The sequence below is a fragment of the Streptomyces sp. NPDC045022 genome, assembly GCF_056432605.1.
Genome location: NZ_JBWKIR010000007.1, coordinates 53,281 through 276,512, shown reverse-complemented (window position 1 = coordinate 276,512; position 223,232 = coordinate 53,281). Strand labels below are relative to the sequence as shown.

Annotated in this window: 210 protein-coding genes, 1 tRNA gene, 5 pseudogenes and 1 riboswitch (2 of these 217 only partly in view); of the genes and pseudogenes, 101 read left to right on the top strand and 115 right to left on the bottom strand. The window is 71.9% G+C overall.

What is annotated here, in order from left to right:
* The 6 genes in view from fabG to AC07C1_RS15965 are tightly spaced (at most 46 nt apart) and all read left to right on the top strand, a layout consistent with a single transcriptional unit that may run on beyond the window.
* Positions 1–169 carry the end of a 3-oxoacyl-ACP reductase FabG gene (gene fabG, locus AC07C1_RS15990; protein WP_478939347.1) on the top strand. It extends 617 nt beyond the left edge of the window, so the window shows 169 of its 786 coding nt (coding positions 618–786); its start codon lies beyond the left edge, outside the window; it ends in the stop codon at positions 167–169.
* A gap of 46 nt (positions 170–215) precedes the next feature.
* Positions 216–1,175: an aromatase/cyclase gene (locus AC07C1_RS15985; protein ID WP_478939345.1), complete on the top strand. Its 960-nt coding sequence runs from the start codon at positions 216–218 to the stop codon at positions 1,173–1,175.
* 9 nt (positions 1,176–1,184) lie between these two features.
* Entirely contained in the window at positions 1,185–1,880 is a 696-nt protein-coding gene (locus tag AC07C1_RS15980) for a 4'-phosphopantetheinyl transferase family protein (RefSeq protein WP_478939343.1), read from the top strand.
* The gene (locus AC07C1_RS15975) at positions 1,867–3,435 is read left to right on the top strand and encodes an acyl-CoA carboxylase subunit beta (protein WP_478939341.1); all 1,569 of its coding nucleotides are present in this window, start codon (positions 1,867–1,869) and stop codon (positions 3,433–3,435) included. Before AC07C1_RS15980 ends, AC07C1_RS15975 begins: the two co-directional genes overlap by 14 nt.
* Entirely contained in the window at positions 3,354–3,665 is a 312-nt protein-coding gene (locus AC07C1_RS15970) for an acyl-CoA carboxylase subunit epsilon (protein WP_478939339.1), read from the top strand. The genes AC07C1_RS15975 and AC07C1_RS15970 overlap by 82 nt, the downstream gene beginning before the upstream one ends.
* On the top strand, positions 3,658–5,403 hold the full coding sequence (locus AC07C1_RS15965) for an acetyl/propionyl/methylcrotonyl-CoA carboxylase subunit alpha (protein WP_478939337.1): 1,746 nt from the start codon (positions 3,658–3,660) through the stop codon (positions 5,401–5,403). Before AC07C1_RS15970 ends, AC07C1_RS15965 begins: the two co-directional genes overlap by 8 nt.
* A gap of 62 nt (positions 5,404–5,465) precedes the next feature.
* Here AC07C1_RS15965 and AC07C1_RS15960 read toward each other — a convergent pair whose 3' ends face one another.
* The 3 genes from AC07C1_RS15960 to AC07C1_RS15950 all read right to left on the bottom strand — a co-directional run bounded on the left by AC07C1_RS15960 (position 5,466) and on the right by AC07C1_RS15950 (position 7,391).
* On the bottom strand, positions 5,466–6,290 hold the full coding sequence (locus AC07C1_RS15960; RefSeq protein ID WP_478939335.1) for an AfsR/SARP family transcriptional regulator: 825 nt from the start codon (positions 6,288–6,290) through the stop codon (positions 5,466–5,468).
* Between the two features lie 428 nt (positions 6,291–6,718).
* Positions 6,719–6,937: a hypothetical protein gene (locus AC07C1_RS15955; protein ID WP_478939334.1), complete on the bottom strand. Its 219-nt coding sequence runs from the start codon at positions 6,935–6,937 to the stop codon at positions 6,719–6,721.
* Positions 6,938–7,094: 157 nt separating this feature from the next.
* On the bottom strand, positions 7,095–7,391 hold the full coding sequence (locus AC07C1_RS15950) for a GYD domain-containing protein (RefSeq protein ID WP_478939332.1): 297 nt from the start codon (positions 7,389–7,391) through the stop codon (positions 7,095–7,097).
* A gap of 372 nt (positions 7,392–7,763) precedes the next feature.
* Here AC07C1_RS15950 and AC07C1_RS15945 point away from each other — a divergent pair, with 372 nt between their 5' ends.
* A complete protein-coding gene (locus AC07C1_RS15945) occupies positions 7,764–8,450 on the top strand; it encodes a TNT domain-containing protein (RefSeq protein ID WP_478939330.1) in 687 nt (228 codons plus the stop codon).
* A 73-nt stretch (positions 8,451–8,523) separates the two neighbouring features.
* On the top strand, positions 8,524–8,877 hold the full coding sequence (locus AC07C1_RS15940) for a hypothetical protein (protein ID WP_478939328.1): 354 nt from the start codon (positions 8,524–8,526) through the stop codon (positions 8,875–8,877).
* Between the two features lie 62 nt (positions 8,878–8,939).
* Here the strand turns inward: AC07C1_RS15940 and AC07C1_RS15935 are convergent, their stop codons facing one another.
* The gene (locus AC07C1_RS15935) at positions 8,940–9,428 is read right to left on the bottom strand and encodes a DUF1877 family protein (protein ID WP_478939327.1); all 489 of its coding nucleotides are present in this window, start codon (positions 9,426–9,428) and stop codon (positions 8,940–8,942) included.
* 185 nt (positions 9,429–9,613) lie between these two features.
* On the opposite strand from AC07C1_RS15935, the gene AC07C1_RS15930 reads away from it, so the two are divergent.
* Positions 9,614–10,312: a Crp/Fnr family transcriptional regulator gene (locus tag AC07C1_RS15930; protein WP_478939325.1), complete on the top strand. Its 699-nt coding sequence runs from the start codon at positions 9,614–9,616 to the stop codon at positions 10,310–10,312.
* 125 nt (positions 10,313–10,437) lie between these two features.
* Here the strand turns inward: AC07C1_RS15930 and AC07C1_RS15925 are convergent, their stop codons facing one another.
* Positions 10,438–10,959: a Pycsar system effector family protein gene (locus AC07C1_RS15925; protein ID WP_478939323.1), complete on the bottom strand. Its 522-nt coding sequence runs from the start codon at positions 10,957–10,959 to the stop codon at positions 10,438–10,440.
* Positions 10,960–11,283: 324 nt separating this feature from the next.
* On the opposite strand from AC07C1_RS15925, the gene AC07C1_RS15920 reads away from it, so the two are divergent.
* From AC07C1_RS15920 to AC07C1_RS15900, 5 genes are all read left to right on the top strand, one after another.
* Positions 11,284–12,102 carry a hypothetical protein gene (locus tag AC07C1_RS15920; RefSeq protein WP_478939321.1) on the top strand — a complete coding sequence of 273 codons (819 nt, stop codon included), beginning with the start codon at positions 11,284–11,286 and terminating at the stop codon, positions 12,100–12,102.
* 18 nt (positions 12,103–12,120) lie between these two features.
* On the top strand, positions 12,121–14,253 hold the full coding sequence (locus tag AC07C1_RS15915; RefSeq protein ID WP_478939320.1) for an nSTAND3 domain-containing NTPase: 2,133 nt from the start codon (positions 12,121–12,123) through the stop codon (positions 14,251–14,253).
* A gap of 5 nt (positions 14,254–14,258) precedes the next feature.
* On the top strand, positions 14,259–15,782 hold the full coding sequence (locus AC07C1_RS15910; protein ID WP_478939318.1) for a hypothetical protein: 1,524 nt from the start codon (positions 14,259–14,261) through the stop codon (positions 15,780–15,782).
* On the top strand, positions 15,772–17,142 hold the full coding sequence (locus AC07C1_RS15905; RefSeq protein WP_478939317.1) for a DUF4407 domain-containing protein: 1,371 nt from the start codon (positions 15,772–15,774) through the stop codon (positions 17,140–17,142). Before AC07C1_RS15910 ends, AC07C1_RS15905 begins: the two co-directional genes overlap by 11 nt.
* A 193-nt stretch (positions 17,143–17,335) precedes the next feature.
* Positions 17,336–18,172: a slipin family protein gene (locus tag AC07C1_RS15900; RefSeq protein ID WP_478939315.1), complete on the top strand. Its 837-nt coding sequence runs from the start codon at positions 17,336–17,338 to the stop codon at positions 18,170–18,172.
* Here the strand turns inward: AC07C1_RS15900 and AC07C1_RS15895 are convergent.
* Positions 18,105–19,307, bottom strand: a complete 1,203-nt coding sequence (locus AC07C1_RS15895; RefSeq protein ID WP_478939313.1) for an MFS transporter — start codon at positions 19,305–19,307, stop codon at positions 18,105–18,107. The genes AC07C1_RS15900 and AC07C1_RS15895 overlap by 68 nt on opposite strands.
* An 85-nt stretch (positions 19,308–19,392) precedes the next feature.
* On the opposite strand from AC07C1_RS15895, the gene AC07C1_RS15890 reads away from it, so the two are divergent.
* The 3 genes from AC07C1_RS15890 (at position 19,393) to AC07C1_RS15880 (ending at position 21,902) form a co-directional block, all read left to right on the top strand.
* Complete coding sequence (locus AC07C1_RS15890; protein ID WP_478939312.1) at positions 19,393–20,364, top strand: winged helix-turn-helix domain-containing protein; 972 nt, start codon at positions 19,393–19,395, stop codon at positions 20,362–20,364.
* A 94-nt stretch (positions 20,365–20,458) separates the two neighbouring features.
* Positions 20,459–20,959: a glutathione peroxidase gene (locus AC07C1_RS15885; RefSeq protein WP_478939310.1), complete on the top strand. Its 501-nt coding sequence runs from the start codon at positions 20,459–20,461 to the stop codon at positions 20,957–20,959.
* Positions 20,960–21,053: 94 nt separating this feature from the next.
* Positions 21,054–21,902: a MerR family transcriptional regulator gene (locus AC07C1_RS15880; protein ID WP_478939308.1), complete on the top strand. Its 849-nt coding sequence runs from the start codon at positions 21,054–21,056 to the stop codon at positions 21,900–21,902.
* 132 nt (positions 21,903–22,034) lie between these two features.
* Here the strand turns inward: AC07C1_RS15880 and AC07C1_RS15875 are convergent, their stop codons facing one another.
* The 3 genes from AC07C1_RS15875 to AC07C1_RS15865 all read right to left on the bottom strand — a co-directional run bounded on the left by AC07C1_RS15875 (position 22,035) and on the right by AC07C1_RS15865 (position 24,364).
* Positions 22,035–22,226: a DUF397 domain-containing protein gene (locus AC07C1_RS15875; RefSeq protein ID WP_478939306.1), complete on the bottom strand. Its 192-nt coding sequence runs from the start codon at positions 22,224–22,226 to the stop codon at positions 22,035–22,037.
* Between the two features lie 189 nt (positions 22,227–22,415).
* The gene (locus AC07C1_RS15870; protein WP_478939304.1) at positions 22,416–23,273 is read right to left on the bottom strand and encodes a helix-turn-helix domain-containing protein; all 858 of its coding nucleotides are present in this window, start codon (positions 23,271–23,273) and stop codon (positions 22,416–22,418) included.
* A 335-nt stretch (positions 23,274–23,608) separates the two neighbouring features.
* Positions 23,609–24,364, bottom strand: a complete 756-nt coding sequence (locus AC07C1_RS15865) for a GOLPH3/VPS74 family protein (RefSeq protein WP_478939302.1) — start codon at positions 24,362–24,364, stop codon at positions 23,609–23,611.
* Between the two features lie 181 nt (positions 24,365–24,545).
* Between AC07C1_RS15865 and AC07C1_RS15860 the strand changes: the two genes are divergently transcribed.
* Complete coding sequence (locus AC07C1_RS15860; RefSeq protein WP_478939300.1) at positions 24,546–26,999, top strand: D-alanyl-D-alanine carboxypeptidase; 2,454 nt, start codon at positions 24,546–24,548, stop codon at positions 26,997–26,999.
* 199 nt (positions 27,000–27,198) lie between these two features.
* Entirely contained in the window at positions 27,199–29,130 is a 1,932-nt protein-coding gene (locus tag AC07C1_RS15855) for an MFS transporter (RefSeq protein WP_478939298.1), read from the top strand.
* Positions 29,131–29,142: 12 nt separating this feature from the next.
* Here the strand turns inward: AC07C1_RS15855 and AC07C1_RS15850 are convergent, their stop codons facing one another.
* Positions 29,143–29,991, bottom strand: coding sequence for a hypothetical protein (locus tag AC07C1_RS15850; protein WP_478939296.1), 849 nt, complete (start codon positions 29,989–29,991; stop codon positions 29,143–29,145).
* Positions 29,992–30,070: 79 nt separating this feature from the next.
* On the opposite strand from AC07C1_RS15850, the gene AC07C1_RS15845 reads away from it, so the two are divergent.
* The 3 genes from AC07C1_RS15845 (at position 30,071) to AC07C1_RS15835 (ending at position 33,177) form a co-directional block, all read left to right on the top strand.
* On the top strand, positions 30,071–30,859 hold the full coding sequence (locus AC07C1_RS15845; protein ID WP_478939295.1) for an SDR family oxidoreductase: 789 nt from the start codon (positions 30,071–30,073) through the stop codon (positions 30,857–30,859).
* A gap of 116 nt (positions 30,860–30,975) precedes the next feature.
* Positions 30,976–32,547, top strand: a complete 1,572-nt coding sequence (locus AC07C1_RS15840) for a sodium:solute symporter family protein (protein WP_478939293.1) — start codon at positions 30,976–30,978, stop codon at positions 32,545–32,547.
* A gap of 39 nt (positions 32,548–32,586) precedes the next feature.
* Positions 32,587–33,177, top strand: a complete 591-nt coding sequence (locus AC07C1_RS15835; RefSeq protein ID WP_478939292.1) for a hypothetical protein — start codon at positions 32,587–32,589, stop codon at positions 33,175–33,177.
* A gap of 47 nt (positions 33,178–33,224) precedes the next feature.
* Here the strand turns inward: AC07C1_RS15835 and AC07C1_RS15830 are convergent, their stop codons facing one another.
* The gene (locus tag AC07C1_RS15830; RefSeq protein WP_478939290.1) at positions 33,225–34,340 is read right to left on the bottom strand and encodes an ADP-ribosylglycohydrolase family protein; all 1,116 of its coding nucleotides are present in this window, start codon (positions 34,338–34,340) and stop codon (positions 33,225–33,227) included.
* Positions 34,341–34,753: 413 nt separating this feature from the next.
* Between AC07C1_RS15830 and AC07C1_RS15825 the strand changes: the two genes are divergently transcribed.
* On the top strand, positions 34,754–35,005 hold the full coding sequence (locus tag AC07C1_RS15825; RefSeq protein WP_478939288.1) for a hypothetical protein: 252 nt from the start codon (positions 34,754–34,756) through the stop codon (positions 35,003–35,005).
* Positions 35,006–35,016: 11 nt separating this feature from the next.
* Entirely contained in the window at positions 35,017–36,201 is a 1,185-nt protein-coding gene (locus tag AC07C1_RS15820; protein ID WP_478939287.1) for a flotillin family protein, read from the top strand.
* Positions 36,202–36,238: 37 nt separating this feature from the next.
* On the opposite strand, the pseudogene AC07C1_RS15815 reads toward AC07C1_RS15820, so the two are convergent.
* Together AC07C1_RS15815 and AC07C1_RS15810 are read right to left on the bottom strand one after the other, a co-directional pair.
* A pseudogene (locus tag AC07C1_RS15815) lies at positions 36,239–36,346 on the bottom strand (helix-turn-helix domain-containing protein); the annotation flags it as partial.
* Complete coding sequence (locus AC07C1_RS15810; protein ID WP_478939286.1) at positions 36,306–36,761, bottom strand: ATP-binding protein; 456 nt, start codon at positions 36,759–36,761, stop codon at positions 36,306–36,308. The pseudogene AC07C1_RS15815 and the gene AC07C1_RS15810, both read right to left, overlap by 41 nt.
* Positions 36,762–36,874: 113 nt before the next feature.
* Between AC07C1_RS15810 and AC07C1_RS15805 the strand changes: the two genes are divergently transcribed.
* Both AC07C1_RS15805 and AC07C1_RS15800 read left to right on the top strand, forming a co-directional pair.
* Positions 36,875–37,687: a helix-turn-helix domain-containing protein gene (locus AC07C1_RS15805; RefSeq protein ID WP_478939457.1), complete on the top strand. Its 813-nt coding sequence runs from the start codon at positions 36,875–36,877 to the stop codon at positions 37,685–37,687.
* Positions 37,684–37,869 (top strand): DUF397 domain-containing protein, encoded by a 186-nt coding sequence (locus AC07C1_RS15800; protein WP_478939285.1) that lies wholly within the window; start codon positions 37,684–37,686, stop codon positions 37,867–37,869. Before AC07C1_RS15805 ends, AC07C1_RS15800 begins: the two co-directional genes overlap by 4 nt.
* Here AC07C1_RS15800 and AC07C1_RS15795 read toward each other — a convergent pair.
* Entirely contained in the window at positions 37,857–40,913 is a 3,057-nt protein-coding gene (locus tag AC07C1_RS15795) for a tetratricopeptide repeat protein (protein WP_478939283.1), read from the bottom strand. The genes AC07C1_RS15800 and AC07C1_RS15795 overlap by 13 nt on opposite strands.
* A gap of 87 nt (positions 40,914–41,000) precedes the next feature.
* Between AC07C1_RS15795 and AC07C1_RS15790 the strand changes: the two genes are divergently transcribed.
* On the top strand, positions 41,001–41,507 hold the full coding sequence (locus AC07C1_RS15790) for a DUF2165 domain-containing protein (RefSeq protein WP_478939281.1): 507 nt from the start codon (positions 41,001–41,003) through the stop codon (positions 41,505–41,507).
* Here the strand turns inward: AC07C1_RS15790 and AC07C1_RS15785 are convergent.
* The 4 genes from AC07C1_RS15785 to AC07C1_RS15770 are packed head-to-tail and all read right to left on the bottom strand — an operon-like array spanning position 41,504 to position 46,143.
* The gene (locus AC07C1_RS15785; protein WP_478939280.1) at positions 41,504–42,067 is read right to left on the bottom strand and encodes a hypothetical protein; all 564 of its coding nucleotides are present in this window, start codon (positions 42,065–42,067) and stop codon (positions 41,504–41,506) included. The two genes, AC07C1_RS15790 and AC07C1_RS15785, sit on opposite strands and share 4 nt — an antisense overlap.
* Before the next feature lie 59 nt (positions 42,068–42,126).
* Positions 42,127–44,712, bottom strand: coding sequence for a bifunctional FO biosynthesis protein CofGH (locus AC07C1_RS15780; protein ID WP_478939278.1), 2,586 nt, complete (start codon positions 44,710–44,712; stop codon positions 42,127–42,129).
* 24 nt (positions 44,713–44,736) lie between these two features.
* Complete coding sequence (locus tag AC07C1_RS15775) at positions 44,737–45,603, bottom strand: LLM class F420-dependent oxidoreductase (RefSeq protein WP_478939277.1); 867 nt, start codon at positions 45,601–45,603, stop codon at positions 44,737–44,739.
* Between the two features lie 27 nt (positions 45,604–45,630).
* Entirely contained in the window at positions 45,631–46,143 is a 513-nt protein-coding gene (locus AC07C1_RS15770; RefSeq protein WP_478939275.1) for a PadR family transcriptional regulator, read from the bottom strand.
* Positions 46,144–46,260: 117 nt separating this feature from the next.
* Between AC07C1_RS15770 and AC07C1_RS15765 the strand changes: the two genes are divergently transcribed.
* Both AC07C1_RS15765 and AC07C1_RS15760 read left to right on the top strand, forming a co-directional pair.
* Positions 46,261–46,821 carry a hypothetical protein gene (locus AC07C1_RS15765; protein ID WP_478939274.1) on the top strand — a complete coding sequence of 187 codons (561 nt, stop codon included), beginning with the start codon at positions 46,261–46,263 and terminating at the stop codon, positions 46,819–46,821.
* Positions 46,818–48,128 (top strand): carotenoid oxygenase family protein, encoded by a 1,311-nt coding sequence (locus tag AC07C1_RS15760; RefSeq protein WP_478939272.1) that lies wholly within the window; start codon positions 46,818–46,820, stop codon positions 48,126–48,128. The genes AC07C1_RS15765 and AC07C1_RS15760 overlap by 4 nt, the downstream gene beginning before the upstream one ends.
* Before the next feature lie 7 nt (positions 48,129–48,135).
* Here the strand turns inward: AC07C1_RS15760 and AC07C1_RS15755 are convergent, their stop codons facing one another.
* The 4 genes from AC07C1_RS15755 to AC07C1_RS15740 are packed head-to-tail and all read right to left on the bottom strand — an operon-like array spanning position 48,136 to position 51,168.
* Positions 48,136–48,531 (bottom strand): hypothetical protein, encoded by a 396-nt coding sequence (locus AC07C1_RS15755; RefSeq protein WP_478939271.1) that lies wholly within the window; start codon positions 48,529–48,531, stop codon positions 48,136–48,138.
* A 24-nt stretch (positions 48,532–48,555) separates the two neighbouring features.
* Complete coding sequence (locus AC07C1_RS15750) at positions 48,556–49,116, bottom strand: hypothetical protein (RefSeq protein ID WP_478939270.1); 561 nt, start codon at positions 49,114–49,116, stop codon at positions 48,556–48,558.
* A gap of 25 nt (positions 49,117–49,141) precedes the next feature.
* Positions 49,142–50,746 (bottom strand): peptidoglycan-binding protein, encoded by a 1,605-nt coding sequence (locus AC07C1_RS15745; protein WP_478939268.1) that lies wholly within the window; start codon positions 50,744–50,746, stop codon positions 49,142–49,144.
* 11 nt (positions 50,747–50,757) lie between these two features.
* A complete protein-coding gene (locus AC07C1_RS15740; protein ID WP_478939266.1) occupies positions 50,758–51,168 on the bottom strand; it encodes a hypothetical protein in 411 nt (136 codons plus the stop codon).
* Between the two features lie 152 nt (positions 51,169–51,320).
* Between AC07C1_RS15740 and AC07C1_RS15735 the strand changes: the two genes are divergently transcribed.
* Entirely contained in the window at positions 51,321–51,716 is a 396-nt protein-coding gene (locus AC07C1_RS15735; protein ID WP_478939264.1) for a nitroreductase/quinone reductase family protein, read from the top strand.
* A 28-nt stretch (positions 51,717–51,744) separates the two neighbouring features.
* Here AC07C1_RS15735 and AC07C1_RS15730 read toward each other — a convergent pair whose 3' ends face one another.
* The 6 genes from AC07C1_RS15730 to AC07C1_RS15705 form a co-directional block, all read right to left on the bottom strand.
* The gene (locus AC07C1_RS15730) at positions 51,745–53,196 is read right to left on the bottom strand and encodes an aldehyde dehydrogenase family protein (protein ID WP_478939262.1); all 1,452 of its coding nucleotides are present in this window, start codon (positions 53,194–53,196) and stop codon (positions 51,745–51,747) included.
* Complete coding sequence (locus tag AC07C1_RS15725; protein WP_478939260.1) at positions 53,193–54,941, bottom strand: N-acyl-D-amino-acid deacylase family protein; 1,749 nt, start codon at positions 54,939–54,941, stop codon at positions 53,193–53,195. Before AC07C1_RS15725 ends, AC07C1_RS15730 begins: the two co-directional genes overlap by 4 nt.
* 25 nt (positions 54,942–54,966) lie before the next feature.
* Positions 54,967–56,085 carry an LLM class flavin-dependent oxidoreductase gene (locus tag AC07C1_RS15720; protein ID WP_478939258.1) on the bottom strand — a complete coding sequence of 373 codons (1,119 nt, stop codon included), beginning with the start codon at positions 56,083–56,085 and terminating at the stop codon, positions 54,967–54,969.
* Positions 56,086–56,197: 112 nt separating this feature from the next.
* Positions 56,198–56,968: an SDR family NAD(P)-dependent oxidoreductase gene (locus AC07C1_RS15715; protein ID WP_478939257.1), complete on the bottom strand. Its 771-nt coding sequence runs from the start codon at positions 56,966–56,968 to the stop codon at positions 56,198–56,200.
* A gap of 9 nt (positions 56,969–56,977) precedes the next feature.
* Positions 56,978–57,904: an LLM class F420-dependent oxidoreductase gene (locus AC07C1_RS15710; RefSeq protein ID WP_478939255.1), complete on the bottom strand. Its 927-nt coding sequence runs from the start codon at positions 57,902–57,904 to the stop codon at positions 56,978–56,980.
* Entirely contained in the window at positions 57,901–59,124 is a 1,224-nt protein-coding gene (locus AC07C1_RS15705) for an amidohydrolase family protein (protein WP_478939254.1), read from the bottom strand. The genes AC07C1_RS15710 and AC07C1_RS15705 overlap by 4 nt, the downstream gene beginning before the upstream one ends.
* A 188-nt stretch (positions 59,125–59,312) precedes the next feature.
* Here AC07C1_RS15705 and afsR point away from each other — a divergent pair, with 188 nt between their 5' ends.
* Both afsR and AC07C1_RS15695 read left to right on the top strand, forming a co-directional pair.
* Positions 59,313–62,297, top strand: coding sequence for an SARP-family global regulator AfsR (gene afsR / locus AC07C1_RS15700; RefSeq protein ID WP_478939253.1), 2,985 nt, complete (start codon positions 59,313–59,315; stop codon positions 62,295–62,297).
* 215 nt (positions 62,298–62,512) lie between these two features.
* Positions 62,513–62,689, top strand: a complete 177-nt coding sequence (locus AC07C1_RS15695; RefSeq protein ID WP_478939251.1) for a hypothetical protein — start codon at positions 62,513–62,515, stop codon at positions 62,687–62,689.
* A 91-nt stretch (positions 62,690–62,780) separates the two neighbouring features.
* Here AC07C1_RS15695 and AC07C1_RS15690 read toward each other — a convergent pair whose 3' ends face one another.
* Positions 62,781–64,376 (bottom strand): FadD3 family acyl-CoA ligase, encoded by a 1,596-nt coding sequence (locus AC07C1_RS15690; protein WP_478939250.1) that lies wholly within the window; start codon positions 64,374–64,376, stop codon positions 62,781–62,783.
* A gap of 80 nt (positions 64,377–64,456) precedes the next feature.
* Here AC07C1_RS15690 and AC07C1_RS15685 point away from each other — a divergent pair, with 80 nt between their 5' ends.
* From AC07C1_RS15685 to AC07C1_RS15675, 3 genes are read left to right on the top strand one after another with little or no spacing between them, the layout of a single operon-like run.
* Entirely contained in the window at positions 64,457–65,611 is a 1,155-nt protein-coding gene (locus AC07C1_RS15685) for a lipid-transfer protein (RefSeq protein WP_478939248.1), read from the top strand.
* A 2-nt stretch (positions 65,612–65,613) separates the two neighbouring features.
* A complete protein-coding gene (locus tag AC07C1_RS15680; protein WP_478939247.1) occupies positions 65,614–66,021 on the top strand; it encodes a Zn-ribbon domain-containing OB-fold protein in 408 nt (135 codons plus the stop codon).
* Positions 66,018–66,791, top strand: a complete 774-nt coding sequence (locus tag AC07C1_RS15675; RefSeq protein WP_478939245.1) for an enoyl-CoA hydratase/isomerase family protein — start codon at positions 66,018–66,020, stop codon at positions 66,789–66,791. Before AC07C1_RS15680 ends, AC07C1_RS15675 begins: the two co-directional genes overlap by 4 nt.
* Here AC07C1_RS15675 and AC07C1_RS15670 read toward each other — a convergent pair.
* From AC07C1_RS15670 to kbpA, 3 genes are all read right to left on the bottom strand, one after another.
* Positions 66,788–67,402, bottom strand: coding sequence for a putative periplasmic lipoprotein (locus AC07C1_RS15670; protein WP_478939243.1), 615 nt, complete (start codon positions 67,400–67,402; stop codon positions 66,788–66,790). The genes AC07C1_RS15675 and AC07C1_RS15670 overlap by 4 nt on opposite strands.
* Before the next feature lie 124 nt (positions 67,403–67,526).
* A complete protein-coding gene (afsK, locus tag AC07C1_RS15665) occupies positions 67,527–69,899 on the bottom strand; it encodes a protein serine/threonine kinase AfsK (protein ID WP_478939241.1) in 2,373 nt (790 codons plus the stop codon).
* 168 nt (positions 69,900–70,067) lie between these two features.
* Positions 70,068–70,802 carry an AfsK-binding protein KbpA gene (kbpA, locus tag AC07C1_RS15660; RefSeq protein ID WP_478939240.1) on the bottom strand — a complete coding sequence of 245 codons (735 nt, stop codon included), beginning with the start codon at positions 70,800–70,802 and terminating at the stop codon, positions 70,068–70,070.
* Positions 70,803–70,924: 122 nt separating this feature from the next.
* Between kbpA and AC07C1_RS15655 the strand changes: the two genes are divergently transcribed.
* Positions 70,925–71,572 (top strand): TetR family transcriptional regulator, encoded by a 648-nt coding sequence (locus AC07C1_RS15655; RefSeq protein WP_478939238.1) that lies wholly within the window; start codon positions 70,925–70,927, stop codon positions 71,570–71,572.
* An 85-nt stretch (positions 71,573–71,657) separates the two neighbouring features.
* Here the strand turns inward: AC07C1_RS15655 and AC07C1_RS15650 are convergent, their stop codons facing one another.
* A complete protein-coding gene (locus AC07C1_RS15650) occupies positions 71,658–72,110 on the bottom strand; it encodes an Lrp/AsnC family transcriptional regulator (protein ID WP_353598937.1) in 453 nt (150 codons plus the stop codon).
* 82 nt (positions 72,111–72,192) lie between these two features.
* Here AC07C1_RS15650 and AC07C1_RS15645 point away from each other — a divergent pair, with 82 nt between their 5' ends.
* The gene (locus tag AC07C1_RS15645; protein WP_478939236.1) at positions 72,193–72,810 is read left to right on the top strand and encodes a LysE family translocator; all 618 of its coding nucleotides are present in this window, start codon (positions 72,193–72,195) and stop codon (positions 72,808–72,810) included.
* On the opposite strand, the gene AC07C1_RS15640 is transcribed toward AC07C1_RS15645, so the two are convergent.
* Both AC07C1_RS15640 and AC07C1_RS15635 read right to left on the bottom strand, forming a co-directional pair.
* Positions 72,807–73,325, bottom strand: a complete 519-nt coding sequence (locus AC07C1_RS15640; RefSeq protein ID WP_478939234.1) for a nitroreductase family deazaflavin-dependent oxidoreductase — start codon at positions 73,323–73,325, stop codon at positions 72,807–72,809. The genes AC07C1_RS15645 and AC07C1_RS15640 overlap by 4 nt on opposite strands.
* Positions 73,325–74,509 (bottom strand): acyl-CoA dehydrogenase family protein, encoded by a 1,185-nt coding sequence (locus tag AC07C1_RS15635; protein ID WP_478939232.1) that lies wholly within the window; start codon positions 74,507–74,509, stop codon positions 73,325–73,327. The genes AC07C1_RS15640 and AC07C1_RS15635 overlap by 1 nt, the downstream gene beginning before the upstream one ends.
* Positions 74,510–74,632: 123 nt before the next feature.
* Between AC07C1_RS15635 and AC07C1_RS15630 the strand changes: the two genes are divergently transcribed.
* On the top strand, positions 74,633–75,805 hold the full coding sequence (locus AC07C1_RS15630) for a thiolase C-terminal domain-containing protein (RefSeq protein ID WP_478939230.1): 1,173 nt from the start codon (positions 74,633–74,635) through the stop codon (positions 75,803–75,805).
* 24 nt (positions 75,806–75,829) lie between these two features.
* Positions 75,830–76,498: a pyridoxine/pyridoxamine 5'-phosphate oxidase gene (locus AC07C1_RS15625; protein WP_478939228.1), complete on the top strand. Its 669-nt coding sequence runs from the start codon at positions 75,830–75,832 to the stop codon at positions 76,496–76,498.
* Between the two features lie 10 nt (positions 76,499–76,508).
* On the opposite strand, the gene AC07C1_RS15620 is transcribed toward AC07C1_RS15625, so the two are convergent.
* Positions 76,509–76,904: a Zn-ribbon domain-containing OB-fold protein gene (locus AC07C1_RS15620; protein WP_478939226.1), complete on the bottom strand. Its 396-nt coding sequence runs from the start codon at positions 76,902–76,904 to the stop codon at positions 76,509–76,511.
* Positions 76,904–77,353 (bottom strand): DoxX family membrane protein, encoded by a 450-nt coding sequence (locus AC07C1_RS15615; RefSeq protein ID WP_478939224.1) that lies wholly within the window; start codon positions 77,351–77,353, stop codon positions 76,904–76,906. Before AC07C1_RS15615 ends, AC07C1_RS15620 begins: the two co-directional genes overlap by 1 nt.
* 250 nt (positions 77,354–77,603) lie before the next feature.
* Between AC07C1_RS15615 and AC07C1_RS15610 the strand changes: the two genes are divergently transcribed.
* The 4 genes from AC07C1_RS15610 to AC07C1_RS15595 all read left to right on the top strand — a co-directional run bounded on the left by AC07C1_RS15610 (position 77,604) and on the right by AC07C1_RS15595 (position 82,607).
* Positions 77,604–78,782, top strand: coding sequence for a flavin-containing monooxygenase (locus AC07C1_RS15610; RefSeq protein ID WP_478939222.1), 1,179 nt, complete (start codon positions 77,604–77,606; stop codon positions 78,780–78,782).
* A 108-nt stretch (positions 78,783–78,890) separates the two neighbouring features.
* The gene (locus AC07C1_RS15605; RefSeq protein WP_478939220.1) at positions 78,891–81,128 is read left to right on the top strand and encodes an acetate--CoA ligase family protein; all 2,238 of its coding nucleotides are present in this window, start codon (positions 78,891–78,893) and stop codon (positions 81,126–81,128) included.
* Positions 81,119–81,910, top strand: a complete 792-nt coding sequence (locus tag AC07C1_RS15600) for an enoyl-CoA hydratase/isomerase family protein (protein ID WP_478939218.1) — start codon at positions 81,119–81,121, stop codon at positions 81,908–81,910. The genes AC07C1_RS15605 and AC07C1_RS15600 overlap by 10 nt, the downstream gene beginning before the upstream one ends.
* Before the next feature lie 94 nt (positions 81,911–82,004).
* Complete coding sequence (locus tag AC07C1_RS15595) at positions 82,005–82,607, top strand: flavin reductase family protein (RefSeq protein WP_478939455.1); 603 nt, start codon at positions 82,005–82,007, stop codon at positions 82,605–82,607.
* Between the two features lie 13 nt (positions 82,608–82,620).
* Here AC07C1_RS15595 and AC07C1_RS15590 read toward each other — a convergent pair whose 3' ends face one another.
* On the bottom strand, positions 82,621–83,925 hold the full coding sequence (locus AC07C1_RS15590) for an MFS transporter (RefSeq protein ID WP_478939216.1): 1,305 nt from the start codon (positions 83,923–83,925) through the stop codon (positions 82,621–82,623).
* 71 nt (positions 83,926–83,996) lie between these two features.
* Here AC07C1_RS15590 and AC07C1_RS15585 point away from each other — a divergent pair, with 71 nt between their 5' ends.
* Complete coding sequence (locus AC07C1_RS15585; RefSeq protein ID WP_478939214.1) at positions 83,997–84,995, top strand: GlxA family transcriptional regulator; 999 nt, start codon at positions 83,997–83,999, stop codon at positions 84,993–84,995.
* 20 nt (positions 84,996–85,015) lie between these two features.
* Here AC07C1_RS15585 and AC07C1_RS15580 read toward each other — a convergent pair whose 3' ends face one another.
* The 3 genes from AC07C1_RS15580 to AC07C1_RS15570 all read right to left on the bottom strand — a co-directional run bounded on the left by AC07C1_RS15580 (position 85,016) and on the right by AC07C1_RS15570 (position 88,233).
* Positions 85,016–86,065: a Zn-dependent alcohol dehydrogenase gene (locus AC07C1_RS15580; protein WP_478939213.1), complete on the bottom strand. Its 1,050-nt coding sequence runs from the start codon at positions 86,063–86,065 to the stop codon at positions 85,016–85,018.
* A complete protein-coding gene (locus tag AC07C1_RS15575) occupies positions 86,065–87,213 on the bottom strand; it encodes an acyl-CoA dehydrogenase family protein (protein WP_478939211.1) in 1,149 nt (382 codons plus the stop codon). Before AC07C1_RS15575 ends, AC07C1_RS15580 begins: the two co-directional genes overlap by 1 nt.
* Positions 87,214–87,318: 105 nt before the next feature.
* Positions 87,319–88,233, bottom strand: coding sequence for an SDR family NAD(P)-dependent oxidoreductase (locus tag AC07C1_RS15570; RefSeq protein WP_478939210.1), 915 nt, complete (start codon positions 88,231–88,233; stop codon positions 87,319–87,321).
* Between the two features lie 85 nt (positions 88,234–88,318).
* Between AC07C1_RS15570 and AC07C1_RS15565 the strand changes: the two genes are divergently transcribed.
* On the top strand, positions 88,319–89,245 hold the full coding sequence (locus AC07C1_RS15565; RefSeq protein ID WP_478939208.1) for a cyclase family protein: 927 nt from the start codon (positions 88,319–88,321) through the stop codon (positions 89,243–89,245).
* A gap of 292 nt (positions 89,246–89,537) precedes the next feature.
* On the opposite strand, the gene AC07C1_RS15560 is transcribed toward AC07C1_RS15565, so the two are convergent.
* The 4 genes from AC07C1_RS15560 to AC07C1_RS15545 form a co-directional block, all read right to left on the bottom strand.
* The gene (locus tag AC07C1_RS15560; RefSeq protein WP_478939207.1) at positions 89,538–90,026 is read right to left on the bottom strand and encodes an ATP-binding protein; all 489 of its coding nucleotides are present in this window, start codon (positions 90,024–90,026) and stop codon (positions 89,538–89,540) included.
* 538 nt (positions 90,027–90,564) lie between these two features.
* On the bottom strand, positions 90,565–91,452 hold the full coding sequence (locus AC07C1_RS15555) for an acyl-CoA dehydrogenase family protein (protein WP_478939453.1): 888 nt from the start codon (positions 91,450–91,452) through the stop codon (positions 90,565–90,567).
* 2 nt (positions 91,453–91,454) lie between these two features.
* Positions 91,455–92,588, bottom strand: coding sequence for an acyl-CoA dehydrogenase family protein (locus AC07C1_RS15550; protein WP_478939451.1), 1,134 nt, complete (start codon positions 92,586–92,588; stop codon positions 91,455–91,457).
* The gene (locus AC07C1_RS15545; protein WP_478939205.1) at positions 92,588–93,805 is read right to left on the bottom strand and encodes an amidohydrolase family protein; all 1,218 of its coding nucleotides are present in this window, start codon (positions 93,803–93,805) and stop codon (positions 92,588–92,590) included. The genes AC07C1_RS15550 and AC07C1_RS15545 overlap by 1 nt, the downstream gene beginning before the upstream one ends.
* A 143-nt stretch (positions 93,806–93,948) precedes the next feature.
* On the opposite strand from AC07C1_RS15545, the gene AC07C1_RS15540 reads away from it, so the two are divergent.
* The gene (locus AC07C1_RS15540) at positions 93,949–95,460 is read left to right on the top strand and encodes a class I adenylate-forming enzyme family protein (RefSeq protein WP_478939203.1); all 1,512 of its coding nucleotides are present in this window, start codon (positions 93,949–93,951) and stop codon (positions 95,458–95,460) included.
* On the opposite strand, the gene AC07C1_RS15535 is transcribed toward AC07C1_RS15540, so the two are convergent.
* Both AC07C1_RS15535 and AC07C1_RS15530 read right to left on the bottom strand, forming a co-directional pair.
* Positions 95,439–95,951, bottom strand: a complete 513-nt coding sequence (locus AC07C1_RS15535; protein WP_478939201.1) for an EF-hand domain-containing protein — start codon at positions 95,949–95,951, stop codon at positions 95,439–95,441. The two genes, AC07C1_RS15540 and AC07C1_RS15535, sit on opposite strands and share 22 nt — an antisense overlap.
* Before the next feature lie 153 nt (positions 95,952–96,104).
* Positions 96,105–96,485: an STAS domain-containing protein gene (locus AC07C1_RS15530; RefSeq protein WP_478939199.1), complete on the bottom strand. Its 381-nt coding sequence runs from the start codon at positions 96,483–96,485 to the stop codon at positions 96,105–96,107.
* Between the two features lie 336 nt (positions 96,486–96,821).
* Between AC07C1_RS15530 and AC07C1_RS15525 the strand changes: the two genes are divergently transcribed.
* Together AC07C1_RS15525 and AC07C1_RS15520 are read left to right on the top strand one after the other, a co-directional pair.
* Positions 96,822–97,394, top strand: coding sequence for a sigma-70 family RNA polymerase sigma factor (locus AC07C1_RS15525; protein WP_478939197.1), 573 nt, complete (start codon positions 96,822–96,824; stop codon positions 97,392–97,394).
* Positions 97,391–98,779, top strand: a complete 1,389-nt coding sequence (locus AC07C1_RS15520; protein ID WP_478939195.1) for a maleylpyruvate isomerase N-terminal domain-containing protein — start codon at positions 97,391–97,393, stop codon at positions 98,777–98,779. The genes AC07C1_RS15525 and AC07C1_RS15520 overlap by 4 nt, the downstream gene beginning before the upstream one ends.
* Before the next feature lie 44 nt (positions 98,780–98,823).
* Here the strand turns inward: AC07C1_RS15520 and purU are convergent, their stop codons facing one another.
* Together purU and AC07C1_RS15510 are read right to left on the bottom strand one after the other, a co-directional pair.
* Complete coding sequence (purU, locus tag AC07C1_RS15515) at positions 98,824–99,702, bottom strand: formyltetrahydrofolate deformylase (RefSeq protein ID WP_478939193.1); 879 nt, start codon at positions 99,700–99,702, stop codon at positions 98,824–98,826.
* Positions 99,703–99,748: 46 nt separating this feature from the next.
* The gene (locus AC07C1_RS15510) at positions 99,749–100,249 is read right to left on the bottom strand and encodes an SCO4402 family protein (RefSeq protein WP_478939192.1); all 501 of its coding nucleotides are present in this window, start codon (positions 100,247–100,249) and stop codon (positions 99,749–99,751) included.
* Between the two features lie 117 nt (positions 100,250–100,366).
* On the opposite strand from AC07C1_RS15510, the gene AC07C1_RS15505 reads away from it, so the two are divergent.
* The gene (locus AC07C1_RS15505; RefSeq protein ID WP_478939191.1) at positions 100,367–101,692 is read left to right on the top strand and encodes an ABC transporter substrate-binding protein; all 1,326 of its coding nucleotides are present in this window, start codon (positions 100,367–100,369) and stop codon (positions 101,690–101,692) included.
* 70 nt (positions 101,693–101,762) lie between these two features.
* Here AC07C1_RS15505 and AC07C1_RS15500 read toward each other — a convergent pair whose 3' ends face one another.
* Together AC07C1_RS15500 and AC07C1_RS15495 are read right to left on the bottom strand one after the other, a co-directional pair.
* Entirely contained in the window at positions 101,763–103,427 is a 1,665-nt protein-coding gene (locus AC07C1_RS15500) for a hypothetical protein (protein ID WP_478939190.1), read from the bottom strand.
* A gap of 201 nt (positions 103,428–103,628) precedes the next feature.
* The gene (locus tag AC07C1_RS15495) at positions 103,629–105,014 is read right to left on the bottom strand and encodes a transcriptional regulator (RefSeq protein WP_478939189.1); all 1,386 of its coding nucleotides are present in this window, start codon (positions 105,012–105,014) and stop codon (positions 103,629–103,631) included.
* Between the two features lie 316 nt (positions 105,015–105,330).
* Between AC07C1_RS15495 and AC07C1_RS15490 the strand changes: the two genes are divergently transcribed.
* Genes AC07C1_RS15490 through AC07C1_RS15480 form a run of 3 tightly spaced genes read left to right on the top strand, consistent with a single transcriptional unit; the run spans position 105,331 to position 108,422 of the window.
* Complete coding sequence (locus AC07C1_RS15490) at positions 105,331–105,996, top strand: bifunctional DNA primase/polymerase (RefSeq protein ID WP_478939188.1); 666 nt, start codon at positions 105,331–105,333, stop codon at positions 105,994–105,996.
* Positions 105,997–106,050: 54 nt separating this feature from the next.
* Entirely contained in the window at positions 106,051–106,827 is a 777-nt protein-coding gene (locus tag AC07C1_RS15485) for an ABC transporter ATP-binding protein (protein ID WP_478939187.1), read from the top strand.
* On the top strand, positions 106,824–108,422 hold the full coding sequence (locus AC07C1_RS15480) for a transporter (RefSeq protein ID WP_478939186.1): 1,599 nt from the start codon (positions 106,824–106,826) through the stop codon (positions 108,420–108,422). The genes AC07C1_RS15485 and AC07C1_RS15480 overlap by 4 nt, the downstream gene beginning before the upstream one ends.
* A 99-nt stretch (positions 108,423–108,521) precedes the next feature.
* On the opposite strand, the gene AC07C1_RS15475 is transcribed toward AC07C1_RS15480, so the two are convergent.
* Positions 108,522–109,412 (bottom strand): alpha/beta fold hydrolase, encoded by an 891-nt coding sequence (locus tag AC07C1_RS15475; protein ID WP_478939185.1) that lies wholly within the window; start codon positions 109,410–109,412, stop codon positions 108,522–108,524.
* 290 nt (positions 109,413–109,702) lie between these two features.
* Positions 109,703–110,395 (bottom strand): iron-dependent transcriptional repressor DtxR, encoded by a 693-nt coding sequence (locus tag AC07C1_RS15470; RefSeq protein ID WP_116150442.1) that lies wholly within the window; start codon positions 110,393–110,395, stop codon positions 109,703–109,705.
* Between the two features lie 443 nt (positions 110,396–110,838).
* Between AC07C1_RS15470 and AC07C1_RS15465 the strand changes: the two genes are divergently transcribed.
* The gene (locus tag AC07C1_RS15465) at positions 110,839–111,594 is read left to right on the top strand and encodes an SIS domain-containing protein (RefSeq protein WP_478939184.1); all 756 of its coding nucleotides are present in this window, start codon (positions 110,839–110,841) and stop codon (positions 111,592–111,594) included.
* A gap of 79 nt (positions 111,595–111,673) precedes the next feature.
* Here AC07C1_RS15465 and AC07C1_RS15460 read toward each other — a convergent pair whose 3' ends face one another.
* Both AC07C1_RS15460 and pdxH read right to left on the bottom strand, forming a co-directional pair.
* Positions 111,674–113,077, bottom strand: coding sequence for a PAS domain-containing protein (locus AC07C1_RS15460; protein WP_478939449.1), 1,404 nt, complete (start codon positions 113,075–113,077; stop codon positions 111,674–111,676).
* Positions 113,078–113,543: 466 nt separating this feature from the next.
* Positions 113,544–114,230, bottom strand: a complete 687-nt coding sequence (gene pdxH, locus AC07C1_RS15455; protein ID WP_478939183.1) for a pyridoxamine 5'-phosphate oxidase — start codon at positions 114,228–114,230, stop codon at positions 113,544–113,546.
* Between the two features lie 166 nt (positions 114,231–114,396).
* Here pdxH and AC07C1_RS15450 point away from each other — a divergent pair, with 166 nt between their 5' ends.
* A complete protein-coding gene (locus AC07C1_RS15450) occupies positions 114,397–115,497 on the top strand; it encodes a citrate synthase 2 (protein ID WP_478939182.1) in 1,101 nt (366 codons plus the stop codon).
* 72 nt (positions 115,498–115,569) lie between these two features.
* Here AC07C1_RS15450 and AC07C1_RS15445 read toward each other — a convergent pair whose 3' ends face one another.
* The 10 genes from AC07C1_RS15445 to AC07C1_RS15400 all read right to left on the bottom strand — a co-directional run bounded on the left by AC07C1_RS15445 (position 115,570) and on the right by AC07C1_RS15400 (position 127,530).
* Positions 115,570–116,601 (bottom strand): isopenicillin N synthase family dioxygenase, encoded by a 1,032-nt coding sequence (locus AC07C1_RS15445; RefSeq protein WP_478939181.1) that lies wholly within the window; start codon positions 116,599–116,601, stop codon positions 115,570–115,572.
* A gap of 255 nt (positions 116,602–116,856) precedes the next feature.
* Complete coding sequence (locus AC07C1_RS15440) at positions 116,857–117,438, bottom strand: hypothetical protein (protein ID WP_478939180.1); 582 nt, start codon at positions 117,436–117,438, stop codon at positions 116,857–116,859.
* A gap of 34 nt (positions 117,439–117,472) precedes the next feature.
* Positions 117,473–118,078, bottom strand: coding sequence for a TetR/AcrR family transcriptional regulator (locus tag AC07C1_RS15435; protein WP_478939179.1), 606 nt, complete (start codon positions 118,076–118,078; stop codon positions 117,473–117,475).
* Positions 118,066–118,803, bottom strand: a complete 738-nt coding sequence (locus tag AC07C1_RS15430; protein ID WP_478939178.1) for an enoyl-CoA hydratase family protein — start codon at positions 118,801–118,803, stop codon at positions 118,066–118,068. The genes AC07C1_RS15435 and AC07C1_RS15430 overlap by 13 nt, the downstream gene beginning before the upstream one ends.
* Positions 118,800–120,368: a 4-coumarate--CoA ligase family protein gene (locus AC07C1_RS15425; RefSeq protein WP_478939177.1), complete on the bottom strand. Its 1,569-nt coding sequence runs from the start codon at positions 120,366–120,368 to the stop codon at positions 118,800–118,802. Before AC07C1_RS15425 ends, AC07C1_RS15430 begins: the two co-directional genes overlap by 4 nt.
* A gap of 22 nt (positions 120,369–120,390) precedes the next feature.
* Complete coding sequence (locus AC07C1_RS15420) at positions 120,391–121,551, bottom strand: acyl-CoA dehydrogenase family protein (protein ID WP_478939176.1); 1,161 nt, start codon at positions 121,549–121,551, stop codon at positions 120,391–120,393.
* A gap of 54 nt (positions 121,552–121,605) precedes the next feature.
* Positions 121,606–123,459: an acetyl/propionyl/methylcrotonyl-CoA carboxylase subunit alpha gene (locus AC07C1_RS15415; protein WP_478939175.1), complete on the bottom strand. Its 1,854-nt coding sequence runs from the start codon at positions 123,457–123,459 to the stop codon at positions 121,606–121,608.
* Positions 123,460–123,467: 8 nt separating this feature from the next.
* Positions 123,468–125,066, bottom strand: coding sequence for an acyl-CoA carboxylase subunit beta (locus tag AC07C1_RS15410; RefSeq protein ID WP_478939174.1), 1,599 nt, complete (start codon positions 125,064–125,066; stop codon positions 123,468–123,470).
* Positions 125,063–126,739, bottom strand: a complete 1,677-nt coding sequence (locus tag AC07C1_RS15405) for an acyclic terpene utilization AtuA family protein (RefSeq protein WP_478939173.1) — start codon at positions 126,737–126,739, stop codon at positions 125,063–125,065. The genes AC07C1_RS15410 and AC07C1_RS15405 overlap by 4 nt, the downstream gene beginning before the upstream one ends.
* Complete coding sequence (locus AC07C1_RS15400; RefSeq protein ID WP_478939172.1) at positions 126,736–127,530, bottom strand: TIGR03084 family metal-binding protein; 795 nt, start codon at positions 127,528–127,530, stop codon at positions 126,736–126,738. The genes AC07C1_RS15405 and AC07C1_RS15400 overlap by 4 nt, the downstream gene beginning before the upstream one ends.
* Positions 127,531–127,674: 144 nt before the next feature.
* On the opposite strand from AC07C1_RS15400, the gene AC07C1_RS15395 reads away from it, so the two are divergent.
* Positions 127,675–128,418 (top strand): class I SAM-dependent DNA methyltransferase, encoded by a 744-nt coding sequence (locus AC07C1_RS15395; RefSeq protein WP_478939171.1) that lies wholly within the window; start codon positions 127,675–127,677, stop codon positions 128,416–128,418.
* An 18-nt stretch (positions 128,419–128,436) separates the two neighbouring features.
* Here AC07C1_RS15395 and AC07C1_RS15390 read toward each other — a convergent pair whose 3' ends face one another.
* The 4 genes from AC07C1_RS15390 to AC07C1_RS15375 all read right to left on the bottom strand — a co-directional run bounded on the left by AC07C1_RS15390 (position 128,437) and on the right by AC07C1_RS15375 (position 134,480).
* Positions 128,437–129,375 (bottom strand): EamA family transporter, encoded by a 939-nt coding sequence (locus AC07C1_RS15390; protein ID WP_478939170.1) that lies wholly within the window; start codon positions 129,373–129,375, stop codon positions 128,437–128,439.
* 190 nt (positions 129,376–129,565) lie between these two features.
* Entirely contained in the window at positions 129,566–130,687 is a 1,122-nt protein-coding gene (locus tag AC07C1_RS15385; RefSeq protein WP_478939169.1) for a lipid II:glycine glycyltransferase FemX, read from the bottom strand.
* A gap of 80 nt (positions 130,688–130,767) precedes the next feature.
* Positions 130,768–131,508, bottom strand: coding sequence for a metallophosphoesterase family protein (locus AC07C1_RS15380; protein WP_478939447.1), 741 nt, complete (start codon positions 131,506–131,508; stop codon positions 130,768–130,770).
* Positions 131,509–131,573: 65 nt separating this feature from the next.
* Positions 131,574–134,480 carry an FAD-binding and (Fe-S)-binding domain-containing protein gene (locus tag AC07C1_RS15375; protein ID WP_478939168.1) on the bottom strand — a complete coding sequence of 969 codons (2,907 nt, stop codon included), beginning with the start codon at positions 134,478–134,480 and terminating at the stop codon, positions 131,574–131,576.
* 156 nt (positions 134,481–134,636) lie between these two features.
* Here AC07C1_RS15375 and serC point away from each other — a divergent pair, with 156 nt between their 5' ends.
* Complete coding sequence (gene serC / locus AC07C1_RS15370; RefSeq protein ID WP_478939167.1) at positions 134,637–135,755, top strand: phosphoserine transaminase; 1,119 nt, start codon at positions 134,637–134,639, stop codon at positions 135,753–135,755.
* A gap of 70 nt (positions 135,756–135,825) precedes the next feature.
* On the opposite strand, the gene AC07C1_RS15365 is transcribed toward serC, so the two are convergent.
* The 3 genes from AC07C1_RS15365 to AC07C1_RS15355 form a co-directional block, all read right to left on the bottom strand.
* Positions 135,826–136,692, bottom strand: coding sequence for an RpnC/YadD family protein (locus tag AC07C1_RS15365; RefSeq protein ID WP_478939166.1), 867 nt, complete (start codon positions 136,690–136,692; stop codon positions 135,826–135,828).
* Positions 136,693–136,876: 184 nt separating this feature from the next.
* Positions 136,877–137,056 carry a DUF397 domain-containing protein gene (locus AC07C1_RS15360; RefSeq protein WP_478939165.1) on the bottom strand — a complete coding sequence of 60 codons (180 nt, stop codon included), beginning with the start codon at positions 137,054–137,056 and terminating at the stop codon, positions 136,877–136,879.
* The gene (locus AC07C1_RS15355) at positions 137,053–137,922 is read right to left on the bottom strand and encodes a helix-turn-helix domain-containing protein (RefSeq protein WP_478939164.1); all 870 of its coding nucleotides are present in this window, start codon (positions 137,920–137,922) and stop codon (positions 137,053–137,055) included. Before AC07C1_RS15355 ends, AC07C1_RS15360 begins: the two co-directional genes overlap by 4 nt.
* Positions 137,923–138,060: 138 nt before the next feature.
* Here AC07C1_RS15355 and AC07C1_RS15350 point away from each other — a divergent pair, with 138 nt between their 5' ends.
* The gene (locus tag AC07C1_RS15350; protein WP_478939163.1) at positions 138,061–138,483 is read left to right on the top strand and encodes an ATP-binding protein; all 423 of its coding nucleotides are present in this window, start codon (positions 138,061–138,063) and stop codon (positions 138,481–138,483) included.
* Positions 138,464–138,745, top strand: coding sequence for a hypothetical protein (locus tag AC07C1_RS15345; RefSeq protein WP_478939162.1), 282 nt, complete (start codon positions 138,464–138,466; stop codon positions 138,743–138,745). The genes AC07C1_RS15350 and AC07C1_RS15345 overlap by 20 nt, the downstream gene beginning before the upstream one ends.
* On the opposite strand, the gene AC07C1_RS15340 is transcribed toward AC07C1_RS15345, so the two are convergent.
* Together AC07C1_RS15340 and AC07C1_RS15335 are read right to left on the bottom strand one after the other, a co-directional pair.
* Positions 138,735–139,583, bottom strand: a complete 849-nt coding sequence (locus AC07C1_RS15340; RefSeq protein ID WP_478939161.1) for a helix-turn-helix domain-containing protein — start codon at positions 139,581–139,583, stop codon at positions 138,735–138,737. The genes AC07C1_RS15345 and AC07C1_RS15340 overlap by 11 nt on opposite strands.
* Before the next feature lie 18 nt (positions 139,584–139,601).
* Entirely contained in the window at positions 139,602–140,369 is a 768-nt protein-coding gene (locus AC07C1_RS15335) for a DUF6879 family protein (protein ID WP_478939160.1), read from the bottom strand.
* A gap of 173 nt (positions 140,370–140,542) precedes the next feature.
* On the opposite strand from AC07C1_RS15335, the gene AC07C1_RS15330 reads away from it, so the two are divergent.
* The 3 genes from AC07C1_RS15330 to AC07C1_RS15320 all read left to right on the top strand — a co-directional run bounded on the left by AC07C1_RS15330 (position 140,543) and on the right by AC07C1_RS15320 (position 141,619).
* Complete coding sequence (locus tag AC07C1_RS15330; protein WP_478939159.1) at positions 140,543–140,854, top strand: hypothetical protein; 312 nt, start codon at positions 140,543–140,545, stop codon at positions 140,852–140,854.
* Positions 140,838–141,071: a DUF397 domain-containing protein gene (locus AC07C1_RS15325; protein ID WP_478939158.1), complete on the top strand. Its 234-nt coding sequence runs from the start codon at positions 140,838–140,840 to the stop codon at positions 141,069–141,071. The genes AC07C1_RS15330 and AC07C1_RS15325 overlap by 17 nt, the downstream gene beginning before the upstream one ends.
* Before the next feature lie 77 nt (positions 141,072–141,148).
* On the top strand, positions 141,149–141,619 hold the full coding sequence (locus tag AC07C1_RS15320; RefSeq protein WP_478939445.1) for a hypothetical protein: 471 nt from the start codon (positions 141,149–141,151) through the stop codon (positions 141,617–141,619).
* A 34-nt stretch (positions 141,620–141,653) separates the two neighbouring features.
* Here AC07C1_RS15320 and AC07C1_RS15315 read toward each other — a convergent pair whose 3' ends face one another.
* The gene (locus AC07C1_RS15315; RefSeq protein ID WP_478939157.1) at positions 141,654–143,198 is read right to left on the bottom strand and encodes a cellulase family glycosylhydrolase; all 1,545 of its coding nucleotides are present in this window, start codon (positions 143,196–143,198) and stop codon (positions 141,654–141,656) included.
* Positions 143,199–143,338: 140 nt separating this feature from the next.
* Positions 143,339–144,316 carry a TolB-like translocation protein gene (locus AC07C1_RS15310; protein ID WP_478939156.1) on the bottom strand — a complete coding sequence of 326 codons (978 nt, stop codon included), beginning with the start codon at positions 144,314–144,316 and terminating at the stop codon, positions 143,339–143,341.
* Between the two features lie 88 nt (positions 144,317–144,404).
* Here AC07C1_RS15310 and AC07C1_RS15305 point away from each other — a divergent pair, with 88 nt between their 5' ends.
* Both AC07C1_RS15305 and AC07C1_RS15300 read left to right on the top strand, forming a co-directional pair.
* The gene (locus AC07C1_RS15305) at positions 144,405–145,088 is read left to right on the top strand and encodes a GDSL-type esterase/lipase family protein (protein ID WP_478939155.1); all 684 of its coding nucleotides are present in this window, start codon (positions 144,405–144,407) and stop codon (positions 145,086–145,088) included.
* An 81-nt stretch (positions 145,089–145,169) separates the two neighbouring features.
* Positions 145,170–145,538: pseudogene (locus tag AC07C1_RS15300) on the top strand (Uma2 family endonuclease); the annotation flags it as partial.
* Here the strand turns inward: AC07C1_RS15300 and AC07C1_RS15295 are convergent.
* Entirely contained in the window at positions 145,535–146,650 is a 1,116-nt protein-coding gene (locus AC07C1_RS15295; RefSeq protein WP_478939154.1) for a hypothetical protein, read from the bottom strand. The pseudogene AC07C1_RS15300 and the gene AC07C1_RS15295 sit on opposite strands and share 4 nt — an antisense overlap.
* Before the next feature lie 130 nt (positions 146,651–146,780).
* Between AC07C1_RS15295 and AC07C1_RS15290 the strand changes: the two genes are divergently transcribed.
* Positions 146,781–147,773, top strand: coding sequence for an aldo/keto reductase (locus AC07C1_RS15290; protein WP_478939153.1), 993 nt, complete (start codon positions 146,781–146,783; stop codon positions 147,771–147,773).
* Between the two features lie 219 nt (positions 147,774–147,992).
* Here AC07C1_RS15290 and thpR read toward each other — a convergent pair whose 3' ends face one another.
* Positions 147,993–148,565, bottom strand: a complete 573-nt coding sequence (thpR, locus tag AC07C1_RS15285; RefSeq protein ID WP_478939152.1) for an RNA 2',3'-cyclic phosphodiesterase — start codon at positions 148,563–148,565, stop codon at positions 147,993–147,995.
* A gap of 39 nt (positions 148,566–148,604) precedes the next feature.
* Here thpR and AC07C1_RS15280 point away from each other — a divergent pair, with 39 nt between their 5' ends.
* Positions 148,605–149,120: a GNAT family N-acetyltransferase gene (locus AC07C1_RS15280; protein ID WP_478939151.1), complete on the top strand. Its 516-nt coding sequence runs from the start codon at positions 148,605–148,607 to the stop codon at positions 149,118–149,120.
* Between the two features lie 21 nt (positions 149,121–149,141).
* Here AC07C1_RS15280 and AC07C1_RS15275 read toward each other — a convergent pair whose 3' ends face one another.
* Complete coding sequence (locus AC07C1_RS15275; protein ID WP_478939150.1) at positions 149,142–150,488, bottom strand: MFS transporter; 1,347 nt, start codon at positions 150,486–150,488, stop codon at positions 149,142–149,144.
* Between the two features lie 45 nt (positions 150,489–150,533).
* The gene (locus AC07C1_RS15270) at positions 150,534–150,971 is read right to left on the bottom strand and encodes a MarR family winged helix-turn-helix transcriptional regulator (RefSeq protein WP_478939149.1); all 438 of its coding nucleotides are present in this window, start codon (positions 150,969–150,971) and stop codon (positions 150,534–150,536) included.
* Between the two features lie 154 nt (positions 150,972–151,125).
* On the opposite strand from AC07C1_RS15270, the gene AC07C1_RS15265 reads away from it, so the two are divergent.
* Positions 151,126–151,308, top strand: coding sequence for a ribbon-helix-helix protein, CopG family (locus tag AC07C1_RS15265; protein ID WP_478939148.1), 183 nt, complete (start codon positions 151,126–151,128; stop codon positions 151,306–151,308).
* A 19-nt stretch (positions 151,309–151,327) separates the two neighbouring features.
* On the opposite strand, the gene AC07C1_RS15260 is transcribed toward AC07C1_RS15265, so the two are convergent.
* Positions 151,328–152,779 carry an NCS2 family permease gene (locus AC07C1_RS15260; protein WP_478939147.1) on the bottom strand — a complete coding sequence of 484 codons (1,452 nt, stop codon included), beginning with the start codon at positions 152,777–152,779 and terminating at the stop codon, positions 151,328–151,330.
* Positions 152,780–152,929: 150 nt separating this feature from the next.
* Between AC07C1_RS15260 and AC07C1_RS15255 the strand changes: the two genes are divergently transcribed.
* Both AC07C1_RS15255 and AC07C1_RS15250 read left to right on the top strand, forming a co-directional pair.
* Entirely contained in the window at positions 152,930–153,196 is a 267-nt protein-coding gene (locus AC07C1_RS15255) for a DUF2530 domain-containing protein (RefSeq protein WP_478939146.1), read from the top strand.
* A gap of 94 nt (positions 153,197–153,290) precedes the next feature.
* Positions 153,291–155,687 carry an HAD-IC family P-type ATPase gene (locus AC07C1_RS15250; protein WP_478939145.1) on the top strand — a complete coding sequence of 799 codons (2,397 nt, stop codon included), beginning with the start codon at positions 153,291–153,293 and terminating at the stop codon, positions 155,685–155,687.
* Positions 155,688–155,756: 69 nt separating this feature from the next.
* On the opposite strand, the gene AC07C1_RS15245 is transcribed toward AC07C1_RS15250, so the two are convergent.
* The 3 genes from AC07C1_RS15245 to AC07C1_RS15235 all read right to left on the bottom strand — a co-directional run bounded on the left by AC07C1_RS15245 (position 155,757) and on the right by AC07C1_RS15235 (position 161,812).
* Entirely contained in the window at positions 155,757–156,587 is an 831-nt protein-coding gene (locus tag AC07C1_RS15245; RefSeq protein ID WP_478939144.1) for a hypothetical protein, read from the bottom strand.
* A 417-nt stretch (positions 156,588–157,004) separates the two neighbouring features.
* A complete protein-coding gene (locus AC07C1_RS15240) occupies positions 157,005–160,166 on the bottom strand; it encodes a sacsin N-terminal ATP-binding-like domain-containing protein (RefSeq protein WP_478939143.1) in 3,162 nt (1,053 codons plus the stop codon).
* Between the two features lie 719 nt (positions 160,167–160,885).
* The gene (locus AC07C1_RS15235) at positions 160,886–161,812 is read right to left on the bottom strand and encodes a DUF3027 domain-containing protein (protein WP_478939142.1); all 927 of its coding nucleotides are present in this window, start codon (positions 161,810–161,812) and stop codon (positions 160,886–160,888) included.
* A 390-nt stretch (positions 161,813–162,202) separates the two neighbouring features.
* On the opposite strand from AC07C1_RS15235, the gene AC07C1_RS15230 reads away from it, so the two are divergent.
* From AC07C1_RS15230 to AC07C1_RS15215, 4 genes are all read left to right on the top strand, one after another.
* Complete coding sequence (locus AC07C1_RS15230; protein WP_478939443.1) at positions 162,203–163,546, top strand: MFS transporter; 1,344 nt, start codon at positions 162,203–162,205, stop codon at positions 163,544–163,546.
* A 106-nt stretch (positions 163,547–163,652) separates the two neighbouring features.
* On the top strand, positions 163,653–164,126 hold the full coding sequence (locus tag AC07C1_RS15225) for a DUF2771 domain-containing protein (RefSeq protein WP_478939141.1): 474 nt from the start codon (positions 163,653–163,655) through the stop codon (positions 164,124–164,126).
* Between the two features lie 11 nt (positions 164,127–164,137).
* Positions 164,138–164,848 carry a futalosine hydrolase gene (locus tag AC07C1_RS15220; RefSeq protein WP_478939140.1) on the top strand — a complete coding sequence of 237 codons (711 nt, stop codon included), beginning with the start codon at positions 164,138–164,140 and terminating at the stop codon, positions 164,846–164,848.
* The gene (locus tag AC07C1_RS15215) at positions 164,835–165,692 is read left to right on the top strand and encodes a 1,4-dihydroxy-6-naphthoate synthase (RefSeq protein WP_478939139.1); all 858 of its coding nucleotides are present in this window, start codon (positions 164,835–164,837) and stop codon (positions 165,690–165,692) included. The genes AC07C1_RS15220 and AC07C1_RS15215 overlap by 14 nt, the downstream gene beginning before the upstream one ends.
* A 38-nt stretch (positions 165,693–165,730) precedes the next feature.
* On the opposite strand, the gene AC07C1_RS15210 is transcribed toward AC07C1_RS15215, so the two are convergent.
* Positions 165,731–166,114: a cold-shock protein gene (locus AC07C1_RS15210; protein WP_353598846.1), complete on the bottom strand. Its 384-nt coding sequence runs from the start codon at positions 166,112–166,114 to the stop codon at positions 165,731–165,733.
* 173 nt (positions 166,115–166,287) lie between these two features.
* Here AC07C1_RS15210 and AC07C1_RS15205 point away from each other — a divergent pair, with 173 nt between their 5' ends.
* Positions 166,288–166,539 (top strand): hypothetical protein, encoded by a 252-nt coding sequence (locus AC07C1_RS15205; protein ID WP_478939138.1) that lies wholly within the window; start codon positions 166,288–166,290, stop codon positions 166,537–166,539.
* Here AC07C1_RS15205 and AC07C1_RS15200 read toward each other — a convergent pair.
* Positions 166,515–167,144: an HAD family hydrolase gene (locus AC07C1_RS15200; protein WP_478939441.1), complete on the bottom strand. Its 630-nt coding sequence runs from the start codon at positions 167,142–167,144 to the stop codon at positions 166,515–166,517. The genes AC07C1_RS15205 and AC07C1_RS15200 overlap by 25 nt on opposite strands.
* Before the next feature lie 70 nt (positions 167,145–167,214).
* Positions 167,215–168,297 (bottom strand): hypothetical protein, encoded by a 1,083-nt coding sequence (locus tag AC07C1_RS15195; RefSeq protein WP_478939137.1) that lies wholly within the window; start codon positions 168,295–168,297, stop codon positions 167,215–167,217.
* 215 nt (positions 168,298–168,512) lie between these two features.
* Between AC07C1_RS15195 and AC07C1_RS15190 the strand changes: the two genes are divergently transcribed.
* The 3 genes from AC07C1_RS15190 to AC07C1_RS15180 all read left to right on the top strand — a co-directional run bounded on the left by AC07C1_RS15190 (position 168,513) and on the right by AC07C1_RS15180 (position 174,114).
* Positions 168,513–171,122 carry a helicase-associated domain-containing protein gene (locus AC07C1_RS15190; RefSeq protein ID WP_478939136.1) on the top strand — a complete coding sequence of 870 codons (2,610 nt, stop codon included), beginning with the start codon at positions 168,513–168,515 and terminating at the stop codon, positions 171,120–171,122.
* A gap of 75 nt (positions 171,123–171,197) precedes the next feature.
* Positions 171,198–172,361, top strand: coding sequence for an RICIN domain-containing protein (locus AC07C1_RS15185; protein WP_478939135.1), 1,164 nt, complete (start codon positions 171,198–171,200; stop codon positions 172,359–172,361).
* 103 nt (positions 172,362–172,464) lie between these two features.
* The gene (locus AC07C1_RS15180; RefSeq protein WP_478939134.1) at positions 172,465–174,114 is read left to right on the top strand and encodes a DNA repair helicase XPB; all 1,650 of its coding nucleotides are present in this window, start codon (positions 172,465–172,467) and stop codon (positions 174,112–174,114) included.
* Here AC07C1_RS15180 and AC07C1_RS15175 read toward each other — a convergent pair.
* Together AC07C1_RS15175 and AC07C1_RS15170 are read right to left on the bottom strand one after the other, a co-directional pair.
* Positions 174,066–175,268 carry a glycosyltransferase 87 family protein gene (locus AC07C1_RS15175; protein ID WP_478939133.1) on the bottom strand — a complete coding sequence of 401 codons (1,203 nt, stop codon included), beginning with the start codon at positions 175,266–175,268 and terminating at the stop codon, positions 174,066–174,068. The two genes, AC07C1_RS15180 and AC07C1_RS15175, sit on opposite strands and share 49 nt — an antisense overlap.
* An 18-nt stretch (positions 175,269–175,286) precedes the next feature.
* Positions 175,287–175,469, bottom strand: coding sequence for a hypothetical protein (locus AC07C1_RS15170; protein ID WP_478939132.1), 183 nt, complete (start codon positions 175,467–175,469; stop codon positions 175,287–175,289).
* A gap of 282 nt (positions 175,470–175,751) precedes the next feature.
* Here AC07C1_RS15170 and AC07C1_RS15165 point away from each other — a divergent pair, with 282 nt between their 5' ends.
* Positions 175,752–177,809, top strand: coding sequence for a HelD family protein (locus AC07C1_RS15165; RefSeq protein WP_478939131.1), 2,058 nt, complete (start codon positions 175,752–175,754; stop codon positions 177,807–177,809).
* Between the two features lie 153 nt (positions 177,810–177,962).
* Here the strand turns inward: AC07C1_RS15165 and AC07C1_RS15160 are convergent, their stop codons facing one another.
* Entirely contained in the window at positions 177,963–178,655 is a 693-nt protein-coding gene (locus AC07C1_RS15160; protein WP_478939130.1) for a copper homeostasis protein CutC, read from the bottom strand.
* Positions 178,656–178,733: 78 nt separating this feature from the next.
* Positions 178,734–179,405, bottom strand: coding sequence for a maleylpyruvate isomerase family mycothiol-dependent enzyme (locus AC07C1_RS15155; RefSeq protein ID WP_478939129.1), 672 nt, complete (start codon positions 179,403–179,405; stop codon positions 178,734–178,736).
* Between the two features lie 121 nt (positions 179,406–179,526).
* Between AC07C1_RS15155 and AC07C1_RS15150 the strand changes: the two genes are divergently transcribed.
* The gene (locus AC07C1_RS15150; protein WP_478939128.1) at positions 179,527–180,171 is read left to right on the top strand and encodes an HD domain-containing protein; all 645 of its coding nucleotides are present in this window, start codon (positions 179,527–179,529) and stop codon (positions 180,169–180,171) included.
* 50 nt (positions 180,172–180,221) lie between these two features.
* Positions 180,222–181,265: a GNAT family N-acetyltransferase gene (locus AC07C1_RS15145; protein ID WP_478939439.1), complete on the top strand. Its 1,044-nt coding sequence runs from the start codon at positions 180,222–180,224 to the stop codon at positions 181,263–181,265.
* Here AC07C1_RS15145 and AC07C1_RS15140 read toward each other — a convergent pair.
* The gene (locus AC07C1_RS15140; RefSeq protein WP_478939127.1) at positions 181,247–181,525 is read right to left on the bottom strand and encodes a DUF4031 domain-containing protein; all 279 of its coding nucleotides are present in this window, start codon (positions 181,523–181,525) and stop codon (positions 181,247–181,249) included. The two genes, AC07C1_RS15145 and AC07C1_RS15140, sit on opposite strands and share 19 nt — an antisense overlap.
* A 7-nt stretch (positions 181,526–181,532) precedes the next feature.
* Positions 181,533–181,916, bottom strand: a complete 384-nt coding sequence (locus tag AC07C1_RS15135) for a hypothetical protein (protein ID WP_478939126.1) — start codon at positions 181,914–181,916, stop codon at positions 181,533–181,535.
* Positions 181,917–181,982: 66 nt separating this feature from the next.
* On the opposite strand from AC07C1_RS15135, the gene AC07C1_RS15130 reads away from it, so the two are divergent.
* The 3 genes from AC07C1_RS15130 (at position 181,983) to AC07C1_RS15120 (ending at position 184,721) form a co-directional block, all read left to right on the top strand.
* The gene (locus tag AC07C1_RS15130; protein ID WP_478939125.1) at positions 181,983–182,876 is read left to right on the top strand and encodes a MurR/RpiR family transcriptional regulator; all 894 of its coding nucleotides are present in this window, start codon (positions 181,983–181,985) and stop codon (positions 182,874–182,876) included.
* A 46-nt stretch (positions 182,877–182,922) separates the two neighbouring features.
* On the top strand, positions 182,923–183,858 hold the full coding sequence (gene murQ / locus AC07C1_RS15125) for an N-acetylmuramic acid 6-phosphate etherase (RefSeq protein ID WP_478939124.1): 936 nt from the start codon (positions 182,923–182,925) through the stop codon (positions 183,856–183,858).
* A gap of 287 nt (positions 183,859–184,145) precedes the next feature.
* Positions 184,146–184,721: a hypothetical protein gene (locus AC07C1_RS15120; protein ID WP_478939123.1), complete on the top strand. Its 576-nt coding sequence runs from the start codon at positions 184,146–184,148 to the stop codon at positions 184,719–184,721.
* A gap of 16 nt (positions 184,722–184,737) precedes the next feature.
* Here the strand turns inward: AC07C1_RS15120 and AC07C1_RS15115 are convergent.
* From AC07C1_RS15115 to AC07C1_RS15100, 4 genes and pseudogenes are all read right to left on the bottom strand, one after another.
* Positions 184,738–185,718, bottom strand: a pseudogene (locus tag AC07C1_RS15115) (carboxylesterase family protein).
* Between the two features lie 55 nt (positions 185,719–185,773).
* Positions 185,774–186,898, bottom strand: a complete 1,125-nt coding sequence (locus AC07C1_RS15110) for an NADH:flavin oxidoreductase (protein ID WP_478939122.1) — start codon at positions 186,896–186,898, stop codon at positions 185,774–185,776.
* 117 nt (positions 186,899–187,015) lie between these two features.
* On the bottom strand, positions 187,016–187,228 hold the full coding sequence (locus tag AC07C1_RS15105) for a hypothetical protein (protein ID WP_478939121.1): 213 nt from the start codon (positions 187,226–187,228) through the stop codon (positions 187,016–187,018).
* Positions 187,225–187,449, bottom strand: coding sequence for a hypothetical protein (locus AC07C1_RS15100; RefSeq protein WP_478939120.1), 225 nt, complete (start codon positions 187,447–187,449; stop codon positions 187,225–187,227). Before AC07C1_RS15100 ends, AC07C1_RS15105 begins: the two co-directional genes overlap by 4 nt.
* 110 nt (positions 187,450–187,559) lie before the next feature.
* On the opposite strand from AC07C1_RS15100, the gene AC07C1_RS15095 reads away from it, so the two are divergent.
* Both AC07C1_RS15095 and AC07C1_RS15090 read left to right on the top strand, forming a co-directional pair.
* Complete coding sequence (locus AC07C1_RS15095; RefSeq protein ID WP_478939119.1) at positions 187,560–188,399, top strand: helix-turn-helix domain-containing protein; 840 nt, start codon at positions 187,560–187,562, stop codon at positions 188,397–188,399.
* On the top strand, positions 188,383–188,589 hold the full coding sequence (locus AC07C1_RS15090; RefSeq protein WP_478939118.1) for a DUF397 domain-containing protein: 207 nt from the start codon (positions 188,383–188,385) through the stop codon (positions 188,587–188,589). Before AC07C1_RS15095 ends, AC07C1_RS15090 begins: the two co-directional genes overlap by 17 nt.
* 95 nt (positions 188,590–188,684) lie before the next feature.
* On the opposite strand, the gene groL is transcribed toward AC07C1_RS15090, so the two are convergent.
* The 4 genes from groL to thrC form a co-directional block, all read right to left on the bottom strand.
* Positions 188,685–190,307, bottom strand: a complete 1,623-nt coding sequence (gene groL / locus AC07C1_RS15085) for a chaperonin GroEL (RefSeq protein ID WP_478939117.1) — start codon at positions 190,305–190,307, stop codon at positions 188,685–188,687.
* Positions 190,308–190,614: 307 nt separating this feature from the next.
* Positions 190,615–190,818: a cold-shock protein gene (locus AC07C1_RS15080; protein WP_004929928.1), complete on the bottom strand. Its 204-nt coding sequence runs from the start codon at positions 190,816–190,818 to the stop codon at positions 190,615–190,617.
* 444 nt (positions 190,819–191,262) lie between these two features.
* Positions 191,263–191,541, bottom strand: coding sequence for a ubiquitin-like small modifier protein 1 (locus AC07C1_RS15075; RefSeq protein WP_478939116.1), 279 nt, complete (start codon positions 191,539–191,541; stop codon positions 191,263–191,265).
* Positions 191,538–192,821, bottom strand: coding sequence for a threonine synthase (thrC, locus tag AC07C1_RS15070; protein ID WP_478939115.1), 1,284 nt, complete (start codon positions 192,819–192,821; stop codon positions 191,538–191,540). Before thrC ends, AC07C1_RS15075 begins: the two co-directional genes overlap by 4 nt.
* Before the next feature lie 17 nt (positions 192,822–192,838).
* A riboswitch (SAM riboswitch) is annotated at positions 192,839–192,996 on the bottom strand.
* A gap of 173 nt (positions 192,997–193,169) precedes the next feature.
* Between thrC and AC07C1_RS15065 the strand changes: the two genes are divergently transcribed.
* Positions 193,170–194,114 carry a glucosyl-3-phosphoglycerate synthase gene (locus tag AC07C1_RS15065; protein ID WP_478939114.1) on the top strand — a complete coding sequence of 315 codons (945 nt, stop codon included), beginning with the start codon at positions 193,170–193,172 and terminating at the stop codon, positions 194,112–194,114.
* 88 nt (positions 194,115–194,202) lie between these two features.
* Positions 194,203–195,630, top strand: coding sequence for an alpha,alpha-trehalose-phosphate synthase (UDP-forming) (locus AC07C1_RS15060; RefSeq protein WP_478939113.1), 1,428 nt, complete (start codon positions 194,203–194,205; stop codon positions 195,628–195,630).
* Here AC07C1_RS15060 and otsB read toward each other — a convergent pair.
* The 3 genes from otsB to AC07C1_RS15045 are packed head-to-tail and all read right to left on the bottom strand — an operon-like array spanning position 195,618 to position 198,067.
* Positions 195,618–196,487: a trehalose-phosphatase gene (gene otsB, locus AC07C1_RS15055; RefSeq protein WP_478939112.1), complete on the bottom strand. Its 870-nt coding sequence runs from the start codon at positions 196,485–196,487 to the stop codon at positions 195,618–195,620. The two genes, AC07C1_RS15060 and otsB, sit on opposite strands and share 13 nt — an antisense overlap.
* Positions 196,488–196,523: 36 nt before the next feature.
* Positions 196,524–196,748: a DUF3263 domain-containing protein gene (locus tag AC07C1_RS15050; RefSeq protein ID WP_478939111.1), complete on the bottom strand. Its 225-nt coding sequence runs from the start codon at positions 196,746–196,748 to the stop codon at positions 196,524–196,526.
* A 35-nt stretch (positions 196,749–196,783) separates the two neighbouring features.
* Complete coding sequence (locus AC07C1_RS15045; RefSeq protein WP_478939437.1) at positions 196,784–198,067, bottom strand: ABC transporter substrate-binding protein; 1,284 nt, start codon at positions 198,065–198,067, stop codon at positions 196,784–196,786.
* Between the two features lie 112 nt (positions 198,068–198,179).
* On the opposite strand from AC07C1_RS15045, the gene AC07C1_RS15040 reads away from it, so the two are divergent.
* From AC07C1_RS15040 to AC07C1_RS15030, 3 genes are all read left to right on the top strand, one after another.
* Entirely contained in the window at positions 198,180–199,121 is a 942-nt protein-coding gene (locus AC07C1_RS15040) for an ROK family protein (protein WP_478939435.1), read from the top strand.
* Positions 199,121–200,353, top strand: coding sequence for an N-acetylglucosamine-6-phosphate deacetylase (nagA, locus tag AC07C1_RS15035; RefSeq protein ID WP_478939110.1), 1,233 nt, complete (start codon positions 199,121–199,123; stop codon positions 200,351–200,353). The genes AC07C1_RS15040 and nagA overlap by 1 nt, the downstream gene beginning before the upstream one ends.
* A 121-nt stretch (positions 200,354–200,474) precedes the next feature.
* Positions 200,475–201,416 carry a 1-phosphofructokinase family hexose kinase gene (locus AC07C1_RS15030; RefSeq protein WP_478939109.1) on the top strand — a complete coding sequence of 314 codons (942 nt, stop codon included), beginning with the start codon at positions 200,475–200,477 and terminating at the stop codon, positions 201,414–201,416.
* Here the strand turns inward: AC07C1_RS15030 and AC07C1_RS15025 are convergent.
* Positions 201,400–202,335, bottom strand: coding sequence for a carbohydrate-binding protein (locus AC07C1_RS15025; RefSeq protein ID WP_478939108.1), 936 nt, complete (start codon positions 202,333–202,335; stop codon positions 201,400–201,402). The two genes, AC07C1_RS15030 and AC07C1_RS15025, sit on opposite strands and share 17 nt — an antisense overlap.
* A gap of 118 nt (positions 202,336–202,453) precedes the next feature.
* The gene (cdgB, locus tag AC07C1_RS15020) at positions 202,454–204,148 is read right to left on the bottom strand and encodes a diguanylate cyclase CdgB (RefSeq protein WP_478939107.1); all 1,695 of its coding nucleotides are present in this window, start codon (positions 204,146–204,148) and stop codon (positions 202,454–202,456) included.
* A gap of 337 nt (positions 204,149–204,485) precedes the next feature.
* Between cdgB and AC07C1_RS15015 the strand changes: the two genes are divergently transcribed.
* Positions 204,486–205,058: a flavin reductase family protein gene (locus AC07C1_RS15015; RefSeq protein ID WP_478939106.1), complete on the top strand. Its 573-nt coding sequence runs from the start codon at positions 204,486–204,488 to the stop codon at positions 205,056–205,058.
* A gap of 50 nt (positions 205,059–205,108) precedes the next feature.
* Positions 205,109–205,567, top strand: coding sequence for a GNAT family N-acetyltransferase (locus AC07C1_RS15010; RefSeq protein WP_478939105.1), 459 nt, complete (start codon positions 205,109–205,111; stop codon positions 205,565–205,567).
* Between the two features lie 150 nt (positions 205,568–205,717).
* On the opposite strand, the gene AC07C1_RS15005 is transcribed toward AC07C1_RS15010, so the two are convergent.
* The gene (locus tag AC07C1_RS15005) at positions 205,718–206,623 is read right to left on the bottom strand and encodes a sigma-70 family RNA polymerase sigma factor (RefSeq protein WP_478939104.1); all 906 of its coding nucleotides are present in this window, start codon (positions 206,621–206,623) and stop codon (positions 205,718–205,720) included.
* A gap of 122 nt (positions 206,624–206,745) precedes the next feature.
* Entirely contained in the window at positions 206,746–207,183 is a 438-nt protein-coding gene (gene arfB, locus AC07C1_RS15000; RefSeq protein ID WP_478939103.1) for an alternative ribosome rescue aminoacyl-tRNA hydrolase ArfB, read from the bottom strand.
* A 160-nt stretch (positions 207,184–207,343) separates the two neighbouring features.
* On the opposite strand from arfB, the gene AC07C1_RS14995 reads away from it, so the two are divergent.
* The 3 genes from AC07C1_RS14995 (at position 207,344) to AC07C1_RS14985 (ending at position 210,945) form a co-directional block, all read left to right on the top strand.
* Positions 207,344–207,919, top strand: a complete 576-nt coding sequence (locus AC07C1_RS14995; protein ID WP_451375727.1) for a TerD family protein — start codon at positions 207,344–207,346, stop codon at positions 207,917–207,919.
* Between the two features lie 167 nt (positions 207,920–208,086).
* Positions 208,087–209,025 carry a GNAT family N-acetyltransferase gene (locus AC07C1_RS14990; RefSeq protein ID WP_478939102.1) on the top strand — a complete coding sequence of 313 codons (939 nt, stop codon included), beginning with the start codon at positions 208,087–208,089 and terminating at the stop codon, positions 209,023–209,025.
* Between the two features lie 348 nt (positions 209,026–209,373).
* Entirely contained in the window at positions 209,374–210,945 is a 1,572-nt protein-coding gene (locus AC07C1_RS14985) for a M4 family metallopeptidase (protein ID WP_478939433.1), read from the top strand.
* Positions 210,946–210,982: 37 nt separating this feature from the next.
* Here AC07C1_RS14985 and AC07C1_RS14980 read toward each other — a convergent pair whose 3' ends face one another.
* Positions 210,983–212,374: a M1 family metallopeptidase gene (locus AC07C1_RS14980; RefSeq protein WP_478939101.1), complete on the bottom strand. Its 1,392-nt coding sequence runs from the start codon at positions 212,372–212,374 to the stop codon at positions 210,983–210,985.
* Between the two features lie 91 nt (positions 212,375–212,465).
* Between AC07C1_RS14980 and AC07C1_RS14975 the strand changes: the two genes are divergently transcribed.
* Positions 212,466–212,966, top strand: a complete 501-nt coding sequence (locus tag AC07C1_RS14975) for a hypothetical protein (protein WP_478939100.1) — start codon at positions 212,466–212,468, stop codon at positions 212,964–212,966.
* A 3-nt stretch (positions 212,967–212,969) separates the two neighbouring features.
* On the opposite strand, the gene AC07C1_RS14970 is transcribed toward AC07C1_RS14975, so the two are convergent.
* Positions 212,970–213,662, bottom strand: coding sequence for a pentapeptide repeat-containing protein (locus tag AC07C1_RS14970; protein ID WP_478939099.1), 693 nt, complete (start codon positions 213,660–213,662; stop codon positions 212,970–212,972).
* Positions 213,663–213,828: 166 nt separating this feature from the next.
* Between AC07C1_RS14970 and AC07C1_RS14965 the strand changes: the two are divergent.
* The 3 genes and pseudogenes from AC07C1_RS14965 to AC07C1_RS14955 form a co-directional block, all read left to right on the top strand.
* Positions 213,829–213,971: pseudogene (locus tag AC07C1_RS14965) on the top strand (FAD-dependent oxidoreductase); the annotation flags it as partial.
* Positions 213,972–214,028: 57 nt separating this feature from the next.
* Positions 214,029–215,037: pseudogene (locus AC07C1_RS14960) on the top strand (zinc-binding dehydrogenase).
* An 82-nt stretch (positions 215,038–215,119) separates the two neighbouring features.
* The gene (locus tag AC07C1_RS14955) at positions 215,120–216,637 is read left to right on the top strand and encodes an MFS transporter (RefSeq protein ID WP_478939098.1); all 1,518 of its coding nucleotides are present in this window, start codon (positions 215,120–215,122) and stop codon (positions 216,635–216,637) included.
* Here the strand turns inward: AC07C1_RS14955 and AC07C1_RS14950 are convergent.
* The 4 genes from AC07C1_RS14950 to AC07C1_RS14935 all read right to left on the bottom strand — a co-directional run bounded on the left by AC07C1_RS14950 (position 216,626) and on the right by AC07C1_RS14935 (position 219,403).
* Positions 216,626–217,105 carry an N-acetyltransferase family protein gene (locus tag AC07C1_RS14950; RefSeq protein WP_478939097.1) on the bottom strand — a complete coding sequence of 160 codons (480 nt, stop codon included), beginning with the start codon at positions 217,103–217,105 and terminating at the stop codon, positions 216,626–216,628. The genes AC07C1_RS14955 and AC07C1_RS14950 overlap by 12 nt on opposite strands.
* A 57-nt stretch (positions 217,106–217,162) precedes the next feature.
* Positions 217,163–218,569 carry an NAD(P)/FAD-dependent oxidoreductase gene (locus AC07C1_RS14945; RefSeq protein WP_478939096.1) on the bottom strand — a complete coding sequence of 469 codons (1,407 nt, stop codon included), beginning with the start codon at positions 218,567–218,569 and terminating at the stop codon, positions 217,163–217,165.
* A gap of 10 nt (positions 218,570–218,579) precedes the next feature.
* Positions 218,580–219,233: a rhomboid-like protein gene (locus tag AC07C1_RS14940; protein ID WP_478939095.1), complete on the bottom strand. Its 654-nt coding sequence runs from the start codon at positions 219,231–219,233 to the stop codon at positions 218,580–218,582.
* A 93-nt stretch (positions 219,234–219,326) separates the two neighbouring features.
* Positions 219,327–219,403, bottom strand: a tRNA-Thr gene (locus tag AC07C1_RS14935).
* A 207-nt stretch (positions 219,404–219,610) separates the two neighbouring features.
* Here AC07C1_RS14935 and AC07C1_RS14930 point away from each other — a divergent pair.
* From AC07C1_RS14930 to AC07C1_RS14920, 3 genes are all read left to right on the top strand, one after another.
* On the top strand, positions 219,611–220,747 hold the full coding sequence (locus AC07C1_RS14930) for an ABC transporter ATP-binding protein (RefSeq protein WP_478939094.1): 1,137 nt from the start codon (positions 219,611–219,613) through the stop codon (positions 220,745–220,747).
* A 210-nt stretch (positions 220,748–220,957) separates the two neighbouring features.
* Positions 220,958–221,419 carry a hypothetical protein gene (locus AC07C1_RS14925; RefSeq protein ID WP_478939093.1) on the top strand — a complete coding sequence of 154 codons (462 nt, stop codon included), beginning with the start codon at positions 220,958–220,960 and terminating at the stop codon, positions 221,417–221,419.
* Between the two features lie 122 nt (positions 221,420–221,541).
* Positions 221,542–222,273 (top strand): nucleotidyltransferase family protein, encoded by a 732-nt coding sequence (locus AC07C1_RS14920; RefSeq protein ID WP_478939092.1) that lies wholly within the window; start codon positions 221,542–221,544, stop codon positions 222,271–222,273.
* A gap of 74 nt (positions 222,274–222,347) precedes the next feature.
* Here AC07C1_RS14920 and AC07C1_RS14915 read toward each other — a convergent pair whose 3' ends face one another.
* Positions 222,348–223,232 carry the 3' portion of a DoxX family protein gene (locus AC07C1_RS14915; protein ID WP_478939091.1) on the bottom strand. It continues 747 nt past the right edge of the window, so the window shows 885 of its 1,632 coding nt (coding positions 748–1,632); its start codon lies beyond the right edge, outside the window; it ends in the stop codon at positions 222,348–222,350.

Below are 223,232 nucleotides of genomic sequence, written 5' to 3'. Positions count from 1 at the left end.
GGACACCGAGGAGGAAGCGGTCCTGGAACGGTTCGAGACCAAGATCCCGCTGGGGCGCTACTCCACCCCGCAGGAGGTGGCCGGCCTGGTCGGCTATCTGCTCTCGGATCTCGCGGCCTCGATCACCGCCCAGGCCCTCAACGTGTGCGGCGGGCTCGGCAACTACTGATGCGAACCGACGTGTACTCACCCCGGATGACAAGGAGCCCCGTGCGATGACCGATGTACGGCACACCATCACCGCCGCCGCCGCACCCCAGACCGTGTACGCCCTGCTCGCCGATGCCGCACAGTGGCCCGTCGACTTCGCCCCGACCATCCATGTGGAACAGCTGGAGCGTCCGGAGGGGAACAGCGGGACCGAGCGCATCCGCATCTGGGCGCTCGCGGGAGACACGGTCAAGGCCTGGACCTCCCGCCGTGAACTGGACCCGGAGGGGCTGCGCATCAGCTTCCACCAGGAGGTCTCCCAGCCGCCGGTCAAGGCGATGTCCGGCGCGTGGACGCTCAAGGCGCTCCCGGACGGCGGCACCGAGATCGCTCTCGACCACAGCTACCAGGCGGTCGACGACGATCCGGCCGCGACGGCCTGGATCGCCGAGGTCACCGACCGCAACAGCCGCGCCGAGCTGGAGAACCTGAAGGCGCTCGCCGAGCAGGCCGCCACGCAGTCGGCGCGCCGACTGACCTTCGAGGACACCATCGTGGTGGAGGGCGGCCGGGCGGACGACGCGTACGCCTTCCTCTACGAGGCGTCGCGGTGGCCGGACCGGCTGCCGCACGTGTCCCGGATGGACCTCGTGGAGGACGAACCAGGCGTCCAGGTCATGGAGATGGACTCCATCACCGCGGCCGGCGACCGGCACACGACCAAGTCCGTACGGGTCTGCTTCGCCGCCGACCGCATCGTCTACAAGCAGACAGTGGTACCGCCGCTGCTGACTGCCCACACCGGTGAGTGGCGGGTGGTGGCCGTCGACGGCGGCATCGCCATCACCTCGCAGCACACCGTGGTGATCAACACCGAGGCCGTGGCAGGCGTCCTGGGCGAGACCGCGACGGTGGCCGACGCCCTCGAGTTCGCCCGGACCGCGCTCACCGGCAACAGCCGGATCACCCTGGAGCACGCCCGCGCATTCGCCCAGGGTGATCCGGTCCTCGCCCTGGGAGACTGAACGAACCGCATGGAGTCCGCCGTCGCCGTCCGATGGGCGTACGCGGGGGTGGACCCACGCACCCGGGCCAGAGAACTGCTGAAAGGTCTCGCCGCGGAGGTCTCGGCCGTCCGGCCGGCCGATGTCGTGATCGGCCGGGCGGCGTCGGGCCGACCCGAACTGTCCGGGGCCGCCACCGGGCTGTGCGCCAGTGTGAGCCACACCCGGGGAGTCGTCGCCGTCGCGATCACCAGGCCGCACGCGGAGCTCTCCGGCATCGGAGTGGACGTGGAAGCGATACGCCCGCTCGACGCGGTCGCACTCGCCGAGCGGTGGTTCACCCCCGGCGAGGCGTCCTGGGTCCTGGCCCTGCCGTCCGCACTGCGCCCGGTCGGTCTGCTGCACCTGTGGACGCGCAAGGAGTCGGCGGGGAAGGCGGTCGGCCGAGGACTCGCGGGTGGCGGACTGCGCAGGCCGGTGGGAAGTCCGCCACCAGGCATGTTCCCACGCAACTCCCGGCAGTTGACACCGCTGCCGGGCGACAGGGAACTCGCGGCCACCGTCCTGCCGGGCCCGCCTGGCTACGTGCTGTCCTGCGCCGCCCGTGGCCCCGCCGCCAAGACCGCGACCGCCGATGTCACGGGAGACCCGCACACACGATCCGCGTGCGATCTCCACAGTCAACGCGATCCACGCAGAAAGGGCGAAAACGATGCGAACTGCTGACGACACCGTCTCTCACCAACGGCTTGCCGAGCTGCGCGAGATCAAGGAGGCGGTCCGGGAGGGCCCGGATCCGGCCGCCACGGAACGCCAGCACGCCAAGGGCAAACTCACCGCCTATGAGCGAATCGAACTACTGCTGGACGAAGGCTCGTTCACCGAGATCGAGGCGCTCCGCAGGCATCGCGCCACCGGTTTCGGTCTGGAGCAGCGGCGCCCCCACACGGACGGGGTGGTGACCGGCTGGGGCACGGTGCACGGCCGTACGGTCTTCGTCTACGCCCACGACTTCCGGATCTTCGGCGGCGCCCTGGGCGAGGCCCACGCCACGAAGATCCACAAGATCATGGACATGGCCATCGCGGCCGGTGCGCCGCTGGTCTCCCTGAACGACGGGGCGGGCGCCCGCATCCAGGAAGGCGTCAGTGCCCTCGCCGGCTACGGCGGCATCTTTCAACGCAACACCAAGGCGTCGGGCGTGATCCCGCAGATCTCGGTGATGCTCGGCCCGTGCGCGGGCGGCGCGGCCTACAGCCCGGCGCTCACCGACTTCGTCTTCATGGTCCGCGACACGTCCCAGATGTTCATCACCGGACCCGACGTGGTGCGCGCGGTCACGGGTGAAGAGATCAGCCAGAACGGTCTCGGCGGCGCCGATGTGCACGCGGCCACCTCCGGTGTGGCGCACGCCGCGTACGACGACGAGGAGTCCTGCCTGGAGGACGTGCGCTACCTTCTGTCGCTCCTGCCCTCCAACAACCGTGAACTCCCGCCTGCCGAGGCGTGCGCGGATCCGGCCGACCGGCGCACCGACGCCCTGCGCGACCTGGTGCCGCAGGACCCCAACCGTGCCTACGACATGCGCGAGGTGATCGAGGAGATCGTCGACGACGGCGAGTTCTTCGAGGTGCACTCCGCGTGGTCCACCAACATCCTCTGTGTACTTGCCCGGCTCGACGGCCAGGTGGTCGGCATTGTCGCCAACCAGCCGTCCTCGCTCGCGGGCGTACTGGACATCGGAGCGTCGGAGAAGGGCGCCCGCTTCATCCAGTTGTGCGATGCGTTCAGCATCCCGTTGGTCTCCCTTGTCGACGTACCCGGGTTTCTGCCTGGGGTGAGCCAGGAGCACGGCGGCGTCATCCGGCACGGCGCGAAGCTGTTGTACGCCTACTGCAACGCCACGGTCCCGCGGGTCCAGCTGATCCTGCGCAAGGCGTACGGCGGCGCGTACATCGTCATGGATTCCCGGTCCATCGGGGCCGACATCTCGTTGGCGTGGCCGTCGAACGAGATCGCGGTGATGGGCGCGGAGGGCGCGGCGAACGTGATCTTCCGTCGTGAGATCGCGGCGGCCTCCGACCCGGAGGCGGTGCGACGGCAGAAGATCAAGGAGTATCAGACGGAGCTGATGCACCCCTACTACGCGGCGGAACGCGGGCTGGTGGATGACGTCATCGACCCGGGCGACACCCGGACGTGCCTGATCCGCTCCCTCGCGATGCTGCGCGGCAAGCACGCCGACCTGCCGTCGCGCAAGCACGGCAACCCTCCGCTGTGAGGGCGGGCGGTCCGGACTGCGTCCGGGTGCTCCACGGGAATCCGAGCGACGAGGATCTGGCCGTGCTCGCGGTCGTGTTGCGCGCCGCGACGGGGCACCCCGCGGCGGTACCGGACCGGCCCAGCGCCCTGAAGGCCGGCTGGGGAGATACACAGCAGGGTCGGTGCTGGTCAGCGGGCTCGTGGAGAGCCTCATCAGGGGGATGGGAGAGGGGGAGGCGTGGTGCGTAAGGTGCTCATCGCCAATCGTGGCGAAATCGCTGTCCGCGTCGCTCGTGCGTGCCGGGATGCCGGAATCGCCAGTGTGGCGGTGTACGCGGAGCCGGACCGGGACGCGTTGCATGTACGCGCGGCCGACGAAGCCTATGCCCTGGGGGGAGACACCCCGGCGGCAAGCTATCTGGACATGGCCAAGGTCCTGGCGGCGGCCGCGGAATCGGGGGCCGACGCGGTCCACCCGGGCTACGGCTTCCTGTCGGAGAACGCGGACTTCGCGCAGGCCGTGCTGGACGCGGGGCTGACGTGGATCGGCCCGCCGCCGCAGGCCATCCGGGATCTGGGGGACAAGGTCGCCGCCCGGCACATCGCACAGCGGGCGGGTGCGCCGCTGGTGGCGGGCACGGCGGATCCGGTGGCCGGGGCGGAGGAGGTGGTGGCCTTCGCGAGGGAGCACGGGCTGCCGGTCGCCATCAAGGCCGCCTTCGGCGGGGGCGGCCGGGGCCTGAAGGTGGCCCGCACACTGGAGGAAGTACCGGAGCTGTATGAGTCGGCGGTGCGTGAGGCGGTGGCCGCCTTCGGGCGGGGCGAGTGCTTCGTGGAGCGTTATCTGGACCGGCCGCGGCATGTGGAGACGCAGTGCCTGGCCGATGCGTACGGCAATGTGGTGGTCGTCTCCACCCGGGACTGTTCGCTGCAGCGCCGTCACCAGAAGCTGGTGGAGGAGGCCCCCGCACCGTTCCTGACGGATGCACAGAACGACCAGCTGTACGTCGCCTCGAAGGCCATCCTGCGGGAGGCCGGGTATGTGGGAGCGGGCACCGTGGAGTTCCTGGTCGGGATGGACGGGACGATCTCCTTCCTGGAGGTCAACACCAGGCTGCAGGTGGAGCATCCGGTGACCGAGGAGGTCACCGGTATCGATCTGGTCCGGGAGATGTTCCGTATCGCCGACGGCGAGGCGCTGGGGTACGACGATCCGCCGGTGCGAGGCCACGCCTTCGAGTTCCGGATCAACGGTGAGGATCCGGGACGGGGGTTCTTGCCGGCGCCGGGGACCGTGACACGGTTCGCCGCCCCGTCGGGGCCGGGTGTGCGGCTGGACGCGGGGGTGGAGTCCGGAAGCGTGATCGGTCCGGCGTGGGACTCGCTGCTGGCGAAGTTGATCGTGACGGGGGCCAGCCGTGAGCAGGCCCTGCAGCGGGCGGCCCGGGCCCTGGGGGAGCTGCGAGTGGAGGGGATGGCCACAGCGATTCCGTTCCATCGGGCGGTCGTTGCCGATGAGGACTACACCAGCAGTCCCTTCAGGGTTCACACGCGGTGGATCGAGACGGAGTTCGTCAACGAGATCCCGGTGTTCGCCGGTGCCGCGGCGGACACCGAAGGAGAACCCGCCCGCGAAACCGTCGTCGTCGAGGTTGCCGGCCGGCGGCTGGAGGTATCGCTTCCTGCCTCCCGGGGGATGGCCGTCCCGTCCAGCGCCGGTGTTGCCAAGCCCAAGCGGGGGACGGTGAAGACGAACCGGGCCGCTGCCTCGGGTGACTCGCTGACCTCCCCGATGCAGGGCACCATCGTCAAGGTCGCCGTCGAAGAGGGGCAGTCGGTCGCCGAGGGCGAGCTGATCGTCGTCATGGAGGCGATGAAGATGGAACAGCCCCTCACCGCTCACCGCTCAGGCACGGTGAAGGGCCTGACGGCCGAAGTCGGCGCCTCTCTCTCCTCGGGCGCACTCATCTGCGAGATAAAGGGCTGAGTCGCTCCTCTGGTGGCGCACCCCACATGAATCACGTGAGGTGCGCCACCTTGACCCCGCGCCTATGCCGCAGTTCTACGTGATTGATCCGGGCACAGACTCTCCGTCGGGAGCAGTAAAGAGGTGTCCCCGGAGAGAATTCGCTGGTGGATTTTGGTGACCTGTGGTGAAGGTTCTATTCCCAGTTCTTCCCGCAGGTTTCTGTGGAGTTTCCGGAATGTTTCAAGTGCTTGTGCCGCACGCCCCGAACGGTACTGGGAGACCATGAGAAGAGAATGAGTTCGCTCATGCAACGGGTCCTGAATTGCCAGTCCCGATAGTTCACCGATCAACTGGTGGTGACGGCCCAGGTGCAGATCGGCTTCGATGCGCTGCTCGACGGCGACCGTGCGGGATTCCTCCAGCGAGGTGCGGTGGGCCAGGAGCTGTGGCCCGATGCGGACATCCGCCAGTGCGGGGCCGCGCCATATCCGCAGAGCGCGCTGGAACGACAGCGCCGCTCGCTGGTAGTCGCCGTCCATGAGTTCCTGGCGTCCCAGCTCGGTGTGCCGAGCGAAGGAGTCGGCATCATGCACCCCTTCCCCCTGCGGTGACAGCTGGTAGCCCCAGCCCGTGTAAGGCAGTACGTCCTGGGCTACCTGCTCGGTGCTGATCTGTAATGTTGCGGCGAGCGAACGCCTCAGGAGGACGATGTAGGTCTGTATGACGGTCACTGCACTGGCCGGCGGATCGTGTTCCCACAGTTCGTCCACGAGTACCTCCATCGGTACGACGTGACCGGTGCGAGCGGCAAGCAGGGCGAGTAGCTGGCGAGGCTTCGGCGCGGTCGGTGCGGCTTCGCGCCCTGCCGATCTGACGGTGAGTGGCCCGAGTATTCCGATGTCCATTTTCCCCCTCGACTGCACGCTCAAGGCGCGACGCGTCGACATCGAGAACGAGGGAGTCGGCAACGTTGACGCTTCCCCCATGAGCGTTCGTTTGAACAATACGATAGTTAACCTGTCACCTGTCAAGGCGAATCGGAGTGCTACTAATCCGGTTCGCCCGCCTCGACGGCACACCGGGCATTACAGTTCCTTTACAAAAAAAATGCTGTTACTGGATGGTAATGAAGCTGTCGCGGATTCTCGGCGCGTTGGCCTTGATTCATCGAGGACGGGTGGTTGCCGGGCCGGCACAACGACAAACCCCAGGCCGCTGACCTGGGGTTTCAATCTGGAGCGGGTGACACGCATCGAGCCATCGACAGGAAAGGCCGTGGGGGTGTACGCGCCCTACCCTCTTCCCGGAACGGCGGAAAGGGGGAGAGTGGTGTTCACCACACCGTGCCGAGCGTCGACAGCAGGTCGCGCACGCGTGCCACCTGTGCCGGGCCCAGCTCCGGGTTCGGGGCCACGGAGGTGAAGAGCGGCGGACGCCAGTGCCACAGCTGGAAGGTGACGGTCCGCTCTCCCCCGTCCGCGGGCTGGTGGACCTGCGGAGGCGTCGAAGTGCGACCGGGATGTTTCCTGAGCAGCCGGTCCAGGTGGCTCATGGCTCCGCGTCGGGTGCCGGACGACGCGGAGCCCGGCGGACTCAGCGACTGGATCCAACAGCGGATCGAGGCCCGGCGCTTCCCGGCGGACCGCCAGGCCTACGAGGCGGGCTGCCGAGTCGGCTCGCCTCGGCCGTCGCTTGCCGTATGGGGGGCGTCAGCCGGCGGCCTTGGTGATGATGCGATCCATCTCCTCCTGGCCGAAGGCCCGCAGAGTCGTGGTACGGACGTTACCCACTCCGCCGAGCCGCAGGAGTGCCGCTGTCGCGGTTTCGTCGTCGGGCGCCTCCACCACGGCCACGAGGTCGTACGGACCGACGGTCCAGTAGATGTTCAGGAGCTTCGCCCCGACCTTCTGTGTGGCTGCGGCGAAGGCCTCGGCGCGTTTCGCAGTGTCCTTGTAGTTTCGGACCCCTTGATCGGTCCAGTTCAGCAACGCCACGTACGTCGGCATATTTCTTGCACCTCCACGGGGAGACATCGCGAGGCCAATCCTGGTCATCACTGCTGAACCCTGCACGAGGTGCGCACCCGAACGAGTACGACTGCGGACACCGGCAGATCGCAAGGGCTCCCAGCGGAGTGGGTGGTCCGGGTGGCGAGGTCGTGTCAGCGATCCCCAGGCCGGGCTCGCCTCCTGTCTACGGCTGTCCGGGGAAATCGCGCTCGTCGGTTCGGGTGACTGTCTGCGACGCCTTCGCCACCTGCTGCATGTGCCAGGCATGAATGGAGCCCTGCAACACGACGAGGCCGACGGCCGGTCACCGAAACCGGCCGCCCGCCCCCACGCGGCGCCCGGTTGGCGTCGGAAGAGAAGGGACACCGAATGCGCGTACTGCGCGCCTTCGCGGGGAGCGCCCTCGCATCGCTCCTCCTGCTCATCGGCATCTCCCCGGCGACCGCCCAGGCCGACCATCGCCCTGCGGGAAACGCCACGCAATGCCCGACCACTCACCGCGACCGCGGGTCGAACACCGCACCGCAGACGGAGTATCAGCGGTACTACCTCAACGACTGGCGGCTGGGACCGACATACCTGCCCCAGACAGGCGCCCTCGGCCGGATGCTGAGGGGCTATCACCGCACGGACCAAACCTCCGCATACTGGTTCCTCGGCTGCTACTGGCAGACGGATCCCAAGACGGGGAAGTCGGGCTGGTGGTATCCCGACAACAAGGGCTTCGTGCTGAAGAACGGCAAGCCGGACGAGCACCCCCTGACGCTCCGCAAGGGCCAGCTGGTCGACCTCTTCGGCAGCGGTTTCGGCAACTTCCTCGCTCCCGCGGGTACGCCGTACGCCAAGCGCGCGATTCCGCCGAGCAATCTCGACACCTACGTCAAGACCTACCCGTACAGTTACCACCTCTACCGGGTCGTCAAGCCGTTCACCGTCGAGGCCGGCCCGATCAGGCCCTGGTTCGGGCAGCCCGGACTCGGCCTCCAGTACGTGACGAAATCGAGCGTCTCCGACCTCGTCCTGTCGAAGTACCTGGACGCGTTGCCGGTAGCCTGACGCCTCAGATCCGGGGTGGCCTCGGACCTACCCCAGGGGCCACCTCGTCGAGCCGGGTGACGGGACGGACCTGATGGACAGCGCGGAACTCGTCGAAAGACTTCGCGAGGCGGACGTTCCCGAGCCGTTCTACGAGATCGCCGGTGTCCACGACGTTCCCGTCCAACCGGACGCCTATTACTTCCTGCGCCGTGAGGCGGATGCCTGGACCGTCGGCCTGCGTCAACGCTCCGAGGACAGTGTCATTCGGCGTTTCGGCACGGAAGCCGAAGCCTGCGAATACCTCTACGACACGCTCACGCAGACGCCGCCTCCCCCTTCAGGGGCCGCGGAACCCCTGGAGAAGCTCCTCGCGAACGCCGATGAGATCCAGCGGCAGGCATGGGAAGACTTCTACGGTCGCCGTGGGCCGGCTGACGAAGGCTGACCACGGGGCGCCCCTCGCGGGACGGCGGGCACCTGACATGCTCGCCGCGCGCTCATCGGCCTTCAGTACCAGAAGGCCTTGGCCACGGCGTTGCCCGCCGTGGCCGCGTTCGAGTAGAAGGTCCGCAGGTCGGTGTGGTGGGTGAGGAACCAGCCCTTGACCTCGGCTTCGTCGAAGGCGGAATAGGGGGGAAGGACCTTCGGCCGGGCAGCGTCCCAGAGGTCGTCGAAGGACGCCGCACGCAGGAAGTTCGCTGCATCCCGTACCTCGGTAGGGTCGGCTGTCACGAACGGCGCCTGACTGTGGGTGGCGTGGTAAACCGGGGTGCCGCCGAAGACGGGCAGCTCCCAGTCGTGGGCGCCGTGTGGCGTGCGGGCTGCCGCGTAGACCTCGTTGAGGGCGTGGAAGTGGTAGGCCACAGCTTCGGCGATGCCGGCCCGGCGTTCGGCCTGGAAGCGGTCGAGGGCCTCCCCCATGACCTGCTCCAGCCAAGGCCAGTCCTCCCGTATTTCGGACTCAGGCATGGCACGCAGCTGCATCTTGACGCTCATGTCGCGCATTCTGGCGCAGGCCACTGACAACGCCTGGCCCACCCGGTCGCCCCCGTCGCAGGTAACGCCCCTGCACAGACCCAGCGCTCAGGACGTAGTGGATTCGCCTGCCTTCGGCCGCGGGAGCGGGCAGGATTCTGGGCGGGTGGCGGTCAACGGATCCGACCGGCCGGAGGGAGCCTGGCATGCCGTACAGAACCGCGCAGTGGCCCGCGCGCAGTCTGCTGGGCGCCGTGTCGCCCGAGGCCCGGCGGGAGTTGCTCGAGCTGGGCCTGCCGACGCGGTACGAGGCGGGAGATGTGCTGCTCAGCGAGGGCGCCCGTGACCGGCACGTGCTGTTGCTGCTGTCCGGCTTCGCCAAGGTGACGGCACGCGTGGAGAACGGGGAAGAGTCGCTGCTCGCCGTTCGGGTCGGGGGCGAGAGCGTCGGTGAGATGGCCGCCATGGACGGGGCTCCGCGCTCGGCCACCGTGACGGCGTGCGGCCCGCTGACCGCCCGCGTGGTGCAACCGGCTCCGCTGCACGCCCTGTTGGCCCGGCGCCCGGAGGTGCACCTGATCCTCACCGGGATCGTCGCCGACCGGCTGCGCTGGGCCAACCGCAGGCGGCTGGACTTCCGGGGGTATCCGGCGAAGGTACGGCTGGCCCGGCTGTTGGTCGAGCTGGGCACCTCGTACGGCCGGCCGGTCGAGGACGGCGTCGTTCTCGGCTGCCGGCTGACCCAGCCCGAGCTGGCCGCGCTCACCGGTGCCGCCGAGACGACCGTCCACAAGGGGCTGCGCGAGCTGCGCCGGGACGGCCTGCTGAAGACGGGGTACGGCTCGACCGTCGTCCGCGACCTGGGGCGCCTCAGGGAGCTGGCGGACCTGCCACCGGACGGCTGAGCCCGAGCGGCCAGGACCGGGCCCCGATGCGGTCCGTGGGCCCCGATGTCCGTCGGCCCCTCGCCCCCGGTGGGCCATTGGCCACCGGCCCCGGTAGCCCGTCAGCGACGGTACCCCCACTCCCCTCATCCCAGCACCGGCCGCAGTACCACCAGCAAGCCGGCGCTCACCCCCATCACCGCCGTGCACGCGACCGCGGCGGTGACGCATCGGTATTTGTGGACGGCCACCTGGGAGAGGAACCGGATCGTCTGGGAGAGTTCCCGGCGCTCCTGGGCGGATGGGCCGTCGCCGGTGGTGTGGGCGGGGAGGATGTCGGGGCCCGAGGCGAGGTGGACGAAGCTGTAGCGGTTGGCGTCGGCGGGGTGCAGCACCCGGGGGCGCAGGGTGGCGGCGAGGAAGCCGGCGCCGGCGAACATCCCGCACAGGAAGAGGGCGAGCAGGGCGCCGGCGAGCACGCCTGTCGCGCCGCCCGCCACGGCGGTATGCAGGGCGGGCGGGCTCCAGGAGCCGGCCGTGCCGACCAGGGCCGCCTGGGCGGCGGCCAGGATCCCGGCCTTGGTGTCGGCGTGCTGGTGGGTGGTCTGCAGGGAGGTGAACATGAACTGCGCGGGACGGCTGTCCGCACGGGTACCGGTGGACGGCATGCGGCTCCTTCGGCTGCCGGTGGGCTGTGGGTACCCAGTGGGCCAGGAAGGCGAGCGCGAGACCCGGGATTTCTGCGGTTTTCGCCGCGCTACTGGGCCACTTGCGTCACCAACTGGCCGAACCCGTCCGTAACTTGCGTTGCCCTCGGTATGTTCCGCATCTTTCCGCATCCCGTATTTCGACGGGGTTCGCGGCGCACGGGGCGGTGTACGACTGGCCTACCGGCGTCCGCCTACCGGGGGAGCGGACGCCGGTGCGTTCGGGAGCGCGCCCGGCCCACCGTCCGGGGTGCGGCTCCACTTCAGTGAGCGGGGAGTTCGAGCATGGGAACGTTCGGTCGCAGACTGCTGCTGGCGGTCGACGCGAAGGGGTACGGCGGCGTCGACGTGGCGACGCAGCGGCAGTTGCAGGAGGCCATTCAGCGGTTGCTGGGCGAGTCGGCCGCCGCAGCCGGACTGGCGCGGGAGCGGTGGGAGACGCAGGTCGGCGGTGACTCGGTGCTCGCGGTTCTGCCGGAGGGGGCGTCCGAGCCCGACCTCGTGGACACGTTCATGCGCCATCTGGACGCGGGGCTGAGGGAGTTCAACCGGAACCGGGTGCGTGAGGCGTGGCTGCGGTTGCGGGCCGCCGTGCACTTCGGTACGGCGGCGCCGGCCGCCAACGGTTTCGAGGGCCGGGCCCCGGTCGAGATCGGCCGGATCCTGGACAGCAAGGTGCTGAGGGCGGCCCTGGCCGCGGCACCGGACGCGTGCCTGGCTCTCGCCGTCTCCGCGACCGTCTTCAACGACGTGATCGGCGAGGCGTACACGACCATCCGGGCACAGGAGTTCCGCGAGGTGCGCGTCGCGGAGAAGGAGTACGCGGGACGGGCGTGGGTCTGGGTACCGGGGTACGACGCGAATTCTCTCGGCCTCGGTGAGGAAAGCACCGACGGGGCGGTGGACACCCGCAGCGCAGTAGGTGCCGGTGTCGGCGGCGCGGTGGAGGCGGGGGCACCGGGGAGCGTGGGGGGTGGTACGGCGGCTGCCGTGCGCCCCCCGAGTGCGCCGAGTGCGCCAACTCCCGCCGCGGACACGGTAGTTCATGTGTTCAACGGCGGAACCATCCACGCCCATGGAGCCGTCTTCGGGATCTCCAAGTGACCTGAGTGACGGCTGAGGATGAAAACGGAACACAGTGAGCAGAGCGCCGAGGGTGAGCCGGAGGCGCAGGACACCCCGGGCGAGGCTGAGGCGCAGGCCCCTCCGGAGCCACCGGCCCCGGAGGAACCGGAGCCCCAGGGCGAGCCGCGGCAGGACGCGGCCGCCCCGGACTCCGGCGCTCCTCCCGGCCAGGTGCACCACAACAACGTCAACCAGTTCTTCTACGGAGAGCTCAACGCCTCCCGGGCCCACTTCGGCATCGGCACCGCCGACTCCGACAACGCCCGCCGGCGCGCCGTCGGCCGTCTCGACGCCGGGGAGGCGGACGCGATCCTCGCGCCATACGTCAAGCCCTCCCGCTGCTTCGAGGAGGCGGCGGACGCCCTGGCGCGGGACGGGGTCGTGGTGCTGGTCGGTCCGCCCGGCTCGGGCAAGCGGTCCGCGGCGGTGGCGCTCGTCGCCGAGGTCGCCGAGCGCACGGAGTACGTCGTGCTCTCCCCGAGCCGCAGCCTGGACGAACTGGCGGGCGGGCGGGTCGCGTTCGAGAAGGGCGTCGGCTACGTGCTGCTCGACCGGGTGAGCGAGGACCTCACCCACACGGCGGACTTCGACTGGCGGCGGGTACGGGACACCGTCCGCGAACGCGGCGCGCACCTGGTCGTCACCACCGTGCACCCGGTGGACGGCGGCCTGGTCGAGTCCGTACGGCACATCCCCTGGCGGCTGCCCGACCTCGCGGCCGTACTGCGGGTGCGGCTGGTGCGGGCCGGGTGCGCCCGGGACACCGTCGAGCGGGCCGTCGCCCTGATGCCCGCGGGGTGCCGGATCTCCGAGGTCTCGGCGGCCGCCCGGCGGATCGCGCGGGGCGCCGAGCCGGCCGGGGTCTGGCAGGAGTACGGCAGCAGCGCGGCACAGCCGGTGCGCGACTGGTTCGCCCGGGACCGTACGCCGCAGGAGTGGGCCGAGGTGACCACGCTGGCCTTCGTCAACGGTGCCGGCTACCGCGACTTCGAGACCTGCCAGGAACGGCTGGAGTCATGGCTGGTCCCCGCCTTCCCGGCGCCGCTCACCGAGGAGGAGCAGGCCGAGGCCGCCCGGCGGACCGCCGACCGCCGCCAGTCGCTGAGCCGCAACGCCCTCGTCGGGGTGGAAGAGCGCAAGGACGGCGCGCTCACCCGCACCGCGCTGGTCTTCCCGCACTCCCACTACCGGCAGTGGGCGCTGCAGGAGCTGTGGACCAAGCGCTCGACACCGTTCTGGAACGGCGTACGGGACTGGCTGACCGAACTGGTCGGCGCACAGCCCGGCCTGGGGACGCAGCTGTCCGTCGCCCAGGGGCTCGCCCTGCTCACCCGGCCCGCCTTCGACGAGGTCGCCGACAACTACCTGCGCCCCTGGGCGGGCGGTGCGGCGGGCTCCGCCGGGCAGTCCACGGCCACCCTGGTGCTGCAGTGCATGTGCCTGGACGAGAGCCTCGCCGCCACCGCACTGGGCGTCGCCCGCGCCTGGGCCCGTTCGCCCGCCCCGGCGCTGCGGTCGACGGCCGCGGCGGCGTTCAGCGGGGCGCTCGGCGTGCGCTTCCCCACCGACGCCGTCACCATCCTGCTGCGGCTGATCGTCCGCCGCGGTGGCCTGCCCGTGGACGCGTCGTTCGCGCTGGCGGGTCTGGTCGCGGTCCTCGCGGAGTGCGGGCAGGACACCGGCGCGGTGTTCCGGCCGCTCGCCTACCAGCTGCGGGACCAGCGCGAGACGCTGACCGGGCAGCCCAAGGAGAACACCCTCGACGCCGCCCTGACCGTCCTGCGGGCGCGGGACGCGCGCACCGGCCGGCGGATGTGCGCCGGGGTCATGGAGCGCGACCCCCGGCAGACGGACGCGATCGGCGAGTTGTGGGCGGGCGTGCTGGAGAACCGGCCTCGCCGGTCCCTCGCGGTGCCCAACCTGTACGGCACGCTGCGCGACCTGCCCGCCGTGGCAGCGGACCCCGCGCAGGTGGCCGGCCGCTTCGGCCGGTCCCTGGGCGCGGCCCTGACGACAGGAGACCGGTCGCGGCTGGAGCAGGCCCTGCGCCAGGCCGCCGCGCGTGCCGACGAGGTGACCACCCCCCTGATCGACACCTTCCTTACCGCCGTACTGAGCACGGAGGACTGACAGGCATGACTGAGAACTACCCGCTCGTCGAGCAGCGGGAGTACGGGCGGCCGGAGAAACGCGGCGGCATCCTGAAGAAGCGCGTGATGCGTGACGACGACGAGCTGCCCCGGCTCGCCGCGCACCATGTGCGGGTCTTCCGGGTCGGTGAGGAGTACGTCGAGGACCAGGGGCAGCTGAGCACCGACGACCCGGTGGTGGTCGGGGCCAGCTCGGTCACCGTCGTGGACCGGCGGGTCGAGGTGCCCGTGCTGGTGGAGACCCGCATCCCGTCGGCCGAGGCGGGCGAGTTCACCGTACGGGCGTGGTTCTACTGCACGGTCACCGACCCGTGTGCCGTGGTGCGCGACGGGGTCACCGACGTCGAGGCGCTGCTGCTCGCCCATCTGCGGGAGGTGCCCGGGCTCACCGAGGACGGCAGTGATCTGCTGTTCGTCGACTCCGGCGCCGTACGCGCCCGGATCGACGCCCGGCTGGCCGCGTACCACGAGATGCGCCCGGCCCTCGTGTCCGGGATGCGGGCCCGGCACGGGCTGATCGAGGTCCTCACGCCGGCGGAGATGTCCGCGATCGTCGAGGAGATGGCCCGGGACCGCCGGGAGCGGGAGCGTGACCGGCAGCGCGAGGAGCTGGAGCAGCAGGCGGCCCTGGACCGGGCCCTGCGCGAGGCCGAACTGGAGCTGAAGCACGAGGAGATCCGCAATCTGAAGGCGGTGCGCATGGAGCGCAACCGCCGGGAGGAGGAGCTGGACAAGGAGCGCAACCGGCAGGATTTCGACACGCTGCGCACCCGGTACGAGCGCGACAACGGCGCGGAGCAGCAGGAGCACGACCTGACGCTGGAGGCCCGGCGCAACCGGTTCACCCGCGCCGAACTCGGGCAGGACTTCGAGCTGATCGGTTCCGACCCGCTCGCCGCCGCCTTCCTGGCCTGGCGCAGCGGCGACATCGACGCCGATGAGGTCTTCAAGCGGCTGCACGCGGCCGAGAAGGACCGGCACACGCGCCAGGACGACCATCTCCGTCTCGACCGCGAGGAGGAGCTGAGGCGGCGCGCCCTGGACCGCGACGACCACCGCTGGAAGGTCGAGCGCGACGACCAGCGCCAGGAGCTGCTCCGCAGGGAGCAGCGCGACGAGGCGGCCGCCGGCCGGGCGGAGGAGGCCCGCCGCTGGGAGCTGGACCACGAGGACCGGCTGCGCCGGCATCAGGAGGAACGCGCCGACGCCGAGCGGCTGCAGCGGGACGAGCGCGAGTGGGCGAAGGAGCAGCTGGCGGCGCGCGCCGACCTCACCCGGCAGGCCATCGACCGGGGGCTCTTCGACAGCACGGCCAACGACGCGGGCGCCTTCATCAACAGCGTCGGTGACGTGCCGTACAACCAGCGGCAGCGGGAGGTGCCCACGACGGATGTGAAGGGCGAGCTGCACCGGGGCCCGCGGCAGGCCCCGGAAGGGGAAGCCGCCGCGTCCGAGGGCGACGACGACGGCTTCGACCCCGCCAACCAGGAGGCACACCTTGGCAACTGACACCCCGCTCCACGTCACCGCCGACGCATCGGTCGATGCCTCGGTCGATGTCTCCGCCGACGGCGACCGGGGCTCCGCCCGCCCGGCGCCGCTCGCGCCCGGTCCGGCGGCCCGGCTGCGCCGGCTGATCGGCATCGAGGAGCCGCTGCTCGCCTGGGTGCCGGAAGAACGCACCCGCTACACCTGGTACGGCGCGCTCGTCTTGAACACGGCCATGCTGGGTGCGCTCTCCATGACCCTGGCGCTCGCCAGCTTCCGCTCCGACCTGCCCCTGCCGGCGGTCATAGGCGTGGCCGTGGTCTGGTTCTGGGTGATCCTCGCCCTGGACAGCTGGCTGGTCTCCAGCACCCACGGCACGACGGTCAGGAAATGGACACTGGCGGTCCGCTTCCTTCTCTCGGTGCTCCTCGGCCTGTTCATAGCCGAACCGATCCTCTTCCAGATCTTCGACAAGGAGATCCGCCAGGAGATCTCCGTGGGCAACGAGCAGCAGGTGGCCGAGTACCGGGGCATGCTCGTCTCCTGCAACCCCACGGACGGCGCGTCCACCACCGACCGCCCCGAGTGCGGGCGTTACCAGCTGAAGGTCGCGGGCTCGCCGGCCGAGCTGGCCCGGCAGATCAAGAGCAACACCGCCCGCGCCGCGGCGCTGCGGACCCAGGTCGACGCGATCAACAAGACGCTCGACGGCAAGGCGGCCACCGATCAGCGACTGTGCGGCAAGGAGTACTGGATCTGGCGCAACGGCGTCCGGGACGTCACCATCACCTGCGAGCGGGCCCGCCGGGCCACCTCCGACTACCGCGCCAACAGCAAGATCAAGACGTACGAGAAGCAGCTCGCGGACCTGACCACCCAGTCCCAGACCCTGGCCGCCCGCAAGGACAAGGCGGCCGGCGACTACCAGCCGCTGCTGCAGAAGGCCATCGACACCAAGACCGGGCAGCGGGCCGCCGACCTGGACACCGACGGCATCCTCACCCGGGCCCACGGCCTGAAGGAGGTCGCCCGGTCGGACGGCTTCGCCCTCTTCCTGACGGTCGTGCTGCATCTGCTCCTGCTGTGCCTCGACGCCATGCCCGTCCTGGCCAAGGTGCTCAGCGGCGCCACCACCTACGACACCCTTCTCGGCGCCCGCTGCACGGCGAGCCGCCGGCTGTACGCCGAGGAACTCCAGGTGCAGCAGGCCTGCGCGCGGCTGGAGAACGAGGTGCAGCGCCACCGGGTGGAACAGGACAGCAGCGACCGCATGCGGCGTCTGGAGCACGAGTACCACCGGGCCCAGGTGGAGCGGGCGGCGCGGGAGCGGAGCGAACTGGAGGCGAGGATGGACCGGATCCTGCGGGCCCGGCGGGTGTGACCCTGGCCGTGCCGGGGCGCGCCGGGCGAGGGACGGCCTCGACCGGCGCCGCCCGTCCGCGCGACCGGCTCGACGATGCCGCCGCCGTTTTCTTTACGTTTCCCTGACGCCCGGAACGGATCCACCGGCCCCCGCCCCGGTGTCCTCCCCGATGTCCGCAACGGACGGACGTCGCGTGGGAGATGGGAGTGCCATGGAAGGCACCGTCGGCGCAGTGGTGGTCGGGATCCTGCTGCTGCTCGTGCTCAGGAGCGGGATGCGGGTCGTCAACCAGGTGGAGCGCGGGGTGGTGTTCCGGTGGGGGAAGGCGCTGCCGAGCCACCGGCAGCCGGGCATCACCTTCCTGATCCCGTTCGCCGACCGGATGCGCAAGGTGAACGTGCAGGTCGCGACGATGCCGGTGCCGACCCAGGAGGGCATCACCCGGGACAACGTGTCGGTGAAGGTCGACGCCGTCGTCTACTTCCGGGTGACCGACCCGGTGCGCGCGGCCATCGAGGTGCAGGACTACGTCTTCGCCGTCGGGCAGGTCGCCCAGTCCTCCCTGCGGTCCATCATCGGCAAGAGCGATCTGGACGACCTGCTGAGCGACCGGGAACGGCTGCACGAGGGGCTCGCGTTGATGATCGACAGCCCGGCCGCCGGCTGGGGTGTCCACATCGACCGGGTCGAGATCAAGGACGTCCAGCTCCCGGAGTCGCTGAAGCGGTCCATGTCCCGGCAGGCCGAGGCCGAGCGGGAGCGGCGGGCCAGGGTCATCACCGCGGACGGTGAGTTCCAGGCCGCGCAGCAGCTCGCCAACGCCTCGCGCATCATGTCGGACACCCCCGAGGCCATGCAGCTGCGTCTGCTCCAGACCGTCGTCGAGGTCGCGGCCGAGAAGAACTCCACCCTGGTGATGCCGTTCCCCGTCGAGCTGCTGCGGTACTTCGACCGGGCGGCGCAGAAGATCGACGCCGGGGTCAGGCAGGAGACCGTTCCGACGCAGCCCCAGGAGAAGGCCGTACCGGAGTCCGTCGAGCAGCCGTGACCAGCGCCAGGGTCACGCACACCGAGCCCGCCGCCATCGCGGTCATCGCCGCGGCGGGCGAGGTGACCTGGGCCACCGTCCCGGCCAGTGTGGCGCTCAGGCCCTGCAGGCTCAGCATGCCCGCCGAGTGCAGTCCCAGGGCCTGACCGGCGAGTTCACCGGGGGTCAGTTCCATCAGCCGCTCCTGCTGGACGAGGCTCGCGCCGAAGCCGGCCGAGGCGACCGTCACGCACACCGCCGCCACGGGCAGCGGCGGCTGGAGACAGAACACCAGGTACGGCGTCGCCAGCAGAAGCAGCAGCGGGGTCGCCAGCCGGCGCCGCACCACGGGCCGCAGCAGACGGCCGACGGTCACGTCCCCGGCGAACATGCCGAACGCCCCGCAGGCGAACAGGGTGCCGGCCGCGTGCGGGGCGTACGACACGTAGAGGGACTCGCAGCCGACGACCATGCCGTTGGGCAGCCACAGGCCCAGGTAGGTGAGGCGGCGCGGCCGGGACGACCACAGCAGGGCGTTGGTGCGCCAGGTCGCCGACGGGGAGAGGCGGCCCGTGCCCCGTGGCGGGCGGGCGCTCAGGCCGAGCCGCAGGACGAGCGCGGCCGTCAGGTACAGGGTCGCCGCCAGCAGCAGGCAGACGCGGGGGGAGAGCGCGGCGAGCAGGGCGCCGCCGGTGGCGAACCCGGCGATCTGCATCAGCCCGTTCGTCATGTTGAACAGCGAACGCCCCGGAAGGTAGCCGTCCTTGGCGAGGACCTCGTTCAGCAGGCCCCAGCGGACACCGCCGCCGAGGGAGGCCACCAGGCCCAGCGCGAGGAGGACGGCGAAAACCGCGCCGACCGGCAGTCCGGGCAGCGCCTGCGCCGCCGTACCGGCCGCGAAGGCCAGCGCGATCGCCGACAGGGCCGTACGCGGGGGCAGCCGGTCGGCGCCGGACAGCAGGAACGTCGCGCCCAGCACCTGGGCGAGCGACGGGCCGAACATGCTCACCGCCGACAGCAGCGGGGAACCGGTCGCCCGGAACACGAGCGTGCCGAGGGCGAGGCCGCCGACGGTCTGGGCGGCGGTCTGCGCGGCCGAGCCGAGGAAGAGCGGGGTGAACTCCGGGGTGCGGAAAAGGGATCGATAGCTGGGCATGCCGGGAGTCTCGGGCGGCCCGGCCCGGACTCGTTATTGTTTCGCCGTACCGCGAAAGGCCGTACGACCGTGGAGGGGGGATCCGGTGGGATGGTGGCAGCTCAACGCGGACACCCTCGCCCGCAGCCGGTTCGTCATCTCCCCGCTCGCCGAGACCTTCGCCTGCCTGAAGCTGCTGCACGCGGGCGAGGGCGCGCATCCCGGTGAGCAGGAGTGGCTGCGCGCCCATCTGCCGCACTACCGGGCGCGGTCGGCCGCGGACCCGGTGACGGCCCGGCTGGTGCGGGCGGGGCTCGGCCGGGAGTGGATCGCCGACTTCCTGACCCCCACACCCCGCGACGGTGAGCGGTTCGCCGACGAGGTCGCCCGGGTGCGGTCGGCCCCGCCCGCCGCCGCCCGCGCCCATCTGCGCACCTCCCTCGCCGGCCCGCTGCCCGCCGAGCTGGACCGGGACGACCTGCCCGAACGGGCGGCCGTACTGCTGGAGTGGGTGTGGGAGGAGACCGTACGGCCGTACTGGGGACGGCGTCTGCGGGTGCTGGAGGCGGACGTGGTGGCGCGGATGGCGCAGGTGGGCCGGGGTGGCTGGGTGAGCGCGCTGGACTCGCTGCGGCCGGGGCGCACCCGGTGGCTCGGCGAGAACCGGCTCCAGATCAACCGGCACGAGTATCCGCCCCGCGAGATCTCCGGGGCCGAGATGCTGTTCGTGCCGGTGACCCCGCAACGGCACGGCTGGGTGGCCTGGGAGGAGGACGAGCGGTACGCGGTGATCTACCCGTGTGCCGGTGTCCTCGCCGACGCCGGTCACCGGAGCGTCCCGGCGGCCCTCGGCGCGCTGCTCGGGGCGGCCCGGGCCGGGGTGCTGGTCCTGCTCGACTCCCCCATGAGCACCAGCCAGCTGACCGCGGTGACCGGACAGGGGCTGGGCTCGGTGGGCCGGCATCTGAAGGTGCTCCGGGAGGCCGGGCTGGTGGCGCGCCGGCGGGCGGGGCGCTCGGTGCTGTACGCGCGGACGGCGGCGGGTGAGGTGCTGGTGGAGGCGGCCGGCGGCCCCTGAACCGGCCTGGCGGGGTGCGGGCCGACCGGGCGAGCCCCGGAGCTGGGGGGACCTCCCGGCCGAAGGCTTTGACGACAGGGCCTAGCATCCGGGCATGACGACTACTGACCACAACGTGCTGGATGTCGAGATCGGAGCCCTCACCGGTGGCTCCGCGAACCTGCCGCAGTACGCGGGCAAGGCCGTGCTCCTCGTGAACGTGGCCTCCAAGTGCGGCCTGACCCCGCAGTACTCGGGCCTCGAGAAGCTCCAGGCGCGCTACGCCGAGCAGGGCTTCACCGTGCTGGGCGTGCCCTGCAACCAGTTCCTCGGGCAGGAGCCCGGCAGCGCCGAGGAGATCGCCGAGTTCTGCTCGGCGACGTACGGCGTGACCTTCCCGCTGACCGAGAAGGTGGAGGTGAACGGCGAAGGCCGGCACCCGCTGTACGAGCGGCTCGTCGGCTTCGCCGACGCCGAGGGCCACACCGGGGACATCCGCTGGAACTTCGAGAAGTTCCTGATCGGCCGGGACGGGACGGTCGTCGCGCGTTTCGCGCCGCAGACCGAGCCGGAGTCGCCCGAGGTCGTCGCCGCCATCGAGGGCCAGCTCGGCTGAGCACGGCTTGACCTTGTCCTTGGGGCAAGGACGACCGTCCTTCTCACCGGGCGGAGAGGAACCGCCCGGTGACGGAGGAGGGAGGGGCCGCCTCGTGGACGAGGAGCTGCTCACCATCGGCGCGTTCGCCGCGCGGGCCCGGCTGTCGGCCAAGGCGCTGCGGCTGTACGACCGGCTCGGTCTGCTGGCGCCTGCGCATGTCGACGTGACCAGCGGTTACCGCTACTACCGCGCGGGCCAGGTGGAGCAGGCCCGTCTGGTGGCGATGCTGCGGCAGCTGGACATGCCGCTCGCCCGGATCGCCGAGGTGGTCGGGGCCGAGGGTCCCGAGGCCGCCGACCGGCTCGCCGCCTACTGGGCGGACGTGGAGACCCGGGTGGCCGGGCAGCGGACCCTCGCCGAGTACCTCCGTGGACGACTGTCGGGGAGGAACTCCGAGATGTACGAGAAGTTCGTGGTCGAGACCGTGGACGTACCGGCGCAGGTGGTGATCACCGAGTCGCGGCACACGCTGGCGGACGAGCTGCCGACCTGGATCGGCGGGTCCCTGGGGCGGCTGGAGGCGGCCGCCCGGGAGTGCGGGGGCGTCACGGGTGCGCCGTTCGTCGTCTACCACGCCGAGGTGTCGATGGAGAGCGACGGACCGGCCGAGTCCTGTGTGCCGGTGGCCGACGAGGCGGCGGCCCGGGACTGGGCCGAGCGGAAGGGGCGGCCCTGGGAGACCAGGGTGCGGGTGGAGCCGGCCGCGCGGCTGGCCTACACCCGCATCACCAAGGCGCAGGTGGCACACCCACAGATCCTGGCCGCCTTCGAGGCGGTGGAGCAGTGGATGGCCGGGGAGGGGCTGCGGATGGCGGGGCCCTGCCGGGAGATCTACTTCGCGGACTGGGACGCGGCGGGAGCCGCGGATCCGGTGTGCGACGTGGCGTTCCCGGTGAGGTGACGCCGGGAAAGAGGGGCCCTCTCGGCAAGGACGGCGACTGGTCGAGAGGGCTCTCCTGGTGGTGCTTGTGCAGTTGTCGTGGCCGGACTGCGTCGGCCGACGTGTCTACGAACGAGGGTCAGGGAACGCCCCTTACGCCTTCACCGAGGCGACGAAGGCGTTCCACGCGTCGGCGGGGAAGGCCAGGACCGGACCCTCGAGGACCTTGGAGTCGCGGACGGCGAGTTCGACGGCGGTGGGCGACTTGACCTCGACGCAGGCGCCATTGCCGGCGGAATAGGAGGACTTCATCCACGTCTCCGAAGCGCCCTGAATCAGTGCCATGTCCACTCCTGTTACGAGTTGCGGTGGTGCGGTTCACGCCAACCTGGTCGTTTGATTGGCGTGATCGACGCTACCGGGCAACCGGGCCCGCCGGAGGAGTCGTTCACTCGACCGGATGGCATATTCCAGGTGCGACTTCCACTGGAGTGGACCAATGGTGTACCATCCGGCACCCTCTGTGACAACAGCTCATTCGGCGTAGCCTTTGGCACGTTGCGCAATGAACTGCCGGGATTGCTCCACATTGAGGGACTGTGCCCGGAGATGCTCGTACATCACGGCGTACTTCTGCACGTCCTGCGCCTTCTCCAGGTACAGGTCGCTGGTGACGCCCTCCAGGTACACCACACTGGAGTCGGCCGCGTCGGTGAACTCCAGGATCGCGTACTGGCCGTTGAGGCCCGGGTGCGCGCCCACCTCGAAGGGCAGCACCTGCACGGTGACGTGCGGCAGCTGGGACATCTCGATCAGGTGCTCCAGCTGTTCCCGCATCACCAGCTTGCTGCCCACGACCCGGCGCAGCGCCGCCTCGTCCAGCACCACCCAGAGCCGGAGCGGGTTGGTGTCCGCGGTGATACGTTCCTGTCGGCGCATGCGCACCTGCACACGCTTCTCGATCTCGGCCGTCGACGTCTCCGGCAACGCCCCCTGCACCAGGGCCTCGGCGTAGGCGCGGGTCTGCAACAGGCCGGTCACCAGCTGGGGTTCGTACACCCGCAGCGACTCCGCGTCGGTCTCCAGGCCGATGTACACGCTGTAGGGGATGTCCCCGAACGTGTGCCACCAGCCCTGCTGCCGCGAGTCCCGGGCCATCTCCATCAGCGAGTCGACGATCCGCTGGTCCTCGACCTCGTACACCCCGCACAGATCACGTACATCGCGCTGGCTGATGCTCCTGCGGCCGTTCTCCAGCCGGCTGATCTTCGACTGCGACACGAGCAGCCGCTCCGCCACTTCTTCGGCCGTCATGCCCTTGAGCTCTCGGAGCCTGCGCAGCTCCTGGCCCAGCCGGCGCCGCCTGACGGTGGGATTGACATTGGACGCCACGGGACGTGCACCTCCGGCTGACTGCCTGTTACTCAACACTTTCCGTATCTGCTGTTCAGCAGACTGCCACCAAGGTGCTTTCTACCGCTGGCAAACCGTGGATATGCGGCGCGTACGCGTCAGTTCGGGCACGGGCCCGAACAGCGGTGGCTGCCGGGACGCAGTCGAGCGGGGGGGGGGGGGGGGCCGGGGGGGGGGGGGCCCCCCCCCCCCCCCGGGGGGGGGGGGGGGGGGGGGGGCCCGCGGGGGGGGGGGGGGGGGCCCCCCCCGGCCCCCCCCCCCCCCGCTCGAACCAGCGGCTTGTGAACCGGGTCGGTGGGGACCGGGGTTACGGCTCAGTGGGCCACGGCGCGTGCCATGGACCCGTGGTGCGGCTGCATCGGAACCCCGCGTGCGGGTTCCGTCGCGGGCCTGACTCCGGGCGCGGCCTGCCGGCCGGCCGGGGCCGGGCCACGGCGCGGCTGTGCGACCGCACCGTTCTGCACGTCCATCACGGCGTGCGCGACGAGCCCGCCCATCGGGTCGTGCCGGATCAGATCCCGCAACCGGGACCTGGACGAACGCCCCTCGTTACCGGGGTAGAGATGCTTGCCCAGTCCGACGGCGTGCGCCAGGGCGGCGAGCGCCGCGGTCCGCGGGTCCGGTGGTACACCGGTGCGGATCGCGGAATCCAGCCGGGCTCGGATCTCCCGGCTGATCTCGTTGTCCGTCGCCTGATAGCGAGTCGTCGGCAACACCCCGCACATCTGGCCGGCCACGGCATGCACCATGCCGCACCTCTCCAGATGCGAGAGGTAGATCTGGCGAAGCCCCAGCCGGGGTCCGCCGATCCAGTGCACTGCCCGCACGGGAGCGCCACGCCTTCGCAGCAACTCCAACGCGCAGTCCAGCGTCGGATCTCCTGTCGGCCGTGGTACCACCACGGCGATACGATCCCCGTCTGGGGCTATCCGTCCGGCCAGCGCCAGCTCCACTAGCTGTGCTCCGGCCAGACCGAGGTCGAGCGACTGCGGCTGTGCAGTGGTACCCGTGGCCGGGTCCAGTGCCAGCAGCAGAAGCTCCTCCGGAATTGTTCTGCGGCTCCTGCCCATCCATGCCTCCCCGCGTGGATGAATGACAGGGTGACCCCTCTCACATTGGTCTGTCGAGGGTGCGTGACCGGTTCGTGAGGGAACCGGCAGGTATGTCGTTCTCGTCTACCGCAGGGGCCAAGTCCTCACACAGGACACTGGTACATGGTTCGGACAGGGCGCGCGTGCAAGCGTGCGGCGCATGGAGGAGGCATCTGTGGCGGGCGAGTCCCCCGACAGGTCGAAGCAGCGCGAGTCGTCGGCGGAACGGACGTCGGGGAGCGCGGGTTCGGTTCCCGAGGCGCGCGATCCGCGTCTCGCGGTCGCCCGCGAAAAGGATTCCTCGGGCGGCGGCACGGACACCGCGACGAAGGTCCTGTCGGTACCGGACGGGAAACGGCCGACGTCCACCACCGAGCCGACGGACCCGAAGGAGCCGGCGGCCACGGAGGAGCCGGCCGACTCCGGTGAGGCGACCGACTCCGGTGAGGCGACCGACGCCGAACCCCAGGACACCCCCAAGGAGGACGCCGCTCTCCGGGAGGCGGTCTCGGCATGGGTGCGCGGTTCGGGCGCGGACACGAAGAAGCCGGAACGGGAAGCCGACGCGACCGCGAACACGCCGGACGCGGAGCCGGATGCCGACGCCGACGCGACCGCGAACACGCCGGACGCGGAACGGGAAGCCGACGCGACCGCGAACACGCCGGACGCGGAGCCGGATGCCGACGCCGACGCCGACCCCGACGCGAAGGCCGAGGAAGCCGGTGACGGGCCGGAGGCCGCCGACGGCGGGGACACCCCACAGGAGCCACCCGCGGCCGACGACGAGACCCGCACGGGTGGTGCGGGTGGGAACACGGACGCCGAGGGCGAAGCCGAGGCGGACAAGGACGACGAGGCGCCGCAGGCGAAGACCGACAAGGACACCGAGGCACCGCAGCCAACGGCGGACAAGGACCCCGAAGCGCCGCAGGCGAAGACGGACACGGACGCCGAGGGCGAAGCCGACGACGAGGCGCCGCAGGCGAAGACCGACACGGACACCGAGGCACCGCAGCCAACGGCGGACAAGGACCCCGAAGCGCCGCAGGCGACAGGCGTCGACCAGCCCACCGCCGTCTTCAAGGCCGTACGCCCGAAGAAGCCCGAGGTCGACCAGCCGACGACCATGCTCAAGCTCGGCGGCGCCCCGAAGGCCCCCGAGTCCGACAGCGAACGCACCAGCAAGTTCGTCGCGCTGAAGAACGACATGCGGCCGGCCACGAAGCCACAGCCCGCCGCCAAGCCGGACGCGAAGCCGGACGCGAGGCCCGACGCCACCACCCCCGTCCCCCAGGTCGGCCCCGAGCGCACCACCCAGCAGCCGCTCCCGCCCAAGCCGCCGCTGGACCTGCTGGCGGAGCTGACGAACACGCCCCCGCCCCCGGAGACCCCGGTCCGCACCCTCATGCGCCGGGTCAAGATCTGGACCCCCCTGGTCCTGCTCCTGGTGATCGTCCTCGGGGTCGTACAGACGCTTCGCCCGCTCCCCCGGCCCACCCTCGACCTCACCGCGAAGGACAGCTACTCCTTCGCCGGCGCGAAGACGGACATCCCGTGGCCGTCCCAGGGCCAGGCCGCCCTGGACGTCCAGGGCATCGGCACCTTCGGCTCCTCCGGCACGCAGAAGCCCGTACCGATCGCGAGCGTCGCGAAGGTCATGACCGCGTACCTCATCCTGCGCGACCATCCGCTGAAGAGTGGCGCCGACGGACCCAAGATCAAGATCGACAAGGCGGCGGAACAGCAGTCGAAGGCGGGCCAGGAGTCCACGGTCGACGTCTCCGCCGGTGACTCGATCTCGCAGCGAGAGGCGCTGGAGAGCATCCTGATCGCCTCCGCGAACAACGTGGCCCGCCTGCTCGCCCGCTGGGACGCCGGCTCGGAGAAGGCGTTCGTGGCGAAGATGAACGCCACCGCCAAGAGCCTCGGCATGACGAACACCACGTACACCGACCCCTCGGGTCTGACCGACTCCACCGTCAGCACGGCCGTGGACCAGGTGAAGCTCGCCAAGGCCGCGATGACCAAGCCCGCCTTCCGCGAGGTCGCGGCGATGATGTCGTACGACGACTACAAGGGCGACAACCACTCCAACTGGAACCAGCTGGTCGGCCACAACGACGTCGTCGGCATCAAGACCGGCACCACCACCTCCGCCCTCGGCAACCTGGTCTTCGCGGCGAAGAAGAAGGTCGGCGGCGAGACCCGCACCATCGTCGGCGCGGTGCTGCGCCAGCCGGCGGGCGGCCCGGAGAACACCATCCTCAGCGCCGCCCTGTACGGCGGCGACCAGCTGATCCGGGCCGCGCAGGGCGCGCTGAAGCCGGCGACGATCCTGAAGAAGGGTGATGTCGTCGGGTACGTGGACGACGGCCTCGGCGGTCGTACCCCGGTCGTGGCGACGAAGGACGTGACGGCGGCCGGCTGGTCCGGGCTGAAGGTGAAGCTGTCCTTCGCCTCCGACCCGGTGCCGCACACCGCGAAGGCCGGCACCAAGGTCGGCACGCTCACCGTGGGTGACGGTTCGGCCGGCGCGGTGAAGGTTCCGGTGGCCCTGGAGAAGGATCTGGCCGAGCCCGGTTTCGGCGCCAAGCTGACCCGTCTGGGCTGACCGCGCCGCCCCCCGCCCCGCCCGCCCACCCCGTCGACGGAGCCCCACCCGGGGGCCCCTCGGCGGGGTGCGTGCTAGCGTCACGAATCGGGGCAGGTCGCCGGTCACGGAACACGGCCGCGAAACTGGACGGGAAGCGGCCGGGAACATCGAGGGACACGGCCGAGAACAGAAGACGGGACACGGGGAGTGCCTTCAGGTGGCCACAGCGGAGCCGACACGCGCCGACGACGCCGATCCGGGCCCGGGATCGGGCCCGCGAATACGCCTGTCCACGACTGACACGGACGGCAAGGACGGCAAGGACGGTACGGCCGGCACGGACAGCTCAGCCGGCACGGGCGGTACGCGCGGTCATCACGACGACCGTGCGGAAAGACACCGGACCGGCGGACTCGCACGTCTCCTCGCCTCCGTCGAGCCTCTCCGGCAGCGGCTCCTGCTGCACCCGGTGCTGTCCGTCACAGCCCTCGCGGGTGTGCTCCACATCATCTGGTTCTTCACGTTCGCGAACAGCGGCGGCGATCTCGCGGCGCAGGACGCCTGGGCGGAGTTCGTCGGCCGGCACCCCGACTCGGCGTACAACCTCGCCTGGTACGGGGGCATGCACCCGGTGTCGTACAGCGTGGTGTCGCCGTATCTGATGTCGGTCCTCGGCGTCCGTACGACGATGATGATCGCCGGTACGGTGTCGGCGGGCCTGCTGACGCTGGTCCTGATCCGCAGCCGGGCGGTGAAGAACCCGCTGTGGGCCTCGTTCGCCGGTGTCTTCGCGTTCGTGTGCAACGCGGTGTCCGGACGGGTGACCTTCGGACTCGGCACGATGTTCGCGCTCGGTGCCGTCGCGGCCGTCTTCTGCTGGCCCTACCGGTGGCGGTACAAACGCTGGGCGAAGGCCCTGGTCGCCGCCCCGCTGGCCGCGCTGGCCACGATGGGCTCGCCGGTCGCCGGGCTGTTCGTGGGTCTGGTCGCGGCCGCGCTGTTCCTGCAGAAGCGGCGGCCGGGCGCGTGGGCGCTGGGCCTCGCGCCGACGGCCGTGGTCGCCGTGTCCGCCTGGCTGTTCCCCTTCTCCGGCACCCAGCCGATGACGATCGGCTCGGTGATACTTCCCCTGCTGTACGGCCTGCTGTGCCTGTTCCTGGTGCCGAAGGAGTGGCTGACCGTCCGGCTGACGGCCGCCGTCTACAGCGTCGGGGTCGTCCTGGTGTGGCTGATCAGTTCCCAGATCGGGTCGAACATCTCGCGGCTGCCGATGCTGTTCGCGGGTGCGACGCTGATCGCCGCGCTGCCGTACACGGTGCCGAAGTCACGCAAGTGGTATCTGACCGTGCTGGCGTTCCTCGGCTTCGTGGGCTGGATCGGCTTCAAGTCGGTGGACGACATCATGCACACCACCCCGGCCGCGTCCTGGGCGCGGGAACTCGCCCCGCTGGTCAACGAGCTGCAGGAGGACGGAGCCGAGAAGGGCCGCGTCGAGGTGGTCCCGGCGCGCTCGCACCGCGAGGCCTCCGCGCTCGCGCCGTACGTCAACCTGGCGCGCGGCTGGAACCGGCAGGCCGACATGGAGCGCAACCCGCTCTTCTACGACGACACGCTCAACTCGGCGAACTACCACGAGTGGCTCCAGCGCTGGGCCGTGCACTTCGTGGTGCTGCCCAAGGACAACCTCGACGGGGACGGCGGCCAGCGCGAGCGGCAGCTGCTCCAGCGCGGGATGCCGTATCTGAAGCAGATCTGGGGCGACGCCAACTGGCAGCTGTTCCAGGTGACCGATCCGGCGCCGCTCGCCGAGCCCAACGCGGTGGTGGACCGCGCCGACCAGGTCGAGATGACCCTCCGGGTGAGCCAGGCCGGGCGGATCCTGGTCCGGATCCCGTACTCGCCGTGGCTGAGCGTCGTCGACGAGCACGGCAAGAGCCTGAAGGCTCCGCAGGAGACCGAGGCGTCGAAGCACCGGGCTCCGGGGATGCGGAAGTCGTACGACAACGTCAACGGTTGTCTGATGGAGACGCCGGAGGACACGAACGGCGACAAGTGGACGGTGCTGCTCGCGCCGAAGGCCGGTACGTACCGGTTGGCCGCGCCGTACCAGCTGCCTCGCGGTACGCCGTGCCCCGACGAGCTGAAATGAGCTTCGCCCCCGCTAGTCCGGGGCGCGTAGTTCGGTGACGTAGGTATCCGTGCCGGGAATCGTCGGGATGAACGGGGCCACCAGTTCCACCCGCCCCAGTCCCGAGTCCGAGAGGTCGGTGTCCAGGCCCAGGAAGTGGTCCTGCCAGCACTCCCGCGGGTCGGTCTCCAGGAACCACAACAGCGTCAGCCGGGTGCCCACGCCCTCCACCTGCTTGACGTAGGTCATGCGGTCGCCCGGCAGCGGTGTCGGCCGGAACACCGTGACCATGGCGGACGGGGAGCCCGCGAGGCGGTGCGGCAGATGCCGGGAGTCCAGCCAGTCCAGCAGCCGGGCCCGCCGCCGCGGCGATTCGGCGTCGATCACCTCCAGCACCAGCCCCGCATAGGGATGGTCCAGGGCGTGCTGGTCCCTCGGGCCCGCCGCCCCGTCCCGGTAGACCGTCGTCTCGTGGTCCTGGAAGGCCGTGAAGACGTGGGTGCGGTCGTGGTGGACGCGGGCGTCGCGGTTGAGGCGCTTGTTGATGGCGACCGTCCACTTCATGTGGTCGGCGTAGCGGCCGGCGGTGATCCAGTAGGTGGACAGGTAGCAGCCGGTGGTGACCGGCCGGGCGACCGCCGACTCCTCCGGGTAGCGCAGGAGTTGCAGGTCCCGGGTCGCGACCCAGCGGCGGCCGGCGTACATCCACGGCATGGCCATCGCGCCGGCGTAGTAGTGGTCGTCCTCGTACCAGCGGTTGTAGGCGTACTCGTGGCCGGGATGCGGTTCGACCATGGTGATCAGGGCGTGGCCGGGGCGCACACCGTACGGGCCCACGGCGGCCAGCTCGGCGTACAGCCCACTGCGGGTGTCCTCGCTCATGCGGTTCCCCTTCCGTCCTCCCGCGGTCGCCCATACTCTGACGCTCCGTCAGATCGAACGCCATACCCGGGAGGCGCCGATGTCCCTGCTCACCGGCAAGACCGTCGTCGTCTCGGGCGTGGGGGCCGGACTCGGCCACCAGGTCGCCGCGGCCGTCGTACGGGACGGCGGGTACGCGGTGCTCGGGGCGCGCACCGGGGCGAACCTCGCCAGGAGCGCGGCCGGCATCGACCCGGACGGCACGCACACGGCGTACCGGGCGACCGACATCACCGACGAGGGGCAGTGCGAGGCGCTGGCCGCGCTGGCGCGGGAGCGGTTCGGCTCGATCGACGCGGTGGTGCACGTGGCGGCCCGGGACTCCCACTTCGGCGGTATCGAGGACGCGGACTTCGCGACCTGGCAGTCGGTCATCGAGGTGAATCTGCTGGGGACGCTGCGGATGACGCGGGCCTGCCTGCCGGCGCTGAGGGCGGCCGGCGGCGGCTCGGTGGTCTTCATCGGGACGCAGTCGGCGCTCGCCGCGCCCTCGCAGGTGCGGCAGGCCGCGTACGCCGCCTCGAAGGGGGCCCTGACCAGCGCGATGTACTCGCTGGCCCGCGAGCTGGGACAGTACCGGATCCGGGTCAACACCGTGCTGCCGGGCTGGATGTGGGGGCCGCCGGTGCGGGCGTACGTGCGGTTCACGGCCAAGAGCGAGGGGGTGCCGGAGGCGGAGGTGCTGAACCGGCTCTCGGAGCGGATGGCGCTTCCCGACCTGGCGACGGACGCGGACGTGGCGGACGCGGCGGTGTTTCTCGCGTCGGACCGGGCGCGGGCCGTCACCGGGCAGTCGTTGCTGGTCAACGCGGGTGAGCTGATGCGTTGATTCGAACTTCAGCCGTTCATATAGGTGAACAGAGGTCAACGCAACGAACAATTTTGCCGTGACTTGACCTTACGGTCGCTTGTCGCGTTCATGTAGCCGCACCCACGATCGGGCACATGAACAGTCTCGACTGGGCCGTGCTGATCGGCTACTTCGGTGTGATGGTCGCGATCGGCGTCTGGTCGCACAAGCGCGTGGACAACGTCTCCGACTTCTTCACGGCCGGCGGCAAGATGCCCTGGTGGCTGTCCGGCATCTCGCACCACATGTCGGGCTACAGCGCGGTGATGTTCACCGGGTACGCGGGGATCGCCTACACCTACGGTGTCACCTCCTTCATCACCTGGTCCTTCCCCATCGCACTCGGCATCGCCATCGGCTCGAAGCTGTTCGCGCCGCGCATCAACCGGCTGCGCTCCCGGCTCCATGTGGCCTCCCCGCTGGAGTACCTGAAGAACCGCTACAACCTCCCCACGCAGCAGGCGCTCGCCTGGTCCGGCATGCTGCTGAAGATCGTGGACGTGGGCGCCAAGTGGGCCGCGATCGCCACCCTGTTGTCCGTGTTCACGGGGGTGTCCCTGAACCAGGGCATCCTCATCACCGGTGCGATCACCGCCGTCTACTGCACGATCGGCGGGCTGTGGGCGGACGCGCTGACCGAACTCGGCCAGTTCGTCATCCAGTTGCTGGCCGGCGTCTCGATGTTCGTCGCGGTCGTACTGAAGCTGAACGACAAGGGCATCGGCTTCCTCGGCGCCTGGGACGAGCCCGTGCTGCACGGCCACGGCAAGCCGCTGGTCGGCCCCTACAGCACGGTGTTCCTGCTGGCGTTCCTCTTCATCAAGCTCTTCGAGTACAACGGCGGCATGCTCAACCAGGCCCAGCGCTACATGGCGACGCGCAGCGCGCACGAGGCCGAGCGCTCGGCCCGGCTGTCGGCGATCCTGTGGCTGGTCTGGCCGGTGGTCCTCTTCTTCCCCATGTGGATGTCCCCGCTCCTGGTCCACGCGCAGAAGCCGGACGGCTCGGACTCCTACGGGCTGATGACCGAACAGCTGCTTCCGCACGGTCTGCTGGGCCTGGTCGTCGTCGGCTTCTTCTCGCACACGATGGCCATGTGCTCCTCCGACGCCAACGCGATCGCGGCCGTCTTCACCCGTGACGTGGCGCCGGTGCTGTCGGCCAGGGCCCGGGGGTGGGGCGAGCGCTCGGGTCTGATCGCGGCCCGGGTGACCACGGTCGTCTTCCTCGGTCTGTCCATGGCGGTGGCGACCCAGGTCAACTCCCCCGCCTTCAAGGACATCATCACGGTCGTCATCAAGTGGGTGGCCGGTCTGATGGGCCCGATCGCGATCCCGATGATGCTGGGTCTGCTCCGCCCGTTCCGCCGCTCCGGCCCGACGGCGGCCCTCACCAGTTGGGCGGCGGGCCTGCTGGCCTTCTGGCTGGTCAACTACCCCATCAACTGGAACGTCGACGGCGGCGTCCCGCTCCAGTACCAGGTCTCGGTGCCGCTCGCGGTCTCCCTGGTCCTGTACATCCTCATCGGCTACCTCAAGCCGGAGGACACCCCGGAACGCCTGGCCGTCATCGAACGCGTCAACACGGACGGGGAGGGAGCGGCGGCCGTCCCGGTACCGGCCGCGGCGGGCGACAATATCGTGGGGACGCCCAACCAGGCTCTGTAACCTGCCAGTTGATCAACAACCTGGCATGAACGGGGAATCATGGGTCTGGACTCAGTTCGGGCGGCCTCCCGGGTGGTGGGCCGCCGTACCACTCTGCGTTACCTCGCCGTCGGTGTCGGAGCGTCCCTGCTCGCCGCGTGCAAGGGGAACGACGAGGGCAAGGGGGACGGCGAGGGCAAGGGCGGCTCCGGCGGCACGTCGGTGACACCCGGCGTGACCGGCAAGGCGTTCGCGGCTTTCGTACGCGGTTCATGGAAGGTCACGTCGGAGATGCCGGGTGGCGACACCTTCACGTACACCATGACCGTGGACGACGGCGTCTGGACCATGGACGCGGGCGGCGGCAAGTCGACGAAGGGCACCTGGTCGCTCCAGAACGGCCGGCTGGCACTGCGGGTGCCGGAGCGGCTGGGCGACGCCGACTCCGAACTGAGCGACGCCGCCGCCGAGAACGTCCCGGCGTCCGTCGGTGACTCCGTGTCGCTCGGCCTGCCCTGGCAGCCGCCCGGCGAGTCGGGCACCGGTTCCGGCGAGCGGCTCGAGGTGGAGTACAACAAGAAGGCCGGCATGCGCATCCGCCACACGGAGCCCAGTGGCAGCATGACCGTCCACCACTGCGTGCGGGCCTGAGAGCCGGGCGGGGCGCCGCCGAGCCGCGTCCCGCCCCCCCGGTCGCGTCAGGCCCGCGGGTAGCGGGCCAGCCACCCCGGGGACGAGCCCGCCGGCCCATGCAACGCGGGGCCCTGGGTCATCTCCATCGCGAAGTCGTCGGCCAGTTCCAGGATCGTCGGGCGGCCCTCCAGCTCGGCCAGCCAGGCCGGCGGGAGGGCCGTCTCGCCGTGCAGGGCTCCGAGGAGGCCGCCGGTGAGGGCGCCCGCCGCGGCCGAGGGACCGCTCTGGTTCACGGCCAGGCACAGGCCGTGCCGTACGTCCTCCCCCACCAGCGCGCAGTACACGGCCGCCGCCAGCAGACCGTCCGCCGTACCGTCCCCGGCCAGCTCCTCCACCCGCGCCGGGCCGGGCATCCCCTGCCGTACCGCGCCCAGGGCGTGCTGGAGGGCGTCGGAGACGGGCTGGTGGCCGGGGCGGGCGGCGAGCAGGGCGAGGGCCCGCTGCACGGCGCCGTCCAGGCTCTCGCCCCGGGCCAGCGCGTGCACGATCAGGGCGTACGCGCCCGCCGACAGGTAGGCGATGGGGTGCCCGTGGGTCTGGGCCGCGCACTCCACGGCCAGCTGGACGACGAGCTGCGGCTCCCAGCCGACCAGCAGACCGAAGGGAGCGGAGCGGGCCACGGCCTCCGGGCCCAGCTCGCCGGGGTTCTTGGGGGTCTCCGGCGTGCCCATGGTCTCGTCGCCGAGGCCGATGAGCAGCGGGCGGGTCGGCTCGCGGCGGGCGTACAGCCACTCCTCGCGGGCCAGCCAGCCGTCGTCCTTGCGGCGCTCGTCCGGTCCCCAGTCCCGCTGGGTGGCCGCCCAGCGCAGATACGCCCGGTGCAGATCGGTGGGCGGATGCCAGGCGCCGGTGTCGCGGCGCACCTGGGCGCGTATCAGCCCGTCCATGGTGAACAGGGTGAGCTGGGTGTGGTGGGTGACCGTGCCCCGCCGCCCGTGCCCGAAGGCGAGGTCGAGCAGCCCCTCGGGGCCGTAGGCCGCCCGGATCTCCTCCAGCGACAGCGCGTCCGCCGGGCCGCCCAGCGCATCGCCCACCGCGGTCCCGAGCAGGGTGCCGCGCACCCGGCTGCGGTAGTCCTGCTGTTCGGCACGGCCCCAGACGGCGCCGGATGTCGCACCCACCAGACCTCCCTACGGCACCGACCGTCCGTACGACGCTAGGCACTGTAATCGACAGGGAACGGTCCGTTCAGTGGGGCAAACCAGCTCCGACGGGTCATTCCCGCCCAGCGCTTCCGTGAGCGGTGACGAGCGCCTCGACTCCGTCCAGGATGCGGTCGAGCCCGAACTCGAGCGGCTCGGTGCCGTCCGGCTCGAAGGCACTCGGCGACCGCCTTGGCGAGGGCGGGTTAGCGGTCGGTGTGCCGGATCGCGTCGTTCCGGTGCCCGGAGCGGTTCCTGGAGCTGATGCTGACGAAGGTGCGGCCGGTGGTGACGGAGCAGTCGTCGGGGCGCTGAGTCCTGCCCGTTGGGCCTCGGGCCGGACTAGGTCTATCGTCTGAATTCTGAGGTCAGGACGAGGAGGACGGCCGGTGATGCCGCAGGACGAGGCCGTGATCGGCCGCACGGGGAAGGTACTCATCGGAACGCGCGGATCCGCGGGCCCCGGTGAGGTCCTGGTGCGGGTCAGGGGCGGTTCCGAGACCTTCCTCGCCTGGTCGGAGGAACCCCTGCCCGCGGGCGCGACGGTGCTCGTGATCGAATCACGGGGATGCCGCGAGGTCGGCGTCATCGAGTGGGTGGATCCATTGGACGCGCTCGGCGGCGACCCCGTCGACGCCGGCTGAGGAGTACAAGCATGTTCGGATACCGCGTTCCCGCTCCCGACGAGGCGATGTTGATCTCGGGGGGCCGGCGGGGACTGGGGGGCGCGCCGTTCCGGGTGGTGACGGGCCACGGAAAGTTCGTGCTGCCGGTCTTCCGCAAGGTCCGGTTCCTCACGCTGTCGATGTGCGAGGCGGAGGTCACCGAGACCTGTGTGACCCGTCAGGGCATCTCACTGCACGTCCGCGCGGTCATCGCCTTCAAGGTCGGCAACGACCACGAGAGCATCATCAACGCGGGCCAGCGGTTCCTCTCCGACCAGGAGCAGATGTCGGTGCTCACCGGCCGGATCTTCGCCGGACACCTGCGTGCGATCATCGGCTCGATGACGGTCGAGGAGATCGTCACCGAGCGCCAGAAGCTCGCCGCGGAGGTTCTGGACACCTCCAAGACGGAGATGGCCAAGATCGGCCTGATCGTGGACTCACTGCAGATCCAGTCGATCGACGACGGTGCCACCGGCTACATAGACGCGATGTCCGCGCCGCACAAGGCGGCCATCCAGCGGCAGGCCCAGATCGCCCAGGCGCAGGCCACCCAGGCCTCGGCCGAGGCGGAGCAGGCGGCGGCCCGCAAGCAGGCCGAGTACGCCCGGCAGACCGCCGTCGTCAGGGCCGAGTACTCGGCCGAGGTGGACCGCGCCCAGGCCGAGGCCGCACAGGCCGGACCGCTGGCGCAGGCCCACGCCCAGCAGGAGGTGCTCGCCGCCCAGACGGAACTGGCCCAGCGCCAGGCCAAGTTGCGCCAGCAGCAGCTGGTGGCCGAGATCGTGAAGCCCGCCGAGGCCGAGGCCGAGCGGATCAGGATCCTCGCCGCCGCCGAGGCGCAGCGGATGAAGATCCAGGCGGAGGCGGCGGCCTCGTACGACCGGGTCGCGCTCGACCGGATGCTGATCGACCAGCTCCCGCAGATCGTGAAGGAGGCCGCCGGAGGCCTGGCCGGCGCCAACGTCAATGTCCTGAACGGCGCGGACGGCCTCGGTGAGATCGCCGCCGGACTGGTCTCCCAGGGCCTGACGATCCTGGACTCGGTCCGGCAGAACCTGAACGGCCAGGACTCCGACGGGCACCGCCCCGCGGAGCCCAAGGGCAGCGGCCTGCTCCAGCTGCACCCGGGCAAGGACAAGAAGTCGGACAACGGTCCGGTGGACGTCGACTAGCGGACGCCGGCCGGCGCACACCGACGACCGTACGGCCTCATGCCGCCACCGAGGCCACACGGCAGTCGCGGCACCGGCCGGGCCGCGGTGCCCGGAAGGCGCGGTCACAGCCGTCGCAGGTCTGGAGCGGGTCCGGGCGCGACGGCGTGACGCTCGCGGGCGGCGCGACCCGGTACGAGTTCCGCCCAGACGATCTTGGACCCGGCCGCCGCCTCCGCCACGCCCCAGCGGTCCGCGTACGCCGACACGATCCGCAGACCCCGCCCCGCCTCCGCGTCCTCGGCCACCGGATCCGGGAGACCCGGGACCCGGTCGCCCCGGGCGTCGGTCACCTCGATACGGAGGGTGCCGTCGTCATGCAGCGCGAGCGCCAGCCGGAAGTCCCTCCCTCGCACGCGCCCGTGCAGTACGGCGTTGGACGCCAGCTCCGCCACCACCTGCGCCGCCTCCTCGAACGGCACGCCCCACTCGTCCAGTTGACGCTCGGTGAGGAGGCGGGCGAGCCGGGCACCCCTGCGGGTGGCCGACAGCTGGATCCTGAGGCGGGATTTCTGATTCATGTCACCCAGCGTGGCCATCCGTCCCTACTCTGAACAGCGACGACCACGGTACGGAGCGTGACTGTACGAGCGGATCGCGGGGTCGTACGGCTCGTACGGCGGGAGGGATGAAGGTGGAGGACGAGGAGGCCGAGGCCGTACTCAGGACGGTCGGGCGGCAGATCAAGTTGTGGCGAGAGTCCGCGGGCCTGAAGCAGGGGGAACTCGGGGCGGCCATCGGGTACGGCGCCGAGATGGTGTCCTCGGTGGAGCGGGGGCGCCGGATCCCCAAGCCGGATTTTCTGGACAAGGCCGATGAAGTGCTCGGCGCGGGCGGGAAGTTGGCCGTGATGAAGGAGGACGTGGAGAAGTCGCGGTACCCGAAGAACGTGCGAGACCTGAAGAAGCTGGAGGACGAGGCGGTAGAGCTGGGCACGTACGCCAACCACAACATGCATGGCCTACTGCAGACCCCTGCGTACGCACGGGCGCTGTACGAGATGCGGCGGCCCGCCTTCACGGAGGAGGAACTGGATCGCCACGTCGCCGGACGCATCGCGCGTCAGCGGGTCTTCGAACGCGTGCCGGCGCCGCTGCTCACTTTCGTCCTGGAAGAGGTGACGCTCCGACGGCCCATCGGAGGCAAAGTGGTGTTGCGAGAGCAGCTCGAACACCTCTTGGAGGTAAGCGCTTTGCGGCACGTCGAGATTCAGGTGATGCCCGTGGACCGGGAGGACCATGCCGGTATGGGCGGTCCCTTCTGGCTGGCGAAGCTGCGGAACGGCAAGACGCTCGGGCACTCGGAGGGGCAGCTGTACAGCCGGCTGTTCAGCGACCCCAAGGACGTCCAGGTCCTGGAGATGCGCTATGGAATGATCCGTGCGCAGGCTCTCTCCCCTCGGGAGTCGCAGGCCTTCATCGTGAAAGTGCTGGGAGAACAGAGATGAACCCCCCGCTGACTTGGGTCAAGAGCAGCTACAGCAGCAACGACGGCCCCGAATGCGTCGAAGTAGCCATAACCCCCGCCACCGTCCACATCCGCGACTCCAAGGACAAGGAGCGCGCACAACTCGCCGTCACCGGCGCCGCCTGGACCGAGTTCCTGGGCTTCGCCGCTCAGTCCGCATAACGCGCCCGCATCCCGTCCCGTGCCTCGACCGCTCTGGCCAGGCGAGGCGCGAGTCTGGCCCGGTCCATGCCGGGGCTGCGCAGGAGGACGGCGAGGCAGTCGGCCAGGGTGACCAGGCCGTCGTACTCGGCGGGGCCGAGGAGGAGCGTTGAGTCCAGGCGCGGCCAGTCCTGGACGGCCGCGCTGGTCGTGGCCTCGATGATCCATCTCTCCCGCCGCCCCAGGGGGGCGTCGGGGTGCCGGACCGAGCGGGCCAGCCGCGTCCACAGCGAGTGGGCGACTGCCATGCCCTCTGCGCCGCTGACCGCCACGGCCAGGTGCAGCAGTCCGAAGTACTCGTCGCTCGCCCCCCACTGCTCGGCGGCCTGCCTTGCCCGGGACCAGTTCCGCATGCGCAGGTGCACGGCGCATCGGGTCGCCGGGGTGTCCGCCGCGGCGAGTGCCTCCCCGAGCCGGCCGCTCAGCAGGTGCACGGTGGCCGACGTCTGATGGGCCCAGCAGGGATCTCCCCCCAGCGAGACGAATCGCTCCAGGTCCGCGCGGGCCTGGTCCAACCGGCCGACCGCGATGTCCGTGCAGATCTTGTGCCCCAGTGCCCAGGGGCCCTCGGGGTCCAGCTCCACCGCGCGGTAGACGTCGGCGAGCGCTCTGTCATAGGCGCACCGGCGGCGGTGGGCGTGGGAGCGGTGCACCAAGGCCCAGGCGTAGTCCGGCGCCAGGCTCAGTGCGTGGTCGAGGTCGGCCAGTGCCTCCTCGTCACGGCCGTGTTTGCAGTGCAGGGCGCCCCGGCTGGCGTAGACGGAGGGGTGGTCCGGGTCGAGGTCGATGGCCTTGCGGTAGTCGGCCAGGGCTTCCTCCTCGCGGCCCACGGCGCTGAGCGCGTCGCCTCGCTCGCACAGCACCCAGGGTGCCTCCGGGTCCAGCGCCACCGCGCGGTCCAGGTCGGCGAGTTGGTGCTCGCGGTCGCCCCGGGACCGCATCAGGCGGGCCCGGCGGACCAGGCCCCAGACGAAGTCCGGGTCGATCTCCAGTGCCTGGTTCACGTCCGCCAGCGCGAGGTCGTACCGAGCCAGTGCCTGGTGCGTGGCCCCCCGCGAGGCCCAGGCACCGGGGATCGTCGGGTCGAGTTCGATCGCCCGGTCCAGATCCCGCAGGGCGGCGTCGTAGTGCCCGACCCTGCGGTGGTACTCGCCACGGAACGTCAGGTTCGCGGCGTTGTCGGGGTCTCGGGCGAGCGCGTGGTCCAGATCCTCGATCGCCCCTGCGAAGTCCTGGAGCAGGACACGGGTCGCGGAACGGCTGACGTAGGCGCGGGCCGACTCGGGGTCGAGGGAAACGGCCCGGTCGTACTCGGTCACCGCACGCTCGTACTCGTCACGCGCCCGGAAGATGTTGCCCCGCACTACGTGAGCGACGGCCCGGGACGTCCTGTCCAGCTGCGCTCGGTCGATCAGCAGGGCCAAGGCGTCCGCGGCGGTCGAGGCCTGAAACGCGTGCAGCAGGTCCTCGCCCCAGCGGGACACCGCCTCGGTCCGGGTGTCCGCTCCTGCCTGCACCAGCATCTCGGCCCAACGGCGAGCCTCCTCGACACCATGCTGGCAGGCCCGTACCAGGCCGCCGAGCACCGCCGGCAGCGCGGCCTTCTCCCCCGCGCACAGCCGGTGATACGCCTCCGCCAGCCGTAGTTCCCGCCATCTCTCGTCGGTCCAGGGGTCGTTCAGCCCCGCCCCCCGCTCCTCCCGCCACCGTTCGAACGTCTCCGCCAGCCGCCCGTGCCGTTCCGCCCACCCCCGAGGTGAGCGCCCGCGCTGCAACCGCAGCATCGGCGCCCGTACGACATCGTGGTACTGGACCCGGTCGCCCCGCTCGCCGACGAACGGCATCCCCCGCAGCCAGTCGTACAGGGGGTCGGCCTCCTCCTCCGTGCAGTCCACCACCGCCCGGAACACGTCGGCGTCCAGTCGGCGGGGCAGCGCGCAGGCCAGGGCGACCGAGCGCCGTACCGGATCCGGCTCCCACCTCAGGAACCGTTCCACCGCCGTGGCGCTCGGGTCGCCCACGTCGTCCGGGTCGGCCGGGCGGCCCTCGGCGAGGGTGGAGACGAGGACGGGCAGGCCGCCGGTGAGGCGGAGCACCTCCTCCACCACCGGCTCCGCCACCACGCCCCGGTCCGCCAGCAGTCCCCGCGCCTCCGCCTCCGTGAACGGGCCGAGCGGCAGGTCGGTCATGAAGTCCGCGAAGCCGCCCCAGCGGGCGGTGTCGAAGGGGCGCTGGCCGGCGGTGACGACGATGACGTTGGCGGGCAGGGCGCCGTAGCGGTCGGTGGTCATCAGCTCGTGCAGCCAGCCGTCGAGCAGGGGGCCGGTGCGCTCGTACGTGTCGAACAGCAGGACCAGCCAGGGGACCGAGGAGGTGACCGCGGACAACTCGTCGAGCAGCTTGGGAGTCAGCACCCGCTCGGGGGACAGCACCAGTTGCACGTCCTCCTGGTCGCGGAAGCGGGCGCTGAGGCGCGCTTTCAAACGGGCCGCGCCCTGCGCCAGTTGGCCGGCGTCCACCGCTCCCACGAAGGCGCCGGCGCCGGGGACCAGTGCGCCCACGCCCGCCATGCCCAGCCGTACCGCCGTCGTCGTCAGGGGGGACGGGCCCTCCGGCGCCGGCTCGAGGGCCGCCACCTCGGCCTCGGCCTCGTGCCGCCGCTCCCGGTGGGCGGCGAGCGCCTCCTCCAGTTTCTTCAGACGGTGCCCCTGCTGGGCGAGTTGGTGACCGAGTGCCGCCATCGCCTCGGGCACGCTCCCCACGCTCTCGTCGACGTACGCCGTCAGCGCCCCGCGCTCGCGGGCGATCTGTTCCAACTCCTTGATCAGGAACGTTTTTCCGACACCCGCGTTGCCGTGGACGTGGAAGAGGAACCGGTGGCGTTCGTCCTCGGGGGGAAGGTCCAAGTTCGCCCGGAACGCGGCCCGTTCGCCACCGCGGCCGACGAATCCCGCCCGTCGGCGCCGTCCGATCAGTTCCTGCATCGACGGTCGTGCCTGCGCCATTCGTCCGTCCTTCCCCCCATGCCCGCCTCTTCATTCTGGCGCAATGGCCACGTGAGGAGTCGGCTCCCGACGGGGGAGAATCCAGCCATGACCACCACCCCCACCCGCCACACCGGCCTCAGACTTGCCGCCGGTGTGCTCACCGGGATACTCGCCCTGTACATCGCCCTGGTCGCCCTCGGGAACATCACCGACTTCGGGACGAACCAGCAGTTCGTACGGCACGTACTGGCGATGGACACGACGTTCAAGGACGACGACCTGATGTGGCGGGCCGTCACGAGCACCGGCCTGCAGGACACCGCCTACATCCTGATCATCGTCTGGGAGACGGTGGCGGCACTCGTGCTCATCTGGGGCACCTGGCTCTGGGCGCGGCGCGATCACGACCTCGCCCGGCGCGTCTCCACCTACGGGCTGCTGATGCTGTTGCTGCTCTTCGGCGCCGGGTTCATCGCGATCGGCGGTGAGTGGTTCTCCATGTGGCAGTCGAAGACCTGGAACGGGCTGGACGCCGCCACCCGCGTGTTCCTGCTCAGCGGGGTCGCGTTGGTCGTCAACCAGCTGCCGGACGGCGGACGGCGCGACGCCTAGTCGACCACCGCCACCTTGGTGCCCTGGTCGCCGAAGGACCACAGTGCGGCTCCGTCCTCCTTGTGGAGGCGGATGCCGCCCAGCTTCTTGCCGTTCGCGGGCGGCGGCGAGGCGCCGTCGAGGGCGTTGGAGAAGGCTATGTTCACGCCCTGCGCCTTGGTGAAGTACATGATGTGCTCGATCTCGACGCCGTCCGAGCCCTTGAGGGACTGGGTGCGCAGGGTGACCGAGTAGCGGCCCGGCTGCGGGCTCACCGTGCCCGGCCACACCGTGAACGTGCGGGTCGCCCTGCCGGTCGCGTCGACCATCCACACCCGTTTCCGGCCGAGCGAGTAGACGATCCGGCGGCCCGTCCCGGACTCGTCCGGGACGGCGGGCGCCGCCGGCGTCCTCGGTGTCGCGGAGGCGTGGGCGCCCGCCGACGCCGAGGCGCTGGGCTTGCCGGTCGCGGCCGCGGGTTGCGGCCCGTGGTCGGCCTGGATGGCGAGGGCGATCACGGCCGCGGTCGCTCCCGCCGTCAGACCGGTGACCCAGGCCCACGAGGGCAGTCGGGCAGCCACGGGTACGCATCTCCTCCGCTACGGGGCCCCGTCCGGATCGGGGGGTCGGATCATCGTACTCAGTCCAGGACGGGGAGCAGATCCGGCAGGTGGCCGTCGGAGGCCTCCGCCGCCCGCTGCCGTTCCTCCGGCACCTCGCCGTAGAGCGTGGTGCGCGGCCTCGCCGGGCGGCCGGCCGCCTCGGCCACCGCGACCAGGTCGCGGATCGACTTGTACGAGCCGTAGGAGGAGCCCGCCATGCGGGAGATCGTCTCCTCCATGAGGGTTCCGCCGAGGTCGTTCGCGCCGGAGCGGAGCATCTCCGCCGCCCCCTCCGCGCCCAGTTTGACCCAGCTTGTCTGGATGTTCGGGATCCAGGGGTGCAGCAGGAGCCGCGCCATCGCGGTGACCGCGCGGTTGTCCCTCGCGGTCGGGCCCGGACGTGCGATCCCCGCCAGGTACACCGGCGCGTTGGTGTGGATGAACGGAAGCGTCACGAACTCGGTGAAGCCGCCCGTCTCGCGCTGGATCCCGGCGAGTGTGCGCAGGTGGCCGAGCCAGTGGCGGGGCTGGTCCACGTGGCCGTACATCATCGTCGAGGACGAGCGGATGCCCAGCTCGTGGGCCGTCCTGATCACCTCGATCCAGGTGGCCGTGGGCAGCTTGCCCTTGGTCAGCACCCAGCGGACCTCGTCGTCCAGGATCTCGGCCGCCGTACCGGGGATGGAGTCCAGGCCCGCCTCCTTGGCCGCCGTCAGCCACTCCCGGATCGACAGCCCCGTCCTCGTCGCGCCGTTCACCACCTCCATCGGCGAGAAGGCGTGGACGTGCATGCCGGGGACGCGCTCCTTGACCGCCTTCGCGATGTCGAAGTACGCCGTGCCCGGCAGGTCGGGGTGGATACCGCCCTGCATGCAGACCTCGACCGCGCCCACGTCCCAGGCCTGCTGGGCGCGGTCCGCCACCTGCTCCAGGGAGAGCGTGTAGGCGTCGGCGTCCGTGCGGCGCTGGGCGAAGGCGCAGAAGCGGCAGCCGGTGTAACAGACGTTGGTGAAGTTGATGTTGCGGGTGACGATGTAGGTGACGTCCTCGCCGGCCGCCGTCCTGCGCACGTCGTCGGCCACCTCGCACAGCGCGTCCAGCGCCGGGCCGTCGGCGTGGAGGAGGGCCAGGGCCTCGGCGTCCGACAGCTTCGTCGGGTCGTCGGCCGCGGTGCGCAGGGCCTGCCGTACGTCCGTGTCGATGCGCTCCGGTGCCATGCCGGGAACGGCCGCCTCGCGCAGGGCCTCCCAGTCGCCGTACACCTCGTCGAAGTCGTCCCGCCGGTCGGCGCTGCGGCCCTCGGTGTCGATCGTGCGGTGCAGGTCCGTGCGGCCGGCCGGTACGAACGCCTCCTCCGGCTCCTGCCACGGCAGGCCTCGCGGGAGCGCCTCGGGGCGGGCCAGCCCCGTCTCCGGGTCGGCCAGGGCGCTCACGTGCGGGCGCAGCCGCGGGTCCAGCCAGGGCTCGCCGCGACGGACGAACTCCGGGTACACGCAGAGGCGTTCGCGCAGCTCGAAGCCCGCCGCCGCCGACTTCGCGGCCAGCTCCTCGATCTGCGGCCAGGGACGTTCGGGGTTGACGTGGTCGATGGTGAGCGGGGAGACCCCGCCCCAGTCGTCGATGCCGGCGCCGATCAGGCGCTCGTACTCGCTGTCGACCAGGTTGGGCGGGGCCTGGAGGCAGGCCGCGGGTCCCATGATGTGCCGGGCCACGGCCACGGTGGCGACCAGGTCGTCCAGTTCGGCGTCCGGCATGCCGCGCATCGCCGTGTCCGGCTTGGCGCGGAAGTTCTGGATGATCAGTTCCTGGATGCCGTGGTAGGCCCGCGACACCTTCCGCAACGCGAAGAGGGACTCCGCGCGCTCCTCGTACGTCTCACCGATGCCGATCAGCAGGCCGGAGGTGAAGGGGACGGAGGAGCGGCCCGCGTCCTCCAGCACCCGAAGGCGTACGGCGGGTTCCTTGTCCGGGGAGCCGTGGTGCGGGCCGCCGGGCTCGGACCAGAGCCGGGTCGCGGTCGTCTCCAGCATCATGCCCATGGAGGGGGCGACCGGCTTCAGACGCTGGAAGTCCGTCCAGGTCAGTACGCCCGGGTTGAGGTGGGGCAGCAGGCCCGTCTCCTCCAGAACGCGGATCGAGATGGCGCGGACGTAGGCGATGGTGTCGTCGTAGCCGTGCGCGTCGAGCCACTCCCGCGCCTCGGGCCAGCGGTCCTCGGGCTTGTCCCCGAGGGTGATCAGGGCTTCCTTGCAGCCGAGGGCGGCGCCCTTGCGGGCGATGTCGAGCACTTCGTCGGGGGACATGAACATCCCGTGGCCCGCCCGGCGCAGCTTGCCGGGGACGGTGACGAAGGTGCAGTAGTGGCACTTGTCCCGGCACAGCCGGGTGAGGGGGACGAAGACGCTCTTCGAGTAGGTGATGATGCCGCGCCGGCCCGCCGCCTCCAGGCCTGCGTCCCGCACCCGGGCGGCGGACGCGGCGAGGTCGGTGAGGGCCTCACCCCGGGCCTGGAGCAGCACCGCCGCCTCACCGACGTCGAGGGCGACGCCGTCCCGGGCGCGTCTGAGGGCGCGCCGCATGGAGTTGTCGGTCGGTCCGATTCCGGGGGTCGCGGAAGTCGTCATCCCTTGAGCATACGTTCGGGGTGATCACAGACCGGGGCGCCCTGCCTGGGGGAAGCTCCCGTAGCCGTCGAGCGCCCGCAGCACCTCCGTCTCGCCCGCGGGCGGCAGCTGGAGCACGACCTCCTCGATGCCCAGCTCGGCGTAGTGGGCGAGCTTGCCCGGGGTGGGCCGGACCGCGTACGGGACCACCTGGAGGGCGGCGGGGTCGCGGCCCGCGTCCGCCCACACCGAGCGCAGCACGGGGAGCGACTCGGCGAGGCCCCGGCCGCCGATCGGCAGCCAGCCGTCGGCGTACTCGGCGATGTGCGCGAACAGCCTGGGCCCGGCGGCCCCGCCGACCAGGATGCGGGGGCCGACGACCGGTCCGCGCGGCCTCCGCGCCGGCTTGGGGTACGCGAGGCTGGCCCGTACGCCCCCGAACTCGCCTTTGTAGGAGGCCGGTTCCTCGGACCACAGCGTCTGCATGAGACGCACCCGGTCCCGGACCAGCTCCCGCCGGGTGCGCCACTCCACTCCGTGGTCGGCGGCCTCCTCCACGTTCCAGCCGAAGCCGACGCCGAGGGTGAAGCGCCCGCCGGAGAGGTGGTCGAGGGTGGCGATCTGCTTGGCGAGGGCGATCGGGTCGTGCTGGGCCGCCAGGGTGATGCCGGTGCCGAGCCCGAGGCGCTCGGTGACGGCCGCCGCCTGGCCGAGCGCGACGAAGGGGTCGAGGGTACGGCCGTACTCGCGCGGCAGTTCGCCGCCGGCCGGGTACGGTGTGGTCCGCTCGACGGGGGTGTGGGTGTGCTCGGGCAGGTACAGCCCGGCGAAGCGGCGCGCTTCCAGCTCACGGGCGAGCCGGGTGGGGGTGATGGTCTCGTCGGTGAGGAAGATCGTGACGGCGATGCGCATGGGTCATCCGTACCCCGCCCGGCCCCCTTACTCGATCTGCGCCGCCGCCCACTCGGCCCATTCCTTCCGCATGGCGTTGAAGCGCAGGCCGTACTCCAGGGCGATCCGGCCGTAGACCGAGAGGTTGTCGTCGTCCCAGTCTATGAACTCGGTGAGCCTGCGCAGCTGTTCGTGGCTCTGCTCGGACATCTCGATCAGCTCGGTCAGATAGGCGTGGGCCTGCTCGGGCCGCAGTACGCCGAGGAAGAAGACCCGCAGCAGGATGTCGCTGCGGGTGTTCCGCTGGGGTCTGGTCTCCGTCAGCCAGTGCCGCAGCTCGGCGAGCCCCTCGTCGGTCAGGGCGTACTCCTTGCGGCCGCGCGGGCCCTCGGCGGCCACGGTGATCAGCCCGGAGCCCGCCAGCTTGGTCAGCTCGGTGTAGATCTGGCTCTGTGTGGCCGGCCAGACGTTGGCCAGTGAGGTCTCGAACAGCTTGAGCAGGTCGTAGCCGCTGGCGGGGCGTTCGGTGAGCAGGCCGAGGAGTGCGTGTCTGAGGCTCATGCCCCCACCTTACCTTCCACTATTGACATGTCGATGCCGGACCTTCTACTTTTGACATGTCGAAGAAGGAACTCCAAGGCCCGGACCGGCCTCGGACACCAGAAAACGGGGACCCACATGTCGTACCTGCGCACGTTCCTGCCATGGATCGTCTTCGCCGTCATCCCTTCGGCGGACTGGCAGTGGGGCGCCCTCGCCGCCCTGGTGGCGGCCATCGGGATCATCGCCCAGGAGAAGCGGTCCGGCACCGGATTCGACACCCTCATCATCGAGTCGGGCTCGGCGGTCTTCTTCGCCGTGCTCGCCGCCGTCGCCTTCGCCGATCCCCACTCGGGCGTGCACGACTACTCCGCGGCCCTCTCCGCCGGCACCCTCGCCCTGGTCGCCGGGGTCTCGCTGGCCATCGGCCGGCCGTTCACGCTGGGCATCGCCAAGCGCACCACTCCGCGCGAACTCTGGGGTCTGAAGCCGTTCATCCGCACCAACGTGGTCATCACCGCCGTATGGACCGCCGCCTTCGCCCTGACCGCCGTCGTCCTCGCTCTGGTCGCCCACGCCGGGCACGGCCACTCGACGCCCGCGACGCTCGTCCAGATCGCCGGTTTCGTCGTCCCGATGATGTTCACCGTCCGCTACGTCGCCCATGTCCAGGCGAAGGCCGCGCAGGCGGCCCGATGACCACCCCCGAGCACCTCTCCGGCAACTACGCCCCGGTCACCGAGGAATTCACCGCGCACGACCTGCCGGTGACCGGCACGATCCCGCCCGAGCCGGCCGGCTGGTACCTGCGCAACGGCCCGAACCCGGCCGACGCCGCCTCCGGGCACTGGTTCTTCGGTGACGGCATGATCCACGGGGTGCGCCTGGAGGGCGGCCGCGCCGTGGCCTACCGCAACCGCTGGGTCCGCACCAGCCGCCTGACCGACGGGGCGCTGATGTACGACGACCAGGGCCGCCGGGACCTCACCGCCGGACCGGCCAACACGCACGTCGTCCGGCACGCGGGCCGCACCCTCGCCCTGGTCGAGACCGCCCTGCCCTACGAGTTGACCCGCGACCTGGGCACCAAGGGCCCGTACGACTTCGACGGCCGCCTGCACACCGCGATGACGGCCCACCCGAAGACCTGCCCCACCACCGGCGAACTGCACTTCTTCGGCTACGGCATGCTGGAGCCCACCCACCTCACCTACCACCGGGCGGACGCCACCGGCGAACTGGTGCTCAGCAGGCCCGTCGAGGTGCCCGGGCCGACCATGCTGCACGACTTCGCGCTCACCGCCGGACACGTCGTCTTCATGGACCTGCCCGTCGTCTTCGACGTCGAACTCGCCCTGACCGGCGGCACCATGCCGTACAGCTGGGACGACGGCTACGGCGCCCGCCTCGGCGTGCTGCGCCGCGACGACCCGCACGGCCCGGTCCGCTGGTTCACCGTCGACCCGTGCTACGTCTTCCACATCCTCAATGCCCATGACGCGCCGGACGGCACCATCGTGCTGCACGTGATGCGCTACCCGGACATGTACCGGCGCGACACGGACGGCGGTGCGAGGCCGCGGCAGGCCGTGCTGTGGAAGTGGACCATCGACCCGGCGACCGGCACGGTCCGCGAGGAACAGTGCGACGACCGGCCGGGCGAGTTCCCGCGCGTCGACGACCGGCTCACCGGCCTCGCCGCCGGACACGGGCACCTGACGAGCGGCACCTCACTGGTCCGCTACGACCTGTCCTCCGGGACCGCCGTCGCGCATGACTTCGGGCCCGGCCGCACCCCCGGGGAGGCCGCCTTCGCCCCCGCCGACGACACACCCGGCGGCCCCGGCTGGCTCCTGACGTACGTCCACGACGCCGCCACCGACCGCAGCGACCTGGTCGTCCTGGACGCCGACGACCTCGCCGCGCCCCCGGTCGCCACGATCCACCTGCCGGCCCGGGTGCCGTTCGGCTTCCACGGCAACTGGCTGGCCGACCGGGATGCCTAGTGCCGCACTAGGCGGTGCCTTCGCGGGTGGCGCGGCGCAGGGCGATGATCTCGGCGACCGCGTCCAGCCAGCGCGCGGCCCAGGTCTCGGCCTCCGGTGTGGTGGCGGTCTGCGCGGCGCCGCTCAGCCAGTCCCGCAGCACGGCCGCCGGCTCCGGGGACGGCAGCGGCTCGGACAGCTCCGCGGCGTACGCCAGGCCGCCGGACCGGACGATCCCGGCGACGAACACCACCGACCGCGGCAGTACGCCGAGCCGGTCGAGGGTGACCGCGGCCGCGATGGCACCGTCACCGAACAGGGCGGTGCGGAACGCTTCCTGGATCAGGCCGTAGCGCAGCAGTTGGGTGACGTCGGTGGCGGCCAGGACCTCGTCGTCGGTGCGGCTGTCGGGAGCAGGGGGCATGAGGGCCTCGGTTCCGGTCCGGGATCAGCGGATGGTGATCGTGAAGACGTAGAAGCCGGCGTGGGAGTCCGGGGTGCCGGTCGCGGTGGGGTACGGGGACGGGGACGCCGTGCCGTCGGGGGTCGGCGACAGGGTGGACCGGTCGTCGGGGCCGGGGCCGGTGCATGTGTGCAGGGGGCAGTACAGCAGCCGTACCGTGGCCCTGCCCTTCGCCACGGCGGTGAAGTCGAACGACTGGGTGCCGTCGGTGCTGCCGTCGGCGTCGCCGCCGCCGTAGTCCTTCCGCTTGCCCCGGTACCTCAGCACGGCCGAGTCCGGCTCGGGGTCGGTGAGGTACCAGTTCTGGTCCAGGGTCGGGGACGCCGGGACGGTGAGGGCGAACCGCTTGCCGGGCTCGACGGTGATGGTCCGGTCAGCGGTGCCGTACTCGGTGACCGCGGTGCCGCCGGACGTGGCCCGCACGCTCGGGGTGGCCGTCCCGCCGGGGGTGCCGGTCCCGCCGGTCCCGCTCTCCTTGCCGCAACCGGTGAGGGCGAGCAGGCAGACGAGGGCGGCCGAGCCGAGGAGTGGTGCGCGTGAAGTCATGGTCAGTCGCCGGTTCCTGGGTTTCTCAGTCCTGGGGCAGATGAACGGCGTAGGCGTCGGGCAGTGCGTTGTCACTGGCCTTCGCCATGCCGCCGTTGACGAAGTCGTCCTCGCTGACCCATGTGGTCTGACCCCACGGGTTGTAGATCTCCAGCTTGTCGCCCTCCTGGCCGACGATCATCATCGCGTGGCCGGACCGCTTGTTCTGGGCGTCGTACCCCTCGACGCCGATGGGCACCGGCTTGCCCTCCGCCACCGCCTTCTCGATGTCCGGCAGGACGTTGCGCCGCGCGTCCGCGTCACGGACCTCGTGCAGCTCGTACGAGCTGCCGGTCTCGGGGCTGATCTCCTTGTTGACGACCTCGGTCTTGCCGTCCAGGCCCATGCCGTTGTAGCCGGCACCGCCGTGGCCCTCCTCGTGCACCCGGTGCTGCTCGTCCACCAGGCGCCGCCGGAACGCGGCCGGGTCGTTCTCCTGCCCACTGGGCCCACCGGTGAGCCCGAGGGCGTAGACGGGGTCGACCATGGCGCGGGCGGTGACAGTGGAGGAGGCGACACAGGTGCCCTCACTGCCGTCGCCGCCCTGGGACCACTGCTGGGAGCCGAAGCTCTGCAGGTCGGTGTTGATGTTGGCGCCGCTGCTGGGGTTCGTCCCCTCGTCCTTGAGGCTGTCCCCCTTGGTGACGATCGGTGACAGGTGCTGCTGCAGCCACGCCGGGTCCTTGCCGTGGATCTTCCCGCCGAACGTCTCGATGTCGTCGACGCCGTGTCCGGCGGCGAGGGCCTTCATGAGGTACGCCTTCTCCTGCGGGGACTTCGCGCCCGCCAGGAGCTGTTCCATCCGGGCCCGGTCGGCCGGCGACAGCTTCTCCATCGCCTGGCCCGAGCGTTCCAGGTCGTTGGCGGTGAGGATCTCGTTGTAGTCGGCAACGCCGGCCGGTCCGCTGGTGTCGGCGAGCATCAGCCGGTCGACCGCGGTCAGGTCGTCGGTGTGCATCTTCCCGGCGCGCGCCTCGGCCGCCCACTTGTTCAGGTCCCGGGCCGCGGCACGGACGGCGTCGTCCGCGGCCACGGCCGCCTTGTGCATCAGGTCGACCCCGTCGGAGGCGACGCTCCGGGCCGCCACGAGGTCCGCCTTCTCCTCGTCGGTCTCGACCATGCGGTCCAGGAAGCCGTCCTTGCCGCCGAGCCGCTGCTTCGCCTGCCGCATCTTGGCGCGGCCGTCGGCGTCCTGCTTCTGCGCGTGCCCGAGCGCGTCGGCCAGCGTGAGCAGCGCCTTCGCGCCACCCTGGAACGCCTCGGCCATCCTGGTGGCGCCCCGGGCGGCGGCGCCCACCGCGTCGGAGGCGAGGACGCTCGTGTCGCCGACCCAGACCTCCGACAGCCCCTTGCGGGACACCTTGTTCACCCGGTCGTGCAGGTCCCCGGCCTTGTCGACCTGGCCGCGGTAGCGCTTGCTCAGCGACTCGAGCGTCGCCGTGTCACCGTCCGGCGCGGACGCGAAGAGAGCGCCGTCGATCTGGTCCAGCAGATCGTTCTTGGACCCGGCCTTGGGAATGCTCTCGCACAGCCCGGCCAGCCAGGAGCGGCGTGCGGCCGGGGAGTACAGCGGCCCGAAGAATCCCGTCATCGACGCGCCCCTCAGTAGTCCGAGAGGGCGGACGGCCGCTGGGCGAACGCCGGCATGGTGGTGAGGGCGCCCAGCCCGGCGGGGACCGGCATCGTGGTGACGCCGCTGCCCCCGGCGGGCACGGCCTCGGCCCGGGTCGCGACGGCGTGGTCGCCGCCCGCGTACGCCCCCTTGGCGAGGCGGACCTTGTCCGCGAGTTCGTGCAGCGCCGACTCCAGCGTGGAGGCGTCCGCCTCCCAGGCCGCGGCGAACGCGTTGAACGCCGTGCTCGCCTCGGCGCCGCCCAGAGCCTCCTGCGTGTAGCACATGGCGGGGCTGATCGCCGTACGGATGTGTCCCGCCTCGTCGCCCGCGCCGTCCAGTTCCTTCGCCTGCCCGGACATGCCGGACCTGACCGTGTAGCCGTCCGAAGACGCGCCCATCACGCTCCCCCGTTGCGATAGTTCGTGACCGCGGGGGAGGCTAACACGCGGCAGTCGTACGAACGTCCCCGCATCACACGCCCCGCACGGGGCCGACACAGCATCCACGCCGGGCGCCGTCCGCGCCCGGCGAGAGCAGGAGAGCCAGAGACATGCCGGACCGCGCAGACCGCAAGCACCGCATCGTGACCCGCTTCCAGCGGTACCTGGCCAACCCGATCAACCGGCGCCTGGCCTTCCAGACCCTCCTGGAGACCACCGGCCGCACGTCCGGCCGGCCCCGGCAGACCCCGGTGGGCGGACGCCGGGTCGGGGAATCCTTCTGGCTCGTCTCGGAGTTCGGCCACAAGTCGCAGTACGTACGGAACATCCAGGCCGATCCGCGCGTCCGCGTCCGTATCGCCGGACGCTGGCACCACGGCACCGCCCACCTCCTCCCCGACGACGACGCCCTGGCCCGGCTGCGTGCCCTGCCCCGCTTCAACAGCGCGGCGGTACGGGCGTTCGGCACCGACCTGCTGACGGTACGGGTGGACCTGACGGACTGAGCCGCCTCACCCGATCCCGGCGTACGGCTCAGCCCGGCCACACGAGGGACTGCACCTCGCTGTACGCGTGCAGGGCGTACACGCCGACGTCCCGGCCGACCCCGCTCCGCTTGAACCCGCCGAACGGGGCCTCCATGTTGCGGCCGACCGTGTTGATGCCCACGCCCCCCGCCCGCAGCCGCCGCGCCACCCGGAAGGCCCTGGCCACGTCACCGGACCAGACATAGTCGACGAGCCCGTAGTCGGAGTCGTTGGCCAGGGCCACCCCCTCCTCCTCGTCGTCGAAGGGGATCACCACCACCACGGGCCCGAAGATCTCCTCCCGGGCCACCCGCATGTCGTTGCCGCAGTCGGCGAGGAGTGTGGGCCGCACGTAGAACCCGCGCTCCAGCGGCGGTCGTTCACCGCCGGCCACGACCACTGCGCCCTCCTTCCGGCCGAGTTCGACGTACGACTCCACACGCGCCCGGTGCTCGCCCGAGATCACCGGCCCCACGACGGTGTCCGGATCCCGCGGATCGCCGACCCGCAACCGGGCGGCATACGCGGCCAGTCGCGCCACCAGCCGGTCGTACACACCGCGCTGGGCCAGCACCCGGGCCGGGGCGGTGCAGATCTGCCCGCTGTAGAAGGAGAAGGTGGTGCCGATGCCGGCGACGGCCGAGCCGAGGTCGGCGTCGTCGAAGACGACGGCCGCGCCCTTCCCGCCCAGCTCCATCAACTGACGTCTCATGTCCCGCCCGCACACCTCGGCGATGCGCCGGCCGACGGCCGTGGAGCCGGTGAAGCTGACCATGTCGACGTCGGGAGAGGCCACCGCCGCCTCACCCACCGCCACCTCCCGCCCCGAGACCACGTTCACCACGCCCGGCGGCACCCCGGCCGCCTCCAGCGCCTCCGCCATCCGGTAGACGGAGAGGGGGTCCTGCGGGGCGGGCTTCACCACCACCGTGTTGCCCATGGCCAGGGCCGGGGCGACCTTGCCGGCCGGGTTGGCCCACGGGTTGTTGTAGGAGGTGACGCAGGTGACGACCCCGACGGGCTGCCGTACCGCCAGCGCGCCCAGCACGGCCGCCCCGCCCATCGGGCCCGCCTCGTTGATCTGCGGGGCTATCGCCCACTCGGCGGGCTCGACCGTGGCGTACCGGCGGAAGCGGGCGGCGGCCACCCCGACCTGCATCGCGCGGGCCGTCCCGGTCGTCGCCCCGGTCTCGGCGCGGGCGAGGTCGGCGTACGGCTCCAGGGAACCGCGGATGATCCCGGCCGCCCGCCCGAGCACCGCCGCGCGCTCCTGCGGCCGGGTCCGCGACCACGCCCCGAACGCCTCCCGGGCCGCCGCGCAGGCCGCCCGCACCTGCTCCGGCGAGGCCTCCGGGGCCCAGCCGACCAGCTGCTCGGTGGCCGGGTCGGTCACCGGGTAGTGCCCGCCGTCCGGCTCCACCCACTCCCCGCCGACGAACAGCGGCTGCGCCTCGCTCACCGCGTGCTCACCGTCCGCGTGTCCTGCCCGGACCGCAGCACCTTGCCGGGTACGGCCCCGGTCACCACGTCGTCCCGGATCGCCTCGACCCCGTTGACCCACACGGCCCGCACCCCGAGCGCCCTGGAGTCCAGCCGGGGGCTGTCACCGGGCAGGTCGTGCACCAGCCGGGCCGGGCCCGCGTCGATGCGCTCCGGGTCGAACAGCACCAGGTCGGCATGCCAGCCCTCCTTCACCCGCCCGCGCTCACGCAGCCCGAAGAGCCGCGCCGGGTCGTCGGTCAGCATCCGCACCGCCTGCTCCAGGCCGACCAGCTTCCGCCCGCGCAGGCAGTCCCCGAGGAACCGGGTGGTGTACGGCGCCCCGCACATCCGGTCCAGGTGGGCGCCCGCGTCCGAGCCGCCGAGCAGGACGTCCTCGTGCCGCCAGGTCTCGGCGCGCAGCGCCCAGGAGGCGGGGTCGTTGTCACTGGGCATCGGCCACAGCACCGTACGCAGCTCGTCGGCGGCGCAGATCTCCACCAGGCAGCTGAACGGGTCCTGCCCGCGCTCGGCGGCGATGTCCCGCACGACCCGGCCGGTCAGCCCGCGGTTGGCCGCGCTGTAGGTGTCGCCGATGACGTAGCGGCCGAAGTCCGCGAGCCGCCGGAAGACGCCCGCCTCCTTCGACCCGGCCCGCCGCAGCATCTCCTTCCTGACGTCCGGATCGCGGAGCCTGGTGATCCGCTCCGGAACGGGCAGCCCGAGGACGGGCCCCCACCCCGGGATGAGGTTCAGGGCGCAGAACGTGCCCAGGGACATGTTCATCGGGGTGAGGATCGGCATGGTCAGGGCCACCACCCGGCCGCCCGCCTTCCGGGCCCGCTCGCTCGCGCTCAGCTGCCGGGGCACGCGCTCCGGCACGGCCGCGTCGATGGTGAGGACGTTCCAGTTCAACGGGCGCCCGGCGACCGCGCTCAGCTCCGCCAGCAGATCGATCTCGGCATCGCTGAACTGGTCCAGGCAGCCGGCGACGATCGCCTCGATCTGCGTGCCCTCGTGCTCACCGACGGCCCGCGACAGCGCCAGCAGCTCCTCCGGCCGGGCGTGCCGGGAGGCGACCGGCTGCCCGTCCCCGTCGGAGTGGGTGCTGGACTGGGTGGTGGACAGCCCCCAGGCACCGGCGTCCATGGCCTCGTGCAACAGCCGGACCATGGCCTGAAGCTGGTCCTCCGACGGCTGTCCGCCGACCGCTTCCGGCCCCATCGCATACCGCCGCAGCGCGCAATGCCCCACCATGAAGCCCGCGTTGACGGCGATCCGCCCTTCGAGGGCGTCCAGATACTCCCCGAAACCGCTCCAGCTCCAGGGCGCCCCCCGCTCCAGCGCCACCAGGGACATGCCCTCCACCTTGGACATCATCCGCCGGGTGTAGTCGGCGTCCTCGGGACGGGCGGGATGCAGCGGCGCGAGGGTGAACCCGCAGTTGCCGGCGGCGACGGTGGTCACCCCGTGATCGAGGGAGGGGGTGGCGTACGGGTCCCAGAAGAGCTGGGCGTCGTAGTGGGTGTGGGGGTCGACGAAGCCCGGGGTGAGGACGAGACCGGTGGCGTCCTCGCTGGTGCGGGCGTTCCCGGTGAGTCTCCCGATGGCGGCGACACGGCCGTCCCGGATGCCGACGTCGGCGGTGTAGCCGGGCGCACCGGTACCGTCCACGACGGTGGCGCCCTTGATGACGTGATCGAGCATGGGGCTGGCCTCCTTCACCTCCGGGACGCTGACCTGCCGGTGCTCACACAGCCGCCCGGAACCGCGAGGTCCGGTGCACGGGATCCGTGTCGATCTTCGGAATCACGTGCTCCCCGATCAGCCGGATCGTCTGCAACGTCTCCTCCTTCGGCACCCCCACCGGCAGCCCGAAGCTCAGCTGGTCCGCCCCGGCCCGCTCCCACCGCTCGCACTGGCGCAGCACCTCGTCCGGATCACCGCAGATCAGCAACTCCTCCTCGATCAGCAGCTCCACGAACTCCGGTGTGTACTCGGGCAGCGTCTCCGGCCACACCGGGAAGCCCTCGGGACGGGGGAACGTGTCGTGGTAGCGGAAGACCAGCGACGGCAGGTAGTGCAGACCGCCGCCGACCGCGATCTCGATCGCCTTCGCGTGTGTCGGCGCGCAGATGGCCGTGGTCGTCACCATCACGTTGTCGTTCACGAAATCCCCGACGGGTTCCGCGTTCACGACCGCCGTCTTGTACTGCTCCAGCACCCACTCCATGTCGGAGACCTTCTGGACGCTGAAGCCGAGCACGCCGAGCCCCTTCCGCGCGGCCATGGCGTACGAGGGCGGCGAACCGGCGGCGTACCACATCGCCGGGTGCGACTTCCCGTACGGCTTGGGCAGGACCTTCCGCGGCGGCAGCTGCCAGTGCTTGCCCTGGAAACCCGCGTACTCGTCCTGGAGCCACATCTTCGGGAACTCGGCGATGGTCTCCTCCCAGATCTCCTTGGTGTAGTTCATGTCCGTGATGCCGGGCAGGAAGCCGAGGATCTCGTGGCTGCCGGCGCCCCGGCCGCTGCCGAACTCGAAGCGGCCCTCACTGAGGTGGTCGAGCATGGCGACCTTCTCGGCGACCTTCACCGGGTGGTTGACCTGGGCGAGCGGGTTGAAGATCCCGGAGCCCAGGTGGATCCGCTCGGTCGCGTGGGCGAGGTAACCGAGGAAGACGTCGTTGGCGGAGAGGTGCGAGTACTCCTCCAGGAAGTGGTGCTCGGAGGCCCAGGCGTACTTGAAGCCGGACTTGTCCGCCTGGATGACGTACTCGGTCTCCTCCATCAGCGCCCTGTGCTCGGCCAGCGGGTCGGTCTCGGCGCGCTTGCCCACGTATCCCTGTACGAAGAGCCCGAATTCCACGGCGGTTCACCGTCCCTCGGATTTTCTGACGGATCGTCAGATGTGGCGTGTCGGCCGACTGTCGCATCGGTCGCGCCGACCGTCAATAGCTGATAGCACGTCAGATACGGGCTCACATGACGCCGACCCCGGCCAGCCAGCCCCCGTCGATCACGAACGGCTGCCCGGTGACGTACGAGGAGTCGTCCGAGGTGAGGAAGAGGGCGAGGCGGGCCACCTCCTCGGGCTGGCCGACCCGGCCGAGCGGCACGAGCCTCCGGTACAGCTCGTCCAGGGCCCGGCTCGTCTCCTCCGGGTCCGCGTCCGGGTCCAGCCGGGCCGGGTTGGACATCGCCGTGTCGATGGCGCCCGGGCAGATGGCGTTGACCCGGATCCGCCTGCTCGCCAGCTCCAGGGCGGCCACCCGGGTGAGCCCGAGCACGGCGTGCTTGGTGGCCGCGTACGTGCCCACCGCCGCCATCCCGGTGAGCGCCGTGTAGGAGGCGGTGTTGACGATGGTCCCCCCGTCCGCCAGCTCCGGTGCCACCGTCTTCATGCCCAGGAAGCAGCCGACCTGGTTGACCTGCACGACCTGCATGAACTCGTCCAGCGGGGTGTCCACGAGGGCGTTGAAACGCAGGATGCCGGCGTTGTTGACCAGCCCGTCGATCCGCCCGTACGCCCCTTTCGCGGCCGCGACGGCCTCCCGCCACCCCTCCTCGGTGCCCACGTCGAGGTGGACGTACAACGCGCCTATCTCCTTGGCCAGCGCCTCCCCCTGGCCGTCCAGCACATCCGCCACGACCACCCGCGCCCCCTCCGCCCGGAAGAGCCGCGCCTCCTGCTCGCCCTGTCCGCGGGCCGCCCCGGTGACGATGACGACCCGCCCGTCCAGCTTGCCCATACCGTCTCCTCAGTCCAGCCGGGGTGCGACCGCCGCCCCGAACGTGCCGATCTGCTCGACGAGTTCGGCCCGGCTCCGGCTCCGGAACCGCACCTGGATCTGGTCCACGCCCATCGCCCGGTACGCCCGCAGCGACTCGGCGATCTCCTCCGGCGCCCCGGTGAGGGTGCGCCGGCCGACGTCCCAGCCGGGCCGGCCGACGTACAGCGGCTCGGTGATGGCGCCCACAGTGAAGGGCCCCTCGACGCGGTGCTCCGTCCTGAGCCGCCGTATCCGCGCGATCTGCGCCGGCAGCCGCTCCCGGGGGTCCCCCTGCGGCAGCCACCCGTCACCCTTGAGCGCGGCCCGGCGTACGGCGGCGGGCGACGAGCCGCCGACCCACACGGGCACGGACGGCTGCGCGGGCCGCGGCCGCTGCCCCAGTCCGGCGAAGTCGTACAGCTTGCCGTGGTGCTCGGGGAACTCCTCGGGTCCGAGGGCGGCCCGCAGCGCGTCGATGCTCTCGTCGAGCACCGCGCCCCGCCGCTCGAAGTCCGCTCCCAGGACCTCGAACTCCTCCCGCACATGCCCCGCGCCCACGCCGAGGATCAGCCGCCCGCCGGAGAGACGGTCGAGGGTGGCGTACTGCTTGGCGGTGAGCAGCGGATGCCGCAGCCCGACGACGGCCACATGGCTGAGCAGCCGGACGCGCTCGGTCACGGCGGCCAGGTGGGCCAGGGTGGCGACGGGGTCGTACCAGACCGTGCTCATCGCGGAGGCCAGCCGCCGCGGGACGGCCACATGGTCGCAGCAGGCCAGGTAGTCGAACCCGGCGCTGTCCACGGCCCGCGCGACGGCCACCAGGTCCTCCGGTCCGGCGCCGGCCTCCCAGCCTTCCGCGTACAGGGTGCTCTGGGACTGGACGGGCAGCTGGATGCCGTACGCCAGGGCGTTCACCGCCACAGGCCTTCTGGCGTGAGCCCCAGCAGGTCGATGGCGTTGCCCCGTACGATCCGTTCGACCACCTCCGGCGGCAGATGCCCCATCTGCGCCTCGCCGACCTCGCGGGACTTCGGCCAGGTGGAGTCGGAGTGCGGGTAGTCGGTCTCGTACAGGACGTTCCCGACGCCGATGGAGTCGAGGTTCCTGAGCCCGAAGGCGTCGTCGAAGAAGCAGCCGTGGACGTGCTCGGCGAACAGCTCGGACGGCGGCCGGCGCACCTTGCCGGCGACCCCGCCCCAGCCCCGGTTCTCCTCCCACACCACGTCGGCGCGCTCGAGGATGTACGGGATCCAGCCGATCTGCCCCTCGGCGTACATGGCCCTGAGGTTCGGGAACCGCTCGAACTTGCCGCTCATCAGCCAGTCCACCATCGAGAAACAGCAGTTGGCGAAGGTGATGGTGGAGCCGACGGCGGGCGGGGCGTCGGCGGAGGTGGAGGGCATCCGGCTGCTGGAGCCGATGTGCATCGCGACCACCGTGCCGGTCTCGTCGCAGGCCGCGAGGAACGGGTCCCACTCGTCGGTGTGGACCGACGGCAGACCGAGGTGGGGCGGTATCTCGGAGAAGGCCACGGCCCGCACACCGCGCGCGGCGTTGCGCCGTACCTCCTCGGCCGCCAGCCGGGCGTCCCACAGGGGTATGAGCGTGAGCGGTATCAGCCGCCCCCGCGCCTTCGCCCCGCACCACTCCTCCACCATCCAGTCGTTGTAGGCCCGGACGCAGAGGAGGGCGAGGTCCCGGTCCCGGGCCTCGGTGAAGGTCTGGCCGCAGAAGCGGGGGAAGGTCGGGAAGCACAGGGCGGACTGGACGTGGTTGACGTCCATGTCGGCGAGCCGGGCGGGGACGTCGTACGAACCGGGCCGCATCTGCTCGTAGGTGATGACCTCCAGCCGGATCTCGTCCCGGTCGCAGCCGACGGCGGTGTCCAGACGGGTGAGCGGGCGACGCAGGTCCTCGTAGGCCCACCAGTCGCCGAGGGGGCCGTCCGTGCTGCCGGGTTCGCCCATGACGGGCTTGAAGCGCCCGCCCAGGAAGGTCATCTCCTTCAGCGGCGCGCGCACGATCCGGGGTGCGACGTCCAGGTACTTCTTCGGCAGCCGGTCCTGCCAGACGGTGGCGGGCTCCACGGTGTGGTCGTCGACGGAGATGATCAGCGGGAACTGTGTGGTCTCCATGGCGCTCACGGTAGCGCCGATCTGACGGTCCGTCAGCTCTCCTGTTCCGGGCAGCGGATGCGAAGAGGGTGTGAGGACCTTGTGCACCGAACACGCCGCCCTGTGATCGGCGTCTCCCACGGCTGACGCAACCGCCCGGAACAAGGCAAACTGACGGGGTTGTTCGTGATGCCGAGGGGGACGAACGCATGGACGCTGGGCCGCGAGTACCTGAGCAGCGGCGTGCCGGCTCCGTGGCCATGGCGGAGACCGGCGCCGTCGCGGAGCCGGAGGCGTTGCGCTTCAGCGTGCTCGGTCCGGTGCGGGCCTGGCGCGGCGACGACGCGCTGATCACGGGCTCCCCCCAGCAGCGCGCCCTGCTGGCCGCCCTCCTGCTGCGGGAGGGCCGTACGGCCACGGCGGCGGAACTGATCGACGCGCTGTGGGGCACCGAGCCGCCGTCCCAGGCGCTGGCGGCGCTGCGCACCTACGCCTCCCGGCTCCGCAAGATCCTCGGCCCCGGGGTCCTGGTCAGCGAGTCCGGCGGCTACGCGGTGCGGTCACTGGGCGAGGGCGCCCTGGACCTGGCGGTCGCGCAGGAACTGGCGGCCGAGGCGGAGAAGGCGCGCGGCGCCGGGGACCTGTGCCACGCCCGCGAGGTCCTCACCCGCGCCCTGGCCCTGTGGGACGGCGAACCCCTGGCCGGCGTGCCCGGACCGTACGCCGAGGCCCAGCGGGCCCGGCTGGAGGAGTGGCGCCTGAGCCTGCTGGAATCCCGCCTCGACATGGACCTGGAGCAGGGCTGCCACGCGGAGGCGGTCTCCGAACTGACCGCCCTGACCGCCGCCCATCCGCTGCGCGAACGCCTCCGCGAACTCCTGATGCTGGCCCTGTACCGCAGCGGCCGCCAGGCCGAGGCCCTCGCCGTCTACGCCGACACCCGCCGCCTGCTGGCGGAGGAACTGGGCGTGGACCCGCGCCCGGGCCTCCAGGAGTTGCAGCAGCGCATCCTCCAGGCGGACCCCGCGCTGGCCGAGCCCTCCGCTCCGGCGGCCGAACCGGCCGCGGCCCCCGTCCGCCCGGCGCAGCTCCCCGCCTCCGTCCCCGACTTCACGGGCCGTGCCACCTCAGTGAGCGAGCTGAGCGAGGTGCTGTCCTCGGCGTCCGAGGCGGAGGGCCGGGTGATGGCGGTCTCGGCGCTGGCCGGCATCGGCGGCGTCGGCAAGACGACCCTGGCGGTCCACGTGGCCCACCGGGCGCGCCCCGCCTTCCCCGACGGCCAGTTGTACGTGGACCTGCAGGGCGCGGGCCCCCGCCCCGCCGAACCGGAGACCGTCCTCGGCTCCTTCCTGCGCGCTCTCGGCACGGCGGACTCGGCGATCCCGGACTCGCTGGAGGAACGGGCCGCCCTGTACCGCTCGGCCCTGGACGGCCGCCGGGTACTGGTCCTGCTGGACAACGCGAAGGACGCGGCCCAGGTCCGTCCGCTGCTGCCCGGCACGGAGGGCTGCGCGGCGCTGGTGACCTCCCGGGTCCGGATGCTGGACCTCGCCGGGGCGCACCTGGTGGACCTGGACGTGATGTCCCCCGAAGAGGCCCTGTCCCTCTTCACGAAGATCGTGGGCGAGGAGCGGGTGGCCGCGGAACGGGAGGCGGCCCTGGACGTGGTGGCCGCCTGCGGCTTCCTCCCCCTGGCGATCCGCATCGCCGCGTCCCGCCTGGCGGCCCGCCGCACCTGGACGGTGTCCGTCCTGGCGGCGAAACTCGCGGACGAACGCCGCCGGCTGGACGAACTGCAGGCCGGCGACCTCGCCGTCAAGGCCACCTTCGAACTCGGCTACGGCCAGCTGGAACCGGCTCAGGCGCGTGCCTTCCGCCTGCTCGGCCTCGCCGACGGCCCGGACATCTCCCTGCCCGCCGCGGCGGCGGTCCTGAACCTCCCGACGGAGGAGACGGAGGACCTCCTGGAGTCCCTGGTCGACACGTCCCTGCTGGAGTCGGCGGCGCCCGGCCGCTACCGCTTCCACGATCTGGTCCGGCTCTACGCGCGTGCGTGCGCGGAGCGGGACGAGCAGCCGCCGGGCGAGCGGGCGTCTGCGATGTCGCGGCTGCTGGACTTCTACCTGGCCACCGCTGCCGGGGTCTACGCGATCGAACGCCCCGGAGACCGACTGGTGGACCATCTGGAGCCGACCGGCGTGCCCGGACTGGTCTTTCCCGACCGCCGCGCCGCACAGGACTGGCTCTACTCCGAAGCGGTACCGCTGCTGGCCTGCGTACGGCAGTCGTCGAGCGGCACGACGCTGCGTCGAGCCGTCGATCTGCTGTGGGCGGCGGTCGACCTGGCGGAGTCGGGAGCCAACTTCAGGGAGTACGAGGCGGCCGGCACAGCACTGCGCGACGCCGCGCATGCCGCCTCCGACACCCGGGCCGAGGGCCGGGCCATCCTGGTGCTGGCCAACGCGCGTCACTGGTCGGGGCAGTTCGGCCAGGCCGATGAGGAGGCACGACAGGCACTGGTGCTGTCGGAGGCCGCCGACGACCCGCTGCCGTGCTGCTGGGCCGCGAACATCCTCGGCGCATTCGCCTTCTACCAGAGCCGCTACGCCGAGGCCGAGGAGTACCTGGAGCGTGCCATCGCGGACTTCCGCGCCTGCGGCGACCTGTCCGGCGCGGCGGCGGCACTGTGCAACCTCTCGCGTCTGCACCTGCAGACGGGGCGGGCCGACAGCGCGGTGCATCTCGCGCGGCAGGGCACCGAGATGTACGAGGGGCTCGGGCACTCCCTCAAGGCGGCCAACGGCCACTACGCCCTCGGGCTGGCGCTGGGCAAGAGCGGCCATCTGGACGATGCCGGCGCGCATCTGGGCCAGGCCCTGCTCGTCTTCCGGGCCAGCAGGCAGCGCCTGTGGGAAGGGATGACCCTCTTCCGTCTCGCCGAGGTGGACCTGTTCGCCCAGCGTCCCGCCCAGGCCGCCGCCAACGCCGAGATGGCCCTGACACCACTCAGGGAGATCGGCGGCGAGTGGCGCCGCGGCAACGCGCTCACCGCACTCGGCAAGGCCTTGAACGGCATCGGCCAGACCGGCAGGGCCCAGGTCTGCTGGCGGGAGGCGCTGGAGATCTATGAGCGGCTCGACTCGCCGGAGGCGGCGGAGGTCGAGGAGCTCCTGGCCCCGGCGGCCGCGGCCTGACCTGGGCACCGTCTCGGCGTTCATCGATCGTTTATCACCGCACGGCACCCTCGTGGATGTCGGGCCGTCGCGTCGGGGGGCAGACGGACCGCCGCGGAGGTCGCCGCACTCGCGATCTAGAGTGAGCGACTCCAGTGGCCCATCCGGCCACCCTCGGGGGAGTGACCGGATGGGCCCGCCACAGCTTCAACGCGATCTCCAAGGGGAGGCACCTGATGAGCGACACCACCAAGGACGAGCCGATCGTCAAGCCGGACAACACCCACATCACCGACGCCGCGGCCGGCACCGAGGTCAAGCCGCTCAACACGCACATCACGGACGTCGAGAACGTGACCACCGGTGGCACGGCCACGCCGGACAACACCCACATCACGTCCGAACCCAGCTAGACCTTCTTTCCCACACGGGGATCGGCCGCGGCGGCGCGGAGGGGGAGCCGTCGCGGCCGAGGTGTGTCCGGAGCCGCCACCCGTCTGCCGATCACCGGCCTCTCAGTACCCCCTTCATCACCTTGCCGCTCGCGTTTCGGGGTAGCTCCGCCACGAAGTGCACCGTTCTCGGGACCTTGTAGTTGGCCATCTCGCGGCGGGACCAGGCGATCAGGTCGTCGGCCGTGAGGACCGAACCCGGGCGGCGGACGACGAAGGCCTTGCCGACCTCTCCCAGGCGGGCGTCGGGTACGCCGATCACGGCCACGTCCGCCACGTCGGGGTGGACGCCGAGCAGCTGCTCTATCTCCGCCGGGTAGGCGTTGAAGCCGCCGACGATGAACATGTCCTTGACGCGGTCCGTGATGCGCAGGTTGCCCGCCCCGTCCAGGACGCCCACGTCGCCCGTGTGCAGCCAGCCGTCGGGGGTCACCGCCTCCGCCGTGGCCGCCGGGTCGGCGTAGTAGCCGCGCATGACGTTGAACCCGCGGACCTGCACCTCCCCCGGGGTGCCGGCGCGCACCGGCGTGCCCGTGGCGTCCACCACGCGGACCTGCGTGCCGGGGATCGCCCGGCCGGATGTGGAGGCGATCACCGAGGGGTCGTCGCCGCGCCGGCACATCGTGGCGATGCCGCTCGCCTCCGACAGGCCGTAGGCCGTGAGGACCGTGCCGATGCCGAGTTCGGCGCGCAGGCGTGCCACCAGGCGGAGGGGGACGACGGCGGCGCCCGTGACGACGAGCCTCAGTGCCGAGAGGTCGTGGGCGTCGCGGGCCGGGTGGTCCAGGAGTGACTGGTGGAGGGTCGGGGGGCCGGGCAGGACCGAGATCCGCTCCGCCGCGATGTTCGCCAGCGCCGTGTCCACGTTGAACACCGGCTGCGGGATCATCGTCGCCCCGCGCATGAGGCAGGCGATCACACCGGCCTTGTAGCCGAAGGTGTGGAAGAACGGGTTGACGATGAGGTAGCGGTCCGTGTCGCGCAGGCCGGCCAGGTCCGCCCAGATCTCGTACGCCCGCAGGGTCTGCGCGTGGGTGATCATCGCGCCCTTGGGCCGGCCCGTCGTGCCCGAGGTGAAGACGATGTCCGAAATGGTCGTGCCGATCAACTCGTCCTCACGGTCCTGTACTTCGCGCCCGCTTACGCCCTCTCCCGCCGCCAGGAAGTCCTTCCAGGTGAGGAAGTCGGCCGGCGCGTCGTCCGAGAGGACCACCACCTGTTCCAGCGCCGGCAGGGCGGGGAGGGGGCCCCGGCCGGCCGGTACTCCCTCGCCCGCCGCCCGGCGCAGCGAGGCCACGTACGACGTACCGAGGAACGTGCCCGTCACGAAGAGGAGCCGGGCTCCGCCGCGGCGCAGGACGTCGGCCGCCTCCGCGCCCTTGAAGCGGGTGTTGAGCGGGACGAGGACCGCGCCCGCCGAGACCGCGCCGAGGGCCGCGACGATCCAGTCCAGGGAGTTGGGAGCCCAGACGGCCACCCGGTCGCCCACCGCCACCCCGCAGGCCAGACAGGCGGCGGCCGCCCGCTCGACCCGGGCGCCCAGTTCGGCGTACGTGATCCGGGTGCGGCCCTCGACCACGGCCTCGGCGTCCGCGTACCGCTCGGCCGCCGACCGCACCAGTGCCGGGATGGTGTCCCAGTCGCTCATGGCGAGCCTCCCGTTACACGCTGCTGACTGACCGTCAGATTAGCGCTAACCTGACGACCTGTCAGGAGAGGGGGCCGCACATGACAGGCACGGGGCTCAAGGACGCCACCGCCATCGTCGGCATCGGACAGACCGCCTTCGCCAAGCACCTCCCGGAGGACGAGAAGACGCTCGCCTGCCGGGCCGTGCTCGCCGCGCTCGACGACGCCGGCATCGCACCGGGCGAGGTCGACGCCCTGGCCTCCTACACCATGGAGGAGACCGACGAGGTGGAGCTGGCGAAGGCGGTCGGGTTCGGCGATCTGACCTTCTTCGGCAAGGTGGGGTACGGAGGCGGCGGGTCCTGTGCCACCGTCGCGCATCTCGCCGCCGCCATCACCGCCGGGCAGGCCACGGTGGGGGTGGCGTGGCGGTCCCGGAAGCGGGGCAGCGGGCCCCGGCCGTGGACCGGCACCACCGTCCAGCTGCCCACACCGGCCCAGTGGACGCGGCCCTTCGGGCTGCTGCGGCCCGCCGACGAGATCGCCATGCTGGCCCGCCGGTACATGCACGAGTACGGCGCCACCCGCGACCATCTGTTCAACGTCGCCCTCGCCTGCCGGAACCGCGCCAATCAGAATCCGGCGGCCGTCATGTACGAGCGCCCGCTGACCCGCGAGAGGTACATGACGTCCCGGTGGATCAGCGAGCCACTGTGCCTCTACGACAACTGCCTGGAGACCGACGGGGCGTTGGCCTGCGTGGTCGTGGGCCGGGAGCGGGCGCGGGACTGCGCCAGGAAGCCCGTCTACGTCCACTCCGCCGCCCAGGGGCTGCCCGCCCAGCACCACGGCATGGTCAACTACTGGAACGACGACCCGCTCACCGGCCCCGCCTGGACCGCCGCCCGGCACCTCTGGAAGCACGCCGACTTCACACCGGACGACGTGGACGTGGCGCAGATCTACGACGCGTTCACGGCCCTGGTCCCCCTCTCCCTGGAGGGCTACGGCTTCTGCGGACGAGGCGAAGGGGGCGCCTTCACCGAGCGGGGCGCCCTGGAGATCGGCGGGCGGCTGCCCGTCAACACGGGCGGCGGCGGGCTCAGCGAGGCCTATGTGCACGGCTTCAACCTCATCAACGAAGGGGTGAAGCAGCTGCGCGGGACCAGCACCGCGCAGGTCCCCGGCGCCGCCACCTGCCTGGTCACGGCCGGCGAGGGCGTCCCCACCTCCGCGCTGCTCCTGAGGAGCTGACCATGCTGAGCCCTGTCACCGACGCCGACGGCGCACCCTTCTGGGAGTACGCCGCCCGTGGCGAACTGCGCGTCCAGGCCTGCGCCGGCTGCGCCGAGCCCCGTTTCCCGCCCCGTCCCTGCTGCCCGCACTGCCAGTCCTTCGCGAGCGAGTGGCGTCCGGTGTCGGGGCACGGGCGCGTGTGGTCGTACGTCGTGCCGCATCCGCCGCTGCTGCCCGGCTATGCGGAGCAGGCGCCGTACAACGTGATCGTCGTGGAGCTGGCGGACGCCCCTCGGATACGGCTGGTCGGCAATCTGGTCAGCGGTCCCGGGGCGCCGCTCGGCTCCCTCGATCCCGGCGTCGTACGGATCGGTGCGCGGGTGCGGGTGGTCTTCTCCGGCGGGCTCCCGCAGTGGGTGCCGGCGTGAACACCGTGCTCCTCGACGTCGACAAGGACACCGGAGTCGCCGTCGTCACGCTGAACCGGCCCGAGCGGCTGAACGCCATCGATCTGACGATGGCACGTGAACTGGCCGATGCCTGGGCCGGGTTGCGGTTCGACGACTCCGTGCGGGCCGTCGTGCTCACCGGGGCCGGGGAGCGGGCGTTCTGTACCGGGATCGACCGGGACGCCGTCGTACCGCAGCCGTCGTCGCCGTACATGCAGGACGATCCGCTGCTGGGTGCCGGGCCGAAGGCGAACGGCCTGTGGAAGCCGGTGGTCGCCGCCGTACGCGGGATGGCCTGCGGGGGCGCCTTCTATCTGCTCGGGGAGAGCGAGTTCCTCGTCGCCGACACCACGGCCGTCTTCTTCGACCCGCACACGACGTACGGCATGGTCAGCGCCTACGAGTCGGTGCTGATGGCGCACCGGATGCCCTACGGGGAGGTCGCCCGGATGACGCTCATGGGAACGGCCGAGCGGGTCTCCGCCCGGCGGGCCCACGAGATCGGGCTGGTCTCCGAAGTGACCGGGGCGGGTGGGGCGTTGGCGGCCGCCGTGCGCTGTGCCGCCGTCGTCGCCGGCTATCCGGCCGAGGCCGTGCAGGGGACCGTGCGGGCGCTGTGGGCGGCCAAGGAGGCGGCACGTGCGCAGGCGTTCGCGCAGGCGCCGCACCTCATCGCGCTGGGCAACCTGCCGGCCGGACGGCAGGCGGAGCTGTTCGCGGGGAGACCGCGGAACCACCGGGTGCGTTAGGGCCTGACCTGGGCGTCCCGGTCGGCCTCGCAGTGGTCGACCTTCAGCAGGAGGCGGTCGCCGACCGTCACTCGGGTGGTCGCCCTGCCCTTCGCGGGCACCGTGACCGTGACGGAGGCGTTGTCGAGGATCTCGGTGCCTTCGTCGTCGTAGAAGGTGACCCGGGCCTGGAACTCGGCCTCGCGGTTGTTCGGGTTCGTGATCTCGACCGTCGCATACGGCTTCTTCGCGGTCGCACAGCTGATCAGCTTCGCCGTTCCGTCCTTCAGCGGCTTGCCGCTGCCGCCGGACGGGGTGGAGGTGGCCCGGTGGGTCGGGCGCCGGTTGTAGGAACGCCCGCCGGTGCTGCCACTCGTGCCCGTACCGCTGCCGCCGTAGCGGTCGCCGGCCGAGCCGCCGTAGGAGTCGCCGGAGTCGTCGTCGTACGTACCGCCGCCCGAGGTGGACGAGGACGACGTGTCGTGGTCCTGGTGGGAGCTGCCGCATCCACCCCCACCGCCGCCCCGGTGGCTGCCGTGATGCCGGCCCGTCGAGAAGCCGGTGAGGCTGAGGACCACGAAGGCCAGTACGGCCGTGAACTTGAGCGCGCGCGTCCCTGTATGCATGGGCATGCCAGCACCCTACCCACCGTCGTCCACCACGTGGCGGGTGCCCGACGCCGGGAGTAGCGTCGGCCCTGGGACGGCCGCCGTCCGGAGCCCTTCCGTGTAACCGGTGCGACGGCCGTCACGCAACTCACGTGGTGCGAGCCGTGCCCGTGCCCTTCTCCGCGTCCAGCGCATACACGCACCGGTCCTTGCTGCACGCGTACACCACGCCGTCCTTGACCACCGGGGAGCCGGTGATCTCGCCGCCGGTGGCCAGCTTCCAGCGCAGCCGGCCGTCGTCGGCCTTCAGGGTGTACAGCAGGTGGTCGGTGGAGCCGAAGTGGATGCGGCCCTCCGCCACCGCGGGAGCGCCCACGACGTCACCGCCCGCCTGGAAGCGCCACTTGGGCGTGCCGGTGACCGCGTCCAGGGTGTAGAGGCCCTTGCCGCTGCCGACATGGACGTGGCCGGCGGCCACCAGGACCGGTTCGATCGAGGAGCGGGCCTCGGTGGCGATGCGCCAGCGGTCACGGCCGTCGGTGGCGTCGAGGGCGTAGACCGTGCCGAGGTAGTCGGCGAGGTAGACGCCACCGCCGGTGACGGCCGGGCCGGGGGCGAAGGTCGGCGGACTCAGGAAGACCGCCGGGGCCTCGAAGTGCCAGCGCACCATGCCGCTCGCCACCTCGATGGCGAGGACGCGGGTGCCGGCGGAGACGTAGACGTAGCCGTCGGACGCCGGGGCCAGGCGGACCGGGACGCCACCGCAGGAGGCCGCGTCGCCGATGGGGTACGACCAGCGCTCGGCGCCGGTGCGGGCCTCCAGGGCGCGCAGCCGGGCGTCCTGCCAGACGTAGACGGTGCCGTCGTGGACGGCGGGGGCGGCCTCCGGGGACTCGAAGTCGGTCTGGCAGCCGGTGATCTCCCACAGCTTCTGCCCGCCCGCGGCTTCCCACGCCTGGACGCCGCCACCGCGGGTGCCGGTGACGACCGTGCCGTGGTCGGCCTTCAGGGAGTACACCCAGGCGTCCGTGGACAGCCGCCACAGGTCGCTGCCCTCGCGGGCGTCCAGGGCGAACAGGGTCGGGCCGTCGGAGGCGTGGATGCGTCCGTCCGCCACGGCCATCGACCAGGCGACGTCCCTCGTCTTGAAGCGGCGGCGGCCGGTGCCCACGTCCAGGGCGTGCACCTCGAAGGAGGTGACGTAGACCAGGTCGCCGTCGACCGCCGGGGTGCCCCAGACATCGTTGGACATGCGGAACCGCCAGGGGCGCCAGCCGCTCGCCGCCTCCGGAGACGGGGGTCCCGCCGGTCCGGGCGCAGCCGAGGACGCGGGGGCCTGCGGTACGGCGGAGTCGGCGCCCGTCACCCCGGGGCGCGGACGCGACCAGTTGGCGACCAGGCCGGCCTCCGGCGGCGGCGCCTTGACGGCGGCGGCGCGGGCGTCGGCGACCCGGGGGCCGGGGCCGATGGGCACCGGCGCGCCGGCCAGCCGGACCGGACCGGTGTCGGGGGCGCCGGCCGGCACGGAGGCCGGGACCGGCGGGTCGTACGAGGGCAGCGGGGGTACGGCCGCGCGGCCGCCGCTGCGGGGGCCGGACGCGGTGGGCGCGGGCTTGACCGGGGGGCGGCCGCCGCGGCGGGACTCGATGAGGCCGACGGCCTTCTCGGGCAGCCAGGCCGAGGCGGTGCCGCTGTCGTCGGAGCCGGAACCGAAGAGGTGCGGGGCGAGCTGGGCCTGGAGGTCGGCCGGGCTGGGGCGGCCGGACGCCTCCATCTGCATACACAGCTCGATGAGCGGGCGCAGCTCGTCCGGCAGACCGGTCAGGTCGGGGCCCTCGCGGAGCAGCATGAAGACCGTCTCGACCGGGTTGGCGCCATGGAACGGCGGATGGCCGGTGGCCGCGAAGACCAGCATGGAGCCGAGCGAGAAGACATCGCTGGCGCCGGTGACGCTGCGGGAGTCCTTGGCCTGCTCGGGGGACATGTAGGCGGGCGTGCCGACGGCGACGTTCGTCATGGTCAGGCGCGTGTTCGAGACGCCCGACGCGATACCGAAGTCGATCACCCGGGGGCCGTCCTCGACCACGAGCACGTTGGAGGGCTTGAGGTCGCGGTGGACCAGCCCGGCGCCGTGGATGGACTGCAGGGCCTCCGCGACGCCCGCCGCGAGCCAGCGCACCGCCTGGGCCGGGAGCGGCCCGCACTCGTTCACTATCTCCTCGAGCGAGGGCGCGGGGACATAGGCGGTCGCGAGCCAGGGCACGGCGGCGCGCGGGTCGGCGTCGACCACGGCCGCCGTGTAGAACCCGGAGACCGCGCGGGCCGCCTCCACCTCGCGGGTGAAGCGCACCCGGAAGAGCTGGTCCTCGGCCAGCTCGGTGCGCACCGTCTTGATCGCCACGCGCCGGCCGGACGCCGAGCGCGCGAGATAGACCAGCCCCATGCCGCCGGCGCCCAGCCGGCCCAGCACCTCGAACGGCCCGATCCGCCGCGGATCGTGCTGTGTCAGCTGATCCACCACTTGCCTGCCACCTCCCCGTACGAGCCGCGCCACCCCATATGTACGCGACCGAAGTGCAGCGTCTCACCACCGCACCGCCATGGCGGCACGGACCCCGATTCTTCCTGGCCGGACCGCCGGTGGCGAACCCGGTGGAAAATCGGGGTGTCTCACGCCAAAGCGGACGCATCAGCGCTGCAGCAATGCGAACGACGCCCCCTGATTGTCGGTGACGACGGCCACTCGTCCGTACGACGTCTCGAAGGGTGGCGCCTGCACCCGGCCGTCGAGCCGCCGAACGGCCCCGAGGGTGTCGTCCAGGTCCGTGACCCGGAAGTGGGCCAGGAAGTGCGGGGGCATCTCGGCGGGGAAGACGTCGGTGACGTCCGCGCGCCCGAAGTCGGGCTCGGCCTCGGTGCCGAACAGGGCGTCGTGGAAGAGCCTGCCGTAGAAGGCGTTGGCCGCGGCGGTGTCCCGGGTGTACAGCTCGGCCCAGACGAAGGTGCCGGGCTCGTGCCGCCGCCCGAAGCCGGTGTGGCCACCGGGCTGCCACAGGCCGAACACGGCGCCCTCGGGATCGGCGGCCAGGGCGGCGGTGCCGAGGTCGCCGACCGGGAACGGGGCCATGACCACCTGTCCCCCGGCCGCGGTGATCCGCCGGGCGAGGGCCTCGGCGTCCGAGGTGGCGAAGGAGACCGTCCAGACGGTGGGCATACGGCCGTCCGTCTTGGGGGCCAGCGAGGCGACGAGGTCGCCCTCCAGCCGGGCCCACACCGAGGAGCCGTACGCCTCCTCGAAGGACCACCCGAAAAGCTCACCGTAGAACCGCTTGCCCGCCTCGACGTCGGGCAGCTGGGCGTCCACCCAGCAGGGGACGCCCTCCCTGTACGCCGCTTCGTGCCCGGATGCCCTGTTTTCGGCCATGACGTCAAAGTAACCGGGTCGCACGCACCCCGCAGACCAGGCACAGCGCTCCCAGAGCGCTCGTGCACCCCATTTGCAGTCGGCCGAATCGCGCTCCGATCACCCCTCGGTAAGCTGACGACATGACAGGACAAGTGCGTACCGTCGACGGCCGCGTGGCCGGCCGGCGTGGGCAGGCGACCCGGCAGAAGCTGCTCGACTGCCTCAGCGAGATGCTCAGCTCTTCCCCCTACCGGGACGTCAAGGTCATCGATGTCGCCCGGAAGGCGGGCACTTCGCCCGCGACCTTCTACCAGTACTTCCCGGACGTCGAAGGCGCCGTACTGGAGGTCGCCGAGCAAATGGCGGCCGAGGGCGCCGGGTTGACCGAACTCCTCGAGGGGCGCACCTGGGCCGGCAAGGCCGGCTGGCAGACCGCGCAGGAACTCGTGGACGGATTCCTGGAGTTCTGGCGCAAGAACGAGGCGATCCTGCGCGTGGTCGACCTGGGCGCGGCCGAGGGGGACAAACGGTTCTACAAGATCCGTATGAAGATCCTGAACTCGGTGAACAACTCCCTCGCGGAATCCATCAAGGAACTGCAGGCCAAGGGCCGGGTCGACAAGGACGTGAACCCGGCGGCGGTGGCCGGCTCACTGGTCGCGATGCTCGCGGCGGTGGCGGCGCACCAGAAGGGCTTCTCGTCCTGGGGCGTGAAGCAGGCCGAACTCAAGCCGAACCTGGCGCTGTTGGTGCATCTGGGTGTGACCGGCAAGAAGCCGAGCAAGTAGCACACGTAGCACCCTTTCTTTTTCCAGGTCCCAAGTCCTGTCTGGCAGGCGGTGGTTCACCGGACGTGAACCACCGCCTGCGCTGCTATGCGGGCAGCGGCCGGTCCCGCACGACGTGCTTCATCACCAGCGTCGACGTCAGCCGCTGCACCCCCGGCAGGGTCGCGAGGCGCTCGTCGTACAGCCGCTGGAAGGCGGCGAGGTCGGCGGTGGCGATCCGCAGCAGATAATCGGGCTCGCCGAACAGCCGCTGGGCGTCCAGCACATGATCCAGTTCACCGACCGCCCGCTCGAACTCGGCGACCGTGTCCCGGTCCTCCTGCCGCATGGACACGAAGACCAGCGCCTCGAAGGTCAGCCCGAGTGCCGCCGCGTCCACCACCGCCCGGTAGCCCTGGATGGCACCGGAGCGCTCCAGCTCGCGCAGCCGCCGGTGACAGGGCGAGACGCTGAGGCGCACCCGGGCGGCCAGCTCGGTCACGGTCAGCCGCCCGTCCTGCTGCAGCTCGGCAAGGATTTTCCGGTCCACGTCGTCCATGAGAAAGATATTTGCCCAGAACCGGCGATCACCAGCAAACTTCAGGAACACTTTCGGGCCAATCGCGCCTAATGTCCCTCCCATGGACTCGGGACTGCTCTTCTCCTTCCTCGCCGTGGACGTGCTGCTGGTGTGCGTACCGGGCGCCGACTGGGCGTACGTCATCGCGACCGCCCTGCGCGGCAGCTCCGTACCGCGCGCGGTGGCGGGCCTGGTCTCCGGGTACGCGCTGCAGACGGCCCTGGCGACGGCGGGCCTGGCGGTCCTGGTGGCGGGTTCGCCCCGGCTGCTGACGGCCCTGACGGTGGCGGGCGCCGGATATCTGCTGTGGCTGGGCTGGTCGGTGCTGCGCCGCCCGGCCGTCCCCGCGGCGGCGGACGCGACCGGGTCCGCCGGTCGGCTCTTCAGGCGCGGGGCGACGATCAGCGGCCTGAACCCCAAGGGCCTGCTGCTCTACCTCTCCGTACTCCCCCAGTTCCTCACCCTGCGGGGCGCCCACCTGCCCGTACCCGCCCAGACGGCGGCCCTCGGCCTGCTTCACATGGCGGCCTGCGCGGCCGTCTACCTCACCGTCGGCACCCTGGCCCGCGCCCTGCTCGCGGCCCGCCCGGCGGCGGCCCGGGCGGTGACCCGCACCTCCGGCGCGGCGATGCTGGGAATCGGCGCGTTCTTGCTGGTGGAACGGCTGGCGATGCTCTAAGTGTGCTGTCCCGGCAGATGGGTGACGCGACTGGGCTCCCGCACAGTGAGCCGGAACAGCCGGATCTCCCGCTCCACCCGCGCCTGGTAGGTGGCGTACGGCGGCCAGAACACCAGCAGCGCCTGCCAGGCGGCGGCCCGCTCCGCCCCGGTGAGCAGCCGGGCGGCGACGGGGAGATCCCGGCCGTTCCAGCTGATCGAGGCGTCCGGATGGACGAGCAGATTGTGGGTCCACGCCGGGTGGCCGGGCCGCCCGAAGTTGGAGCCGACGAGGATCCAGCTCCTGCCGTCGTCCCCGGGCATGCACGCCAGCGGGGTCCGGCGGAGCAGCCCGCTGCGGGCCCCGGTGGAGGTGAGGATCACCCCCGGCAGCAGCAGGGCGCTGAGCAGCACCTTTCCCCGGGTGAGCCGGTGCACGCCCCGGTCGAGGGCCGGGATCACATGCGGGGCCACCTTCGCGAACACCCGGGTGGACGACACCTTCCGGACGAGCCGGACGCCGGCGGTGCGGGCCATCAGACCGACACCTCCCCGCGCACGAAGAGCCCGGCCTTCTCGGCGGCCCGGTCCCGCAACCGGTGCACCGGCCCGAACAGCAGCTCGTCCCCGGCCGCCCGTTTGAAGTACAGGTGGGCGTCGTGCTCCCAGGTGAACCCGATCCCGCCGTGCAACTGGATGCCCTCGGCGGCGGCATCCCGCAGCGCCCCCAGCGCCTGCGCGAGCGCGAGCCCGCCCGCCCCTTCCCCCTGGGTGGTCGCCCAGGCGGCGTAACGGGCGGCCGACCGCGCCGCCCGCACCCCCACGTACACATCGGCCAGCCGGTGCTTCACCGCCTGGAAGGATCCGATGGGCCGCCCGAACTGCACCCGCTGCCCGACGTACTCCACGGTCCGCTCCAGCGCCCGGTCGGCCGCCCCCACAGCCTCGGCGGCGAGCGCGGCGGCGACAGAGTCCCCGAGCGCGGCGAGCGCGGGCAGCACGTCCCTGTCGTCCTCCCCCAGCAACTCGGCGCGGACGTCACGCAGTTGCACCCGCCCCTGCGGCCGGGTGGCGTCGAGAGCGGTCTGCCGGGCCCGTACGAGCCCCACGGCGTCCCCCGCCACCAGGAACAGGCGGGTCCGGGACCGGGCGAACCCGCCGGTGTGCGCGGCGACCAGCAACAGCCCCGCGCTGTGCCCGTCCAGCACCTGGTCGACCTGCCCGTACAGGGTCCATCCGCCGGCCGCCCGGCGGGCCTGGACACCCCCCGCCCGCCCTCCGCCGGCGGTGTATCCGTCGTTCGCTCCGGTCAGGGCGAGGGCCGTGGCCAGGGCGGGTCCCGGGACGGCGAGGGCGGCGGTGAGGCTTCCGGCGGCGAGCCGGGGCAGCAGCTCGGCCCGCTGGGCCCGCGTCCCCAGGGCGAGGATCAGCGGGGCGGTGAGGACGGAGGTGGCCAGCAGCGGCGAGGGCGCCAGGGCGCGTCCCGTCTCCTCGCAGGCGAGGGCCAGTTCGGTGGCCGAGCAGCCGGCACCGCCGTACCGCTCGGGGAGGGCGAGCCCCGGCAGGCCGAGCCGGTCGGCGAGGGCGGACCACAGGAGGGGGTCGTATCCGGCCGGGCTGTCGACGGCGGTCCGCAGTTCCGGCGAGCCGCAGCGCTTGCGCAGCAACTCGCGCAGGGTTCGGCGGATCTCGTCCTGCTCGGCGGTGAGACGCGTGTCCATGGCTGATCCCCTCCCGACCATACCTGACGGAGCGTCAGGGAGGTCAGGTTAGAGGGGGCCCGCGGCGATGCCCAGAGACCCGGCCCTGCCGCTCCCCGCATTATCTGATGTACCGTCAGGTTCATGAGGTCAGGGAGCAGGAGAGTCGCCGTGGTGGGCGTGGCCCTCTCGGACTGCGGCCGCGTGGACGACGCGACCCCGTACGCCCTGCACGCCCAGGCGGCCCGTCGCGCCCTCGCGGACGCCGGCCTGGACCGCGCCCGGGTCGACGGCTTCGCCTCGACGGGCCTGGGCGCGCTGGCCCCGGTGGAGGTCGCCGAGTACCTGGGCCTGCGCCCCACCTGGGTGGATTCCACCTCCGTCGGCGGCTCGGCCTGGGAGGTCATGGCGGCCCACGCGGCGGACGCGATAGCGGCGGGCCACGCCGACGCGGTCCTCCTCGCCTACGGCTCGACGGCGCGGGCGGACATCAGGGCGGGCCGCAGAACGGGCGGCCTCTCCTTCGGCACCCGGGGCCCCCTCCAGTTCGAAGCCCCCTACGGCCACACCCTGATCGCCAAGTACGCGATGGCGGCCCGCCGCCACCAGATCGAGTACGGCACGACGATCGAGCAGCTGGCGGAGGTGGCGGTCCAGGCGAGGGCGAACGCGGCCCTGAACCCCGGGGCGATGTTCCGCGACCCGATCACGGTCGACGACGTCCTCTCCGGCCCGATGATCGCCGACCCCTTCACCAAGCTGCACTGCTGCATCCGCTCCGACGGCGGGGCAGCGGTCCTGCTCGCGGCCGAGGAGTACGTACGGGACTGCCGTACCGCCCCCGTCTGGATCCTCGGCACGGGCGAACACGCCTCCCACGCGGCGATGTCCGAGTGGGAGGACTTCACGGTCTCCCCGGCAGCGGTGAGCGGCCGCCTGGCCTTCGCCCGGGCCGGAGTCCGCCCGCACGAGATCGACTTCGCGGAGATCTACGACGCCTTCACCTACATGACCCTGGTGACCCTGGAGGACCTCGGCTTCTGCGCCAAGGGCGAGGGCGGGGCGTTCGTGGAGAAGGGACGCCTGCTGGTGCGGGGCGGAGCCCTGCCGGTGAACACGGACGGCGGCGGCCTCTCGGCCCACCACCCCGGCATGCGCGGCCTCTTCCTCCTGGTGGAAGCGGTACGCCAACTACGCGGCGAGACCGGCGCCCGTCAGGTGCGGGCGCGGGACGGGGGGTTGCCGCGACTCGGGGTCGTGTCGGGGACGGGGGGGTGGTTCTGCTCCTCGGGGACTGTGGTGCTGGGGCGGGGGTGAGGGGGGTGGGGCGATACTCGCCCCATGGCACAACAAGATCTCCACGAGCTGCTTCGGTCGCTGCGTGTCTGGGCGCCCGAGACGACACAGCTGCGCCCCTTCGACCCGGATACGACCCCTCCCACGCCGTTGGCACTCTTCACGAGCTGGTTCGCGGAGGCGGTGGCGGTGGGGCAGCCGGAGCCGCACACGATGTCGCTGGCGACGGTGGACGACGAGGGCAAGCCGGACGTACGCATCGTGATGCTGCACGGCGCCGACGCGGACGGCTGGTCCTTCGCCACGCACGCCACGAGCCGGAAGGGCCGGGCCCTGAGCGCCCACCCGTACGCCGCCCTGGCCTTCTACTGGCCGGTGCTGGGGCGCGAGGTGCGGGTACGGGGACCGGTCACGTCGGCGCCCTCCGAGGAGAGCCAGGCCGACCTGCACGCGCGGTCCACGGGGGCGTTGGCGGCGGCACTGACCGGGCGGCAGAGCGAGGAGCTGGCCTCGCTGGATGAATTGCGGCGGGTCTCGGAAGCGGCTTGGGAGAGGGCCCGCGAGAACTCGGCCGCTCCTTCCCCGACGTGGACCCTGTATCGCCTGCACCCGGAGACGGTGGAGTTCTTCCAGGGGGACGCGGACAGACGCCACGTACGCCTGGAGTACCGGAGCACGGAGTTCGGCTGGAGCAGGGGGCTGTTGTGGCCGTGAGGGCGGCGGGTCACGTTTCCGGCCTGAACACCGGCATTCCCGCACGGAACGCGACCCTCAGCGGCATCCCCGCCACCAGGTCCTCCGCCGCGCACGCCACCACCTCCGTCATCATCCTCGGCCCCTCCGCCAGGTCGACCACGGCCGCCGTGTAGGGGGTGCGGTCGCCGAAGGGGGGCAGGTCGTTGCGGTGGACCGTGGACCACGTATAGAGAGTCGCGTGGCCACTCGCCTGCTCCCACACCACCTCCTCGCTCCAGCAGTGCGGGCAGAACTCCCGGGGGTAGTGGTGGGCCCGGCCGCAGGCCCCACAGCGGCGGATCAGCAGGCGGCACTCGGCGGCCGCTTCCCAGTAGGGGCGGGTGAAGGCGTCGGTCTCCGGGATGTCGTGGCGCGGCCCGCCCATCAGAACCACCCGATCCACGCGTCCACCGACCACGTCTGCCACGCCATCCCGAAGAAGCCGACCAGCGAGATCAGGGCCATCATCGAGTTCTGACCCTGTTCCGCCCAGTCGTGGATCATGAGGATGAAGTAGACCGCGTTCAGGAGCAGGCCGGCGACCAGGGCCACCGGGGTCAGGAAGCCGAGGACCAGGCCGAGGCCGAGGGACAGCTCGGCGTAGGCCACGACGTACGCCATGAGTCTGGGGTGCGGTTTGACCACCGTGTCGAAGCCCGCCCGGACCGGCGCCCACCGGTGTTGCGCCGCCACGTCCGCCGCCCAGGCGATGCCGCTTCCTCGCTCGAACCAGGCCTTCTTGTCCTTGTGCCGCCAGCTCTCCAGCCACCACAGGCCGAGGCCCATGCGCAGCACCGCCAGCCACTCCGCGCCGTCCAGCCATATCGCGTCCATGAAACTGACGGTACGTCAGATAAACCGCTCTGCCGAGCCCTCCGCCAGTGACCGGCTGCGCGTGTAGGCCATGAAGGGCGCCCGCGCCTGTGGGCCGGCCGCGCACCCGACCCCGGCGACAAGGCATCTCCCCCATTCATGTGGGCTACCTCACACACTCCGGTCACTTCTCCACACACGTGATCAATCCGCAACCAATTCCGGGCTTGACCGAGACCCATCAAGCGAGCGGGTGGTTACGCTCCCGCTCATGGCAGCCTCCCGTCCCGCCTCCGTACACCTCTCCCCGACCCCGGCCGACCGCCCGGTCTACGTCATCGGCGCCGGTCCGGGGGGCCTGGCCGCCGCGTACGCGCTGCGGGCGCGGGGCATACGGGCCGTGGTGCTGGAGAAGGCCGACCAGGTGGGCGCCTCCTGGCGCGGGCACTACGACCGGCTCCATCTGCACACCACCCGCCGGCTGTCCGCGCTGCCGGGCCTGGCGATGCCCCGGAGGTTCGGGCGCTGGGTGTCCCGCGACAACGTGGTGCGCTACCTGGAGAAGTACGCCGAGCACCACGAGCTGGAGATCGTCACCGGCGTGGAGGTCCACCGCGTCGAGCGGACCGAGGACGGCACCGGCTGGCTGTTGCACGCCTCCGGCGGTCGGGAGCTGACCGGCAGCGCGGTGGTCGTCGCCACCGGCTACAACCACACCCCGCGCATCCCCGACTGGCCCGGCCGGGAGGCGTACGGCGGGGAGTTCCGGCACGCCGGCGAGTACCGCAACGCCGAGCCGTACGCCGGCCGGGACGTGCTCGTCGTCGGTATCGGCAACACCGGCGCCGAGATCGCCGTGGACCTGGTGGAGGGCGGGGCAGCGCGCGTGCGGCTGGCCGTGCGCACGGCTCCGCACATCCTGCGCCGCTCGACCCTCGGCTGGGCCGCCCAGTACACGGGCGTGCTGGTACGGCGGCTGCCGGTGCGGCTCGTGGACCGGCTCGCCGGTCCGGTGGGCCGGATCAGCACCCCTGACCTGTCCGCGCAGGGGCTGTCCCGACCGGACACCGGTCTGTACAGCAGGGTGAGGCAGGGCGCCATCCCGGTCCAGGACGTCGGCCTGATCGACGCCGTACGGAAGGGGAAGGTGGAGATCGTGGCCGCCGTCGAGGGGTTCGAGGACGGGAAGGTGGTCCTCGCCGACGGCAGCCGGGTCTCGCCGGACGCCGTGATCGCGGCCACGGGGTACGTCCGGGCGCTGGAGGGGATGGTCGGGCATCTCGGGGTGCTGGACGAGCGCGGCAGGCCCCTGGTGCACGGCGGCCGTACGCCGGGGCAGGCGCCCGGCCTGTACTTCACCGGGTTCACCAATCCCATCAGCGGGATGCTCCGCGAGATGGCGCTGGACGCCGGGAAGATCGCCAGGGCGGTGGCGAAGGCGCTGAGGTAGGCGCACGGTAACTTTGCCGTTCCGAACCGTTCCTGACATGACGTCAGTTCAGTAATCTGACAGGGCGTCAGTTTTTTGGCTGTCTCTCTCACAGGAGCGGGCGGAACGATGCTTGGATCAACCCACGGCACCCTCACCACCGACGCCCGCCGTGCCCGGGTCATCGCCTGCGGCGAGCAGCGGCCCGGGCCCGCCGTCCACGGCCGGACCGGCGACGCCGACGGAGGGGCCGGCCTCGACGTCAGCGGGCGCCCGCTGCATGCGGACGTACCGGACCTCTCCCGCTTCTTCCGGCCCGAGTCCGTCGCCGTGATCGGTGCCTCCGACGCCGAGGGGCGGCCCAACACGGGGATCACCCGGCAGCTGCTGGCGTGGGCCGAGCGGGTCGGCGCGCGGGTGCACCCGGTGCATCCGGCCCGGCCGTCGGTGTTCGGCGTCCCGTGCGCCGGCTCCGTCGCCGACCTGCCCGAACAGGTCGACCTGGCCGTGCTGCTGGTCGCCGATCCGCTTCCGGTGATCGAGGAACTGGCCGAGGCGAAGGTGAAGTTCGCCGTCGCCTTCGCCTCCGGTTTCGCGGAGACCGGAGAGGCGGGCGCCGAGGCGCAGCAGCGGCTCGCGGACGCGGTACGGCGCTCGGGGCTCCGGCTGCTCGGGCCCAACACCAATCTCAACGCCTTCGAGCGGTTCCGGGACGACCTGGAAGGGCCGGCCATCGCGCTGATCACCCAGTCCGGGCACCAGGGCCGGCCGGTCTTCGCCCTCCAGGAGCTGGGCATCCGGCTGTCGCACTGGGCACCGACCGGCAACGAGGCCGATCTGGAGACCGCCGACTTCATCTCCTACTTCGCCGAGCAGCCGGAGGTCGGCGCCATCGCCTGCTACGTGGAGGGGCTGAAGGACGGCCGGGCCTTCCTGCTGGCCGCCGATCGCGCCGCCCGCCGCAAGGTGCCCGTGGTCGCCGTGAAGGTGGGCCGGACCGAGGCCGGGGCCCGTACGGCCGCCTCGCACACCGGCAAGCTCACCGGCGCCGACGACGTGGTGGACGCGGCCATGCGGCAGTACGGCGTGATCCGCGTCGACGGGCTGGACGAACTCCAGGACACCGGGGCCCTGCTGGCACGGGCCGGCACCCCGCGCGCGGACGGGGTCGCCGTCTACTCCATCTCCGGCGGCACCGGCGCCCATGTCGCCGACCTCGCCACGGCGGCCGGGCTGCGGCTTCCCCGCCTTTCCGAGGCCAAGCAGGCCGAACTGCACCAGTGGATACCGGAGTACCTGAGCGTTTCCAACCCGGTGGACAACGGCGGCCACCCGGTCGGTGACCGGCGCGGCCGGAAGATCATCGACGCGATCCTCGCCGATCCGGCGGTCGGGGTGCTGATCTGCCCGGTCACCGGCCCCTTTCCGCCGCTGAGCGACAAGCTGGTCCAGGACCTGGTGGCGGCCGCCGAGGAGACGGACAAGCTGGTGTGCGTGGTCTGGGGATCACCGGTCGGCACCGAACCCGCGTACCGGGACGTCCTGCTCGGCTCCTCCCGCGTGGCCACCTTCCGGACCGTCGGCAACTGCCTGACCGCCGTCCGGGCCTGGCTGGACCACCACCGCTTCGTGAGTGACTACCGCTCCCCCTTCGACGAGGCCCCGCGTACCCCCTCGCCCTCCTTCCGCAAGGCCGAGGCCCTGATGCGGCCGGGCCGGCAGCTGAGCGAGCACGCCGCCAAGCAGCTGTTGCGCGCCTACGGCATCCGGGTGCCGCGCGAGCAGCTGGTGACCAGCGCGGCGGCGGCCGTCCGCGCGGCCGCCCAGGTCGGTTACCCGGTGGTGATGAAGGCCTCCGGCGCGCAGATCGCCCACAAGACCGAACTCGGCCTGGTGAAGATCGGGCTGACCTCGGCGAGCCAGGTCCGGGACGTCTACCGGGAGCTGACCGACATCGCCCGCTACGAGGGCGTTCCGCTGGACGGTGTCCTGGTGTGCCAGATGGTCGAGCAGGGCGTGGAGATGGTCGTCGGGGTGTCGCACGACGAGCTGTTCGGGCCCACGGTCACCGTCGGCCTGGGCGGGGTTCTGGTGGAGGTGCTGCACGACGCGGCGGTCCGGGTCCCGCCCTTCGGCGAGGAACAGGCCCGCGCCATGCTCACCGACCTGCGCGGCCGGGCCCTGCTCGACGGGGTCCGGGGCCGGCCGCCGGCCGACCGCGACGCGCTGGTGGAGGTGGTCCTGCGCGTCCAGCGCATGGCCCTGGAACTCGGCGATCTCATCGCCGAGCTGGACGTCAACCCACTGATGGTGCTGCCGCGCGGCCAGGGCGCGGTGGCACTGGACGCGCTGGTGGTGTGCCGGTGAGCGGCATCACCCATGAGGTCCGAGAGCACGTCTCGTACGTCACCCTGTCCCGCCCCGACTCCCTCAACGCCCTCACCCCCACCATGCGGGACCGACTCACCGAGCTGCTGACGGAGGCCTCCGCGGACCCGGACGTACGGGCGGTGGTCCTCACCGGCACCGGGCGCGGCTTCTGCGCGGGAGCGGACCTGCGGGGCGGTGCCACCGGAGGGGAGCGGCTCCCCGGGGACGTCGCCCGCACCCTGCGCCTCGGTGCCCAGCGCCTGATCGCGGCCGTGCTGGACTGCGAGAAGCCGGTACTGGCCGCGGTGAACGGCACGGCGGCGGGACTCGGCGCGCATCTGGCGCTGGCCTGCGACCTGGTCCTGGCCGCCGAGTCGGCCCGGTTCATCGAGGTGTTCGTACGGCGCGGACTCGTCCCGGACGGCGGAGGCGCCTATCTGCTGCCCCGGCTGCTGGGCCCCCAGCGGGCGAAGGAGCTGATGTTCTTCGGGGACGCGCTGTCGGCGGCGGACGCGGAACGGCTGGGCCTGCTCAACCGGGTCGTCCCGGACGCCGGCCTGGCCACGACCGCCCGGGAGTGGGCGACCCGCCTGGCCACCGGCCCCACCCGTGCCCTCACCCTGACCAAGCAGCTCGTGAACGCCTCCCTCGACACCGACCGCACGACCGCCTTCGCGGCGGAGGCGGCGGCCCAGGAGATCAACATGACCACCGAGGACGCCCGGGAGGGACTGCGGGCGTTCGTGGAGCGCAGGGGCCCGGAGTTCCGGGGGCGGTGAGTCCCGGCCGGCCGGCGTCCTCGGACTCCTGGACGCGTTCCGGTGACTCCCACCCCTTCCTACCTGACGATCCGTCAGCTTCAATGGGAAGGTGATGGGACACGCAGGGGCGGCGGCCGCCGCCGTCCGGTATCTGAGAGCGGCCCCGAGACCCGTGGAGCCGCTGCCGCGGCCAGAGTTGCGGTGCGTCCGGGAGGGCGAGCGGACGCCGGTGGAAGTGGCCGAGTTCCGACGGGTGCTGGGGCGCTTCGCAAGCGGGATCACCGTGATCACGGCCCCGCCCGCCGACGCCTCCGGCGCCCCCGCCGGCTTCGCCTGCCAGTCGTTCTCCTCTCTCTCCCTCGAACCGCCGCTCGTCTGCTTCATGGTGGGCCGCACGTCCGCCACCTGGCCGCGCATCGCCCGCGCCGGCGTCTTCTGCGTCAACGTCCTCGGCGCCGGCCAGGGCGACCTGTGCCGTGCCTTCGCGGTGAGCGCGGCGGACAAGTTCGCGGGGGTGGCGTACGACGCGGCGCCGGTCTCGGGGTCGCCGCGGCTCGCCGGTGCCGCCGCCTGGATCGACTGCGGCATCCACGCCGTGCACACCGGCGGCGACCACCTCATCGTCGTGGGACGGGTGGACGCCCTCGGCGCGGAGGGGCCGGCCGAGCCGCTGCTCTTCCATCGGGGGCGGTTCGCCCGGCTCGACGCGGGCTGAGCCGCAGGCGGGTTCAGGACAGCGCCGGCAGGGGGGCCGTCGGAGTGCGGCGGATGACCAGGGCCATCAGGGCCGCCGCCGCGCACAGGGTGCCGGAGGCGTACCAGACCAGGTCGTAGGAGCCGAAGACGTCGCGGGCGAGGCCGCCGAGGTAGGCGACGAGGGCCGCGCCGATCTGGTGGGAGGCGAGCACCCAGCCGAAGACGATGGCGCTGTCCTCGCCGTACTGCTCGCGGCACAGGGCCAGGGTCGGCGGGACGGTGGCCACCCAGTCGAGGCCGTAGAAGACGATGAAGAAGAGCATCGGCGGGTGGACGGCGGGGCCCAGCAGCATCGGCAGGAACACCAGGGAGACGCCGCGCAGGGCGTAGTAGACGGCGAGCAGGCGGCGCGGTTCGAAGCGGTCGGTGAACCAGCCGGAGGCGATCGTGCCGACCACGTCGAACACGCCGATGACCGCGAGCAGCGAGGCCGCCGTCGTGACGGGCATGTGGTGGTCGTGCTCGGCGGGCACGAAGTGGGTCTGGATCAGGCCGTTGGTGGAGGCGCCGCAGATCGCGAAGGTGCCGGCGAGCAGCCAGAAGGTGCCCGTGCGGACGGCGGAGGAGAGGACCGTGAGCGTGCGGCGGGCGGCGCCGGTGACCGGGGCCGGCTTGGGCACGAAGTCCTGCGCGCCGTACGGCTTCTGGCCGATGTCGGCGGGGTGGTCGCGGAGCAGGATCCAGACGAAGGGGACCACGGCGAGGGCGGCCAGCGCGACCGTGACGGCGGCGGGCCGCCAGCTGTGCCGCTCGACGATCCAGGACAGCACCGGCAGGAAGATCAGCTGGCCGGAGGCGGAGGCGGCGGTGAGGATGCCGCTGACCAGGCCGCGCCGCTCGGTGAACCAGCGGTTGGTGACGGTCGCCGCGAAGGCGAGGGCCATCGAGCCCGAGCCGAGGCCGACCAGCAGACCCCAGCACAGCCACAGCTGCCAGGCCGCCGTCATCCACACGGTCAGGCCGGAGCCGACGGCTATCACGGTCAGCGCGGCGGCGACCACCCGGCGGATGCCGAAACGGTCCATCAGCGCTGCCGCGAAGGGGGCGGTGAGGCCGTAGAGCGCCAGGTTGAGGGAGACCGCCGCGCCGATCGTGCCGCGCGACCAGCCGAACTCCTGCCGCAGGGGGTCGATGAGCAGACCGGGCAGGGAGCGGAAGGCGGCCGCGCCGATGATGGTGACGAAGGTGACGGCGGCGACGAACCAGGCACGGTGCACACGGCGGCGCCGGGCGGGCGGGGCCTGGACGGGGGCTGCGGCTGGGGTTGTCTGAGTCACGTCACAGAGCTTCCGGCCTGCGGGCCCGCGCATCGAGTGGCCCGCTGGACAGCCTTCGCTAGGATCGGGCCATGGCAGTCGCTGAGGAGTTCCGTCCGCACCGGGTCGTCGTGCTCGCCCTCGACGGGCTGCTGCCCTTCGAACTGGGCATCCCGCACCGCATCTTCGGCCGCCCGAAGGACGCGGACGGGCGGCTCCTGTACGAGGTCGTGACCTGTTCGGTACGGCCCCCCGGCCTGGTCCAGACGGACGCCGACTTCGCCGTGCACGTGCCGTACGGCCCGGAGGCGCTGGCGGAAGCCGACACGGTGATCGTCCCGGCGTCGTACGAACGCGGGCCGGTCTTCGACGAGGGTCGGCTGACCGACGAGCTGGCGGCCGCCCTGGCCCGCATCCGCCCCGGCACCCGGCTCGCCTCCATCTGCACCGGTGTGTACGTCCTCGCCGCCGCCGGCCTGCTCGACGGCCGCCCGGCGACCACGCACTGGGCCGACGCCGAGCGCTTCCAGCGGATCTTCCCGCGGGTCAAGGTGGACGCGGACGTGCTGTTCATCGACGACGGGGACGTGCTGACCTCGGCGGGGGTGGCCGCCGGCATCGACCTGTGCCTGCACATGGTCCGCCGCGACTTCGGCACGGCGGTCGCCAACGACGTCGCCCGGCGCACGGTCGTACCGCCCCATCGCGACGGCGGCCAGGCCCAGTACATCCACCGCCCGGTCCCGGACCCGCAGCTGGCCACGACGACCACCGCGCGCGCCTGGGCGCTGGGCCGCCTGCACGAGCCGATCCAGCTGCGGGACATGGCCGAGCAGGAGGCCATGTCGGTGCGTACCTTCACCCGCCGCTTCCGCGAGGAGGTCGGCGTCAGCCCCGGCCAGTGGCTCACCCAGCAGCGCGTGGAACGCGCCCGCCACCTCCTGGAGTCCACCGGCCTGTCCATCGACCAGGTGGCCCGGGACGCGGGCTTCGGCACGGCCCAGTCGATGCGGCAGCATCTTCAGCAGGCGCTCGGGGTGACGCCGACGGCGTACCGGCGGACGTTCCGGGCGGTGCTGAACGGCGGCTGACACCCGAGCCGGAGCCGGGTTCAGAAGGTGAGCACCGCCCGTGCCACGCGGCCCGCCTCCGCGTCCGCGCGGGCCTTGTCGAAGTCCTCCACGGGGTAGGCCGCCGTCACCAGCTCGTCGAGCAGCAGCCGGCCTTCGCGGTACAGCTCGGCGTACAGGGGGATGTCCCGTTGGGGGCGCGAGGAGCCGTAGCGGCAGCCGAGGACGGACTTGTCCAGGTAGAGCGAGGAGACGAGGAAGGACGCCTCGGCCGTGGCCGGGGGGACGCCGAGGAGGACCGCCTGGCCGTGCCGGTCGAGGAGGTCGATGGCGGCGCGGATCAGTTCCACGCGGCCGACGCACTCGAAGGCGTGGTCCGCGCCCGTGGGCAGGATGTCCCGCACGCCGTCCGCCGATGTCAGGAAGTGGGTCGCGCCGAACTGCCGGGCCACGGTCTCCTTGGCCGGATCGGCGTCCACGGCGACGATCCGCAGGGCTCCCGCGAGCCGCGCGCCCTGCAGGACGTTCAGCCCGACCCCGCCCGTACCGATGACGACGACACTGTCCCCGCGGTCCACCCGGGCCCGGTTCAGCACCGCCCCCACACCGGTGAGCACCCCGCAGCCGATCAGCGCGGCGGACGCCGGCGGGATGTCCTCCGGTATCCGTACCGCCTGGACCGCCTTGACGACCGTACGTTCCGCGAAGGCCGAGTTGGCGGCGAACTGGTGGACCGGTTCCCCGCCCCGCGTGAACGGCCGGCCCGGGCGCCCGATCGCCTGCCGGCACATCGTCGGCCGGCCCCGGTCGCACTCCGCGCACGTGCCGCAGCTGGCGAGCGTGGACAGCGCCACATGGTCGCCGGGCGCGACATGGGTGACACCGGCGCCGACCGCCTCGACCACCCCCGCGCCCTCGTGGCCCAGCACCACCGGCACCGGGAAGGGGATGGTGCCGTCCACCACGGACAGGTCGCTGTGGCACAGCCCGGCCGCCGCGATCGCCACCAGCACCTCGCCGGGGCCCGGCTCCCGTACCGCCAGGTCGTCCACCACCCGGACCCGTGCGCCGTCGAACACCACACCACGCATCACACGGCCCCCTTGGGCTCTCTGGGCAGACCGAGCACGCGCTCGGCGATGATCGTGCGCTGCACCTGGTCCGAGCCGCCGTAGACGGTGTCGGCCCGGGAGAAGAGGAACAGGTGCTGGGCCGGGTCGAGTTCGTACGGCGCGGAAGGCGACCAGTCCACCGGCCCGGCCGCGGCCGCCGCCCCGCGTACCCGCATCGCCAGCTCGCCCAGCCGTTGGTGCCAGCCGGCCCACAGCAGTTTGGCCACGCTGGGTGCTCCCGGGTCGCCGGAGCCGCCGAGGGTGCGCAGGGCGTTCCAGCGCATGGTCCGCAGCTCGGCCCACTGCCGCACGAGCCGCGCACGCAGGACGGGGTCCTGTGCGGCCCCGCTCTCCACCGCCGCCCGCAGCACCCGCCCGAGTTCCTCCGCGAACCCGATCTGCTGGGCCAGGGTCGACACCCCGCGTTCGAAGCCGAGCAGGCTCATCGCCACCTGCCAGCCCTGGCCCGTCGCGCCGACGACGTGCTCCACGCGCGCGTGTGCACCGTCGAAGAAGACCTCGTTGAAGTCGCTGGTGCCGGTCATCTGGCGGATGGGCCGGACCTCGACGCGGCCCGGCTGGTCCATCGGGACGAGCAGGAAGCTCAGACCGTGATGGCGGCGCGCGTGCGGGTCGGTGCGGGCGAGCACGAAGCACCAGTCGGCGTCGTGGGCGAGGGAGGTCCAGATCTTCTGGCCGGTGATCCGGTAGTGCGGGCCGTCCTGGACCGCTGTCGTACGGACGGCGGCGAGGTCGGAGCCGGCGCCCGGTTCGCTGTAGCCCTGGCACCACAGTTCCTCACCGGCCGCGATCGGGGGCAGGAAGCGGGCCTTCTGCGGGTCGGTGCCGTGGCGGAGGAGGGTGGGGGCGAGGAGGTTCTCGCCGATGTGCCCGGAGCGTGGCGGTGCGGGCGAGCGGGCGTACTCCTCGGCCCAGACGACCTGCTGGGTGAGGGTGGCGGTGCGGTTGCCGTAGCCCGCCTCCGGCCACCCGAGACCTATCCAGCCCGCTTCGCCGAGGAGCCGTTCCCAAGTGCGCCGGCCCATACCGGGTTCGGCGTGCCCGGACAGCCAGGCGCGGGCCTCGGTACGAAAAGCCCCATCCTCTTCACTGAACCCGAAATCCACGTCGACCGCCTCGGTTTGGGTAGGGGAGCGCCCCGGACGGGGCGCGGGGAACTGCGCGATCGGCCGCAGACGACCGGCGGTCGCCGGATGGCAAGGGGCGCCGGGCTACCGGGCGTTCGGCCGGTCGCCCTCCCGCGCCGCCGATTCCATCGCCGCCAATCGCGCCAGCATCGGCATCGGATCCACGCCCACCGACCCCGGCAGGAACTCCGCGATCTTCTCCGGCGTCCACCCGCCGGAGGCGTACGCCGCCCGTATCTCCCTGGGTTGGGCCCACACCGCGATCTTCGGCCCGGCGATCGTGTACACCTGCCCGGTGATCCCCTGCTCCTTCGCGCCGTCGGACAGCAGGTACACCACCAGCGCGGCGACGTCCTCCGGTTCGCCGATCTCCGTCAGTTCCATGGGCACGTTCGCCGACATCCGCGTACGCGCCACGGGAGCCACCGCGTTCGCGGTCACCCCGTACTTGTGCAGGCCCAGCGCGGCGCTCCGCACCAGCGAGATGATCCCGCCCTTCGCCGCGCTGTAGTTGGCCTGTGCGACCGAGCCCTGATGGTTGCCGCTGGTGAAGCCGATGAGCGTGCCGGACCGCTGCGCGCGCATGACGGCGGCGGCGGCCCGGAACACGGTGAAGGTGCCTTTGAGGTGGGTGGCGACGACCGGGTCCCACTCCTCCTCGGTCATGTTGAACAGCATGCGTTCGCGCAGGATGCCCGCCACGCACACGACTCCGTCGAGGCGGCCGTACGACGACAGGGCGGTGTCCACGACCCGCTGCCCGCCGGCCATCGTGGAGATGTCGTCGGTGACCGCGACGGCCTCGCCACCCGCCGCCTCGATGTCCTTGACGACCGCCTCGGCGACCTCGCCGGCCGGGGCGGTGCCGTCGGCACGGACTCCGTAGTCGTTGACGACGACCCGCGCGCCCTCGGCGGCCGCCGCGCGCGCGACGGCCCGCCCGATGCCGCGTCCGGCACCGGTCACGGCGACCACCTTGCCTGCCAAGAAGTTCCCCACGCCCGGCCCCTTCCCGCGGTTTCTGACGATCCGTTAGATTCTATGGCGCGCCGGACGCGCGGACACAAGCCCCGGGAGGTACCGGATGGCACTGCCGGAGGAGTTCCACGAGATCGCGCGGCGCGTGAACAACTGGGGGCGCTGGGGCGCCGACGACGAGATCGGCACGCTGAACCTCGTCACCGACGAGGTGGTGCGCGAGGCGGCCGCCGAGGTCCGTACCGGGCGCCGGGTCCCGCTCGCGCTGCCGCTCCAGCAGGACGGGGTGCAGACCGGGATGATCCCGGGGCGGGTCAATCCGCTGCACGCGATGGTGCAGATCAACCAGGAGCTGTTCGGCCCGGGCACGGTGGCGTGCAGCGACGACGCGGTGACCATGGGGCTGCAGGCGGGCACCCACTGGGACGCGCTCACCCATGTCTCGCACTCGGGGAAGCTCTACAACGGCCGGCCGGCGCACACGGTCACCGCGCACGGCGGTGCCGAGTTCGGCGGGATCGACAAGGCCCGGCACATCGTCTCGCGCGGGGTGCTGCTGGACGTGGCCCGCGCACGGGGCGTGGACCGGCTGGCGGGCGGCCACGCCGTCACGCCGGAGGATCTGGAGGCGGCGGAGGAGTTCGGCCGCGCCCGCGTCCGGCCCGGTGACATCGTGCTCGTCCGCACCGGGCAGGTACGGGTGTATCTGGCCGGGGACAAGCACGGGTACGGCTATCCGTCGCCGGGCCTTTCGATGCGCTGCCCGGAGTGGTTCCACGCCCGTGATGTGGCGGCGGTCGCGAACGACACGCTCACTTTTGAGATGTTTCCGCCCGAGATCGAGGATCTGTGGCTGCCCGTGCACGCCCTGGACCTGGTGGAGATGGGGATGCCACAGGGCCAGAACTGGAATCTCGAAGAGTTGTCCACAGCCTGTGGAGAAGAGCGGCGGTACGCGTTCCTGCTGTCGGCGATGCCCGAGCCGTTCGTCGGCGCGACGGGCACCCCGGTGGCACCGGTGGCGATCCTCTGAAGCCGCCGGCATCGATGCCGTGGAACCGGCCGCCGCGGAAGCCCGCTGACTGGACCGGCCGGTGGCGCGTCTCCCCCCACCGTCGTGCGCACGCGCCGCCGACCGGTGCGACCCACGCTCGACGAGGACCACCGTCACCCGGGCCCTCGTCGTCCCCTCGCGGCGAATCGACGCCCACCAGCGTGATCAGCCGGACGCGAGTCGTCAACGCCGCAACCGGAACTTCTGACGTACGCCCTGTTCACGGCGCCCGCGCATGGATGCACCCCCGGCGCACCCGCGCACCGGGGGTCTACACCGCTTCGAAGGCGAGACCCTCGTATGCGGACAGTCCGCACCCGTACACCATCGCCGCGCTCTCCCGGGGCTTCGAACAGCGGTCCAGTTCGCACCAGATGCTCTTGCCGGCGCCCTCGGGGCTCCAGCCCCAGCGGTCGGCCAGGCAGTCCACGAGGGCCAGGCCCCGGCCCCCGGTGGCGTCATTGCCGGCGCACCGCGGCACGGGGGCGCGGGAGCTGGCGTCGGCCACCTCCAGCCGCACCGTGGCCGACGCGGCGGTCCGGGTCGCCGGGTCCGGCAGGGAGAGCCGCAGCACGGCCGGACGGCCGGTGTGCACCACGGCGTTGGTCACCAGCTCGGAGACGAGCAGGACCAGGGTTTCGGCCAACGGCTCGTCGGCCTCTATCCCCGACCCGGCGAGCCGCGAGCGGGCCCATCTCCTGGCCCGTCCCACCTCCGCGGGGTCGGGCCGGATCTCCAGCTGCACTTGAAGCACCTGCACCGCTCACACCATCCGAACCGGCGGACACATGACCCGACGCCATCCGGACGCCGTGACGCGAGCCACGACGACCAGCACGACGAGGGCCACGATCGTAGCCATTTTCTGCATGGCCAGGACAACGGCCAGAGCAAGGGTCACGGAACGTGAGTCCCGTACGCGACAGCATGGTTGACGTACAGTCACCCCAACAAGCGCTTCGGGCATATTCCAACGCGAAGGAGTACGCGTCAGGCATACTGTGCGACGCTCGTGCCAGGGAGTCGAACAGGCGGGGGCAGAGGCCCTGACCGCCCCGCGAACAGCGGCGCGCACCGCGCGGACCGGCACCACCCCAGGGGCACCACCGGCACGGCTCGTGCTCGCAGCCACTCGCATCCCACACAAGGTACCGGAGCGGACACCCGACTCCAGGCTGTGACGAGTCACACAAAGGACACAACCCGGTATCGACGCTCCGTGACACCATCAGGCCACGATCCGCGACATCTTGGGCCATGGCTTTTCCGGCGACGCAGCCCAGGGCGCCACCAACCGGTCAGGCCCCCAGTCGCGCGGCGAGCAGTTCCTCACTCTGCGTGCTCCCGCCCGCACGCTGGGCCCGCACCCAGGCCCGTTTCAGATGCAGGTGCACATCGGCTTCCCAGGTGAACCCCATGCCGCCGTGCACCTGGAGGCAGTCGCGGGCGCCGCGCACGGCGGCCTCGTCGGCCAGCAGCCGGGCGGCGGCGATGTCGGCGGGGTCGGCGGTCACGGCGGCGGCGTAGACGGCGACGCGTGCGGTCTCGGCCCGCACCAGCAGATCCGCGCACAGGTGTTTGACCGCCTGGAAGGCCCCGATCGGCCGCCCGAACTGCTCGCGGGTCCGGGCGTGTTGCACGGCCAGCTCACACACCCGGCCGGCCGTGCCGAGCTGCTCGGCGGCGGTGAGGAGGCCGGCCAGGGGGTCCGGGGCTCCGGCGTTGCCCGGGCAGCCGTCGGCGCCCGGCACCCGGTGCAGGGGCGTGAGCGGATCCACCGACCGCAGCGGTACGGCGGCGGAGGCGTTCCCCCGGACGACGTCCGCCGCGTCCAGCCACTCCACGAGCGCGCCGTCCACGGCCGCCACGACGGTCTGCCCGCCCGCCGCCCCGGGCACGGAGCCTGCCGCCAGGTGGGTGGCCACGAGCGGTCCCGGCAGCAGGGCCCGCCCCGCCTCCTCGAAGACCAGCACCGTCTCGGGCAGGCCCAGTCCGGCCCCGCCGTCCGCCTCCGGCAGGCGCAGGGCGAAGAACCCGGCCTCCCCGAGCGCCCGCCACAGCGTCCGGTCGATCCGGCCCGGGGCGTCCACGGCCGCCCGCAGCGCCTCCCGCCCGAAGCGCCGCCCCAACAGCTCCCGCACGCCCGCCCGCAAGGCCCGTTGATCACCGGTGAGTTGGAAGCGCACGCTCATCTCCCCCTGGGCAGACCGAGGATGCGCTCGGCCACGATGTCGCGCTGGATCTGCGAGGTGCCGGCGGCGATGGTGTACGACAGGGCGGACAGCCGGTCCAGGACCCAGGAACGGTCCAGGTCGAGGCAGTCCGGGCCGAGTACCTCGGCGGCGGCGTCGTACAGCTCCTGGCGGGCGTGCGAGTAGCGGAGCTTGAAGAGCGAGCCGCCGGCGCCCGGCACCCCGCCGCCCGTCTCCGCCCCGCTCACGTTCCACTGGGTCAGCCGCCACAGTGCCCGGAACTCCGCGTCGAGCCGCCCGAGCCGCCGGCGCAACACCGGGTCGGCCCAGCGGCCGTTCGCCCGCGCGGCGCGGGCCAGCTCGTCCAGCACCCGGCGACAGGCGACGACCTCCCCGACGAAGGCCGTGCCGCGCTCGAAGGAGAGCGTCACCATGGTCACGCGCCAGCCGTCGTTCTCCGCTCCGACCCGGCCCGCGACCGGCACCCGGACCTCGTCCAGGAACACCTCGGCGAACTCGGCCGGCCCGGCGAGCGTGCGCAGCGGCCGTACGGTGATGCCGTCGGCGTCCATCGGCATGGCGAGCCAGGTGATGCCCCGGTGCCTGGGCGCGTCCGGGTCGGTGCGGACCAGCAGTTCGCACCAGTCGGCGACCTCGGCGTGCGAGGTCCAGATCTTGGACCCGGTCACCACGTAGTGGTCGCCGTCGCGCCACGCGCGCGTGCGCAGCGCGGCGAGGTCGGAGCCGGCGCCGGGTTCGCTGAACCCCTGGCACCAGACCTCCTCGCCGCGCAGGATCGGCGGCAGCCAGCGCGCCCGCTGCTCGGGGGTGCCCTCGGCGGCGATGGTCGGCCCCGCGTGCAGCAGTCCGACGAAGTTGGCCCCCACATAGGGGGCGCCCGCCTTCTCGGTCTCCTCCAGGAAGATCAGCCGTGTGGTCGGCGGGGCATCCCAGTGGACGTCGGCGTATCCGGCGTCGTACAGCATGTGCTGCCAGCCGAGGTCGTAGGCACGGCGGCCGGGCCAGTCGTCGGGCGAGGGCCTGGGCGGCAGGGTGGGCAGCACCTTGGCCAGCCACTCCCGCAGCCGGGCCCGGAACTCCTCCTCCTCGGGTGTGCGGGAGAGGTCCATCACGGCCGCCGGTCGAGGTCCAGGTCCAGGTCCAGGTCCAGGTCCAGCATGCGGATGGCGTTGCCCCGCATCAGCTTGTAGACCGTCTCGTCGTCCAGCCCCTTCACATGGTCGAGGGCGACCTCCTTGGTGTGCGGGAAGGTCGAGTCGACGTGCGGGTAGTCGGTCTCGAAGGTGGCGTTGTCCCGCCCGACGACGTCGATCGAGGCGATCCCGTGCTTGTCCCGGAAGAAGCAGCAGAAGATCTGCCGGTAGTAGTACGTCGACGGCGGCTCGGGCACCAGGTCGCGCACCCCGCCCCAGGCGCGGTGCTCCTCCCACACGTCGTCGGCGCGTTCGAGGGCGTACGGGATCCAGCCCATCTGCCCCTCGGAGTAGGCGAGTGTGAGCCGTGGGAACTTCACCAGGACCCCGCTGAACAGGTAGTCCATCATCGAGGCCATGGCGTTGTTGAAGCTGAGCGAGGCCTGCACGGCGGGCGGTGCGTCCGGGGACGCGGCCGGCATCTGGGAGCTGCTGCCGATGTGCATGTTGACGACGGTCCCGGTCTCCTGGCAGACGGCGAAGAAGGGGTCCCAGTACCCGGTGTGGATGGACGGCAGGCCCAGGTGGGTGGGGATCTCGGAGAAGGTGACGGCCCGCACCCCGCGCGCGGCGTTGCGGCGGATCTCGGCGACCGCCAGCTCGACGTCCCACAGCGGGATCAGGCACAGTGGGATGAGCCGGCCGCCGCTGTCGCCGCACCACTCCTCCACCATCCAGTCGTTGTAGGCGCGCACGCAGGCGAGGGCGACCTCCTTGTCGTGCGCCTCGGCGAAGGTCTGCCCGCAGAAGCGCGGGAAGGTCGGGAAGCAGAGGCTGGCCTCCACGTGGTTGAGGTCCATGTCCGCCAGCCGCGCCCCGGGGTCCCAGCACCCGCGCCGCATCTGCTCCCGGGTGATCCCCTCCAGGGTCATCTCGTCCCGGTCGAAGCCGACGGCGGCGATGTTGCGCTTGTACGGGAACTTCAGGTCCTCGTAGATCCACCAGTCCGTCGGCTGCCCCTGCGGGTCCATGGTGATCCGGTACTTCCCGCCGACGTAGGCCAGCTCCCCGATGCCCGCGGTCAGCGGCTGGGGCCCGCGGTCCCGGTACCTGGCCGGCAGCCAGGTCTCGAAGAGATGGGCGGGCTCGATCACGTGGTCGTCGACGCTGATGACGCGGGGCAGTTCGGCCATGGGACCCACCTACTCATCTGATGGACCGTCAGATCTGCGTTTCGTCCGCCAGGCTAGCCCCGCGCCTCTGGACCGACAAGGCGCACGGCCCTACGCTCTGCCCACCATCTGACAGACCGTCAGCCAAAGGCAGGTGGCCGGAAGTGAACGACACGAGCGCACACGCCCTGAGCGCCTCCCGCACCCTGTGGGACCTGGTCGACCGGCGCGCCCGGCTCACCCCCGGGCGCCCGGTACTGCTCCAGCAGGACCGGACGCTCACCTTCGGCGCCCTGCGCGACCGCGCCGAACGAGTCGCCGCCGGCCTGTACGGCATGGGCGTGCGCCCCGACACGGTGGTCGCCTGGCAGCTGCCCACCCGCATCGAGACGGCCCTGCTGTCCTTCGCACTGGCCCGCCTGGGCGCCGTACAGTCCCCGGTCATCCCCTTCTACCGGGACCGGGAGGTGAGCTTCGCGCTCAGGGAGTCGCGGGCGGAGTTCTTCGCGGTTCCGGGCGTGTGGCGGGGCCACGACCACACGGAGATGGCCCGGCGGCTGGGCGCGAAAGGGATCTTCGAGGCCTACGACACCCTTCCCGACGGCGACCCGTCCGTGCTGCCCGCCCCGCCCGCCGACGGAACCCCGGTCCGCTGGATCTACTGGACCTCGGGCACCACCTCCGACCCCAAGGGCGTGCTGCACACCGACCGCTCCCTGATCGCGGCCGGCTCCTGCCTCGCCCACGCGCTCCGCCCGACACCGGCCGACGTCGGCTCGATGGCCTTCCCCTACGCCCACATAGCCGGCCCCGACTACACGGTGATGCTGCTGCTCCACGGCTTCCCGGCGGTGATGTCCGAGCACTTCGCGCTGCCGGACGCGCTGGCGGAGTACCGACGGCACGGCGTGACGGTGGCCGGTGGATCCACGGCCTTCTACTCCATGTTCCTGGCCGAACAGCGCAAGCGGCCGGGTGAGAAGGTGATCCCCTCCCTACGCCTCCTCGCGGGCGGCGGCGCCCCCAAGCCGCCGGGGCTGTACCACCGCGTGGTCCGTGAGATGGGCGTCCAGCTCACCCACGGGTACGGCATGACGGAGGTTCCGATGATCACCATGGGCGACCCGGAGGACACCGCCGACAACCTCGCGACGACCGAGGGCCGCCCGCCGGAGGGCATGGAGATCCGGATCGTCGACGGCGAGGTGCGGCTGCGCGGTGAGGCCGTCTGCCAGGGCTACCTGGACCCCGCGCAGACCGCGGCGGCCTTCGACACCGACGGCTTCCTGCGCACCGGCGACCTGGGCCATGTCACCGGTTCCGGGCACCTCGTCCTCACCGGCCGCCTGAAGGACGTGATCATCCGCAAGGGCGAGAACATCTCGGCCAGGGAGATCGAGGACCTGCTGCACCCACACCCCGCCGTGGCGGACGTGGCGGTGATCGGCCTGCCGGACACGGAGCGCGGCGAGCTGGTCTGCGCGGTGGTGGAACAGCCGCCCGGCGCGGGCGAGCTGACGCTGCCGGACGTGGTCGCGTATCTCCGCTCGGCAGGCCTGGCCGTGCACAAGCTGCCGGAGCGGTTGGAGGTCGTGGAGACGCTGCCGCGCAACGACACCCTGCGGAAGGTGCTGAAGTACGAGCTGCGGGAGCGCTACTCGGGCACCGTGAAGTAGCGGGCGAAGGCCGGGATGATGTCGGGTTCGCCGACACCGCCGTCGCCGTCGCTGTCGAGGGCCGCCGCGGTGACCTCGGCGATGGTGTCCGGTACGCGCAGGACGCGGAGCACGCGAGCGGTGTCGGCGACGGTGAGGCGGCCGTCCCCGTCCGTGTCCGCCACCGCCAGGGCCGCGTGCAGGAAGGGGCGGGCGATCTCGGCGAAGCGGTCGGGGTTGTCGCGCAGCCGCTTGACCGCGCCGGTGACGAACTCCTCGCGGGTGATGCGCTGGTCGCCGTCCCGGTCCGCGATGCCGGCCATCCCCTGCCAGAAGGCCTCCGCGCCGGCGTACAGCGCCTGCCCCTTGTCGGAACGGGCGGTGACGGAGAACTCGGTGAGCAGCGCCTTGGCCGCCGCGTTGAAGTCCCCGCGGTCGATGTAGCCGTTGCCGTCCTGGTCGAAGGTGGCGAAGCGGGCGGCGATCCTGCGCTCGTACTCGGTGCTGACCATGTCTGTTCGGGCCGCCTTACCTGTGCGTGGGTTGACCTGGCAGGGAGCGTACGACGCGAGCGGCCGCCGGGCGGCGGAAAGCCGGCGGTTGTGCCGAGACCGGGTGAGTTCCGCGACCGGGGCGCGGCTTTGTCGCGAAAACATCTGCGCCCCTCAGGCCGAGAGCGGGCCGGCCTCGTCCGTGGTCGCGGAGTCGAGGTCGGGATGGACCTCGAAGAGGCGGCGGACGCCGAGCGCGCCGAGGACCCGGTTGACGTGCGAGCCGTCGTCGGCGCCGTGGTCGGGCAGGATCAGCCGCAGCCGGCCCTGACAGGAGCGGATCAGCCGACGGGCGGCGATGAGCACGCCGACCCCGCTGGAGTCGCAGAAGAACACGTCGGAGAGGTCCACGACGAGGCTGTGATGTCCCTCGGCGACGACGTCGTGCACCCGTTGCCGCAGCACCGGCGAGGTCATCAGGTCCAGTTCCCCGGACACCCGGAGCACGGCCCACCCGCCCTGGTCGACGCCGGTCACTTTGAATGCCACGGACATGCCCCTCCGCTCGCCGGATCTCCCGGAACCGCCCGGAAACGGAAGCAGTTCCTACGCTTCATTCCGCGCAGCTGCCCAGCGGCCGTTCCCTGAAACGTAGACCGGCAAACGGCACGCGATCGACAAGGGGCTTTTTTCGGTCACTATCGATCCTCTTCGATCGAAGAAGCACGCGTCTTGCGTGAAGGATGTGTGAAGGGGGCACTATCACCTGCGGCGCTTCGGGGGGCGCACATTGACACGAAGGGGCGTGCGTTGTCGGACGTGCCGACTACATTCGAGAGGACAGCGCAGACAGGCTGGACGGGCCGGACACGGGTGAGGGGAGGGGACCGCATGGCCAAGAGGGACGTACCGCCCCGCTGGGACCGCAAGATGCAGCAGCGGCTGGCCCGCGGTGAGGCAGCCGCCCTCGGCGAGCTGTACGACCGGTTCGCCTCGCTCGTGCACAGCCTCGCCCACCGCGTCCTCGGTGACGAGAAGGCCGCCGACACCGTCACCCGCGAGGTCTTCACCCACGTCTGGGAACACCCCGAGACCTACGACCCCAAACAGGAGCCCCTGCGCACCTGGGTCGCCGCCATGACCCACCGGCTCGCCGTGCAGCGGCTGCGCGACAGCGAGACCGCCGCGCTCCCCCGAGGGGACGGCGACTCCACGGAGGACCTGGAGCGCAAGGTGCGCCGCGCCTCGGTCGCCGCCCGTGCCGACTACATCGTCCACTCCATGCCGGCCCCCCTGCGCGCCGCGCTGGAACGGGCCTACTTCCAGCGCCGTGACTACCGCCAGACCGCCACCGACCTCGGTGTCACCGAGGACGAGGCCCGCCGTCGGCTCCGCCTGGGCCTGCAACTGCTCTCCACCGCCCACGACGCCGGGACACCTCCGGAATACGGGAGTGCGGTGTGAGCGGGGCGGAAGGGTTCGAGGCACCCGACGAGCGCGACGGCCACGAGGAGGAAGACGGGCGGCAGGCGCGGTCGTACGGGGGCGCCGAGGGGTACGAGGGCGGCGACGGCGGGGCTACCGGTTCCGGGGATGGGCCGCACGGACCCGGCGGACCCGATCCGGCCAGGCCGCCGCGCATACCGATGCCCCGCGCCTCCGTCGAGGACAGCGGGCTTCCGCTGCCCGGCCCCGCCGACCTGGGGGACCTCGCTCCCGTGCCGCTCCACCTGTCGCACGCCGTCCTGAAGTCGCTCCTCGGCGCCTGGGCGCTGGCCGCCTGCTCGGTGGCGGAGACGGCCGCCGTGGAGGAGCACCTGGGCGCCTGCGGAAGCTGCGCCGACGAGGCCCGCCGGCTGCGTGAGGCGGTCGGACTGCTGCACCAGCCGGAGAGCCTCGACCTGGACCCGGGGCTGCGCACCCGGGTCCTGGAGGCCTGCCTGGACCGCCGCCCGCCGCGCATCCCGGTCCCCGGCTGGGCGGCACCCTACGACGCCGAGACCGCGCGCCTGGACGCGCTGCTGCAGGACTTCGGGGACGCGGAGTGGCACGCGCCGGTGCGGCTGCGGTGGTTCCAGGCCGGCACACCGACGAGCCGTCGTACGACCGTCGCCGGTGTGATCGCGCACCTGCTGTCCGTGGACGGGCTGGTCGCGGCCGCGCTCGGCCTGGAGGACCCGCTGGCCGAGGTCACCGAGGCGGCCAAGGAGGACGCGGTGGGCCCGGCCGGGCGCACGGAGGCGTTCTGGCGGGCCTCCCACTTCCCGCCCACCCGCTCGGTGCGGGCGCCCTGGCGGGAGCAGAGCCACAGCCTCGTGCGGACGGTGTCGTTCACGGGCGGCCACGCGGGCGGACTCGCGGTGTCGTACGGCGACTTCGAACTGCCGCTGCACGACGCGATGCTGGACCGCGCCTTCGAGTGCTGGGTGCACGCCGAGGACATCGCGGAGGCGGTGGACTACCCGTACGAGCCGCCCGCGCCGCGCCACCTGAACCGGATGATCGACCTCGCGGTCCGTATGCTGCCGGCCGCGCTCGCCGAGCGGCGCCGCGCGGGCCTGTCCGCCCCCGGTACGACCCCGCACCTCGTCAGCGCGGGCGCGCCCGGGCGCAGTCTGCGGCTGGAGATCGAGGGCGCGGCGGGCGGTGAGTGGCTGATCCCGCTGGACTCACCGGCGGCGGTGGGCTCCGCGGACTTCGAGGTGGCCCATGTCGCCCTGGACGGCGTGGAGTTCTGCCGCCTGGCGGCGGGCCACCTGCCTCCGGCGGAGGCTGCGGCGGGTCAGGACGGCGACCGCCAGGCCATCCGGGATGTGCTGTTCGCGGCGGCGGGACTGAGCCGGATGTAGCCGGCCGGGTGGGTCCGGCCGCCGCGGCTCAGGCTCTCGGCCGCTCAGGCGAACACCACGGTCCGGCGCCCGTTGAGCAGGATCCTCCGCTCCGCATGCCACTTGACCGCCCGGGCCAGTGCCTGGCACTCCACATCGCGCCCGACGGCGACGAGCTGGTCCGGGGTCACGTCGTGGCCGACCCGCTCGACCTCCTGCTCGATGATCGGTCCCTCGTCGAGGTCCGCGGTGACGTAGTGCGCCGTCGCACCGATCAGCTTCACGCCCCGCGCGTGCGCCTGGTGGTACGGCTTCGCGCCCTTGAAACTCGGCAGGAAGGAGTGGTGGATGTTGATGATCCGGCCGCTGAGCTGCTTGCACAGGTCGTCCGAGAGGACCTGCATGTAGCGGGCGAGGACGACCAGTTCGACGTTCTCCTCGCGCACGAGGTCCAGCAGCTTCGTCTCGCCCTCCGCCTTGGTGTCCTTCGTCACCGGAATGTGGTGGAACGGAATGTTGTAGGAGCCCACCAGCTCTTCGAAGTCGGTGTGGTTCGAGACCACGCCCACGATCTCCACCGGGAGCGCGCCGATCCGGGCCCGGAACAGCAGGTCGTTCAGGCAGTGCCCGAACTTGCTGACCATCAGCAGGATGCGCATCCTCGCGTCGGCCCGGTTGATCTGCCAGTCCATGTGGAAGGAGTCACCGATCGCGGCGAAGCTCGCCCGCAGCTTGTCCACCGTCACCGGCGCCTCGGCCGAGAAGTGGACGCGCATGAAGAACAGACCCGTGTCGTGGTCGCCGAACTGCTGGCTGTCCTCGATGTTGCAGCCGGTCATGAATAGATAGCTGGACACGGCGTGCACGATGCCCTGCTTGTCCGGGCAGGAGAGCGTGAGGACGTACTGGTCGGCCGGGGCGGCGGCCGCGGACTGCTCGTTCATGCACTACAGGGTCCCATACCGGCCCCGTGCCACGGGCCGCCGTCCGCTACGCGGACCTCGTCATGATCCGCAGCACGTCCAGACTCCGCGGCGGGGCGTCCGGGTCGTCACCGTCACTCGCCGCGAGGCGCAGGTGGGCGTCCCGCGCCGCCCGCACCGCCTCCGGCCACCCGTGGTGGTCGAGGTAGACGGCGACCGGTGCGTCCGGGCCCACCTGGTGCATGATCCGCAGCACCCGCAGCACGGCGGTGTCGACGAGCGCCGCCTCCTGCGAGTCCCGGAATATCGTGCCGACGTACTTCTCCGCCGACCAGCTGTCCAGCCAGGTGTCCTCCACCAGCCGGTACACGGCGTCGGTGACGTCGCCGTACCCGTCCACCCCGGCCAGCCAGACGTCCCGCTGGAACACCGGGTCGGAGAGCATGTGCAGCGCCGAGCGCACATTGCTGCGCCAGCGCCACCACGGCATGTCGTTCAGGGGCATGCCGCCCATGGTGGGGGAGCGACGGCCGCGACGGGAAGAGTTCTCCGAACCTTGCACGGTCATCGATCGTACGTTCCCCGTCACACCGGCCACACCGGCCCCTGCAATTCACCACCGTGTCACCTTCCGTTGACCGAGGGTCACTCCCGGGTTAGCGGTGTGAGGGAATCGTGTGTGCGCATGACCGGCAGGCGACGCACCCGCAGCACCTTCCTTCCCGCACTCTCCCGGCCCGTCAGAGGCACCGCGCTGGGCGCGGGCGCCCTGGCCCTGTGTACGTCGTTCACCGCCGGATGCGGGGTCGTCCCCGGTGCCACGGGGGGCTCCGGGGACGGCCCGGTCAAGGTGATGACCTGGGCGCCGCAGGACACCGACGCCACCAACAAGCCCGGCATGCCCGCGATGGCCCGCGCCTACGCGAAGTGGATCAACTCCCACGGCGGCATCGACGGCCACCGCCTCGAGGTCCTGACCTGCAACGACCACAACGACAGCGTGGGCGCCGCGAAGTGCGCCCGGCGCGCGGCGGCCGAGGACGTGGTCGCGGTCGTCGGCTCCTACAGCCAGTTCGGCGACTCCTACCTCGCCCCGCTGGAAGGCGCCGGCATTCCCTACATCGGCGGCTACGGCGTCACCAACGACGAGTTCACCGGCTCGATGTCGTACCCGGTCAACGGCGGCCAGCCCGCCCTCCTGGCCGGTCTGGGCAGGGCTCTCGCGGACACCTGCGGCAATGTGGCCCTGGTGCGGCCCGACAGCATCGCGGGTGACGAGCTGCCCGCGATGCTCGACTCGGGGCTCAGGGCCGGCGGGCACGCGGACGCCGGCGACCAGCTGGCCGCCGAGGACGCCACCGAGTACGGCGGCCAGGCCGGGCAGGCGCTGCGCTACGCGACCAGGAACGTGACGCACGAGGGCTGCGTGGTGCCCGCGCTGGGGGACCGCACCGACACCTTCATGGACTCCTTCCGGCGGGCCCGGGCGGACTTCCCCGAGGTGCGCACGGCGACCGTGCTCGGCAGCGTCGACCAGACGGTGATCAACGCGACGGGCGGGGCGTCCGGGCCATACGAGGGGGCGTACATCACCGGCTGGTACCCGCCGGCGTCCGACGCGCGCTGGAACGCCATGAAGAAGGTGATCAACGAGGAGGCCTTCGGCGACAACCGCATCGACCCCGCGGACGCCGGGGTCCAGACCACCTGGATCGCCTACACCGTGCTCAAGGCCGTGCTGGAGCGGATCGGCGCCGGTGAGGTGAGCGCCGACACCGTGCGCCGCACCCTCAACGACGACCTGCGGGTCTCCACCGGCGGCCTCACCCCGACACTGCGCTGGCCCTACGAGAGCAAGCTCGCGGGCGTCGGCTTTCCGCGGATGGTCAACGCGAACGTGACCCTCCAGGTGGTCCAGGACGGCAAGCTGGTCGCGGCCCGCAAGGGCATCGGCGGCAGCAACGGGATCGCCGACATGACCCGGACGCTGGAGACCGCGGACGTGCAGTGACCGCCGGACCGTGAGCGCGGAACACGGACGTGCGGTGGAGCGCACGTCCGCGCCGCCGGCCGTCGGCCCGTCACAGCTGGGTGGGCTGGCGCTGGGTCAGGCCGTACTTCGTCGCGATCGCGTTCCACAGCCCCGCCGCCTTCGCCTTCTGCGCGCTGGCGGTGCCGCTCTCCCGGTTGCCGGCCTGGGTCTCGCCGGTGGTGCGGGCGTGGCCCTTCTTGCAGCCCTTGTGGCCGCCCTTGACCTGGCCGGCCCAGGCCGCGTAGTGGTTGTCGGCCGCGGCGGACGCCTGCCAGGCCTTGGTCAGGGCGGCGGTGAGGTCGCCGTTGGCCGGCAGCTTGTCCACGGACAGCTTGCCGAGCCGGGTGACCAGCTGGCCGCGCTGCCTGGCCGCGTCGCGCAGGCTGGCGGCGGCCTGGTCGAGGTTGTCGCACTGCTTGACGTCGGCCACCGCCTGGATCACCGAGGCGCGGCTGCTGCCGCTGTCGGCGAGCAGCTTGTCCAACGCCACCGCCTGCTGCCGGGCGGGGTCGGCGGTGGGTGAGGCGGAGTCCTGGGTGGCCGGGGAGGTGGCGGCGACCGGTTTGCCGTCGTCCTTCGGGTCCGTGCCGCCCCCGCCGCTGAGCAGCGCACCGGCGCCCACGCCGAGGACGGCGATGCCGACCCCGATGGCCGCGATCAGCGGCACCCGCGACCGGCCCCCGTGCCGCCCCTCGTCGTCCGGAGCCGGATCGTAGGAGGACTGCGCCGGGCGGTACGACGACTGCGCCGGGCCGTACGACGACTGCGGCCGGCCGGCGTAGGCGTCCGGCTGCTCGACCAGCGGGAGCTGCTGGGTGGCCCCGGCCGGGCTCTCGCCGCCCGCGGGACCGCTGCGGAAGAGGTTGTCGAACTCGGCCGGCGGCTGCCGGTCCCCGCCCTGGGCCTGGGCGGCATAGGGCGGGATGTACTGCGTGGCCTCCGCGTCGGAATGCGCGGGCCCCGCCTGCTGGGGCGCGTGGCCGAGGTACCGCGTCTGCTCACCGGCGGACTCCGGCGGCAGCGCGCCGGACGCCACCGGGGGGATGTACTGGGTCGCGCCGTCGGCGGACGCGGCCGGCACGGGCGGGATGTACTGGGTCGCGCCCTCGTCCCCGGGCGCGGGGACCGGCGGGATGTACTGGGTGGCTCCGTCCGCCGCCGGGGGCAGCGGGGCGCTCGCGCCCGGGTACGCGTCCGGCACGGCGGGCGGCAGCGGCGCGGCGGGCGCGGCCGGCGCCGGGTACTGCTGCTGGTACTGGTGCTGCTGACCGGGCGCGCCGTAGGCGGGCTGCCGGCCGCCGTCGTAGGCACCGCCGCCGTACTGCTGCTCCTGGCCGCCGGGGCCGTAGGAAGGCGCCTGGCCGCCGTACTGCGGGTCCGGGCCGCCATAGGCGGGCGTCTGGCCGCCGTACGACGGTGCCGGGGCGCCCTCGGGGGGCAGCGGGCCGGGGTTCGCGGCGGGCGCGGGCTGCTGCCCGGGGCCTTCCGGGGTGCCCCACTGCGCGGCTCCGGCCGGGGGCCAGCCCTGGCCCGGCTGGGGGGTCTGCTGCTCGGGGCCCCAGGAACCGCCCCAGGACTGCCCGCCGGCCGGGGCGGCGGGGGCGGGCACTCCCGACATGCCCGGCAGCAGCGGCTCGCCTCCGTCGGAGGGCAGCACGATGCCTTCGCGCGCGGGCCGCGCCGAGGGCTCCTCGCCCTGTCCACTCTGCGTCACCGGGACTCCTACTAATGGGGGACCTTGTGAATCGTCGGCTCACGCTACCGGGTCCCCCGAGCCGGGTGCCACGCAGCTCAGGACGCGATCTTCTTCCCTGTGACAGCGGTAACAAAACCGGCCCGTGATGCGCTGTTCACGGCACCCGGTGCGCATCCGGGTGCCGTTTCCCTCACGTTCACCGGGCCGAGGGGCCGGTGTTCAGGCGGCCTGCTGGAGATCGAGGCGTGCCCCGAACTCCCTTACCACCGCCTCTTCCCGGAAGGGTTCCAGCCGCTGCTGGAGATCCTCCAGGTACTCGGCGCCCCGGTTGGAGCGGAGCGTCTCCAGCAGTTCCACCGCCTTCATGCCGGTGCTGCAGGCCTGTTCGATCTCGCGCTGCTGCACCTGGGCCGTGGCGAGCAGCACATAGCCGATGGCGCGCCGGCGGGCCCGGGACTCGGGATGCCCGGCCAGCGACTGCTCGGCGTACCGGGCCGCCGCCTCCGGCTGCCCGAGATCCCGGTGGCAGTGCGCCAGTTCGTCGGCGAGATAGGCCTCGTCGAAGTGCGCGATCCACACCGGGTCGTCCCCGGAGGCCGCGTCCGCCCCCTCCATCGCCATGGTCGCCCGGCCGCCGGCCGCCTGCGCCGCGCGCGCGTCGCCGAGCAGGGCGTGCCCGCGCGCCTCGGCCGCGTGGAACATCGCCTCCACGCGCGGGGTCACATGCCCGCGCGCCCCCTCCTGCGCCGCCCGCGCCAACTGGGCGATCTCGCGCGGGTTTCCGAGCTGTGCGGCGAGGTGGCTCATGGACGCGGCGAGGATGTACCCGCCGTAACCACGGTCCCCGGCGGCCTGCGCGAGCCGCAGCGACTGGATGTAGTACCGCTGGGCCAGGCCCGGTTGCCCGGTGTCGACGGCCATGTACCCGGCCAGCTCGGTCAACCGGGCGACGGAGGCGAAGAGTTCGCGGCCGACCGCCTCCCGGTACGAGCCCGCGAGCAGTCCGGAGACGACGCTGTTGAGGTAGTGCACGACGACCGGGCGCACATGCCCGCTGCCGTACTGGTGGTCGAGGTCCACCAGCGCCTGGGTCATGGACCGCACGGCCGCCACGTCGGACTGGCCCACGCGCGGGCCCGCCTGCCGGGCCACCTGGGCGTCCGGGGCCGAGATCAGCCAGTCGCGGCTGGGCTCGACCAGCGCGGAGGCGGCGACGGAGGAGCCGGACAGGAAGTCCCGGCGCCCCACGTCGCTGCGCCACAGCTCGCAGACCTGCTCGATGGCCCCCAGCACCGTCGGCGAGAACTGGAGGCCGACCCCCGAGGCGAGGTTCTTGCCGTTGGCCATGCCGATCTCGTCGATCGTGACCGTACGGGCGAGCTTGCGCCCGAGCGCCTCGGCGATGATCGCCGGGGCCCGGCCCCGTGGCTGCTGGCCGCGCAGCCAGCGGGCCACGGACGTCTTGTCGTAGCGCAGGTCGAGACCGTGCTCGGCGCCGCACATGTTGACCCGCCGGGCCAGCCCGGCGTTGGAACACCCCGCTTCCTGGATGAGTGCCTGCAGCCGTTCGTTCGGCTGCCTCGCCACGAGAGGCCTTGCGGCCATGTACTACCCCCTGCGAACCCCTGGAGCGTGAAGTTCCGGCCGGGAAGATCCGGTCGGGACGTTCCGGCCGGAAGGACCGGCCGGGATGATCCGTGCGGGAAGATCACTGCCCAGCTGACCTGCCGTCAATGCGTGACATGTGCGGTTTGCCGGGGTAAAGGCGGATGCCACCCCACCCCTGGCTACCCAACCCACCCCCCGCTTCCTCCCGCGCGCCCCCGCCTGTGCACCCGTGCGCCCCGACTGCCGAATCGATGCTCCTCCCCGGCGCGCGCCAGAGCCGTAACTCCAGGTGAGCCCGGGAGTTGAGTGGAGCGTGGAAAAGACGATCGCGGGCGCCCAGGACACTCAGATTGCCGGTCAGATTCCGCAGCAGCGCGGGGAATCGCTGCTGGAGACCGCCGTACGCTACGCCGAGGAGCGGCACTGGGACGTGTTCCCGGGCGCCTGGCTGGAAGCCGTCGACGGGACGCAGCGCTGCTCGTGCGGCGACGCCTCCTGCCCTGCGCCGGGTGCGCACCCCACGCGCCCCGACTGGGCGACCCAGGCGACCGGCAGCGCGACCGTCGCCCGCCGGATGTGGCAGAAGCAGCCGACGGCGTCGATCCTGCTGCCGACGGGCCGGACCTTCGACGCGATCTCCGTCCCGGAGAGCGCCGGTTTCCTGGCGCTGGCCCGGATGGAGCGCATGGAGTTGACCCTGGGGCCGGTCACTCTGACTCCTGACCGGCGTATGCAGTTCTTCGTGCTGCCGGGGGCGTCCGTGAAGGTCCCGGAGCTGGTGCGCAAGCTCGGGTGGTCGCTGTCGTCACTGGATCTGGTCGCCCTGGGTGAGGGGGCCCATGTGGCCGCTCCCCCGACCCGGTTCGGTTCTCGCGGTGCCGTTCAGTGGGCTTGCCGGCCCACGCCCGCGAACCGGTGGCTGCCGGACGCGGAGGAGTTGATCTCGCCGCTTGCCTACGCGTGCGGCCGGGACCGCTGACGTGCCCGGTTACCCGCGTCCCTGAAGAACCCGCCGTCACCGTACTGTGCATGCATGACCGAAGCTGCGGTACTGGTGCGGGGGCTCTGGAAGCGGTTCGGGCAGCACGTCGCTGTCGGCGGGATCGATCTGGCGTTGCCCGCAGGGAAGTTCATCGGGCTGGTCGGGCCCAACGGGGCCGGGAAGACCACCACCCTCTCCATGGTCACCGGGCTGCTGCGGCCCGACGAGGGGACCGTGGAGGTCGTCGGGCACGACGTGTGGCGGGATCCGGTGGCCGTCAAGGCACGGATCGGGGTGCTGCCCGAGGGGCTGCGGCTGTTCGAGCGGCTCTCCGGGCGGGAACTGCTCGGGTACTCGGGGCGGCTGCGCGGGCTGCCGGGGGCCGAGGTCGACAAACGGGCCACGCAGCTGCTGGACGTGCTGGACCTGGCCGGAGCCCAGCACAGGCTCGTCGTCGACTACTCGACCGGTATGCGCAAGAAGATCGGACTCGCCGCCGCTCTCCTGCACAACCCCGAGGTGCTCTTCCTGGACGAGCCGTTCGAGGGCGTCGATCCGGTGTCCGCGCAGACCATCCGGGGCGTGCTGGAGCGGTACACGGCCTCCGGGGCCACCGTCGTCTTCTCCTCCCACGTCATGGAGCTGGTCGAGTCGCTGTGCGACTGGGTCGCGGTGATGGCGGCGGGACGCATCCGTGCGACGGGAACACCGGCCGAGGTGCGCGGGGCCCACCCCACGCTGCACGGGGCGTTCCTGGAGCTGGTCGGCGCGAGCGGCCGGAACGCCGGCTCCGATCTGGACTGGCTCGGCGGCGGGGCGGCCCGATGACGAGCCCGACGAGCCCGGCCGCCACCCTCGTCCGGCTGAAACTGTCACTGCTGAGGAACGGACTGCGGCAGTCGGGGAGCCGACGGGCCGCGTTCGCCGCCTCGGCCGTTCTCGCGATCCTGTTCGCGCTGTCGCAGCTCCTGGGACTGCTCCTGCTGCGCGGACAGGCACACGCCGACGTGGTGGCCGTGACAGGAACGGCCGTACTGGCGCTGGGCTGGGCGGTACTGCCGCTGTTCTTCCCGACCGGCGACGAGACCCTGGACCCGACCCGGCTGGTGCTGCTGCCGCTGCGCCCCCGGCCGCTGGTACGCGGCCTGCTCGCGGCCTCCCTGGTCGGCATCGGCCCCCTGTTCACACTGCTCCTGCTCGCGGGCTGCGCGCTGTCCCTGGCGCACGGCCCGGCGGGGTACGTCGTCGCGGTCGCCGCCGTCGTCCTCGCCCTGCTGGTCTGCGTGGCACTGGCTCGGGCCGTCGCCGCCGCCAACGTACGCCTGCTGACCAGCAGGAAGGGCCGGGATCTGGCCGTGCTGAGCGGGCTGGTGATCGCGGTCGGAGCGCAAGTGGTCAACTTCGGCGCGCAACGGCTGGGGTCGTCCGGGCTGGGACAGTTGCGGCCGGTCGCGGACGTGCTGTCCTGGGTGCCACCGGCGTCGGCGGTCGGGGCGGTACGGACGGCGAGCGAGGGATCGTACGGCACCGCGGCCGCTCAACTCGGCGTCTCGGCGGCCGCGCTGGGGCTGCTGGTGGCGGTCTGGGCACGGAGCCTGACCCGGTTGATGACCGCGCCCGACGGGTCCACGCTGCAGCCTCTCGCCGCCGGGACGCGGGACCGCGCCTCCTCGGCCGGGCTCGGACGGCTGCTGCCGGGCGGGCGCACGGGCACGGTCACGGAACGCAGCCTGCGCTACATCTGGCGTGACCCGAAGACCAAGGCCGCGTGGGTGACCTCGCTGGCCATCGGGCTGATCGTGCCGGTGTTCAACGCGGTGCAGGGCACGGGATCGGTCTACTTCGCGTGCTTCGCCGCCGGGATGCTCGGCATCCAGATGTACAACCAGTTCGGGCAGGACACCTCCGCGTTCTGGATGGTGGCCACGACCATCTCCTCGACCCGGGACGCCTACGCCGAGCTGCGCGGCCGGGCCCTGGCCCTGCTGCTGGTCACCCTCCCGTACGCCGTGCTCGTGACGGTGCTGACGTCAGCGCTGCTGGACGCCTGGGCGCGGCTGCCGGAGGTGCTGGGGCTGTCCTTCGCGCTGCTCGGGGCGATGCTGGCGACCGGCGCGTGGACCTCGGCCGGCTTCCCGTACTCCGTCCCGCAGGAGGGCCACAAGAACGTCGTCCCCGGGCAGGCGGGCCTCGCCTGGATCTCGGTGTTCGGCGGCATGGTCGCGGCGGCCCTGCTGTGCGCGCCCGTCATCGCCCTCACCATCTGGCTCAACGTGAGCGCGGGCGGCGACACGTGGACCTGGCTGCTGCTGCCGGTCGGGGCGGGCTACGGGGCCGGGCTGACGGTGCTGGGCCTGCGGCTGGCCGCCCCGCGCACGGCGGCCCGGCTGCCGGAGATCCTGGCGGCGGTGAGCAAGGGGTAGGCAACGCTTTTACGGCCCCCCGAAGGGCGCGGGGACCGCGCGCCAGGCCACGACGAACCCCTGGTCGCCGAAGCGCCGGACCGGCGGACGAGCGGGCGCTCAATCCCCGAGCACCGCGTCGAGGAACGGCTCGACGGCCCCCCGCCAGGCCTCCGGCCGGTCGTAGTGGGCGAGGTGACCGGTGTCGGGCACCTCGGCGTACTCACCGCGTGGCAGCACCCGGACCATCTCCTGGGCCTCGGCGCGGCCCAGTTCGCCGTCCAGGGCGCGCACCACCAGGGCCGGGCAGCGCACCTGGGCCAGCTCGTCCCAGTGCGCGTCGTAGACCCAGGTCTCCCTTGACCTCAGCATCTGCTCCGGCTCGAAAACGGGGCGCCAGCCGTCGTCGCACTCGTGCATGACCTCGGCGTAGAAGGCGCCACGGGCCGGGTGGGGGCGCTCCACCCAGGGGTCGTCCTCGCCGAACCACTTGCGGACATCGGCGAGCGTGGCGAAGGGGACGGGCCAGGCCCGGAACCAGTCGGCCCACTCGCGCTGCGAGGCCGCGCCGAGCGCGGAGGCCCGCATGTCGCAGATGACCAGACCGCGCACCAGGTCGGGGCGCTTGGCGGCGAGCTGCCAGGCGGTGAGCGCGCCCATGGCGTGGCCGATGAGAACGGCGGGGGCGAGGCCGAGCTGCTCGATGGCGGCCTCGGCGTCCTCGACGTAGGCCTCGCGGGTGTAGGCGGTCAGTGGGGGCTTGTCGCTCTGCCCGTGGCCGCGCTGGTCGAGGGCGACGGCGCGGTGGCGTTCGGCGAGCCGGCGGGCCGTCGCGGCCCAGTGCGAGGCGCGGCCCATCAGGCCGTGGAGTAACAGCACACCGGGAGCGCCGGGCTCCGGGTCCGTGTGGTCCGGGTCCGTGTGGTCCGGGTCCCTCTTGGGAGGGTCGGCGAACTCCCAGGCGGCCAGCCGCACGCCACCCGCTCCCGTCACGTCGATACGCCGTGCCATGGGCCTGGCACCCCCCAGCTCCGCCTGCCTCGCACCGGTGTTCTGCCGTCGTACTGCCGCCGCACACTATCGAATGGCCATTCGAAAATTCTGTCCCTGCGGACAACAACCCTCATTCGAGTGACACCCCTGAAGGAATGATCGCCGCCACCGAGGGGATCTCTTCTGGCGGGAGGGCGGACCGCTCGGGGAAAAACGGTCCGAGGGGAATGACCCTGGGAGCTCGGGGCTCCGGGTCAGCACAGGGGAGGACAGGCCCCGGCGCCACACGGCGCCGGGGCCCTCGCCTGTCAGCGCTTGGCGACGAACACGTGCGAGGCGACGTCCGCCTCCAGCTCGGCCGCCTCACCGCCGCTGCCCACCAGCACCCCGCCGGCCGACTCCGTCACGCTCACCACGGAACCGGGCTGCACACCCGCCCGCCGCAGCGTGTACATCAGCTGCGCGTCGGTCTGGATCGGTTCGCCGATACGGCGGACGACGACCGTCTTCCCGTCCGTGCCCGGGTCCAGGTCGGCCAGCGAGACCATGCCCTCGTCCAGGAACGGATCGGCCCCGTCCTTCTCGCCCAGCTCCTCCAGGCCCGGGATCGGGTTGCCGTACGGCGACTCGGTCGGATGCCGCAGCAGCTCCAGCACCCTGCGCTCCACGGCCTCGCTCATGACGTGCTCCCAGCGACACGCCTCCGCGTGCACCTGCTCCCACTCCAGGCCGATCACATCGACGAGGAGACACTCGGCGAGGCGGTGCTTGCGCATCACGCGCGTGGCCAGCCGGCGGCCCTCGTCGGTCAGCTCCAGGTGACGGTCGCTGGCCACGGAGACCAGGCCGTCGCGCTCCATCCGCGCCACCGTCTGGCTCACCGTCGGCCCACTCTGGTCGAGCCGCTCCGCGATGCGGGCGCGCATGGGCACGACGCCTTCCTCTTCGAGCTCGAGGATGGTGCGGAGATACATCTCCGTGGTGTCGATCAGTCCGGACATACGTGCCCCTCGATTACCTCTGCCGGCACCCCGGCGCGTGCGCTGGCCCTGGCACCAATTCTGCCGGATCCCACTGACAAGCGGGCGGTACCGGGAAAACGGGGGGCGCCGGCCGACTCGGCCGGCGCGGACAGTATCCCGGCTGCGGGTGCGCGGTGGCCGGTCGCGCCGTTCCCCGCGCCCCTTCAGGACACTCGAGCCGCGGGCCGCCGTGCCGCTGGGCCGGGACCGTGTACCACCGTGGCCGCGGACAGCCGCGCCGGCTGGGCCGGGACGGGTGGGTGCGGCGGCGCCCGGCGGGCGCGGGCGGTCCTGCCCCCGGGCGGCACCGGTGCCGGGCAGCCGAGTCGACACCGGCGCCCGCGAACCCCCGGCCGTATTGACACCGCACTGGTCCAGACCTCACGGTGATCCACGACACAGACGCTGCGAAGGGGCACCGCATGAGCGACGGCACGCCTGCCGACCTGTTCTTCGACGCCGCCATCGGCCTGCTGCAACGGGTCCGCGAGGAGGAGGCCGAGGCGATCACCGCGGCCGGCACCCTGCTCGCCGACACCGTCGCCACCGGCGGCCGCCTGTTCGCCTTCGGCGCCGGGCACTCCTCCCTGGCCGCCCAGGACGTCGTCTACCGGGCGGGCGGTCTCGCCCTGATGAACCTGCTCGCCGTACCCGGCGTCGTCGGCGTCGACGTCACCCCGGCCACCCTCGGCTCCGCCCTCGAACGCGTCGACGGCCTCGCCAGCGCCGTCCTCGACACCTCACCCGTCCGGGCGGGCGACGCCCTCGTGATCATCTCCCTCTCCGGCCGCAACGCCCTGCCCGTGGAGATGGCCCTGAACGCCCGCGCCCTCGGCGTGCGGGTCATCGGCGTGACCTCGGCCGCGTACGCCTCGCAGACCAAGTCCCGGCACGTCTCCGGCACCTTCCTGAAGGACCACTGCGACATCGTCCTCGACTCCAAGATCGCGGTCGGCGACGCGGAACTCACCCTCGACACCATCCCGGCGCCCTTCGCCCCCGCCTCCACCGTCGTCACCACGGCCCTCATGCAAGCCGTCATGGCCACCACCGCGGCCACCCTGGCCGACCGCGGCATCGAGCCGCCGCTCCTGCGCTCGGGCAACGTCGACGGCGGCCACGAGTGGAACGGCCGGGTGATGCGGGAGTACGGCGACCGGATCTTCTACCGCCGCTGAACCCGGCACCCACACGGCACCGACCGCCCGGTGAAACGCCGCCACGGAACGAACGCGGCGGCGACCGGGGCAGCAACCCCTACTCCCCCGCCGCCCCCCGCACCGCCGCCGCCAGATCCAGCGCCGCCGCGATACGCCCCGCCACATCCTCCGCGTAGGCCGTGTCGGACCGTTCGAAGCGGCTGCGGGCCGCCCCCCGCAGGAAAGTCACCACACCCAGCGTCCGCCCCCGGCTGCGCAGCACCGCGCACAGCGCGTGCACCGCGTCCTCGGGCCACTGCCGCTCCAGCGCCCACTCCCGCGCCCGCTCCGCCGGAACCGACCCGACGTCCGCGCGCACGGTCCCGGCCCGCTCCACGCACTGCAGCGCCGGATGCCCCTCCTCGTACCGCACGGGCCACCCGGCCGCCCCGCTGAGCAGACTCGGCCCCGGCGCTCCGGCGGGCGTGGCGGCGAGCCGTACCAGCCGTACCGGACCCGACTCCCCCTCACCTCCCGCGCGCGGGGTGCCCGCCACCCGATCCACGAGCGCGTGGTCGGCGAAGCCGGCGAGGGCGAAGTCCAGATGGACGACGGCCGCCTCCACCGGGTCCTCGCACTCCGCGGCGGCGCGGGCCGCGCGGTGCGACTGGTTGGTACGGAACCGCAGCAGGGCCGCCTCCTGCTCGCTCTGCTTGGCCTCGGTGACGTCCTGGAAGAGCCAGCCGACCCCGAGCGGCACCGGTTCCTCCGCGAGCGGCGAGGCCAGCCGCAGGAACCCGCTCCGCCAGCAGCGCCGCTTCTCGCCCTCCGGGGTGCGCACGGTCACCCACATCTCGGCGGGCGCGGGCGGCGCGCCCTCGGCAAGCACATGCGTGAGCGCGGCCTCCAGCTCCTCCACGCCCCGCGCGACCAGCTCACCGAGTGGCCGCCCCAGCACGGACGTACGCCTGATGCCCAGCGCGCGGGCGGCATGCGCGTTCACCACGGCGGGCCGCAGATCCGCGTCGACGAGCACGACACCCCACGACGCGTCCTCGAACAACGCCTCGCTCAGCGCGATCGACCGCTCCAGGTCTATCTGCGCGTGCACCTCGCTGAACGCGCAGTACACACCCGCAGGCTTCCCGTCGGGCCCGCGCACGGCGGCGGACTGCGTCCGTACGAGCACCCGCCCGCCGTCCTTCGTGACGAGCGCGAACTCGTGCACCTGCCGCCCCGGCGCGGTCATCGCGGACATCAGCCGGGCCTGCACCTCCTCGGCGTCGGCGCTGCGCACCGCCCACCCGGCGAAGCCCTGCCGCCCGACGGCCTCGGCGGCGGTCCACCCGAGGATCCGCTCGGCCTCCCGATTCCAGTGCGTGACCACGCCCTCGGCGTCGAAGGCACACAGAGCCGCGTCCATGCCGTCCAGCAGCGCGGCGAGCAGGTCGGAGCCCCCGGACTCACCGGGCTCGTCCGGCCCCAGCTCATCCGTGGTCCCACTCCGCCGGGAAGCACTCACCTCGACCCCCTGGAGACTGCGTCCGCGCACGTAGGCGCTCGGTTCGCTCACTGGCCTTCATTCAACTCGAACGTGACGCAGCCCACATCATGTTCCCGCAATCTTGCAGGAATCAATGCCGTGCGCCGTCCGGCGAGAGCCGCAGGTCCACCCACTCGTCCAAAAAACACTTGAGCACTCGCGAACGGCTTCCTAGAGTGGCTGTCACTTCGGAGAGGAGGTGGTTCGGCAGATGTATGGATACCGGACGGAAGAGGTGACTGCGGGCTGACGCCCGTCGCCACACTCAGTGCGGTGCCGGACCAGCGTGTGTGAGTGACACGCAGCCGGCCAAACCAACGCAGTCACCCGACCCGCGGGCTGCCGGTACGTCCGGCCGGCTCCTCCCAGAGGACCCAAGCCCGCGGGTCGCCTGCGTTCTACGACACCCCGGAACCGTCGTCCGTCATCCAGGAGCCCTCCGGCGTCACGGGCAGAGCCGCTCCACCCTCCAGGTGCCGTCCGGCCGGGCGACGTAGCGCAGGCGGTCGTGGAGGCGGTTCTGGCGGCCCTGCCAGAACTCGATCGCCTCGGGGGCGATACGGAAGCCGCCCCAGTGCGGCGGGACCGGGACCTGCTCGTCCTCGGGGTAGCGGGCTTCGAGGTCGGCGTACGCGGTGTCCAGCTCGGTGCGGGAGGCGATCACCGTGGACTGGGCACTGGCCCAGGCGCCCAGTTGGGAGCCGTGCGGGCGGGTGCGGAAGTAGGCGGCGGTCTCCTCGCGGCCCGTGCGGCGGGCGGTGCCGGTGACGATGACCTGGCGGGCGAGCGGGTGCCAGGGGAAGAGCAGCGAGACATACGGGTTCTCCGCCAGGTCGCGGGCCTTGCGGGAGTCGTAGTTCGTGTAGAAGACGAAGCCGTCGGTGTCGAACTGCTTCATCAGCACCGTGCGCGAGCTGGGGCGTCCCGAGGCGTCCGCCGTGGAGACGACCATCGCGTTGGGTTCGTAGACCGTGCCGTGGAGGGACGCGCGGGCGGCGTCCTCGAACCAGCGGGCGAACTGGTCCATCGGGTGCGTGGCGAGATCCTGTTCGCTGAGGCCCTCGGCCCGGTACTGCTTGCGCATCGCGGCGGGGTCGAGGACGGGGTCCAGGAGGGGTTCGCGGTCGGTCACCCGGTCATCTTGCCGTATCGAACGCGGCTGGCACTCAGTGTCGCGTGGTCTCCCCAACTGTGGCACCGGGGGTTATCGTGCTGGTTCCCCAGCGGTTTGGGTGACCACCGGCCGATCGGGGCATCACCGGGGTGACCGCCGCCGACACATCACGAGGAGCCGCCTGATGTCCGATTTCGTACCCGGGCTCGAGGGAGTCGTCGCGTTCGAGACGGAGATCGCCGAACCCGACAAGGAGGGCGGTGCCCTGCGCTACCGGGGCGTCGACATCGAGGACCTGGTCGGGCACGTCTCCTTCGGGAACGTGTGGGGTCTGCTGGTCGACGGCGCCTTCAACCCCGGTCTGCCGCCCGCCGAGCCGTTCCCGATCCCGGTGCACTCCGGTGACATCCGCGTGGACGTGCAGTCGGCGCTGGCCATGCTCGCCCCGGTGTGGGGCCTGAAACCGCTGCTCGACATCGACGCCGAGCAGGCCCGCGCGGACCTCGCCCGGGCCGCCGTCATGGCGCTGTCGTACGTCGCCCAGTCCGCGCGCGGGCAGGGGCTGCCGATGGTGCCGCAGCGGGAGATCGACAAGGCGCAGTCGGTCGTGGAGCGGTTCATGATCCGCTGGCGCGGTGAGCCGGACCCGAAGCACGTCGCCGCCGTGGACGCGTACTGGACGTCCGCCGCCGAGCACGGGATGAACGCGTCGACCTTCACCGCCCGGGTCATCGCCTCCACCGGTGCGGATGTCGCCGCGGCGCTGTCGGGTGCGGTCGGTGCGATGTCCGGGCCGCTGCACGGGGGTGCGCCGTCCCGGGTGCTCGGGATGATCGAGGAGATCGAGCGCACGGGGGACGCGGAGGCCTACGTCAAGCAGGCCCTGGACCGGGGTGAGCGGCTGATGGGCTTCGGGCACCGGGTGTACCGGGCCGAGGACCCGCGGGCGCGGGTGCTGCGGCGTACGGCGCGGGAGCTGGGCGCGCCGCGGTTCGAGATCGCGGAGGCGCTGGAGAAGGCCGCGCTGGAGGAGCTGCACAACCGGCGGCCGGACCGGGTGCTGGCCACCAACGTGGAGTTCTGGGCGGCGATCATGCTGGACTTCGCCGAGGTGCCGGCCCATATGTTCACGTCGATGTTCACGTGCGCCCGTACGGCCGGGTGGTCGGCGCACATCCTCGAGCAGAAGCGGACGGGGAGGTTGGTGCGGCCGTCGGCGAGGTATGTGGGGCCGGGTGCGCGTCGGCCTGAGGACATCGAGGGGTATGCGGACATCGCCCCATAGAGGGGGCGGTTCGGAGCGCGGGGGAATGCGGGCCTGTTGTGGCCGGTCGCGCAGTTCCCCGCGCCCCTGACCTCAGGCTGCCGTGAGCAGATCCGCATGGTGCCGCTCCGCCACCAGCGGATGCGCCCTCAGCTTGCCCTTCAGTTCGTTGTAGCCGTACTCCGCGTACAGCGGGTTCGCCGGGTCGTCGGTGATGCCCGGGGCCTGCGGCGCGTGCGGGAACGGCAGCGGTTCGATCCTGGCGTCCAGGCGGGGGTTGTAGAAGAACGGGACCGAGAAACGTTCCGTCGCTTCGGGCGGGCTGACCACGCGGTGGTTGGTGGCGAGGAGGTAACCGTCGGTGGCCACCTCCAGCAGTTCGCCGAGGTTGACCACGAAGGCGCCCGGGATGGGCGGCACGTCGTGGAAGAGGCCGTCCTCGCGCAGGACTTGGAGGCCGCCGACCGTGTCCTGGAGCAGGAGGGTCAGGAAGCCGTAGTCCTTGTGCGCGCCCACGCCCTGGCCGGTGCCGTCGCCCGCGCTGCCGGGGTAGCGGACGAGCTTGAGGTGCGGATGGGCGTGGGCGCCGAAGACCGGGTCGTAGAAGCCGGCCGGGGCGCCGATGGCGGTCAGGAGTTCGCGCAGCAGGCGCTGGGCGACCGCGCTCAGCTTGTCGATCCAGGCCAGGGCCGCCGTGCGCAGTTCGGGGAGCGCGGCCGGCCACTGGTTGGGGCCTTGCAGCCACCAGTACGGGGGCTCGCCGGGGCCGGGGACGCGCGCGGGGCGTTCGGCGCCGATGTCCAGCTGGTCGCGCCAGTCGCGGGCGCCGCCGGTGCGCTCGTCGCCGGTGCGGGTGTAGCCGCGGAAGTGCGGGGAGCCCACGTTGTCGAGGGCGAGCCGGTCGGCCTCGGGGAGGGCGAAGAAGGCGCGCATGGCGGTGAGCAGCGCGTCGGTCTCGGCCTGGGTCACGCCGTGTCCGATGAGCTGGAAGAAGCCGACGTCGTGGGCGGCGCTGTGCAGCTGGGCGTGGAGCAGGGCACGGGCCCGGGGGCCGCGGTCGGCGGCCGACAGGTCGATGATCGGGAGCTGGTCGTACGACGGGGTCGTCGCGCTGTGCGTGGTCATGGTGCGTCCGCAGGGTGTACGGGGCAGGGGTGACCGCCGAGGGGTAGGGCGGCCCCCGGTGCCGGAAAAAGGAGAGAAAAAGGGAGAGAAAGGGGGCTGGGTCAGGCGGTGAAGCGCCGACAGCCCATGCTCGTGACGCGCACGTAGTCCACGTGGCGGCGGCGGACGAGCATCGGAAGCATGCGGCAAGGGTACTGCGCGACCCGGAAAACGCGGGTGGCCCGGTTCACTGCTCCCGGAGTGGGGGCGGCGAGGTCAGAACTTGCCCCAGACGTACGTCGTACGGTGGCCGCCCAGCACCTCGGCGACCAGCGCGCGGAACTCGCCGGTGAACTCGGGCCAGTTCCAGAACTCGAAGCCCAGGTGACCGAAGGCCCAGTAGTCGCCGGCCCAGGTCCAGTCCGGCAGCGGGACGCGGGCGGCGCAGGCGGGACAGTCGACGTCGGCGGCGCCCGTCGCGTGCCAGAGGTCCATGGCCTGGCCGAAGGGTCTCCAGGCCGCTTCGATGGGGGCCCACTCGTCGGTCAGGAGACGGGTGATGGCCGCGCAGCGCGGGCAGCGGGCCCATTCGGCCTCTCCCTGGCCGCCGTGGAAGACGGTGCGCCCGGTGTGCACGGCCAGGCCGTCGTACGGCTTCCAGTCGGCGTCCGACGGGTCCACCGCCTTGTCCCAGTGCGGGCCGGGCGGATGACCGAGCGGCTGCCCGAGGACGCAGTCGGTTCGCTCGGGCAGCACGATGCCCTCGGCGACGAGCCGGTCGAGCACGCGCTGGGCGAGGCGCGGCGCGTGCTCGGCGGTGGCGTCGAGGTCGACGATCGTCTGAAAGGTGTCCCCCATGCCGACGACCGTAGCCGGGGCCACTGACAGTGGCTCAGCCGAGCGCGTTCTCCAGCAGCGCGGCCCACTGGGTGACGACCCGCGCGCGGCGGGCGGTGTCGTCGGTCAGGAGGTTGGCGAGGCCGAGTCCGCGGGCCATGTCCAAAAAGCCCTGGACGGTCTCGCGGACGCCGGGGCGGGACTCGTCGGCGCCGAGGAGGTCCACGGCGATGCGGTGGGTCTCGCGGCCGACGCGGGCCTCCAGCTCGGTGACGCGGCCGCGCAGCTGCTCCTCGTTCGACGCGGCGACCCACAGGTGCAGGGCGGCCCGGAAGAGGGGGCCGGTGTAGAGGTCGACGAGGGCGGCGACGACGGCGCGGCGGTCGGCGGCGCCGTCCGGGAACAGGGTCCTGAGCGCGGTGGAGCGTTCCTCGGCGACGTACTCGACGGCCGCGGTGAACAGGTCCTCACGGGTGGGGAAGTGGTGCTGGGCGGCGCCCCGGGAGACGCCGGCGCGTTCGGCGACCACGGAGACCGTGGAGCCCGCCCAGCCGTGCTCGGCGAGGCAGGCCACCGCGGCCTCCAGGAGCCGCTGCCGGGTGGCCCGGCTGCGGTCCTGCTTGGGTACGCGGTCGCGTTCCGCCGTACTCACACCACCCATGCCGCATCCCGTCTTTCCAGAAACGCCGTCATCCCCTCCCGGGCCTGGTCGGAGGAGAACAGCCGGGCCGAGAGGGCGGTCAGCTCCGCCGCGTCCCGGTCGAACGTCTCCAGCACCCTAGCCGTGAGCAGCCGTTTCGTCTCGGCCAGGGCCTGGGGGGAGGAGCGCCGCAGACCGTCCAGGACGGGCGCGAGGGCTTCGTCCACGTCGTCGGCGGTCGCGGTGAGCAGGCCCGCTCGTACGGCCTCGGCGGGGTCGAAGCGTTCGCCGGTGAGGTAGTAGCGGGCCAGGACGCGCGGGTCGGCGCGCGGCAGCAGCGGGAGGGAGATCACCGCGGGGGCCACTCCGATGCGGACCTCGGTGAAGGCGAAGGTGGCCGCGGTGGAGGCGGCGGCGATGTCGCAGGCGGCGAGCAGGCCGAGGCCGCCCGCGCGGACGTGTCCGGTGATCCGGGCGACGACGGGTCTGGGCAGTTCGACGATCTGCCGCAACAGCCCCACCAGGGCGTCCGGGTGGAGTGGGTCGCGCAGGTCGGCGCCGGCGCAGAAGGTGGTGCCGGTGTGGGTGAGGACGACGGCTCGTACGTCGGGGTCCTTCGCGCAGTCGGTCAGGGCTTCGGTGAGTTCGGTGACGAGTGCCGCGGAGAGGGCGTTGCGGGTGTCGGCGGAGTCGAGGCTGAGGGTTTCCACGGCACGCGTGCGCGTGCGTCCGATCAGTGCGGTCACGGGTGCTCCCTGAGCTGTCGGCGCAGGATCTTGCCGGAGGCGGCGCGGGGGACGGTGTCGGTGAAGGTGACCCGGCGGACGCGTTTGTAGGGGGCGACGCGTTCGGCGACGTACAGCATGATGTCGTTCTCGGTGAGGTCGTCGTCGGTGGGCCGGCGGACGACGAAGGCGTGCGGGATCTCGTTGCCGTCCTCGTCGCGGGCGCCGATGACGGCGGCGTCGGCGATGCCGGGGTGGGTGAGCAGCAGGGCCTCCAGTTCGGCGGGCGCCACCTGGAAGCCCTTGTACTTGATGAGTTCCTTCACCCGGTCGACGACGAAGAGCCAGCCGTCGGCGTCGGTGCGGCCGACGTCTCCGGTGTGCAGCCAGCCGTCGGCGTCGATCATGGCGGCGGTGGCGTCGGGGCGGCCGAGGTAGCCCTTCATCACCTGGGGTCCGCGGATCAGGATCTCGCCGGCCTCGCCGGTGCCGAGGTCCTTGTCGGGGTCGTCCAGGGAGACGATCCGCATCTCGGTGCCGGCGATGAGCCTGCCGACCGTGCCGGCCGGGGCCTGGTGCAGGCGGTCGAGGGGGACGACATGGGTGCCGGGTGACAGCTCGGTCATGCCGTAGGCCTGGCCGATCGGGGGCAGGCCGAGGCGTTCGGAGCAGGCGAGGGCGAGGTGCGCGTCCAGCGGGGCGGCGGCGCTGATGACGTGCTTCAGCGAGGAGAGGTCGTAGTGGGTGACGGCCGGGTGCTTGGCGAGGGCGAGGACGATCGGCGGGGCGACGTACAGGCCGGTGATGCGGTGGGTCTCGATCGCGGCGAGGAACGTCTCCAGGTCGAAACGGGGCAGCACGACCACCGTGGCGCCGCTCCGCAGGGGCGCGTTCATGAGGGCGGTCAGGCCGTAGATGTGGAAGAACGGCAGGACGGCGAGGATGCGGTCGCCGGGTCCGGCCGGGACGGCGGGCTCCAGCTGGGCGAGGTTGGTGGCGATCTGCCGGTGGGTGAGCATCACGCCCTTGGGGACGCCGGTGGTGCCGGAGGAGTACGGCAGCGCGGCGATGTCCTCGGCCGGGTCGATGCCGACACGCGGCTCGGGGGCGGTGGTGGCGAGCAGGTCGGTCAGGGAGCGGTGGCCGGGTGCGCTGTCGCACACGAAGATCTCCCGTACCCCGCCGGCGAGTTCGGCGGCCCTGCGGGCGGACTCCAGCAGCGGGGAGACGGTGACGATCCAGCGGGCCGCGCTGTCGCCGAGCTGCTTGGCGAACTCCTCGGGCGTGGCGAGCGGGTGCACCGTGGTGACGGCGGCCCCCGCGCGCGTGGCCCCGTAGAAGGCGGCCGGGAAGGCGATCGTGTTGGGGCTGTACAGGGCCAGGACGTCGCCCTTGCGCACGCCGGCGTCGGCGAAGGCGGCGGCGATGCGCCGGTGGAACCGGTCCACCTGCTCGTACGTGAGAGTGGTGCCGTCCGTGCCGTCGATCAGCGCGGGCTGCTCGCCGAACTCGGCGGCCCGGCCCAGGACGGCCTCGTGGATGGGGAGTTCTACGGGCGGAACGTCTGCGTACTCGCTGCGGAACACGGTTCCTCCTCGCACGGACAGCTCAGTACGACTTGGGCAGACCCAGGGTCTGGTGGGAGACGTAGTTGAGAATCATCTCCCGGCTCACCGGGGCGATACGAGCCACGCGCGCGGCCGTTATCAGCGAGGCGAGCCCGAACTCACGGGTGAGCCCGTTGCCGCCGAGGGTGTGCACGGCCTGGTCGACGGCCTTCACGCAGGCCTCCCCGGCCGCGTACTTCGCCATGTTGGCGGCCTCGCCCGCGCCGACGTCGTCACCGGCGTCGTAGAGATGAGCCGCCTTCTGCATCATCAGCCGGGCCAGCTCCAGGTCGATGTGCGCCTGCGCGAGGGGGTGGGCGATGGCCTGGTGGGCGCCGATGGGGGCCTTCCAGACCGTGCGGTCGCGGGCGTACTCGATGGCTTTGGTGAGCGCGTAACGGCCCATGCCGATCGCGAACGCGGCCGTCATGATCCGTTCGGGGTTGAGTCCGGCGAACAGTTGCAGGAGGCCGGCGTCCTCGTCGCCCACGAGCGCGTCCGCGGGCAGCCGTACCTCGTCCAGGACCAGCTCGAACTGCTTCTCGGCGGCGCTGAGTTCCATGTCGATCGGACGCTTCTGGAAGCCCTCGGCGTCCGTCGGGACGATGAACAGGCAGGGCTTGAGGCGTCCGGTACGGGCGTCCTCGGTGCGGCCGACGATCAGGACGGCGTCGGCCATGTCCACACCGGAGATGAAGACCTTGCGGCCGGTGAGGAGCCAGTCGGTGCCGTCTTTGCGGGCGGTGGTGGTGATGCGGTGGCTGTTGGAACCGGCGTCGGGTTCGGTGATGCCGAAGGCCATGAGGCGGGTGCCGTCGGCGATTCCGGGAAGCCACCGCTGTTTCTGGGCCTCGGTGCCGAAGCGCGAGATCACCGTGCCGCAGATGGCCGGGGAGACGACGAGCATGAGGAGGGGGGAGCCTGCGGCGCCCAGCTCTTCGAGAACGATGGAGAGTTCGGCTATGCCGCCGCCTCCGCCGCCGTGTTCTTCCGGCAGGTTGACGCCCAAATAGCCCAGCTTGCCCGCCTCGGACCAGAGTTCGGTGGGGTGGCGGCCCTCGGCGACGGTGCGGGCGATGTAGTCCCGGCCGTAGCGCTTTCCGAGAGCGGCTACCGCGGCTCGTAGTGCCTTGTGCTCTTCGGACTCGATGAGGGTGGTCATGCGATTCCTCCGGGTGCGGCTTGTGTGTGGTTGCTCGCGCAGTTCCCCGCGCCCCTAGGACTGGCTGCTCTCGACCACCGCCAGCAGCGTGCCCATCTCCACTTGCTGTCCAGGGGTCACCGGGAGGGCGGTCAGCGTGCCTGTGGCCGGTGCCGAGATCTGGTGCTGCATCTTCATGGCCTCCAGCCAGATCAGGGGCCGGCCCGCCTGCACGGTCGCCCCCTCCGACAGGCCCTCGGCGACGCGGACGACCGTGCCCGGCATCGGGGCGAGCAGGGAACCCGGCGCGAGCTGGGCGACCGGGTCGGGGAAGCGGGGCAGGGCGGTCAGGGCGGTGGTGTTGACGTAGACCTGGTCGCCGTAGCGCGCCACCTGGAACTTGCGCCGGACTCCGTCCACTTCCAGGATCACCAGACACGGGTCCGCGTGCACGACCCGGACACCGTCGGCCGCGAGGCCCTGCCGGGTGTGCCGATAGTGGACCTCGCACTCCTCGCCCGCCAGCTCATACCGCTTGACCTGCGGTTGTGACGGCACGTTGCGCCAGCCGCCGAAACGGGAGCGGCCGTGGGCGTCGGCGAGGGCCGCGGCGAGGGGAGCGTACGGATCGGGGGCGGGCCGGGTGAGTTCGGCGAGGTGGCGGTCGTAGAAGCCGGTGTCCATGCGGCCGCCGACGAATTCGGCGTGCCGCAGGGAGCGCACCAGCAGGTCGCGGTTGGTGACCGGGCCGTGGATCTGGGCCGTCTCGAGGGCACCGGCGAGTTTGCGGAGCGCCTCCGCGCGGGTGGGGGCGTGGGCGACGACCTTGGCGAGCATCGGGTCGTAGTGCACGCCGATGGGGTCGCCGTCGGTGTAGCCGGTGTCCAGGCGGACGCCTGCCGGCAGGGCGAGGCGGTGCAGGGTGCCGGTCTGCGGGGCCCAGTCGCGGGCGGGGTCCTCGGCGTACAGGCGGGCCTCGACCGCATGCCCACGCGCGCGGGGTGGCTCGGTGCCCAGCGGCCGGCCTTCTGCGACGCGGATCTGTTCCGCGACCAGGTCGATGCCGAAGACCTCCTCGGTGACGGGGTGTTCGACCTGGAGGCGGGTGTTCATCTCCAGGAAGTGCGCGCGGCCGCCGGCGACCAGGAACTCGACCGTGCCGGCGCCGACGTAGGAGACGGCGCGCGCGGCGCGTACGGCCAGCGCGTACAGCTCTTCGGTGAGTGCGGCCGGCAGGCCCGGCGCGGGGGCTTCCTCGATGACCTTCTGGTGGCGGCGCTGGAGGGAGCAGTCGCGGGTGCCGAGGGGCAGGACGGTGCCGTGGGTGTCGGCGAGGATCTGCACCTCGACGTGGCGGCCGTGCTCGAGGTATGGCTCCACGAAGACCTCGCCGTCACCGAAGGCACTCGCGGCCTCGGCGCGCGCGCCCTCCAGGGCGGCGGGCAGCTCATCCAGGCGGCGCACGATCCGCATCCCGCGCCCCCCACCGCCCGCGGCCGCCTTCACCAGGACCGGCAGGCCGGCCTCGGTGACGTCGGCCTCGCGGAGGGGGGCGAGGCCCATCAGCTCCTTGGCGCGGGTCTTGGACGCCATGGCCTCGATGGCCTCCGGGGGCGGGCCGATCCAGGTCAGGCCAGCGTCGATGACGGCGCGGGCGAAGCCGGGGTTCTCGGACAGGAAGCCGTAACCGGGGTGCACGGCGTCCGCACCGGCGGACAGGGCGGCTTTCACGATCAGGTCGCCACGCAGATACGTCTCCGCCGGCGCCCCGCCCGGCAGCCGTACCGCCGTGTCGGCCATGCGCGCGTGGAGCGCGTTCTCGTCGGCGTCCGAGTGCACGGCGACGGTTCGGATTCCCAACTCACGGCAGGTGCGGAAGATCCGGCAGGCGATCTCGCCCCGGTTGGCGACAAGGACAGAACTGATCACTGGGCCCCTCACATCCGGAAGACGCCGAAGCCGCCGCGCGCGCCCTCGTAGGGCGCGGTGTGCAGGGCGGACAGGCACAGGCCGAGGACGGTGCGGGTGTCGCGCGGGTCGATGACACCGTCGTCGTACAGCCGCCCGGACAGGAACATCGGCAGCGACTCCGACTCGATCTGCTGCTCCACCATGGCGCGCAGGGCCGCGTCCGCGTCGTCGTCGTACGGCTGCCCCTTCGCCGCCGCCGACTGCCGGGCGACGATGGACAGCACGCCCGCGAGCTGCTGCGGGCCCATGACGGCGGACTTGGCGCTGGGCCAGGCGAACAGGAAACGGGGGTCGTAGGCGCGGCCGCACATGCCGTAGTGCCCGGCGCCGTAGGAGGCGCCCATGAGGACCGACAGGTGCGGCACCCGGCTGTTGGCGACCGCGTTGATCATCATGGCGCCGTGTTTGATGATCCCGCCCTGCTCGTACTCCTTGCCGACCATGTAGCCGGTGGTGTTGTGCAGGAAGAGCAGCGGGATGTCCCGCTGGTTGGCGAGCTGGATGAACTGGGCGGCCTTCTGGGACTCCGCGCTGAACAGGACCCCTTGGGCGTTGGCCAGGATGCCGACGGGGTAACCGTGCAGGCTCGCCCAGCCGGTGGCGAGGCTCGTGCCGTACAGCGGCTTGAACTCGTCGAAGCGGGAGCCGTCGACGATCCGGGCGATGACCTCGCGCGGGTCGAAGGGGGTCCTCAGGTCGCCGGGGACGATGCCGAGGAGTTCGTCCGGGTCGTACTTGGGCGGTGCCGCCGGGCCGGGGTCCGGATACGCCTTGCGGTGGTTGAGGCGCGCGACCACGCGGCGCGCCCGGCGCAGGGCGTCCCGCTCGTCCACGGCGAAGTAGTCGGCGAGGCCCGACACGCGCGCGTGCATCTCCGCGCCGCCCAGGGACTCGTCGTCGCTCTCCTCGCCGGTGGCCATCTTCACCAGCGGGGGGCCGCCGAGGAACACCTTCGCGCGTTCCTTGACCATGATCACGTGGTCGGACATGCCGGGGATGTACGCGCCGCCGGCGGTGGAGTTGCCGAAGACCACGGCGACGGTCGGGACGCCGGCGGCGGAGAGCCGGGTGAGGTCGCGGAAGATGGCGCCGCCCGGGATGAAGATCTCCTTCTGGGAGGGCAGGTCGGCGCCGCCGGACTCCACCAGGCTGATGCAGGGCAGCCGGTTGGCGAGGGCGATGTCGTTGGCGCGCAGGGCCTTCTTCAGGCTCCACGGGTTGCTGGCGCCGCCGCGCACGGTCGGGTCGTTGGCGGTGATCAGGCACTCCACGCCCTCGACCACGCCGATACCGGTGACCAGGGAGGCGCCCACCGTGTAGTCGCTGCCCCAGGCGGCGAGCGGGGACAGCTCCAGGAATGGCGTGTCCGGGTCGAGGAGCAGTTCGATGCGCTCGCGGGCGAGCAGCTTGCCCCGTTTCCGGTGCCGCCCGATGTACTTCTCGCCGCCGCCCGCCAGCGCCTTGGCGTGCTCGGCCGCCAGCTCGGTGAGCTTGGCGAGCATGGTCTCGCGGTTGGCCCGGTAGTCGGGGTGGCAGGTGTCCAGGGCCGTCTCGAGAACGGTCACAGCAGAGCCTCCGGGATGTCCAGGTGGCGGGAGCGCAGCCATTCGCCGAGGGCCTTGGCCTGCGGGTCGAAGCGGTGCTGGGCGGCGACGCCCGCGCCGAGGATCCCCTCCACGACGAAGTTGAGGGCGCGCAGGTTCGGGAGAACGTGCCGGGTGACGGGCAGCTCCCGGCTCTCGGGGATCAGCTCCCGGAACCGGTCGGCGGTCAGCTCGTGGGCGAGCCACCGCCAGGCCTCCTCCGACCGCGCCCACACCCCCACGTTGGCGTTCCCGCCCTTGTCCCCGCTGCGGGCCCCGGCGACCAGCCCGAGGGGGGCGCGCCGGGTCGGCCCCGGCGGAAGGGGGTCGGGCAGCGGCGGCTGCGGTACGTCGTCCAGGGCGCGCGTCTCCTGGGGCGGCGGCACGGGGATACGGCGTCCGTCGTGGAGGACCGCCATATGGTCGACGGCACCATGGGGCACGTACACATCCTCGAAGACCCCATAGGGGGAGCCCTTGCCGGGTGGGGACAGCACATGGAAGCCCGGGTAGCCGGCCAGCGCCAGCTCCACGGCGGCCCCGGTCAGCGCCCGGCCCACGACCCGCTGGTCCGGATCCCGTACGACGAGCCGCAGCAGGGCGCTCGCGGTCTCCTCGGTCTCGGCGTCGGCCCGGTCGGTGCGGACGAGGTCCCAACGCACGTCCTTCGGCATCGACTTGGCGAGCGCGTCGGACAGCTGCTCGCGGACCAGGTCCGCCTTGGCCTCGATGTCGAGTCCGGTGAGGACGAAGACGACCTCGTTGCGGAAGCCGCCGAGCCGGTTGAGACCGACCTTGAGCGTCGGCGGCGGGGCCTCTCCGCGCACACCCTCGATCCGCACCCGGTCCGGTCCGTCCTGGCTCAGCCGTACGGTGTCCAGCCGGGCGGTGACATCGGGCCCGGCGTACCGGCCGCCGCCGGTCTCGTACAGCAGCTGGGCGGTGACCGTGCCGGTGTCGACGAAGCCGCCGGTGCCGGGGTGCTTGGTGACGACGCTGCTGCCGTCGGCGTGGATCTCGGCGACCGGGAAGCCGGGACGGCGTACGTCCCCCTCGCGGAAGAAGGAGTAGTTCCCGCCGGTCGCCTGGGTCCCGCACTCCAGCACATGCCCGGCGACCACGGCACCGGCGAGCCGGTCGTACTCACCCGGCTGCCAGCCGAAGTGGGCGGCGGCCGGCCCGGTGACCAGGGCCGCGTCGGTGACCCGGCCGGTGACCACCACGTCCGCGCCGGCCCGCAGGCACTCGGCGACACCGAAGCCGCCGAGGTAGGCGTGGGCGGCGAGGGTGCCGGGGTGCCGGGCGGTGAGGTCGTCGCCCTCGACGTGCGCGACCCGGACGGGGATGCCGAGCCGCTCGGCCAACTCCCGTGTCGCGGAGGCGAGTCCCGCCGGATTCAGACCGCCCGCGTTGGTGACGATCCGCACTCCGCGCTCGTGCGCGAGGCCGAGGCAGTCCTCCAGCTGGCGCAGGAAGGTGCGCGCGTATCCGGCGCGGGGGTCCTTCAGCCGGTCCCGGGCGAGGATCAGCATGGTGAGTTCGGCGAGGTAGTCGCCGGTGAGGACGTCCACCTCGCCGCCGGTGACCATCTCGCGCAGGGCGTCGAAGCGGTCGCCGTAGAAGCCGGAGAAGTTGCCGATCCGCAACGGGTTCACCGGGCGCCCTCCTTCGGCGGACGGCCGGTGCCGGGCGGGCCCGCGAAGGCCTGGGCGATGTCCAGCCAGCGGTCGGCGTCCGGGCCTACGGCCGTGAGACCGAGGTCGCCACGGTGGGCGCGCTGGGTGACCAGGAGGCAGAAGTCGAGGGCGGGGCCGGTGACGCGCTGGGGGGCGTCGGGCGGGCCGTAGTCCCACACCTCGCCGGAGGGGGCCGTCAGTTCCACGCGGAACTCGTCGCCGGGAGGGGTCAGTCCATGGATGGTGTGAGCGAAGTCGCGGGTCCGCACCCCGAGCCGGGCCACATGCCGGAGCCGGTCGGTGGGTGGGCGCACCACACCCAGGGCATCGGCGACGTCCAGTGCGTGGGCCCAGGTCTCCATGAGCCGGGCGGTGGCCATGGAGGCGGCGGACATGGGTGGGCCGTACCAGGGGAAACGGGCTCCGGGCGGTGCGGCGCGCAGGGCCTGATCGAGGGCGGCACGTCCCGCGCGCCACGTCGACAGCAGCTCGGTGGGCGGAAGTCGGGCACCCTCCTCCGCCCCTTCGTCCACGAACGAGTCGGGGCGGGTGAGCGCCTTCTCCACCAGCGCCTGGAAGGCGCCGGTGTCGGTGACGGCCAGCAATGCCGAGCGGTCGGTCCAGGCGAGGTGCGCGATCTGGTGGGCGACGGTCCAGCCGGGCGCGGGAGTGGGCAGGGCCCATTGCCCGGGGCTCAACTCGGCCACGAGCAGGTCGAGTTCCTCACTCTCGGCACACAGGTCGTCGATGACGGGCGTCGGGTCGGCCATGGGGGGAGCATGGCAGCGGCGTCGGAAACAATCAAGCGCGCTTGCATTAATTTCCGGTCTGCCGAAGGTGTGGCTGGTAGCCAGGTGGCGGCCGGGCCGGAAAAGGGACGGCATCCCAGGCACTCGGCGCCGTACCCTCGGCCGGTGCTCGATGCGGATGGTTACTTCGGAGAAGCGGTCGCGGCGCGGTACGACGAGTCGTCCGGGGAGATGTTCGGCCCGGAGGTCGTGGCACCCGTCGTCGAGTTCCTGAGGGAGCTGGCGGGTGAGGGCGGTCGGGCCCTGGAGCTCGGCGTCGGTACCGGGCGCATCGCGCTGCCGTTGGCGGGGCGCGGGGTCGAGGTGCACGGCATCGATCTGTCCCGGGCGATGGTGGAGCGGCTGCGGGCCAAGCCGGGCGGGGACGCGGTCGGGGTGACGGTCGGGGACTTCGCGACCACGAGGGTGGACGGTGTCTTCTCCGTCGCCTACCTGGTCTACAACACGATCATGAACCTGACCTCGCAGGACGCCCAGGTGGACTGCTTCCGCAACGTCGCGGAGCAGCTGGCGCCCGGCGGCTGCTTCGTCGTCGAGGTCGGGGTGCCCGACCTGCGCCGGCTGCCGCCCGGGCAGGACACGGTGCCGTTCCGCGTGGACGGCGGGCGGCTGGGCTTCGACCGGTACGACGTGGCGACGCAGTCGGTCACCTCGCACCACGTGGAGGTCGTGGACGGCCGCGGTACGTACCTGGCGGTCCCGTTCCGGTACGTGTGGCCGGCGGAGCTGGATCTGATGGCCCGGCTCGCGGGGCTACGGCTGCGGGAGCGGTGGGCGGGCTGGACCCGGGAACCCTTCACGAGCGAGAGCCGGCAACACGTGTCGGTGTGGGAGAAGCCGGGCGGCTGAGCCCGCGAAGGCGGACGGTCAGGCCTCGGGAGCCTGGGCCGGGACCTTGCCCCGCCCGACCTGCGTCCGTACCGCGCCGATGCTCGCCGCGATGACCAGGGCGATCGCGGCGGCCTCCGGTGCGGACAGGGTCTGGCCGAGGATCAGGAAGCCGGCCGTCGCCGCGAGGGCCGGTTCCAGGCTCATCAGGATGGCGAAGGTGGAGGCGGGCAGCCGGCGCAGGGCCAGGAGTTCCAGGGTGTAGGGCAGGACCGAGGAGAGCAGGGCCACCGCCGAGCCGAGGGCGATGGTGGTGGGGTCGAGGAGGCGCGTGCCGGCCGAGGCCACGCCGATGGGCAGGAACAGCAGGGCGGCCACCGCCATGGCCAGCGCCAGGCCGTCCGCCTGTGGGAAGCGTCGGCCCGTACGGGCGCTGAAGACGATGTACGCCGCCCACATGGCGCCGGCCCCCAGGGCAAAGGCGACACCGGCGGGGTCGAGGCCGCTGAAGCCTCCGCCGCCGAGCAGGAAGACGCCCACGAGCGCGAGGCCGGCCCAGAGCGCGTTGATCAAGCGGCGGGAGGCCAGGACGGACAGGGCCAGCGGGCCGAGGACCTCGAGGGTGACCGCGGGGCCCAGCGGGATACGGGCCACCGCCTCGTAGAAGAGGCCGTTCATCGCGCCCATGGCGATGCCGAACACGATCACCGTGCCCCAGTCGGTGCGGGAGTGCCCGCGCAGCCGGGGGCGGCACACCAGCAGGAGGACCAGGGCCGCGGCGAGAAGCCGCAGGGTCACGACCCCGGGCGCGCCGGCCCGGGGCATGAGCGTCACCGCGAGGGCGCCGCCGAACTGCACCGAGACACCGCCGGCCAGCACCAGCCCGACGGGGCCGAGCGAGCCGAGGCGGCGCGGGGCACCACTCGTGGGTGCGGGTGCGGACTGCGTCGACGGTGCGGTGGCGCTACGGGTGCTCACGGGGCGGTCCTGGGGGCTGGCTCGGAATCAGGTCGTGTTCATCTCGATGTACTTCCGAGTCCAGGGTAGTAGACCCAGTCAGGAGTGTGAACCCCTTATGTAACTGTCCTGGATACTGAGACGCGTGGTGTTCGGATGCCGGGCGGTGGCGCTCCGACGCCGGCCATGGCTCCTCGTCCCGACAGTGCGCTCAGCGACGGGCCATGTAGACGTCGAGTGCCTTGTGCAGCAGCCGGTTGAGCGGGAAGTCCCACTCCCCGACGTACTCCACGGCCTCCCCGCCCGCGCCCACCTTGAAGCGGAGCAGGCCGAGCAGATGGTTGGCCTCCTCCAGGGTGTCGGTGATGCCACGGAAGTCGTAGACATGGGCACCGAGTTCGTGGGCGTCGCACATCATGCGCCACTGCATCGCGTTGTTGGGCTGCACCTCGCGCTTGCGACTGGTGGAGGCGCCGTAGGAGTACCAGACGTGCCCGCCGACGATCAGCATCGTGGCCGCGGCGAGCACATCTCCGTCATGGTGGGCGAGGTACAGCCGCATCCGGTCGGGGTGTTCGGCGGTGAGCGCGGTCCACATCCGCTGGAAGTACGGCAGCGGACGCGGGACGAACCGGTCCCGCTCGGCGGTCTCGGTGTAGAGGCCGTAGAAGACCGGCAGATCCTCCTGACCTCCCCGGACGATCTTCACGCCCGCCTTCTCGGCCTTCTTGACGTTGCGCCGCCACTGCTGGTTGAGCCCGCGCCGGATGTCCTCCAGCGACCGCCCGGCGAACGGCACCTGGCACACATACCGAGGCTGCCCCGTGGCGAAGCCGTCCTCCGCACAGGGCTCGCTCTGCCGCCAGCCCATCCGGTGCAGCCGGTCGGCGAGATCGAGGGCGCCCTGCTCGTACGACGTCGGCGGCACGTCCCGCAGCCGGTGCGCGTCAGGGTCGGCGATCGCGGCCTTGACCGCCTCGGGGCTCCACCTCCGCGCCACCACGGGCGGTCCCATCTTCACCGAGAAGGCACCCCGGCTCTTCAGGTAGGCCAGCATCGGCTCGAGCCAGCGTTCCAGACCGGGCGCGTCCCAGTCGATGACCGGCCCCTCGGGCAGATAGGCCAGATACCGCTTCAGCCTGGGCAACGGCCGCAGCAGCACCAGCCCCACCCCGACGAGCCGCCCGTCCGCCTCGAACCACCCCAGGCTCTCCGCCTGCCAGTCCGGCTTCACATCACCCCACGACGGCACCTGCAGATGGCTGGCCGAGGGACGGCCGTCCACGAAGGCGAGATGCTCGGAACGGCTGATCGGCCGCAGGGTGAGGCTCATGCGCGGGGCTCCTTGACGCTCGCAGGTCCTTTGGAGATCACAGATCACCTTGAAGATCGCTATTCATCTCACCCTACGAATCACCCCCGCCCGTCCTTCGGTCCCCACGCCGCCAGTACCTCCGTGTCGGTCGCCCGCGCGTGCAGGAAGTAGTCGGCCCACTCGGCGATGTCCGGGTAGGCGCACTCCCGGACCAGCCGGGCCACCGCCGCCGCTCGGTCGTACGACGTCACCCGCAGGTCGGCGCCGGGTCCGAGGAGGCACCAGTGGGCGCCCGGGCGGCCGTAGGGCATGCCGACGCTGCCGGGGTTGACCACCAGGCGGCCGTGGGCCAGCCGGACATACGGCATATGGGTGTGTCCGCAGACGACCGTGCCGACGCCTGGGGCCAGGCCGGTGAGGACCTCGGCCCAGCGGTCGGGGCGGGAGTCGACCAGCACCAGTTCCTCGTCGTCGCGCGGGGTGGCGTGGCAGAACAGGACCGTGCCGAGGCCGCGCACGCGCAGCGTGAGCGTCCTGGGCAGCGCGGCGAGGAAGTCCACCTGCTCCTCGGTGAGCGCCCGTGCCGCGAAGGGGCCGATGGGGTCGGGGATCTCCGTCCGCTCGCCCCGCCGGTACTCCACCAGCTCCCGGTCCGCGTTCCCGCCGACCCACAGCACCCGCTCGCCCTGGGCCCGTAACAGCCGAAGCACCTCGGCCGGTTGCGGGCCCGCCGTGATGTCCCCGGTGAGGACGATCCGGTCGGCCGCGATCACCTCGGGCTCCGCCAGCACGGCCTCCAGCGCGGGCAGCACACCGTGGATGTCGGACAGGACGGCCAATCGGCCGTACTCCTCGGTCTCCCCGACCCCCGTCTCCTCGGTCTCCCCGACCCCCGTCTCCTCGGTCACTTCGCTCTCCCCGTTCGCCGTGCTTCCTCGTCCAGCCCCTGCGCCAGCACCTCCGCCAGATGGCGTCCCCGTGCCCCCGCCAGCTGTTCCAGCTGGGTCCGGCAGGAGAAACCGTCCGCGAGGACCACCGTCCCCTCCGGCGCTTCCCGAACCGACGGCAGGAGGTGTTCCTCCGCGCAGGCCCGTGACACCTCGAAGTGGCCCCGCTCGAAGCCGAAGTTGCCCGCGAGCCCGCAGCAGCCTCCGCTCAGGTCGCCGGTGAGGCCCGCGGACTCGCGCAGTCGCCGGTCGGCGGCGTCACCGAGCACCGCGTGCTGGTGGCAGTGGGTCTGGCCGGCCACCGGGCGGTCCACGGCGGGCGGGATCCAGTCGGGGGCGTACCGCTCCAGGACTTCGGCGAAGGTGAGGACCGCCGAGGACAGCCGGGCCGCACGGGGGTCGTCGTGCAGCAGCTCGGGCAGGTCGGTGCGCAGGGCCGCGGCACAGCTCGGCTCCAGGACGACGACCGGGACGCCGGCCCCCAGCACCGGTTCCATCAGGTCCAGCGTGCGGCGCAGTACCGCGCGGGCGCGGTCGAGCTGGCCGGTGGAGACGTAGGTCAGGCCGCAGCAGACCCGGCCTCGGCGGGCGGCGAGCAGCGCGGTCGCCGCCCTCGACCTGCCGTCCCCGATCGCTCCCCCGCGCGGGACCAGCGTCGGCGGAAGGGCCACTCGCAGCCCGGCGGCCTCCAGCACCCGGACGGCGGCCCGGCCGACGGACGGGGACAGATGCTCGGTGAAGGTGTCCGGCCACAGGACGACCAGGTCACCGGGGCCCTCCTGGACGGGGCCCCCGGGCGCCCGGACCGGCTTCCGCCCGCGCCACCAGTCGGTGAACGTCTGTGTCGCCAGTCGGGGGAGCTGCCGCTCCGGTGCGATTCCGCCCAGGCGTTTCGCCGCGTGCGCCAGTGGCCGTACCGAGGCGAGGGCGTTGAGCAGCGGGGCCGCGTGCGCGCGGGCGACCCAGCGCAGCCACTCCGGCAGCCGGCCCATGCTGTGATGGGCGGCGGGACGGCGGCGGCCGGCGTAGTGGTGGTGCAGGAACTCCGCCTTGTAGGTGGCCATGTCCACGCCGACCGGGCAGTCCGAGCGGCAGCCCTTGCAGGACAGGCAGAGGTCGAGGGCGTCCCGGACCTCCGGGGACCGCCAGCCGTCGGTGACCACGTCGCCCGCGAGCATCTCGTGCAGCAGCCGGGCCCGGCCGCGCGTGGAGTGCTCCTCCTCGCCGGTCACCCGGAAGGAGGGGCACATCACCTCGGGGCCGGACACCGTGGTCGTACGGCACTTGGCGACGCCGACGCAGCGGCGGACGGCCGCGCGGAAGTCGCCGCCGTCGGCCGGGTAGCCGAAGGCCACGTCGACCGGGCGGCGGGGCAGGACGGAGAAGCGGAGGTCGGCGTCGAGGGGTGCCGGGCGGACCAGCATGCCGGGGTTGAGCAGATCGTCGGGGTCCCAGATCGCCTTGGCACGCTCGAAGAGGGCCACCGTCTCCGCGCCGTACATCCGGGGCAGCAGCTCCGCGCGGGCCTGCCCGTCGCCGTGCTCTCCGGACAGTGAGCCACCGTGCTCCACCACCAGGTCGGCAAGGTCCTCGGAGAAGCGGCGGAAGCGGCCGATCCCGGCCTCGGTGAGCAGGTCGAAGTCGATGCGGACGTGGATGCACCCGTCGCCGAAGTGGCCGTACGGAGCGCCGCGCAGCCCGTGAGCCGACAACAGCGCGCGGAAGTCGCGCAGGTAGGCGCCGAGCCGGGCGGGTGGTACCGCGCAGTCCTCCCAGCCGGGCCAGGCCTCCGTGCCGTCGGGCATGCGGGTCGCCGTGCCGCTCGCGTCCTCCCGGATGCGCCACAGCGCCCGCTGGGCGGCCGCGTCCGTCACCACGAGGGAGTCGACCACGTCGGCCGCGCGCACGATCCGCTCCGCTCGCGCGCGTGCCTGCGCCCCCGACTCCCCGCCGGTCTCCACGAACAGCCAGGCACCGCCCCCCGGCAGCCCGGCCGGCGCGCGCACCAGGTCGGCCGCCATGCCCTCCACGGTCAGCGGCCCGTGCGCCAGCAGTCCCGCGGCTGCCTCGGCCGCCGCGCTCTCGTCGGCGTACGCCAGCACCGCGAGGGCACGCACGCGCGGAGCCTCCACCAGCCCTACGACCGCCTCGGTCAGGATGCCGAGGGTGCCCTCCGAGCCGCAGAAGGAGCGGGCGACATCCGCGCCCTGCTCGGGCAGCAGGGCGTCCAGCGCGTACCCGGAGATGCGGCGGGGCAGGTCCGGAAACCCCGTGCGCAGGCGGGCCAGCTCACCCTCCACCAACGCGCGCAACCCGTCCGGCGCCCCGGCCCAGCCCTGCCCGAGCCGCAGCCGCCGGCCGCGCGCGGTGATGACGGACAACTCGCGCACGCTGTCCGCGGTCGTCCCCCAGGCGACCGAGTGGGAGCCGCACGAGTTGTTGCCGATCATTCCGCCGAGCGTGCACCGGCCGTGCGTCGACGGATCGGGGCCGAACCGCAGTCCGTGCGGAGCGGCGGCCTCCTGGAGCCGGTCCAGGACGAGGCCGGGCTGCACGACGGCCGTGCGCGAGCCCGGGTCCAGCTCCAGCAGGCCGTTCAGGTGCCGGGTGAAGTCCAGCACCACGCCCGTGCCGGTGGCCTGCCCGGCGATCGACGTACCCCCGCCGCGCGCCACCACCGGCACCCCGCGCGCCCGGCACACCTCGAGCACGGCCGCCACGTCGTCGGCGTCCCGGGGGGCCACCACTCCCAGGGGGACACGCCGGTAGTTGGACGCGTCCATGGTCACGAGCGCCCGGGAGGTGACATCGAACCGGACCTCACCCCGAACGGCCCCGCGCAGTTCGCCCGCCAGATCTGTCATGCGTCCAGGATGCATCCGATCACGCACAGTCACCGCAACTTTTCCACAGCCCCGCCCGTATCGTCGTACAACCTCACAAGTCCACGGCTCGGCGATCTCGTCTCATCCGACGGACACGGGTCCACCCCGGTTTGCCCCACCGGCTAACCTCCCTTTGTGGCCGACATCCAGATCCCCGCTGACATCAAGCCCGCCGACGGACGCTTCGGCGCGGGCCCCTCCAAGGTGCGCACCGAGGCGCTGGACGCCCTCGCCGCCACCGGTACGTCCCTCCTGGGTACCTCCCACCGCCAGGCACCCGTGAAGAACCTGGTCGGCAAGGTCCGCGAGGGCATCTCCGAGCTGTTCTCCCTGCCCGAGGGCTACGAGGTGATCCTGGGCAACGGCGGTTCCACCGCCTTCTGGGACATCGCCACCCACGGTCTGATCGAGAACAAGTCCCAGCACCTCACCTTCGGTGAGTTCTCCTCCAAGTTCGCCAAGGCCGCCAAGCTCGCCCCCTGGCTGGCCGAGCCGACCGTCATCTCCGCCGACCCCGGCACCCACCCGGAGGCACAGGCCGAGGCGGGTGTCGACGTCTACGCCTTCACCCACAACGAGACCTCCACCGGTGTCGCCATGCCGATCCGGCGCGTGGCCGGCGCCGACGAGGGCGCGCTCGTCCTGGTGGACGCCACCTCCGGCGCGGGCGGCCTGCCGGTCGACGTCGCCGAGACCGACGTCTACTACTTCGCCCCGCAGAAGTCCTTCGCCTCCGACGGCGGCCTGTGGATCGGCGTCTTCTCGCCGGCCGCGATCGAGCGCGCCGAGCGCGTCCACGCCTCCGGCCGCCACGTCCCGGAGTTCTTCTCGCTGCCGACGGCCATCGACAACTCCCGCAAGAACCAGACGTACAACACCCCGGCCCTCGCCACCCTCTTCCTGCTGAACGAGCAGCTGGAGTGGCTCAACGGCCAGGGCGGCCTGGCGTTCTCCACGGCCCGCACCAAGGACTCCTCGACGCGCCTGTACAGCTGGGCGGAGGAGTCGAAGTACGCGACCCCGTTCGTCTCGGACCCGGCCAAGCGCTCGCAGGTCATCGGCACGATCGACTTCTCCGACGAGATCGACGCGGCCGCCGTCGCCAAGGTGCTGCGCGCCAACGGCATCGTGGACACCGAGCCGTACCGCAAGCTCGGCCGCAACCAGCTGCGTGTCGCGATGTTCCCGGCGATCGACCCGGCGGACGTCGAGGCGCTGACGCGGTGCGTCGACTATGTGATCGAGAAGCTCTGACTTCTCGGGTACGACGACGAAGGGCTCCCGGTGTCCGTCACCGGGCGCCCTTCGCGTGCAGTCCGACGGCTCACTCTCCGGCGAACAGTTCCTCGGCGTTCTCCACGGTCAGGCAGCGGTCGAACCAGGTCCCCAGCAGCTCCAGGTCGACGCAGGCCATGACCCGCTCCCGGACGGAGTCGGAGACCTCGATGCCCCGCACTTCCAGAGCCCGCAGGATGTCCTCGGCCTTGCCCTCGGCCTTGCCCTTCGCCTCACCGTCGGAGTGGACCTTGATCCACGCCTCCTCCATCACGCTGCCGAAGCCGGGGAAGTTCGGGGTGTACACGGCCATCAGTTTCCTCCAGTGATCGCGGGCCGGACCTTCGTCCAGACCGGCCTCCATGAATTCCGCCCAGTCCGCGTTGGGCCCCACCACCGGTGCCACCGCGTCCAGTATGGCAAGCAGGCCCGGATCCTTGGCGTTGACGAGCACGGAAAATGTGGTGAGCGGCAGGTCCTTCGCCGCCTCCTCCGGGTCGGTGATCGGAGGCACCCTGTTCGGCCCCAGGACCAATGGGAAGACCTTCATGCTCGTGTGGAAACGGCGCCCGATACAGATGGGTTCCTCCGCCCACGCCGCCGTCTTCTTGTCCCGGCACACCACCACCAGAATCGGCGGCAACCGGTACTTGGCGTACATGTGCGCCAAGTAGTACGACCAGCTGTTGTGCTTGTCCGGGTCCGGCTTGGTCTGTGACTCGACAGCGAGAAGAAACGAACCCTCGTCGTCGGCCGTACGGACCCGGAAGAAGCTGTCCACCCGACGTTCCAACGGCCTGATCTCGGTGAGATCGGTGTCGAGCGGCTCGATCGAGCTGTACTCGGGGAAGTTGACCCCCGCCTCCGGCACGAGGCGGGCTAAGAGATCCGGCGCCTGTCGGAAGATGCGGTGCACTGCGTCATGCTGTGAACTGGGCATATGACGAAATGTAGTTAGGTGAGCGCACGCCGCATGACCGTACGGCGATAAGGTCAACCGATTGAGTGAATGTGCCACTGGAATATGCCAACCGACCCAACGGAAAGGGCGCCCGGCGGAGTACGTACCGTCGGGCGCCCTTCGTCGTTGCGTGCGATGTCTACGCGAACTGCTGGAGGAAGGCCTGCCAGCTCTCCCGGGAGACGGTGAGGAGAGGGCCGTCGTGCTGCTTGCTGTCACGGACGGCCCGGCCGCCGGGGGCCGTGTCGGCGACCTCGACGCAGGCGTTCTCCTGCCCCGAGTACGACGACTTCCAGAAGGGGCTGACGACCTCGGTCACGATGACTCTTCCTTCAAGCTCCGCAGTATGCCCCGGATGAGCTTCGCACTCGCGTCCGGTGCCAACGCCGCCGATCGTAGTAGGTCGTACGCATTGGCGTAAGCGGCAAGGTCCTCGGACCCTTCGAGGACAGACGTGCCGCGCAGATTGTCCATGGCGACCGCTTCGACCGTCGGCTCCTCGTCAAAGCTGAAGGAGTAGAAGGCAGAGGAGTAACCGGCCAGAACGCCCGCGCTGAACGGCAGGACCTGCACAGTGACGTTCTTCCGCTGACCGGTCTCAAGGATCGCGGACAACTGCTCCCGGTGGATCTCCATGCTCACCAGCGGGTGCGCGACGACCGCCTCCCAGAGGATGGCCGTGTACGACGCTCCGCCCTCTTCGATCTTCGCCTGCCGGCCCACGCGCACCTTCACCAGTTGGGCGACCCGTTCGGGGTCGATGCAGTGGGGACCGCCGGCGATAACCGCCTCCGCATAACGCGGCGTTTGCAGGAGCCCGGGCACCATGACCGGCTGCCACTCACGGATGTACGTCGCGTCGTCCTCCAGCGCGATGTGGTCGACGTAGTCCGGCCGAAGGTGCTCGGCATGTTCGAGCCACCAGCCTCGGTTCTTGGAGTGCTTGGCCAAGTCCTCCAGTTTGAGCCGCACTTCCGGGTCGCTTACCCCGTACGCGTCCAGCAGTAGCCGCACCTCGATCACGCGCGGTGTGGCGTGTCCGCTCTCAATGCGGCTGATCCTGGCCTGGCTTGTCGCGATCACCTCGGCGGCCTGCGGCTGGTCGAGCTTGGCGGCCTGCCGGTACTGCCTGAGCGCCGTGCCAAGACGCCTGCTGCGTACGGTCGGCCGTCCACCTGCGGGCATGGGACCTCCCCTCTTCTGCGGAAACCATGGCACACGGGTGTCCCGCTAGGTGCGGCATAACACGATCGAGTGAAACCGCTGCATGTATTCGTCGGTTTCCATTGCAGCGACGGTGCATGTATTCCTAGGTTCAGCTACATGCCCACAACCGAAACCTTCCGTATCCCCACACACCGGCGGCACGTTCCGGCCGCTCGGCACTCTCTCCGCAAGACACTCGCCGACTGGGGCGTCATCGGCGAACTCGGCGACCGCGTCGTCCTGTCGGCGAACGAACTCGTCACCAACGCCGTGAGCCACTGCCGGGTTTCCTCCGCCCGCGTCCGCGTCACGCTCCTCCTCTGCGGCCCGCAGCTCGTCCTGGAGGTCTCCGACCCGGACCGGGACAGGCTGCCCCTGCCCCGCGACCCCGGCCCGGACGAGGAGGGCGGGCGCGGACTCACGCTGGTGGCGGCGCTGGCCGACGCGTGGGGGCACCGGCAGGGGCCGTACACCAAGACCGTGTGGGCCCGCTTCACGCTCACACCTGCGGAGGCGACCCGTGTTCCGGACCGTTCGTAACGCCCTCGCCCGCCTCTTTCCCGGCGCCGCGCCGAGCGACGGGGACCTCGCGGGGGAGGTGCGCGCCCCTGACCCCTACGTGTGGCGGCTGCCGAACCCCCACGACGCCCGCTGGCGCCGCTGGGCCAGACGCTCCCGCGCGGCCGGCCACCGGCTCCCGTTCCCCCGCGCCGAGGAGTGCTGGCAGGCTCCGCCCACGGCACCGGCACCCCTGTGGGAGACCTCCGACGACGTGGTACGGCCGTACGTCCTCAGACCTTGATGCTCCGGCGGACGCGGGCGATCACCTGCTGGGCGTCGGCGCCGAAGACGGCCGACTCGGCGAAGGTGTCCCAGACGCGGCGGTAGAGAGCGATCGTTTCTGCGTCATCCAGCCAGAGTTCGGCGTGCCAGTCCTCGACCACGACCAGGCGCTCATCGAGCATGGAAAAGGGGTTGCCCGGCGGGAGGCGAAGTTCCGCGTCCAGGGGCAGGATGCCGAGACGCACCGTGTCCATGCCCACCACGCCCAGCAGGCGGTCCAGTTGAGCTATCAGCACCTCCGCCGGACAGACCTGGGCCCGTAGTGCCCCTTCCCACATGAGCAGGTTCAGCTGTTTGCCGGGCCGGTACAGCCACTCCTGCCGCTTCATGCGAGCCCTCACGGCCTCGTCCATGTCTCGTGGGGAGCAACGGAGATCCGTGTAGCACTCGAAGACGTACCGGGCATACTCAGCGGTCTGGAGCATGCCGCTGACCAAGTTGTTCTCCCACATGTGAAGAACCCGGGACTCGGCAACGAGCGCGTTCCAGGTCTCCTGCACGGGACGGTGACCAGCCGCCAACTGGCGACGCCAGGAGCGGATATGGCTTTCGAAGCCCCTGAGCCGAGCACGGAGTTCCGCGAACGCGGCCGGCTGACCCACGGCATCGGTCCATGCCCGCAGGTCGTCGTCCGTGGGGGTCTGCCTGCCGTTCTCCAGCTTGCTGACCTTGGACTGGGGCCAGCCCAAGCGCTGGGCGAGCTGGATACCGGTGAGCCGGCCGTCCAGACTTTCGACACGCAGTTCCCTGAGCTTGCGACCCAGTTCCTCGCGTGCTCTCTGATAGTCCGTGCTCACCGGTATCCGCTCTTGCCCCTATGCGTCGTCGCGCATCTCACCCATGAACTGTTCCCACGCTACGGCGTGGTGCCAAGCAGCATCCCGCACCATGCAGCAGCGCACCACCTCGGCGGGTTCCGTGATCAGGTCCACGTGCGTGAGCTGATCGTCGTCATCGAAGCGCAGGAGCGCGATAAGTCGACTGTCGAACAGCCAGAAGTCCTCAGCAGGCAAACGGAGTCGGTCCGCGTCGGCGCGCCACATATTGCGGATGTCCTCACCGAGGCCGACGTTCCATCTGGCGCTGTCGAGGAGGTATCGCTGACCGGTGGTGGCGGGCTGGTCCACGATGCGTACCCGCTCGATCCGCCTGCCCTGCGCTGTGTGCGCGCGAATCGTCTCGGCCCACCAGCTGTAGAGCGAGCCAGAGTCCGCGTCCTCGCCAATCGTTCCGTTCTTGATGAACCGAACCCACCGGTCGCCCGATTCGTCACTCGCGTACCGGCGGCGCGTCTCCAGCCGCCACGCGGTGTGCTCGAACTTCTCGAACAGGGTGTGGAACTCGTCCAGGTCGATCGTCCGCACCTGCCGTGTCCGCTCCTTCGGCGTCCAGTCCACCAGAAGATCCCGCGGCACCACCACGGCAACCTCCCCCTCCGAAAGGTGCTGAAGCTGTGCGACGTCCTCCGGGTCGGTGAGCGGAGGACCGTGCACGATCACCTCCCCGCTATCCACATCCTCATGCACTGACGGGCATCCCGTAACACCGCTCTCCGTCCCGTTGAACCGCAATCTGCGTGCCACGCACAACCACCCCCCGGGTGTCGACGATGTTCATGCACAGCTTCTCGGTTCCTCTGAGTGAAAGTCCATGCATCCAGAGTGACCGCACGAGAATAAGCGAGAATATTCACCGCCTTGCTCCCCTCCCGCTCCCTACGGTCATCTCCGAAGCCACACCCATTCGGGGAGACACGGTGACACCCAAGGCGAACGCACAGCAGAAACCCCCGGCGCAGCTGCCCATCGGCTTCGGCGCCTGGCTGCTGGACTGCGTGCCCGCCGCCGACTGTGACGTGTGCGCAGCGAACTGGCGGCAGCTCGTCGCCTGCAAGCAGGCCGGCGACATCACGCGGGCCGCGCGTCACGCCACCGAGATCCGGGACCACCCGTCGGGCGTCCACGACCACCCCTCTCCCCCCATGGACTCCCGCCCGCCCAGGGCGGCGGCGGTCGGACACGGCCGCGACAGCGGAGCAGGAAGGTGCACCGATGGTGAACGGAAGTGACCTGTACGCGCTCGACCTCAACGGCGCCTCGTTCGTGAAGGCGTGCGGGGGAAGCACTCATCCGGACGGCGAGGCGTGCGTGACCCTGGCCCGTATCGGCGAGGACGCCTGGGCCGTCGGTGACAGCAAGCGGCCCGACGCGCAGCCGCTGCGCTTCACCTCGGCCGAGCTGGAAGCCGCCGGCCTCGACCCGGCACGGTTCGGCCTGCCGGTCTGAGCCACCAGCCGGTCCCGGCATGGCACAGCCGCGTCAGGACCGGCTGCCCTCCTCCTACACACCGAGTGGGACACCCCGTGCACCACCACGCCTACCTCTGGACCGGCCCCAAGGCCCGCTTCGACCAGGAGGCCCTGCGGCGGCCTCCCCACCCCGAGCCGCCCCCGCCCGGCAGCAGCCCTGAGCTGATCCAGCGGTACCGCACGGCCGCCGTGGAGTTCCCGGCCTGCGACCTGCCCCCGCTGGAGACCGCGTACTGGCTGGTCAAGCCGCGCTCGCTGGTGCGGGGGACCTGGGCGGAACCGTCGGCGGCGGTGGCCTGGCTCGGTGACCGGCTGGCCGAGTACGCGCCCCGGTTCACCTCCCCCGCGCAGCGCGACGGCGATCGTCTGGCCACCCTCGTCACCTCCGCCCGGGAGCGGCTGGCGACCGGCGGCGACGTGTCGCTCGGCTTCTACCTCGAACGCCCCGCGTATCTGTCCCTGGCCCTGGTGACCTGCGCCCCCAGTCGCGCGAACCCCGACCTGGCCTGCCCACTGCACGCATGAGGGCGCCCGGGGTGCCGTACCGGGCGCCCTCTCCTCACGTCGCCGTGCAGGTCAGCGCGGGCGCCGTGCCGCCGCCCGGCGCTCCGCCGAATCCGAAGCTCGCCGAACCTCCGGCGGCGACGCTGCCGTTGTGGGCCGCGTTCACAGCGGTCACGGTCGATCCGCTCTGGCGGTAACTCGCGTTCCACATCGACGTGATCTTCTGGTCGCCGCTCCACGTCCAGGTCACCTTCCAGGACGCGAGGGGGACAGTGCCGGTGTTCGTGACCTTCACATCGGCGTTGAAGCCGCCGCCCCAGTCGCTGCTGACGGTGTAGGAGGCGCTGCACGCGGCCGTGCTGCCCCCGCCACCGCCGCCGGTGCCTCCGCCGTCACCCCCGCTGCTCGGGAACAGTGGTGCCTTCACGCTCGCCAGGTAGCCGTCCTTGACCGTGTCGACGGTCGTCCAGTCGTCCTTGAGGATGCCGCCCGTGTCACCGGAGTTGGGGTTCAGGGACCAGTACGTCCAGTGGAAGGAGTCGGCGCCGTACGTCGATGTCGGCCGCAGGTAGTCCACCAGCGCGGCGAGCCATTTCTGGTCGACGGCCGACTGGAGCGTCGTGCCGAACTCGCCCACCCACACCGGGGCGATGTTCTGCTTGAAGAGGTAGCCCCAGTACTTGTCCCAGATCCCCGGCATGTTGTCCGGGAAGGACGGATCGCTGAACCAGCTCTGCTGGGCGACGCTCGTGGCGTAGTCGTGGGCGGAGTAGACGACCCGGTCGGGCACGCTCAGCTGCACGGGGTAGTGGGCGACGCCCATCAGGTTCCCGCCCCACCAGCCGGACACGCCGTTGAACGTCTGCACGCCCTCGACGAAGACGAGCAGGTCCGGGTTGGCCGACAGGACCGCGTTCCCGGCGCGCTGGGCAGCCAGGCGCCAGTCGGTGGCCGGGTCACCGCAGCCCCAGCAGGCCGGGTCGTGCGGCTCGTTGTGCAGGTCGATGCCGACGACCGTGTCGTGACCCCGGTAACGGGTGGCGAGCGCCTTGAGGTTGGTGAGCCAGGTCGACTCGGGCACGGACGCGGTGTACCAGAGGGCCGACTGGCCACCGGAGTCGGGACGGTGCCGGTCCAGGATGACCTTCAGCCCGTCCTGGCCGGCGTAGGCGACGATCCTGTCCAGCACCTGGAGGGAGGTGAGCCCCTGGAGGTCGGCGTTCTTGCCGGCGGAGAAGTCGATGCCACTGGGGGTGGCGCCCGGCTTGAGGATGTCATCGCTGTACGGCAGCCGGAGGGTGTTGTAACCCAGCGACTTCACCTGGTCGATCATGCTCTTGTAGTCGCGGGACCACAGGCCGTGGACCACCTGGTTGCTGGTCTCGAAGCCGAACCAGTTGATGCCGGCGATGCGCACCGGCTGCCCGGCCGCGTCCAGGATCTGCCGGCCGCTGGTGTGCCAGGCCCCGGCCACGGGGGCGGCGGCAGCGGCCGGGCGCGCACCGGCCGTGTCGGCCGCCTGCGCCGCGTACGCACCGGCCAGGGACAGGAGGAGCGCCGCGGCGGCGGCACACCACGCTCTTCGTAAGGTGCGCAACATGTGTCTGGTTCCTCTCGCCAGGCGCGGCACCCGACTGTGATGGGAGCGCTCCCATATGCCGCGCACTCCCCAGCGAACTCGGACACCATGAGCACGTCAAGCCTCGCGGCACGCCTTGGTACGACCGCCCACCGGGTCCCTCAACCCCGGCGCCGCAGCCGCCGCAACCCGAAGAGGGCGGCCGCGCCGGCGGCGAGCACGACGGCGCCGACCTTGAGCCCCGTGCCGCCCACCTTGTCGCCGATCGAGCCGGAACCCCCCTGCCCCGAAGGCGAGTCGGCGGCCGGCCTGTCCGGTGCGGCCTCCGCCTGTACGGCACTGCCCGCGCCCTCGCTGCCGTACATCAGCTTCGCCCCGTCGGCGGAGTACGACAGCGACTCGCCCTGGCCCTGCAACGGCACGTCCAGGCTGCCCTTGCGCTGGATCCGGCCGCCGTTCCAGTCGTAGTAGATCCCGCCGAAATAGCCGCGCACGGCGAGCTGCTGTCCGTCCGGGGAGAACGCGGCGTCGGTGGCCCAGAGATCCACCGCGGCGATCGGCTTGAAGATGTTGGCGCCGGAGGTGGAGAGGGTGGCCGGGCCCTCGTACAGGTGGCCGCCCTCCTCCTTCTTGTCGACGATGTAGACGCGCCCGGTCTTCGGGTGGACGACCAGCGACTCGGCGTCCCGCGGACCGTTCTGGTACTTCACGACGTACTGCGTGGCCGTGACCGTCGCGTCCTTCAGCACCTTCGGCTCGGGCAACCGGTAGATCCACACGTACGGCCACCTGCCGTCGAAGTTGTCGCCGATGTCACCGACGTAGATCTCGTTGTGCGGCCCGATCGAGATGGCCTCGACATCGCGCGGGGCCCCGATGCCACGCAGGGTCAGCCGGGCGACGGTCTTCCCGGTCCGGCTGTCCACGGCGTAGAGGTACGGCCCGTCGTCACTGTCGTTGTGCGTCCAGTAGACACCGGGATGGAGGTGGGAGGCAGCGAGTCCGCTGGACTCGGTTATCCGGGGGTCCTTGATGACGAACCCCTGGTCGCCGTCACCGTCACCGTCGGCGGCGGAGGCGGGCAGCGCACAGGCACCGGCGAGCAGCACCCCGGCGAGAACGGCGAAAGATCGACGCATGGACCAAGCCTGCCATCACCGCCGGTGGTTCGCGGGACGTGGTGGGCCTCACACCCCGTGGATGCCGGTGATCGTCCATCATGAGCGGATGCTCAGGTTCATGCCCGTAGGTGACTCCATGACGATCGGGAGCGCGGGCGAACACACCTGGCGTCACCGGCTGTGGCGACACCTGTGCGAGACGTACGGCGGTCCCTTCACCTTCGTCGGCCCGCGCGAGAAGCTGTACGACAAGGCGGCCGACGCCGCGACGTCCCTCGCCTACGCCGAACCCGACTTCCCCCGCGCCCACCTGGCGGGGTGGGGCGAGGGCTGGCTGCACATGGCCCCGTTGATCGGCGAAGCGACGCGGTCCCACCGCGCCGACGTCCTCCTGGTCTCCCTGGGCCTGATCGACCTGGGCTTCTACACGAACGCCGAGCAGACGACGCAGAACGTACGGGCCTTCATCACCGCCGCCCGTGAGGCCGAGCCGCGCATCCGCATGGTGCTGCTGCCGGTGATCCCGAACATCCGGGCCACGGCGGACGCCGCCTTCGCCACCCAGGTGGACCACTTCAACGTCCTGCTCGCCAAGACGGTGGCCGACCTGGACGAGCCCCGCTCCCCGCTCCTGCTCGCCTCGCCGCCGGAGCCGTACGACATCCACACCGACACGTACGACGGCACGCATCCCAACGCGCGCGGTGAGCACCGGATCGCGGGGGCGTTCGCGAAGGCGATGTGGGAGGCGTGGGGGGTCGGGCAGCCGTACGCGGCCGGAACAGGCTGACCAGATTCCGGCGTCTCCCGGTCACCCCGCGTGTCGTTGAACCGCGCGGCCGCACTCGTCGACGGAGCGGCCGGGGAGGAGCGCCACGATGTCCGGATCGACTACCCGGGCCACCTCAACGGCTTCGCCACCGACGTCACGGTGGTGGCCGAGGGCGCGGAGAAGACGGACGCCGGCCACTGGCGTTACCAGGACGTCGAGTTCGTCGCCGAGGTCATCTCCAAGGGCACCGCGACCAACGACTACGGCCCCAAGAAGGCCGCCTACGCAAAGGCCGAGGTCCCCGTCTACGTCATCGCCGACCCCTACCAGCGCCGGTGCCACCTCTACACCCAGCCCAAAGAGAACGACTACGAGATCGAGACCACGGTTCCCTTCGGCAGCGACCTGGACCTCACCGACACGGTCGTGGGTCTCACTCTCAAGACGGACGAGTTCCCCCGCGACTAGGGTCTGTCGATCCCCCACACGTACAGGGCCTCGCCCGACTCCGACGGGGTGACCCAGGTGCCGTCGCCCAGGGCGGCGGGGAACCGGGTGCCGACCGGGACCGGGTAGACGACCTCGACGGGCGTGCGGGGGCCGGAGGTGTCGATGAGCCAGTGACGTCCCTCGCCCCACTCCTCGTCACTCTCGACGGTCGAGCCGATCAGGGTCGTCTCGTCGATGAAGCCGCCTGCCCAGTCCCAGTAGGGAAGCGCCTCGTCGTTCTCGGGTTCGGCGTCGGGATGCCGGGGCACGGCGGTCCCGGCGTCCCACTCCAGCCCCTCGAGGACCGCGCCGCCGGTGTCGCGGACGGCCAGCGTGTCCTGTTCGTGGGTCACGGTCATCAGCCGCTCGCCCGACGGACCGACGCTCATCAGCGTGAGGTCGCCCTCGAGACACGTGACGGCCAGGGTCCGCCCGTCCCAGCGCCCCCAGCGCAACGGCGCCCCGTCCTGCCCCTCCCCGATGCTCAGCCCCATCTGCCGCGGATCCGTCGGGTGTGGCAGATGGAAGCTGCCCGCCGCCGCGGCTTCGGCGTCGGCCCGCCCGAGCACCCGCCCGTCCCCGGAGTCCAGCAACAACCACTCGTCGGCCACGTCCGGGCCCAACTCCCCCACGGCGGCCAAGGGTCCGCGCACATGCGCCCAGACGAACTTCCCGTCCACCGAGAAGCCGGCCGAGCCGCCCTCCGGGTAGCGGTGGTCCTCGCTGTCGGCGTACTCGTCGTAGGACTCGTGCAGGTCCGGGCAGGCGCCGTACCAGCAGCCGTGCCGGACCTCCCAGCGCGTCGCCCCCGACGGCTCCACCGCGCGCACCGCGTGCACCCCCGCGAAGACGACCAGACTCGCGTCCGGTGCCACCGCCCACGTCCCGCGCCGCCGGGGCCAGGGCGCGGGCACTCGCGCGCTCTCCCCCGACGGTACGAAGGCGTCGTCCAGCGCCTGGACCACGAGCGCGTCGTCACCGCGCTGGGCGAGCAGCCGCCGGCCCGGCAGGCCCAGCACCTCCGGGAAGTCCGCCTCCGACGAGGGCAGGAGGGCGGCGACGGTGGCACAGAGCCGGGCACGAGCGGGCACGCGATTCTCCCCAGGGTGGTGAAAGCTCCGCGAACCCTACGACACGCCTCTGACAACGGGGCCGCCGCTCACGCGTGCCTTCCAGTAATCGCTTGCCTAGAGCGCACTCCAAGCCGTTGGCTGGGGGACCATGAAGTACACGCAGCTTGGACGCACGGGACTCAAGGTCAGTCGGCTCGTCCTCGGGACGATGAACTTCGGGCCCCAGACCGACGAGGCCGACAGCCACGCGATCATGGACGCGGCGCTGGACGCCGGCATCAACTTCTTCGACACCGCCAACGTGTACGGCTGGGGTGAGAACAAGGGGCGGACCGAGTCGATCATCGGGAACTGGTTCGCCAAGGGCGGCGAGCGGCGCGACAAGGTCGTCCTCGCCACCAAGGTCTACGGCAACATGGGCGCCGACGGCGAGGCCTGGCCCAACCACGACAAGCTCTCCGCGCTGAACATCCGGCGGGCCGTGGACGCCAGCCTGAAGCGGCTGCGGACCGACTACATCGACCTCTACCAGTTCCACCACATCGACCGGAACACTCCCTTCGAGGAGATCTGGCAGGCGATCGACGTCCTCGTCCAGCAGGGCAAGATCCTGCACGTCGGGTCCTCCAACTTCCCCGGTTACAAGATCGCCCAGGCCAACGAGATCGCGGCCCGTCGCGGCGGCACCATCGGCCTCGTCAGCGAGCAGTGCCTGTACAACCTCGCCGAGCGCCGCGCCGAGATGGAGGTCATCCCGGCCGCGCAGGACTACGGTCTCGGCGTGATCCCCTGGTCGCCGCTGCACGGAGGCGTGCTCGGCGGTGTGATCAAGAAGCAGGTGAAGGGCGGTCGCCGTGCCTCCGGGCGGGCCGCCGACGCCCTCGCCGACCCCGCCACCCGCGGGCGGATCCAGTCCTACGAGGACCTGCTCGACAAGCACGGCCTGGAGCCCGGCGAGGCCGCTCTGGCGTGGCTGCTGACCCGGCCCGGCGTGACCGGCCCGATCGTCGGCCCGCGCACCGGCGAGCAGCTGGAGTCGGCCCTGAGGGCGGTGGAGCTGGAGCTGAGCGAGGAGCTGCTGTCCGGTCTCGACGAGATCTTCCCGGGCCCGGGTCCGTCCCCCGAGGCCTTCGCCTGGTAGTGCCGCTTCTCCCGGCAGCTCCATGAGAGGCACCGCCCCGACGGGAGCCGGGGAACTGCGCGACCAGCCACGACGGGCTCACAGCCGGCGAATGGGCCGCAGTTCCCCACCCCGGCCGGGAACTACCTGACGGCCGCCGCCACGGCGACCAGGACGAACATCAGTACGAGCGCACCGGCCATGATCCGGTTTCGGGTCTTCGGGTCCACGTATTCGAGACTAACCGGCCCCGCCCAGTGCCCAGCGGGCGACCGCCTCGTACCGGGGCTGCTCGCCCGGCACGCCGGACCGCGGCAGATCGCTGCGCACCAGCGTCAGCTCGCTCACCGTCCAGGTCATGCCGGCGAATCCGTGCAGCAGATCGACATACGGCCGTACGTCGAACGGGTCCCGGCTCCGCGCCACCGTCAGATGGGCCTTGTACCGCCGGTGCTCCCCCATGGGCACCCCGGCCTTCCTCGCCGCCGACTCCGCCCGGTCGGCCAGCAGCCTCAGCGCGTCGGTCTCTCCCGAGACCCCCGTCCACAGGGCCTTGCCGTGCCCGAACTGGCCGCCGCCGGACAGGGCCAGGGTGAGGGGCGCGGTGCGGCGGGCCGCGCGTGCCAGGCGGTCCGACAGGTCCGGTACGAGATCGTCGGCCACCTCGCCGTAGAAGGCGAGGGTGAAGTGCCAGCCCGGGCGGTTGGTCCAGCGCAACCGCTCCGCGCCCGGCAGCCTCTTCAACTCGGCTACCTCGACGGCGAGTTCCTGGACGGCCTGCTCCGGAGGGAGCACCGCGGCGAAGAGTCTCATGCCTTCACCTTCCCAGACGGGCGTGGGCATGATGGGCCCATGACGATCACCATCCGCGAAGGCGGCCCCGACGACGCTCCCCTGATCCTCGGCATGCTCGACAGCGCCGTGGAGTGGCTGGTCTCACAGGGCCGTACCGGGCAGTGGGGGACCGAATCCTGGTCGGGAAGTCCCCGGACCGTGGAGCTGGTGCAGCGACTCGCCGCCGCGGGCACGCCCTACTTCGCCGAGATAGACGGCGCTCCGGCGGCCACGCTCACCCTCGGCAAGGGCCCCGGCTCCTATCTGGAGCCGGCCGACGAACCCGAGCGGTACATCCATCTGTTCGCCACCGACCGCCGTTTCAAGGGCCGGGGCGCCGGTGCCGCGCTGCTCGCCCACGCGGCCCAGGTGACCCGGCAGTCGGGGATCTCGCTGCTGCGTGTGGACTGCTACGCGGGTGACGACGGCAAACTGGTCGCCTACTACGAGCGCAACGGTTTCATCCGGACCGAGCCGTTCACCGTGGGCGAGGACAAGTGGCCGGGGCAGGTGCTGGCCCGGAGGGTCCTGTAGCGGACCCTCCGGGCGCAGGGATCACGCAGCCGTCGCCAGCTGTTCCCGGTCCCTCGGCACGAAGCGGACCTGCGGATGGCCGCGGTGCCAGCCCACGGCCAGGCGCAGGCCGCCGATGCGGGCGAGGACCAGGCCGACGGCGGCCGCGGCGACGGCCGAGATGACGCCGCCGAGGGCGAAGCCGACCCGGGCGCCGTAGGTGTCGGTGATCCAGCCGACCACCGGTGCGCCCAGCGGCGTACCGCCCATGAACACCATCATGAACAGGGCCATCACCCGGCCGCGCATGGCCGGGTCGGTGGCCATCTGCACGGCCGTGTTCGCGGTGACGTTCACCGTGAGGCCGAAGGCGCCGATCGGCACCATGAGCAGTGCGAACAGCCAGTACGACGGCGCCACCGCGGCCACCGTCTCCAGCGTGCCGAAGGCCAGCGCGGCGGCGATCAGGACCCGCAGGCGGGCCGTGCCGCGCCGGGCGGCCAGCAGGGCGCCGACCAGGGAGCCGACGGCCATCAGGGTGTTGAAGAGGCTGTAGGAGCCGGCTCCGGAGTGGAAGACGTCGTCCGCGTAGACCGAGAGCCACACCGGGAAGTTGAAGCCGAAGGTGCCGATGAAGCCGACGAGGACGATCGGCCAGATCAGCTCCGGCCTCGTCGCCACATAGTCCAGGCCCTCCCGCAGCTGGCCCTTGCCGCGCGGCGCGCGCTCGACCACGTGCAGTTCGCGGGCCCGCATCAGCAGCAGGCCGGCGATGGGCGCGGCGAACGACAGGCCGTTGGCGAGGAACGCCCAGCCGGTGCCCACTCCGGTGATCATGAGACCGGCGACGGCGGGGCCGACCAGGCGGGCCGACTGGAAGTTCGCGGAGTTCAGGCTGACCGCGTTCTGCAGTTGCTCGGGGCCGACCATCTCGGAGACGAAGGACTGCCGGGCCGGGTTGTCGAGGACCGTGGCGAGGCCGACGGCGAAGGCGGCGACGTAGACGTGCCAGACCTGGACGTGACCGGAGAGGGTCAGCAAGGCGAGCACGAGCCCCGTGAGGGCCATCGACGCCTGGGTGACCAGCAGGGTGGGCCGCTTGGGCAGGCGGTCGACCAGGACGCCGCCGTAGAGGCCGAACAGGAGCATCGGCAGGAACTGCAGGGCCGTCGTGATGCCGACGGCCGCGGAGGAGCCGGTGAGGCTGAGCACCAGCCAGTCCTGGGCGATGCGCTGCATCCAGGTGCCGGTGTTGGAGACGACCTGACCGAGGAAGAAGAGGCGGTAGTTCCGGATCCGCAGCGAGCTGAACATCGAGAACTTGCGGGAAACGGGGGTAGTAGTGGCGGTCGGTGCGGGGGCGGAAGGTGCTCCGGATCCCGTACTCAAAAGAGTTCGCCTCCTCTTTGTTCCGGTCGTTCGCCGGTGGTGTGCTTACAGGTGTGCGAGCTTCTCCAGCACGGGGGCGGCGGCGCTCAGTTTGGCCCACTCGTCCTCGTCGAGGCCCTCGACGAGGCCCGCCAGGAACGCGTTGCGCTTGCGGCGGCTCTCCTCGAGCATGGCCTCGGCCTGCTCCGTCTGGGTGACGACCTTCTGCCGCCGGTCGTCCGGGTGCGGCTCCAGCCGGACCAGCCCCTTGGCTTCGAGCAGCGCGACGATGCGGGTCATCGACGGCGGCTGGACGTGCTCCTTGCGGGCCAGTTCGCCCGGGGTGGCGGTGCCACAGCGGGCCAGGGTGCCGAGCACCGACATCTCGGTGGGGCTCAGCGACTCGTCGACCCGCTGGTGCTTGAGCCGACGGGACAGCCGCATCACGGCGGAGCGGAGAGCGTTCACGGCGGCAGCGTCGTCGCCATGGGTAAGGTCCGGCATGTTCTTTAGCGTAACTCATTACTCTCGCTAAAGACCACCCGGCATGCACGCGAGGGGCGTGACGCCGGCCACTGAGCGCTTTGATCACCCGTACGAGTGAGCCGGTTGCGGAAAATGACGCATCGGACGGCCGACTGTGGCGACCCTCGTACGCATGGGGACCAGCGTGCTCAGCCTGCGGATGGACGGGGAGCTGCTCGAACGGCTCCGGCACCATGCGGCGAAAAGAGGAATGAGCGTGCAGGACTATGTGGTCCGCACGCTCATCCGGGACGACTTCGACGAGCGGTTCCAGACCGCCGTCGATGAGACGGAGAGGTTCTACGGCGTCACCTGACACCGCGGAGGAGGACGGCTCAGGTCAGGCCCAGCGCCGGCATCAGGTAGTAGAAGGCGAAGACCGCCGAGACGACGTACATCGCGACCGGGATCTCCCGGGGCCGCCCGGCGGCCAGCCGCAGCACCGTGAAGGTGATGAAGCCCATGCCGATGCCGTTGGTGATCGAGTAGGTGAACGGCATCATCAGCATCGTCACGAAGGCGGGGATCGCGATCGTGTAGTCCGCCCAGTCGATCTCCTTGATGGAGTTCGACAGGATCAGGAAGCCGACCGCGATCAGCGCCGGGGTGGCCGCCTGGGACGGGACCATCGTGGCGACGGGGGTGAGGAAGAGCGCCGCCGTGAAGAGGCCGCCGGTGACGACGTTCGCGAGGCCGGTACGGGCACCCTCGCCGACGCCCGCCGTGGACTCCACGAACGCGGTGGTGGCCGAGGAGGAGCTGGCGCCGCCCGCCGCGACCGCGAGGCCGTCGACGAAGAGCACCTTGTTGATGCCCGGCATGTAGCCCTGGGCGTCGGTCAGCTTGGCCTCGTCACCGATGCCCATGATCGTGCCCATGGCGTCGAAGAAGCACGACAGCAGGACCGTGAAGACGAAGAGGATGCCGGTCAGCACGCCGACCTTGGAGAACCCGCCGAAGAGGCTGACCTGGCCGACCAGGCCGAAGTCCGGCGTGGCCAGCGGGTTGCCCGGCCACTTCGGGACCGTCAGGCCCCAGGACGGGATGGTGGCGACCGCGTTGATGATCACCGCGAGGACGGTCATGCCGACGATCGAGATCAGGATGGCGCCCGGCACCTTGCGGACGATCAGCGCGAAGGTGAGCAGCGCGCCCAGGATGAAGACCAGCACCGGCCAGCCGTTGAGGTGCCCGCCCACGCCGAGCTGGAGCGGGACGGTGGTCTGGGCCGCGTCCGGCATACGGGTGACGAACCCGGAGTCGACCAGGCCGATCAGCATGATGAACAGGCCGATACCGATCGCGATCGCCTTGCGCAGGCCGAACGGCACGGCGTTCATCACGCGCTCGCGCAGCCCCGTGGCGACCAGCAGCATCACCACGAATCCGGCCAGCACGACCATGCCCATGGCGTCCGGCCAGCTCATCCGGGGGGCCAGCTGGAGCGCGACGACGGAGTTGACGCCGAGGCCGGCGGCGAGCGCGATCGGCACGTTGCCGATGACACCCATCAGCAGCGTGGAGAACGCGGCCGTCAGCGCCGTCGCCGTCACCAGCTGGCCGTTGTCCAGGTGGTGCCCGTACATGTCCTTCGCGCTGCCCAGGATGATCGGGTTCAGCACGATGATGTAGGCCATCGCGAAGAAGGTCGCGAACCCGCCGCGAACCTCACGGGCGAGGGAGCTGCCGCGCTCGGAGATCTTGAAATAGCGGTCGAGGGCGCCGTAGGCGGGCGCACCGCCCGGCTTTTCGGGGCTGGGGACCTTGGCAGGGGCCGAGGTGGACATGCGAGACCTCATCACCAACGGGGTTCCCCCGAGCCTCGTTGGAGTTTCATACGAGCGAAAGTGGTCAACGACAAACGGTTTCAGTATGAACGTATGAGCGAGAGATCGCTATCTCCGCGCGTAGACGCCCTCGGCGCTTAAGCTGTGCGCATGGCTAAGTGGACCCCCGAGCACGAGGCGCCGGAGCCCCTGGAGGGCCCCGTGGTCGCCACCATCACCGGCGGCACGATCGTGTGGTTCGTCCTCTTCCTCGTCCAGCTGCCCTTCTACGGCTGGTTCGACGACCACGGTCATCTGTGGTGGCTGTGGACCTGCCTGGCCGGAGGCGGACTGGGACTGATCGGCATCTGGTACGTGCGCAGGAGGGACGCGGCGATCAAGCGGGACGCGGTGCCGGGGACGGCGTCGGCGAAGTAGCCGTACAACCAGCGCAGGACTTGGCTCCTCCCCAGGTCGGAGATCGGCTCTGCTCGGCAGGTGCACGGGCAGATCCGCACGTACCGTCGAATGCATGACCCACATCGACGCGGGTGCCGAGCTGGACCCCGTGCACCCCGTGGCCCTGCCCGCGAGCCGGCCGGCGGGGCTGACCGGCGCCGAAGTGGCGGAGCGGCGTTCACGCGGGCAGGTCAACGACGTACCGGCGCGCAGCAGCCGGTCGCTGGGCGAGATCGTCCGCGCGAACGTCTTCACCCGGTTCAACGCGATCATCGGGGTCCTCTGGCTGGTCATGCTGTTCGTCGCGCCGATCCAGGACAGCCTCTTCGGCTTCGTGATCCTCGCCAACACCGGCATCGGCATCGTGCAGGAGTGGCGCGCCAAGCAGACTCTCGACTCGCTCGCGGTGATCGGGGAGGCCCGGCCGACGGTACGGCGGGACGGGTTCGCGACGGAGGTCTCCACCAGCGAGATCGTCCTCGACGACCTCATGGAGATCGGTCCCGGCGACAAGATCGTCGTCGACGGGGTGTGTGCGGAGGCCGAGGGTCTGGAGATCGACGAGTCGCTGCTCACCGGTGAGGCCGACCCGGTGGTCAAACGCCCCGGCGACCCGGTGCTGTCCGGCAGCTTCGTGGTCGCGGGCGGTGGCGCCTTCACGGCCACCAAGGTCGGCCGCGAGGCCTACGCGGCCCAGCTCGCCGAGGAGGCCTCCCGCTTCACCCTCGTCCACTCCGAACTGCGCACGGGCATCTCCACGATCCTCAAGTACGTCACCTGGATGATGATCCCGGCCGCGACCGGCCTGGTCGTCACCCAGCTCGTGGTGAAGAACAACGGGCTGAAGGACGCCGTGGCCCGTACGGTCGGCGGAATCGTCCCGATGGTCCCGGAGGGGCTGGTGCTCCTCACCTCCGTCGCCTTCGCCATAGGGGTCATCCGGCTGGGCCGCAAGCAGTGCCTCGTTCAGGAGCTGCCGGCCATCGAGGGGCTGGCCCGCGTCGACACCGTCTGCCTGGACAAGACCGGCACCCTCACCGAGGGCGGCATGGACGTCACCGAGCTGCGGCCGTTGAACGGGGCCGACGAGAGCTACGTATGCCAGGTGCTCGGCGCCCTCGGCGAGTCCGACCCGCGCCCCAACGCCTCCCTGCGGGCGATCATCGACGCCTACCCCGACAGCGAGGACTGGCGCTGCGTGCAGTCGCTCCCCTTCTCCTCCGCCCGCCGCTACAGCGGGGCCGCGTTCAGCGAGGGCGACGGCGAGACCAGCACCTGGCTGCTGGGCGCCCCCGACGTCCTCCTCGCCGCCGACGACCGGGCCCTGGCCGAAACCGAGCGCCTCAACGAGCAGGGTCTACGGGTCCTGCTGCTGGCCCGGACCCACCGCGATCTGGACGACCCCCAGCCGGCCCGGGGCGCACGCCCCACCGCCCTCGTCGTCCTGGAGCAGCGGCTGCGGCCCGACGCGTCCGACACCCTGCGCTACTTCGCGGACCAGGACGTCCGCGCGAAGGTGATCTCCGGCGACAACGCGGTGTCGGTCGGCGCGGTCGCCGCCAAGCTGGGCCTGGACGGTACGGCGGTGGACGCGCGGCGGCTGCCCGCCGAGCCGGCCGGGATGGCGCAGGCGCTCGACGCGGGGGCGGTGTTCGGGCGGGTCACTCCGCGGCAGAAGCGGGACATGGTCGGCGCGCTGCAGTTGCACGGGCACACGGTCGCGATGACCGGCGACGGCGTGAACGACGTGCTCGCGCTCAAGGACGCCGACATCGGCGTGGCGATGGGCTCCGGCTCGGAGGCGACCCGCGCGGTGGCGCAGATCGTCCTGCTGGACAACAGCTTCGCGAGTCTGCCGTCGGTGGTGGGCGAGGGCCGCCGGGTGATCGGCAACATCACGCGGGTGGCGACGCTGTTCCTGGTGAAGACCGTCTACTCGGTGCTGCTGGCGGTGCTGGTGGTGTGCTGGCAGGTCGAGTACCCCTTCCTGCCCCGGCACCTGACCCTGCTGTCCACCCTCACCATCGGCGTCCCGGCCTTCTTCCTGGCGCTGGCCCCCAACAAGGAGCGGGCCAGACCCCACTTCGTGCGCCGGGTGATGCGGTACTCGATCCCCGGCGGAGTGGTGGCGGGCGCGGCGACCTTCGTGATGTACCTGATCGCCCGCCATCACTACACCGGCCCCGGCTCCCTGGACGCGGAGACCAGCGCGGCCACCCTGACGCTGTTCCTGGTGTCCCTGTGGATCCTGGTGATCATCGCCCGCCCCTACACCTGGTGGCGGGTGACTCTGGTGGCCGCGATGGGCGTCGCGTTCGTGCTCGTCCTCGCGGTACCGGCGCTGCAGAGCTTCTTCGCGCTCAAGCTGGTCGGCGTCACGATGCCGTGGACGGCGGTGGGAGTGGCCGTGGTGGCGGCGGCCGCCCTGGAGTTCCTGTGGAAGTGGGTCGACCGCCGCGCGCCGGTTTGACGGCGCTGGTGCCGCGGCAGGCAACGTTTGCCCCTGGACGGGGCGAACGTTGCCTGGTGCGGCGCCGGCTCACTGCACGTCGACGTAGTCGGCCGTGGACGTGACCGCCGGGGTGGTCGAGGTGCCCGCGAAGCTGAGGCGCCAGTAACCGTCGTACTGGGCGGTGGCGGTGCCCTTCACATTGCCGGACGAGTCGGAGTTGACGGTCTGGAGGGTGGTGTACCCGGTCCCGCCCGCCTTGTAGAACTGAACCTTGACCGGCTGGCTGGTGTAGCCGTGGTAGAGGCCGTCGTCCCAGTTGGCGCGGGTCAGCTTGCCCGTGGTGGTGAGGGTCTTGCCCTTGGCGACCGGCTCCGGGCCCGCGTTGGCGGTCAGCTTGGAGTAGCGCTGCAGCAGGGTGGTGGCCATGCCGCCCTGGTCCTTGAAGCCGACCTTGCTCATGTCGGGGTTCTGCTGGTCCTGGCCGTTGAAGGCGATGGCCTCGGCGGCGACCGACCAGCTTCCGGCGTCGGTGTTCGCCAGCTCGCCCTCGCCCGGGTAGAAGTCGACGGTGCCGGTGCAGGTGGCGGTGGTCGACGTGACGACCTTGCAGGTGGCGGGGTTGTCGCCTTCGAGCGTCTTGCTCGGGGCGTCGAAGGAGCCGCGGTAGAGGTAGGCGTCGCTGTAGAAGTCGGACGCGGTGACGTCGACGTCCGAGCCGTGGGTCAGCGTGAAGCTGTACGTGGTGCTGACCTTGTTGGTGGTGCCGACCTTGATCGCCGAGGCGATCTTGAGGTTGGAGAAGCTGACGTCCATCGTGTACGGCGTGCCGCTGGACCCGGTGGCGTGCGCGGCCGGGACGGCGAAGGCGGAGAGAGCCAGGGCGCCGGAGACGGCGGCCACGGTGGCACGTATGCGCATGTGCGTTCCCCTGGAGGGAGAAGTGATCGGAGAGTCGGTTGACTCGCGCGATCAGATCCGCGAGACAGGGGATTGGTTGTACGGCAAGATCCGATCCCGGCCATATTTTAGGACTGGATTGCCGTTCCATTGCGCAGGTGAGGCGGTTCCGTGACGCAAGTGAGAGGAAACGTTCCGGCCTCGGAAGCGGCACGCGCCGCCGAGGCCCCGGAGGTGCCGGTCACCGGACCTCGGTCAGCGCGCCGGTGATGGTGAGCGTCTTGCGCTTCATCACCGGCTCGGGCGCGGCGTGGGTGGTCAGCTCGGCGGCGTGCCGGAAGGAGAAGCCTGTCCACGACCACCTCGGTGTTCTTGGTGTCGCCCTGACTCCTGCCGGTCAGACACGGCACACAGGGACCCCAGGAGATTCGGTCGCCCTCAGTCGAACCACCGGTCCCGTGCCAGCTCCTCCGTCCGGGACGGGTCCTCCAGCAGGGCGGCCACCTCGAAGCGGCGGGGCCACTGCCGCGCCGCCCAGGCCAGACCCGCCGCGACTCCTTCCAGCGTGGCGGCGTGCAGCACACCGTCGTCGGTCAGCCGCCAGTCGATCTCGACGCCGTCCACGACCAGTTCGTCATGCTCGACATACGTCTCGGGGGTAAGCGGCCCGAGCAGCACGCGCACCGAGTCCGGTACGTCGTGCTCGGTGCCCTCGGAGTGCACGTCGCCGGTGACGGATTCGCTGAGCCGCCGCACCTGGAACAGCTCGGCCAGCTCGGCGGCCCGGGACGGCCGGACCGGCAGCAGTGCCACCCCGGCGGTGAACGGCAGCAGATCGGGCGAGTCGACCACGACCGCGTCGGCGGCGTCCACGACCTCCACCCGTCCGTCGACCACGGCGCGCAACTCGTCCGGCAGGGTCACCTGCTCCGGGTCCAGCTCGGCCAACGCGCTGTACAGGCCGTGCAGTTGGGCCGACGTGACGCGCCGCTCCGGGTCGGCGAGCCGGTCCAGCAGCTCGGCGGCGCCGCCGGGCTCGTCCAGCAGGGCGGTGACGGAGGTCCGCACCCCGAGCGCCCGCAGCACCTGCTCGTCCTCGAACCCGGTGGCGTCGGCCTCGTCGTACAGCCCGCGCAGCAGCGGGTCGCCACCGGCCGTGAGGAGACCGGCGGGACGACGGCCGTCGAGGACCGGGTGGCCGCGCAGCCACCACGCGGTGTACGGCCGTACGACCTCGTGCGTGCCGTCGTGCAGCAGGATGCGCACGGGCTGGGTGAGGGCATCCCGCAGCGGCGGCCGCGCGAGCAGCGCGAGGGCCTCGGGCCAGTGCTCGTCGTCCACCAGGTCGAGGTCGCGGACGGCGACGAGTTCGGTGGCCACCGGGGGCACCGGGCCGTCCGGGAACCGGTCCAGGATGTCCTCGCACCACACGTCCACGGCGTCCAGCAGCCCCGCGTCGTCCGGCTCGGCGAAGTCGCCCTCCCTGGGCTCGAGTTCGTCCGGATCGAGGACGACGTCGGTGGCGCGGACCAGCGCGAAGTCGGCGAGCACCCCGCAGGCGGTCAGCGGCTGCTCGCCCCACCTCTCGGCCAGGTCGGCGTCCACGGCGGCCAGTTCGTCCTGGCGGATCACCCGCGCGAAGGGGCTGCCCGGCAGGACGAGCTCACCCGCCGGGGCCGGCTCCCCGTCCTCGTCGGGCAGGGCGAGGGCACCCAGCCACGGCTCGTCCCCGGGTTCGAGACCCGCGTCCCGCACCAGCCCGAGCACGGTGTCGGCCAGCTCCTCGGCGTCCGGCGCGTCCTCCTCCCAGCCGATCCCGCCCCCTTCGTCCAGGGAGGCGGCCACGGCGGCCCGCACCTGCGGGGTGGTCAGCACCGCGCGCGGGGTCGCGGGCAGCGCGCCCAGCTTCTCCAGCAGCGGGTGCGCGGCGTCCTCGTGGACGACCTTCAGTCCGAGCCGCCCGAGGACGTCCGGGTCGATGCGGGCACCGTCCGGCGTGGGCAGCAGCACCTGCCGGGGCCCGATGGTGGTCCGCCCGCCGCCGGTGCCGAACGCCCGTGAGCTCCCCCCGGCCAGCGGCACCGGCAACCCCGACAGCCGTTCCGGGTCGACCCCGGCGAGGCTGTCGTAGAGCCGCCACCACCAGCCGGGCTCCTTCTCCAGACCGGCGAGCCGGTCGATGGCATCCGCGAGCGGCAACCGGGCGACGCCGAGGGTGCGCAGCTCGACCCGCCGCTCGAGACCGGCGGGCAGGAGGGTGGGCAGCACCTCGGCGAGCACCCGCACGGTCTCCGCCCCGGCGCCCTCCACGACCTCCGCGTCCCTGGGCCGCAGTGCCTCCGGCAGCTCGTCCTCCGCCTTGGTCTCGACGGCCGGCGGCAGGAACGCGGTACGCGGCAGCCGGTCCAGGACGGCCTGCCGCAGGGCCCCGTCCAGCTCGCCCTTCCCGAGCGGCCCGGGCACGAGGTCGACGACCCCGTCCGTCACCGGACGCCAGTGGGCGAGCAGGTCGGCGTACGTGTCGGCCGCGCGCTGCACCAGGAAGTCGGTGAGCGGTCCGGGCGCCGCGTGCCGGCGGGTGGTGTCGAGGGGGAACGAGGCGATGAGGAGGGCGGGGACGCCGAGGGGCTCGTCGCTGGGGGTCGGCGCGTGCACGACAGGGGTGGTGCGGGGCCGCACCGGGCGCCCGCCCTCGTCCTCCGGTACGGCCCAGGTCACCGACCAGTGCGGGCGCAGGCGCTCCTCCACCGGCCGGCCGGCGAGCAGGTCGGGCGTGAGCGGCCCGTGTGCGGAGGCGGTGCGCCACCGGGTGGTGCCGTCCCGCGAGTCCGCCACGACGGTGACGGCGCCCTCGGTCCGGCGCCGAAGGGTGCGCGGCGCTTCGCCGTCGACCTCGACGACGACCTCCTCCAGTCCCGGGAGGGCGAGGAGCAGAGCGTCGTCCACGGCGTTGAGCAGCCGCTCGGCGAGGTCGGTCGCGGCGGCGTCCCGCAGCGGCAGGATGACGACGGTGTCGTACGGATCCGGGGCGGTGCCCTCGGCGGCGAACGGCAGCCGGAGCAGCGGCACATGGCCGTCCCGCCGGCGGATCTCGTCGCCGAGACCGGGGCTGTGCCGGGCGGTGTCGGCGGCCAGTTCGCGTGCCTCGGCCAGGGACCAGCGGACCCCGCCGTGCCGCCCGACGAGGGCGGGTTCATCGGTGACGGCGAGCACGGCGGCGAACCCGACACCGAACCGGCCGACGGCACTGTGCGTGGTCTCGGCGTCCCGTTTGGCCGAGGCCCGCAGCGTCGACAGCGACTCGACACCGGCCGCGTCCAGCGGGGCACCGGTGTTCGCGGCGACCAGCACGCCGTCGCGGAGGGTGAGCCGCAGCCGCCCCGGCGTTCCCGCACGGGCGGCGGCGTCGGCGGCGTTCTGGGCCAGCTCGACCACGAGCCGGTCCCGGTAACCGCCCAGGACCAGGTCCTCCTCGGCGTTGGCGTCCTCCCGGAACCGGGCGGGGCTGGTGACCCAGGCGTCGAGGACACCGCGGCGCAGCCGGGCCGTCCCGAAGGGATCGGCACCTTCGGCCGCCGGCCGCACGAACTTGCTGCTCACGTTCACCAGTCCTCCCGGAGGATGCCCCGGCCGTCAAGCCGGGGAGGAATCCGGGTTCCCTCAGGGATGGCCCGGCAAAGCCGGAGCAGACCAGCACACGCAGTGCGTATCCCCCCGGCTTCTTGCGAGGAGACCCTAGCGTTCACGCCCGGGCGGGGTGCCTCCCGCCTGCGGATCGTATCCCGTGACGGCGCCGCGGAGCGTCCCGCGTGCCCGGCTCCCGGGGGCAGGCGCGAACCGGCCGGACACCCCGCCCGGCCAGAGCCGCACAGGGCACTCGTCGAGGCCCGCGCATATGCCGCGCGGGCCGCCGGAGCCTCGCGCGCGGCCGCCGGGCAGATGCTCGGCACGGCCCGCCCCGGCGACGCACCGGAGTGGACCGAGTCCTTCACCCGCCCGGCACGAACAGGCGCCCTCAAGGGCACCTACCGCGTTCACCCGATCGGTGGGCGTGCGGCTCCCGGTGATCGCCACCGCTCATCCGAAGGCCCGGCACCCGGAACAGAGCCTCACCCGGGGGAGGCCTTCCGTACCGCGGCTACGGCGGGAACCCGGCCCGCCGGGGTATCCGAACGGGAGGCAGCGGGAGGTGAGTTGCGCACGCGGCAGGGGGCGGGACGCACTGCGCCGCTCCCGTAGCCTCCCCCCCCCATGAGCCGACCGCCGGGCCGCCGCCCGCCCCCACGGACGCGCGAGCGCCGACCGGAGACCGCCCGGGACTACGAGTGACCGAGTTCCGCCGTCTCCTCGTCGCCCGCCTCCGGGACCGAGCCCGAGTCGCGCGCGGGGCGCAGGGGGAAGGGATCGACCCTCGTCTCGTCGATGACCGGCGGGGCCGGCTGGGGCGGCTTCGGCATGACCGCCGCCTCCGAGTGGCCGCCGCAGCCGTAGGCGAGCGAGACCACGTGGCCGTCCGCCGGGGAGAACTCGTTCGCGCAGACCCCGAAGGCCTGGCCGAGGGAGCCGCCGATCGGGGCGAGGAAGCCGCAGGTCGCACAGGTGGCCGGAGCCGCCTGCGCCATCGGGGTCTTGGCGCCGAACGAGTCCTCCCAGCGGTCCGCCGCGATGTGCAGGCCGTAGCGGGACAGGACCCGGGCGCGCCGCATGCCGAGTTCCTCGGCGACGGCGGCGATCGTGCCCCGGGTGGGGGTCGTCGGCTGGACTGCGGGGGCGCCGGGAGTGACGTCGGCGTCCTCCGCCTCCGCCAGCTCCGCCATCTCCTCGGACACCGCGGAGTGCGGCGCCGGCTCGTCCTCGCCGGTGTAGCCCGGCTCCAGGCGCAGGTCGTCCTGGTCGGTGGGGAGCAGATCGCCGGGGCCCATGTCACCGGGGCGCAGGCGCTCGCTCCACGGCACCCACTCGGGGGCGAGGAGGGCGTCGGGACCCGGGAGGAGGACCACCTCGTCGAGCGTGACGAGCTTGGCGCGGGAGGCGCGGGCCACCGTCACCGCCCAGCGCCAGCCCCGGTAGCCCAGCTCCTTGCACTCGAAGAAGTGCGTGACAACGCGGTCGCCCTCCGACACCAGGCCGGCGTGCTCGCCGACCACGCCGGGCGCGGCGGCCTCCTCGGCGGCGGCGCGGGCGAGGTCGACGGCCTCGGCACACAGACGGTCGGGGGTGCGGCTTCGCGTTGTCGCTGCGCTCACAGGTATCGCTTCTCTCCTACGCCGTCTCGTCGAGTGCGGCTGCCTCCGGCGGTTTAGCCGACGGAGCGGACCTGGGGACCGCATCGACGTCTGCATCCGCGCGCTCGGGCGCACCTCTGCCATCCATTCTGCGTTATGGCTGAGATACGCACGCTACACCGAACGCGATTCTTTGCCGCTACGCGGCAGGTTTTCCACCCACCGCCCCGGCTCGCCGGGGCGGGAGGGCGAGGGTCCCGCGCGGCCCGGCGGGCCGGGAAACCGCCGCGTCACCGGCCCGGTTCGCCACCACACGCGTCGTAAGCGCACTATGAACCGCGTTCTCGGGGCACTATGAACGTCGTGGCAGCCGCGGACAAGACGAGTGATCGTGGCGGCGGTGCTAACCGGGTGGGTGGTGCCGTCCGCTCGGTCGGCCGTGCCCTGAACCTTCCCGTCACCGGTGCGGCACGAGGCATCCGCAAGGCCACCCACGCCCACGGCGCGGGCGAGTCGGGGCTGGGCAAGCTGATCGAACTGCAGGCGGTGAACGGCGCGGGGGACGTGATGGTCACCGTGGCGCTCGCGTCCACGGTGTTCTTCTCCGTGCCGACCGATGAGGCGCGGGGGCGCGTCGCCCTCTACCTCGCCATCACCATGGCGCCCTTCACCGTCCTCGCCCCCGTCATCGGCCCCCTCCTCGACCGGCTGCCGCACGGGCGGCGCGCCGCGATGGCCGGGGCGATGCTGGCCCGTGCGCTGCTCGCGCTGATCATCTCGGGGGCCGTGGCGAGCGGGAGCCTGGAGCTGTATCCGGCCGCGCTGGGCGTGCTGGTGGCGTCCAAGGGCTACGGGGTGGTGCGCAGTGCCGTCGTACCGCGGCTGCTGCCGCCCGGGTTCTCGCTGGTGAAGGCCAATTCCCGGGTCACCCTGGCCGGGCTGCTGGCCACCGGGGCCGCCGCGCCGATCGCGGCGGGGCTGCACGCCGTCGGTGACCCCTGGCCGCTCTACGGCGCCTTCGTGATCTTCGTGGGGGGTACGTTCCTGTCGTTCTCCCTGCCGTCCAAGGTGGACTCGGCCAAGGGCGAGGACGTGGCGTTGCTCGCCGCCGACGAGCAGCACCTGCACGGGCCGCACCGCAAGCAGGCCAAGCGGCCGGGGCTGCGGACCGTGGGGCCCGCCGTCACCCACGCGCTCGGTGCCAACGCGTCCCTGCGCTGCCTGTCCGGCTTCCTGATCTTCTTCCTCGCCTTCCTGCTGCGGGAGCACCCGCTGACCGGGGAGAGCGCGGCGGTCTCGCTGGGGATAGTGGGAGTGGCGGCCGGTGCGGGCAACGCGCTGGGGACGGCCGTGGGGGCGTGGCTGAGGTCACGGGCACCGGAGATCATCATTGTGACCGTCGTCGCGGTGGTGCTCGGGACGGCGGTCGTGGCCGCCGTGTTCTTCAGCGCGTTCCTGGTGGCCTGCCTCGCCGCGGTGGCCGGATTCGCGCAGGCGCTGGCCAAGCTGGCGCTGGACGCGCTGATCCAGCGGGACGTGCCGGAACTGGTGCGCACCTCCGCGTTCGCGCGCTCGGAGACGCTGCTGCAGATGGCCTGGGTGTTCGGCGGGGCGGTCGGCATCGTGATGCCGCTCAACGGCGCCGTCGGCCTGCTGGTGGGCGCCCTCTTCGTGGCCGTCGGCTGGCTGGCCACCCTGAAGGGGCTCCTCGCCTCGGCCCGGCAGGGCAGCCGGTCCCGGGCACGGGTGGCGTAACGAACCGGACACGGTTCCCCCCGCCGCCGGCACACCTGGCGTAACGAACCGGGCACGCCGCACCCCGCGTGGGCGGACGGCTCCGGGCGCCCGATAGCCTTCGGCCATGACCACGCTGCAATCCGCTGTGCGACGCCGCCGCGCCGTCGCCGCCGCCGGCGCCGTTTCCGCCGGACTGCTCGTCCTGTCTGCCTGTGACAAGCCGACCCCCGTCGCGACGATCACCGTCGGCCGAAGCTCGGTCAACTCCGAGGCTCTCTGCTACAACGACGGCAAGAAGCTGGACGTCAAGGCCCTGCAGAAGTGCCAGGAGAAGGCCAACGAAGCCGAGTCGATCAAGGTCGACCAGGACGAGACGGTCCGCTTCGGTGTCGATCCGAAGATCGCGGACAGCGGCTGGATCATCCTGGTGAACGGCCGCCAGTTCACCGACGCCAGCAAGAAGACCTACCGCACCATCCCCGGCAGTGCGTTCTTCAACGCCCAGTACGGCACCCAGGGCAGCAGCAACACCGTCTCCATCCAGATGGGTGAGAAGGGCGCCAAGGGCTTCTGGTCGTTCAAGCTGAAGAAGGCCTGATCACGGCCCCCGTGCAGGTCCTCGTGGCCACCGCGGTCCCCGCCGAACGGGACGCGGTGGCACGGGCGTTCCCGGGGGTGGCCGAGAACGTGTGTCTGCCGGGCGCCCTGCTCCGCCGTACGGCCGCGGGCTACGATCTGCTCGCCGCCGGAGTCGGCCCGGCCCTCGCCGCCGCCTCCACCGCCGCCGCCCTCACCGCCGCCGCGCTGGACGGCACGCCGTACGGTCTGGTCGTCTCGGCCGGGATCGGCGGCGGCTTTCCGCCCGAGGCGCCCCTCGGCTCGCTGGTCGTCGCCGACACGATCACCGTGGCCGACCTGGGCGCCGAGACCGCCGACGGCTTCCTGCCGGTCACCGAGCTGGGATTCGGGGCCGTCACCCACCGGCCGCCGGAATCACTCGTACGAGTCGTGTCCGGGGCCACCGGCGCCCGTACCGGCACCGTCCTGACCGTCTCCACCGTCACCGGCACCGCCGCCCGCGCCGCCGAGCTGCGCGCCCGGCACCCCCGCGCGCTCGCCGAGGGCATGGAGGGGTTCGGGGTGGCGGAGGCGGCCGCCGCGCACGGGGTGCCCGTGCTGGAGGTCCGCGCGATCTCCAACCCGGTCGGCCCGCGCGACCGCGCCGCCTGGCGCATCGGCGACGCCCTCACCGCCCTCACCGAGGCCTTCGGGAAGCTGGCCCCCGCATTGGAGAGTTGGAACCCGCATGACGACCAGTGAGCAGCATCCCCTGCGCATCGCGTACTCGCCCTGCCCGAACGACACCTTCGTCTTCGACGCCCTCGCGCACGGCCGCGTCCCCGGCGCCCCCGCGCTGGACGTGACCTTCGCCGACATCGACCTCACCAACGGCATGGCCGAACGCGGCGAGTTCGACGTACTGAAGGTGTCGTACGCCGTCCTGCCCTACGTCCTCGACGAGTACGCGCTGCTGCCGTGCGGCGGTGCGCTGGGCCGGGGCTGCGGGCCGCTGGTGCTCACGCGGGAGCCCGGCGCCGAGCTGACGGGGCGTACGGTCGCGGTACCGGGCGACAAGTCGACCGCGTACCTGCTGTTCCGCCTCTGGGCCGCGGAAACACTGCCCGGTGGGGTCGGCGACATCGTCGTCATGCCGTTCCACGAGATCATGCCGGCCGTGCGGGACGGCAAGGTGGACGCCGGACTGGTCATCCACGAGGCCCGGTTCACCTACCAGGAGTACGGGCTGCACAAGCTCGCCGACCTGGGCGAGCACTGGGAGCGGACCACCGGGCTGCCGATCCCGCTGGGCGCGATCATCGCCAAGCGCTCGCTGGGCGCCGACGCCCTGGGCCGGCTCGCCGAGTCCGTCCGAGCCTCCGTACGGGCCGCCTGGGACGACCCCGAGGCCTCCCGGCCGTACGTCATGGCGCACGCGCAGGAGATGGACCCGGCCGTGGCCGACCAGCACATCGGGCTGTACGTCAACGAGTTCACCGCCGCCCTCGGCGAGGACGGCTACGCGGCCGTCCGCGGGCTGCTCACCCGTGCGGCGGCCGAGGGGCTCGTACCGCCCCTCGGCCCGACGGCGCTCGCTTTTCCGTAGGACGGCCCCGACGCGCTGGTTGTCCCGTGGCGCGGGCCTCAGACGTCCAGCTGGTCGGCGACCGCGCGGAGCAGACCGGCGATCTTCTTGCCGGAGACCTTGTCCGGATAGCGGCCCTTCTCGAGCATCGGCGTGATGTTCTCGAGAAGGGTCGTCAGGTCCTGCACGATCGAGGCCAGCTCGTCCGGCTTCTTGCGCTGGGCGGCGGCGACCGACGGCGTCGGGTCGAGCACGGTCACCGAAAGCGCCTGGTCGCCGCGCTGTCCGGCGACGACGCCGAACTCCACGCGCTGTCCCGGCTTGAGCACATCGACTCCGGCGGGGAGAACCGAGGAATGGACGAAGACGTCACCGCCGTCGTCGCGGGAGAGAAAGCCGAAGCCCTTCTCACTGTTGAACCACTTGACCTTGCCGGTAGGCACGTCTGTCCTCGTCCTCGTACTCGTCGGAAAACTGCTCGGAAACGGCTCTTGATAGCACTGAAGCGGGTCCACCATGACCCGCCGATACCAAGCGCTACCAAGGCTAACGGTCTTGGGGCGGGTGACAAGACGTCCCCCGGTTGTTCTCTCGCGCAGGGAACTACCCTGGTCCCGTGCGTGACAAAACCCAAACGAATTCCGCCGCGCCCGGTGACCGACTGATCCGCGCCGGTGCCGTCGTCTTCTTCATCGGGGCCGTGGCCACCCTCGTCACCGTGGCCCCGCTGTTCCTCGGCGCGAAGCCTTTTCCGACTTACATGTTCGGTCTGAGCATGCTCATGGCCGTCGGTTTTCTCATCGCCGGCGCGGGTGTCCTGCGGTCGGTCGCCGCCGGACGGCGTCAGACGCGGGGCGCCTCCCGGTAACCCGCCAGCCACTGCGGGAAGGCGGCGAGATCGTCCAGGACGACGTCCGCCCCGGCCGCGCGCAGCTCGTCGGCGGGGCAGGGACCGGTCGCCACGGCCACCGACAGCGCCCCCGCCGTACGGGCTCCGCGCACGTCACCGGTGTGGTCGCCGACGTACACCCCGGCGCCGTACTCACTCAGCGCCCGCGCCTTCCCCTCGGCCCACAGGTCGCCCACGACCACGTCCGGCTCGATGCCCAGGTGGGCCAGGTGCAGCTTGGCGTTCGGCTCGTACTTCGCCGTGACCACCATCGTCCGTCCGCCGGCCGCCCGCACCGCGTCCATCGCCTCCCGGGCCCCGGCCATCGCGGGGCTCGCGGCGATGGCGATCGACGGGTACATCTCCCGGTACAGATCGGCCATCGCGGCGATCCGCTCGGCCGGGAACCAGTGGACCAGCTCCTCCACGAGCGGTGGCCCGAGCCGCGTCACCGCCAGATCGGCGTCGATGTACGTCCCGGTCCGCTCCGACAGCGCCACGTAGCAGGCACGGATACCCGGCCGGGAGTCGATCAGGGTCATGTCGAGGTCGAAGCCGACGGTGAGGGAGGCCATGGGGGACATTGTGCCGGGCGGCGCCGACAGGCCGGGGTGGGTGGGACGGGTGAGCACCGGACCGCAGGCGCGACGGTGCTCACCTGCTCCGCTGTGAGCGCCAGACCAGGTACAGGGCCGAGGCCACCGCCGCGCCCCGGACGACCCACGGCCACGTCTCGGCGACAGCGTCGGACATGTGCCCCTGGGCGATCGGCTCGCCCCAGCGGCCGTTGTCCCTGCCCCACAGCCACACCAGTCCGGCCGCGACCGCGGTGCCGGGGAGGACCATCACGGCCCCCTTGGTCTCCGCGGGCGTCAGCCGGCGCGAGCCGTAGGCGATCAGCCAGCCCAGAAGCAGCGCGAACCAGTTCCCGAGCACCGCACCGGCGACGAGCGCGGCGGCGGCCAGCAGCAGGAGGGGGTTGGACCAGCCGGCGGCGGGGCGGGGCAGGAGACGGCGCGAGGCGGTCTCCGCCGGGGCCGGAGCAGCGGCGGCGGGAGCGCGACGGGTGAACAGGCGGCGGCGGGGGGCGGGCGCCGCCTCGGCCGGGTCCGCTTCCGGCGTGGTGTCCCGGACGACGGCACGCTCCGTGTCCGTCTGCTTCGGCGGCCGCCTGAGCAGCTCCGGGATCTCCACGCCGCCGACGAACCCCGGTACCGGGTCGGCCTCCCCGAGAAGACCGCCCCCCGGGCCGCCGAAGGATCCGCCGCCCACGCGCCACCAGTCGGGCGGCACGGCGCTGTCCCCCAGTTCGTGGGCGGCGGCCAGGTGCGGCGGGGACGGTGCGGCGCGCGGGGCGGGGGGATCGGGCTCGGCCGGGCGCGGGCGGGGCACCACCCGGCGCAGCCCCTTCGGCCGCTCGTCGCCCGCGGGCTTCGCCGTCCCCGTCCGCGGCGCGGGCTGTACGGGCACGGCGGCGGTGGGCGGTTGCGGGCCGCGGCCGGGACCCGTGGCGCCGCCCGCGGCCTCGACGACCTCGTCGGGGCTGCCCAGCTGGTCCAGGATGCGGCGGACGGCGGCGGGAGAGTCCACCGTCGCCTTGGCCCGGTGCCGGTCGATCTCGTTGCGCAGCTCCGACACGAGCCGCATCCGCGTGGCCGACGGCAACTGCCGCCGCTGAGCGATGTCTCCGACGCGGCTCAGATACTCGTAGACGACCTGGTCGCTCTCGATCCCCACGGAACCCCTCCGGGGTGACGCCGACTGAAACCCCGCTGAGGACCGTACCGCTTCTCTCCGGTCGTCCGGGTTGGGGTGACCGTCCCCGGGGACCACCGCCCCGAGACCTCGACACGGCCGGAACGATCCCGTCCGCAGGCGCTGGACGGGCTGTTTCGTGCTCCCCCTCGTTCTCGGGCTCCGGGCCCGTTGGGATGTCCGATACCGTTGGCCGGATGAGCCCCGAGGCCCACTCAGCCCCCCGCTCCCTCGCGGAAGCGCTTCGTGTCAGGGACGACGCCTCCCTGGGCGCACTGTTGCGCAGCCGCCCGGATCTCATCACCCCCGTCCCGACCGACCTCACCCAGCTGGCCACCCGGGCCGGCACCCGCGCCTCGGTGCTGCGTGCCCTGGAGCGGCTGGACCGGTTCGCGCTGCAGACGGCGGAGGCGCTGGCCGTGGCCCCGGACCCGGCGTCGTACGGGACGCTGCTCGGGCTGATGGCCGGGGACGCCGGGGACGAGACCGTCGCCGGGGCGCTGCCGCGTGCCGTCGGCACCCTGCGCGAACAGGCGCTGGTGTGGGGCGACGACGACCGGCTCCGGCTCGTGCGCACCGCCCGGGAACTGCTCGCGCCGTCCCCGCAGCATCCGTCCCCGACCGGTCTGGGGCCGACCGTGCAGGAGGCCACCTCGGGCATGTCGCCGGGCCGGATCCAGGAGATCGTGACGACGGCCGGGCTGCCCTCCACCCACGACTCGGTGTCCGCCGTGGCCGCGCTCACCGGGCTGTTCACCGACCGGAAGAAGATGGCCAAGCTGCTGGCCGGGGCCCCGGAGGCGGCGCGCGAGGTGCTGTCCCGGCTGGTGTGGGGGCCGCCGTACGGACAGGTCACCCCGGATCCGGCCGCGCATCTGCGCTGGCTGCTCGACCGGGGCCTGCTGCTGCCGACCGCGCCGGGCACGGTCGTCCTGCCCCGGGAGGTCGCCCTGCATCTGCGCGAGGGCCGCGCGCACCGGGAGCCCGAGCCGCTGCCGCCCGCCGTGGAGCCGGCCGCGACCCACAGCCCACAGGTGGTGGACGCGACGGCGGCCGGGCAGGCGTACACCGCCCTCGCCACCGTCGAGGAGCTGCTGAAGGACTGGGACGAGGGCGGACCGGCCGTACTGCGGGCCGGGGGGCTCAGCGTGCGCGATCTGAAGCGGACCGCCGTCGCCCTCGACGTGTCCGAGCCGGTCGCCGTGTTCTGGATCGAGCTGGCCTACGCGGCCGGCCTGCTCGCCTCCGACGGCGAGCCCGACGAGCGCTACGCGGCCACCCCCGCCTACGACGAGTGGCTGGAGCGGCCCGCCGCCGAGCGGTGGGCCCGGCTCGCGGAGGTCTGGCTGGCGGGCACCCGCACGCCGGGACTGGTCGGCGGCCGGGACGCGAAGGACCGTACGCTCTCCGCGCTCGGCCCGGGCCTCGACCGCTCGGCGGCGCCCGAGGTACGGCACCGGGTGCTGACCCTGCTGGCCGGGCTGCCGCGGGGCGCCGCCCCGGACACCGAGTCGGTGCTGGCCCGGCTGCGCTGGGAACGGCCGCTGCGTGGTCCCCAACGCGACGACGATCTGCGGATCCGGCTGGCCCGCTGGACCCTGTCGGAGGCGGAACTGCTGGGCGTCACCGGCCGCGGCGCCCTGTCCGCACACGCCCGCGCGCTCCTGGGCGCACCGCCCCTCCCCATGACCGGCTCCCCCGAGCCCGGCACACCCGCCACGCCCGCGACCGCTGCTGCCCACCCCCGCACACCCGCCACCCCCGCGACCGGCTCACCGGAACCCGCCGGCCCCGGGGACAAGCTGCCGGTGCACCACCACAACCGCCCGCCCGTGTCCCGCCCGCACCTCTCCCCGGCCGAGCAGACCGTCGCCACGGCCGCCGCGGCCCGGCTGCTCGCCCCGCTGCTCCCCGAGCCCCTGGACCACGTCCTGCTCCAGGCCGACCTGACGGCGGTGGCCCCGGGCCCGCTGCAGCGCCCGCTCGCGGACATGCTGGGGGTGCTCGCCGAGGTGGAGTCCAAGGGCGGGGCGACCGTCTACCGCTTCACCCCGGGCTCGGTCCGCCGCGCCCTGGACGCCGGCCGGACCGCCGCCGACCTGCACGCGTTCCTCGCCCAGCACTCCCGCACCCCGGTTCCGCAGCCGCTCGCGTACCTGATCGACGACGTGGCCCGTAAGCACGGCCACCTGCGGGTGGGCGCGGCCTCGGCATACGTGCGCTGCGACGACGACAACCTGCTGAACGAGATCCTCGCCGACAAGCGGGCCGCCGCCCTGCGCCTGCGCCGGCTCGCCCCGACCGTCCTGGCCGCCCAGTCCGACCCGGCGACGCTGCTGGAGGGCCTGCGCGCGATGGGCTACGCGCCGGCCGCCGAATCCGCCGAGGGCGACGTGCTGATCACCCGGGCCCACGCCCACCGCACCCCGCCGCGCACCGCCCCCGATCCGGTGCCGGACGGTCCGCCGCCGCCCGACGCCACGCTCCTCGCGGCGGCGATCCGCGCGATCCGGGCCGGCGATCTGGCCGCCACCACCCCGCGCAAGACCACCGGCACGCCCCTGGCGGGCGGTGAACTGCCCCGCACCTCCGCCGCCGAGACCCTGGCCACCGTGCAGGCCGCCGTCCTCACCGGCGAGTCCCTGTGGATCGGCTACGTGAACGCCGAAGGCACCGCCAGCCAACGCGTCATCGCCCCCATCCGCGTCGAGGGCGGCTTCGTGACGGCGTACGACCACACGGCGGACGAGGTCCGGACGTATCCCCTGCACCGGATCACCGGGGTGGCCGAGCTGGCGGACGACTGAGGACGCCTCGCGGCGGGTGACGTTGTCCGGAAAGGGTTTTGTTCCATGGCAGGCCCACGACCAAATATGGGTCTCATGGACCAGAGATCGCTCGCGTTACAGGAGTTGCGGACCGCGGCCGACCTGAACGCGGCGCTACGCGAGCTGAAGGCGCGCTCCCGGGTGACCTACCGGCAGCTCGAGGAGCGGGCCGCCCGGCATGGTGAGCCGCTGCCGCGCAGCACGCTGGCCGACGTGCTGCGCAACGGCTCGCTGCCACGGCCTGAGCTGCTGGTGGCGTTCGTGCGCGCGTGCGGGGAGGGCGATTACGCGGACGACTGGCTGTCCGCCCGGCAGCGGGCCGCCGAGACCCCGGCACCGACACCGGCCTCGGAAGAGTCGGGGGGATCGGGGGATCCTGGAGGGGCCGGGAGCCCAGCGAACTCGGGCGACACCGGGGGCTCCGTGGGCTCGGGGAACTCGAGCGACTCCGGGGGCTCCGGGGGCCTTGGGAACTCCGTCGACTCCGGGGGCTCCGGGAAGTCCGGCGACTCGGGGAACACCAGCGGCTCCGGGGACGGTCGCCTGAGGGGTGTGGGGGCGGTGGTGCCGGGTTGGGGCCGGCGGCTCATGGGGTCCCGCCGTACCCGCGTCGGCGCCGGCGTCGTGCTCGCCGCGGCGCTGGTCACGGCCGGCACCTGGACCCTGCGGAACACCGGCGGCCCGGGAGTCTCCGAGGACCCGGCCGGGTCGCAGCCGGCGGCCGAGTCCGCGCCGCTGCCGCGCGGGCACGTCCGCCTCCGGCCGCTCGCCTCCTCCGGCCTGTGCGTGACGGACGGACGGGTCGCGGACGGACGGTACGGCTCCCTCGTCGCCGTGCAGCGTCCCTGCGGCGAGGTCGCGCCCCAGACCACGACCCTGGAGCCGGTGGGCCAGGACTCCTACCGCATCAGCTGGTACCGGCCCGGGGAGGGAAAGGGCTGTCTGAAGGCGCTGGCCTCCGGGCCCGCCAAGGAGCTGCTCGAACCCTGGCCGTCATGCGAGCAGACCACCGCCTTCCGCTTCGTGCCCACGCAGCCGAGGAAAGCCGGACGGTCCGGAACATCCGAGAAGTCCGCCGGCCGGAGCTATCTGATCCGGATCGACGGCAGCACATGCGTGGGCATCAGGGCCGCGAGCACCGCCGAGGGCGCGGAGGCCGTCGTCGAACCCTGCACGGGCGCGGACGCCCAGCTCTTCGTCGTCGAAGCCGCTCCGTAGGCCTCTTCCCGCACCGGGGAGAGCCGCTGCTCCCAGGACTGCGAGCAACCCCGTTCATGAGGCACACTGGACGTTTGGCTGTAGTGGAAAGGGTGTGCCGCGCGTGAATGGTCCACTGATCGTCCAGTCCGACAAGACCCTGCTCCTGGAAGTCGACCACGAGCGGGCCGACGACTGCCGTCGGGCCATCGCGCCGTTCGCCGAACTGGAGCGGGCGCCCGAGCACATCCACACCTACCGGGTCACGCCGCTCGGCCTGTGGAACGCGCGGGCGGCCGGGCACGACGCCGAGCAGGTCGTGGACGCCCTCGTGGAGTACAGCCGCTACCCCGTGCCGCACGCGCTGCTCGTCGACATCGCCGAGACGATGGACCGCTACGGCCGCCTCAGCCTCTCCAAGCACCCCGCGCACGGCCTCGTCCTCACCACCACCGACCGGCCGGTGCTGGAGGAGGTCCTGAAGTCCAAGCGGATCGCCCCGCTGGTCGGCGCCCGCATCGACCCGGACACCGTGGCCGTGCACCCCTCCGAGCGCGGGCAGATCAAGCAGACGCTGCTCAAGCTGGGCTGGCCCGCCGAGGACCTCGCCGGGTACGTGGACGGCGAGGCGCACCCGATCGAGCTGCTGGAGGACGGCTGGCACCTGCGGCCGTACCAGAAGCAGGCCGTGGAGAACTTCTGGCACGGCGGCAGCGGGGTCGTGGTACTGCCCTGCGGTGCCGGGAAGACGCTGGTCGGCGCGGGCTCGATGGCCCAGGCGAAGTCGACGACGCTCATCCTCGTCACCAACACCGTCTCCGCCCGGCAGTGGAAGCACGAACTGGTGAAGCGGACCTCGCTCACCGAGGACGAGATCGGCGAGTACAGCGGGACGAAGAAGGAGATCCGGCCCGTCACCATCGCCACCTACCAGGTCCTCACCACCAAGCGGAAGGGCGTCTATCCGCACCTGGAGCTGTTCGACTCCCGGGACTGGGGCCTGATCGTCTACGACGAGGTGCATCTGCTGCCGGCGCCGGTCTTCAAGTTCACCGCCGATCTGCAGGCGCGGCGGCGGCTCGGCCTCACGGCCACCCTCGTCCGCGAGGACGGCCGCGAGTCGGACGTGTTCTCGCTGATCGGGCCCAAGCGGTTCGACGCGCCGTGGAAGGAGATCGAGGCGCAGGGCTACATCGCGCCCGCCGACTGCGTGGAGGTCCGGGTCAACCTCACCGACTCCGAGCGGCTCTCCTACGCCACCGCCGAGACCGAGGAGAAGTACCGCTTCTGTGCCACCACCGCCACCAAGCGGAAGGTCACGGAGGCCATCGTGCGCCGCTTCGCCGGGCAGCAGATCCTCGTGATCGGCCAGTACATCGACCAGCTCGACGAGCTGGGCGAGCATCTGAACGCCCCGGTGATCAAGGGCGAGACGTCCAACGCGCAGCGCGAGAAACTCTTCGACGCCTTCCGCGAGGGCGAGATCAGCGTGCTCGTCGTCTCCAAGGTCGCCAACTTCTCCATCGACCTGCCCGAGGCCACGGTCGCCGTCCAGGTGTCCGGCACCTTCGGCTCCCGGCAGGAGGAGGCGCAGCGGCTCGGACGCGTGCTGCGGCCCAAGGCCGACGGCCACCAGGCCCACTTCTACTCGGTCGTCGCCCGCGACACCATCGACCAGGACTTCGCCGCCCACCGCCAGCGCTTCCTGGCCGAGCAGGGCTACTCCTACCGGATCGTGGACGCGGACGAGATCCTGGCGGAGGGCAAGGGCTGACGCACCTGGCGGCGCGGTACGGCCGCGCACGCCAGCAACGCCAGCCCCAGCAGCGGGTACGGCGACGCCAGGGGCTGTTGCCACCACGGGAAGTGCAGATCACGGTCGCCCTCGTGGGGGAGCAGCCAGAGGGTGCGGGCCGTGAACGCCGTCGCCGTCAGGGCTGCCGGGAGGACGCGGCCCTCGGTGAGGAGCACGGCGAGGAGCGGGACGCACCAGACCCAGTGGTGGGACCAGCTGATCGGCGAGATCAGCAGGGCCGTGAACGCGGTGAGCAGCACGCCGTGCCGGTCCTCGCGGGCGCGTGCCGCCAGCCAGAGGCCCACCACGCCGACGGCGGCCGCCGGGAGCGCCCAGACGAGGCCCGGGGCGGGGTCGCCGAGGGCCCGCGCGACCAGGCCCCGCAGGGACTGGTTGTCCACGATCCACACCTTGCCCACCCGGTCGGTCTCGTACAGACGCCGGGTCCAGAAGTCGGCGCTCGCCGAGGGGAGCAGCAGGCACCCGAGCAGGACCGTGCCGGTGAAGCCCGCCGTCGCCGTGGCCGCCTCCCGTCTGCGCCCGGTCAGGAACAGGTACGGCACGAAGACGGCCGGGGTGAGCTTGATGCCGGTCGCGATGCCGAGGGCCACGCCCTTGCCCCGGGCGGTGGGGGGCCGGGTGAGGTCCCACAGGACCAGGCAGGTCACGGCGAGGTTGATCTGGCCGAACAGGATGGTCTGGAAGACCGGTTCGAGCCAGAGGGACAGGGCCGTGGCCGCGCAGAGCAGGGGCAGAGGCAGGACGAGGGGCGGCGGGGGCAGCGGCGGCGACGGGGGCCGGGGCAGGGGGGTGGCGGTTCGGGCGGCCAGGCGGGCCGAGAGGGCGATCAGGAGCGCGAGCAGGAGCGCGTTGCCCGCGAGGAAGGCCGCCTTCAGCACCGGGACCGGGAGCCAGGTGGCCGGGACGAACAGGATCGCCGCGAAGGGCGGGTAGGTCGCGGGGAGCCGCCATCGGGTGACCGTGAAGCCGTAGGGATCGGTGCCGTGGGCCACGGCCGCGCCCTCGGCCCGGTAGACGAGGAGATCGGCCATGGGTGCGCCGCGCAGGGCGCACAGCGTGACGAAGGAGGCGAGGGAGAGGGCGAGGAGAAGCAGGGCCGTCCGTTTCCGCACGGAGGTGACCCTATGCCGTCACCTGCGGCGTATGCCCGCTTCCTCGCCGTACTCACCGAGGATCACGACGCTGAACGCCGCCTCCACGAACACCTTGAGGGCGCGCAGGGCGTCGCCGAGGAAGTGGTGCGGGGGGTCGTCCACGGCGGTGGCGCCGGACGGGGGGCGGCCAGGGGCTGGAGAGAGGGTTGCTGCGCTCATGTCTCCATGGTGGAACTTCGGACCCCGGTCGCGCATCGGTCTGCGGGTGCGGTTTCGCAGGGCTTCGGGTAGGCCCCGGGGTGGACCGCGGCCCCTACACCGGACCGACCGCGTCCCCTAGGGGCCCCGGGGCCCGCACGGATATTCATTGGCTCCCACCCGGCCCCCTCCCCTAAAATCTCCGCTCTTGCCCGCCTCCCCCACGGAGCGCCGCCGCCCGGACGGAAACCGGACGGCTCCGTCATGCCCCAGTCATGGAAGAGCAGATCCGGAGGCACCCCCTTGTCCACGCCCGCCCACGACCCGCTCCCCCTCGACGACCCCCTCGCCCGGGAGCGCTCGCACCTCGCCGCCTCCCGTGCCGCCCTGCGCGCCATGCGCGAGGACGTGGAGGCGCTGGACATCCGGGACGTCACCGCGAACTGGGTCAACGCCGAGGTGCTCGCCCGGCAGATCGACGAACGCATCAAGGCGCTGGCCGACCTCAGCGACACCCCGCTGTTCTTCGGCCGGCTCGACTACCTGCACGCACCGGGGGCGGAACAGGCCGAAGGGGCGGAGGGCGAGCAGTTCTACATCGGACGGCGGCATGTGCACGACGCCGACGGGGACCCCATGGTCATCGACTGGCGTGCGCCGGTCTCGCAGCCGTTCTACCGGGCGTCCAAGAAGGACCCCCTGGACGTCGGGCTGCGCCGCCGCTTCGGCTACACCGGCGGTGAACTGACCGCCTACGAGGACGAGCACCTGTCCGATCCGGGCGAGGCGGCCACCACCAGCAAGCTGCTCCAGCAGGAGATCGAGCGGCCGCGCGTCGGCCCGATGCGGGACATCGTCGCCACCATCCAGCCCGAGCAGGACGAGATCGTCCGCTCCGGTCTGTCCGGCACGGTCTGCGTGCAGGGCGGCCCGGGCACCGGAAAGACCGCCGTCGGCCTGCACCGGGTCGCCTATCTGCTGTACGCCCACCGGGAGCGGCTCGCCCGCACCGGCACGCTCGTCATCGGGCCGAACAGGTCCTTCCTGCACTACATCGAGCAGGTCCTGCCCGCGCTCGGCGAGTTGACGGTGCGGCAGGCCACCGTGGACGACCTGGTCGCGCAGGTGGAGGTGCGGGGCTCGGACGACGCGGCCGCCGCCGTCGTCAAGGGCGACGCCCGGATGGCCGAGGTGCTGCGCCGGGCCCTGTACTCCCATGTGAGCATGCCCACCGAGCCGGTCGTCGTCGTGCGCGGCTCACGCCGCTGGCGGGTTCCGGCTTACGAACTGGAGACCATCGCGCGGGAGTTGCTGGACCGGGACATCCGCTACGGAGCCGCGCGCGAGGCCCTGCCGCAGCGGATCGCCCACGCGGTGCTGGTGCAGATGGAGCGGTCCGGGGAGGCACCGGACGACCGCGTGCAGGACGCCGTCGCCCGCAACAGCGCGGTGAAGGCGGCCGTGAAGGAGATCTGGCCGGCGGTCGACCCGGCGAAGCTCGTACTGCGGCTGCTGACCGACGCGGACTTCCTCGCCGAGCACGCCGCCGGTGTCCTGGACGAGGACGAGCAGAAGACGATCCTGTGGGCGAAGCCGGTGCGGAGCGTGAAGTCGGCCAAGTGGTCGGCGGCGGACGCGGTGCTGATCGACGAGGCGACCGATCTGATCCAGCGCACGCACTCCCTCGGTCATGTCGTCCTGGACGAGGCACAGGATCTGTCCCCCATGCAGTACCGGGCCGTCGGCCGCCGCTGCACGACGGGCAGCGCGACGGTGCTGGGCGACCTGGCGCAGGGTACGACCCCGTGGGCGACCCGCAGCTGGGAGGAGGCCCTCGCCCACCTCGGCAAGCGGGAAGGACACATCGAGGAGCTGACCGCGGGCTTCCGTGTCCCCACGGACGTCATCGCCTACGCCTCCCGCCTCCTGCCCCACATCGCGCCCGGCCTCGCCCCGGTCGCCTCCGTCCGGGAGAACCCGGGGTTCTTCGAGGTCCGTACGGTCACGGAGGCGGACGAGGTCGTCGCCGCCTGCGCGGAGTTGCTGCGCAACGAGGGCTCGACGGGCCTGATCGCGGCGGACGCCCGCGTCCCGGCGCTCGCCGAGGCGCTGACGGCGGCGGGGATCACGTATCTCGCGCCCGGCGAGGAGACCACCCGCGAGACCCGCCTCACCCTGGTGCCGGCCTCCCTCGCCAAGGGCCTGGAGTACGACTACGTCGTCCTGGACGAACCACAGGCGGTGGTCGACGGCGAGCCGGACGAACGGACGGGGCTGCGGCGGCTGTACGTGGCGCTGACCCGTGCGGTGTCGGGATTGATCGTGACGCACTCGGCGGCCCTGCCCGCGCAGTTGGGCTGAGTGCGGCCGGGGGGCCTTCGCCTGCCCGCCGGCCGACGGCGCTGCGGCTTCCCCAGGGGCGCGGGGCCGTGTCCGGCATGCGGCCGCCGCCCGCATGGGCGCGGCCGGCCCGCACGCGCCCGCGGCCGGAGCACGCCCCTCGGCCGAACGGCGCTACACCCCGTCCAGCGCCCTCCGCCACTGCGCGACAGCCGCCTCCGACACCGGCCCCTCCCACCCGGAGGGCCTCGCGGCACCGCCGATGTGGAACCCCTCGATCCCGGCGGTCCGCAGCCGCGGCACATGGTCGAGCCGGAGACCCCCGCCCACCAGGATCCGCTGCTCGTACCCGGGCTCCCCGGTCCGCGCCGCCTCCCCGAGCAGCGTGGGCAGGCCGGCGTCCACGCCCTCGGCGGCACCCGCCGTCAGGTAGGTGTCCAGGCCGGGCAGGTCGGCGAGCTGCTTGCGCAGGGCGTCGCGGTCGGCGGCCCGGTCGATCGCCCGGTGGAAGGTCCAGCGGCAGCCGTCGAGCGCGCCGACGACCCGCTCCACGGCGGCCAGGTCGACCCCGCCACCCGCGTCGAGGAACCCGAGCACGAACTGGTCGGCGCCCGCGTCCCGCATCTCCCGCGCGACGCCGACCAGCCGCTCCGCGTCACCGGCCGCGAACCCGTCCGCCAGTCGGAGCATCACGCGCAGGTCGATGTCGACGGCGGCACGGATCCCGGCGACGGCGGCGGGGGACGGGGTGAGTCCGTCGGCCGCCATCTCGGTGACCAGCTCCAGCCGGTCCGCGCCTCCGGCCTGGGCGGCGACCGCGTCCTCGACGTCGAGGGCGATCACCTCCAGGACTGCACGCTTGCTCATGGCACCCCATTCATCGGCGTTCTTCGGGCGACTACAGGTCTAGTCCAATTCCAGACTACGCCTGTGCCGGCGCGCCCTTCACCCGAAGATGTTCAGCTCCCCCTCCTCCACCCCCGCCAGCTCGTACGCCGCACCGTCCAGTGGCCGCCCCGCGTACAGCCGCACGAGCGTGGCGGCACCGCCGATGTACCGGGCGGGTGGTCCGCCCGCGGCCACGGTCCCCAGCAGCAGCGGCTCGTCCACGTCGTCGAGGTCGGCGTGCAGGGGCACGTGCCGCTTCTGACGGGTGATCCGGGAGAGCAGCGTCAGCGCGTCCGGCAGGGCGGCCCCCGCGTACGCCCCCGGCTCACCGAGGGCCTCGCGCACATCACCGGCGTGCACCCACTCCCCCAGGGCGACCATGTCCAGCACCCCGCCCGCCTCGGCGATCACCGGCCCGGCCTCGGTCATACCGCGCTCCAGCTCGTCCACGACCTGGGCGTTCGTCCACTCCGCGCGCTCGGCGATGTCCCGGTCGTTCGACTCGGGCGAGAACACGCCCTTCCCCATCCGGCTCTCCACCACCCGGATCAGCGCGGCCGAACAGTGCGCCAGCACGTCCCGCACCGTCCACCCCGGACACGCGGCGGTGGGCAACGCGAAGTCCGTGTCCGGGCGCGAGCGCAGCAGCGGTATCAGAGCGTCCCGTTCGGCCGCCAGCAGCCGGCCGGGGAGTTCGGGGTCGCGTGGTACCTCGTTCACGTCAGTCATGGGCCCAAGTTAGGGGCACCGGGCACCACCGTCACGGAGAAATCGCCACAGGTGCCTCGGGACTCGCCATGGGTCACACCGGGATCGCCATGGATCACGCGGGAACGGAAGAATGAAGGGCATGGCCGATCTCGACGCCCTCCGCCTCCGTTTCGCCCGTGCGCTGGAAGGTGCCCGCGCGCCCGGCGGCGGTCCCGACCCCGCGCCGTACGCCGACAACCTGCTCGACCGCTGGCAGGAACCGCAGCGCCGCTACCACACCCTGGCCCACCTCACCACGGTGCTCGACCGCGTCGACGTCCTGCGGGAGCACGCCGCCGATCCGGACGTCGTACGCCTGGCCGCCTGGTTCCACGACGCCGTCTATCTCCCCGAGCGGTCCGAGAACGAGGAGCGGTCCGCGCGGCTCGCCGAGCGCGCCCTGCCGGAGGCGGGCGTGCCGGACGCCAAGGCTGCCGAGGTGGCGCGGCTGGTCCGGCTCACCGTCACACACGACCCGGCCGACGACGACCGCGACGGCCAGGTCCTGTGCGACGCGGACCTCTCGATCCTGGCCGCGCCCCCGTCGGCGTACGCCGCCTACACCACCGAGGTCCGCGAGGAGTACCACTTCGTCCCCAACGACGCCTTCCGGACCGGCCGTTCGGCCATCCTGCGCCAACTCCTCGGACTCCCCCGGCTGTTCCGCACCCCGTACGGGCAAGAGCACTGGGAGGCCACCGCCCGCTACAACCTCACGTCGGAGCTGGAATTGCTGTCGACCTGAGCGGGCGGGGCTCCTAGGGTGCGCCCATGCGACCGATAAACGGGGATGACGTGAACAGGGCCGTCGCGGGCTGCCTGGCGGCACTGCGGCCGGCGGTGGACCGCGACTGGGAGAACACCGGGGCCCGGCGGCTGGAGTGGAGCTGCCGGAAGACGGCCGAGCATGTCGCGAGCGCTCTGCTCGCCTACGCCGGCCAGTTGGCGGGCCGCGCCCAGGGGGCCTACGTCCCCTTCGACATCGTCCTGGACGAGGGCACCGACAACGCCGGCCTGCTGCACGTCGTCGAGACCACCGGCGTCCTGCTCGCCACGACCGTCCGCAGCACCCCGCCCGGCGTACGCGCCTTCCACCCCTACCCCTTCGGCAGCGCCGACCGCGAGGGCTTCGCCGCGATGGGCGTCGCCGAGGTGCTCCTGCACACCCATGACCTGGCCGAGGGTCTGGGCCTGGCCTACGAACCGCCCGAGGATCTGGCCGAGCCCGTGCTGACCTGGCTCTTCCCGCACGTCCAGCCCGGCCCGGCGCCCTGGCCGACCCTGCTGTGGGCCACCGGCCGCGGCGATCTGCCCGGCCGCGCCCCGGTCACCGACTGGCGCTGGCACAACAACCTCGCCCTCCCCGCCGAACGCCTCACCCTCACCGGTCTCCGCCCGGACGCCGCCCGCGATCTGCGCCTGGGGGGCGACGGCGGCTTCGAGTGGGTCGACGGCGGGCCGTACGAGGGCACCCGGCAGGCCGCCGGGCTGCTGCTGAAGGCCTACGAGGCGGGCGTGCACCGGCCCGAGTTCACCGTCTTCGTCCTGGTCCGCGACGAGGACGGCCGCGCGGTCGGCACCATGGGCTTCCACGGCGCGCCGGACGAGCAGGGCTGCGTGGAGATCGGTTACGACCTCGCCGAGGCGGCCCGGGGGCAGGGGTACGCCACCGAGGCACTGCGCGCCCTGTCCCAGTGGGCACTGGCCCGCGACGACGTACGAACACTCGTCGCGAAGATCGACCTGGACAACGCGCCCTCCCGGGCCGTGGTCACCCGGGCCGGGTTCCGGCAGTTCGCCGAGGACGACAAGCTCGTCGCCTACGAACTGCGCGGCTGAGCCCAGCGCTTCCGCCGGCGCAGTCCGGAGGCCCGCAGCAGCCGCACCACCTCGCGGCTGCCGACCTCCACCGCGCCGGCGGCCACCGCGTCCGCGTACCGGTGCGACGGGACGTCGTAGTGGTCGCGCTCGAAGGCCCGCCGGGGCAGGCCCAACCGCTCGGCGAACCGGTGCAGTTCGTCGTACGACACATCGCTCACGAGGTGCGACCACATGCGTCCGTGGCCGGGCCAGGCCGGCGGGTCGATGTACACGCTCACGGGCACCTCACGACAACGCCGCCCCGCCCGCGGCCGCCCCCAGCGAGCCGACCGCGGCTACCTTCACGCCCGCCTTGTGGCACACCCAGTGCGGGTCGGGGCCCAGCTCCGGTTCCACCTCCAGCGCGTGGGGGTCGCCCGAACCGCACACCGAGCACAGCGGCCAGCGGCCGTACCGCTCCAGCAGCGCGTCCTGTACGTCCTGTGCGACCAGCCCGGCGACGAAGGCGGCGCCCTCCGGCCACTGCTCGACCCACCAGCGACGCTGCGCCACGGAGTCCTCGACCAAGGAGACCACGTCCGCCTCCGCGACCTCGCGCGCGATGAGATCGGCGAGCACCAGGGCACGCGCCGCGTGCAAGGCCTGTTCAAGGGGACTGATGGGCTCCATGAACCCATTGTGCGCACTCTTGACCACCGACGGAACCGAAAATATCTTTCACCTGTGACCCAGGACATGAAGGAAATTTTCGGCAGTCCGGGCGGCTCCCTCGCCGCGAAGGTGCGCACCCTCGCCCCCTCCATGACCCGGTCCATGCAGCGCGTCGCCGAGGCCGTGGCCGGCGACCCGGCCGGCTGCGCCGCCCTCACGGTCACCGGCCTCGCCGAACTCACCGGCACCAGCGAGGCCACGGTCGTCCGCACCGCCCGCCTGCTCGGCTACCCCGGCTACCGCGACCTGCGCCTGGCCCTCGCCGGACTGGCCGCGCAGCAGCAGTCGGGCCGCGCGCCCGCCATCACGACGGACATCGCGGTGGACGACCCCATCGCCGACGTCGTGACGAAGCTCGCCTACGAGGAACAGCAGACCCTCGCCGACACGGCCGCCGGACTCGACACCGCCCAGCTGGGCGCCGCCGTCATCGCGCTGGCCGGTGCCCGGCGGACCGACGTGTACGGCATAGGGGCGTCCGGGCTCGTCGCCCAGGACCTCACCCAGAAGCTGCTGCGGATAGGGCTCATAGCCCAGGCGCACAGCGACCCGCACCTGGCGGTGACCAACGCGGTACAGCTCCGCTCGGGTGACGTGGCCATCGCGATCACGCACTCCGGCTCGACGGGGGATGTCATCGAGCCACTGCGGGTCGCCTTCGAGCACGGGGCCACGACCGTGGCCATCACCGGACGGCCGGACTCACCGGTCACCCAGTACGCCGACCACGTACTGACCACGTCCACCTCACGGGAGACCGAGCTGCGGCCGGCCGCGATGTCCTCGCGGACCAGTCAACTGCTCGTGGTGGACTGCCTGTTCGTGGGAGTGGCCCAGCGGACCTACGAGACGGCGGCGCCCGCCCTGGCCGCGTCGTACGAGGCGCTGGCCCATCGGCACCGCACCAACCCCAGGTGAGTGAAAGCACGGGAACCGACACCTGAATCGGAGAGAGCCACCCCCCATGACCTCCCACGACACCTCTCACGACCTGCACAGCGAGCTGGCTTCCCTGACCACCGAAGCCTTCCGCCCCGAACTCGCCGAGATCGACCGCCTGTCCACCCTCGACATCGCCCGCCTGATGAACGGTGAGGACACCGCCGTGCCCGCCGCCGTCGCGACCCGGCTTCCGCGGATCGCCGCCGCCATCGACGCCGTGGCGGAACGGATGGCGCGCGGCGGACGCCTGGTCTACGCCGGCGCGGGCACCGCGGGCCGCCTCGGGGTGCTGGACGCCTCCGAGTGCCCGCCCACCTTCAACACCGACCCCACCCAGGTCGTCGGCCTGATCGCGGGCGGCCCCGAGGCGATGGTCACCTCCGTCGAGGGCGCCGAGGACTCCAGGGAACTGGCCCGCAAGGACCTGGACGCGCTCCGGCTGACCGCCGACGACACGGTGGTCGGCGTCTCCGCCTCCGGCCGCACCCCGTATGCCCTCGGCGCCGTCGAGCACGCCCGTGCGCTGGGCGCCCTGACCATCGGTCTGGCCTGCAACGAGCACAGCGCGCTCGCGGCCGCCGCCGAGCACGGCATCGAGGTCGTCGTGGGCCCGGAGCTGATCACCGGCTCCACCCGGCTGAAGGCGGGCACGGCCCAGAAGCTGGTCCTGAACATGCTCTCGACCATCACGATGATCCGGCTCGGCAAGACGTACGGGAACCTGATGGTCGACGTCCGCGCCTCCAACGACAAACTCCGGGTCCGCTCCCGCCGGATCGTGTCCCTGGCCACAGGAGCGGGCGACGAGGAGATCGAGAAGGCCCTCACCGAGTCCGGCGGCGAGGTGAAGAACGCGATCCTCATCCTCCTCGCCGGTGTCGACGGCCCGACGGCCGCCCGCCTTCTGGAGGAGTCCGGCGGCCATCTGCGCGCCGCGCTGTCGCACGCGGCCGGCTGACCCGCACGCTCGGGGGCGTGCGCAACGACCCCCGCCTCCACCGCGACCGCCGTCCTCACCCGGGCCGGCGGCCCCGCCGACGTCACCTCCGCGGCCCACTGCACGATCCGGCTCCGGCTGGGGATCGCCGATCCGGCGGCAGTGGACGAGGAGGCCCTACGGACCGTGCCCGGCGTGCTCGGGGTGGTGGACGGCGGGGCGTCTGGCAGTCCACAGCGCGACGCCCCTGGGGCACCATGGGACATGACGCCCGACACGGAGAGCCGGAAGGACTGCGCGGACCGACGATGAACCATGCCCAGCTCACCGCCCTCGGGCGGGCCCTGCGTCTCCTCGGGGAGCATGGGGAGACCCTCACGGCCGACACCCCGGACGCCCGGCTGCACGAGGTCAAGGCCGACCTGCGCAGGGCACTGGACCTGCTGGACGAGAGCGTGACGGCCGGTGCGCCCAGCACCCGGTGCCCGGAGCACCCGCAGGGGCCGGTCGACGAGAGCGCACCGGATCGCTGCCTGCTCTGCGAGACCCGGCGCCGGGCCGCCCGGCGGTCGGAGTACCAGAGCGGTGGGAGGGCCCGGCCCGCCGAGCCCGTCGCCTCCGTCCCCTCCCGCTACGGCGTGCGCGGTGACCGGCCCCAGCCCCAGCAGCGGTGGCTGCCGGAGCTGTGGAACGGGCAGGAGTGGCAGCTGTGCGGGACGCCGAGGAGGGATCGGCACGAGGCCGAGGCATACCTCGCCGCCCAGCGGCGCGGCTCCCGGCCCGCCATGGCGTACCGGCTCGTGCACGAGTTCACCGACTACGAGGTGCTGCGGGTGTGGGGGACGCCGGTGCGCGTCGACATCGAGCCCATGGGCAACCTGTAGTCGCCGTCCGCCGCCGTCAGGCCGGCAAAGGCATGGGGTGGAAGTCGAACCCCTCCCATATGCGCCTGCTCTTCTCCTCCGGGTACGGCGTCACCCTCGGCTCCGCGTCCAGCACCTGCACCGGACGGGTCCGGGTGTCGTACGCCGGCCAGCCGGGGTCGCCGGTGCGAGCGAACGCCGTCCAGGAGCGGCGCATGAAGGCGGAGAGGTGCTCCGCCTCCGGGGTGGGCCTGCCGCCGGGGAAGAGAAGGCCTCCCAGGTCCGCGCCGAACGTGCCGAAGAGCAGCGGGATGTCCAGGCCGTGACAGGCGCCCAGCAGGCCGTCGCCTCCCGGGGCCGGCCAGGTCAGTTCGTAGACGTGGGACCGGCCGCCGCCCGCCGTCCGGGCCGGCGACGGAGCCCGCTCCCGCCGACTCGCCGAAGACCGTGACCTCGGCCGGATCACCGCCGAACGCCCCGATGTTCTCCTGGACCCACTCCAGGGCCGCGACCTGGTCCAGCAGGCCGCGGTTGGCGGGGGCGCCCGCCCAGAGGGCGAAACCCTCCATGCCCACGCGGTAGTTGAAGGTGACGACCACGACGTCCCCGTCGCGGGCCACGTGCTGGGCGTCGTAGCCCGGCTGGCCGCCGTGGCCCAGTTTGTACGCGCCGCCGTGGATCCACACCATCACCGGGCGGGCGGCGGACGGGTCCGGTCGGGGGTCCACACGTTCAGCGTGAGCCAGTCGTCGCCCGTGGGGCCGGCGGGGCGGGCCGTGCGGCCCAGTACGCCCGGCTCCTGCGGGGGCGGCGGGCCGAAGGCGTACGCCTCCCGGGTGCCGTCCCAGCGGCGGGCCCGGCGCGGGGCCTGGAAGCGGGCCTCACCGACCGGGGGTTCGGCGAAGGGGATGCCCCGGAACGCCGACAGCCCCCGCTCGCGCAGGCCGCGCACCCCGCCGGAGGCCGTGCGCACCACGGGGCCGTCGGTGTCCGGGGCCTGGGACTCGCTCGTCGCCATGCTCGCTCCTCACTGGTCATCAGGGGAACGGACGGGAGCGATCACGAGTGCCCCGTCAGCTGAGGGTCTTCAGCGCCGCCGCATCGTACGGCTTCAGCTCGTCGACGCGGTCGGCGAGGACCTTCGCCGCCCACTCGGGGTCCTGGAGCAGGGCGCGGCCCACCGCGACGAGGTCGAACTCGTCCGCCTCCAGGCGGTCCAGGAGGTTGTCGATGCCCTTGACCGGGGAACCCTCACCCTGGAAGGCGTTGATGAAGTCGCCGTCGAGGCCGACCGAGCCGACGGTGATGACCGGCTTGCCGGTGAGCTTCTTCGTCCAGCCCGCGAGGTTGAGGTCGGAACCCTCGAACTCCGGCAGCCAGTGACGGCGGGTGGAGGCGTGGAAGGCGTCGACGCCGGCGGCGGCCAGCGGGGTGAGGATGGCCTCCAGTTCCTCGGGCGTCTCGGCGAGGCGGGCGGTGTAGTCCTGCTGCTTCCACTGCGAGTAGCGGAAGAGGACCGGGAATTCGGGGGACACCCGCTCGCGGACCGCGGCGACGATCTCCGCGGCGAACCTGGTGCGGGCCACCGGGTCGCCGCCGTACGCGTCGGTGCGGCGGTTGGTGCCCGCCCACAGGAACTGGTCGACGAGGTAGCCGTGGGCGCCGTGGATCTCCACGCCGTCGAAGCCGATGCGCTCGGCGTCCGCGGCGGCCTGGGCGAACGCGGCGATGACGGCGTCGATGTCCGCCTGGGTCATGGCCTTGCCGGTGGGCTCGGCGCCCGCGGTGACGAGGCCGGAGGGGCCGACGGCGGGGGCGTCCGGGAACGGGGCGTCGCCCTGGTTGCGGACCATGCCGATGTGCCACAGCTGCGGGACGATCGTGCCGCCCGACGCGTGCACGTCCTCAGCGACCTTGGCCCAGCCCGCGAGCTGCTCCTCGCCGTGGAAGCGGGGGACGCGGTCGCTCTGGCCGGCCGACTCGTGACCGACGTAGGTGCCCTCGGTCACGATCAGCCCGACGCCGGCGGCCGCGCGGCGCGCGTAGTAGGAGCGCACGTCCTCGCCGGGGATGCCGCCCGGGGAGAACATGCGGGTCATCGGCGCCATCACTATCCGGTTCGGAACGGTGAGGCCGTTGAGCGCGATCGGGCGGGAGAGGATCTGGGCCGCGCGGGAGGCGGGCGTGGTGACGGTCACGTGGGGGGCTCCTCGTGAAATGACTCGGTAGACCAAGCGGTATGTGTGCGCGCATTGTTGCAGCTTCTTAAGTAAGCGCCTATGCGCCGGCCCACATTCCGGCCGCAGTGGACGCTTTTACGTGATGCCGGTCACGCTCTCCCGGTTCAGCCGCCGCACCCGCTCCCGCAGCACCTCGTCCGGCGCCGCCTCCCCCAGCTCCCCCGGCGGACAGTCCCACTCCCGCCCGCCACCCACGGGCCGCAGCTGGACGTACCCGCCCACGCGCCCCATGACCTCGCCGATCCGCCCGTCCCGCAGGTCCGTGGCGTAGGCGGGTGCACGATTCACGCCTCGCCACCCCCACGCAGTGCGGCGGCCAGCCGCGAGGCCACCCCCAGGTTGCAGCGGCCCAGGTCGACGAGGGCGTACGGCTCCTCGTGCGCGGCCGACACGGGGTCGACCCGCAGCGACGGCAGGATGATGCCGACGCCGCGCAGGGCGGCGCGCAGCTGTTCCACGGCCTCCTCGGCCGTCCGGGCCGGCCGGGGGCTCTCCGTCGTCTCGTTCACAACCGTTCCTCCACGCTGGGTTGGTGATTCACGACACAGCGTGGCCGAGGCTTGACTAGCCTGGCCAGGTAGGACGCCCCAACAGCCTCGGCTGTCGGACAGGGAGTGCCATGCCCGGACCGAAGGACCTCGACCCGTCGTCATCACCGCGCGCCCTGCTGGGCGCGGAGTTGCGCCACGCCCGCGAGAAAGCCGGCCTGAGCCAGGAGGAGCTGGGCCAACGGCTGTTCGTGAGCGGGTCGTTCATCGGGCAACTGGAGACGGGGACGCGGCGGATGCAGCCGGAGTATGCCCGGATGCTGGACGAGGCGCTGGGCACGGGGGACTTCTTCACGCGGAACTGCGGAGCATCAGCCAAGTCGAAGTACCGCGAGCATTTCGCCGAGGCAGCGGAGGCCGAAGTGCGGGCATCGGCGATTCGGGAGTACGCGTCCATGCTGATCCCCGGTCTGCTCCAGACGCCCGCATACGCGCGAGCGGTGTGCCGCGCCTACCAGCCGACGGCTCCGGCGGCGCTCATCGAGAAGCTGGTGGAGGACCGTATAGAACGCGCGCGGATCCTCGATGATCCAACAAAGCCGGTGTTGTGGACCGTCATTGACGAGTCCGCATTGCGCCGGGTGGCGGGCAGCCGTGCGGTGATGGCGGAGGCGCTGCGCCACATCGCCGACCTGGGTCGCCGGAACCGGGTCATGGTGCAGGTGCTGCCGTTCGACGCGGGGGCCCACCCGGGGATGCAAGGCTGCGTCAAGCTCATGGACTTCGAGGACGGCCCTCCGATGGCGTACCTCGAAGGCATCGACACCGGGCGCCTGGACGACGACCCTGGCACCGTCGCGCACTACAGGCTCTACTACGAACTCCTCATGGTCTCCGCACTCCAGCCCGAGAGGTCCCTGGCCCTGCTCGATGCGATGGCGCAGGATTACGACCATGAGGCACATCTCTGAGTACGACCTGCGCACGGCCGCCTGGTTCAAGTCCAGCTACAGCGGTGGCACCGGCGACAACTGTGTCGAAGTCACCGCCGACTTCCCCGCCCTCGTCCCCGTCCGTGACTCCAAGACCCCCCACGGCCCGAAACTCGTGTTCCGGGCCGAGGCGTGGGCGGCGTTCGTCGATGACGTGAAGGCGCGTTAGGCCTGGCGTACGAAACGCCCGAGGGCGGCACCCCCAGCCAGAAGCTGGACGTACCGCCCTCGGTCCGAAGGACAGGCGATCAACCGTCGGGTCGATCAGAAGTCCATGTCACCGCCCGGCATGCCGCCGCCGGCCGGCGCGGCGGCCTTCTCCGGCTTGTCGGCGATGACGGCCTCGGTGGTGAGGAACAGCGCGGCGATGGAGGCGGCGTTCTGCAGGGCAGAGCGGGTCACCTTCGCCGGGTCGATGATGCCCTCGGCGACCAGGTCGACGTACTCGCCGGTCGCGGCGTTCAGGCCGTGGCCCGGGGTCAGGTTGCGCACCTTCTCCACCACGACACCGCCCTCGAGGCCGGCGTTGACGGCGATCTGCTTCAGCGGGGCCTCGAGCGCGATGCGCACGGCGTTGGCGCCGGTCGCCTCGTCACCCTCGAGATCCAGCTTCTCGAAGACCTGGGAGGCCTGCAGCAGGGCCACGCCACCACCGGCGACGATGCCCTCCTCGACGGCCGCCTTCGCGTTGCGGACGGCGTCCTCGATGCGGTGCTTGCGCTCCTTGAGCTCCACCTCGGTGGCGGCACCGGCCTTGATGACCGCGACACCGCCGGCGAGCTTCGCCAGGCGCTCCTGCAGCTTCTCGCGGTCGTAGTCCGAGTCGCTGTTCTCGATCTCGGCGCGGATCTGGTTGACGCGGCCGCCCACCTGCTCCGAGGAGCCGGCACCGTCGACGATGGTGGTCTCGTCCTTGGTGATGACGACCTTGCGGGCGCGGCCCAGGAGGTCCAGGGTCGCGTTCTCCAGCTTGAGGCCGACCTCCTCGGAGATGACCTCGCCGCCCGTGAGGATGGCGATGTCGCCGAGCATGGCCTTGCGGCGGTCGCCGAAGCCCGGGGCCTTGACGGCGACGGACTTGAAGGTGCCGCGGATCTTGTTGACGACCAGGGTCGACAGGGCCTCGCCCTCGACGTCCTCGGCGATGATCAGCAGCGGCTTGCCCGACTGCATGACCTTCTCCAGGAGCGGGAGCAGGTCCTTGACCGAGGAGATCTTGGAGTTGGCGATGAGGATGTACGGGTCCTCGAGCACCGCCTCCATGCGCTCCATGTCGGTCGCGAAGTAGGCGGAGATGTAGCCCTTGTCGAAGCGCATGCCCTCGGTGAGCTCCAGCTCAAGACCGAAGGTGTTGCTCTCCTCGACGGTGATGACGCCTTCCTTGCCGACCTTGTCCATGGCCTCGGCGATCAGCTCGCCGATCTGGGTGTCGGCGGCGGAGATGGACGCGGTGGAGGCGATCTGCTCCTTGGTCTCGACGTCCTTCGCCTGCTCCAGCAGGGCGGCGGAGACGGCCTCGACGGCCTTCTCGATACCGCGCTTCAGAGCCATCGGGTTGGCGCCGGCGGCGACGTTGCGCAGGCCTTCCTTGACCAGGGCCTGGGCGAGCACGGTCGCGGTGGTCGTACCGTCACCGGCGACGTCGTCCGTCTTCTTGGCGACTTCCTTGACCAGCTCGGCGCCGATCTTCTCGTACGGGTCCTCGAGCTCGATCTCCTTGGCGATGGAGACACCATCGTTGGTGATCGTGGGGGCGCCCCACTTCTTCTCGAGGACGACGTTGCGGCCCTTGGGGCCGAGCGTCACCTTGACGGCGTCCGCGAGCTGGTTCATGCCGCGCTCGAGGCCGCGCCGCGCCTCCTCGTCGAACGCGATGATCTTGGCCATGTGAAGTGGTCCCTCCAGGACTGGGGGTGATTCCTTCGGACCGCGCCCGCGCCCGCGACGGACGGCTCGCCGGCCTCGTGGTTCCTTGCCCCACTTGGCCTGCGGGCCTCACCGACCCGGTCCTTCGTTGTCACTCTCACCTTCAGAGTGCTAACGCAATGATTAGCACTCGGCATGGTCGAGTGCAAGCGCCTCCGGGGGGACAAGGGCGGGGACGGGGGCGCCCGGCCGCCGCGATCAAGGGGGCCCTGGCATGGCGAAGGGCCCGCACCCTGTGCCGGTGCGGGCCCTTCGTCACAAAAAACGTTCAGGCGCTGAGGCGAACCATGTCGGCCTGCGGGCCCTTCTGGCCCTGCGAGATCTCGAACTCCACCCGCTGGCCCTCTTCCAGGGTGCGGTAGCCGTCCATCTGAATGGCGCTGTAATGGACGAAGACGTCCGCACCACCGTCGACCGCGATGAAGCCGTACCCCTTCTCCGCGTTGAACCACTTGACGGTGCCCTGAGCCATGCCTAACTCCCCTATTACTGGCCCTTGCACAGATCCACACTTCGCGGACCCGGGTCAGACCTCACCCCCCATCGGACGGGGGCGTGCGCCGGAACGCGTCGACCGCGGCTGAATGTATCTGTCCAACTGCCGTCTGCAACAGGTCAATCGGACGAGAATTCCGGACGAGCCCGGCCCGGAATCTGCCGAGAATTCATCCGAATTCAGGGCAAGTCGGGCTCCACAAAAGGCACAAAAGCCGCAGAAAACCCGCACACTTTGGCTACTTCTTGTCGGGTTGTGCGGCGAGAATCCAGGGCCCGCAACCTGAAGGCCGCGACCGTGTTCCCCAACTGTACCGCGCTCAATCACACAGAATTGCCCCCTCCGCTTCTCTCACGGGAGGGGGCAATCCGATGAACAATATGTAACTGCTGTTACCGAAGGTAATGATCGGTCATTCGGTCAGCATCCGCCGGCGACGGCCGGAATGATGGAGACACCGGCGCCGTCAGGGGTCTCCGTCTGCAGGCCCTGCTCGAAGCGGACGTCGTCGTCGTTGACGTAGACGTTGACGAACCGGCGCAGCTTGCCCTGGTCGTCCAGCACCCGGGCGGCGATCCCCGTGTGGTTCTTCTCCAGGTTCTCGATGACCTCGGCGAGGGTCGCGCCCTCGGCGGTGACCTCGGCCTGACCGCCGGTGTAGGTGCGCAGGATGGTCGGGATGCGAACGGTCACGCTCATGCGAGGCCAGCCTCTCGGAAGGAGTCCAGGGTCGGGCGGATGGTGGCGCTGAGGCCGGTGCCGGCCACCGCGTCGAGGGTCTTGAGGCCGTCGCCGGTGTTGAGGACGACCGTCGTCTTCGCCGGGTCCAGCACGCCGTCCTTGAGCAGCTTGCGGGTGACGCCGACGGTCACACCGCCCGCCGTCTCCGCGAAGATGCCCTCGGTGCGGGCCAGCAGCTTGATGGCGTCGACGATCTCCGCGTCCGTGACGTCCTCCACGGCACCGCCGGTGCGGCGCGCGATGTCCAGGACGTACGGGCCGTCGGCCGGGTTGCCGATGGCGAGGGACTTGGCGATGGTGTCCGGCTTCTGCGGGCGGACCACGTCGTGGCCGGCCTTGAAGGCGGTGGACACCGGCGAGCAGCCCTCGGCCTGCGCACCGAAGATCGTGTACGGCTTGTCCTCGACGAGACCGAGCTTGATCAGCTCCTGCAGGCCCTTGTCGATCTTCGTGAGCTGTGAGCCGGAGGCGATCGGGACCACGATCTGGTCCGGGAGCCGCCAGCCGAGCTGCTCGCAGATCTCGTACGCCAGGGTCTTGGACCCCTCCGCGTAGTACGGCCGCAGGTTGACGTTGACGAAGCCCCAGCCCTCGCCGGCCGGGTCGCCGATCAGCTCGGAGCAGAAGCGGTTCACGTCGTCGTAGTTGCCCTCGATGCCGACCAGCTCGCCGCCGTAGACGGCGGCCATGACGACCTTGCCCTGCTCCAGGTCGTGCGGGATGAACACGCAGGAGCGGAAGCCGGCCCGGGCGGCGGCGGCGCCGACGGCGCCGGCCAGGTTGCCGGTGGAGGAGCAGGAGAGCGTCGTGAAGCCGAAGGCGCGGGCGGCCTCCAGGGCCTGGGCGACGACCCGGTCCTTGAAGGAGTGCGTCGGGTTGCCGGAGTCGTCCTTCACGTACAGCCCGCCGGTGACGCCCAGCTCGCGGGCCAGGTTGTCGGCCTTGACGAGCTTGGTCCAGCCCGGGTTGAGGTTGGGCTTGTCGGCCACGTCGGCGGGGACGGGCAGCAGGGGCGCGTAACGCCAGATGTTCGCGGGGCCCGCTTCGATGCGCGCCCGCAGCTCTTCGGTGTCGTAGCCGGAGAAGTCGTAGGCGATCTCCAGCGGGCCGAAACACTCCTCGCAGGCGAACACCGGTCCGAGGGGTACCCGGTGACCGCACTCGCGACAGTTCAGGGCCGCGGCGGGACCGAGGTCGACGACGGGATCGCTGGTGCTTGCAACTGTCTGCACAGCCATGGAGGCGAGGCCCTTTCTCCTCATCTTCCTCACGACGCATCTCGCCGTGAGACGGATTTGGCACCTTCCCTAGCCGGGAGCCTCGCGGAGACGATCAGGAGCTGATCTACGAGAACCGACTGGAGGGTTGCCGGGGCTTCATCGGGCCGTGTCCCTCTGCCCCTCTGGATGAGCAATATGTGGTTGTCGACGCGGGCGACCCCCGACATGCGATGGTCACCGGCGTTGTTCAAGACTGTAACCGAAGGCCAGGACAGTTGAGATAGTCGTCCGAAGCGCGAGATGGATCACAGCCACGCCACCCGGCGTCACGGCGCGTGATCAACGAACAGTGAGGAGCCACAGACCGTGCTGGAAGAAGTCGAGCACTGGCTGGCCACCCGCTCCTGGTCCGTGGCCGATCGCCCTCTCCACCGGATACTGGCCGCCAAGCAGCGTACGGGGCACACGATCAGCGTCGTGCTGCCCGCGCTCAACGAGGAGGAGACGGTCGGCGACATCGTCGCGGTCATCCGTCGCGACCTCGTGGAGCAGGTCCCGCTCGTCGACGAGATCGTCGTCGTCGACTCGGGTTCCACCGACCGCACCGCCGCGGTCGCCGCCGCCGCCGGCGCCCGGGTCGTCCACCGCGACGACATCCTGCCCCGCGTCCCCACCGTCCCCGGCAAGGGCGAGGTGCTCTGGCGCTCGCTGCTCGTCACCAGCGGGGACATCCTCTGCTTCATCGACGCGGACCTGAAGGAGTTCTCCTCCGACTTCGTCTCCGGGATCGTCGGCCCGCTGCTCACCGACCCGGAGGTGGACCTGGTCAAGGGCATGTACGACCGCCCGCTCGGCGGCGCGGCGGGACAGGGCGGCCGGGTCACGGAACTCGTGGCCCGCCCGCTGCTGAACATGCACTGGCCGCAGCTGGCCGGCTTCGTGCAGCCGCTGGGCGGTGAGTACGCGGCCCGCCGCTCCCTGCTGGAACAGCTGCCGTTCCCGGTCGGCTACGGCGTGGAGCTGGGCATGCTGGTGGACGCCCTGCACCTGGTGGGGCTCGACGCGCTGGCCCAGGTGGACGTGGGGGTGCGCAAGCACCGGCACCAGGACGGCCAGGCGCTGGGCCGGATGGCCGCCGCCATCTACCGCACGGCCCAGCTGCGGCTGGCCCGCGGGCACCTGGTCCGGCCCTCCCTCACCCAGTTCGAGCGGGGCGAGGACGGCTTCGAGCCGCGCACCTACTCGGTGGACACCGAGGAACGGCCGCCGATGGCGGAGATCGCGGAGTACGCGGCACGCCGGGTCGCGTGAGCGCCCGCATGAAGAACGGCCGTATACAGCCCCCTTCCGGGGTGGACCGTACGTTTGAGCGTTTCCGGGCCGGGCTAGGTTGAGGCGTATGTCTTCCACGCACGGTGCTGAGGTGCTGGTCGCCTCCAATCGCGGCCCGGTTTCGTATCAGGTGGGCGAGAACGGCTCGCTGCACGCCAAGCGGGGCGGCGGCGGGCTGGTCTCCGGGCTGTCGGCCATCGGGCCGGACACCAACGCGGTGTGGGTGTGCGCCGCGCTCGGCGACGGCGACCGGGCGGCCGTACGGCGCGCGGACGGCGGTCTGCTGCCGGCCGAGGAGACCGGCGGCCAGCGGGTACGGATGCTCGACATCGACGCGACCGTGCACGCCGACGCGTACAACGGCATCGCCAACTCGGTGCTCTGGTTCGTCCACCACCTGCTGTACCAGACCCCGCTGGAGCCGGTCTTCGACGCGGAGTTCCGCCGTCAGTGGGCGTCGTACGAGGCCTACAACCAGGCGTTCGCGGAGGCGCTCGCGGAGGAGGCGGCCGAAGGCGCGGCGGTGCTGATCCAGGACTACCACCTGGCCCTCGCCCCCCGGATGCTCCGCCGGCTCCGTCCCGACCTGCGCATCGGCCACTTCTCGCACACCCCGTGGGCTCCGCCGGACTACTTCCGCCTGCTGCCCGACGACATCGCGGCCGAGTTGCTCACCGGCATCCTGGGCGCGGACCGGGCGGCGTTCCTCACGCACCGCTGGGCGGACGCGTTCCGGGACTGCTGCCACGCGGTGCTCGGCCCCGCGATCCCCTCGGGCACCCGGATCGGCGTGCACGGGCTCGGCGCGGACGCCGACTTCCTGCGCAAGCGGGCCCACGAACCCGACGTGGACGAGCGGATGGCGGTGCTCCGGGAGGAGATCGGCGAGGGGCGCAAGGCGATCGTCCGCGTCGATCGCACCGAGCTGTCGAAGAACATCGTCCGCGGGCTCCTGGCGTACCGGCAGCTGCTGGACGACCACCCCGAGTGGCGCGAGCGGGTCGTCCACGTGGCGTTCGCCTACCCGTCCCGGCAGGACCTCGCCGTGTACCGGGAGTACACGGCCGAGGTGCAGCGGGTCGCGGAGGAGATCAACGCGCGGTACGGGACGGCCGGCTGGACTCCGGTGGTACTGCATGTGAAGGACGACTTCGCGCGCTCCCTGGCCGCGTACCGGCTCGCCGACGTGGCGCTGGTCAACCCCATCCGGGACGGCATGAACCTGGTCGCCAAGGAGATCCCGGTCGTCTCGGACGAGGGCTGCGCGCTGGTGCTGTCGCGGGAGGCGGGGGCGTACGAGGAGCTGGGCGAGGACGCGATCGTGGTGAACCCGTACGACATCGCGGGCACGGCGAAGGCGTTGCACGAGGCGCTGACCCTGCCCGGGGACGAGCGGGCGGAACGGTCCAGGAGGCTGGCCGCGGCGGCGACGGCGCTGCCGCCCGCCCGGTGGTTCCTGGACCAGTTGCACGCCCTGGACGATCAGTCCAGCTGAGCCGCCAGCCGCCGCAGCAGATCCACGACGCCCGCCGGGCCGTCCACCACCAGGTCGGCCCGGTCGGCCAGTTCCGTGACCTCCGTGCTGCCGCTGCAGACCAGCAGGCCGGGGACGCCGGAGGAGCGGAGTTCGTCCACCGCGGCGAAGGCGGGGAGGTCGCCCAGGTCGTCGCCGGCGTAGAGGACCGACTCGGCGCCGACCTTGCGGACGTACTCGCTGAGCGCGACGCCCTTGTCCATGCCCGGCGGGCGCAGTTCCAGCACCATCCGGCCGGGCTCGACGATCAGGCCGTGGCGGGTGGCGAGGCCGATGAGGGGCTCCCGCAGGGCCTCGAACGCGGCCTGCGGGTCCGCCGCGCGGCGGGTGTGCACGGCGACCGCCCGGCCCTTCTCCTCGATCCACGTGCCCTGCCAGGCGCCGACCCGGTCCAGCAGGCCCGGCAGCTCCGCGCGGACCGCCGCCACGCCGGGGTGCGGGGCCGGGGCGGTGACCGTGCCGGTGGCCGCGTCCCAGCGTTCGGCGCCGTAGTGGCCGAGGACGGTCAGCTGCTCCAGGCCGGGCACGCCGGCGAAGCCGCCGTACCGCACGGCGACACCGGCGGGCCGGCCGGTGATCACGGCGACGGAGGCCACCTTGGGGGCGAGCGCGGCGAGCGCGGGTACGGCCTCGGGGTGGGCGCGGGCCTGGTCGGGGTCGGCGACGATCGGGGCCAGCGTGCCGTCGAAGTCCAGTCCGATCACCGCGGTCCGGGGGCGGGCCAGCAGAGCGGCCAGCCCCTCCCGGCCCGCCGGGGTGGCCGGGGTCGGCAGAGGGTCCATCGGGTGGGTCGCGGAGTCCGTCGTGTGGGTGCCCATACCGCGACACTATCCGCGCGAGCCCGGGTCCACTCCTCAGCGCTCGGCCCGGCGGGACTCTCGTACGCGGCGCAGGCGGTTCACCGTCACCGGATCGTGGGCCAGGGCACGCTCGTCGTCCAGGAGGGCGTTGAGGAGCTGGTAGTAGCGCACGGGCGACAGGCCCAGCTCCTCGCGGATCGCTCGTTCCTTCGCGCCGGGGCCGGGAAAGCCCCGGCGCTCCAGCGCGAGGATGGCTTGTTCGCGGTGGCCGAGTTCCATGAGGGCCACCGTAACGCCGGGCACCGACAACCGGCTCAGCCGGCGTTGCCGCTGTCGGCCGCCGTGGCCGCCGCCTGGAGGCGGGTCAGGACGCCGGACGGGCTGCCGCCGGGGGCGACCGCCTGTCCGATGTTCTTCTTCACGGCCGCGCTGACCGACGCCCAGGAGATCTTGCCGACCGGATACAGCTCGGAGGTGGGCAGCTGGTCGAGGAAGGGGCGCAGGGCCCTGTCGGCGGCCGCGTCCGACTCGCTCATGGCGTTGGAGGCGGAGCCGGTGACCGGCAGCAGTCCGTACTCGCGGGAGAAGCCGAGCACGTTCTTCTCGCTGTAGACGAAGTCGAGGAAGTCTCCGATCCGGTCGGCGTGCCCGTTCTGCTTGAAGCCCATCATCCAGTCGGTGACGCCCATCGAGGCCCTGGCCGTGCCGGTGCGGCCGGGCATCGGCACCATGCCGAACTTCACGCCCTTCCTGGCGGCCTGCTGGATCAGCGTGGGGTGTCCGTTGAGCATGCCGACCTGGCCGTCGGCGAAGGCGGCGAAGGCGTCCGCGCGGTTGAGCTTGCCGGGGGCGACCGGGCCGGTCAGGTCCTTGCCGACCAGGTCGTCCTTGAGCCAGGTGAAGGTGCCGACGTTCTGCGTGGAGTCGATGGTGTAGGTGCCGACGTCGTCGGTGTAGCCGCTGCCGCCGTTGCCGCCGCTCAGCAGCCACTGCATGGTCTCGGCCTGGGCCTCCTCGGGGCCGAGGGGCAGGGCGTAGGGGTACTTCACGCCCTTTTCCTTGAGCGTCTCGGCGTCGGCGGCCAGCTCGTCCCAGGTGGTGGGCGGGGTGATGCCGGCCTTGGCGAAGAGGGTCTTGTTGTAGAAGAGCACGCGCGTGGAGGCGGCGAAGGGGATGCCGTACTGGGTGTGCCTCCACTGGCCCGCGTCCGAGAGCTGGGAGAGGAAGTCCGCCTGGGTGCGTATGGAGAGCAGGTCGGAGACCGGGTAGAGCTTGCCGGCGGCCGCGTAGTCGGCGTAGGCGCCGATCTGGGCCAGGTCCGGGGCGTGCCCGGCGTCGACCATCTCCTTGACCTTGCGGTCCACGTCGTTCCAGGAGTAGACGTCGACCTCGACCCGCACCCCGGGGTGCTTGGACTCGTACTCCTTGACCAGGGCGTCCCAGTACTTCTTGGAGCTGTTGGCGGCCGAGTCGCCGTAGTCGGCCGCGACGAGTCTGAGGGTGACGTCGGAGGAGCCCGTACTCCCGCAGCCGCCGAGGACCGCCGTCATGCCCAGTGCGGACACCACCGCGATCGTTCCTGCCGTACGCCGACGCACCGTCAAAGCCCCAACCCTGCTGTGTGACCGTTCAACATGTGGACTCATAAGGTCTACACCACGGGAGTGGACTAGACCTCTCCCGGGTATGAGGGTCACACTGGGTTCCGTGGTGAGACATGTCATCGCCCTGGACGTGGGCGGAACCGGGATGAAGGCCGCCCTCGTCGGCGACGACGGCGCGCTGCTGCACCGCGCCCGCCGTGCCACGGGCCGCGAGCGCGGTCCCGACGCGGTGGTCGCGGCGATCCTCGACTTCGCCGCCGAGCTGCGCGCGTACGGGGTGGAGCACTACGGCGAGGCGGCCGCCGCGGCCGGCATCGCGGTCCCCGGCATCGTCGACGAGCAGCGGGGCATCGCCGCCTACGCGGCCAACCTCGGCTGGCGGGACGTCCCGCTGCGCGCCCTGCTCACCGAGCGGCTCGGGGTGCCGGTCGCCCTCGGCCACGACGTGCGCACCGGCGGGCTCGCCGAGGGCCGGATCGGCGCGGGACGGGGTGCCGACCGGTTCCTGTTCGTGCCGCTCGGCACCGGGATCGCCGGTGCCATCGGCCTGGACGGCCGGGTGGAGGCGGGCGCGCACGGTTTCGCGGGCGAGATCGGCCACATCGTCGTACGTCCCGGCGGCGCCCCCTGCCCCTGCGGGCAGCACGGCTGTCTGGAGCGGTACGCCTCCGCGTCCGCCGTCAGCGAGGCCTGGGCGGCGGCCTGCGCGGACCCGGACGCGGACGCGGCCGACTGCGCCAAGGCGGTCACGTCCGGTGACCCGAACGCCGTCCGGGTCTGGCAGGCGGCCGTGGACGCGCTCGCCGACGGACTGGTCACCGCGCTCACCCTGCTGGACCCGCGCAGGCTGATCATCGGTGGCGGCCTGGCCGAGGCGGGGGAAGTGTTGTTCCAACCGCTGCGGGACGCCGTCCGGCGGCGGGTCACCTTCCAGAAACTGCCGGCCATCGTCCCCGCGGCGCTGGGGGACACGGCCGGCTGCCTGGGCGCGGGACTACTCGCCCGGGATCTCCTCAACCACACCGACCGTACGGAGGTAACCCCCTGATGGCAGCCGACCCAGGGGCGCGGGACGCCTCGACATGCGGCTCCGCCGCGTGGGCGCGACCAGCCACGACCCACCCGCAGCCCGCTACGGCAGCGACCCCCCTCGTACTGTCCGGCGCCAACGTGGTCCTCCCCACCGGAACCGTCACTGACGGCCAGGTGATCGTCGAAGGCAACCGCATCACCAGCACAGCCCCCGTGAACGCCCAGGTCGTCGACGTGACCGGCCACTGGCTCGTCCCCGGCTTCGTCGACATCCACAACCACGGCGGCGGCGGGGCCTCCTTCTCCGGCACCCCCGACCAGATCCTCACCGCCCTCCACACGCACCGCCTGCACGGCACCACCACCCTGGTCGCCTCCACGGTCACCGACGAGATGGACCTGCTGGCGCGGCAGGCCGGGCTGCTGAGCGAACTGGCCGAGCAGGGGGAGATCGCCGGCATCCACTTCGAGGGGCCGTTCATCTCGCCGTGCCGCAAGGGGGCCCACTCCGAGGCACTGCTGCGCGACCCGGACCCGGCCGAGGTCCGCAAGCTGATCGACGCGGCCCGCGGCAAGGCGAAGATGGTCACCCTCGCGACCGAGCTGCCGGGCGGCATCGACTCCGTACGGCTGCTCGCCGAGCACGGTGTGATCGCGGCGATCGGCCACACGGATGCCGGCTACGAGCAGACGGTCGAGGCGATCGACGCGGGCGCCACGGTCGCCACCCACCTCTTCAACGCCATGCCCGGCCTCGGCCACCGCGCCCCCGGCCCGATCGCCGCGCTGCTGGAGGACGAGCGGGTCACGGTCGAGCTGATCAACGACGGCACGCATCTGCATCCCGCCGCTCTGGAGCTGGCCTTCCACCACGCGGGCGCGGACCGGGTCGCGTTCATCACCGACGCGATGGACGCGGCCGGCGTCGGCGACGGCCGCTACATGCTCGGTCCGCTGGAGGTCGAGGTCAGCGAGGGCGTGGCCCGGCTGGTGGAGGGCGGCTCCATCGCGGGTTCCACGCTCACACTGGACCGCGCGTTCAAGCGGGCGGTGACCGTCGACCGGCTCTCGGTGGAGGACGCCGTGACCGCCCTCTCCGTCAATCCGGCCCGTCTGCTCGGCCTCTCCGACCGGATCGGCTCCCTGGAACCAGGCAAGGACGCCGATCTGGTCCTGCTGGACGCGGACTTCGACCTCAAGGGCGTGATGCGCCGGGGCGAGTGGGTGGTTGCGCCCCAACTGGCCTGATCCGCCCGTCTTTTCCGGCGAGGGCGGCCGGCTCACGACTGGGCCGGCCGCCGTCTCTTTGGCATGATCGAGTCCCGGAAACCGATGACAGGTGCATGGACTTCGAGGGAGGTCGGCCCGGGTGATCCTCACGGTCACACTGAACACCGCTCTCGACATCACGTATCGCGTGCGGTCGTTGCGGCCGCACGCCTCCCACCGCGTCTCGGAGGTCACCGAGCGGCCGGGCGGCAAAGGCGTGAACGTGGCCCGGGTGCTGGCCGCCCTGGGGCACGAGGCGACGATCACCGGATTCGCGGGCGGCGCCACCGGCCGGCTGGTGCGCGAACGGCTGTCGGACACGCCCGGGGTGACGGACGCGCTGGTACCGGTCGCCGGGGCGACCCGGCGCACGATCGCCGTCGTGGACGACCTCTCCGGTGACACCACCCAGCTGAACGAGCCGGGCCCGCAGATAGAGCCCACCGAGTGGAGCGCCTTCCTGGACCGGTACGAGGAGTTGCTGCCCGGCGCCTCGGCAGTGGCCCTGTGCGGCAGCCTGCCGCCGGGCGTGCCGGTCGGCGCCTACGCGAACCTCGTCCGCCGCGCCCGGTCCTTCGGCGTCCCCGTCCTGCTCGACACCAGCGGCGAACCGCTGCGCCGCGGGGTGGCCGCCCGCCCCGACATCATCAAGCCGAACGCCGACGAACTGGCCGAACTCACCGGATCCCACGAGCCGTTGCGCGCCACCCAGGACGCCCGGCGCCGCGGGGCGCACACGGTGGTCGCCTCCCTGGGCCCGGAAGGCCTGCTCGCGGTGACCCCCGAGGGCCGCTGGCGCGCCACCCCGCCCGCCCGCGTCCACGGCAACCCGACCGGCGCGGGCGACTCGGCGGTCGCGGGCCTGCTGTCGGCCCTGGTGGAACGCCTCCCCTGGCCGGACCGTCTGGCCCGCGCGATCGCCCTGTCGGCGGCGACCGTACTGGCGCCTGCGGCCGGCGAGTTCGACCGGACGGCGTACGAGGAACTGCTGGGGCGGACGACCGTGACCGGGGTGGCCTGCCCGGCTAGCCGTCCCGCTTGACCTGGCCCTTCTTGATCCAGAGCTGGTCGATCAGGACGTTGCACTTGTCGCCGGCCTGGCAGGAGATGGACACGGTGTTCGCCCCCTTCTTGAGGGTCGGCCACACGTAGGAGGTGGTCCAGCCCTTCGCGAAGTCGCCGTCGGCGGCATGCCGGTAGTTGTCCAGGCCGAGCTTGCTGCCGAACGGCCGGCCGTTGACGGTGACCGTCATCGACTGGCCGTCACCGGTCGCGCTGTAGTTCACGAAGAGGGTGTAGGCGCCGTCCTCGGGGATGTCGTCGACCGTCCAGGTCACCGAGGCGCCGGCCTGGTTCAACCCGCCCACGTAGCTGCCGTCCGCGGACCGTGCCCCGGTCACGTCCGAGGCCGTGGCGGCGCCGCCGGCCAGCTGGAGGCGCTTGTCGGAGCCGTCGACCTTCGGCAGCTCCCCCGACGCCGGGTTGCTGCCCGACGGGCTCGGGGAGTGGCTCTGGGACTGGGTCGACGTGGATTCGGCCACGCTGGTGGACTTGTCGTCGTCCGAGTTGCCGTTGATCATCGCGACACCGATGCCGATGACGACCGCGGCCACCACCGCGACCGCGCCGATCAGCAGGCCCTTGGTGTTCGGGCCGCGGCGGCCGGGCCCGGACTGCGCCGGCCGGCGACTCGTCGGGGCGCCGCCGTGCAGCGTCTCGGGGGCCTGGTAGTGGGCGTTCGGCTGCCCGTAGGCACCCTGCTGCTGCGGCATGGCCGGCTGGCCGTACTGCGACTGCTGGCCGTACTGGCGCTCGCCGACCGTACGCACCCTGCTGACCGAGTTCGGGTAGCCGTAACCACCGGACGGCGGCTGGGCTCCCCGGGCCTGGCCGTCTGCGTACAGGTAGCCGAACGGGTCGTCGTCCTCGGGCGTGCTCGGGCCGTTGTCGCCGGGCGTCATCCCTTGGTACTCCTCAACAGGTGCGGGCGAATGCGGTACGGGTCTGGAATGGCGAGCCTACCCGCTCTCGCTGACCCAAAGGGGTGACTCGGACCGCATCAGCTCACTGACCTGCGGTTCATCCGGCGCGCCGATGTTGTTTGGGACGAGATCGTTTCTCTACGTACATACGCTCGTCGGCCGACTTCAGCACCTCGTCCGCCGTCATGCCGCAGTGTGCCCAGCCGATGCCGAAGCTCGCGCCCACCCGGACGGCCCGCCCCTCGGCGCGGATGGGCTGGATGATCTCGTTGCGCAGCCGTACGGCGAGGTCCTGGGCGTCGGCCCGGCCGAGGCCGTCGGCGAGGATCACGAACTCGTCGCCGCCGAGCCGGGCCACCGTGTCGCCGTCCCGGACCGCACCGGACAGCCGCCGGGCCACCTCGATGAGAACCGCGTCACCCGCGTTGTGGCCGAAGCGGTCGTTGATCGACTTGAAGCCGTCGAGGTCGCAGAAGAGGACCGCGAGGCCCTTGGTGCCGTCGTCGCGGCCGTCCGCGGGGGCGACGGTGTGCACGTGGTGGTCGTAGGCGTCGTACGCCTCCGGGCCCGGTGTGAAGTCGAAGCCGTGGCCGGCGGGTGCGTCGAAGGCGGTGGGGATCCCGCCCGCTCGTGCGGAGCCGAGGGCCTCGGGGTGGCCGTAGGCCGCGTCCAGGGACTCCAGGGCGCCGGGGTGGGCCGCGCGCCGGCACAGGCGGGCCGACAGGCGCGAGCGCAGCTCGGCGGAGTTGGGCAGGCCGGTGAGGGAGTCGTGGGAGGCGCGGTGGGCGAGCTGCAGCTCGCGGCGCTTGCGCTCCTCTATGTCCTCGACGTGGGTGAGCAGGAAGCGGGGGCCGTCGGCGGCGTCCGCGACGACGGAGTTGCGCAGGGACACCCAGACGTAGCTGCCGTCGCGGCGGCCGAGCCGGAGTTCGGCGCGCCCGCCCTCCGCCGAGGTGCGCAGCAGGGTGCCGATGTCCTCGGGGTGGACGAGGTCGGAGAAGGAGTAGCGGCGCATCGCGGAGGCCGGGCGGCCCAGCAGGCGGCACAGGGCGTCGTTGGTGCGCAGGATCCGGCCGTGCTGGTCGCCGCCCATCTCGGCGATGGCCATGCCGGAGGGGGCGTACTCGAAGGCCTGCCGGAAGCTTTCCTCGCTGGCGCGCAGGGCCTGCTGCTCGCGCTCCAGACGGACCAGGGCCCGCTGCATGTTGGCACGCAGACGCGCGTTGCTGATCGCGATGGCGGCCTGGAAGGCGTACATCTGCAGCGCCTCGCGGCCCCAGGCACCGGGACGGCGGCCGTTGCGCGGCCGGTCGACGGATATGACGCCGAGCAGCTCGCCGGAGGAGCCGCTCTGCCCGCCGGGGGTCCACATCGGCGCGAAGAGGCGGTCGGCGGGGTGCCACTCGTCCTCGAAGCGGGGCGCGGGCCCGTCGGTGTGCCACTGCGGCACGTCGTCGTCGTCGAGCACCCAGCCCTCGGTGTGCGGTATGAACACCAGGTCGCCCCACTGTTCGCCCATGTTCAGCCGCCGCTCCCAGGACTCGCGGGAGCCGACCCGGCCGGTGATGAGGGCCTCGGCGGCGGAGTTCCCGGAGAAGGCGGCGACGACGAGGTCGCCGTCGGGGCGTGCGAGGTTCACGCACGCCATCTCGAACCCGAGAGCCTGGACCGCGCCGTCGGCGACGGTCTGCAGTGTGTCCGCCAGGCTGCGTGCCGTGTTCATGTCGGCCATGACCTGGTGCAGCTGCCGCAGGGACGCAAGGCGGACATACGGCTCCGACTCGGTCTCCATGCTCGCCCTCCCCCCGAGACCTCGCAGCGAATCAAGGGTTGTCTTCGGCGCCTCTTTACGGTGGCTCTTACTGTGCTCTTCCGACTTCCCAGCCACTGAATCACAGCGCGCTGCCCACTCGGTACACAGGGTCAACAATTCATGCCCCTTGTGACTCAAGTCACAGGGGAACGTGAACAATTGAGTGGAGTTTCCGCGATTGGCCTGTGTGTTTCCCGAACGCAAGCTTTGTCGGTGAGTACACAGGATGCGCACAACGGTCGTCCGCTGGTCCTAGGACCAGGCTCGGGCGGAGGCCCGATGCGAGGCCCTGGGAGCGGAGACTAGCGTTTCCGGCGTGCTGAACACCGCCTCCCCCACCGCCCTCACCCCTTCCGGGCATGCTGAGGGGGTGAGCAACGACGAGTTCCGGGCCGCGATGTCCCGGCTGGCGTCGGGCGTGGTCCTGGTGACCGCGCAGGAACCGCCACTGGACCCGGACGACCCGCAGGCGCCGGGCGTCGAGGACGTCGGCATGACCGCGACCGCCTTCATGTCGGTCTCCCTCGACCCGCCGCTGGTCCTGGTCAGCCTGCGCGAGGGCTCCCGCATGGACGACCTGCTGGACGAGCAGCCCCTGTGGGCGGTGTCGGTCCTCACCGAGAGCCAGCGGCACATCGCCGGCCGCTTCGCGATGAAGGGCCGCATCAGCGACCGCCTGCTCTTCGAGGACATCCCCTACGTCCGCGGCGAGGTCACCGGCGCCCCGCTGGTGGGCGGCGCGCTGGCCACCCTGGAGTGCCGCACCGAGCAACGGGTGACCGCCGGGGACCACACCCTGGTCATCGGCCGCGTCCTGACCGCACAGGTGCCGAGCGCGGAGGGCGGCCCGCTGCTCCACTTCCGCGGCCGTTACCGTCAGTTGGGCTGAGCCCCCGAATTCGCTGGTCGCGGAATGATCAACGTGTCTAGGGTGCGCGGATGACCCGTCGCCTGGAAGAGCTGACCCCGGGGAATCTCGACGCCGCGCTCGCCATCCGTGTCCGCCCCGACCAGGAACACGCGGTCGAGCCGGTCGTGAAGTCCCTCGCCGAGGCGTACGTCCACCCGGCCGAAGTCGCCTGGCCCCGCCTGATCGTCGAGGAGGACCGCGCGGTCGGCTTCCTGATGGCGTTCCTCGACATCGACTGGTACGGCGACGGCAGCGTCCACCGCTCCGGGCTGTGGCGGCTCAACATCGCCGCCGGGGAACAGGGAAAGGGCTACGGCCGCTTCGCCGTCGACTCCGTGGCCACCGAGATCCGCCGCCGCGGCGGCACGCAGCTGTACGTCACCTGGCATCCCGGCCCGGACGGCCCCGAGGAGTTCTACCTCCGCCTGGGATTCCGCAAGAACGGGGAGACGAGCGGGGGACAGACGGTGGCGGTGCTGGAGTTGTGACGCGCCGGGGAACTGCGACCGGCTCGTCTCCCGGCACCCGGACCGGCAGCTCGACTTCCAGCGCCCCCCGCTGGTTCTGCCGGCCCAGGTCGTGCCGTTTCCAGATCACACGTCAGTGATCGCTGTCACCGACCTCCGTGGACAGCACACCTAGGCCGCCTCGACGGTCAGCTCCGCCAGCCGTGCCGGGTCGGTCAGGATCTCGATGACCGTGATGCGGTCGGCCGCGAAGGTGAAGGTCAGCACGCGCTCCAGGCGGCCGTCGGTGGTGACGGCCAGGCCGATCGCGCCGTCGACCAGCGCCGGACGCGCGATGTCCGCGAGCCGGGCGAAGCTCCTCGCGCCGGAGGCGACCCCCGGCGCACCACTGGTCACACCGGCCTCGCTGCGGGCCACCACGTCCGGGTCGAGCACCGCCAGCAGCCCGTCGAAGTCGCCTCCCCGCGCCGCCGCCAGGAAGGCGTCCACCACCCTCCGCTGGCGGGCCAGGTCGGTCTCCGGCGCGTCGGCGCCGCGCACCCGGCGGCGGGCCCGGCTGGCGAGCTGCCGTGCCGCGGCCGGGCTGCGCCCGAGGATGCCGCCGATCTCCTCGAACGGCACCCCGAACAGGTCGTGCAGGACGAAGGCCAGCCGCTCGGCCGGCGAGAGCGTGTCGAGGACGACCAGGAGGGCCACCCCGACCGAGTCGGCGAGCACGGCGTCCTGCGCGGGGTCCGGCTCGGCGGAGGGCGCCGGATCCCAGGTCTCCAGGGGCTCCTCGCCACGGGAGCGACGCGAGCGCAGCATGTCGAGGCAGACCCGGCCGACGACGGTCGTCAGCCAGCCCCCGAGGTTCTCCACCTCGCGCGTGTCGGACCGGCTCAGCCGGAACCACGCCTCCTGGACCGCGTCCTCGGCCTCGGTGGCCGAGCCCAGCATCCGGTAGGCGACGGACCGCAGGTGCCCCCGGTACGCCTCGAACCGCCCGGCGAGGAAGTCGTTGCCCCGGTTCTGCGCGTTGTCGCCGTCACCCAGGCCGTCACTGTGCTGGTCGCGGTCGCTGTGCTGGTCGCTCATCGGCTGGTCCGGCCTCTCCTGCGGTTCGGTGGTCCCCCACCCGCATGACGCGTCACCGGCCGGAGATGTGACAGCGCGCCACGGGCGACGGAAGGGAACGACGCGGAGACCGGCCGGAACGGTCAGCCCCAGCCCCGCCCGGAGCGCCCCCGCTTCGTCTCCGAACGCTGCTTCTTCTCCCGCAGCCGGCGCTCGTTGATGCCGCGCGGGATACGGGTCGGCCTACGGGGCCTGGGCGGAGGCGCGGTGGCCTCCGCGAGGAGCGCGGCCAGGCGAACGGCGGCGGCCTCGCGGTTGCGCCACTGGGAGCGGTGCTCGGAGGCCCGGACGGACAGCACGCCGTCGACGAGCCGTCCGGCCAGCCGCTGCAGGGCCCGCTCCTTCCACACCTCGGGAAGCGCCTCGGTGCGTGCGAGGTCGAAGCGCAGCTCCACCTGGGAGTCGCTGGTGTTGACGTGCTGCCCGCCGGGCCCGGAAGACCGCGAGAAACGCCACATCAGCTCGGCCTCGGGGAGCGAGACGGAGCCGCGGATGAAGTAAGGCCCGGACATGCGTTCCATGTTCCCGGTCCGGCCCGTCCCACGTCATCCGGTTTTCACCGACCCGGGTAAAAAAGGTAAAGGGATCCGGAACCACCGGGACCCCCCTCGACGTTCTTCCCGGTGACGGTAGCTTCGTCGGCACACGTGTGCAGGGATATCTAAGGAAGGGACTCCCAACATGGCTGTAAGCCTGTCCAAGGGTGGCAACGTCTCGCTCACCAAGGAGGCTCCGGGCCTGACCGCCGTCACCGTGGGCCTCGGCTGGGACGTCCGCACCACCACCGGCACGGACTTCGACCTGGACGCCTCCGCCATCGCGGTGAACCCGCAGGGCAAGGTCTACTCGGACGGTCACTTCGTCTTCTTCAACAACAAGCAGACGCCGGACAACACCATCGTCCACACCGGTGACAACCGCACCGGCGAGGGCTCCGGCGACGACGAGGCGATCAACGTCAACCTGGCCGCGCTCCCGGCCGACATCGACAAGGTCGTCTTCCCGGTCTCCATCTACGACGCCGAGAACCGCGGCCAGAACTTCGGCCAGGTCCGCAACGCCTACATCCGCATCGTGAACCAGGCCGGCGGCGCCGAGATCGCCCGCTACGACCTCTCCGAGGACGCCGCCACCGAGACCGCCATGGTCTTCGGCGAGCTGTACCGCAACGGAGCGGAGTGGAAGTTCCGCGCGGTGGGCCAGGGTTACGCCTCCGGCCTGGTCGGCATCGCCCAGGACTTCGGCGTGAACGTCTGACGCTCCCCGAGCGATCGGCGCGGGTGACGCCCCCAGCGCTGAAGGAGCCCCCGGACCGCGGAGAACCGCAACGGGGGCTCCCGCCCTCCGGGCCCACCCTTGAAGGCGCCTGCCCTCCGGGCTTCCGGCCTCCCGGCGTTCGGGTCCCGGGCGATAAGTTGGCGCTCATGATCCTCGAGCCCCTGTCGCCCGGTCAGGACATCCCGGTTCCGCTGCTCACCGAGCTGACCGCGCTGTACGCGTCCAACCGCGAGTTCCAGCGGCTCAGCGGCGACTTCCCCGACCCGGACGACATCCGCCCGGAGCAGGTGGCGGCGGCGCTGGCCGAGGAGCTGGCCGTGCCGGGCGCCGAGGTGCTGACGGCCCGCGCGGAAGAGGGGCGGCTCGTCGGTGTGGGGATCACGCTGGCCCACCACCCCGACCCCGCCGACCCGGACCCGTGGATCGGACTGCTGATGGTGGACGCGGCCGAACACGGCAAGGGTTACGGCCGCACCCTCGCCGAACTCCTCGAGAATCGTTTCCGCACGCAAGGCCGCAAAGCCGTGCGGCTCGCCGTCCTCGACAGCAACCCCAAGGCCCTGGGCTTCTGGACCGCCCTCGGTTACGAGGTGCTCGACCGCCGCCCCGACCAGGCCCTCGGCCGCCCCTGCGCCGTTCTGCGCAAGGTGCTGCGGACACCCCGGCGGGCAGCCCGGATCGCCGTCGTGGACCCGGAGGGCGCGGTGTTGCTCTTCCGGTACGACAACGTCGAGGTCGGCGTCCACTGGGCGCTGCCCGGCGGCGGTCTCGAGCCCGGCGAGAGCCTGCGCGAGGGCGCCCGGCGGGAGCTGGCCGAGGAGACCGGCTGGACCGACCTGGAGCCCGGCCCGCTGCTGTGCACCTGGGAACACGACTTCACGCACACCGTTCCCGTCCGTCAGCACGAGCACATCTACGTCACCCGCGGCCCGCGCCGGGACCTGGCCGGTCCCCGGCTCGCCGCCGAGCACGCCGCCGACGGCATCCTCACCTGGCGGTGGTGGAGCAGGGCGGAGCTGGCCGCGGAGGCGGAGCCGGTGTGGCCGCCGGACCTCGCCCGGCTGCTCGACGAGTGGGAGCACTGAGGACACCGGCGCGGTGGACAGCGGCCGTCGACTGTGACGCCGTACGCATCAAGTGCGCTTCATAAACGGGGGGTTGATCGCGGTGACTGCGTCCGCATAACGGATTCCGCAGCACGTCCTCCGGATACGAACACGTAAAAAGTCTTGTCGGCACCCTGTCAAACAGGCCGTCACCGCTGTCACTCTCTCCTCGCTCGCCGCAACTTCTGTGCATCACCTGTGCCCCGCCTGTGTCTCCGACCCCACGGAGACCAGTCCGAAGGAGATCGAGTGAGACAGCAGCCCCACGTGTCCCGCACCTCCCGCAAGACCGCCGTGCGCGCCGCCGCCCTGGTCGGCTCCGCGGCGATGGTCGTCCTCGCGCTGCAGAACGGCCCCGCGACGGCCGCCCCCGCACCACAGCCCTCCGGCGCCACCGCGGTCGCCCTCAGCGCCCCCGCCCGCAGCGCGGCCCTGAAGTCGGCTCAGCAGCACGCCGGCACGGCGGCCCGCAAGCTCGGCCTCGGCACCAAGGAGAAGCTGGTCGTCCGGGACGTGGTCAAGGACGCCGACGGCACGGTCCACACCCGCTACGAGCGCACGTACGCCGGTCTGCCCGTGCTCGGCGGCGATCTGGTCACCCACGTGGCGAAGAACGGATCACTCAAGGGCGTCAGCAAGGCGACCGAGGCCCGGATATCCGTGCCGACCACCGCGGCCGCCGTCTCCCCGGCGAGCGCGCAGAAGACCGCGCTCAAGACCGCGCTCAAGGCCGCCGGCACCGCCAAGGCCACCGCCTCGGCCTCCCGCAAGGTCGTCTGGGCGGCCGGCACCAAGCCGGTCCTCGCCTACGAGTCCGTCGTCAAGGGCCGCCGGCACGACGGCACCCCGAGCGAGCTGCACGTCGTCACGGACGCGCGGACCGGCAAGGAGATCTACTCCTACGAGGCGATCGACACCGGCACGGGCACCAGCCAGTACAGCGGCACCGTCCCGCTCGGCACCACCGCCTCCTCCTCCGGCGGCTACGACCTGACCGACGGCGGCCGCGGCGGCCACAAGACCTACGACCTGAACGGCGGCACGTCCGGCACCGGCACCCTCTTCCACGACGCCGACGACGCCTGGGGCGACGGCACCGTGAGCAACCGCCAGACCGCGGCCGTGGACGCCGCCTACGGCGCCGCCGTCACCTGGGACTTCTACAAGTCCGCGTTCAGCCGCAACGGCATCGCGGGCGACGGCAGGGCCGCCTACTCCCGCGTCCACTACGGCAACGCCTACGTCAACGCGTTCTGGGACGACAGCTGCTTCTGCATGACGTACGGCGACGGCACGGCCAACGCCGACCCGCTCACCTCGCTCGACGTGGCCGGCCACGAGATGAGCCACGGCCTGACCGCGGCCACCGCCGGCCTCAAGTACAGCCGGGAGTCGGGCGGTCTGAACGAGGCCACCTCCGACATCTTCGGCACCTCGGTGGAGTTCTTCGCGAACAACTCCGCCGACCCCGGCGACTACCTCATCGGTGAGAAGATCGACATCAACGGCGACGGCACCCCGCTGCGCTACATGGACAAGCCCAGCAAGGACGGCGGTTCCGCCGACTACTGGTCCCGCACCGTCGGCCGCCTCGACGTGCACTACTCGTCCGGTGTCGCCAACCACTTCTTCTACCTGCTGTCCGAGGGCAGCGGCGCGAAGACGGTCAACGGGGTCTCCTACAACTCCCCGACCTACGACGGCTCCACGGTCACCGGCATCGGCCGGGCCAAGGCCGACCAGATCTGGTACAAGGCCCTGACCACGTACTTCACCTCCTCCACCGACTACGCGGGCGCCCGCACCGGCACCCTGCGGGCCGCGGCCGACCTGTACGGCTCGGGCAGCGCGGAGTACAACGCGGTGGCGGCGGCCTGGAAGGCCGTCAACGTGAAGTAGCCACACCAGCCGGTCAGTACGGCAGCCGGGCCGCCCGTCACGGGTGGTCCGGTCTGCCGTCCCCGTACAGCCAGTCCTTCCAGATACCGGTGAAGTCCTTGTCCGGCGCTTTCTTCTGCACGTACACGGTGAAGTCGGCGGTGCTCGCGCTGCCGTGGCGGTGCGCGGCGGCCCAGCCCTGGACGATGTCGTAGAAGGTGTCGTCGCCGACCTTCTGCCGGATCTTCTGCAGGACCATCGCGCCGCGCTCGTAGACGGGGCTGTCGGAGATGTGCGCGGCGCTGGAGGGCCTGGCGGGCGGGAAGGCCCAGATCTCCTCGTGGTCGCCCTCGTAGAGGTCCTTGAAGGTCTGCTGGGCGCTCTTGCCGCCGTGATCCTCCTCGTACAGCCACTCCGCGTAGGTCGCGAAGCCCTCGTTGAGCCACATGTCGCGCCAGGAGGTGGGGGTGACCGAGTCGCCGTACCACTGGTGGGCCAGTTCGTGGACGAGGGTGGAGGTGTCGGGGGCGCCGGGGTAGACGGGCCGGCCCTGGGTCTCCAGGGCGTACTCCACGTCCTCCGGGCGGTCGACGATCGCGCCGGTGGAGGAGAAGGGGTACGGCCCGAAGTTGGTCTCCTCCCAGTCGATGATCTCGGGGATCTTCGCGAGGACGTCCTTGCTCGCCTTGGCCTGGGTGGGGTCGACGGCGTCGAGGACCGGCAGGCCGTGCGGGCCGGTGCCGCGGGTGATCGTGAAGTGCCCGACGGCGACCGTGGCCAGGTAGCTCGCCATGGGCTGGGCCATGTGCCAGGCGTACGTCGCGCGGCCGCCCTTGGTGCTCTCGCTCGTCAACTCGCCGTTGGAGACGGCCTGGAGCCCCTTCGGGACGGTGACCGTGATGTCGTACGCCGCCTTGTCGGAGGGGTGGTGGTTGCCGGGGAACCAGGCCATGGAGCCGACCGGCTCGCCGAGGCCGAGCGCGCCGTCGGCGGTGGGCAGCCAGCCCTCCTTGGAGCTGTCGGGGTCGGTGAGGGTCCGCGGGGTGCCCGAGTAGCGGACGGTCGTACTGAAGGTCTCGCCCTTGGTCAGGTCGTCGTGGGGGCGGACGGTGAGTTCCTGGCCGGAGCGGCTGACGCGGGCGTCCTCGCCCTCGACGGTGACCGAGTCGACGTCCAGTCCGGCGAGGTCGAGGTCGAAGGCGGACAGGTCCTGGGTGGCGCGGGCGGTGATGACCGCCGTGCCGGTGAGGTGGCGGGTGGCCGGGGTGTAGTCGAGGGTGAGGGCGTAGTGGCCGACGTCGTAGCCGCCGTTGCCGGCCTTCGGGAAGTACGGATCGCGTACGCCGGAGCCGCCCGGGGAGCCGTGCACACCGCCGTCGCACGCGGTGCCGGTGAGGGCCAGGGCGAGCAGTGCCGCGACGGCCGGGACAAGACGCACGGATCTGGACATGTCAGTGATCTTAGAGGGGTGCCGTGCGCCGGAGCAGGCGTGCGGTACACCCGGGCAGGGGTGCCGCCGTCGGCGTGACACCATCTCCTCCGTGCTCGACATCGGCTACGCCCTCTCCAACCGGTTCCCGGACCCGCCGCAGACCGACTACCGCCGCGCGGACGTCCACGCGCTGCGGCACGACCTGTTCTGCGGGGACGTCTACCTCGCGGACACCAAGACGGACCGGGAGCTGTCCACAGCCTGGGGATGGGTGCCGGTGCTGGACTTCGCGTGGGCACTGTGCGACATCGCGGAGCGGCTGGACCGGGACCCGCTGGGCTCCCGCGCCGCCCGGCCGCAGCGGGCGGAGCTGGACTTCACCGAGTCGACCGACCGGATGCTCTTCGAGCGCCGCTTCGGCTGGGTCGACATCAGCGCCGACTGGACACCCGCCGAGGAGTCCCCGCTGAGCTTCTCCCACGCCGAACTCCGCCGCGAGGCCCGGGACTTCCTCCACGACCTGATCGCGGACCTGACCGACCTGCACGACGACCTGGCGGAGAACCCGGCGATCTGGACGCTCCAGGCCCGCTTCCCCCGCCTGCCCTGAGGCTCACCCCGCCACCCGGATCCCCAGCTCGGCCGCCAGCACCGGGGCCAGGTCGAGCAGCTGACCGGTGCTGATCACCGCTCCGGAGAGCCGGTCCAGGCCCCGGACGATCTCCAGCGGGGCGGCCCCGCGCAGGTCCACGTCCCTCAGGGTCGCACCGCCGAAGTCGGCCTCCTTCAGGGCGCAGTCGACGAACTCCACCCGCTCCAGGACCGCGCCCGCGAAGTCCGGCTCGACCAGCACGCAGGACTCGAAGACGACGTCCTTGAGGCGGGCCTCGCGGAGGTTGAGGAAGTCGAGCTTGCCGCCCCGGACCACGACCCGTTCCAGGACGGCGCCATGCAGTTGGGTGCCGCCCAGGCGGGCGTCGACCACCTCCACGTCACGGAACGTGGACTCGGCGAGGTGCGTACCGACGCCGCGCAGCCCCGTCAGGACCGAGTCCAGCACCCGGGCCCGGCCCAGTCCCGTCTCGTCCACCACGCAGCCCGTCAGCGCGCAGTCCATGAACCGGGCGCCCACGCCGTCCTGTCCGGCCAGGTCCGCCTCCCGGAACTCCAGCCCGTCGTAGTCACCGTCCGGCTCCAGCTCCCCGCCGGCCCACGGCTCCAGAGCCGGCAGCCGCACCTCCGGCCGTCGCGCGCCCTTCACCACTGCCCGGCCCGCCGGCCCGCCGCCCATCGCTCTCCTCGCCATGCGCCCATGCTGCACCCCGCCACTGACAACCCGCCCCGAGCGGGGGAAACCCCGCCGGTGATCCGGTGATGTCACATTCCGGGGATCCGAACGGTCGTACTCCAAGGACCGGACGAGCCGGGACCGGACGAACCCGGAGCCAGCCGGCCGCACCGGGACTCCTGGAGCAGGCGACCGGGGCGACGGGGTCTGTCTCGCAGGTGACCAGGTGGCGGCCCGGGCGTGCTGTCGGAGGTGTCCTTCCGCAGCGCGGTCACGGCGGTGTCCCTGATCCTCGACCGGCCCGTCCTTGACCTCGAGCGCGCTTGAGGTCGGAGGGTGGAGCCGCCGAACCGGTCACACCTGGCCATGAGCTGTGGGGGTCCCATGCACGCCGTCCGTCTCCACGCCTTCGGCCCGGCCGAGAACCTGACCCACGAGGAGGTCGCGGACCCGGTCCCCGGCCCGGGCCAGGTGCGGATCGCCGTCGCGGCGGCCGGGGTGCACCTGCGACGCGGCCCTGCGGGAGGGCCGGCGGGGCCCGCTTCCCGAGCTGCCGGCGCTGCCGACCGTGCCCGGCCGCGAGGTGGCGGGGGTCGTGGACGCGCTCGGCGACGGGGTCGAGGAGGCGTGGCTCGGGCGCCGGGTGGTGGCCCACCTGGGCGCCGCGCCCGGAGGTTACGCCCAGCTCACCGTCACCGACGCCGAGCGCCTGCACGAGGTCCCGGACGGCCTGGACCCCGCCGAGGCCGTCGCCATGATCGGCACCGGGCGCACGGCGCTGGGCATCGTGCGGTTCGCCGAGCCGGGACCGGACGACGTGGTGGTGGTACCGGCCGCGGCGGGTGGCATCGGCACCCTCCTCGTGCAGTACGCCAAGAACGCCGGGGCCGTGGTGATCGGGCTCGCGGGCGGAGCGGAGAAGACCGCCCGGGTCCGGGCGAACGGCGCCGACCTCGCCGTCGACTACACCACGCCCGGCTGGCCCGCCGAGGTCCGCGCCCGGCTCGGCGGCCTCCCCAGGGCCCTCCGTTCCGCTCGAGCAGCGGACACCCCGCACGCCACGATCGTCTACGACGGCGTCGGCGGCGCGGTAGCCCGGGAGGCCGTCGCACTGCTCGGGCCCGGCGGACGGCACCTGGTCTTCGGCTGGTCGGCGGAGGGGATCGGGGACGGGCGGGGTCACCTCGTCGAGGGCGTCTCCGAGAGCGTCCTCGGCCCGCGCATGCTCCGGAAGGCGGGAGGCCTGCGCGCACTCGAACTGCGCGCCCTCGCCGAGGCCGCCCGGGGCCGGCTGCGCCCGGCCGTCACCCGCTTCCCGCTCGCGGAGGCGGCCGCCGCACACCGGGCGCTGGAGAACCGGCGCACGATCGGCAAAGTGGTGCTGGAACCATGAAGCACCGGCCCTGATCCCGGCCACCGGCGGCCGAGCCGCACACCCGGATGCGCTACGTCCCGATTCGTGGTCTTCTGGCGTGATGGGTATCGGCCGAACGGACGACGCCGGGGCACCGGCCGGGACCGCGGCGGACGGAGCCGACCCGCACCGCTGGTGGGGCCTGGTCGTCATCGCCCTCGCCCAGCTCATGGTGGTCCTGGACGCGACGATCGTGAACATCGCGCTGCCCTCCGCCCAGCACGACCTGCACATGTCCGACGGCACCCGGCAGTGGGTCATCACCGCCTACACCCTGGCCTTCGGCGGCCTGCTCCTGCTGGGTGGCCGGATCGCCGACCTCGTCGGACGCAAACGCACCTTCGTCGTCGGCCTCATCGGCTTCGCCGTCGCCTCCGCGCTGGGCGGCGCGGCCACCGGCTCCGGCATGCTCTTCGGCGCCCGCGCACTGCAGGGCGCCTTCGCCGCCCTCCTCGCACCCTCCGCGCTGTCCCTGCTGACCACGACCTTCACCGACCCGCGCGAGCGCGGCAAGGCCTTCGGCATCTACGGCGCCCTCGCCGGCAGCGGCTCGGCGATCGGGTTCATCGTCGGCGGTCTGCTCACCGAGTACCTGAACTGGCGCTGGTGCCTGTATGTCAACGTGCCCATCGCGGTCGTCGCGGTCCTCGGCGCCTTCGCCCTGCTGTACGACCGCCCCGGCCACACCGGCGCCCGCCTCGACGTGCCCGGCGCGCTGCTCGGCTGCGGCGGACTGGTGGCGATCGTCTACGGCTTCAGCGAGGCCGAGCCGCGCGGCTGGACCGACCCACTGGTCCTCGGCCTGTTCGCGGCCGGCGCGACCCTGCTGACCACATTCGTCTGGTGGCAGAAAAGAGCCCCCAGCCCGCTCCTGCCGCTGCACATCGTCCGGGACCGCAACCGCGCGGGCTGCTTCCTGACGATGATGCTCGCGGTGATCGGCATGTTCGGGCTGTTCCTGTTCATGACCTACTACCTGCAGGTCATCCTCGGCTACTCGCCGGTCAAGGCGGGCCTGGCCTTCCTGCCGCTGACCGCCGCGATCATCACCGGGTCCACGCAGATCTCCGCGCGCCTGCTGCACCACGTGGCCCCGCGCATGCTGCTGGTGCCCGGCATGCTCCTCGCCGCGGCCGGGCTGATGCTCCTGACCCGGATGACGGTCCACTCCTCCTACACCGGCGAGATCCTGCCCGCCCTGATCCTCATCGGTCTCGGCATGGGCCTGACCTTCATGCCGGTGTTCGCCACGGCGACCTCCGGTGTCGCCCCACGCGACTCCGGGGTCACCTCCGCGACCGTCAACACCTCGCAGCAGGTCGGTGGTTCGATCGGTACGGCGCTGCTCAACACCATCGCCACCACCAGCAGCGCCGGCTACATCACCGCCCATCTGCACAGTCCCGCCCAGAAGGCGGTCGTGGTCCCGGCGGGCGTGGTGCACGGCTACACGGTCGCCATCTGGTGGGCGGCCGGCGTGATGCTGCTCGCCGCGCTGGTCGCGGGCCTGATGGTCACCGCCAGGGCCCCGAAGCACGGCCCAGCGGCGAAGACGCCGGTGCCGGAGTCAGTGGGCTGAGCCCAGTGCGGCGAGCGCCCCGTCCGTGAGCCGGTACACCGTCCACTCGTCCTGCGGGCGGGCACCCAGCGCCTCGTAGAAGCCGATGGCGGGCCGGTTCCAGTTCAGCACCGACCACTCCAGCCGCTCGTACCCCCGCTCCACACAGATCCGCGCCAGCTCGGTCAGCAGCGCCCGCCCGTGCCCGCCGCCACGCGCACCGGGGCGGACGTACAGGTCCTCCAGATAGATGCCGTGCACTCCGCGCCAGGTGGAGAAGTTCAGGAACCACAGCGCGAAGCCGACCGGCTCACCGCTGTCCTCGTCCACCGCCATGTGCGCGAAGGCGGCCGGCCGCTCCCCGAACAACGCCTCCCGCAGCTGCTCCGCACTGGCCCGCGCCTCCTGCGGGGCCTTCTCGTACTCGGCCAGCTCGCGGATCAGGGCGTGGATGACGGGGACGTCGGCGGGGGTCGCGGCACGAATCATGAGGGGAGGGTAGCCAGCGGCTCCCCTCCCCCGCCGCGGAGGACGCCCCTTGCCGCCTCAGTGCCGCCCCGCCACCCGGTCGGCCACCTTGGCCAGACGGGAGGACTCCATGCCGGGGTGGAGGCGTTCACGTCGGTCGGCGGTGCGGTAGGTGGCGTACATGCCCTGGACGCCGAGCCAGCGGAAGGGTTCCGGCTCCCACTTGCGCACCTTGTGGTTCACCCAGGGCAGGTCCGTCAGCTCGGTGCGGCCGCCCTGGCCGGAGTCCCGCTGCACGAGGTCGCGCAGCGTGCGGGCGGCCAGGTTGGTGGTGGCGACGCCGGAGCCGACGTACCCGCCGGCCCAGCCGAGGCCGGTGGAGCGGTCCAGGGTGACGGTCGCGCACCAGTCGCGCGGGACACCGAGGACACCGGACCAGGCGTGCTCGATCCGGACGCCCGCGAGGGACGGGAAGAAACGGGTGAGGATCTCCCGCAGCGCCGCGATCGTCGCCTCCTGCGTGCGGCCGTCGTTGTCGGTGCGGGAACCGAAGCGGTACGGGACTCCGCGCCCGCCCAGTGCGATCCGGCCGTCGGCCGTGCGCTGGGCGTACATGTAGGCGTGGGCCATGTCGCCGAGGGTCTCCCGGCCGTCCCAGCCGATCGCCGCCCACTGCTCCTCGGTCAGCGGCTCGGTGGCGATCATCGAGGAGTTCATGGGCAGCCAGGTCCGCCGCTGGCCCTTCAGGGACGCGGTGAAGCCCTCGGTGCAGCGCAGGATGTAGGGGGCGCGGACCGTGCCGTAGGGGGTGACGGCGTGCTTGGGGCGGATCTGCGTCACCGGCGTCGACTCGTGGATGGTCACCCCGAGAGCCTCCACGACGGCCGCGAGCCCCTTCACCAGCTTCACCGGGTGCAGCCGGGCCCCGTGCGGGGTCCAGACCGAGCCGACCGCGTCCGCGATCCTGATCCGCTCGGCCGTCTCCCGGGCGCCGTACAGCTCCCGGTCCTTCTCGCCGTACGACAGCTCGTGCTCGTGGAACGCCTTCAGCCGCGCCAGCTGGGCGGGAGTGGTGGCCACTTCGAGGACACCGCCCTTGTGCACGTCGGCGTCGACACCCTCCGCCCCGGCGACCGCGATCACCTCGTCGACGGTGTCGTTCATCGCCTTCTGCAGCCGGACGGCGGCCTCGCGGCCGTGCCGCTTCGCGTACCGGTCGCGGCCCGCGATCCCGTTGTACAGCCAGCCGCCGTTGCGGCCGGAGGCGCCGTACCCGCAGAACTTCTGCTCGAGGACGGTGATCCGCAGGAAGGGGGCCGCCTTCTTCAGGTAGTACGCGGTCCACAGGCCCGTGTACCCGCCGCCGACGATGACGACGTCGGCCGACGCGTCTCCCGCCAGCGGCTCCCGCACCGCCGGAAGACCGTCGTCCGCGTACCAGAAGGAGATGCCGCCGTTGACGGCACTGCTTGCCGAGCTGCTCATGGCCGGGACGTTAACCCCTGAGACCGGCCAGTGTCTCCTTCGGATTCCATGCTTTTCCGCGGCCCCTGACCAGCGGATAACAGGACAGCCCGATCAGCACCGAGACGAAGTGGCCGACGTCCGTGAAGGTCGGCCCGGCGGCCAGCGGCAGCCCGAAGACGATCAGCACCGCCGGCAGATACCCGTACCGCCAGGGCGCCGCGATCCGGTAGGTGAGCACCGCGATGACCCCGGTCAGCGCGTAACTCACCCCGATGTCCAGGGTGTCGACCGCCGAGTGCGGGGCCATGCCGTCCCGGATCGCCTTCAGCAGCACCCCCTCGCTGATCAGCGAGGCCAGGACGTGCGCGGAGGCGCATACCGCCAGCCAGCGGGCCGTGCCCAGCCAGCGCTCGGCCGGCGCGTGGAACACCGTGTACAGGAAGGCGTACGGCACCCAGTGCCCGCTCTCGATCCACATGGCGCTCGCCACCAGCACCCGTACCGGGGTGCGCGACAGCTCATGGATGTTGGTCGACCGGCGCCGCAGGAAATACTGCTCGAACTCCGGTGACATGTGGTGCAGCGCGACGGTCGTGACGAACAGAATCCCCAGCCACACGTACGTGCCGGAAGCACCGCGGACGTACGCCCACACCCCGCTCAGGCCCCGGTGAATTCGCATAAGCCGATTCACGCACGCCGGTATCACCCGAAGCGTGATCGACATCCTCGGAGAACACGAAGCCCAGGTGGGACCGGGTCCCGCCTGGGCGTGTGGAGCCCCCTGTCGGATTCGAACCGACGACCTTCGCTTTACAAGAGCGGCGCTCTGACCAGCTGAGCTAAGGAGGCGTGCACCTGGGTGCTCGTGCAGTGTACCCAGGTCCGGGGGGCGCTCTGTCGAAAATTTCCGCGAAGGTCACAGTGGTTCGGGTACTGACAGATCGAGTGAACGCCAGGTACCGTCCTGACCCAGTTCACTCCTGTGGACTACACCAACCACCTTCCTACAACGGATCGTCCGGCACGTTCCTGCCGGTAGAAGGGGGCCCATTCACCATGGCCACTGTCACGTTCGACAAGGCGACCCGGATCTACCCGGGTTCCACCAAACCCGCCGTCGACTCGCTGGAGATCGCGATCGAGGACGGCGAGTTCCTCGTCCTGGTCGGCCCGTCGGGTTGCGGAAAGTCCACCTCGCTGCGGATGCTCGCGGGCCTGGAGGACGTCAACGGCGGCGCCATCCGCATCGGTGACCGCGACGTCACGCACCTGCCGCCCAAGGACCGGGACATCGCCATGGTGTTCCAGAACTACGCCCTCTACCCGCACATGACGGTCGCCGACAACATGGGCTTCGCGCTCAAGATCGCCGGCGTCAACAAGGCGGAGATCCGGCAGAAGGTCGAGGAGGCCGCGAAGATCCTCGACCTCAGCGAGTACCTGGACCGCAAGCCGAAGGCGCTCTCCGGTGGTCAGCGCCAGCGTGTCGCGATGGGCCGCGCGATCGTCCGCGAGCCGCAGGTCTTCCTCATGGACGAGCCGCTGTCCAACCTGGACGCCAAGCTCCGTGTCTCGACGCGTACCCAGATCGCGTCCCTGCAGCGCCGTCTCGGCATCACCACCGTCTACGTCACCCACGACCAGGTCGAGGCCATGACGATGGGCGACCGCGTGGCGGTCCTCAAGGACGGCCTGCTCCAGCAGGTCGACTCGCCGCGGAACATGTACGACAAGCCCGCGAACCTCTTCGTCGCCGGCTTCATCGGCTCCCCCGCCATGAACCTGGTCGAGGTCCCGATCACCGACGGCGGCGTGAAGTTCGGCAACAGCGTGGTGCCGGTGAACCGGGACGCCCTGAAGGCCGCCGCCGACAAGGGCGACCGCACGGTGACCGTCGGCGTCCGCCCCGAGCACTTCGACGTGGTCGAGCTGGGCGGCACCGTCGCCGCCTCCCTGTCCAAGGACACCGCGGACGCCCCGGCCGGTCTCGCCGTCTCCGTGAACGTCGTCGAGGAGCTGGGCGCCGACGGCTACGTCTACGGCACCGCCGAGGTCGGCGGCGAGGTCAAGGACCTCGTCGTCCGCGTCAACGGCCGCCAGGTGCCGGAGAAGGGCGCCACGCTGCACGTCGTGCCGCGGCCGGGCGAGATCCACGTGTTCTCGACGTCCACGGGCGAGCGCCTCTCCGACTGAGCAGCGCGTTCGCACAGAAGTTGACGAAAGGGGCCCCGCGGACTGCCGCGGGGCCCCTTTCGTGAGGGAGTAGCACCCCTGCCATACCCCGGCACAGCGATCGTTTCGGGCGGGCCGCGTCAACCCCTTACCCAGAAAGAAGCACTACTTCATCCCCCGAAGGGGTGACTAAATGTCGCCAAATCATTACCGCGCGCTACCCTCACACGCGTGAAGCACTCCACCACCCCTCAGACGCGACGCGGCCACCGGGGCGGCCCTGCCCGCCGGATCGGCCGCACTCTCGCCCTCGTCCTGCCCGTCGTCCTGGTGCTCTCCGGGACCCTCGCCGTCACCCGGGTCAACTGGACGGGGAGCCCCGCCAGCTCGGTGCTGGCCGCCTCGGACATCTCCGCGACGGAGGTCTCCTCCAAGGCGGTCGCCCGCGCCCCGCAGGACGTGCTCCGTGACCAGCTGATGTCCGAACTGCAGGACAAGAGCCCGGGGGTGGTCCTCACCCACCTCCAGCAGGCGGTCAACGGGCACCCCGCGCTGGCCAGGCACTGCTCCTCCATCGCCCGCTCCCTCGGCAAGGCCGCGGTGCGCATCTACGGCGCCTCGCGCGCCCAGTCGTACGCCCGCCCGGTGTGCGACACGGCCTTCGCCTCGGGCGTGCTGGCCGCGCACAGCTGAGCCCCGGCTCCGCCGTCACCCGGCCGGTTCCGGGCAAGCGCCGGCCGGGAGTCCGGCAACGGCTCCTCGTGGAGCACGTTGCTGCCGACGACCAGCGGTGGGGCGCCACGTACAGTGCGGTCATGACCCATCCGAACGCCGCGTCGCGCCCCACTCAAGCCGTGGTCCTGGCCGGAGGCCAGGGCTCCCGGCTGCGTCCGTACACCGACGACCGGCCCAAGCCGATGGTCGAGATCCCCGGCACGGGCACCCCGATCATCGGCCACCAGCTGACCTGGCTCGCCGAGGAGGGCGTGACGGACGTGGTGGTCTCCTGCGGCCACCTCGCCGATGTCCTGCAGAAGTGGCTGGACTCGGCCGACCTTCCCGTCTCCGTCACCACCGTCGTGGAGACCGAGCCCCTCGGCCGCGGCGGCGGCCTCAAGTACGCCGCCGCGCGTCTCCCCCACCCCGATCGGCCCTGGTACGCCACCAACGGCGACATCTGGACCCGCTTCTCCCTGCGGGACATGGCCGACTTCCACACCGAGCGGGACGCCGTCGCCACGCTGGCGCTCGCGCGTCCGCGGATTCCGTGGGGGGCCGTGAAGACCGACGGGTTCGGGCACATCACCGACTTCATCGAGGCTCCGCCGTCCACGTTCGAGATCAACGCCGGTGTGTACGTGTTCTCACCGGAGTTCGCTTCTCTGCTGCCCGAGCGGGGGGATCACGAGCGGACCACGTTTCCCCGGCTGGCTCGGGAGAAGAAGCTCGCGGGCTTCCCCCTTCCGCAGGGGTCCTACTGGCGGGCCATCGACACGGCCAAGGATCTGACGGAGGCGGCCAAGGAACTGGCTGCCCTGGGGCGGTAGCCGCCGCTTTCCCCGCATGGCAGAGGGCCCCGTACCCATCCGTGGTACGGGGCCCTGCGTCTCCCGCCGCGGCACTAGCCCAGCAGACCGCCCACCAGCCCCGGCTGGCCTGACGAGGAGCTGCTGGTGCCGCCCGAGGACGTGCCGCCGCCGGTCGTCGAGCCACCGGTACCGGTGCCGCCGGCGCTGGTCGGGCCGGCCGTGGTGCTCGGGGCGCCGCCGGCCGGGGAGGACGGGCGGGACGGCACCTGACCCGTGGTGCCCTGGGTCTGGTTCGGCGTGGTGGTCGTACCGCCGGCGGTCCGGGTGGCGCCCGGGGTCGTCGCCGCGCCGGAGGGGCTCGCGCCGGCCGTGGCGCCGCCCGTGGGCGAGCTGGAGGCCGCCGGGGTCTTGTGCCGCTCGCCGGGCTCCTGCGGGAGCGGGGAGCCGGGGAGGTTGTTGCGCGGGGCCTCGCCAGGGCCGGGGACGACCACCCGGCTGGAGTCGCGGACCGCGCTGCCCAGCAGGGAGCCGACGAGCAGGGTGAGGCCGACGATGACGGCGGTGAGCAGCGCGCCGCGGCGCAGGACGTAACGGCGCAGTTCCCAGATGTCGGAGCGGGGGCCGAGGCGCCGCCAGGCGCCGCCCGCCAGACGGCCGTCCACGGAGTAGACGGGGGCGCCCGCGATGACCAGCGGGGACCAGGCGGCGAGGTAGATGATGTCGGGTGCGTCGTAGGCCGGGACCGTCTTCCAACTGACGGTGACGATCAGGGCGGCCGAGAGCAGGGCGCCGACCACCGCGGCCACGCGCTGCCAGCAGCCGAAGATGGTGAGGACGCCGACGACCACCTGGAGGAAGGCGATGACCAGGCCGGAGCCGACCGGGTGGTGCAGGGCGAACTGGCGCAGCGGTTCGGCCACGTCCCACGGGTGCAGGGTGTTGAGCCACTTGACCATGGAGCCGCGCTTGCCGCCGTC

Coding starts and splice junctions, on each gene's coding strand:
- AC07C1_RS15985 (WP_478939345.1), top strand. CDS start 216: ATGACCGATGTACGGCACACCATCACCGCCGCCGCCGCACCCCAGACC.
- AC07C1_RS15980 (WP_478939343.1), top strand. CDS start 1,185: ATGGAGTCCGCCGTCGCCGTCCGATGGGCGTACGCGGGGGTGGACCCA.
- AC07C1_RS15975 (WP_478939341.1), top strand. CDS start 1,867: ATGCGAACTGCTGACGACACCGTCTCTCACCAACGGCTTGCCGAGCTG.
- AC07C1_RS15960 (WP_478939335.1), bottom strand. CDS start 6,290: ATGGACATCGGAATACTCGGGCCACTCACCGTCAGATCGGCAGGGCGC.
- AC07C1_RS15955 (WP_478939334.1), bottom strand. CDS start 6,937: ATGAGCCACCTGGACCGGCTGCTCAGGAAACATCCCGGTCGCACTTCG.
- AC07C1_RS15950 (WP_478939332.1), bottom strand. CDS start 7,391: ATGCCGACGTACGTGGCGTTGCTGAACTGGACCGATCAAGGGGTCCGA.
- AC07C1_RS15945 (WP_478939330.1), top strand. CDS start 7,764: ATGCGCGTACTGCGCGCCTTCGCGGGGAGCGCCCTCGCATCGCTCCTC.
- AC07C1_RS15940 (WP_478939328.1), top strand. CDS start 8,524: ATGGACAGCGCGGAACTCGTCGAAAGACTTCGCGAGGCGGACGTTCCC.
- AC07C1_RS15935 (WP_478939327.1), bottom strand. CDS start 9,428: ATGAGCGTCAAGATGCAGCTGCGTGCCATGCCTGAGTCCGAAATACGG.
- AC07C1_RS15930 (WP_478939325.1), top strand. CDS start 9,614: ATGCCGTACAGAACCGCGCAGTGGCCCGCGCGCAGTCTGCTGGGCGCC.
- AC07C1_RS15925 (WP_478939323.1), bottom strand. CDS start 10,959: ATGCCGTCCACCGGTACCCGTGCGGACAGCCGTCCCGCGCAGTTCATG.
- AC07C1_RS15920 (WP_478939321.1), top strand. CDS start 11,284: ATGGGAACGTTCGGTCGCAGACTGCTGCTGGCGGTCGACGCGAAGGGG.
- AC07C1_RS15915 (WP_478939320.1), top strand. CDS start 12,121: ATGAAAACGGAACACAGTGAGCAGAGCGCCGAGGGTGAGCCGGAGGCG.
- AC07C1_RS15910 (WP_478939318.1), top strand. CDS start 14,259: ATGACTGAGAACTACCCGCTCGTCGAGCAGCGGGAGTACGGGCGGCCG.
- AC07C1_RS15900 (WP_478939315.1), top strand. CDS start 17,336: ATGGAAGGCACCGTCGGCGCAGTGGTGGTCGGGATCCTGCTGCTGCTC.
- AC07C1_RS15895 (WP_478939313.1), bottom strand. CDS start 19,307: ATGCCCAGCTATCGATCCCTTTTCCGCACCCCGGAGTTCACCCCGCTC.
- AC07C1_RS15885 (WP_478939310.1), top strand. CDS start 20,459: ATGACGACTACTGACCACAACGTGCTGGATGTCGAGATCGGAGCCCTC.
- AC07C1_RS15875 (WP_478939306.1), bottom strand. CDS start 22,226: ATGGCACTGATTCAGGGCGCTTCGGAGACGTGGATGAAGTCCTCCTAT.
- AC07C1_RS15865 (WP_478939302.1), bottom strand. CDS start 24,364: ATGGGCAGGAGCCGCAGAACAATTCCGGAGGAGCTTCTGCTGCTGGCA.
- AC07C1_RS15860 (WP_478939300.1), top strand. CDS start 24,546: ATGGAGGAGGCATCTGTGGCGGGCGAGTCCCCCGACAGGTCGAAGCAG.
- AC07C1_RS15850 (WP_478939296.1), bottom strand. CDS start 29,991: ATGAGCGAGGACACCCGCAGTGGGCTGTACGCCGAGCTGGCCGCCGTG.
- AC07C1_RS15845 (WP_478939295.1), top strand. CDS start 30,071: ATGTCCCTGCTCACCGGCAAGACCGTCGTCGTCTCGGGCGTGGGGGCC.
- AC07C1_RS15840 (WP_478939293.1), top strand. CDS start 30,976: ATGAACAGTCTCGACTGGGCCGTGCTGATCGGCTACTTCGGTGTGATG.
- AC07C1_RS15835 (WP_478939292.1), top strand. CDS start 32,587: ATGGGTCTGGACTCAGTTCGGGCGGCCTCCCGGGTGGTGGGCCGCCGT.
- AC07C1_RS15825 (WP_478939288.1), top strand. CDS start 34,754: ATGCCGCAGGACGAGGCCGTGATCGGCCGCACGGGGAAGGTACTCATC.
- AC07C1_RS15820 (WP_478939287.1), top strand. CDS start 35,017: ATGTTCGGATACCGCGTTCCCGCTCCCGACGAGGCGATGTTGATCTCG.
- AC07C1_RS15810 (WP_478939286.1), bottom strand. CDS start 36,761: ATGAATCAGAAATCCCGCCTCAGGATCCAGCTGTCGGCCACCCGCAGG.
- AC07C1_RS15800 (WP_478939285.1), top strand. CDS start 37,684: ATGAACCCCCCGCTGACTTGGGTCAAGAGCAGCTACAGCAGCAACGAC.
- AC07C1_RS15795 (WP_478939283.1), bottom strand. CDS start 40,913: ATGGCGCAGGCACGACCGTCGATGCAGGAACTGATCGGACGGCGCCGA.
- AC07C1_RS15790 (WP_478939281.1), top strand. CDS start 41,001: ATGACCACCACCCCCACCCGCCACACCGGCCTCAGACTTGCCGCCGGT.
- AC07C1_RS15780 (WP_478939278.1), bottom strand. CDS start 44,712: ATGACGACTTCCGCGACCCCCGGAATCGGACCGACCGACAACTCCATG.
- AC07C1_RS15775 (WP_478939277.1), bottom strand. CDS start 45,603: ATGCGCATCGCCGTCACGATCTTCCTCACCGACGAGACCATCACCCCC.
- AC07C1_RS15770 (WP_478939275.1), bottom strand. CDS start 46,143: ATGAGCCTCAGACACGCACTCCTCGGCCTGCTCACCGAACGCCCCGCC.
- AC07C1_RS15765 (WP_478939274.1), top strand. CDS start 46,261: ATGTCGTACCTGCGCACGTTCCTGCCATGGATCGTCTTCGCCGTCATC.
- AC07C1_RS15760 (WP_478939272.1), top strand. CDS start 46,818: ATGACCACCCCCGAGCACCTCTCCGGCAACTACGCCCCGGTCACCGAG.
- AC07C1_RS15755 (WP_478939271.1), bottom strand. CDS start 48,531: ATGCCCCCTGCTCCCGACAGCCGCACCGACGACGAGGTCCTGGCCGCC.
- AC07C1_RS15750 (WP_478939270.1), bottom strand. CDS start 49,116: ATGACTTCACGCGCACCACTCCTCGGCTCGGCCGCCCTCGTCTGCCTG.
- AC07C1_RS15745 (WP_478939268.1), bottom strand. CDS start 50,746: ATGACGGGATTCTTCGGGCCGCTGTACTCCCCGGCCGCACGCCGCTCC.
- AC07C1_RS15740 (WP_478939266.1), bottom strand. CDS start 51,168: ATGGGCGCGTCTTCGGACGGCTACACGGTCAGGTCCGGCATGTCCGGG.
- AC07C1_RS15735 (WP_478939264.1), top strand. CDS start 51,321: ATGCCGGACCGCGCAGACCGCAAGCACCGCATCGTGACCCGCTTCCAG.
- AC07C1_RS15715 (WP_478939257.1), bottom strand. CDS start 56,968: ATGGGCAAGCTGGACGGGCGGGTCGTCATCGTCACCGGGGCGGCCCGC.
- AC07C1_RS15705 (WP_478939254.1), bottom strand. CDS start 59,124: ATGGAGACCACACAGTTCCCGCTGATCATCTCCGTCGACGACCACACC.
- afsR (WP_478939253.1), top strand. CDS start 59,313: ATGGACGCTGGGCCGCGAGTACCTGAGCAGCGGCGTGCCGGCTCCGTG.
- AC07C1_RS15695 (WP_478939251.1), top strand. CDS start 62,513: ATGAGCGACACCACCAAGGACGAGCCGATCGTCAAGCCGGACAACACC.
- AC07C1_RS15690 (WP_478939250.1), bottom strand. CDS start 64,376: ATGAGCGACTGGGACACCATCCCGGCACTGGTGCGGTCGGCGGCCGAG.
- AC07C1_RS15685 (WP_478939248.1), top strand. CDS start 64,457: ATGACAGGCACGGGGCTCAAGGACGCCACCGCCATCGTCGGCATCGGA.
- AC07C1_RS15680 (WP_478939247.1), top strand. CDS start 65,614: ATGCTGAGCCCTGTCACCGACGCCGACGGCGCACCCTTCTGGGAGTAC.
- AC07C1_RS15670 (WP_478939243.1), bottom strand. CDS start 67,402: ATGCCCATGCATACAGGGACGCGCGCGCTCAAGTTCACGGCCGTACTG.
- kbpA (WP_478939240.1), bottom strand. CDS start 70,802: ATGGCCGAAAACAGGGCATCCGGGCACGAAGCGGCGTACAGGGAGGGC.
- AC07C1_RS15655 (WP_478939238.1), top strand. CDS start 70,925: ATGACAGGACAAGTGCGTACCGTCGACGGCCGCGTGGCCGGCCGGCGT.
- AC07C1_RS15650 (WP_353598937.1), bottom strand. CDS start 72,110: ATGGACGACGTGGACCGGAAAATCCTTGCCGAGCTGCAGCAGGACGGG.
- AC07C1_RS15645 (WP_478939236.1), top strand. CDS start 72,193: ATGGACTCGGGACTGCTCTTCTCCTTCCTCGCCGTGGACGTGCTGCTG.
- AC07C1_RS15640 (WP_478939234.1), bottom strand. CDS start 73,325: ATGGCCCGCACCGCCGGCGTCCGGCTCGTCCGGAAGGTGTCGTCCACC.
- AC07C1_RS15635 (WP_478939232.1), bottom strand. CDS start 74,509: ATGGACACGCGTCTCACCGCCGAGCAGGACGAGATCCGCCGAACCCTG.
- AC07C1_RS15630 (WP_478939230.1), top strand. CDS start 74,633: ATGAGGTCAGGGAGCAGGAGAGTCGCCGTGGTGGGCGTGGCCCTCTCG.
- AC07C1_RS15625 (WP_478939228.1), top strand. CDS start 75,830: ATGGCACAACAAGATCTCCACGAGCTGCTTCGGTCGCTGCGTGTCTGG.
- AC07C1_RS15620 (WP_478939226.1), bottom strand. CDS start 76,904: ATGGGCGGGCCGCGCCACGACATCCCGGAGACCGACGCCTTCACCCGC.
- AC07C1_RS15615 (WP_478939224.1), bottom strand. CDS start 77,353: ATGGACGCGATATGGCTGGACGGCGCGGAGTGGCTGGCGGTGCTGCGC.
- AC07C1_RS15610 (WP_478939222.1), top strand. CDS start 77,604: ATGGCAGCCTCCCGTCCCGCCTCCGTACACCTCTCCCCGACCCCGGCC.
- AC07C1_RS15605 (WP_478939220.1), top strand. CDS start 78,891: ATGCTTGGATCAACCCACGGCACCCTCACCACCGACGCCCGCCGTGCC.
- AC07C1_RS15595 (WP_478939455.1), top strand. CDS start 82,005: ATGGGACACGCAGGGGCGGCGGCCGCCGCCGTCCGGTATCTGAGAGCG.
- AC07C1_RS15585 (WP_478939214.1), top strand. CDS start 83,997: ATGGCAGTCGCTGAGGAGTTCCGTCCGCACCGGGTCGTCGTGCTCGCC.
- AC07C1_RS15580 (WP_478939213.1), bottom strand. CDS start 86,065: ATGCGTGGTGTGGTGTTCGACGGCGCACGGGTCCGGGTGGTGGACGAC.
- AC07C1_RS15565 (WP_478939208.1), top strand. CDS start 88,319: ATGGCACTGCCGGAGGAGTTCCACGAGATCGCGCGGCGCGTGAACAAC.
- AC07C1_RS15550 (WP_478939451.1), bottom strand. CDS start 92,588: ATGGACCTCTCCCGCACACCCGAGGAGGAGGAGTTCCGGGCCCGGCTG.
- AC07C1_RS15545 (WP_478939205.1), bottom strand. CDS start 93,805: ATGGCCGAACTGCCCCGCGTCATCAGCGTCGACGACCACGTGATCGAG.
- AC07C1_RS15535 (WP_478939201.1), bottom strand. CDS start 95,951: ATGGTCAGCACCGAGTACGAGCGCAGGATCGCCGCCCGCTTCGCCACC.
- AC07C1_RS15530 (WP_478939199.1), bottom strand. CDS start 96,485: ATGTCCGTGGCATTCAAAGTGACCGGCGTCGACCAGGGCGGGTGGGCC.
- AC07C1_RS15525 (WP_478939197.1), top strand. CDS start 96,822: ATGGCCAAGAGGGACGTACCGCCCCGCTGGGACCGCAAGATGCAGCAG.
- purU (WP_478939193.1), bottom strand. CDS start 99,702: ATGAACGAGCAGTCCGCGGCCGCCGCCCCGGCCGACCAGTACGTCCTC.
- AC07C1_RS15510 (WP_478939192.1), bottom strand. CDS start 100,249: ATGACCGTGCAAGGTTCGGAGAACTCTTCCCGTCGCGGCCGTCGCTCC.
- AC07C1_RS15505 (WP_478939191.1), top strand. CDS start 100,367: ATGACCGGCAGGCGACGCACCCGCAGCACCTTCCTTCCCGCACTCTCC.
- AC07C1_RS15495 (WP_478939189.1), bottom strand. CDS start 105,014: ATGGCCGCAAGGCCTCTCGTGGCGAGGCAGCCGAACGAACGGCTGCAG.
- AC07C1_RS15485 (WP_478939187.1), top strand. CDS start 106,051: ATGACCGAAGCTGCGGTACTGGTGCGGGGGCTCTGGAAGCGGTTCGGG.
- AC07C1_RS15480 (WP_478939186.1), top strand. CDS start 106,824: ATGACGAGCCCGACGAGCCCGGCCGCCACCCTCGTCCGGCTGAAACTG.
- AC07C1_RS15475 (WP_478939185.1), bottom strand. CDS start 109,412: ATGGCACGGCGTATCGACGTGACGGGAGCGGGTGGCGTGCGGCTGGCC.
- AC07C1_RS15470 (WP_116150442.1), bottom strand. CDS start 110,395: ATGTCCGGACTGATCGACACCACGGAGATGTATCTCCGCACCATCCTC.
- AC07C1_RS15465 (WP_478939184.1), top strand. CDS start 110,839: ATGAGCGACGGCACGCCTGCCGACCTGTTCTTCGACGCCGCCATCGGC.
- AC07C1_RS15450 (WP_478939182.1), top strand. CDS start 114,397: ATGTCCGATTTCGTACCCGGGCTCGAGGGAGTCGTCGCGTTCGAGACG.
- AC07C1_RS15445 (WP_478939181.1), bottom strand. CDS start 116,601: ATGACCACGCACAGCGCGACGACCCCGTCGTACGACCAGCTCCCGATC.
- AC07C1_RS15440 (WP_478939180.1), bottom strand. CDS start 117,438: ATGGGGGACACCTTTCAGACGATCGTCGACCTCGACGCCACCGCCGAG.
- AC07C1_RS15435 (WP_478939179.1), bottom strand. CDS start 118,078: ATGGGTGGTGTGAGTACGGCGGAACGCGACCGCGTACCCAAGCAGGAC.
- AC07C1_RS15420 (WP_478939176.1), bottom strand. CDS start 121,551: ATGACCACCCTCATCGAGTCCGAAGAGCACAAGGCACTACGAGCCGCG.
- AC07C1_RS15400 (WP_478939172.1), bottom strand. CDS start 127,530: ATGGCCGACCCGACGCCCGTCATCGACGACCTGTGTGCCGAGAGTGAG.
- AC07C1_RS15385 (WP_478939169.1), bottom strand. CDS start 130,687: ATGAGCCTCACCCTGCGGCCGATCAGCCGTTCCGAGCATCTCGCCTTC.
- AC07C1_RS15375 (WP_478939168.1), bottom strand. CDS start 134,480: ATGACAGATCTGGCGGGCGAACTGCGCGGGGCCGTTCGGGGTGAGGTC.
- AC07C1_RS15355 (WP_478939164.1), bottom strand. CDS start 137,922: ATGCCCGCAGGTGGACGGCCGACCGTACGCAGCAGGCGTCTTGGCACG.
- AC07C1_RS15350 (WP_478939163.1), top strand. CDS start 138,061: ATGCCCACAACCGAAACCTTCCGTATCCCCACACACCGGCGGCACGTT.
- AC07C1_RS15325 (WP_478939158.1), top strand. CDS start 140,838: ATGGTGAACGGAAGTGACCTGTACGCGCTCGACCTCAACGGCGCCTCG.
- AC07C1_RS15315 (WP_478939157.1), bottom strand. CDS start 143,198: ATGTTGCGCACCTTACGAAGAGCGTGGTGTGCCGCCGCCGCGGCGCTC.
- AC07C1_RS15310 (WP_478939156.1), bottom strand. CDS start 144,316: ATGCGTCGATCTTTCGCCGTTCTCGCCGGGGTGCTGCTCGCCGGTGCC.
- AC07C1_RS15305 (WP_478939155.1), top strand. CDS start 144,405: ATGCTCAGGTTCATGCCCGTAGGTGACTCCATGACGATCGGGAGCGCG.
- AC07C1_RS15290 (WP_478939153.1), top strand. CDS start 146,781: ATGAAGTACACGCAGCTTGGACGCACGGGACTCAAGGTCAGTCGGCTC.
- thpR (WP_478939152.1), bottom strand. CDS start 148,565: ATGAGACTCTTCGCCGCGGTGCTCCCTCCGGAGCAGGCCGTCCAGGAA.
- AC07C1_RS15280 (WP_478939151.1), top strand. CDS start 148,605: ATGACGATCACCATCCGCGAAGGCGGCCCCGACGACGCTCCCCTGATC.
- AC07C1_RS15270 (WP_478939149.1), bottom strand. CDS start 150,971: ATGCCGGACCTTACCCATGGCGACGACGCTGCCGCCGTGAACGCTCTC.
- AC07C1_RS15265 (WP_478939148.1), top strand. CDS start 151,126: ATGGGGACCAGCGTGCTCAGCCTGCGGATGGACGGGGAGCTGCTCGAA.
- AC07C1_RS15260 (WP_478939147.1), bottom strand. CDS start 152,779: ATGTCCACCTCGGCCCCTGCCAAGGTCCCCAGCCCCGAAAAGCCGGGC.
- AC07C1_RS15255 (WP_478939146.1), top strand. CDS start 152,930: ATGGCTAAGTGGACCCCCGAGCACGAGGCGCCGGAGCCCCTGGAGGGC.
- AC07C1_RS15250 (WP_478939145.1), top strand. CDS start 153,291: ATGACCCACATCGACGCGGGTGCCGAGCTGGACCCCGTGCACCCCGTG.
- AC07C1_RS15245 (WP_478939144.1), bottom strand. CDS start 156,587: ATGCGCATACGTGCCACCGTGGCCGCCGTCTCCGGCGCCCTGGCTCTC.
- AC07C1_RS15225 (WP_478939141.1), top strand. CDS start 163,653: ATGACCACGCTGCAATCCGCTGTGCGACGCCGCCGCGCCGTCGCCGCC.
- AC07C1_RS15215 (WP_478939139.1), top strand. CDS start 164,835: ATGACGACCAGTGAGCAGCATCCCCTGCGCATCGCGTACTCGCCCTGC.
- AC07C1_RS15200 (WP_478939441.1), bottom strand. CDS start 167,144: ATGTCCCCCATGGCCTCCCTCACCGTCGGCTTCGACCTCGACATGACC.
- AC07C1_RS15190 (WP_478939136.1), top strand. CDS start 168,513: ATGAGCCCCGAGGCCCACTCAGCCCCCCGCTCCCTCGCGGAAGCGCTT.
- AC07C1_RS15185 (WP_478939135.1), top strand. CDS start 171,198: ATGGACCAGAGATCGCTCGCGTTACAGGAGTTGCGGACCGCGGCCGAC.
- AC07C1_RS15170 (WP_478939132.1), bottom strand. CDS start 175,469: ATGAGCGCAGCAACCCTCTCTCCAGCCCCTGGCCGCCCCCCGTCCGGC.
- AC07C1_RS15160 (WP_478939130.1), bottom strand. CDS start 178,655: ATGAGCAAGCGTGCAGTCCTGGAGGTGATCGCCCTCGACGTCGAGGAC.
- AC07C1_RS15155 (WP_478939129.1), bottom strand. CDS start 179,405: ATGACTGACGTGAACGAGGTACCACGCGACCCCGAACTCCCCGGCCGG.
- AC07C1_RS15150 (WP_478939128.1), top strand. CDS start 179,527: ATGGCCGATCTCGACGCCCTCCGCCTCCGTTTCGCCCGTGCGCTGGAA.
- AC07C1_RS15135 (WP_478939126.1), bottom strand. CDS start 181,916: ATGGAGCCCATCAGTCCCCTTGAACAGGCCTTGCACGCGGCGCGTGCC.
- AC07C1_RS15130 (WP_478939125.1), top strand. CDS start 181,983: ATGAAGGAAATTTTCGGCAGTCCGGGCGGCTCCCTCGCCGCGAAGGTG.
- murQ (WP_478939124.1), top strand. CDS start 182,923: ATGACCTCCCACGACACCTCTCACGACCTGCACAGCGAGCTGGCTTCC.
- AC07C1_RS15120 (WP_478939123.1), top strand. CDS start 184,146: ATGAACCATGCCCAGCTCACCGCCCTCGGGCGGGCCCTGCGTCTCCTC.
- AC07C1_RS15095 (WP_478939119.1), top strand. CDS start 187,560: ATGCCCGGACCGAAGGACCTCGACCCGTCGTCATCACCGCGCGCCCTG.
- AC07C1_RS15090 (WP_478939118.1), top strand. CDS start 188,383: ATGAGGCACATCTCTGAGTACGACCTGCGCACGGCCGCCTGGTTCAAG.
- groL (WP_478939117.1), bottom strand. CDS start 190,307: ATGGCCAAGATCATCGCGTTCGACGAGGAGGCGCGGCGCGGCCTCGAG.
- AC07C1_RS15080 (WP_004929928.1), bottom strand. CDS start 190,818: ATGGCTCAGGGCACCGTCAAGTGGTTCAACGCGGAGAAGGGGTACGGC.
- AC07C1_RS15075 (WP_478939116.1), bottom strand. CDS start 191,541: ATGAGCGTGACCGTTCGCATCCCGACCATCCTGCGCACCTACACCGGC.
- thrC (WP_478939115.1), bottom strand. CDS start 192,821: ATGGCTGTGCAGACAGTTGCAAGCACCAGCGATCCCGTCGTCGACCTC.
- AC07C1_RS15060 (WP_478939113.1), top strand. CDS start 194,203: ATGTCTTCCACGCACGGTGCTGAGGTGCTGGTCGCCTCCAATCGCGGC.
- otsB (WP_478939112.1), bottom strand. CDS start 196,487: ATGGGCACCCACACGACGGACTCCGCGACCCACCCGATGGACCCTCTG.
- AC07C1_RS15050 (WP_478939111.1), bottom strand. CDS start 196,748: ATGGAACTCGGCCACCGCGAACAAGCCATCCTCGCGCTGGAGCGCCGG.
- nagA (WP_478939110.1), top strand. CDS start 199,121: ATGGCAGCCGACCCAGGGGCGCGGGACGCCTCGACATGCGGCTCCGCC.
- AC07C1_RS15025 (WP_478939108.1), bottom strand. CDS start 202,335: ATGACGCCCGGCGACAACGGCCCGAGCACGCCCGAGGACGACGACCCG.
- cdgB (WP_478939107.1), bottom strand. CDS start 204,148: ATGGAGACCGAGTCGGAGCCGTATGTCCGCCTTGCGTCCCTGCGGCAG.
- AC07C1_RS15010 (WP_478939105.1), top strand. CDS start 205,109: ATGACCCGTCGCCTGGAAGAGCTGACCCCGGGGAATCTCGACGCCGCG.
- AC07C1_RS15005 (WP_478939104.1), bottom strand. CDS start 206,623: ATGAGCGACCAGCACAGCGACCGCGACCAGCACAGTGACGGCCTGGGT.
- arfB (WP_478939103.1), bottom strand. CDS start 207,183: ATGGAACGCATGTCCGGGCCTTACTTCATCCGCGGCTCCGTCTCGCTC.
- AC07C1_RS14995 (WP_451375727.1), top strand. CDS start 207,344: ATGGCTGTAAGCCTGTCCAAGGGTGGCAACGTCTCGCTCACCAAGGAG.
- AC07C1_RS14990 (WP_478939102.1), top strand. CDS start 208,087: ATGATCCTCGAGCCCCTGTCGCCCGGTCAGGACATCCCGGTTCCGCTG.
- AC07C1_RS14985 (WP_478939433.1), top strand. CDS start 209,374: ATGGTCGTCCTCGCGCTGCAGAACGGCCCCGCGACGGCCGCCCCCGCA.
- AC07C1_RS14980 (WP_478939101.1), bottom strand. CDS start 212,374: ATGTCCAGATCCGTGCGTCTTGTCCCGGCCGTCGCGGCACTGCTCGCC.
- AC07C1_RS14970 (WP_478939099.1), bottom strand. CDS start 213,662: ATGGCGAGGAGAGCGATGGGCGGCGGGCCGGCGGGCCGGGCAGTGGTG.
- AC07C1_RS14955 (WP_478939098.1), top strand. CDS start 215,120: ATGGGTATCGGCCGAACGGACGACGCCGGGGCACCGGCCGGGACCGCG.
- AC07C1_RS14950 (WP_478939097.1), bottom strand. CDS start 217,105: ATGATTCGTGCCGCGACCCCCGCCGACGTCCCCGTCATCCACGCCCTG.
- AC07C1_RS14945 (WP_478939096.1), bottom strand. CDS start 218,569: ATGAGCAGCTCGGCAAGCAGTGCCGTCAACGGCGGCATCTCCTTCTGG.
- AC07C1_RS14940 (WP_478939095.1), bottom strand. CDS start 219,233: ATGCGAATTCACCGGGGCCTGAGCGGGGTGTGGGCGTACGTCCGCGGT.
- AC07C1_RS14930 (WP_478939094.1), top strand. CDS start 219,611: ATGGCCACTGTCACGTTCGACAAGGCGACCCGGATCTACCCGGGTTCC.
- AC07C1_RS14920 (WP_478939092.1), top strand. CDS start 221,542: ATGACCCATCCGAACGCCGCGTCGCGCCCCACTCAAGCCGTGGTCCTG.